The sequence below is a fragment of the Lactiplantibacillus sp. 3062 genome (assembly GCF_055413545.1).
The window spans coordinates 115,344-346,029 of record NZ_JBVAYE010000002.1; the positions used below are offsets into that span (position 1 = coordinate 115,344).

The window sequence follows — 230,686 nt, forward strand, 5'->3', positions numbered from 1 at the left end:
TGTCAAATTGGTTTCGGGCTGTATTAAAAGAATACCGTTAACCAGTTCTACTAAGAAATTTACAGGACACATGGTGGAGCCTACAGGAGTGGTTGAAGTGGTCATGAATTAGCTGGTGCCCACAAATATAGGGCTCAACAAACCTGACAAAACTGTCAAATTTCGCGTGTTAACGTGAGCAACAGACATAAGAAGGTCTGATTTGCCTTGAGCACGTCGGCAGCATTCGGTGGAATTAACTCATCACTTATGCTGGGGCTAGCATAAAAAGAGTAGCGTTCATCTTCTTGATTTGAACGCTACTCTATTATTTTAAATGCCGAACTGTTTAAACCAAAGAGGGTAAATAATGAATTTGAATATTTATGATCTACTACTATATTGATATCTTTTTCTACTTTTGACATCGATTGAAAGTGCGAAGTTTAAAAAAATTATATATCCAGGCGACGTAATCAGGATTAGCGTTTTTAATTTAAAAAAATTGGGTAGATTCTTTTTAGCAGAGTGTGAAATTAAGAAAGATAATCAAATCTGTTCCAGAATCAAACTTAGTTGTACCAATAAACAATAGTTGTTTTGTATTAATTTTTGGGTTGAAAGAGTGATGTAATTAAACTTGTATCAAGATCAGAAATAGATATGCTTTGAGTATTTAAGACACGCCATAAACCACCAGCACAAAAATTAAAAAAATTGAATTGCTGGGTTGAAGTGAGATGTTGCCAATCAGAATTTTCGGTTAAGTTGACAATGTCCAACAGTTTGAGTGCAGTTAACCGATGTAATGTGTATGAGAAAAAGTCGGAATTTTGTAAAACTTGTAATCGATTTTTGTTGCCAAGCCAAAATTTGAAAAGAGCGTCGATAAAATCATTTAAACAAAGTATTGGTGTTTCTTTCAATATTTCGATAAAGTCATTTGCAGAATTATCCAAAAAGCCCTCAATGACTTTTTGTGTGGATGAATAATGACGATAAAAAGTTTTTCTAGATACTCCTGACTTTAAGCAAAGTTCTGTGACAGTAATACTTTCAAGTGCTTGTCCAGTCTCAATTAAATCAAATAGCTGTTTTACCAATTTAGCATCAGTTAGTTGATATTGTTCTTGTGGCATTTGCTTTATCTCCTTTCATCTTTCATCAAAATCTTTTTGGAAAGATAAATTATCATTTATTGAATTAAATAGTGGCAAATCAGGGATATGCTGGACACACCACCTGATTTAACCACTATTCATGTTTTAAATTCGTCTTTTCTGGGTTCAGGAGGTTTAAAGAAGCCGTACGTCTTATGCTAAGCTGTCTTTTTTTCGTTTCTTAATGAGGGTAGATGCATACATGGCAAAAATTGAAGCTATACCAATGTACAGCAAGCTCAACATTGAAGGTCCAGTGATTAATGCATCTGTAATATACATTTGGTTAAGAATAAGATCATAGGCAAAGCGAATTGGCGTAATATCATAAACATAATTATGATAGAAGGGACTCAGCATTTGCGGAATGAAAGTAATGACTGCCATTGAACCTATCCAGATAATAAGTAGTAATGGCCATCCTTTTAGTCCAAGCAAATCGAGTACAGCTGACTGCAGTAGATAGAAAACAAATGATATACCACCAATCATCAGTAGGAATTGTTTTGGATCATGAATTGGCACAGAATAGCAAACTTTTGTGAAGAAGTAAACTGATACAGCAATCGCAGTGACAATTGCGATACCCGAAATTAATTGGCTTGTGACACTAGTTAATGAGAGGCGGCCATCAGTACGTTTCTTCTCATTCTTACTATGGTCTCGCCAGTTCAGTAAACTAGCAATAAGACTACCGAGCCAACAGAAGATGGTTACTAAGAATGGCGCCATACCACTTATTTCTTTAGTTGAAACTTTATTGCGTTTGATAAGAGTTGTGTGAATTGGTGTTTGCAATTTAGACCAGTCCTGAGGAGATAGTGTTAGTCCTGACTTATTTGCAACGGTTATATATTCGTTAGAAATCTTCTGATTTAGATGATCAGTCATCTTTGGAAGTGCAGTAGTCAAAATAGTTGCAACCGTCATATTACTTCCTTGACTGACGTATAAAGAGATTTTTGCTTGTTCTGGGGTCTTCTTGGTTAATGAATTTGCTAAGGCCTTTTGTTGTTGGAATGGTGCCGTCTTAGCAGCCACTGGCGTTTTAACTACCAGTGCAGCTAGCTTCTGAGTTATGATTTTACCTTTTAAATAGTCTGTTTGCTGATTGATAGCTTTAGTAAATCCCGAATGAATGACAACAGCCCCGTAGTATTTTCCGGATGCAAAGCCTTTAGTGAGTTCACTCGTGTGGGTTACATTGACCCATTTAATTTCAGCGCTTTTCTTATGGCTCTCTTTCCGTAATTTCTTAACAACATTCTTAGCATCTTTTCCTGTATCGTTTACTACTAACGCTAATGGTAAATGACGAACCTTAACTGTGCTCCTAGCTCCAACTTGTGCGAAGGCAAATAATCCGATTAATATAGTGGCGACTAACATACTGATCCAGATGCTTTTTCTCTTAAACACGTTGAACATTTTCACTACCCCCTTTTTTTATGCTACGGGTAGTTTATATTAATATTGAAATAAAAAACATGGTCAAATTAATATGATTTGTGTCTTAAGGCTACAAATGGCAACCATATGAGCCATAAGGTTACAGAATTGGCAAAACTGGTAATGGAGGAATCGATATGACGGATTTTAGAATGAAAAAAACTGACGACGTTATCACCAAATCATTTGTTGACCTAGTCATAGAGAATGGATTTGACAACGTTACTGTCACGGATATTGCACTCAAATCTATGATTAGTCGTAAAACTTTCTATTTACATTATGAGGACAAATTTGCACTGACAGACGCAATACTACAAGATATTCTAACGTGGCTTGATGAGACATTGAAAAAGAAGCGATTACTCATAAATCAAGGAATTGGCTTAAGTAACGCAGTTGGTCAATTAGAACCGGAACTTAGACAATTACTGATGTGTTGGAGCAGACCAATAAACGCAATAATGGCAATTCCACAAGCTAAGATGCAACTAATGGATGGTCTTAAAGATATTTTAAGTAATCATTTACAGGCAGCTCTCACACATCCAAAGTCAGATTTGGAAATAAATGTTATTGGTGGCATGATGTTAGGGATGATAAGATATTACTTACAAACAAATGACTTCCCATCAAGCAAAGAAATTCATCAATTATCAGACACCCTTAATTTGATATTTGGCGCGTAGTATAAGTCAGTCACATTTCTGTCCATTTAAAGTGGTATTTTGCTTTAGTGATTAAGCCTGATTGTGAAATCTTATAGCGTTTTTTAATGGGATTAATTTGGCGCCTAAAGTATGATTGTACGATGTTTTACAATTGCTTTATTAGTATAAACTTCATATTGTAAGGGCCATCGTAGATAGAAAAGGCATTTTATTTGGCGCTATTAGTTATAGCACCTGTAAAAAAGATAAAACCGGGATTTAACTAATTTCGATAAGACGGCGTCTCACTGGCAACGGTCGGAAAGTTAAACAGTGAGAATTCACTGGATTGGTGCGGCCAATAAGCCACAAACCACGGTGAAAAAACAAGCTTTTTAGTGTCAACAGATAAAGTTATGACACAGCGTATGCTAAATGAGGGTCGGTATTGAGTGATATGGTGAGAAATTGCTTGCCGGGTCTTGCCCAATCCGCCATACCGCAGTATGGTTAGGACAAACGAGTTAACGGGAGTGACAATATGGACTGGGAAGACTATTTTCCAACGGCAATCGCTGAACGTGGGTACGATTATTACTTACAGGGGTATGTCACTGATTTAAAACGGACCAAAACACAAATTACGGCAATGGTTACGGGCACGCAGGACTATGGCGTGGTGATTGATCTCGCTAATGGTGACTTTCACGGTGGCGCGTGTGAGTGTCCGTATGCCAATAGTCATCCGTACTGCAAGCACATGGCGGCCGTTTTGTGCCAAGCGACGGCGGCTGATAAACCTGCCAGTCAACAGCAAGTTTCCAAAGCACCAACTAGTTTCGACAGTCTTGAACAGACTGCCACTAAGCTGGTGGAGCGGGCTACTGATCGGCAAGTCCGGGACTTTTTGAGTGTGGTGTTGGCCCATGACAAGCATCTCGTCCAGCTGTTCCGGACGGTCATGGGTGAGACTAATGTTGTGACAGATTTACCTGAATATCTCGCGAGTGTTGATGATTTATTTGACACAAACGCGGATGGCGGTGGTTTTATCGATTATGACGCGGCGACGGACTTCGGTGATGAGGCCTTAACTCTCCTAAAAGAAGAGGTGCAACCGTTGGTCGATCACGGCGAGTATGGTTTGGTATTTCAAATCTTAGCGCATCTGATGCTTAAAATCGACCACGTCGACATTGATGATTCCGATGGTGAGATCATGATGATCATGAGTGCTAGTGACGACTTGTGGGAAGCTGTCTTAACAAAAGCCGACGCGGATGTGCAGCAGCAGGTGTTTGATTGGTTATGCAAACAATTAACGAAGTCGTTGAATATCATTGAAGATACGCTTGACGATTTATTATTCACATATTTCAAGACGCCAGCGTTTATTGATGCAAAGCTGGTGTATACCGCTAAGCGGTTCCGTGCGGTGCAAAAACACCCGGATCTCTGGGACTATGACTGGCAGATAAAAAAATGGCTAAAGCACTATTTACAAATGATGTCTGCGGCTCATGTGCCTGATAAGCAAATTATTAAATTTTGTGGCGCTAACTTGGCGATACCGCAAGTTCGCTTGTTTTATAGCCAGTTCTGTCTTCAACATCAAGATGAGGCGCACGCGGTCCAATTGCTAAAGGATGGTAAAAAGTTGGTCACGGACGATCCCAGCATGTTAGCGGAACTTAGTCGCCAACTAAAGGACGCTTATCAGCAATTAGGTGAACAACAACTGTATCGTCAGGAATTATGGCAATTGCTGACTGAATATGCGCCAGCGGATGAGATGCTATTTTCAGAGTTGAAGCAGAGTTACCCGACCACGGATTGGCCGGCGGTTCGCGAGCAACTGTTGACAGCGATCGCGAAGAATTCCAATGTCGATTTGAAACCACTGTACGTGCAAGAAAACTTATTGAACCCGCTATTAAAAGCGGTCGTGGCCGCGGACGGACTCTGGGATTTACGGATCTATGAGCCGTTATTGAAACCACGTTTTTCAGATCTGCTATTAGCGAAATATGATCATGAAGTGCGGAAAATGGCTACTACTACTGGAACTCGGCGAAAGTATCAACAATTGGTTGGCATATTGAAACGGATGCTTGCTTACCCGGCTGGTAAATCGACCGTGCAGGCGATTGTACATGATTGGCAGCAACAATATCCGCGGCGTTCAGCAATGATGGATGAGCTCTCGCGGTTAAACTGGTAATTGATCGTTAGTTGGCGCAGCAATCGCGAACAGAGTTGAGTCGCATCGTTAAGTTTAGGATCGGTTCCTACCCCAAACTTAGCGGTGCTTTTTTCATAGCCAACTGCGGGCATAATAAATTGTCTTTGGGGCCTCGGTCATCCTGGCCAAGCTAAAATGGTAGGACGTTAGTCTATTTCAAAGTTATTAATAGCTGTCCGTACTCATGGCTGACCGGTGGCTGTCATTGACCCTGTTATTCAAAATAAGGCTAATCAGTCATCGAATCACAATTAAATTTGAATAATGACCGAATTATCATCTTGGAACCGGTATAATGAGCCTTAAGCGACCGAACTGATTAACCATAGGGTGTGGATATGCGCTGTTGGCGTCATTTGTGGTTCGGCCGTTGCTACGAATAAATTAGCGAGTGATGTGAGGACGTGATCAGTAATGAATATTTTGATTATTGGAACGGGTAAATTGGGGTATGAAGTGTATCGTCGAGTGGCCGTGATGCCGCAGCACCACGTGACTTTGTTGGATCATCACCGACATGAGCATGATGTCTCGTTAGCCACGCAGTTAATCGGGGATGCGAGCAATGTTGATGATTTAAAACGCGCGCTGCGAGGGATTGACGTCGTATTCTCAACGGTGGGCATTACCCACGCGGCGCAGTTTGCCACGGCATTGGTGCAAGCGATGGATGCAGTTGGGGTCAAACGGCTATTTTGGACGACCCAGTTTCAAATCAACTATGATCAGATTTCAGAAGCAATGTACACCTTAGCCCACCGCGAGTTTGGGTTTAGTCGTGAAGTTGAGACGACCTATGTGGCGGGGCAAAAGGCCGGGGCCGCAGTCATCAGGAATAGTGATTTGGACTATACATTGCTAGCCTGTCATTTTTTCAAGTACAATGATGAAGCGGATCAATTAATTGTTGAACCAGCTGGAAATGCTGTTAGCGGTGGGCCACTTAGTCTATTCTCATTGGCGACATTGATCACCGATATGTTGGAACATCCACAAGATTATCCGCAACGTGAGCTCATGATCTCAGCTTGGCCAGGCGAAAAGTAACATCAGTTCTGGCTGATCAACTTTAATTGACAACAGTAGTACTCATAAAATATAAGTTTTGATGGCGATAGCTAAGTTGCACCAATGGGTAACTGGGCTATCGCCATTTTTGTGCTAAGTTTCAAAACTTACGACTGTTACCAGTGTACTAATGTAAATTGGTTCTATTTTTCTGAGCCAGACGGTACAATATTTGTAAATTCATCAAAAGATTGAGGAGATGGGAGCAATGTCACAATGGCAACAAGATTGGGCTTACCAAAAGTACTGGGTCATGGCACACTCACAGCAGCATTATAATGCCATCCGACAATTAGCTCGGCACAATGATTGGTCAGCTGCAAAACAGGAACGCTACCAACAATTATTAGCAGAAGCCGAACAAATTACGCCAACTAAAGCCACGTTGACAACGGCTTATCAGCACGTCTGGGGCTATTTTAAAAAGCAGTGTACGCTGGCCGAAAAGCAACGTTACTTGAATTTACTAACGAATTTAACCCCGGCACACGATCAGCTTGGGCCGTTCTTGTGGCAGTTGACGGTGAAGTACGAAGTGGCTTATTTGCTGGCGTCACGCTTGCTGCGCGCGTTTGATCAGCATGAAAATCAACGGTGATTCGTATAACATTTATATTATTTAAACAATAATAAATATGAAAAAACAATGAATTTTTTACGATTACTTCGTTCAGGTCTTTACAAAGTTATGAATAACCTGCTACAATAATAAGCAAGTTATAATTATCATAATAAAAACACTAATCAAGGAGGCGAAATAATTATGATTAAATTGTTTACGCAAGCAGGATGTAACTCATCGCGAAAGGCCCGCCAATGGTTCCGGGATCATGATATTGCATTTGAGGAGAAGAACTTTAGTAGCGCAGCCCCTACTGTTAGTGAGTTAAAACAAATTCTGTGCCTAACTGAGAATGGATTGGAAGATATTATTTCTACCCGTTCACAAAGTTATCCCGCAATTGCTGATAAGCTGCCAGATATGTCATTCAATGAGACGCTCCGGTTGTTATGCGAACAACCCCAGTTGTTGCGGCGGCCAATTATTGTTGGTCGTAATAAATTGCAAGTAGGCTTTAATGATGATGATATTCGCCAATTCATTCCCCGGCATATTCGGCGACTGAATTTTCAACAAACCTTAGTTGGATTGGTGGATATGTAATGATAGGGGACTTAAAGTCCACCATATTGTGAAAATGGTAATTACTAGGTTGATGTAAATTAATGTTAATCCGACGCTCTTTTTCATAATTGTTGATGCCAATAGCGGCCTAACTTGATTGAAAGACGTCATAAAGAAACAAAAGCATCCCGGCTAGCAGACAGGCTAGCCGGGATGTTTTTGGCGCTTCAGCAGTCATTTAGTCGACTGTGATGGTAGTGGAAGATGCCATTAGCTGTGCCAACTGTTCTTCGGTTGTCCGGTTTTGGGACAACGGTGGCAAGTTGTCGAGCGTAAAGTAGGCTGTTTGGGCGACCTCAATGTTAGGCTCAAATTGGCCATCAGTAATTTCACAAGCAAAGACCAATTTATAATACTGAAATGGTTGGGGAATATCGACACGTAGAGCAGTATCAAAAACGGTGATGAGCCCCTGAACCGCGACGTGACGGCCAGTCTCTTCCCACACCTCGCGTTGCACATTTTCAGTCGGCGTGTAGCCCACGTCAGCAAAGCCGCCTGGTAAGGCCCATAGTTTCGTTTTAATATCTTGAACGAGTAGTAGCTGATTACCATGGCGTATCAGGCCGCGGACGTCGATTTTGGGGGTGATGTAGCCGGAATCCTGAGTCAGAGCAGTCGTTAAGTCAGCAGTTGATACGTTGGAAGTGGCGGCCATTTGTTGAATCAATAAGGTTTGCAACTTTTGATAGCGATCTTTGTCGAACGGGTCAGTCGTGTAGGCTAATCCGCTTTGAATCAGGGCTAACATTGCCCGTTGAGTAGTTAATAGTGAAGATGGCATGTTAATGATCCCTCCTCTAAAGGTAAATAAGTTTATCAGGTGCAATTTTAGTAACTAGGTTATCCGGTAGTGGCTGATCAGTCACAAAGTAATCAAAATCACTGAGAGCTAGCAAGTTGAAGTTGTGGCTGACGTTCACCTTGGTGTGGTCAAACAACAGCACTAGCCGGTCGCTTTGGGCGCGCAACGTTTCCTTTAAAGCAATATCAGATTCGTAAGCGTAATAAACGCCATCTGCGGTCAATCCAGCGCAACTCAAGACCGTGGTCGTAAATCGAAATTTGTGTAGTGCTAGAATGCTGTCAGCGCCTTGAACACACCGTTGTTGTGCATCTAATGTGCCACCCAGGATACGCGTTTGAAAATTGCTATGTCGTAATGCCTGGTCAGCAATGTCAAGGGAATTCGTAACGATCATGCCGGGGTGCTTGGACTGGAGATATTGTGGTAGACAGGCAACGGTGGTTGAGATATCTAGAAATAATAACGCATCATTTAGTAAATACGAACTGGCAGTGTGGGCCAGGGCTCGTTTAGTTTGCAGTAAGTCATCATCCCGGTCCAGGTACTGATCCAGCTTATTAAACGTATTCGGCCGACTAATGCCGCCGTAGTTTCGTTCAGCCAAATTATGAGCTGCGAGTTTGACAATATCGCGCCGGGCAGTGTCGCGTGAAGTCCCCGTTAATTGCATAATGTCTTTTAAACTCAGTGATGGGTGGGTTTTTAATTCATCAAGAATCAATGTTAAGCGTGTTTTTTGGTTCATAATTGATCACCTTAAGCTTTTTTAAGTGTTAAACACATACTAACTTATTTTAGCTTAAATAGAAAGCCAATGACGTCAATTAATGAAAACGGTTGAATTAATCGGCGTTGATGTTGTGGTTACGCCTTGAAACCCTTAAAATTAAGCTAATTAGTGGCAGGGCTACAGCATACCTACGAAAGGATGGTTCAGATGAAAGTGAAAAAAGTGGTCATTGTTGGTGGCGTTGGTGGTGGTGCTTCAGCGGCGGCCCGCGTGCGTCGATTGGACGAGTTCGCCCAGATTACAATTTTTGAAAAGGGGCCGGATGTCTCATTTTCCAATTGTGCCTTACCGTACACATTCAGTGATGTGATTGACCAGCCCGATGACGTGATTTTAAAGACACCGATGCAATTCGAGCAACAGTACAATATTGACGTTCAAGTGAATACAACGGTTGTCGCCATTGATGCGCAGGCTAAGACAGTGATGATCAAACGGCAAGGACAGGTAGCAACGACGATCGTCCCATATGATACACTGATTCTTTCACCTGGTGCTCGACCAATACTACCCGCAGTGATTGCGGGAATCGACCGGCCCAATGTTAAAACGGTCCGCAATGTTCAAGATGTCCGAACGATTCAAGCGTATCTGACTGAACAACACGTTCATGATGTGACGATTGTTGGCGGTGGCTTTATCGGACTAGAGATGGCTGAAAATTTACAACAGGCTGGCTATCAGATCACAATCATTGAGGCTGCCGAGCACGTCTTGGGCACTTTGGATGACGAGTTTGCTCAGCTAGTACACAAGGAACTATACGATCACGGTGTGCAGGTGATACTGCAAGAACAAGTGACGGCCATTGGTGCAACACAAGTGTAGCTCGCCTCGGGACGCGCCGTGACCAGCCAGTTAGTGATTGTGGCAATTGGGGTTACACCAGTAACTGAATTAGCGGTTCAAGCGGGTTGTGCGTTAGGCGTGACCGGTGGTATCAAGGTTGATCATCGTTACCAGACGTCCGTGGCCGACATTTATGCGGTGGGTGATGCCATTGAAGTGACTAATCGGCTTACACGTCAATCTACGCGGCTAGCATTGGCATTTCCCGCACAAATGCAGGCCCGACACATGGTGGATCATTTATACGGGCGGACGCCACAGTATCAGGGTGTGATCGGATCGCAGGTTCTTCACGTCTTTACGTTAAACGTGGCGTCAACGGGCCTGAACGCTACTGAGTGTGAGCACCAGCAACTTGATTATCGGTTCGCAACGGTGGCACCACAGAATCGGGTCAGCGTGATGCCAGGGACAACAGCCGTCTTTCTTAAGTTGATATTCAGTTATCCGACCGGTGAGATTTTGGGCGCGCAGGCCATTGGTCAATCGGACGTTGACAAACCGATTGATATTATCGCTAGTCTAATCACGATGCACGGTCGAGTCAGTGACCTGACAGATGTTGAATTATGTTATTCGCCATGGGTCAGTACCGCCAAAAATGTCGTCAACATGGTTGGCTTGGTGGCGGAAAACGTCCTGAATGATGAATTTAAGCAGGTTGCGGTGACACAGGTTCGACAGCTGGTCTTGGCGGGGGCGTTTATCATCGATGCCCGTGAACCACAAGAGTACGCTGATGGGCACATCAAGGGCGCGCATAATATTCCACTGAGTCAGTTTCGACAGCGCTTAGTGGAAATTCCAACCAATCAGCCAGTTTATATTCATTGTCAGACCGGACAGCGAAGTTACAATATGGTCCGCGCGTTACTTCAGCGCGGCTATACGAATGTGGTCAACATTGCTGGGTCGTATGCCGAACTAGTTCAGTATGAATATTTTAATGATCAGACAACAGGGCGAACCTCAATTCTGACACGAACATGATGATTGATAACTAAGATATTAATTTCAACAAAATTTGATAACGTAGCAGAGGCTATTGGGTAAAATAGAAGGTTCAGAAGTGTTAGACTGAAATTATCATAAGAAAGTTGGTGGCAAAATATGCGAACGATTGAAGACGATGCAGCGCTTAAGATTCTAGCGGATGTGATTAAGATTCCATCAGTTAACGACCATGAGTTGACGGTCGCAAAATATTTGCAAGCCCTGTTGGCGAAGTATGATATTTCAGCTAAAATTCACCCCATTACCGGTGATCGTGCAAATCTAGTTGCTGAGATTGGTCATGGGCAGCCTGTTTTAGCGGTTTCCGGTCATATGGATGTGGTTGCGGCAGGTGACCTGGCGGCGTGGGACACCGATCCTTTCACCTTAGTAGAAAAATCCGGTCAATTATTTGGTCGGGGTGTCACGGATATGAAGGCTGGTTTAGTCGCATTAGTCGTTGCGATGATCAATATTCAGCAGCAAGGTGGCCCTAAACATGGCACCATTCGCTTGTTGGCGACAATGGGCGAAGAAGTTGGTGAAGCTGGCTCGGCTGCCTTTTATCAACAAGGGGCGATGCAAGATGCAGCTGGTTTACTGATTGCTGAACCTTCAACGGTTTATGGAACAGCGGCTGAGCAGAAGGGGTCTTGTGACTTAAAATTGACGTCTAAGGGTAAGGCGGTACACAGTTCGACACCCGAACGCGGCTATAATGCCTTAGTCCCGCTGATTAAATTACTCAATGAAGCCAATGACTATTTTGAAACGATTCCGGCAGGCGAGATGGGACCGGTCAGATTTAACATTGACGTGTTAAACGGTGGGGACCAAGTAAATTCGTTACCCGATTTAGCGACTGCACTCGTTAATGTGCGGACGATTCCGGAATACGATAATGACCAAGTGACCCAAAAATTAGCGGACCTGATCGCGGCGTATAATCAGCAAGGTGCTGACATTAAAATGACCGCTATCATGAATGAGTCACCAATTGCAACCACGGCTGATAATCGGTTAGTAAAGTTAGTGCAGGCCATTGGCAAGCCCTATGCTGGCCGCGATGTTGTCGTTGCCTCAAGTCCGGGAATTACCGATGCTTCTAATTTGGCTAAGCGTCAACCAGCCGATTTTCCCTTTGCGGTTTATGGACCGGGTAATATGACCCAACATCAGGTCAATGAAAGTTTACCAAAACAGATGTTTTATGACTTTATTGCAATTTATCAACAGCTGTTTACACGTTTTTTGGCCGAGTAATCGGTGTTGATTGATCGTAAAATCAAAGACCCGCTAGCAGTCAGTGACTGTCAGCGGGTCTTTGAATGGTTAGTACCAATTTTCAGGTGCATGGGTCGGTGTTGAAAAAGCAACGGCAATTTGTCGCAGGGCTTCGTAAGTTTCGGCGGTATTTACCCCTAAAATTGTCGCCATTCGTTGTTCACTGGTTTCAAAGAAACGTTCGATCTTGGTGGCTAATTGGCGGGCCTTGGGTGTTAGGAGTAGTCGTTTGTAGCGACCATCGTCCTTTGCTGGCACGCGAATGAGTAAATCAGCGGCTTCCATTTTGGAAACGAGGCTGGAACAGGTTGCTTTACGAATATTGAACTCTAATTCTAAGTCCCGTTGGAAGAGGTCGTGATGCTGTTCATTGTTGGCAATAAAGTTGATCGTACTGATTTGCATGCCAGTTAGTCCCAGTGATTTTGCATAATGGTCTGAGTCCCTGGCTAATGCATTGTTCGCTTTCTTAATCATGATTCCTAATGAATCTTGCATGGGAGGACTCCTTAATGATATTATGGTTCGTATTCTAACTAAAGTGAATTATAAGAACTAATTGTTAAAAAGTCAATTAAAATAGGGCTTAAAATTTTGAAATAGTGTGCTAAAATAGTTAATTAGTTCGTATTCGAACTATAGGTTAAGGAGCTGATTTTAAGTATGGAAAAACGTGTTGACCTCAAATTGATTCTTGCAATCGTGGCTGCCGGATTACTTTCATTTTGCGGAGTGATCGTGGAGACTGCGATGAATATCACTTTCCCTAAGTTGATGCGAGAATTTGCACTCAATACGGCGACGGTCCAGTGGATGACCACGGCTTACTTGTTAGTAGTCGCAATTATTGTGCCAATTTCGGCGTTTCTGAAACGCCGTTTTCGCACTAAAACGCTGTTTGTGACAGCCAATTTATTGTTTATACTGGGATTGGTCGTTGACGCGACCGCGACCAGTTTTCCCGTTTTAGTCACTGGACGAATCATTCAAGGACTGGGAACTGGGATTGCTTTACCGTTGATGTTTAATATTATTATTGATTGGGCACCGGCACGGCAGAAAGGGACCTTGATGGGAATTGGCACGCTGATTACCGCAATCGCCCCAGCACTGGGGCCGACTTTTGGGGGCTTGATCGTTAGTTGGATGGATTGGCATTGGATTTTCGTGCTGCTAATCCCGGTACTCGTGATTTCACTTGTGTTAGGGCTGTATGCGATTCGACAAGCCCAGCCGACAGTTAAAGTTGGATTTGATGTGGTCGGTTGGCTGATGATCGTCCTCTTATTCGTTGGCTTTACAATTGGATTTAGCAAGTTAGCCACGATTACCACGCAACCACTGATTTTTGTGGCTTGGCTAGTGGTCGGTCTGATTGGTCTTGTGGGGTTCGTTATCCGCACACGTCGAGCGGCACAACCGCTAATCAATCTGGCGATTTTTACCACAAAATCTTATGATTTGCACTTAATGGCGTACTTTTTGGTTCAAATCTGTGCCCTCGGGTTGGCCTTCATATTGCCCAACTACATCCAGTTAGTGAACGGCAAGAGTGCTTTGTTAGCTGGCTTATTTGTACTACCTGGCGCGGCAATCGGGGCTGTTTTTGCCCCACTAGGTGGACGTATTCTAGACAGTCTGGGTGCAGCCAAACCAGTCCTAACGGGTTCAACAATTTTGGTTATTGCCATGGCACTGTTTACGGTGTTGGGGATGCACCTGTCAGGCGGTTGGATTTTAGCCATTTACATTTTATTAATGATTGGTATTGGCTTAACCATGGGTAATACGATGACGAGTGGCTTACAGCAGTTGTCAGCTGAGCATCAAGCTGATGGCAATGCCGTGTTCAATACCATGCAGCAGTTTGCAGGGGCCATTGGGACTTCAGTCGTGTCCGCCGTTATCACGTTAGTTCAAGTACAGACGACTGGAACGAGTGCGCATCGGACAGCGTTAGGATCAACCATGGCCTTGGGGTTGTTGCTGATTTTAGTGCTGATTGAATTGGGGACCATGATATTGGCAATGAAGACGCGTCAAGCTGGTCAACGATAAAAATGTTATAAAAAGATTGACATTGTTTTGAGAAGGTGTAATCTTTAGTTGTTCAAAAGTTAATCGGCGATGACGTTCGCCACATAATAATTGATAATCAATTTGATGACGTCTACTGTTTGTTTTTCAGACAGTAGGCGTCTTTTCTTTTTGGTTAAGAAGGAGAGATTGATATGGAAAAACAAGTTATTGAAACGGTAAAGGCTCGCGAAATTTTTGATTCACGAGGTAATTCAACAGTTGAGGCTGACGTTATTTTGTCAGATGGGACGCTAGGACGCGCGGAAGTACCATCGGGAGCTTCGACTGGAGAAAAAGAGGCAGTTGAATTACGCGATGGTGGTGATCGTTTAGCAGGTAAAGGTGTTCTTAAGGCTGTTAATAATGTTAATACGGTCATTAATCATGCTTTACATGGTGCTGACCCATTTAACCAAGCCCATATTGATCAAATCATGATTGACCTAGATGGTACGCCCAACAAAGCGCGTCTGGGTGCGAATGCTATTTTGGGTGTTTCAATGGCAACGGCACGAGCGGCGGCAAACGCATTACAGCAGCCGCTTTATCGTTACTTAGGTGGCACTGATTTAGAGCTACCCCAAACATTTCATAACGTGATCAATGGTGGGGAGCATGCAGATAATGGCATTGATATTCAAGAATTCATGATTACACCGGTCGAACGAACCAGTTTTCGGGACGGTTTTGAAAAGATCGTGAATACTTATCATACTTTGAAAAAAGTTATCGAAGATGCCGGGTACACGACTGGTTTAGGTGATGAGGGTGGCTTTGCGCCTGATCTTAAAAACTCAGAAGAAGCCTTGCAAATGTTACATGATGCGATTATTAAAGCTGGTTATACACCTGGTAAAGAAATTGCGATTGCTTTTGACGCGGCGGCCTCGTATTTTTATAATCGAACGACCCACAATTATGACTTTGAGGGCAAAACGTACACGCCGGCAGCCCTTGGTGATTATTATCTGCAGTTATTAGCGAAGTTTCCAGAAATCGTTTCAATTGAGGACCCATACGGGGAAGAGGACTGGGATAACTTTGCAAGCTTTACAGCTACTCATGGTGACCAGCTTCAAATTGTGGCTGATGATCCGGTCTGCACTAATCCGCAATTAATTCGGCAAGCAATTCAGCGGGGGATGGCTAACAATATTTTAATTAAATTAAATCAAATTGGGACCGTTACCGAAACTTTGGCCGCGATTCGGCTAGCTCGCAAAAATGGTTATGCCACGATGATGTCACACCGATCTGGCGAAACTGGTGATACTTTCGTCGCTGATTTCACAGTGGCCACCAATGCGGCTCAGCTAAAAGCTGGTGCGCCAGCCCGCTCTGAACGCGTTGAAAAATATAATCAATTATTGCGAATTGAGGAAGAACTAGGTACTGACGGTGCTCGGTTGGCCCACTTCCCAAATGACGTGATGTTTGACTAATTATTCGTGATAAACCTGATTCGACAGTTAGGTTGCCAGTGGTGCTTGTCAAATTCGAGGTGCAGACATGATTGAAGATTTAACGGAGCAACAAGCAGCCGTCAAACTAGCGGCAGATGGATTTAATGATGTTCCAGAACCAACGTTTAACTTTTTTAAGGCCGTAGTCAGTCGTCTATGGGAACCATCAGCATGGATTTTGGAGGGGGCCTTAGTTATTGAAGTTGTTTTGGGTAAAGAAATTCAGGCTGGCTTTATTGCGTTAATGCTGGTCTTTGCAGCCGTCAATGGTGCAATTCAATCGCGACGTGCGGCCCTGGTTTTACAAGAGCTAGCGCATCAATTGACGCCAACCAGTTCGGTACGCCGTGCTGGTCATTGGCAGTTGATTGATGCGAAGGCTTTAGTTGTGGGTGATCTGATTAGTTTACAGGTAGGGAGTGTAATCCCGGCTGATATTCGTGTGTTGACGAATCCAATTCATACGGATGAAAGCTCAATAACCGGTGAATCCGTTGAGTTAGCCATACGCCGGGTGAAACGGCCTTTGCAGGTACAATGGTGGTAGCCGGGGAAACTTTAGCACGCGTACTAGCGACTGGAAGTCATAGTCGGGCTGGAAAAACAGTCAGTTTGATTAATCAAAACAATGCGCCTGGTCATTTACAACGATTATTGGGTAAAATTATTGGTTATTTGGCATTGTTAGACAGTGCTCTAGCACTCATCATTGTTGGGATAGCGTTAATTCGCCATGCAGACATGATTCAGATGTTACCGTTTCTAGCGATGCTGTTCATTGCGACGATTCCGATTGCCATGCCGTCAAGTTTTGCAGTTGCAAATTCGGTAGAAGCCCGTGAACTTAGCCGGCAGCGGATTCTGGTCAGTGAATTAACGGGTATTCAGGAAGCTGCCAATTTGAATTTATTACTTGTTGACAAAACGGGAACGATAACGACAAATCAGCCGCAAGTCGTGCAGTTTGAAAATTTGTCGGCCAGATCAGATCAGCAATTGTTGCGGTTAGCAGCTAGCGCGACCGATTCGCGACATCCTAGCGTGGTGGATCAAGCAATTGTGAACTTTGCTCATCGCTATCAGTTGAAACGGCTGCCACAGCAGGAATTTAAGCCATTTGATGCAAGTGTTGGTTATGCCGAAGCGCTAGTTGGTGAAGCGCCAACGGTTGTGCGGGTACGTATTGGTGCACTTAGTCGTTTGTACGAGTTAACCACACAGCAACCGGCTTTAGCAATCGACCAACTGGATTTGACCCGGGGCCGTTCAGTGGCGGTCATGATTAATAATGTTTTACAAGGTGTGTTGATTTTGCAAGATCAACCGCGCCCAGATAGTGCGGCGGCCTTAAAAAGGATTCAACACCGGGGCGTTAAAACGATTATGCTGACAGGCGATAATTTAAAAACAGCACAGGCTGTGGCTGATGCGGTTGGATTAAAGGGCCAAGTGGTTTCCTACCAGACCTTTAAAACGCACTCGCGACCGTTAGCGCAAGTTGCCGGGATTGCCGAAGTTGTTCCAGAGAACAAATTGGCAATTGTCAAAGCTATGCAGCGCGCGGGTTACGTGGTGGGGATGACGGGCGACGGTGTTAATGATGCGCCAGCATTAAAGCAGTCGGAGGTTGGGATTGCCGTTGACAATGCCACTGATTTAGCCAAACGAAGTGCTAAGTTCGTCCTGTTAACGGGTGGTTTGGCAAATATTCTGACGATTTTAGACAGTGGTCATCGCGTCTACCAGCGGATGCTGACTTGGACAATTACCAAACTCACTCGGACGGTCGAACTGACCGTGCTTTTAACAATCGGCTATTTATGGCTAGATTATGTGCCATTGTCGCTGAATGCGATGGTATTAGTGGCTATTCTGAATGATTTAGTAACATTGGTCCTTGGCACTGATCGCACAACCATTCGCCATCGTCCCGAACAGTGGGATATGCCCCGCTTAAGCAAAATTGCGGGGTTCCTAGCGACTGGTTGGACAGCTGTGGGTGTTGGTTTGATAGTCTGGCTGCATGGTTTGGGGTTGTCTGCCGGTCAGTTGAGCACTAGTCTTTACGTCTATCTCATATTTAGTGCAATGTTAACAATCTTGATGACTCGTACTAGTGGTCCATTTTGGCGGGGACGGCCTAGTCGCGCAGTTGGGGTGACCATCGGCTTGAACTGTCTGTTGACCATCGGATTAGCTAGCAGTGGTTGGGGAGTGCCGGCTATTAGTGGCTGGCTAACTTTAATAGTGATCGTATTAGTGTTAATGACTGGTATCGGTTTGACGGTGGCCGGCGACCTCTGGCGACGATTGACTAAATGATTGCAATGCTGATATTAACGGTGATATTCCGCAGGGGATTAATTAATTGCGAAAAGCGTGAATCTTAGCTATCGTTAAATTGGCATTAAAAACGAACGGAGGTAGCAAAGTTGCAAGTATACGTCGTGAACCAACCAGGTGGACCAGAGCGTTACAATTAACGACGCTTCCTAAACCGAACGTCAAACCGGGGTGGACCCGGGTAAAAGTTTTAGGTTTTGGTATCAACCACTCAGAAATCTTTACGCGGGAAGGCAAGTCACCGAGCGTGCAGTTCCCACGAGTGCTCGGAATCGAAGTAGTTGGTGTGGTCGATGAGACCAGTGCGCCAGCAACATTCACGTCTGGGCAACGTGTGGTTTCAATCATGGGCGAGATGGGTCGGGCATATGATGGTAGTTATGCCGAATACGTATTATTACCGAACGAGCAGGTTTATCCGATCAAAACGGATCTACCGATTGCCTCATTGGTGGCAACCCCTGAGACCTACTACACGGCTTATGGCATTTTTAAGTCTTTGCAGCTTAAAGCGACGGACCGGGTGCTGATTCGAGCAGCTACTAGTGGGGTTGGAATTGCCGATTTAAATCTGATCAAGGCTTATAATCCAAAGATCCATGTGGCCGGGACTACTCGGCGGCTAGTTAAGCGCCAACAATTGATTGATGCTGGCTTTGATGAGGTTATTGTCGCTCCGGATAGCGCTCGTTTACCAGCCGCAACGGCTCATTTTGATAAAATCATCGACTTGATTGGTCCGCTCAGTGTCAAAGATTCGTTGTCGCATCTCAACGAAGGCGGCATTGTAAATATGACGGGCGAATTAGGTGGGCTGTGGACCGTTCCTGATTTTGACCCGATTAGTGATATTCCGAATGGGTGTTATTTAACGGGCTTTTCCTCTGGCGATGTTTCTCAGACATTGTTGCAAGATTTATTTGACTTCATCGCAGTATATCATGTGTCGGTCGCCCCTGCTCGGATTTTTAACTTTAATCAGGTACCGGCGGCCCATGCTTATTTGCAAGCGGCAGACAGTTTTGGAAAGGCCATTGTGTTGTTGGACCAAAACGCTGAGTAATCTGGTGGTTGGATACTGCTCAGCCTAGTACTTGCAAGTTGGACTTAGACCACCGGATTGAAATCTGTAAAGGAATCTATAATAAAGAAATCACGATCGTGTCTGACCGTAAATCGGCTAATGCTGACTGGTCTGACGCGATTTTTTGCCTAAATGGTCGCTTAAGTGTATGGTTTGCTTGAAGGGTAAAGCAGTTGGAATCGTATCAAAAAATACAATCATTAGCTGGTAATGTTCGCGAAGTGTACTTGTAATCCCATGGGAATCTATTAGACTGGGTTTAAGGTTGACCATCGGTTGATCTGGTAAAAATTCGAAGAGGTGGTAGCAGTGACGATGATTTCTAGTCCGTCGATGGAGGTCACTGACGTTGGCGATTACCTCAAACTAGGGGCCTGTACTGCGGTGATGGCCCAGCCGATTCTCACAGACGCATTGGCAAGTGGGCCGTCGATTGCCACGCAAACTGGGATTGGTGTTGTTTATAATCTGGTCAAGTATACGGCACCGGCCTTTATTTTTGGCATTCTCTATACGACGACGCGTTTGACGCTTAATCAGACCGCGTTGACCTATACCGACTATTTGCGCCAGCAATGGCATGCGCTGTTTATTCCAACGATTTGGTGGACCGCGATCTACTTAATCTTGATGCCACAATTGCAGCAAGGTAGCCAGTATCATGACTGGCGGGGATTTTTATGGCAGTTCGTTAATGGTAATGCAGCGCCTCATCTGTGGTATAACACCATGATGCTACAATTTATCATATTAATGCCGTTATTCTGGGCGCTTGGCCGTTGGTGTCAGTCTCGACCTCGACGCGGCTGGATCGTATTTGGCGGTACAACACTGGTCGCCGTTCTTTGGTTGTGGTTTTATGACCAACAAGTTTTCCATGGTCCTCACAGCCGTGATTGGTATTTACTGGACCGGCTTTTTATCAGTTTCCAGATTTTCGGGTTCTATGGCATGTTAGCTTGGGTGTTTCGAGATACCTTTCAGCGCATGCTTAACAAGTGGTGGCCGGGATTACTTGGTCTATGGTTAGTTGGCCTGATCTGGACTAATTGGGAACTGTTCAGTTACGGCTTCCCGGTTAATTTGCGCAACGCCCCGTATTACAAACCATCAATGACGGGGTATGCGCTAGCAGTCATCGGCCTGTTGGCGGCGTTGTGTGAGATTCAAGTTCGTCGTCAACGTCCTTTTAGCAAATTTGTACATCTCTTTGCTGGTATGGCCTATAAGGCATACTTAGCGAATGTTTTCTGGTCTGAATTGTTGTGGCGTGGTTTTGGTCGTACTTTGATGGTCAAGGCTCCCTGGCTGAGCATTGCGCTGTGTTATGGTTTGACCTGGTTATTGTCCTTTACAACGGCTTTTGGTCTGCATGCAGGATGGATGCGACTTAAACGTGAATACGAGCATGATTAGGGGCTAACCTTGTAATTAGTCGTATTCTTCATGATTAAAGCGGGACAATTGTCGTGTCATACTGGGATGTAAGTTGACCAGACCACTTTCTGAATCGGCTTGAGGTGTCGTGAAATTGCGTTACTGTGTTAATCATAAAATTATTGATGCTGTGCAGATGTTCGATGACAAAATAAGCACGTTGTAAAAATCACCAGAGTGTGGTTTTACAACGTGCTTATTTTGATGTGGGAATTAGTTCAACAGGGCTTTTGCTGCGTGCTTTATGAAGTAGCGTTTTTGATAAGTGACTACCTGATAATTTTTCAAATGAAGCGCCTGGTTGTTAGTTGACCACGATTGTCTCTGTAATTTGACCAGCATTGGGGTCGGTTAGATAGTTAATACTATTGGTCATGCCAACTTGCGCGGGACCGGCCTTTACCGTAATCGTCGTGGCGACTTCACCAGCTTTTTTTTGATCCATTTGCTTAAATAAATCAACGTCTGTTTTCGGTAGGTCGTTAGCAGCGACGACGGCACTGGTTTTCGTATAGGTCGTAACAATCTGCTGATTGATACGGATGATTTTATTAGCGTTGATGATGAGATATAACATATCGGTACTATCACCACTGGCAACGGCGGTATGTGTTAATTGATAGCCAGCGTGGGCTGCATCGGTTTTGAAGGCCGCATAGGTCACGTTTTGATTCAGTGAGCCTAATGAATAGTGACTGAGGTCCTGGATAGCAGATCGTTCATAACTATCATAACGATGCTGATATAGGTAGCCATCTTTGATCAGCAACTTGCCTGTATCACTGGCGCTAGTCGTAGTTTCGGCAGCAATCCAGGTACCATTCAAATTCGCTACGTTGACGCGTTTAGGCGCCGCCTTGGCACTGGTATCAGTGAAATCGCAGCCCCGTTCAATGGTCGTTGCCTGCTCAGTATCTGAATATTGAATGTTGACAGCGTAAAGGTGGTGCCCCTTAGCAGCAAAGGCGGTGTTGACTGGTAACGGATCGGTGTGATTGCCGGATTCCAAGTAAATTAAGTCAGTCAGTTTGTTAATCTGGATTGAGGTACCGAGCTTTTTCAAAACCGCGTTGATTTGACTAACTGACATGTGATGCAGCCGGTGTCGGTAACTTTTCATGATATGGCGTTGCTGATCATGGTGCCATTTGGCGTACGAAACTTGACGATGTTTGACGCCGGCGGACAAAAATTGGCCGTTACTAGTGGTCCAGCTTGATTGGGCAGTAGTTTTGTCAACCACGGAAATGTCTAAATTGCTGGCGACGCCGTGTTTTGTTTGGCTGGAACTAACGGCTTGATCAAAAGTCCATGTTTTGGTTGGTGCTTGAATCACTTTTTGGGTCGTCACTTTGACGGACCGATGATGCTGCGCTGGAGCGAATGTTTGGGTCGTACAACCAGCAAGTGCAAGGCCAATTGTCATCACCAAAATAGCTAATTTGTGCATTAGGGTACTCCTCCAAATCAATAGGTATCGTGATCATCAGTATAGCATATGCGATTATGGTGAGTGTCAATTGTACTGGACCTGGTGTGCGCAGGGTTCATGAGTGTTGGGAGGTTTCACAACTGACTGCTTGTTTTCTGTTGAGTCGCGCACGCTAATCTATTGATTTCAATCTGCATCAGTTTAAACGAAAATTGTCGTGGTGCTTGATGGCTAGGGTTATTTGGATGGTGAGTGTTTCGAATAACAGCTAGTCCGATTTAAGGGTTGACGATGATGAAAAAGCGTGTATACTTCTAGAAGTAGTTAGCCGGCTAATTAAATTCAGAAAGAAGGATTTCAATGCCTGACTTTTCGTTTCGTGATCGACCAGATAAACAGCGAGTGCAATTGACACTGGGCAAAGCAAGTAGCTCGGCGGATACTGAGCAGGTGTTGGCTTTTCTGAATTTTCAGTGGACATTTCGAACCATGCAAGCCACCTATGAACAATTACTCGATCAATATCAACTTTCAGAATCCAAGTTTATTATTTTAATGTTGCTGGAAAATGAAACTGATCACACGCTATTGCCGTCGGAGTTAGCCACAAAGCTAGGATCTGCTCGGGCGACTGTGAGCAAGTTACTGGTCGGCTTGCAAAAGCGAGGCTGGGTGGAAAAGCAGCATCCACAAGATGATAAGCGGACGGTTGCCATTCATTTGACCGCCGCCGGTAGTAGTGTTTTGACGCAATTTTTACCGGCCAATTTTAAGGCGGTTACAACAATTTTTGCGTCGTTTACGGTTCAAGAGCAGCAGCAGTTTAAAGGCTTATTGGATAAAATCAAGCAAGGCACCCAACAATTAAAAAGTGAGGCAATTAATCATGAATGACAAGAAAATTGAATTGTTAACAACATATTTAAGCTTATACATCGATCATCACACCGTTTTAGCCGATATGCAAAATGCGACGGGCAAGTACGTCGTCTTAGATGTTCGGAATGCACCGGCCCAAGTGAAGAAAGATCAAATCAAGGGTGCAATCGCGATGCCTGCCAAGGATCTGGCAACCAGAATCAGTGAACTGGATCCGGCGAAGACCTATGTCGTGTACGATTGGACGGGGGGAACAACCCTAGGCAAGACGGCGTTACTCGTGCTACTATCCGCAGGCTTTGACGCGTATGAATTAGCAGGAGCGCTGGAAGGCTGGAAAGGGATGCAACTGCCAGTTGAAGTGCTTGCGGATTAGTGAAATATCGATTTAGACTTAAGTCATAGTTGTAGTGCTAGACGCTTAAAGTAGCCAGCGGTGATGAAAGTAATCACCGCTGGCTACTTTGCGTTTTTGTGATAAACACTGGGTTGCGTCGTCCACAATGAGTTGATTTCGTATATTGTGAAATAAGTTCGTTAATTAGTTGGCCTTACAGTTTATCATTATAATCCGAGTTGATTTGAAAACATGTCCCCATTAAATGCCTTTTCTTTCAAGCCTGTGTTGAACTTTAACGGGCGTAACCAGTCAACATCACCAACTATATTTTGCCGATAAAATAATGAAAATGGGTTTTACTTTGTGTAAAAATGAACTACAATATAAATGGTTAATGTAAACGCTTACAGAACTTAAGTTTGATAATGATGATATTCAAGTGCAGGAACATAGGGAGGTAATCTTATGAGTAGTCGTGATACGGCAAACGTTTTATGGTTTGATGAATTACACCGCGAAGATGTGAACCTAGTGGGCGGTAAGTCGTCTTCACTGGGTGAAATGACGTCATCGATGGATGTTCCAGTCCCATATGGCTTTGCGACCACCGCCCGGGCGTATCAGTACTTCATGACCCAGACGGGATTGAATGATAAGGTCAATGATTTGTTAGCCAGCATTCAGGATTATGAAAATTCTGATGAATTGCATACTGCGTGCGAACAAATTCGTAACTTGATCGTGAACGCGACAATGCCCGCAGATCTGGCGGCTGATATTGAACAAGCCTATGCGGATCTCGCTAAGAAAATGGGGCAAACTGATCCGTTCGTGGCGATTCGCTCTTCAGCGACTGCGGAAGACTTACCAAACGCTTCATTTGCCGGCCAACAAGAATCTTACTTAAATATTAAAGGTGCTGCCGATGTCGTTAATCGGGTTCAACAATGTTACTCGTCACTGTTCACGGATCGCGCGACATATTATCGGCACAAACAGCATTTTCCACACGAAAAAGTGGCCCTCTCAGCGGCGATTCAAATGATGGTCTTTTCTAGGGCTTCCGGGATCATGTTCTCCGTCAATGTAGCGGATGGGGATGCTTCCAAGATCGTGATCGATGCCATTTATGGTTTGGGTGAATATATTGTCTTGGGCAAAGTTACGCCGGATCACTTTGTTATCGATAAACAATCAATGAAAATCGTTGAAAAGAATATTATCAAACAACCTGTCCAATTAATGCGGTTACCGGGTGGCGGGACTAAGGAAGAGTCCGTCCCCGATGAATTACAGGGTCAGCCAGTATTAACAGATGCGCAAGTCATTGAATTGGCCGGCTACGCTAAAGAAATCGAACGGCATTACGGTTGTTATATGGACATGGAATACGCTTTGGACACGAATACCAACCGGCTATGGATCGTTCAAGCGCGGCCAGAAACAGTTTGGTCACAGCGTAATAAGCACAAAGATGCAGCTGACGATGAAGATGTTGTGGATGAGGCGGATGCCAAAGTTATCGTCCGGGGGTTACCAGCTAGTCCGGGCTTAGCCAGTGGGGTCGTGCATGTCATTGATAATCCGAAAGACATTGATCAGTTCAAGCAAGGCGAAGTGTTAGTGACGTTAATGACATCACCAGATTGGGTACCGGCAATGAAGAAAGCTGCAGCGATCGTGACTAATAACGGTGGCATGACTTGTCACGCTGCGATCGTTTCTCGTGAGATGCAGATTCCATGTATTGTCGGCACTAAAAGTAAGGAAGTCGCGGCAACCGACGTCTTGAAGACCGGCGATGTCGTAACGGTCGATGCTAAGAACGGGGTTGTTTATCAAGGTAAAGTCGCTAGCATGTTGAAGCCAAAGAGTGGTGCTACGGCGGTTGCTGGTCAGGTGGTTGCGGCCGAGAGCTTTGTTCCAACTGCTACGGGCGTGATGATGAATTTGGGTGATCCTGATTTGGCTGACAAATATTCAAGTTTACCAGCTGATGGAATCGGCTTAATGCGCGAAGAGTTCCTATGGACAACCTTTATTCATGAACATCCACTATACTTGATCGAGCAGGGTCACCCTGAAAAGGTGGTCAATATGCTGGCGAATGGTATCGCGAAGGTTGTTCGGGCAATGGCACCACGGCCAGTCGTCCTACGCTTCTCAGACTTTAAGTCGAGCGAATATCGTAATCTAAAGGGTGGCGACAAATACGAGCCGCATGAACCAGCTGATTTACTGGGTTGGCGGGGTGCATCTCGGTACTATGATTCCAAGTATATCGAGGCCTTCAAGTTGGAACTGGCTGCGGTCAAGAAAGTTCGGAACGAATTTGGGTTGAAGAATTTAAATGTCATGATTCCATTCGTACGAACCGTTGACGAAGCACAAAAAGTAACGACCATTATGCGCGATGAAGGCCTAGCTCGGAGTGCTGACTTCAAAGTCTATATGATGGCTGAAATCCCAACCAACATTATTTTGGCCGACCAATTCAATCAATTCGTTGATGGCTATTCGATCGGTTCGAATGACCTTGCAATGTTGATTCTGGGTTGTGATCGTAATAATGATACGGTGGCTCACCTCTTTGATGAGCGGAACTTGGCCGTTAAACGAGCGATTCGGCACCTGATTAAGACAGCCCATAAAGATGGCAAGACGGTTTCGATTTGTGGTCAAGCACCATCAGAGTACCCAGAGTTTACTAACTTCCTGATTCAAAGCGGCATCGACTATGTTTCAGTCAATCCGGATATGGTCAAGGAGACTAAACGAAATGTGGCGCACTTTGAACAACGCATTATGTTGGACAAAGCGACTGGCCGGGGCTTACAGGACCCAATTGATTATAAATGGTAAACTATGATTCCTGTTAAAAGTTAAATAATCACTAAAGGCGAACCAATTCGTAACTGAATTGGTCCGCCTTTAAGTTTGTTTAGAGCCAAATACTGATTCAGGGTTAATTCGGAGCAAGAGGTCATCTAAAAATGACGGGCAGGTGGCATATGATTTACTTTTTAAACTGTTTCAAGTACCGACTAGCAAATAATTTGTGAAACTTAACGCCCAAAGTCGGGTTGGCAGCGTCAATATCCGCATACATCGCGGTGGTAATTTTGGTTAACAAGGGTGCCAGTTGATCGAGCTCGTCGTCAGAAAGCGTGTTGACAAATGGGGGGACCTCCTGGGCTGCGGATGCAATCTCTTTGCGACCAGCAGCCGTTAAGTTCACAAGGTTGACGCGGCGATCTTTGGTGGACTTGGATAAAGTGACCAGCTGACGATTGACAAGTTTATAGACGAACTCGCTCGTTGATTGCGGCGACATGCCAAGGCGACTTGCCAACTGTTTTTGTGAGAGGTGGTCCTCATCGGCTAGTGCTAGTAGAATCTTGCCCTGACCTTCAACAGTTATTCTTGGACGGGCCTGCTTGACAATGTCATCATAAATTTTGCTTAATTGTTCGTACTCGGCCAATTTTCCGGCGACTAGTTCCGCCTTAATATTCGTTGTCACGATTGATCATTCCATTCGTTCTTTTCTTAAGTATACAACATTCTTTGGTATGCGGTACGTTAAGGTTAGTTGATTTTTAGATTGATGGTCAATAATTAGTCGTTGACAATTTAGTCAGGGGGCCTTAACATATATTTAGTCAGGGCACCTGATTAATTTGTGGGAGGTTTTAACTTGGATGAAGAAATGATGATTCAAATGACACATGTTCAGAAGCGATTTGGAACGAAAGTCGCCGTTCAAGACTTGTCACTGCAAGTCCAACGGGGTGAAATTTTTGGCTTATTGGGTCCTAATGGTGCGGGTAAAACGACGGTCATCAGGATGATGACGACCCTATTGCGACAAGATGCTGGGAAAATCTTAGTCAATGGCTTTGATTCATTGTCGCAAGCCCGACGCGTTCGCCAGCAGTTTGGTTTGACCGGTCAAACCGCTAGTATCGATCAGGACCTGAGTGCGCGGGAAAACTTGCAGATTTTTGGGCGCTTGAATGGTTTAAGCCGTGCGGCGGCGAAGCATCGAGCGATGGAATTACTGACGGATTTTGATTTGAAGCATTCTGCGGATCACGTTTTGGCCACATTTTCTGGCGGGATGCGGCGACGATTAGATTTGGCGGTTAGCTTGATTGGTAAACCGGCCATTCTTTTTCTCGATGAACCGACCACGGGCTTGGATCCGCGGACAAGAGCGCAGATGTGGCAAGCGATTCGTCAACTAGTGGCCGATGGTTCGACTGTGGTGCTAACGACTCAGTACTTAGAAGAAGCCGACCAGTTAGCCGACCACATTGCGCTCATAGATCATGGCCAGTTAGTCGCCAGTGGGACGCCCACCGCTTTGAAACAAACAGTAGGGGGTCAAGAGCTTGAATTGGAAGTCAGTGCGACGACGGCCGTCACACCGGCTAAGGATATCTTACAAGCCATGCTCGGTCAAGATGTCCGTGTTGCGGAACGGACCCTAACAGTGCCGTTGGATACCGCTAGCTTGACGCCGGTCACTGAAATTCTGATGCGGTTACAAGCTGCTCAAATCACGGTCAGTAACTTTGCGATGCACGCGCCATCGCTCGATGATGTGTTTTTTAAACTGACCGTGGGCACAAATTAGAGGAGGACAAAGCGATGGAAATCAAACAACCAGCAGAGTTAAGTCATGTTTTGACAATGACGCATCGGAACTTATTAAAAATGTGGCATAATCCAGATAATGTTAGTGACGTGGTGATACAACCAATTATTTTTACCCTATTATTCGGTTACTTGTTTGGTGGGGCCATTGCGGGCAGTGTCCAGGCCTATTTACCAATGCTAGTTACCGGTATTTTGATTCAAAGTATTTTGAATGCAGCATCGGGATCCGGACAGCAATTACGTGAAGACATTAACGCGGGGGTGTTTGACCGCTTCAAGACGCTACCGATTTCACCGATCGTACCGTTAGCCGGTCAGTTAGTGGGGGATGTTTTCCGATTGCTTATTTCTGGCTTGATGGCACTGGTGACAGCTTTTATGATGGGCTGGCGACCTATTGTTAGTCCGCTAGTATTGATCGGCGTTTTACTGCTGGCAGTATTTGTTGGATGGTCGCTTTCATGGGTCTTTGCTTTAGTTGGTTTAATGGTCAAAAATGCGGCCCTGATTGGCAGTCTGTCAATGATCATTATTTTAGTGCTGACCTTTTTATCTAACGCCTTTATTCCGACTAAGACGTTACCACATTTGTTGCAAACAATTGTCCGATTGAATCCGGTCAGTCTAACAATTACCGCGATGCGCACAATTTTGCGGACTGGCCATTGGGGGCCCGATGCATTTGGTGTACTGTTAAGTGGTTTCCTTATTATTGTGATTTTTATGCCGTTAACTGTGTTGGCATATCGCCGATTTGGTTAACGGTACGCTAAAAATAGTGTGTGTTGCGGCTTAATGACCGGCAGCGCACACTATTTTTGAAATGGGGAATTACTGCCCGTTCGAAATTGATGGTGATGAAAAGTGTCAGATAAGTGGAGACTGATACTTGCGAGGGCCAATGATTGGCCGCAATTGTTGTTCGTGGTGCCAACAAGCGATAATGAGCAAAATAATAATCAATACTTGCATAGAAGATAAAACGAAGTCTGTCAATCCATAGGCTAGAATGATGGGCAAAGTCATCATAAAGTAACGCAAATTCGGCGTACGATACTGGTGCCAATATTTGGTTAAGTGCCAGCCACTGCTGAGGACTAAGTAAATAAAGCCGGCACCGCCTAGGATACCAAAAGAAGCTAGTAGCATGAGCAAAATATCGTGGGCGTGTGGGACGTAGGTTCCCGTCAGTTGCAAATAGTGCCGCGCAAAGCCAAAATACGTCACGCCGAGGTACGGGGCCTGTTTGAAAACGGTGAAGCTGTTGTGCCAAATCGTCAAGCGACTTTGAAGTGCGGTGATGGTCGAAGCACTTCTAGGGAAAACGTGCCAGACAATTAAACTGCCAGCAATCAAGATTGTTGTAACCAAAATGCGATGGTGACGGCAAAGCTGGTAAGTCGTCATGATCAGAATGGCAATCATGATCATGAGCCCTGTGCGCGATTTGGTTTGATAAACGCCCACACAAAGTAAGCCGACCAAAAACCAGTTTATGAGCGGCCAGCGCGTGAAGGGGTGAACACTTCCATGACTTAACTGTGTCAATAGTAAGCCGAGGGCAATCAATAATAAACAGCAGGCATCATTTGGATTATAGGCGGACCCGAACAAGCGATTCTGATTAGCAGCATAGCCCCATAATAGGTCACCCAGCATGAACTTCAGCCACGTTGGTAATGTCAATACTTGGTTAAGCCAGTGGAAAGCAAAACCACTAATTGTAATATACAAGCCAAATTGGATGATAAATTTACGAAGCTCGTGCCAAGCAATCGACTGCGTGGACTCACGACACAACAACCAAAGATTGCCCAATACAAAAAGCATTAGGACAGACAGAATAACACTACGATAATCGTGGTGATTGAGATTGAGCGTCGTGATGCCCATTAATAGGACGATAAACCCTAGCAACGGGTCGTGCCGACTGAATTGTCGTGGATGTTTGAGTAACGCCAGCCATTGCCACCGGCTTAAATAAATCAGCCATCCGATACCTACCGGCGGCAGAATAGCTAATAATTTTAGGCCAGTCAAAAATGGCGACGTCGTTAAAAGACGTTTTCGCATGGTTAATCAAACTTTCTCTCATTAAATAATATGTCGCTTGCCAGTCGACATTAGCCATATTATGGCACGTCTGCCTGTCATCCAAACTTGCATTAATAGAATTTTAGTTAGTTTGAACAAAGCTTAGGAATTTTCAGGAAAATTTAACCAGCTGAATGCGTATTCACAGTGAAGCATGGTAAAATATGATTAGTAACGTACGGTGATACGGGTGCTATCCTGAATCACCATTGAAATGCGTTGGTTTTTAAGGTCAAAGATGATTGGCCAACAAAGGTCTAATCTAGTGTGCGACCTTTGTTCAGACTGCTAACTTCCAGGCCATTGGGTATCGCCATGATCTTAGTTGAACCTCGTTGGGTATTTCTGATAAAGAGCCGACCCGTAATTCAACGACCAGCACGTTTCGATTTTGGTGCATACTAAGGATAGCGAGTGACGTGCGTGGTTAGTTAAACTGAATAATTAAAACAATTGAACCGGGTGGATTTGACCACAACCACTGAAAGTTAGTCGTGTGGGTAAATCTTCCCGAATTAAAGGGGAACTGTATGTGGATGCAAAACAATTATCAAAACGATTAGCAACGGTTGGCGCTTTCGTTCAGCCGGGCGCCCGCGTGGCCGATATTGGGTCAGATCACGCTTATTTGCCAGCTAATCTCGCATTAAATCATCAAATTAGTTATGGTGTAGCTGGTGAAGTCGTCCGGGGGCCCTTTGAAAATGCGCGTCATGAGATTCAAAAGCTGGGGTTAACGGATTGCTTAGTGGCCCGTCTAGCTGACGGTCTTGCTGCGATTGAACCAGCTGATCGTATTGATACGGTCACGATTGCCGGGATGGGGGGCCCTTTGATTCGCCATATTCTTGAACAGGGGCCGACCCAGCTCGCCGGTGTTCAACGGTTGGTACTCGAGCCTAATGTTGGTGAAGCGACCGTGCGGGAATGGCTGGCGGCCAATCAGTTTCAAATTGTAGCTGAACGAATTCTAGCTGAAGATGGCCATACTTATGAGATTCTTTGTGCTGATCGGGTTGATCATCAGGTGACGTATACGACGGCTGAACAGATGTTTGGCCCGTTTCTGCTAGCTGAGAAGTCGCCGGTGTTTATCGCTAAGTGGCAACGTGAGTTACAACGAGTAAATGCGGCGGTTGCGCAAATGCAACGGGCTAAAGTGATACCAGAGGAACAGTTAGCGCTGGCTCACGCTAAAATCAAATTGATGGAAGGAGTCTTGACGGATGCAAGCAAGTGAATTAATTGCGCGTTTTGAAAAATTTGCGCCACTCAAGTTGAAGTGGGAGCATGATCCCACCGGATTACAAATCGGCGATCCTCATCAGGATATCCACAAGGTGTTAGTTACCCTGGATGTGCGGCCGGAAGTTGTCCAAGAAGCCATCACGATCGGTGCTGACATGATTTTTGCTCATCATCCCGTCATGTTTCGACCGGCCAACAATCTTGATTATCAGGATCCTCAGAAAGCAATGTATGCAGAACTTGCAGCTCACCACATCTTGGTGTACGCGGCCCATACGAATCTGGACTGTGCTGAGGGCGGAATGAACGATTGGCTTGCGGCGGCCTTAGACTTGCAAAATGTGCAGGGATTGGTTCCTGGGTATCGTGCACAGGCTGTTAAGTTGACTTTAACGGTACCGACCAATCAAGTTGAAACGGTACAGGAATACTTAACGAATACCGTGGGTGCCACGCTAGATCGTTACGCTGTCAACTCGGGTGAACAGTTCAGCGTCGACTTACTAGCCGATCAGATTCCAACTGCGGTAGCGGGCATTAATGACTTAGCCGCTGACACGTGGGATTACCAGGTCGTGCAACTGTTGTCTGGCGGTCATCAGTATTATATGGGCCGAGTCGGTGATTTGCCGACACCGTTATCAGCGCAGGCATTTGCCGAACAGTGTAAACAAGTATTTGGTGTCAGCGGCCTGCGACTAGTCAGTGCCGATCCCCGACAACGGATTACCCGTGTGGCCGTCCTGGGCGGCGATGGTGGTAAGTTCTATCCCCAAGCGTTGCGAGCAGGTGCACAAGCTTACGTGACCGGGGATGTCTATTATCACACCGGTCATGATATGCTGGCAGCCGGGTTGACGGTCATTGATCCAGGCCACCATATCGAGAGTATTTGTAAGTCACAACTCACTAAGCTGTTTGATCAGTGGCGTGTACAAGCTGGCTGGCCAATCGAGATTGTGGCGTCTCAGCTGAATACTGATCCGTTTACCTTCATCTAAGTTAATCATGAACTTTAATAAGGAAAGGAAGTTATCATATGTCAAAATATCCAAACTTAATTTCAGATTTTTTAACCTTTGTCAAAATTAATAGTCGTTCAGATGAGGAATCAACGACAATTCCTTCGTCACCACGTGAAACGGCCTTTTTAAAGCAATTAATGAGTAAGCTCACTGATTTAGGCTTGAGCGATGTTGAACAGGATGCGCAAAGTGCGTACGTTTTTGCGACGATTCCTGCGAATAGTGACAAAGCTGTTAAAACTCTTGGCTTTATTTCACATATTGATACGGCTGACTTTAACGCGGAAAATGTCAATCCACAAATTGTTGACAATTATGACGGTGAATCAGTTATTAAGCTCGGAAACGGGGACTATGTGCTGGATCCGGCGGTCTTCCCAAACTTAAAGAACTATGCTGGTCACACGCTGATCACAACTGATGGAACCACGCTGCTTGGAGCTGATGATAAGTCTGGCGTTGCTGAAATCATTAGTGCTGCGGAATATTTGTTGGCCCATCCTGAGATCAAGCATGGCAAGATTCGGTTAGCTTTTGGTCCCGATGAAGAAATTGGGACTGGTGCTGATCACTTTAATGTGCCTGCCTTTGGCGCCGATTATGCCTACACCGTCGATGGTGGTCCGCTTGGTGAACTGGAGTATGAAACGTTCAACGCGGCCCAAGCGACGGTGACGATTACAGGTGTCAACGTTCATCCAGGGGAAGCTAAGGATAAGATGGTCAACGCCTTGCAGTTAGCCGTTGATTTTCAATCGGCGTTACCCGCACATGATGTCCCGGAACACACGGAAGGCCGTGAAGGGTTCTTCTTCTTGCTTAGTTTAGACGGGACCGTTGACAGCGCTAAGATGACTTACATTATTCGTGATCATGACCGCGATAAGTTCGAAGCACGTAAACGGTTATTTATGGCGGTTGCGGATCGGCTGAATTTGGCTGACGGTGTGGCCCGGATCAAGGTCGACATGAAGGACCAGTATTACAATATGCGCGAAATCATTGAAAAAGATATGCGGGTCGTTGAATTGGCCAAACAAGCCATGCTCAAGCTCGGTATCACGCCAGCCATTTATCCGGTTCGTGGTGGGACGGATGGCTCCAAGATCTCATTTATGGGCTTGCCGACACCAAACTTGTTTGCTGGTGGTGAGAACATGCACGGTCGGTTTGAATACGTTTCAGAACAAGTGATGGCCCAAGCCGTGGACGTTGTCTTACAAATCGTTCAGGATAATTATGACCAGGACTAAATCCTTGACCTTGTTTGACCTTACGGGTTATACTCTAATAGTCAATAAAGGTCAAACAAAAATTGGCAGCTATGACGGCTGCCTTTTTGCTACCGTTTTTGAGGAGGTACGTAAATATGAATCCAGAACAATTTACAGAAAGTTTACAACAAGCCTTACAACAGGCACAACAAATCGCACAAACACGGCGCCATCAAGAAATTGGGGTGCCCCATCTATTTAAATTTTTAACGCAACCAGGCGAACTGGTTCGGCAGATCTTTAGTGAGGCCGGCGCTGATTTAGACCAATTACAAACAGAGCTCGACCGTGAGCTGGATGACATTGCCGTTGTTAGCGGTGGTAACGTTCAGTACGGTGGCAGTATGAGCAGTAGTCTAGCTACGCTGATGCAGGCTGCCGATGCTAAGCGCAAAGCGTTAGGTGATGATTACCTTGCGACCGACACTTTGGCTTTAGCGCTGATGGATCAAACTGGTGATCAGTTGACCAAATACTTGAATCAGCAAGGCATCACGGCAGGACAAGTCAAGAATGCCGTTGATCGTATTCGCGGGGGTCAACGGGTCACGTCACGTAATCAGGAAGATCAGTATCAAGCTTTGGAAAAGTACGGCGTCGACTTGGTTAAACAGGCGCGCCAGGGGAATCAAGATCCAGTAATTGGCCGGGACGAAGAGATTCTGGACGTTATTCGGATCTTGTCACGAAAGACGAAAAACAATCCTGTCTTGATTGGTGAACCGGGAGTTGGGAAAACGGCCATCGTGGAAGGTCTAGCACAACGAATTGTTCGTGGTGATGTGCCGGAGAACTTAAAAGATAAGACGTTGTTCTCGCTAGATATGGGGTCTCTGATTGCCGGGGCGAAGTATCGTGGTGAATTTGAAGAACGACTCAAAGCCGTCCTCAAGGAAATCAAGAAGAGCGATGGGCAGATCATCATGTTCATCGATGAAATCCATAATATCGTTGGTGCTGGTAAGACAGAAGGCAGTATGGACGCCGGTAACTTGTTGAAACCAATGTTGGCGCGGGGAGAACTTCATTTGATCGGGGCCACGACGTTAGATGAATATCGTCAGTACATGGAAAAGGACAAGGCACTCGAGCGGCGGTTCCAAAAAGTATTGGTTGCTGAACCGAGTGTTGAAGATACAATCAGTATTTTACGTGGCTTAAAGGAACGCTTTGAAATCCATCATGGTGTTCGGATTCATGATAACGCCTTAGTGGCCGCTGCCAAGTTATCTGATCGTTATATTACGGATCGTTACTTGCCAGATAAGGCCTTAGATTTAGTAGATGAGGCTTCTGCTGAAATCCGGGTCGAAATGAACTCCAACCCAACGGAATTAGACCAAGTCAACCGACAATTAATGCGTTTAGAGGTCGAGGAAGCCGCCTTAAAGAATGAAACTGACGATGCCTCCGTTAAACGGCTAGCGGATGTGCAAAAAGAACTCGCCAGCGCAAAAGAAAAACAGCGGGCTTTATCCGAACGCTGGGACAGTGAAAAGAAGAGCCTCCAAGCGTTAAGCGACAAAAAGTCGGCGTTAGACAAAGCTAAGCACGACTTGGAAAATGCTGAAAATAATTATGATCTGGAACAAGCAGCTAAGTTGCAGCACGGGACGATTCCCAAGCTGGAACAAGAGTTGAAGGCCATGGAAGCCAATGATCATCATGAAGATTGGTTAGTTGAGGAATCCGTCACGCCAGATCAGATTGCAAACGTGGTTTCCCGGATGACAGGAATCCCAGTAGCCAAACTGGTTGCCGGTGAGCGGGAGAAATTATTACACTTGGCGGACCATTTGCATGAACGAGTGGTTGGTCAGGATGCGGCGGTCGATGCCGTTTCGGATGCCGTATTACGTTCGCGGGCCGGTTTGCAAGATCCTAATCGTCCCCTGGGTTCTTTTATGTTTTTAGGCCCAACTGGGGTTGGTAAGACGGAATTAGCGAAAGCATTGGCTGAGAATTTGTTTGACGCCGATGATCATATGGTTCGGATCGATATGAGTGAATATATGGAGAAAGAGTCCGTTTCGCGATTGGTCGGGGCGGCACCGGGCTACGTTGGTTACGAAGAAGGCGGTCAGTTGACCGAAGCTGTCCGGCGTAATCCGTACTCGATCGTGTTATTCGATGAAATTGAAAAGGCGCATCCAGATGTGTTTAACATCTTGTTACAAGTATTGGATGACGGTCGGTTGACGGATGGTCAAGGACGGACCGTCGACTTCAAAAATACCATCTTGATTATGACGTCGAACTTAGGATCAGAGTTGCTACTGGCGGGGGTTGATGACCAGGGTCACTTGTCGGCCGATACCCATCAACAGGTTATGCAGCTGGTTCAAAGTCGATTCAAACCGGAATTTTTGAACCGAATCGATGACATCATTATGTTCACGCCACTACAGTTGGGCGCGATTGAGGAAATTGTGGTGAAATTGATTGATCGGTTGTCTGCCCGTCTCCAAGATCGTGAGATTACACTGAAAATTTCTGACGAAGCGAAGAAGTGGATCGCTAAGCAGGGGTATGAACCGGCATACGGTGCCCGGCCGCTCCGGCGCTTTATCACGAATCACGTCGAAACACCGCTGGCAAAAGAGATCATTGCGGGGCGCGTGGCACCAAAATCGACAGTCGCCATTAATTTGATGGACGATCACTTAGTCTTCGAAAACCAATCGACCCAGCCGGCATAAGCGTAATCACTGATTTGAACGCGTGATAATGCGTTTCAGTGACGATAATTGGGCCAATAAAAAGCTGGACCGTGAGCACCTTGCGATGCTCACGGTCCAGCTTTTTTTAGGCGGATTATTATTGTGACTTGGTTGAGCCTATGATTCTGGATGGCTTGATCGTGTAGGTGTGAGGCAGCTATCTTTGGTTTATGATGATGGTAGCCGCGCTTAGCTTCGGACGAGGGGGACCTTGCGCCCGTGCGTTTAACCTCATACTGAGAAAAGAGTTGTTACCGCCGACGCTGTCGTGTTAAGCTACTCCAAAATCGAGGAGTAAGCGAACATGGACGACGATCGTAAAAGGTTTGACCAGTATGCAAAAAATGAATCGAAAAATTAATGTACAACGTGGTTCTTTATCAGCGGCCGATTTGGCATTTTGGGCAGCAGCACAACGCGCAAAGCAGAAATATGCCAAAACGCTGCAAATGCTCAAAGCAAGTGATGGATCGTAAGCGTCATTAATCTGAATGTTAGGGTCGGGTATGTACCAGCATTCTAGTTGGCTGGCGCGTCAAGCACACAACAAAAAAAGACGAGTAACCGCAATCGGGATACTCGTCTTTTTTTGTTGTGCTGAGACTAAGCGAAGCAAAGCCTCTGGTTGTTTTTAATTACTTATTATCTGAACCTTTAGCGGGTTGGGAATGATTAGTAATATAAGTGATGCTGTTGACCACGATTAGCGCAAAAATTGCGGCAACGATGCCAATTTCACCAGGATTATAGGAGAGTTGTTCGAGGGCGCCACCGATATAGCCGATGACTTCACCGAAGAGGACACTCCAAAAGATAATCGTAAGTTGTCTCATCATTTTCCGACACCTCCCAATGAAAATTATTTTAACACACCGACAGGAAAAAGCAATTAGGTAATAACGGGATATTAAGGCTTTAATTAGGCTGATATAATTACGACGAGACGGCGGTGAAACTCTAGTAAACATAACCGTGCACGTTATCTGATGACTTAAAACTGCCGCTTAGAACAACTGTTTGGTATAATGAATAGTAACGAATATATCTGAGGACAAGATTGGTCATCAACTGGCATTGAATAGACTGGTAAATTCTTTGTTTACCCATCAATTGGGAGCGGGCTTGACGTAGCTGATCGGATGTTACGTTTTCGATGCGAGTTGAAAGCTGATATTTTATGAAAGGGGGCGGCGATAGTGGCGCAATATGTTCCATTGCAAGTATTGAGTACTTTTAGTTTACTTCACAGCACTAGTACAGTTAGTGAGCTAGTCCAAACTGCCAAGCAACAGGGGTATTCCACGTTGGCTTTAACAGACGTTGATATCATGTACGGTATTGTTGATTTTTATAATGCCTGTCGCCAGGCAGAAATTACCCCGATATTGGGAATAACATTGAACTTATTAGGACGTGAACTAACGGCGCAAACGTTTAGTCTGGTCGTGCTTGCGAAAGATCAAGCTGGCTATCAAAACTTGATGCGGTTGTCGACGATGAAGCAGACGGCGACGGATGCAGGATTGTCGCTAACAGCCGTATTACCTTATTTGAACCATTTAATGGTCTTAACCCCGGCTAAAGACAGTGAACTAGCTGCGCTGTTGTTACAAAACACCGCTGAGCGAGCTGCTGATTGGATTACCACGCTGAGGCAGGCGGTCGACTCTGCTAGCCTTTACTTAGGGATTTCTTTGGATCAGGCCCCTGCATTGCGAACAACAATGACGGCCTTTGCGCAACAGCATCAATTGCCGGTAGTTGCGTTAGATCCAGTCGACTATGTCCAAGCAAAGGATTACTTTGCCGTTTCAGTTTTGCGAGCAATCGATCGGGGCCAACAGATCGAACAGCCCGAATCGTTACAAGGTATCGAAGGCAGTCACTACTTACGGCCGGCCAACACCGTAACGGCTGACTATGAGCAACTGGGATTGACGACGGCGGTGGCGGCTACGGCCGAAATTGCGGCACAGTGTCAAGTTGAATTACAATTTCAACAGCCACAGTTGCCGCAATTTCCAACGCCCGCTGGACAACCAGCGAACGTTTATTTACGGCAGTTATGCACGGCTGGTCTAACGGAGCGATTGGCGGCAATAACGCCGTCGGTTGATCAGCAGGCTTACCAGGACCGTTTGGATCACGAACTGACCGTGATCGATCAGATGGGCTTTGATGATTACTTTTTGATCGTGTGGGATGTCATGAATTTTGCGCATGAGGCCCAGATTACAACTGGACCTGGGCGAGGTTCTGCAGCAGGCTCATTAGTTGCTTATGCACTCAATATTACGGATGTCGATCCCTTAAAATATGACTTGCTATTTGAACGTTTCTTGAACGCTAAACGGGCGAATATGCCAGATATTGACTTGGATATTCCAGATAATCGCCGTGAACAGGTACTTAATTATGTTCATGATAAGTATGGTCATGACCGCGTCGCACAAATCATTACGTTTGGGACCTTGGCAGCAAAGCAAGCACTGCGCGATGTTGGCCGTGTGTTTGGCCTCTCAACTTACGAGATGAGTGACTGGAGTGCCGCAATCCCAAGCCAATTGCATATTACACTTGACCAGGCCTACCAGGGCTCACAACGGTTACAAAACCTCGTTGCTGATTCATCTAAAAATAAATTATTATTTGAAACAGCTCGCCGTTTGGAAGGGTTGCCACGACATTATTCAACACACGCGGCTGGGGTGGTATTAAGCCAAAAGCCATTAATTCAGATCGTACCACTACAAGCAGGTAGTGAAACTATGATGATGACCCAGTATACTAAGGACACTGTTGAAGCGGTTGGTTTGTTAAAGATGGATTTCTTAGGATTACGGAATTTGTCTTTGATGGCTAGTGCGCTACATTATGTGCAGCGTCAAACTGGCAAGCCACTGGCTATTACTAAAATCGATTTGAACGATCCAGCGACCCTGAAATTATTTCAGGCGGGCGACACGACCGGAGTCTTCCAATTTGAATCGGCGGGAATTCGAAACGTGTTACGGCGTCTGCACCCGGATAACTTTGAATTGGTCGCCGCGGTCAATGCACTTTACCGGCCGGGGCCCATGGAAAATATCGACCATTTTATTGCCCGCAAACAAGGCCAAGAACCGGTCAGTTATCCGGCGGAACAACTTGCGCCCATCTTAGGACCAACGTACGGTATTCTGGTCTATCAAGAACAAGTCATGCAAGTCGCCGCGGTCATGGGCGGTTTTACACTAGGTGAAGCCGACTTATTGCGGCGGGCGATGAGCAAGAAAAAACGTGCTGTGATTGATAAAATGCGGCAACAATTTATCGCTGGTGCACAACAGAATGGTTATTCCGAAGCAGTTGCGACACAGGTTTATCAATATATTGAACAATTTGCGAACTATGGTTTCAACCGCTCACACGCGATTGCCTACAGTAAGATGGCTTTTGAACTTGCTTACTTGAAAGTCCATTATTCCGGAGCGTTCTTTACCTCATTGATGAATTCTGTGTTGGGCAATGGAACGAAGCTGAAACAGTATCTAGCGGAAGCTCGTCAGCACCAAGTGGCGATTATTCCCCCGGATATTAATCGGAGCGGTCAATACTTTGATTGGAATGGTCAAGCCATTGTGTTTGGGCTCAGTTCAATCAAAGGGTTGCGCCGTGACTTTATTGCGAGTGTGTTAGACGAGCGGCAGGCGAACGGACCGTTTAAAAGTCTTCAGCAGTTCATGCAACGGATTGACGCGAAGTGGCTCAAAGCCGATTTGATGGATGCACTGATCTATGCGGGGGCTTTTGACCACTTTGGGTTGAACCGTGCAGAGCTACTGACCAGTGTGCCTGAATTGATGTCAAGTGCCGAGTTAGCCGGTGGCAGTATGAGTTTATTTGAATCATTAGCCCCTAAGATCAAAAAACAGCCGGAGCTTTCGTTAGGTGAGCGATTGGCCAAAGAAGCGGAGTATCTTGGTGTGTACGTTTCAGGGCACCCTGTGGAAACGTATGATTGGCTCGCGCAACAACGACATACACAATTAGTCAGTACGCTCACGAGTGAACAACCGGCACAAATACTGGTCTATATTACTAAGGTCCGAACGATTCGGACCAAACGTGGTCAACCAATGGCATTTGCAACGGGAAGTGATTTGTCCGGCGAAATTGACTTGACGATTTTTCCCAACACCTATCAACGGATTCAGGCGGAATTGAAACCAGAAGCAATCGTGTTAATTACTGGTAAGGTCGAGCAACAGCGGGATTTGCAAGTGATCGTAAACACCTGGCAGTTGGCGGAACAATTACCCAAACCAACCGGCCAACTCTTTTTGCGGTTGCAACCTGAGCAAGCAACGGCGACTGTGCAAAAGGAAATTTTAAGGATCTTAAGTCAATATCGAGGTCCTAATCCAGTTCTAATTTACTCGGTAGCAGCACATCGAACGGTTGAACTAAATTCACAGTATTGGGTCGCAGAAAATCCAGATTTGGTTGGAGCGCTTACAACCTTATTAGGTCGCGATAATGTGGTGATGAAGAACGCTATCCCTTGATACGACGGCGTTTTTTAACGCATTTAATTTTAGAAAATAACAGACAATCCACGTGAAAAGTGTTAGAATCACTTATGGAGTTACGAACTCAATTTATTGCCTGAGGTGAAAAAATGAAACGCATTGGTATTTTAACCAGTGGCGGCGACGCTCCTGGTATGAATGCGGCCGTTCGTGCAGTTGCTGGTAAAGCAATGGCTGAAGGGTTGGAAGCATACGGCATCAATTACGGCTTTGCTGGATTAGTTGCCGGTGACATTCACAAAATAGAAGCAGCCGACTTAGATGGTGTGATTCAACGCGGCGGAACTTTACTATACTCCGCACGTTATCCAGAATTTGCCCATGAAGAAGGTCAATTAAAAGGGATCGAACAATTGAAGCGGTTTGGGATTGATGCTTTAGTTGTTATCGGTGGCGACGGTTCTTACCATGGCGCATTGCGCTTAACGGAACACGGCTACAACACGATTGGTCTTCCAGGGACGATCGATAATGATATTCCTTACACGGACTTCACAATTGGTTTTGACACTGCTGTCAACACCAACGTGCAAGCTCTTGACCGGATTTATGATACGGCTCATAGTCATGACCGGACTTTCGTTGTGGAAGTTATGGGTCGTGGCGCTGGTGACGTAGCCTTATGGTCCGGTGTTTCAATCGGCGCGACTGCTATCGTGGTCCCCGAAGTTGATTGGGACATGGAAGAAATCGCCAACAAGATTAAGCATAACCGGGCCAATGGTCATCGGAGCAACTTGATCGTGTTAGCCGAAGGTGTGATGGGTGCCCAGGAGTTTGTTGAGAAGTTATCCGAATATGGTGACTTTGATGCTCGTGGGAATACCATTGCTCATATGCAACGTGGTGGGAATCCAACTGCTAAAGACCGTGTCATGGCCAGCAAGATGGGTGCCTACGCTGTGGAACTCTTGCTTGCCGGCAAGGGTGGCTTAGCGGTTGGGATTCAAAACAACCAATTAGTCAACCACAACATCTTAGATTTATTTGAATCTAAGCATGACGTTGAAGTGTCATTAGATAAGTTGAATGAAGAAATTTCATTCAAGTAATCATGGCATGTTAGTTCTTATTTTAATTTGATAAAAATGACGTTAATGTCTTTTTATAAAAACTTTCAAGGGAGAGATTTTTCTTATGAAAAAAACCAAGATTGTTTCAACACTTGGTCCTGCCAGCACCGATACTGACACTATTGTTAAATTAATCGAAGCCGGCGCAAATATTTTCCGCTTTAACTTTTCACATGGTGATCATGAAGAACATTTAGATCGCTTAAACAAAGTTCACGAAGCAGAAAAGATTACGGGTAAGACCGTTGGTATCATGCTTGATACTAAGGGTGCTGAAATTCGGACGACCGTTCAAGCTAACGGAAAATCTGAATACAAGATCGGTGACAAGGTTCGTATCACCATGGATGATTCATTAGATACGACCCATGATAAGATTGCCGTTACTTACAAGAACCTCTATGATGATGTTCATGTAGGTGGCCATGTCCTCTTTGATGATGGTTTATTAGATATGAAGATCGACGAAAAGGACGAAGCTAACCGCGAATTGGTTACAACTGTTCAAAACGCCGGCGTTTTAGGCTCACGTAAGGGTGTTAACGCTCCTGGCGTTTCAATCAACTTACCTGGGATCACTGAAAAAGACTCAAGTGATATTCGCTTTGGTTTGGATCATGAAATCAACTACATCGCTGCTTCATTCGTTCGTAAGCCACAAGATGTCTTAGACATTCGTGAATTACTTGAAGAAAAGCACATGGAACACGTTCAAATCTTCCCTAAGATCGAATCACAAGAAGGTATCGACAACGCCGATGAAATTCTTAAGGTTTGTGATGGTTTGATGGTTGCTCGTGGTGACATGGGTGTTGAAATTCCTGCTGAAAATGTGCCATTGGTACAAAAGAGTTTAATCAAGAAGTGTAATGCTTTAGGTATGCCTGTTATCACGGCTACTCAAATGTTAGACTCAATGCAAGAAAACCCACGTCCTACTCGTGCCGAAGCTTCTGACGTTGCCAACGCTGTCTTTGATGGTACTGACGCAACGATGCTTTCTGGTGAAAGTGCTAACGGTCTTTACCCTGTTGAATCTGTTGCCATGATGGCTAAGATTGACGAAAAGGCTGAAAACACTTTGGCTGAAAACGGTACGTTACAATTAAACCGTTTCGACAAGACTAGTGTTACTGAAACAATCGGTATTGCGATTGCTCGGGCAGCTAAGAACTTGAACATTAAGACGATTGTTGCTGCGACTGAATCTGGCTACACTGCTAAGATGATTTCGAAGTACCGTCCAAATGCTGATATCTTAGCAATCACTTTTGACGAACGGACTCAACGTGGCTTAATGGTTAACTGGGGTGTTCAACCAATCGTGGCTGAAAAACCAGAAACCACTGATGACATGTTTGATTTAGCTGCTTCTAAGGCTGTTGAACTTGGCTTTGCCAAGGAAGGCGACTTAATCTTGATTACTGCCGGTGTGCCAGTTGGCGAACGCGGTACGACTAACATCATGAAGATCCAATTAATTGGTTCTAAGTTAGCTGATGGTCAAGGTGTCGGTGATGAAACGGTTATCGGTAAAGCCGTAATCGCAACGTCTGCTCAAGAAGCTATCGACAAGGCCGTTGAAGGTGGCGTCTTAGTTACTAAGACGACTGACAAAGACTACTTACCAGCAATCGAAAAGTCTAGTGCTTTAGTTGTTGAAAACGGTGGTTTAACTTCACACGCTGCTGTTGTTGGTATCTCAATGGGAATTCCTGTTATCGTTGGTGTTAAGGACGCTACTAGTGTTATTGCTGATGGTCAATTGATCACAGTTGATTCACGTCGTGGCCTTGTATACCGCGGTGCTTCAAACGCCCTTTAAGATCAAATCTAATTTGATATTGAAAAGTCGTCGCTTTGCGGCGGCTTTTTATATTACATAAAGTGCTTCACTCCCAGTTAAATTAGTATGAAACATGGTTAAAAGGTGCCAAATCGTCAACGTCAAATGATCCAGCTTAAGCCCGCTGGAAAAAGATCTACTTAGCGGAAATTTGCTTAGCTGGCTGCGTCCTGCACCGACTTCCAGGCATTTCGGCCAATTGCTGGAACGCGGTGGACACAGATTTAAACCGAAAATCACGTCTTAAATACTGGTCTTCCACTAACCAAGCCAAAAACGCTTACTAAGTGGAATTTCACCGCTGAGCATTGGCCGAAACGCCTTCCAGTCGTGATAGTATGCGAATGGCCGACATGGGTGGACCCAGCATTGAACGAATTAGATGTTGCTATTTTAAAACAGCGATTTTATCATACAACAGTTAGTTTGATAATATAATTGTGATTGTACGATTATTTCTAATTCCACCGTATTAGTACTGAGGTGTCCAAAACAATTGAGACAGCATTAACGCATGTTCAAAATTCTAAGTAGTAAACCCGTTCAGCGACAAGTTAGGTGGTCGTTCATCAGCCATTCGACTGGCTTACCGACTGGAGGGGTTGGGTGACAATGCTCAGTAGCCAAATTATTCTTGGCTGGAAGTGGGTTGCTTCCGGCCTAGAATAAGACTCGTATTTGAGATTGCGCAGTGGGTTGCTGCGTGAGCTCAAATCGACGTCGGCTACGTTCCGGCAATTGTCACCCAGCCCCGTAAGTCGGAATAGGACGAACCTTGCTGACGAGCTGGAATCCAAACGATTTGGCACCTTTTAACCCTGTTCCCGCCTAGATTAAAGAACAGGAATCGGTTATTGATCAGGGGGGGATAGTGAAATTGGTGAGTAACGACCAACACCCCTCGTAATTCGGGCCATTTTCAGTTACAATTGATAACACGTGAGGTGTCGTATGGAAAGTTGGTTATTTTTATTAGCGATTTTAGTGGTGGCATGGTTAGGAAAAAATCAGTCCTTACAAATTGCGACCGTGGTTGTGTTGCTTATCAAATTGATTCCTAATACGAGTAAATTGCTGACGACGATTGGTCAGAAGGGAATCAATTGGGGTGTGACGGTGATTACCGTCGCAATTTTAATTCCGATTGCGACTGGTCAGATTGGATTTCGGGACCTTTGGCATGCGTTTAAGTCGCCAGTTGGCTGGATTGCGGTTGCATGTGGAGTGTTGGTTTCAGTGCTCTCATTTCACGGTGTCGGGCTTTTGTCAGCGACACCAGAGATTACCGTGGCATTAGTATTCGGGACCATTATGGGTGTTGTTTTGCTCAAGGGAATCGCGGCCGGGCCAATTATTGCGGCTGGTATAACGTATTGCATTATTCAAGTCTTACATTTGAGCTTACAGTAATTTAAAAGAACCGTCCGTTGATATTTATAGACGGATATATTAGAGGAGTTATCACATGGATAGTATTATTGGAACAGTGGTTACGGCGAAGGTAACCGATGAAAACGATGAAGCATACTTCGTACAGATTGATGGACAGACGTTGTGGGTCGATAAAACTGAACCAGAGAAGCCATTGCACATTGGCGGGCTTTACGAAGGTTTTGTTTATGAGAATGAAGATCATCATCTGCAGATGACGCGGTTCGTCCCGGAAATTTCGTTTGATCACTTTGTATGGGGAACGGTTGTCCGGACGCGGCATGATCTAGGTGTCTTTGTCGATGTTGGGTTACCGAATAAGGACTTGGTGGTGTCATTAGACGAATTACCGACCATCAGTCGACTATGGCCTAAAAAAGATGATCGTTTATACGTTAAGTTAGCCCGTGACAATAAACAACGGCTATGGGCGACTCTGGCAGAATTGACGGATTTTGAAGCAATTGCCAAGCCATATGATCGGGCCCAAGTTAAGAATACGGATACCATGGCGACCGTTTTTCGTTTGAAGATGGCCGGTACGTCGGTTATTACAGATGACAATCATCTGGGCTTTGTTCATCCGTCAGAACGTGAACAGGAACCACGCATGGGGCAACACGTCAAGGCGCGGGTCATTGGTTTCTTGCGCGATGGTGAATTGAATTTGTCCTTGAAGCCGCGGGGATACGAAGAGATTGGCGATGATGCCCAAATGTTATTAGCAGCATTGCAACATCAAGCTGACCACGCGCTACCATTTTGGGATAAGAGTGATCCCGATGATATTCGGAATTACTTTGGTATCAGCAAATCACAATTTAAGCGCGCTGTGGGTAATCTCTTGAAGCAACGCTTGATCAGTCAACAACCAGGCGAGATCAAGTTACTGGAAAATGCGGATGAGCAAGCCGACGATTGATCAAAAAATGCAGGACCAGCTTGCTGATTACCTGCATTTTTTGCGTGTTGAACGGGGGTTAGTTGAAAATACGATTAAGAGTTATTCTCAGGACCTGACTACGTTTAGCGAATACTTGATGAGTCAGCAAATCACGGACTATCGGGTGGTTGATCGGTACGTCCTATTGAATTATTTACAGTATCTAGATGAGGCTGGTAAATCGCGAAATACAATCATTCACAGTGTTTCTAGTTTACGTAAGTTTTTTCAATATTTAGCACAGATGCACGCTATCGATACTGATCCGATGCTAAAAATCGACACGCCTAAGCGGGCGCAGCATTTACCGCAAGTATTGTCACCACGCGAGGTCGAACGGTTGCTAGCGGTGCCCAAGTTGAATACCCCGTTAGGATTACGAGACCGAACTCTGTTAGAAGTGATGTATGCAACCGGTCTGCGAGTCAGCGAGACAATTAATTTAACGATGGATGATCTGCACTTAGACTTGGGATTGATTCAAACAATCGGTAAGGGTGATAAAGAGCGGATTATTCCTATCGGTGATGTTGCCATTGATTTTATTACCCGTTATTTAAAAACGGCTCGGCCCAAACTCGTCTCTGCCAAACGCCGGAATAGCTATTTGTTTATTAATAATCACGGTGGTAAATTAAGTCGGCAAGGGGTTTGGAAAAATCTGAAGGCAGAAGTCAAGGCGGCTGGCATCGAAAAAAACGTGACGCCGCATACGTTGCGCCACTCGTTTGCGACTCACATTTTAGAAAATGGTGCGGACTTGCGTGTCGTTCAGGAGCTTTTAGGGCATGCCGATATTTCGACGACTCAAATTTATACGCATATTTCGAAAAAACGCCTAGCTGAGGTTTATAATAAATATCATCCGCGGGCATAGATGCGGTGCGGAATCAAGCAGTCAAGGGAGGCAATACCGTGCTCGTTAAATATCGGAAGGATTATGAAAAGGTAGCAATGGGGCTACTGTCATTTATTCCAGATTTTAAGGACCTAATTCATCTACAAACTGAGATGCAGTGGTATCAGTCAACGGAAGACCACCAACTATTACTATGGCGGCAAGGTGACGGCGATTTCTGTGGTATTATCGGCATTGAAGTCGGCAGTGACTTTATTCTACTGCATCACGATTCATTATCACCCGAGGAACGGACGGCGGCCAACCAGTATCAAATGTTGGATGAGTTGGCCGCGTTGTATCCCAAACAACGGGTCATGGGAACTTTAGAAATGGCGCCAATCATTGGCGCGTGGGAGCGTAATCGTGACAAACAACCAACAACAACCAATCACCATTAAGATTTCGGAGTTTGAGGGGCCACTCGACTTGCTGTTGCACCTCATTCGCCAAAACAAGATGGATATTTATGACATTCCAATTGCGGCAATTACGCAGCAATATTTGGATTACTTACACTCTATGCGAGCGCTAAAATTAGATATTGCTGGTGATTATTTGGTTATGGCTGCGACTTTGATGACGATCAAGAGCCGTTTCTTATTGCCACAGCCTGAACCAGATGAGATGGACGAAGATAATGAGGACGATGATCCTCGTGACTCACTTGTAGCTGAACTGTTGGCTTACAAGGTTTATCAGGAAGCCGCTGGTGAATTGCGAGAAAAAGAACAGGCGCGCCATCAACATTTTACGCGTGAAGCGATGTTAGTACCAGCTGATCTGAGTGCGCCCAAGCTGACTGCGGGGATTACATTAGATGATCTGCAAGCGGCTTTTCGGCAATTAGTGGCTAAACGGCGGCGGGTACGGCCACTAACGAAAACGGTTGTGGCTGAAACCATCAACATTGATGAGCGGATGACACAAATTACGACGCAATTGCAACAGCAACCACAAGGACTGGATTTTGCCGACCTATTTACGGTTAGTGCCAGCGATGAAATGTTAGTGACAACCTTTATGGCTGTGTTAGAATTAACCAAGCAGGATCAAGTGGCGCTGCAGCAAGCTGAGCCACTGAGTCCGATTCATTTATATTTACGACAGGATGAACAGCATGACGAACATTGAACAAATTGAAGGACTATTATTTGTGGCTGGCGATGAGGGCATCACGGTCGCCGAAATCGAGCACGCCACGGGGTTTGCTAAGCCGGCGATTACAACGATGCTCACACAACTGGCCACGAAGTATCAAGCCGACCCAGACAGTGCCCTAATGATCTTATCAACGGCGAATACTTACCGGCTAGCAACTAAGGCCGCGGTGGCGCCGGTGTTAAAGCGCTACTTTGAAGCACCACTCACCACGAGTTTGTCGCAAGCATCGTTGGAAGTGTTAGCAATCATTGCGTATCGGCAACCCTTGACGCGGATTGAAATTGATGAGATTCGTGGCGTACACAGTGGGTCGACGATTCAAAAGCTGGTTTTGCGACAACTAGTTACTGAGACGGGGCGTTTAAGTGAGCCGGGACGACCAATTTTATACGGAACGACGGAACTGTTCTTAGATTATTTTGGGCTAAAGTCTTTGGATGACTTACCAGCGATTGACTTAGCTGCTTTAAGTGACGCTGAGCATCCGGCACCAGAGACAGACCTCTTTTTAAATGCATTTCAGGATAAATTACAAGCAGAACGTGAGGATGAATAATGGCAGAACGATTACAAAAGGTAATGGCGGAAGCGGGCATCGCTTCGCGGCGTAAATCAGAAGTGTTGATCACGTCTGGTCACGTTAAGGTGAATGGGAAGACGGTCACCACGCTCGGTGTAAAGGTTGAACCTAGTGACCATGTCGAGGTTGATGGCGTGCCATTGAATGCAGAAAAACTCGTGTATTATTTATTTTATAAGCCGCGGGGGGTCGTTACAACTGTTCATGATGAGAAGGGCCGTAAAACGGTATTAGACTTCTTTGAAGACGTACCGGAACGAATCTATCCGGTGGGACGTTTGGATTACGATACTTCAGGTTTGTTGATCATGACAAATGATGGGGCTCTCGCTAATCGGCTAACTCATCCGAAGTACGAAGTCAAAAAAACTTATTTGGCCAAAGTTGAAGGGGTACCAACCAATGCTGATCTCAAGCAATTGCGCTTGGGTGTTGAAATCGATGGCCGTAAGACAGCTCCAGCGAAGTCGAACTTGTTAGATAGTGATCACAAGAAGAATAATGCGCTGGTCCAACTAACGATTCACGAGGGTCATAACCACCAGGTGAAAAAGATGTTGGCTGCAGTGGGTCACCCAGTGACTAAGTTGAAACGTGAACGTTATGGGGTTCTCGATTTGCAAAGTTTACAACCGGGCGAATACCGTAAATTGAAGCCGATTGAAATTAGTAAGTTAAAAGGTGAACGATAGCGCTTGCATTTTTGAATGAAAGCCGTTAAAATGAATTTGTAAAAATAAATATTGGTTCATCTTCAGGGCAGGGTGTGATTCCCGACCGGCGGTAATAACCCGCGACCTATGCGTGTGCATAGTGATTTGGTGCAATTCCAAAGTCGACAGTAAAGTCTGGTATAAAGAAGATCGAGCTTATTTGCCAAGCGTTGCAAGTAAGTCCGCCCCCAGATGACAGTTAGTGTGATCGGGCGGACTTTTTTTAGTTGAACAAATGGTAATGCGGTTCATTGAAGATGACCCATAGGAGGGTGCGTTATGCAACATACAACGTTACACCGACTAGTGGGCATAGCCTTACTCGGTGCCATTGCGTATATTTTAATGTTACTGGAGTTTCCGATTTTACCGGTAGCGCCATGGATGAAGATTGATTTTTCAGATATTCCAATTCTGATTGGGCTCTTTCTCTTTGGTGTCGGGGGCGCGTTTGTCATCACTATCATCAAACTGCTCCTACATTCAGCCATGATGGGCTTTGCCATCTATGACTTAATCGGTTCTTTTGCTAGTTTTTTAGGTACGGCAGTATTGATTTTAGCATTTGCATTAGTACTTCGTTACTATCGGGGCAATCCCAAGTGGCGGATGCCTGTGGCGATTGTGGTCGCCACAATCGGCCTGGTGGTGATTGAATCGTTGGCTAACTTAACGTTTGTTCTGCCATTCTATTTGCAAGTAATGGGTATGAAGCTCAGCATGTCGCTGAATACAGTGGTGTTAGTGGCAGTCATTCCATTTAACTTGATCAAGGGATTGCTAGTGGGCAACGTCTTCTGGCTGGTCTATCAGCGATTAGCTAAGTGGTTAGGCAACCATAATCAGCTTATGAGCCGAATTTAATCTAAGTCGTTAAAATAATGTGGGTGGTCACTAATTGCGTAACTGCAGGGTGACTGCCTTTTTATATTGGTGCCACCGTGATATTCTTAAAGACGCACACTGCCGGTTGGCGGATGGTTATCCATGAGCTTTAATGTGGCAGTAAGTTGATGAATTCGAAGTTTCAATCAAGGCTTAGAAAGATTAAAAAGCTGTCGGCCGCTATGCTGTGTCGCGGGTCACTGTCAGCGACACTGACGCACGTAAATTTGGGCTGATCACGACTTAATTTAAAAACTGGCACATTTAGTGCGCAATTAACAATCACAACAGCAAGACTTAAGGGAGGCCTTAGCGTGTTTACAGACTACGTTTTATTGTTATTCAGTACGACGCCGCGACGAGCAAAGGGCCTATTCAATGTCTTGCGCGGCCGCCGTACGGTCTCCACGCTTTTTGCGGGGTTAACTGCCGGCTACTTGGATTTGCTCGACAGTTGCCACGAGGTTCCCTTGGAAGATTTCATGGCAGCAACTGCGGCTTTGACTGAAAACGGTCAATTGACGAGTACGGCCACGGGATGCTGGCAATTAACGCAGGCGGGGGAACATCGGCAAGCCAAACTCCGACAGACTTTATACATGCCCCAAAATTTTGAAGTATTTCAAACCACTGATGTCCGCCGATTTAGAATCGTCAGTCAGCTAGCCCTACAAGTCGTTTCCGAACTCGTACATCATAATCGCCATTATTATCCGGTGACGACTGATCCGGGGATTCAAGCCCAGGTCAAACAATGGCTACGTCAGCAGTCGAAGGTGGAACTTGGCGAGCAAATTCATGCGGCCTTGACTGCCTTCTTGACGAGTTTGGCAGACCCAGAGTTGCCAACGGTGTTTGTTCAAGGTATAACGGGGTATCAAGAACCGGGACTGACTAATGAGCAATTAGCGGCACAATTAGGTCGACAACCCTGGGAGGCTAGCTTGATGCACACAGACGTGATATGCCAATGGATTGCTTGGATTCAGCGACACCCGCGTGATCCATTTTCCCAGTTGTTGTCAGTGCTCACTCAAGCGAGTGCCATCAGTCAAAGCGCTGAGCAAACTTACCAAGCTTTCTTGAAGACCCAGCAACTTGCAGCAATTGCGCAGACGCGGCACTTAAAGATGAGTACGGTACGGGAGCACTTGTTGGAGGTGGCGATTTGGTCGCCTGATTTTCCGTTTGAAATGGTGTTGAATCATGAATTAACTCAGCAGTTGGCCACCATCTTTGCAGCCCAGTCCGACATTGCAAACTGGTCATTCCAAGAGGCCCAAACTGCGCTACCCATGCTAGATTTTTTTGAATTTCGGCTATTTCAGATTATGAGGTGTCAGTATGTCAGAAGATGAATTATATGAGCTGTTGAAAACGAAATATGGCTTCGATGAATTTCGCCCCGGGCAGCTAGCCGTCATTCAGAAATTATTAGCAGGTCAAGATGTCTTGGCAGTGTTACCAACTGGGACCGGCAAATCATTGATCTATCAACTCGTTGGAACCGCACTGCCCGGGCTAGTTGTGGTGGTTTCACCGCTGATTTCCTTGATGCAAGATCAGGTGGCGCGCTTAAACTATCAAGGCGAAAAGCAAGTTGCTGCTTTGACCTCCCAACTAGATTATGGTGCTCGCCAGTATCTGCTGAATCATTTAGGACAGCTTAAATTCTTGTTCATTTCGCCGGAAATGTTGGGTCAAGACATTATTCAAACAGCGCTGATGCAAGTGCAACTGGCGTTATTAGTTATCGACGAGGCCCACTGCATTTCAACTTGGGGACCAGATTTTCGCCCTGACTACCGTCGCCTTGGTCAAATTCGACAACGGTTACAGGCACCGACAACGCTAATGCTCACGGCAACGGCTACACAACGCGTTCGACAAGATATTTTGACACAATTAACCGTTCCAGATGCCCAGCAAGTCTTATATTCGGTTAATCGTCCTAATATTTACTTAGCAGTCGAACAGGTCAATGATGAAGCTAGTAAACGCGTGACCTTGCAACATTTAGTGACAAGTGCGCGCGGACCAGTCATCGTTTACTTTACTTCCAAGCGGCAAACTGATTTGATAGCGGAATGGCTACGAACGACAACCACGTTACGGGTCGCGGCTTATCATGCCGGCTTAGCGACTGATGACCGTTTCAAGATCCAGCAGCAGTTCATGGCAGGACAATTGGATGTGATCTGTGCTACATCTGCTTTTGGAATGGGTATCAACAAAGCTGATATTCGCTTAGTGATCCACTATCATTTACCGACGACTTTGGCCGACTATGTTCAAGAAATTGGGCGCGCAGGTCGTGATGGTCAGCAGGCGATGGCGATTATGTTGTACGCACCAGGTGACGAAAACCTGGTGCGGAATTTGAACGAATTGACGGCTGCGACTCCCAATGAAATTCAGCAAGATTATAGCCGTTATCAAGCGCAGCAGCCACCGACTGATGATCGTAGTAAGGTTTTGCAGTCATACTGGCTACAAGGAACTCCTCCAACGACCGTGGCAACGATTTTTGCTGATCGCCAAGCAGCTAAGGAACGTGAATTGCGGGCGCTCATGGGTTACGTCCAAACGACAACTTGTCATCGGACCGTGATGTTAACTTACTTTGGTGAGCCAGCTGTTACCCATACAGATCAGTGTTGTCAGTTGGCTGGTGAACCACTACCGCTGGCTGCGTTAGGGTTGATGGCGACGCATGATGAGTCAACAGCCACGATAATGTCGTGGGATCAGCACTTAGCTCAATTGTTTTTACCAAATTCTTAAAGAAATCAATTCCGGGTTATGTTACAATATTGGTTGAAAGTTTTTTGAGGAGGAACACCCTATGAGTCAAAAAAATGATAATGACAAATCCCAAGCGGATAAGCCGTGGGACAAAACTTTTGAAGACGATCGGGATGACTCGGGCAATTTATCGCGAACTCAAAAACGAAAACAAGACAGTAGCAACTCTACGCTAACGACTGTGTTAGTCGTACTAATATTGTTGCTTGCTTTGGCACCAATTGGTTATTTCTTGGTGAAAAAGAATTCGCTTAATAATCCGCAACAGACTGAACAAGTTGCTAGTTCGAGCTCGAAGAAGTCATCGGCCAGTGTTGCTGCCAGTAGGTCATCGACTGCTGCTAGCAAGAAGAAGGCGGCCGCATCGTCGAAAAAGGCGGCTGCTAAAAGTAGTAGCTTAGCCTTGGCTAGCTCTAAAGCTGCCAGTTCCAAGGCTGCTAGTTCTACTGCTGCCAGCTCGGAAGAAAGTGCGAGTACTGACGACAGCAGCGCTAGCAGTAGTAGTAGCTCCTCAGAATCATCTTCAGGGACTAAGTACGTCACGGTAGAAGCCGGTCAAGGGGTCTATCGGGTCGCTACGAATGCTGGAATCTCAGTGGATAAGCTATTGGAATTAAATGGGTTATCATCTGATGCAACGATTTCGGCTGGTCAACGGTTACGTGTCCGTTAATACACGATTTTTTCAGATTGTGAGGGGTTAGTTAATGGCTAAGCAAGCATTACAGGTGGCCATCGATGGTCCGGCTTCAGCTGGCAAGAGTACCGTAGCCAAACTCGTTGCAAAACGGTTTGGCTATATTTATGTGGATACTGGTGCCATGTATCGGGCAGTCACGTACTGGGCAATGCAACAGCACGTTGATTTAGCAGACGAAGCGGCTGTGATTACGGCAATGAAGTCGCTCAAGATCAGTTTTAAACCCGGCGAGCCGGATCAACTGGTTTTTGCTAATCAGGAAGATATTACGGCGGCGATACGCCAGCCAGACGTGACGAATAACGTCTCGACGATTGCGGCGTTACCACAGGTGCGTACGATTTTAACTGAGCAACAGCGAGAGATGGCCAATGCAGGTGGGATCGTGATGGACGGTCGTGATATCGGGACAACGGTATTGCCCAATGCTGAAGTTAAGATCTTTTTAGTTGCTTCAGCGGCTGAACGGGCTAAGCGTCGATACGCCGAAAATGTAAAAAAAGGGATCGACACGCCCTTGGCTCAGCTACAGGCTGAGATCGAATTACGTGACCACAAAGATTCAACGCGTAAAGTGTCACCATTAACACAAGCAACGGACGCCACACTTGTTGATACGACGCCAATGTCAATCGATGAAGTTGTTGCTGCCATTGCCAAAATTATTACAAAAAAACAAAGTTCAACAATCTAATTGCATTAACTTAATGCTTTTAGCTAGCTTTTCATTGCATTTTCAGCTATGATATAGGTTAGAGTTATTGTTGACAGGAGGAAATTTGCATGAGTGAAAACGAAAACAGCCAAGAGAAAAATGAACTTTTAGACGCTTTAAACAGCGTTGAAGAAGTAAACGTCGGTGACGTTGTTAAGGGTGAAGTCTTAGCAATCGACGACGACAAACAAGTAATTGTTGGTATCCAAGGTACCGGTGTTGAAGGGGTCGTTCCTTTGAAGGAACTCTCAACACAACGGGTTGACGATGTCAACGAAGCCGCTAAAGTCGGTGATGTATTAGACTTGGTTGTCATTTCTCGAATTGGCAGCGACAAGGAAAACGGCAGTTATTTACTGTCACATCGTCGGTTAGAAGCTCGCAAAGTTTGGGACGATGTTGAAAAAGAATACGAAGCAGGTCATACGATTAAAGCTCCGGTAACGCAAGTTGTTAAGGGCGGGTTAGTCGTTGACGCTGGTGTTCGTGGCTTCATCCCTGCCTCAATGATTGATGATCATTATGTTGAAGACTTAAATGCCTATAAAGGCCAAGAACTTGAACTTAAGATTATTGAAATTGAACCTAGCGAAAATCGCTTGATCTTATCACACCGTGCCGTTGTTGAAAAGCAACGCGAAGCACAGCGTGAAGAAGCTTTGAAGACCTTACAAGCTGGTGATGTCGTTGAAGGTAAAGTTGCTCGTTTGACGAACTTCGGTGCCTTTGTTGACCTCGGCGGAATTGATGGTTTGGTTCACGTTTCAGAAATCTCATACGAACGGGTTGAAAAGCCTGCTGATGTATTGAAGGTTGGTCAAGAAGTCACGGTTAAGATTTTATCCGTTGATGCTGACCGCGAACGGGTTTCATTATCAATCAAAGCAACCTTACCAGAACCTTGGGATGGTATTGAAGAAAAAGCACCACAAGGGGCTGTACTTGATGGTAAAGTTAAGCGTTTGACGAGTTTTGGTGCCTTTGTGGAAGTCTTCCCTGGTGTTGAAGGGTTAGTTCACATTTCACAAATCTCACACCAACACATTGCAACACCAAACGATGTCTTAAAAGTTGGTCAAGAAATCAAAGTCAAAGTCTTAGACGTTCGTCCAGACGAAAAGCGGTTAGCTTTATCAATTAAAGCTTTGGAAGAAAAGCCACAAACTGCTGACGATGACAACGAAAGTCAACCAGAACGTCGGAGTAACAATAACCGTCGTCGTAACAACAACCGGGACAACCGGACTGCTAGCGAACGTTCAACGGCTAATGCTCCTGAAGAATCAACTGGTTTCACTTTAGGTGATTTGATCGGTGACGAATTGAAGAATGCTGAAAGCAACAATGATGAAAACTAATCATTGATTGATTAAAAATACCCTTCAAGCTTGCCTTGAAGGATATTTTTTTAGGAACAGATTAGTTGGTGTTACCAATTAATTTGAGACTCGTAGCAGGAACCTGACGCTACGAGGGTAAAGGAGGAATTAATATGGCAAAACCAGTCGTCGCCATTGTTGGGCGACCAAACGTTGGTAAATCCACGATTTTTAATCGGATTGCGGGTGATCGGATCTCGATTGTTGAAGATACACCGGGTGTGACTCGTGACCGGATTTACGCCAACAGTGAATGGCTTGGTCAAGAATTCAGTTTGATCGATACGGGTGGGATCGATATCGAAGATGCCCCATTCATTAAACAGATCACACAGCAAGCCGAAATTGCAATCGATGAAGCTGATGTCATTATTTATTTAGTTAGCATCAAAGAAGGCGTCACGGACGCTGATGAACACGTTGCCCAAATCTTGTACCGGTCGAACAAACCGGTCGTGCTGGGTGTTAATAAAGTCGATAACCCTGAACTTCGGAGTGAAGTCTATGACTTTTATTCCCTTGGCTTTGGCGATCCGTACCCTATCTCAGGTGCGCATGGACTCGGACTTGGGGACTTGCTCGATGCTGTTATCAAAAACTTTCCTGAAAAAAGTGGGGAGGACGAACCGGGGACGATTCGTTTCAGTTTGATTGGCCGCCCGAACGTGGGTAAGTCATCAATTGTCAACGCCTTGCTGGGTGAAGACCGGGTCATCGTTTCTGACGTGGCTGGGACAACCCGGGATGCCATTGATACCAAGTTTACTGATCAGGATGGTGACCGGTTTGTGATGGTCGATACGGCCGGTATCCGTAAAAAAGGAAAAGTTTACGAAAATACCGAGCGTTATAGCGTCATGCGTGCACTCAAGGCAATCGATAATAGTGACGTGGCACTCTTTGTCATCAATGGTGAAGAAGGCATTCGTGAGCAGGATAAGCGGGTTGCTGGTTATGCGCATGAAGCGGGTAAGGGTATTATCATCGTGGTCAATAAGTGGGATCTGGTTAAGAAAGACAACCACACCATGCAAGAATTCGAAGCGTATATTCGTGATCAGTTCGTTTACCTGAGCTATGCGCCGATTATTTTTGTCTCTGCTAAGACTAATCAACGTTTGGAGCAACTACCCGCGTTGATTAAGAAAGTCAATACGAACCATATGCGGCGGATTCAGTCGTCCGTTTTAAATGACGTTATTATGGATGCGATTGCGATGAATCCGACACCGAGTGACAATGGTAAGCGGCTACGGGTTTACTATGCCACTCAGGTGGCGATTCAACCCCCAACTTTTGTGGTCTTCGTGAATGACCCTGATATGATGCACTTTTCATATGAACGGTTCCTTGAAAATCAAATTCGGAATGCCTTTGATTTTAGTGGTACGCCGATCCACATGATCGAACGGCGACGTAAGTAGGCTAAAGCGCGTAAAATCAGCATTTTAGCACATTATTTGATTGATGTAAACGATTATCATCTTTTTGCGCTATTTTCGCTGAAAAGGCTAAAAAAGCTTGCTATTACAGCATTCCTATGCTATCTTTGATGAAGAAATGATGCTTGTTATCGTTTCTCTCATTTTTGGACCACTCAAAAATGATCATCTGGATCAACGATGTTAAAAAGCACGGCGATCCTTCACTCTGTAACGGGGAGGTGAATCAAACATGGCAAACAAAGCTGAATTAGTTAACAACGTTGCTGCGGCAACTAACTTAACGAAGAAAGACGCAACTGCTGCAGTTGACGCAGTCTTTGCATCAATCCAAGACACTCTTGCAAAGGGTGAAAAAGTTCAACTGATCGGATTTGGTAACTTTGAAGTACGTGAACGTGCAGCTCGTAAGGGCCGTAACCCACAAACTGGTGACGAAATCCAAATTCCTGCAAGCAAAGTACCTGCATTTAAGCCAGGGAAAGCTTTAAAGGACGCAGTTAAATAATGCATATCAGTTAATGAAATGCAAACATGAAAGCCAGTATAGCGACCGTTATACTGGCTTTTTTGCTGTCGTCTGCGGTATGATAGACTGTCAGGTCAAGCGATTAACAGCTGGTATCCCATGTGACGATATCAGGCTGACTATTGCAATAAATGATGAAACCATGGCGACTAAATGAAGTCGTTTCTTAGTGGTTTAAAGGATGGGTGTAATGAGTTATTCAGAAAAAATGCTCGCAGCACTATCAAACGGGCAAATTGACACGGCCAAAAAGCACTTTGCATGGGCCTTACGTAAGGACGATGACCAGACGCTGTATAGTCTGGCTGAAGAATTGTACGGTTTGGGCTTTTTAAAGCAAGCGGAACGGACTTATAAGAAGTTACTGGCTAAGTATCCCGATGAGGACGACTTACGGACAAGTCTGGCTGATATTGCCATCGATGAGGACGATACGGACCTGGCACTCGACTATTTACAACAAGTTAAGCCAGACTCACCGGCATACGTTCAAGCGTTGTTAGTTGAGGCCGATCTATACCAGACCCAAGAGTTATTTGAAGTCAGTGAGCAAAAACTCAAGGAAGCCTATCAGCTGGCACCGGACGAACCAGTTGTCGAATTTGCGCTCGCAGAATTTTACTTCTTGATTCGTAACTACGGTCAGGCGACTCGCTTCTACTTGGACTTGATCAAGCAGGGACAACTAGAGATCTCTAAAGTTAACTTAGTTGAACGACTAGGGGTGGCTTATGCTGAGTCCGGGCGCTTTGAGCAGGCGGTGGGCTATTTAGAACAAATCAAGCCTGCCAAGCTCACGCCGGACAGCCAGTTTGAATTAGGCTTCACTTATTTGCAATTAAACGAGCCCCAGAAGGCTGTTGATATCTTCGACAAACTGCGGGAACAAGACAATCAGTATGCGTCCCTGTATCCATACTTGGCCCAGGCCCAAGAACAACTTCATCAACTGGACAAGGCGTTATTAACCTTACAAGAAGGTTTAGCGGTCGACCAGTACAATGAGCAGCTGTACTTGCAAACTGCCCGCTTAGCCTTGAAATTAGACGATCAGGAATTAGCTGAAAAGTATTTACGGGAAGGCTTGAGTATTGACCCTGATAATTTGACTACGGTATTGGAACTGTCTAATTTGTTAGTTCAGCGGGAACGTTATCAAGACAATATCGACTTGTTGGATCAATATTTGCAAAGTAATGAGTTTGATCCACAGTTCTACTGGAACTTGGCAATCTCTAATGACCGGCTCGATCATTTTCAGGCGGCTAAGGATAATTACGAAGCGGCTTATCCGTTCTTTGAACATAACAAAGATTTCCTTAAACCAGCAATTTATTTCTTCCGCGAAGCAGGAATGGCCGACAGTGCCGTGGCAGCGTTGCGGAATTATCTAACGATTGAACCAGATGATGGTGAAATGGTTGCGATGCTAGAAGACTACGAGGATCAGGGCTACTAGGCCTTTAGTTCTTCACCGCTTGCTGAGAGTTTCATTCCTAAAGTTGTTGAAACCACTTTCAATTTTGGTAAAATGAACGTATATCAAATTCAAGTGAGGCGTTTACTATCGTGAAAGTAGCTATAATTGCCACCGATTTAGATGGCACGTTTTTGAGAGACGACCATCAGTTTGATCACCATCGGTTTCAGGCCCAGTTGGATCAAATGAATGCTCAGGGCCAGCACTTTGTTGTGGCGAGCGGCAATCAGCTGCAACATTGTATTGATGTTTTTGACGGGATCAACGGTGAATTGACCTATGTGGCTGAAAATGGCGGGTTAGTCATTGATAATCACGGCAACGTGTTGGCTGAAAGCTTGATTGAGCCGGCGCTTTATCAGGAACTGTTAATTTACGTGGCGACTGAACCAGCACTGGCTGGTGCTGAGATCTCGGTCTCCGGCAAGCAAGGGGCATATATTCGGCCCCAAGATGACAGTCCGATCATGCGGTACTATTTGAGCCGGCTGCAAGTGGTGCCATCGCTATCAGCAATTGATGACCATATCTATAAAGCGACTTTTAGTTGGCAAGCCACGGATGCTGATGCGCACGCCGCTTTGATCAATCAGCAATTTGCTGGCCGGTTACGGGCAACTGTCAGCGGTGGTAATGGGCTTGACGTCATTCCACCACATGTTAACAAGGCAACCGGGCTTGCTTATCTCCAGCAGCATTGGCACGTTGCCCCTAGTCAAACGGCCGCGTTCGGTGATAACGGTAATGATCTTGAAATGCTACGGGAGGCTGATTACAGTTTTGCGATGCAAAATGCGATTGCACCCGTCAAAGAGATGGCTACGTATCTTACGTCACATGACAATAATCATGATGGGGTGTTAGCGACGATTGACACGTTAATTTAGCGTCACCAGGTGTTGTTGGCGGCCGAAATATATAAGCAAATAGTGTTCGACCGAGCGGGACTACGCTTTGAGTCAGACACTATTTTTTATTCATATCAGTGTTATAGGACGGACGTGGATCGTCCCACAAAGTAGCAAGTTAATTAGCGGGACCGTTTTAGCCATTGGGCATGAACAAAATGGGGCTAGTTTAACAGTTTAAACAGGTTCGGCGAGGATTCTCCTGCCTAATTTGGCAATTGTCTGCTAAAATATAATTAGCTTAATCTTGAGGAGGAATTTATTGTGGTAAAAGTAATTGTTGCCGGCTATAAGGGTCGGATGGGTAGTACGGCTGCTCAGATGGTCATTGATAATCCTGATTTTGAATTAGTTGGGGTCTATGACGCGCGCAGTGGAGAACAAAATCTAGGTGAGGACGACCACTTTAAGGGTCAAGACGTGCCAGCTTTTCATGATTTAGACCAAATTAAGACGGATGCCACGGTCTGGATCGACTTTACGATTCCAACCGCCGTTTATGAAAATGCAAAGTTTGCACTTAACCATGGTATTTCGCCTGTTATTGGGACTACTGGGATGACCGATGAACAAGTTGCCGAGTTGCAAAAATTAGCAAAGGACAAGCAAGTGGGCGGCCTCATTGCGCCTAACTTTGGGATCAGTGCCGTCTTACTCATGCAATTTGCCCAACAAGCAGCGAAGTACTTCCCAGATGTTGAAATTATCGAGATGCATCATGACGATAAGATTGACTCGCCAAGTGGTACTGCTATCAGTACTGCTAAGAAGATTGCTGAAGTTCGGCAACCAAAGGAACAAGGTAATCCTGACGCAACTGAAACTCTACCTGGCGCACGTGGTGCCGAATATGAAGGGATGCGGATTCACGCGGTTCGGTTACCTGGACTAGTGGCGCACGAAGAGGTCATGTTTGGCGGCCCTGGTGAAGGGTTAACGATTCGCCAAGATTCCTTTGACCGGATCTCATTTATGACTGGTGTCAAAGTGGCGGTTGAAAAAGTTAACCAGTATCACGAACTCTTTGTTGGTTTGGAGCACTTACTATGATTTTGACGCAGTTGCCAGCTGAGTTTCAAGCAGCTAAGCCGATTATTGAGACGATCGAAGCGGCCGGCTATGAGGCGTACTTTGTTGGTGGGTGTGTTCGCGATACGATTTTGGGCAAGCCCCTACATGACGTCGATATTGCGACCAGCGCGTTTCCGGCTGAAGTCAAACAATTATTTAAACGGACGGTTGATACGGGAATCGAGCACGGAACGGTGATGATCTTAGATCACGGCAATGGTTATGAAACGACGACGTTTCGGACTGAATCTGGTTACCAAGATTTTCGCCGCCCTGATCATGTTACGTTCGTCCGATCATTGAAAGAGGACCTGAAGCGCCGGGATTTCACAATCAACGCCTTAGCCATGACTGCTAACGGTGAAGTGATTGATCTGTTTGACGGGGTAGCAGATATGGAACAAGGAATCTTACGCGCCGTTGGAGTGGCTGAAGAACGGTTTCACGAAGATGCGCTGCGGATGATGCGTGCCGTTCGGTTTGCAAGTCAGTTAGGCTTTACCATTGAATCACAGACCGAACAAGCGATTGCCGATAATGCGGCGTTGTTGGCGAAAATTGCCGTGGAACGGACGCGTGTCGAGTGGGAGAAGCTGCTGATGGGGCAGCACCCAGTTGCTGGTTTGACCGGCTTGCTGACCACTGACTTGTATCGTTATATGCCCGCAATGGCTGATCAAGAAGCGATGCTGCGACAGTTAATGGCACTTCCAGCTTGGCATTTGCCGAGTATTGAAAGTACTTGGACCTTGCTTAGCTGGACCATGCAACGGACTGACGAAGCGGCTGTTCGCCAGTTGTTAAAGACGTGGAAGACGAGCAATGAGCTGATTAATCACGTGACGGCCGCTATTAAAGCGCTGATAGCGTTAAAACACAACGGTCAGTTAACTGCGCAGGAGAACTTTTATACGGGCTTAGAGGCGCTGAAAACGGCTAATCAGGTGGCTACGATTTTAGGCTTTGGCCAGGACCAAGCACAATTGGTGCAAGCTTATGCTAGCTTACCAATCCATGACAAGCATGAATTGGCCATTAACGGTGGCGATTTATTGAAAGCTAAATTGGTGACGCCTGGGCCAATGATGGGTCAAATTCTAGCGGCTTGCTTACAGGCCGTGGTGATGAAACAGGTCCCAAATCAGCAGGATGCTTTGCTTGATTTTGCAAGGATGGTAGCGGATTCAAAAAAACATTGATATTTTCTATGAATCTGTTACGATTAAAGTGAAACTAATTCAATGAGGTGATTTGAATGGAACGAGCATTAGAAGCATTGAAATTTCATTTTCGGAATGGTGACACTTGGACAGTTCATCATCAAGATATCTCTGACCTGTGGATCGGCCGGGTAACGACGAGTTACGGTCGAATTAAGGGTGGCCATATGACCATCATTCATCCTTGTAAATCATTTAAGGCTGAATTTAAACCTGACGCTGATGCGATCGATCCGGACACGACCCAACTATCATCCGTGACAAGTGGGATGTTTGAACGGGTGACACATTATCAAGACATTGAAAAAATTGACATCCTGTTTGGCGACGAACGTGGTAGTGAACAAATTTACTTGCCATTCAAGCCACGGGATGCGGATGGTATCGACAACATCTATCAGACGAGCTCATTAGCCAGCGATGGAAAATTACACTTAGTCGTTGATGATGAACGGACCGTCTTTGATGTTTATGGTGATCATAACTAATAAGGTGTTGCCAAACAACTCTTGGGGCCGAGTGAGCCTCAGGAGTTTTTTTGTGACTCACGCCCCAATCAAATCGATGATCGTTAGGAAATATTAACGTTGATTTGCGCGTTTGTCAGTTGTGTTTTAAGCCGATTCTAGCTAAGATAGAATTTAATGATGTAAAAAAAGGGTGGATCGTAACAATGCAAACTTTAAGAGCAGAAAATCTGACCCGAACTTATGGTGAGAAGACGTTATTTCACGATATTTCATTTATTGTGAATGAACATGACCGGATTGGTGTCATTGGCGTTAACGGGTCCGGGAAAACGAATTTATTAGACGTATTAGCCGGGATTACGGCACCGGAAGCCGGTCAACTGGTGATGCCCAAAAATTATACGATTGGTTATTTAAAGCAAAAGCCGGAACTTGACCAGAATCTGACAGTCATTGATGCCGTTTTGGCCGGTAGTCAGCAAGTCTTTCGAACGATTCGCCACTACGAGCAAACGTTGGCCGCTTATGCTGATCATCCCGAAGACCAAGCGACCCAAAAAGCTTACGTGGCCGCTGAGGATCGTATGAACCAAGAGGATGCTTGGACGGCTGAAAGTGATGTCAAAACGATTTTGACACAACTGCACATTACCGACCTGGCGCAGACCGTCAGTCAGATGTCGGGGGGCCAACAGAAGCGGGTGGGCCTGGCGCAAGTGTTGATTCAATCACCGGATCTTTTATTACTAGACGAACCGACCAACCATCTTGATTTTGACTCAATTGAGTGGTTAGAAAGCTATTTAGCTAGTTATAAGGGTGCTTTGATCGTCGTGACCCATGACCGGTATTTCTTGGACCAAGTCGCCAACCAGATGTTTGAATTGTCATTTGGCGAGCTGCATAAATATACGGGAAATTACCAAGATTTCGTGCAAGCGAAAGCCGAACGGGTCGCCCGTGACGTGTTAGCTGAACATAAGCAACAGCAGCTGTACAAAAAGGAACTGGCTTGGATGCGTGCGGGAGCACCCGCGCGTAGCACGAAGCAACAGGGGCGCATCAATCGGTTCAATGATTTGAAGGATAATTTGAATACGCTCCAAGTTGATAACGATGTTGATATTTCGCTCGGTCAGCAGCGTTTGGGTAAGAAAGTGATCGAGTTAAAGGACGCGAGCTTGCAGTTTGATCGGCAAACCATCCTGGATCACTTTTCGATGTTGATCCAAGCCAATGACCGCATCGGCATCACTGGAATAAACGGTGCCGGGAAATCTAGTTTATTGAATGTGATTGCGGGTCGACTGCCACTTGATAGTGGGACCGTGACGATCGGTGAGACCGTCAAGATGGCCTATTATACTCAACAGACCGAACCGATTCCGGGCGACAAGCGCATCATTAATTACTTGCAAGATGTCGGTGAGACGGTCTTGAATAAGCAGGGCGAGCATGTTTCAGTGACTGAGTTACTAGAAGAGTTTCTGTTCCCACGTTCGATGCACGGCACGCTGATTCGCAAGTTATCTGGGGGCGAACAGCGCCGGTTATACTTGCTGAAGTTGTTGATGCAACAGCCGAACGTCCTCTTATTGGACGAACCGACTAATGATTTGGATATTGGTACGTTAACGGTGTTGGAGAACTACCTCGATGATTTTGCCGGGACCGTCATCACCGTTTCCCATGACCGCTATTTTTTGGACAAGGTCGGCACGAAACTACTGATTTTTGATGGTCAGGGGCATATTGAACGCTATTCTGGCCGTTTCTCCAGTTATTTGAAGGATCAAAAAGACGCGGCCAAGCCCGCAGCCAAGGCCACTGCGATAAAAACTACGGCTAAGCCGGTCACGGATGACTCGACCGCACCATTGGCCAAGAAAGCCAAAGTCAAGCTGACTTACGCGGAACAGCTCGAATACGACAAGATCGAAGGGGTTATCGAGCAATTGGATAGCCATAAGAGTGAGATCGAAGCGGCGATGGCTGCCAATGCCAGTGATTATGGCAAGTTGGCTGATTTGCAAAAAGAATTGACTAAGACGGAACAAACGATTGATGAGAAGATGGATCGCTGGGACTACCTCAGCCAGTATGCAGAAGCCTGAAAGGATGATCGCATGTTAGAAGATAGTTATTTACAACTCGCGCGCACCATTTTAGAACACGGCACGTATAAGGATGACCGTACCGGCACGGGAACATACAGTGTGTTTGGTTATCAGATGCGCTTTGATCTGAGTCAAGGTTTCCCGTTATTGACGACCAAAAAAGTTCCCTTTGGCCTGATCAAGAGCGAATTACTATGGTTTTTGCATGGTGATACGAATATTCAGTATTTATTGCAACATCACAACCATATCTGGGACGAATGGGCGTTCAAAAATTGGGTTACGAGTGCCGATTATGACGGCCCTGATATGACGAATTTTGAACACCGCCGGCTAGATGATCCTGACTTTGCGCCGATTTATCAAGCTCAGATGCAGACCTTTGATGACCAGATCTTGACAGACGACGCGTTTGCGGCCAAGTATGGTAATTTGGGTGACGTTTACGGTGCGCAATGGCGTCACTGGCAAACGCGTCAGGGAAAGACGATCGATCAAATTGCCAATGTGATTGAAATGATCAAGACGCATCCGGATTCGCGGCGGTTAATCGTTTCCGCTTGGAATCCAGAAGATGTGCCGAACATGGCGTTACCACCGTGTCATACTCTGTTTCAATTCTATGTCGCGGATGGTAAGCTCTCTTGCCAACTCTACCAACGTTCAGGCGATGTCTTCCTAGGTGTGCCATTCAATATTGCGAGTTATGCGTTACTAACACATCTGATTGCTAAGGAGACGGGTCTAGCAGTGGGCGAGTTCGTGCATACGTTGGGTGACGCGCACATTTATACTAACCATGTGGAACAAGTTAAAACGCAGTTGACCCGGCAACCTCGGCCGGCACCCCAGCTGACTTTAAGTGGGGCTCATGACAGTATTTTTGATTACCAAATGAGTGACATTAAGCTCAGTGGCTATGATCCCGCACCGGCAATCAAAGCGCCGGTCGCGATTTAGGAGGCCGCAATGATTGCATTGATATGGGCAGAAGATCAAAATGGCCTGATTGGCAACCAGGGCCAGCTTCCCTGGCATTTACCAGCAGATATGCAGCGGTTCAAAGCGCTGACGACCGGACACCATGTCGTGATGGGGCGCAAGACTTTTGCGGGCTTTAAACGCCCGCTCCCACGGCGGACCAATTGGGTGCTCTCACGTCAGTCTGATTTAAAGTTGCCACCGGAAGTCCATCAACTAGCAGATGTGGCGGCGATCCAAACACTCGCGGCCGCCCATCCGGATGAACCGATTTTTGTCATTGGTGGTGCGGTGGTGTTTGAAGCCGTGTTACCGGTGGCCGATTATTTATATCGGACGCGTATCAACGCAAGGTTTGATGGTGATACTTGGATGCCGGCCGTGGATTACACGCAGTGGCAGCTGGTGAGCCAACAAATTGGGACGGTGGATGAGAAAAATCAATATCCGTACGAATTTGATGATTTCCGCCGTCGTTAATTCAGTGGCAACCGTGAAACTCAGGCAGATTTCTGCTATACTGAAAGCATTAATTTTATTGTAACGATCGTTTAAACGTTACAAGTATAAGAAAGCGTGGCAAAGTATGACGAAAATCAAGATTGTGACCGATTCTTCGGCAAATTTGACGGATGCCGAGGTAAAAAAATACGATATTACCGTGATTCCGTTGACTGTCATGATCGATGGCACCATTTACGTGGAAGATGAAACGATTACGCGTGAAGAATTTATTGACAAGATGGCAACGGCTAAATCTTTACCAAAGACGAGCCAACCGGCACTCGGAACGTTCATTGAAACGTTTGATAAGTTAGGTGCGGATGGCGCGAGTGTGATTTGTATCAATATGCTCGAAGCCATTTCAGGAACAGTGCACACGGCGGAACAAGCGGCTTCGATTACGAAGACCGATGTCACCGTGATCGACGCTCGGACGACCGACCGTGCGATGGCCTTTCAAGTTTTGACTGCTGCTAAGTTAGCCCAGAGTGGTGCTGACAAACAGGCGGTCATCGATCAGATTCATGCGACTCAGGCCCATACCAAGCTATTCATGGGCGTAATGACCCTGAATAACCTCGTTGCTGGTGGTCGAATCAGTCGTCTGACGGGGGCAATCAGTACGCTACTGAATGTTAAGATTGCCTTGGAAGTTGATGACGGCACCCTAGATGTGAAGATGAAGGGGCGCGGTGTTAAGGCGATTAATAAGTTTTTTGATAAGGTTCTCGACGATATTATTGCAACGCCGAACGTCGCCGAAGTTGCAATCTCTCACGTTGGCGCCACGGAGCGCGTGGAAGAATATCGGGCGCGCCTACAAGCGGCTTTACCAAGTCTCAAGATCAGTGTTCAACCAACGGTGCCAATTATTGCGACCCATGGTGGCCCGGGTGCGTTTGCCGTGGAATATCATACGCAAGCGCCAGCGTAAAGTGAGCGGTGTCCCACAGGCGACTTGTCTACGAGCACTAATGGCAAATGGTGATCGTCCCAACAGGGGATGGTGACCATTTTATTGTTCAAAGATGAGTTAGCTCTGATTAAATGGACTGCTCAACGGTGAAGAAAGGTTGGATGCCAATGTCCAAAGTTAAAGAAACCATTAAAATCATTTTAGTGATGGCGGTGTTAGCGGTCGGGGTGTTTTTCGGGGTCAATTATCTGCTGCATCCGCAAAATGAATCGGCGACGACTACCCCAACAACGACTAAAAAGACCACTGCCAAGAAGACGCCCCACAAGGCGAAAATCAACTTGGTCGCGGTCGGTGACTCCTTAACCGAAGGGGTCGGCGATGAGTCCGAGGGTGGCTACGTTGGTCAGATCAAAAAAACGTTGACGACTAAGCAAAAGCTGAAGGTGACGACCACGAATGCTGGTAAGTCCGGTGATCGGAGTGACCAGATTTTAGCACGCATTAATAAGTCGAAAGTGTTACAACAGAAAATTGCCAAGGCGGATGTGATTACCGTGACGGTTGGCGGTAACGACCTCTTGCAAACGCTCGAAGGGTCCCTAACTTCTAACAATACGGCCAAAAATAACGCGACGGTTGCTAAAGCGCAAACTTTATATGCGAATAAACTAACTAAATTATTTAATAAATTACAAAGTTTGAATGGCACTGCGTCAGTTTTTGTCTTTAGCATCTATAATCCAATTTATGTGAACTTTCCAAATGTGACGTCGATCACGCACTACATTAGCCAGTGGAATGATCAGACACAGACGACGGTTAGTCAATACAAGCATACGTATTTTATGGATATCAATTGGACCATGTCACACGGCCAGTACAAGACGGCAGCCCAGATTCGCAAGTTGAAGAAAGCAGCGAGTGCCACGACCTTAACTAGCTTAACCAGCTCAAAGGCCATTACTGGCGCTTTAGAGGCGGAAAACAAGACGAATGATTTGATTTCGACTGCTGATAATTTCCATCCCAATAAGCGGGGGTATCGTGTGTTTACAACCAAACTGTATCAGACCATGATGGCCCATGATGCGTGGTTAATCAAAAAATAGGGAGGTAATGAGATGCGGGAAGCACAACGAAACAAGCAGGCATCAGCACCTAAAAATCCGAAGACAAACGGTCCAATCAATGTTTGGAAATGGGTCGCCGTTGTCTTGATTGCGTTGATTGTCGGCACCGGTGCTTACGTCGGCACCCAGGTCTTACGATCGCCTAGCGAAAGCACTAGTTTGACGGCTGCAAGCAATACGGATGCGGCTAGTGTGCCGATTACAATGAATCGAAAACAATTAAACGCCCTTGCGAGTTATTATTTGAATGATCTACAAAAGGGCCAAGACATGAAATATCGCTTCGTGGTCCGGTCTACCGGCGCTTATTTGCTCGGAACGACGCAGGTACTGGGTCAGAACGTGTCGTTTGTGATCACGATGCAACCAAGTGTCATCGATAACGGCAATATTTCGTTGAAAGCAACCAATTTATCGGTCGGGACGATGTCCTTGCCAATCAGCTTTGTGATTAATTATATTAATAATAATTACAAGACACCTAAGTGGGTCAAGTTGAATGCCAAGAAGAAGACAATCGACCTCTACTTGAATAAATTAGTTGGTAAACATGATGTTCGTTATAGTGTAGATAAGCTTGATTTGAAGAATAATCAGTTCAAGTTCGAAATGCATATTCCAAAAACTAGTGACTAAGGAGTGAATTCATGCATAAAACATTTTATACATTCTTGATGACGCAACGGAACCCAGACAGTACCGATGCCATTGCCGAATTTGCCAATAATGCGTTTTTGGATCAATCGTTTCCAAAGCAGAGTAAAGATTTTCACGAACTCTCACAATATTTGGAATTGAACGCTGGTTATTTGCCAACGATGACGGTCTTTGATGACGCGTGGCAAGCCTATTTGGCAAGTGAAGCTTAAATTAATTTGTAGGAAAGAGGACGTTCGGTATGCCAGAGGAACCCAAACAAACTAATCCGCACATAAAAAAAGTGCCCCGGCCCAAGCGACGCGTTGGTCTATGGACCTATATTATTTCCATTGTCGTCGCATTAGGCATTGGGGTGGGTGGGACGTACTGGCTGATTGGTCGGCAAGTCAATGCCCAGCTCAGCAGTATGCAGCAGACTAGTAAAGCAATGAAAAAGATCGAATCAGTTTATGAAACGATCAATGAGAATTACTACAAACCGGTCAATGCGAATAAGTTGGCCAACGGTGCCATTAACGGCATGGTCAATTCGTTAGGTGATAAATTTTCCGAGTACATGGACAAGAGCGAGACGGAAAGCTTGAATGACACGATCGACAGTTCGTTTTCTGGAATTGGTGCCCAGGTTCAAAAATCTGGCAACTATGTTCAAATTATTTCACCAATTGCTGGTACGCCAGCTAAGAAAGCTGGTTTGAAACCGAAGGACATTATTAAGGCGGTCAATGGCAAGTCAGTGGCCGGTAAGACCTTGACACAAGCCGTTAGCATGATGCGTGGTAAGATCGGTACGACGGTCAAATTGACGATTGAACGCAGTGGTCAAACCTTTACCGTAAGTTTGAAGCGGGCTAAGATTCCAGTGACGACCGTTGATTATAAGTTAGTCGGTGGCGATAAGAAGATCGGTTATATTACGGTATCGACCTTCTCGACGAATACTGCTAAGGAATTTAAGACGGCGTTGAAGGCACTCGATAAGAAGGGGGCCAAGAAGTTAGTCATCGATATGCGTGGTAATCCTGGCGGGTTGATGACGGCTGCCTTGAAGATGGCCTCAATCTTCTTGAAGAATGGTAAGACGATCATGCAGGTCCAAGCACGCGATGGTTCGACCGAAAAATACACGGCGTCCAAGAAGTATGATGGTGGCTTTAAAGAAACGAAGCCAACGACCGTCTTAATTGATGGTGGGAGTGCTTCGGCAGCTGAAATCTTCTCCGCAGCCTTGCATCAATCGGCAGGTGTTAAACTGGTCGGGTCACAGTCATATGGTAAGGGGACCGTTCAAACGGTGACGACTTTTAATGATAAGACTGAGATGAAGATCACGGTCGCGAAGTGGCTGACACCAAACGGCACTTGGATCAACAAGAAGGGCTTGACACCTGATGTTAAAGCTGATGAGCCGAGTTATGCAAGCTTGACGGTTATTAGCAAGGTCAGTGATTTACAAGCTGACAAGGTCAATAGCAATGTCAAGACGTTCCAGAAGTACTTGCAAGCCTTAGGTTACTTTAAAGGAACCGTTAATGGCTACTTTGGTGATTCAACCACCAGTGCGGTCAAGCAGTATCAAAAGCATGCCAAGTTAACGGTCAATGGCAAGGTCGATAAACAGACACTGACTAAGATCGAGACTGAATTAGCTAATAAGATCAGTGATAATGATCGGGCTTACGATGCAGCAATGAAATTGATTGAAAAGACAAATTAGTTCAAAGCTGATTCGTATATTTTAAAAGGCGTAACCGAAATCCGCATGGCTTTCGGTTATGCCTTTTTAGTTGCGGAATTTTAATGCGGTACCGTCAACGAAGCTTTGACAAGATGGAGGTGGATCTACGAATTAGGCTCAAAAATGGCTTGTCACGGGTGCTTTATAAATCGGCAGTGGAAAGTCTTGTTCATCATGAATTTAAATCAAGATTTAGACTTGCCTTGCGGTGGGGGTAAAGCGGTATACTAGAAATTGTGCGTTAATTGATCAGTATGAAATAGTGAATTTCAACGGGTTGGATTGAGGTAACTTTTAGCTGAACGACTGACGAGATGTTTAGCAATTATAGAAAGAAGTTTTGTTGTGAATCGACGGGCCATTTATTTTGTTCAGGGCGCCCTGTTACTATCGAACGTTATGGCTGGTATCGATAGTACGAATGTGAATACGGCGCTACCAGCAATTATTGCGGATTTACACGGTCTACGGTTAATGGCGTGGATCGTCGCTGTTTTCTTACTAGGAACGGCAGTTTCGACCTTGATCTGGTCAAAAATGGGTGAGCGCTTTGGTAATAAGCGAGCTTATCAAATGACGACGGCACTCTTTATTGTCGGTTCCTTACTACAAGGATTAGCACCCAACATCTGGTTTTTGATTATTGCTCGGGGTGTTGCGGGTCTCGGCAACGGGGGGATGATTTCCTTACCTTACATCATGTATGCGGACATTTTTAAGAATCCGCGTGATCGAATGCGGGCACTGGGACTAGTCTCGGCTTGCTTTAGTATGGCAACGATTATTGGCCCCATGGTCGGTGGTGTGATTGTCGATGTGTGGTCTTGGCACTGGATCTTTTACCTCAACGTACCAATTGGGATTGTCTCAGCCGTGCTGTTACAAATCTTCTATCAAGAACCTAAGCGGGAACATAACTTGCAACCAATGGATCGTGCAGGGGCGTTATTGATGGCGGTTGGGATCATCAGTTTGCTTGGTGGTATTGAACTGATCGGCATGGTGTCGTTATGGATTGTCGCGATCGTGATCGTGGGGGCGCTCATTGTGTTGGGCAGTTTAACCATCGTGGAACGTCGCGCTGTGGACCCGGTTATTCCGGGCCGCCTGTTTAAGAACGCGCCGTTAGTGGTCGATTTCGTCTTATTTGTGCTTATTTGGGGCGCGTTCGTTGCCTTTTTGACGTACAGTCCGATGTGGGCTCAGGGCTTGCTAGGGACGTCAGCGTTAATTGGGGGAGCCACGCAGATTCCAAGTGCTTTTGCTAATTTTGGGGGTAGTGAATCAGTTCCCCGCATGCGGCGGCACTTGACGCCCCATCGCGTCTTGACGATCAATATTATCATTTTGACGCTGACCTTCGTTCCATTGATGATTGGCGGTGTTAAGCTTCCATACTGGGTCTTACTCTTAGCTGGCTTCTTTGAAGGTTGGGGCAATGGGGCCTGCTTTAATGAGCTGCAGGTTAAGGTCCAAGTAGACGCTGATCAACGTGACATTCCAGTTGCGACTTCGTTTAGTTATTTGATTCGGATGCTCAGCCAGACGTTTACCACGGCTATCTTTGGGCTAATCATGAACCAAGCTCTGACTAGTGGGGTGGCACGATCGGATGGTAAAATCACCATGGCGATGATGAACCAGTTAAGTGATGCTAGTCGGGCGGGCCGGCTACCAGCGCACCTAGTGCCGATGATGCGTGGCATCTTACACACTGGACTACAAAATATCATGATTGTTGCGTTCGGATTAATGATCGTCGCTTTAGTGATCAACTTATGGGCACAACGTCATGAGACGCAACGGCAGGCCCAGAGCTAGATAGCATGTGCAAACTTGATTTTTGCAATGATGATTGGTTCGGAACAACTTACGGAGAGGTATTCTAATTGAATACCTCTTTTTATTCTGTGCGATGCTTGTATCGCTGAATTACTACCGAACCGGAATTCATCCAATTGGCAGATTGTTTTAATCATGATTGAAGGTGACTGTCAAGCTGTGCCTATCAGTTGCATTTAAAGAGATAATACGATATATTAACATCAACCACTTACTAAAAGTAAGTGAAACAAAAGTAATGGGGGCATTAAGATGATTGATGTTAATCAACTAGAATTTGGGTTAGAAACATTTGGGGATATTGTGGCGAACACGGATGGTAGTTTACAGTCGGCGGGAGAGTCATTGCGCCAAATCGTGCGCGAAGGTCAGTTAGCGGATCAGTATGGGCTGGATGTTTTTGGCATTGGTGAACATCACCGACCAGACTACAGTGTCTCAAGTCCGGAAACGGTGTTAGCAGCCACCGCTGCCGTGACCCAGCACATCAAATTAGCGTCAGCAGTAACGGTGCTGAGTTCCGATGACCCGGTTCGAGTTTATGAACGGTTTGCAACGTTAGACGGCCTGTCTAATGGGCGCGCCCAAGTGATGTTAGGACGGGGGTCGTTTACCGAATCGTTCCCGTTATTTGGCTATGATTTGACGGATTATGATGACCTATTTAACGAAAAACTCGCACTATATGACCAATTGCGAACGGAAAAGCCGGTGACTTGGTCGGGTAAGTTTCGGGCTTCGTTAACGAATCAAGACGTGTATCCAAAGACAGCTACTGGTGAACTTGAGACTTACATTGGGATTGGTGGTTCACCAGAATCAATTATTCGCGCGGCTAAGATTGGCTATAAAGTCATCATTGCAATCATCGGTGGCCGGGCGGACCGATTTAAACCGTATATCAAACTGTATCACGAAGCCGCTAAAAAGTTCAATCAGCCAGCTTATCCGATTGCGGTGCATTCGCATGGATTCATTGCGGATGATCAGGATGAGGCCTTGACGGTGGCTTATCAAAATATCAAAGCTAATTTTGATCGCATTGGATTGACCCGGGGATGGGCGCCAATGAGTCACGAACAATTTGACCGTGAAACCAAATACGGGTCGTTTTATGTTGGGACGCCGACCGTGGTTGCGCAACGGATTGCGACGACGATTGAAACACTGGGGCTGGGGCGCTTTGACTTGGTATACGGGGCCGGTAATCAAACGGCGGCTCAACGTGAACGGATGATTGAATTGTATGCGACACAGGTGATTCCACAAGTTAAAACTATTTTACAAGCGAAGCAGGTGACGACCAAATGACAGTCAAAAACGTTGGAATCCTCGGCGCCGGTAAAGTTGGTATCGTCTTAGCGGAACTGGCATTGGCGGCCGGGTATGACGTTCGCATTTCGGGCTCTGGCAAAGTAAGCAAAATTGAACTAACGATTCAAACACTAGTTCCGGGCGCAATTGCGTCGGAAAATCAGGATGTCATCGCCAACAGTGAGTTAATTATTTTAGCATTACCGCTGAGTCGTTACCGGCAAATCCCGGCTACGGCGCTTGATGGCAAACTTGTAATTGACGCTATGAATTATTGGTGGGAAACAGACGGGGTACGGGAAGAAGTTCTGGATCCCCAGACGTCCTCCAGCGAACAAGTCCAGCAATACTTCAAAGGGAGCCATCTGGTTAAAACACTGAACCATATGGGTTATCATAATCTGCAAGAAGACGCCAGACCTAATGGCGATCCGGCGCGGAAGGCCCTATTGGTAGCTGGTGATGAGCCCCAAGCCGTAGCAACTGTGGCCCACTTTGTGGAGACGCTTGGGTTTGATCCCATTGGCTATCCCCGACTGGCGGATGGTATTATGACTGAACCCGGCAGTCCGTTATTTGGGGCCAGTTTAAGTGCGACCGCGCTTCAGCAAATCATTGATCATTTTGATGAAACTGATTTTGGTCGTGCGCTTGCGGCCAAACATGCATTGGATGTTGAAACAAACGAGTAGCTAAACCAAACTAAAATGCGGCATTCAACCTGAATGTCGTATTTTTTCGTCTGTATGCTGTTGTTAACAAAAAATGAATTCAGTCACGTCATGTGTCGATCAGTCAATTATTATTAAAAACGTCAAAGCCATATCCTTGAATGTGCTGTTTCAATAGTGTCAAATAGCGCTGGGCCGTAGCGCTCAATTCGATTTTCTTATGGCGCAGGTATCCAAGGGTCATTGCATCATCCACTTTTAGTGGAATCGCCACAATTTTTTCGTCATTGAGTTCGCTGCTGATGATGCCTGAACTGATCGTATAGCCGTTTAAACCCACCATCAAGTTGAAGATCGTTGCCCGATCACTGATGCGGATATGCTTTTTATGAGGTAGCGTACTGAGGATTTCTTCTGCAAAATAAAAGGAACTCGTATCGCCTTGCTCATAAGAGAGGTAGGGATAGTCTCGTAGGTCATCCAAAGTCAGTTCTTGCTTGTGCGTTAATGGGTTATCACGACCGACGAAAACATGCGGGCGAGCCTCGAATAGCGGTACGAAGCTTAAGTCTTTGTCAGCAATCAAACGGCTAAGCACGGTCTGATTGAACTTATTAAGATAAATGACGCCGAGCTCGCTTTTCAAAGTCTGAACGTCATTGAGCACGTTGGCCGTTTCAGTCTCGCGTAATGTGAACTGATAGGTATCGCCACCAATTTCCTTGACTAATTCGACAAAGGCGTTCACGACAAACGCATAGTGTTGCGCAGAGACACTAAAGATACGCTTGCGAACGGTTCCCTGACCAAAATGTTCGTTGAGTAAATTAACTTGGTCGAGGACACTGCGAGAATAGTTAATGAATTCACGGCCCGTATCCGTCAAAGTGATCCCCGTTTTATGACGATAAAACAGCTGTACTTGATATTCCTTTTCGAGTTCTTTCATTGCTTGGGATAATGAGGGTTGGCTGATAAATAACTGTTTGGCCGCCTCGTTGATCGAGCCAGTCGTGGCAATTTTTTCTAAGTAGCGCAATTGTTGAATACGCATTAAGTACACCTCCTGAGAAATGTCTGGTTTCAGTATCTAATTAACGCATGATTGTAGCTGGTGTGATTGAATAAATTATTTAGGTTATAGGTATTGCCTATTATATCATCAATGCAATCAGTCTTATCTATTTTTTAATCAGATTGTTATAATAAACTCATTAAGACAGACACGGAGGATGATTACATTATGACAAAAACACATTTCCAATTGGTCGGCTCACTCTTACGCCCGGCTAGTTTACTTACTTATAAAAATCAAATCGAACATCGTGACGATATTCAATACCCATTTTATGAGGCTTTGCCGGGCTACCAGGCTGCCGAAACAGCGGCAGTGAAGACGGTGATTGCCACCGAAAAGGCGCATGGGATTGATGTGCTAACGGATGGCGAATATACGAAGTCAATGTGGCATTTGGATTTTATTTGGGGGTTTAGTGGTGTTCGGCGGTTTATTGCGGATGAAGGTTATAATTTTCGCGATCATGACGGCAGTGATTTTGAAACACGTAAAGATATTGGCATTGAAATCACAGCACCACTTTCTGGCAAGCATCATCATTTTATTGATATTTATCAGCAACTTAAGTCACAAGCCGATGGTAATGACGTTAAATTAACGATCTGGAGTCCCGCACACGCCTTTGTTGAGTTTGGATACATCGATAAGCTATATGGCCCTGACCAGATTTACAAAACTGTTGATGACTTGCATGCAGGCTTACTCGGGGCGTATAAAGAATTCTTAACGGATTATCAAGCTGCGGGTGGCAAAATCATCCAATTCGATGACTGCTTGTGGGAAGTGTTTGCCAGTGATAATCAGCAAAGTCCCTTTGGTGCTGGAAATGGCAGTCTCCAAGAATTAGCTGATGTAGCCGTCAACACCAATAATGAGTTAGTTGATTTTGGCCATCAATTAGGGTTGAAAGTTTGGACGCATAATTGTCGTGGTAATTATGAAAGTCGGCACTTTGCAGAAGGCAGTTACAATACGATTGCTAAGAAATTCCTGCATGACCAACACTACGACCGTTTCTTCCTTGAATGGGACGATGACCGCGCCGGTGATCTTTCAGCGCTCAAGGTACTTGAGGACCGGCCGAATGTGGAAGTCGTCTTGGGCCTGTTATCCAGTAAGACCAATACCTTAGATGATGAAGATCGCGCGTTACGGTTACTGACGCAAGCTAGTCAAATTTTGAATAAGAACCAGTTATATTTATCTCATCAATGCGGCTTCGCTTCGTGTGACTCAGGCAACGAGTTAACGGCGGCTCAGCAGTGGGCAAAGATTGATCAGGGACAAAAGATTGCGGCTAAATTCTGGGATTAAGTCACGTCAGTTAATTAGCTGACGGCTATCAAACGACAATCAAACAAGCGCGATGTTGCGGCCATCTTGATGATGAAGGCTGTGACGTCGCGCTTATTTGCAGTTGTAGTAGGTGAACTGTGTGTATGATCGTATCGGTGGACGTTAACGTTAAGGACGGTTATGCGATGTGCTTGGACTAACGAGCTAATTGACAGCTACCGCAAGCTTGCAGCCAATAAAATGGGGTCGATGTTCCGGTTAGCTAAATTAACGTGTGGAAGTATTGGGCAGCAGATCAATGGTCGGTTTCAAAGCATGGTCGGTGTAAACATGGTAAAATATAGATTGCTGCATCATGCCAGTCCTGGACTAGCAAGCGTCCGGTGTTTTAGTTCATGGGCGGCATAGCGACCAACGATTTCGTTGAATGAACGCATTAGTGGCGGTTGGTGCACAGCACTTAAGCATGTCGCCACTGGAGCTAGCAGCATCGGCTTGACAGCCAGTGCTGCTAAAGAATTTTAACAATGATCAAAGTTTGAAGGCATTCACGCCACGAGAAAAAGGAGCACAACGTAATGGCAAATATTCAATGGTACCCAGGTCACATGGCCAAGGCGATTCATCAAATTCAGGACAATTTACATTTAGTTGATATTGTTTTTGAATTGGTCGACGCCCGGATCCCAGTGGCTTCCCGGAATCCAGAAATTGAAAAAACGGTTCAACAAAAACCACACCTCTTAATTATGACCAAGAAGGACTTGGCAGATCCCCAAGCGACAGCTGACTGGGTCAAGTATTACGAAGACCAGGGTCAAGTTGCGATCGCGGTCGATTCACGTAGCCGTACGATTGGTAAGCAAATGACGCAAGCGGCTAGTGACATGTTAGCTGACAAGTTAGCAAAAATTGCGGCCCGTGGCATTACTAATCGGCCAATCCGCGCAGTTTGTGTCGGTATCCCCAACGTTGGCAAATCGACCTTATTAAACCATATTGTCAATAAAAAAATTGCCAAAGTCGGTGATCGTCCGGGCGTTACCAAGGGCCAACAGTGGCTCAAAGCGTCCAATAAATTGGAATTACTCGACACCCCAGGGATTTTATGGCCGAAGTTTGAAGACCAAGTCGTTGGTACCAAGCTGGCCGTCACGGGTGCGATTAAGGAAAATATCTATCCTAACGATGACGTCGCTTTGTTTGCCTTGGACTTCTTCAAGCAGCACTACGCGGCACGCTTAGTCGATCGTTATCATTTGACGGCTGAGCAGTTGGCCTTACCAAATCCGGAATTACTGATTGCGATGACGAAAAATGCGGGGATGCGCGATGACTGGGAACGTTTCTGCGTGGCCTTCCTCTTAGATATTCGTAAGGGCCGGCTCGGTCGTTTTACGCTCGACTTAACGGGGGATCAACCCGATGCCTGAACGAACGATTGCGGATTTTAAACGGCTACTGGCTGACCAACCAACGGCAGCGCTTCTAGCCGCGGCTCAAGCCGATCCTCGCAAGGGCGTGCAACAGGCTTATCAACACTATTTGCGACAAGCTGAAAAACAGGCGGCGTTAGTGACACGTTTTAATCAACATATGCGTTTAGAACGGGATTTTTGGGCCCACGGCGGACAATACGTTGCTGGGATCGATGAAGTTGGTCGCGGCCCGTTAGCTGGACCAGTCGTAACTGCCGCTGTAGTCTTGGACGATCATTTTGATTTGCTAGAAGTCAATGATTCAAAGCAATTAACCGCTAAGAAACGGGCGGCCCTGATGCCACGGATCCTAGAAGAAGCGGTTGCCGTGGGAATCGGCGTTGCGGATGCCCAACAAATTGATCAATTAAACATTTATGAGGCGACCCGAGTCGCAATGGCCCAAGCCGTCCGTAACCTGTCCGTCCGGCCAACCCGTTTACTAGTTGATGCGATGCAGGTGCCGGTACCAATTGAACAGACCCGTCTAATCAAGGGCGATGCGAAAAGCGCGAGCATCTCGGCGGCTAGTATTGTCGCCAAAGTCGTCCGGGATCACTTAATGACAATGTATGATCAAGTGTATCCCGGGTACGACTTTGCTGATAATATGGGCTACGGGACTGCTAAGCATTTGGCCGGGTTGGCCAGTCTCGGCGCTACGCCGATTCATCGCCAATCTTTTTCACCGGTTCGAAATGCTAAGCGGGTCTAAATCCGTAACTACTCTTTAAAGAAGCCGTTCCGTTGACGACTAATGTCAACAAGGGCGAACTTAAGGAGTCGTGATAACATGCAATTAAGAAGTTTATTGATTCGATTACATTTAGCGCACGGCATCGGGTATGCCGGGATGGTACGCGTGTTACAACACTGTCGGCAGGTTCAGACGGTCGTCACTGATCCCCGCCGATTAGGTAAGTTGGCCCATTTAACTGCTAGTCAGCAGGGGCGTTTTACCGCTGATTGGCAAAGTATGGCGTTTCAACAGCGACTAAAACGCCATGCGCAGCTTGATATTTTAACAATCTTGGATGATGATTACCCACCGGCCTTATTAGAAGCCTATCAACCACCATTAGTGTTGTTTTTGCGCGGGCAGCGTGCGTTACTAACGACACGTCAACTTGCGGTTGTTGGTGCTCGGCAGGCCACATCGTATGCGGAACGGGTCACGACGCAATTATTGGCACCGTTAGCAACGGCAAAGTTGACCATTGTCAGTGGACTAGCGAAGGGAGCCGATGGTTTTGCACATCGGACCGCCCTTCGTTTTAACTTACCGACAATCGGGGTGATTGGGACCGGGCTGGATATTAGTTACCCCCGTCAACACCGTGACCTACAGCAGCAAATTAGTCAGGTCGGTTTACTAATCAGTGAGTACCCGCTGGGGGTGGGTCCGGAACCATACCACTTCGTTGCTCGTAACCGGATTATTGCCGGGCTGTGCCAAACGGTTATCGTGGTCGAGGCGCAGGCCCATTCTGGGAGTCTGATCACTGCTAATATCGCGTTACAAAACAATCGCAACGTTCTGGCGGTACCTGGACCAATTGATGCACCATTTTCAGTTGGGTGCAATCAATTGATCGTTGCGGGGGCCAAACCAGTCTTAAATTCGCGACATATAATAGAAGAGTTTTTACCAAAAATTTGACAACACGAAATTTTTGAAATATGATTACAGGGATTTCTTAAACTGATATTTATAATAATGATAATGAAACCTGTAAGGAGCTGATCGAGTGGCTGCAAGTACAACTAAAGCCAAACCGGCGGCAAAGCGGAAGACCGCAACTAAAACTGCTACCAAGCGGAAAAGCAAAACGCCCGCTAAAAAATTGGTGATCGTGGAATCACCATCTAAAGCAAAAACGATTGAGAAATATTTAGGTCGTTCTTATAAAGTCGTCGCTAGTCTGGGCCATATTCGAGATTTACCGAAGAGCAAGATGGGTGTCGACGTGGATAACGACTATGAACCGCACTATATCTCGATTCGCGGTAAGGGTGATGTGATCAAAGGATTGCGGAAAGAGGCTAAAAAAGCCAAAGCCGTGTACCTCGCATCTGACCCGGACCGTGAAGGGGAAGCCATTGCTTGGCACTTATCCTATTTATTAGGACTTGACCCTAAGGATAAAAACCGGGTCGTCTTCAATGAAATCACCAAGGATACGGTCAAAAACGCTTTTAAGGAACCGCGTTCAATTGATATGGATCTAGTGGATGCCCAACAGGCCCGGCGAATTTTGGACCGGTTAGTGGGTTACTCAATTAGTCCATTATTGTGGAAAAAGGTCAAAAAGGGGTTATCGGCCGGTCGGGTGCAATCGATCGCGCTAGATTTGATCATTCAACGTGAAAATGAAATTAAAGCGTTCAAACCCCAAGAGTATTGGACGATCGATAGTGAATTTCAAAAGGGTCGTTCCAAATTCATGGCAAGTTTTTATGGAACCCATGGTAAGAAGCAACCGTTGGATGACAACGATGCGGTGCAAAAAATCTTGGGCCAATTAGACCGGAATGGCGATTTTAATGTCGTCAAAGTCGTCAAAAAAGAACGTAAACGGTTCCCGGCGCCGCCATTTACAACCTCTACCATGCAACAGGATGCCAACCGGAAGTTGAATTTCCGGACGCGTAAGACCATGATGGCAGCACAACAATTATATGAAGGCATCAATGTTGGTGGTAAGGAAGGTAGCGTCGGCTTAATCACTTATATGCGGACTGACTCGACGCGGATTTCGTCGATTGCGAAGCACGAAGCGTCACAATTCTTGCATAAAGAATACGGCGCAGAATATGCGGCCACCAAACCTGTCAAGGGCAAGTTACCAGAAGGCGCTCAGGATGCCCATGAAGCAATCCGACCCTCATCCGTCTTCCGGACACCAGCTAGCATCAAAGACTACTTGACGAAGGATCAATTCCGGTTATACCAGCTGATCTGGTCACGGTTTGTGGCTAGTCAGATGACGCCCGAAGTACTTGATACAATGGCGGTCACGATCGACCAAAATGACGTCCAATTCCGGGCGAACGGGTCGAAGACGAAGTTTGCTGGTTTTACGAAGATCTACGATAAGACGGAAAAGAATAACGTCTTACCAGATTTAAGTGAAGGTGATGTGGTCAAGTTATCGAAGACTGATCCGCAACAACACTTCACCCAGCCACCCGCACGTTACTCTGAAGCCAACCTCATCAAAGCATTGGAAGAAAATGGTGTGGGGCGGCCGTCAACGTACGCACCAACCCTGGATACGATTCAGCGGCGCTACTACGTCAAATTAGAAGCGCGCCGGTTTGTGCCGACTGAACTCGGTGAGATCGTTAACGATATTATTCAGGAATACTTCCCGGATGTCGTTAATGTCGGCTTTACTGCCAGTTTAGAAGAACAGTTGGATGCGACTGAAGAAGGTAAGGAAAACTGGGTCAAAGTCGTCGATAGTTTCTACAAGCCGTTTTCTAAAGAAGTTGCAACGGCTGAGGAAAGTATGGAGAAGATCCAAATCAAAGACGAATTAGCGGGCTTCAATTGTGATATTTGTGGCGCGCCAATGGTTGTGAAGATGGGCCGTTACGGCAAATTCTTTGCCTGCTCCCGTTTCCCGGATTGTCGTAATACGAAGCCAATCGTTAAAGAAATTGGTGTCGTTTGTCCGCAATGTAAGAAGGGCCAGGTCATTGAGCGGAAATCGAAGAAGAACCGGATTTTTTATGGTTGTTCCCGCTTCCCAGATTGTGACTTTGTCTCTTGGGATAAACCGGTTGGCCGTGATTGCCCGAAGGATGGCCATTACCTGGTCGAAAAGAAGGTCAAAGGTGGCAAGCAAGTGCTTTGTCCGAATGGCGATTATACCGAAAACGTTCAAAAATAAATGAAAAAAAGGTCATCTACGGATGATCTTTTTTTGTGCATTGTCAAACAATGCGTACAATTTGTGAAAATACGTTGATAAAATTCGCAATTTCAACTGATTAACAAGTGTTTTATCGGGAAAATAAACGCCCGTTTAAATTAATGTTCGCTTTAAGCTTGACGGTGGACATGTCATTGCAGGATTTGCTGATGCCATTAGTTGTCTTCTGCTAGTTTCTCAGGTATGATGACAACAATACTATCAATGGTATGACAACAAGAAAAGAGGAATTCTGGATGGCATCAATACCAACAGTAAACGTAATCGGCGCCGGTTTAGCCGGCTCAGAGGCCGCTTGGCATATTGCTAATATGGGCGTCAATGTCCGGCTGTATGAAATGCGGCCCAGCAAAATGACTCCCGCCCATCACACGGCGCAATTTGCTGAATTAGTGTGCACGAACTCACTGCGGGCGAACCAATTAGCCAACGCGGCGGGCCTACTAAAGGCCGAAATGCGGCAGATGGATTCGATCGTGATGCAAGCGGCTGAACACCACGCTGTCCCAGCTGGCGGTGCGCTAGCCGTTGATCGGGATACGTTCTCTGCAGAAATCACGGCTGCAATCACCGCGTTACCTAATGTTGAAATTATTAATGAAGAAATTACTAGTCTCCCAGATGGCATTACGGTCGTAGCGACTGGACCATTAACGGCGGCGTCCTTAGCGAAATCGATTCAAGCGTTTAACGACGAAGATGACTTACACTTTTTTGATGCGGCCGCACCGATTTTAACGAAAGATTCGATCGACATGGACAAGGTGTATCTTAAATCACGCTATGACCGTGGTGAAGCGGCCTATCTGAACTGCCCAATGACGGAAGCCGAATTTGACGTTTTCTATGACGCGTTGATTCACGCCGAAATGGCCGAAGCGCATGATTTTGAAAATTCAGATGTCTTTGAAGGCTGCATGCCGATCGAAGTGATGGCACAACGTGGGCGCCAAACGATGCTATTTGGCCCACTTAAACCAGTGGGCCTTGAAGATCCGAAGACGGGCAAACAACCCTTTGCGGTCGTTCAGTTGCGCCAAGATGATGCCGCTGGTGATCTATATAATATCGTCGGCTTCCAAACTCATCTTAAGTGGGGCGAACAAAAACGGGTCTTTTCACTGATTCCGGGTCTGGAGAACGTTGAATTTGTCCGTTATGGCGTCATGCATCGTAATACTTTTATGAAGTCACCGAAACTATTAACGCCAACTTATCAGACACAGCAACGGCCCGATTTGTTTTTTGCGGGCCAAATGACGGGTGTCGAAGGCTATATTGAAAGTGCAGCGAGTGGCATCGTTGCTGGAACCAACGCAGCGCGCTTAGCACTTGGTTTAGAACCGGTCGTTTTTCCAACGGACACGATGATGGGGGCGATGGCCCACTATATCACGCATACGAGCGCTAGCAACTTCCAGCCCATGAACGCCAACTTTGGCATTATGCCAAAACTCAAACAGCGCATTCGGGATAAGCGTGAGCGTAATACGGCGATTTCTGAACGGGCCTTGGCTGACCTGACGACTTTTAAAGATGAAACATTGACCGTTAACAACTAAAATATTGCCCCATTGACAGGGTGCATAATTGTGTTTTCCTCCATACTTTGCTAAAGTAGCAACGTATGGAGGTTTTTGCATGGAAACGGATTATTTAACCCTCTTTTTAAAGTACATTCGGGTTGAACGACAGTATTCGGAAGAGACCGCTGCTGCTTATCGGGAAGACATTCAAGCTTTTAATGATTTCTTAACGGCAAATGGCGGCGCGAAAGCGTATACTGAAGTTGACCGGTTGGACGTTAACGTCTATTTAAGTCATTTATATGACCGGCACTTGACCCGCAATTCAATTGCTCGGAAAGTTTCAAGCTTGCGGTCGTTCTATAACTTTTTGGTTAAGAATGATTTAGCTAAATTGAATCCCTTCGTGTACGTCCAACTCAAAAAACACGCGGCGCGCTTACCCCGTTTTTTCTATCAAAAGGAGCTGGACGTATTATTTCAAACTGTCTATGCGGATGATAGCGTGATGGGGGCCCGGAACGCGGCGTTATTAGAAGTCCTGTATGGTACTGGGATTCGGCTGAGTGAGTGTGTCGATCTACAATTAGCCGACGTTGATTACGACCTAAAAATGATGTTGATTCGTGGGAAGGGCGACAAGGAACGTTACGTCCCATTTGGTCGGTACGCGGCTACCGCGCTTCAGCATTACGAAACCGTCTGCCGGCAGCCCGTGATGGCCAAGTATGGTCAAACGCACCAAACGGTGTTTATTAATCGTCACGGCGGCCCCATTACTGGCGGCGGAATCGAATATGTCTTGAATCAAATCGTTAAGAAAAGTAGTTTAACGGCTGATATTCATCCCCACATGCTCCGACACACGTTTGCAACGCAGATGCTGAATAATGGTGCCGATTTACGGACCGTGCAGGAGCTGTTAGGTCATACAAGTTTGTCAACGACGCAAATTTATGCGCACGTGACAAAGGAACATTTACAACAAGATTATCGTCAATTTTTCCCACGGGCAACGCGGGAATCGACAAAGGAGACTGAACATGACAACGAAATTTGAAGCAACTACCATTTGCGCCGTTCGCCAAAACGGCCATAACGCCATGGCCGGTGATGGTCAGGTCACGATGGGTGAAAAAGTCGTAATGAAAGGGACAGCCCATAAAGTTCGGCGGATTTATAATGATCAGGTCGTCGTAGGTTTTGCCGGGAGTGTCGCGGATGCGTTTAACCTTGAAGATCGTTTTGAAAAGAAACTCAACGAATTTTCTGGGAATTTACAACGGGCAGCCGTTGAGCTTGCCCAGGAATGGCGCAGTGACCAGGCGTTACAGAAATTGGAAGCTTTGTTGATCGTCATGAACAAAGATGACATGTTACTTGTTTCTGGGAGTGGTGAAGTAATCACGCCGGATAACGACGTCTTAGCCATTGGTTCTGGTGGTAACTTTGCCTTAGCCGCAGCTCGCGCAATGCAGCTACATGCTAAGGATATGAGTGCCAAGGAAGTCGCTGAAGCGGCAATCCATATTGCCGGCGACATTGATATCTTTACCAATCATAATGTGATCTCAGAAACGTTGTAATGTAGGAGGAAACGCTCATGGAAGAAATCAATAAGACACCGAAACAAATTGTGGCCGCGCTTGATAATTATGTTATTGGTCAAAACCAAGCTAAAAAAGCGGTGGCGATCGCGCTACGTAATCGTTATCGGCGGATGGAACTTTCTGCTGAAATGCAGGAAGAAATTACCCCCAAAAATATGCTGATGATCGGACCAACCGGGGTCGGAAAGACCGAAATTGCCCGGCGGTTGGCTAAGATTGTGCACGCCCCGTTTGTGAAGGTTGAAGCAACTAAGTTTACGGAAGTCGGCTATGTTGGTCGCGATGTTGAATCCATGGTTCGTGACTTAGTGGACGTGGCTATCGAGATGGAAAAACAACAGGCTTATTCTGGTGTGCGGGCACAAGCGGTGCAGGCTGCTGACAAACGGCTCGTCAAATTATTAGTACCAGCCCAAAAGAAGCAGGCTAAGAACAATGGTAACGAGTTCCAAAACATGATGAACATGTTTAGCCAGATGCAAAACGGCCAGACCCCCAACGTTGACGATTCAAGTAACGAAGAAGTGACCGATGAAGTTCGTAATCAACGATTATCAGTTGCCGATCAGTTGAAAACGGGGCGCTTAGAAAACTCAGAGGTTACCATCGAGATGGATGACCCCCAGCAAGCCGCCGCGGGTAATAATAACATGCTTGGTCAAATGGGTATTGATCTTGGTGATAGTTTAGGTGCCTTAATGCCCAAGAAGCGGATCCAACGGACAATGCCAGTCTCAGAGGCCCGAGAAATTTTAGTCCGGGAAGAATCCGAAAAGTTAGTCAATAACGCTGATATTTATCATGATGCGATTGTCCGTGCTGAAAATACCGGGATTATTTTTATCGATGAAATTGATAAGATTACTAAGGGTGGTCAGCAAGGTTCCGGTGAAGTTTCACGTGAAGGGGTTCAACGAGATATTCTGCCAATCGTTGAGGGGTCGCAAATTTCAACAAAATATGGTCCCATCAATACTGATCACATTCTGTTTATCGCTTCCGGGGCCTTTGCGGAAAGTAAACCTAGTGATCTGATTGCTGAATTGCAAGGCCGTTTTCCAATTCGAGTCGAATTAGACGATTTAAGCAAGGATGACTTTGTTAAGATTTTGACGGAACCTAAGAATGCGTTGATTAAGCAGTATATCGCCTTGATCGGTACGGACAACATTAAAGTGACGTTCACGATTGAAGCTATCGAAGCGATTGCCACGATTGCCTATAAGGTCAACCATGAGACACAAAATATCGGCGCCCGTCGTTTGCACACCATTTTGGAAAAGCTCTTGGAAGAATTGCTATACGAAGGTCCTGACATGGAAATGGGCGAAGTCACAATCACTGAAAGCTATGTCAACGAGCGAATCGGTAACATTGCACAGGATAAGGATCTTAGTCGTTACATCTTATAAAATTTATCAAGGGGGCGTTTACGCGGATGACAGTCGAATTAAAGAATGAGTACCTCACCGTTTTGATCAATGAAGCTGGGGCGGAATTAAGTAGTGTCAAGTCGAGTGACGGTATTGAGTACATGTGGCAGGCCGACAAAACTTTTTGGGGCCGGCACGCACCCGTGCTTTTTCCAATCGTTGGTCGTTTAAAGGATGACCAGTATACTGTTGCTGGTCAGGCTTATCACATGGGACAACATGGTTTTGCCCGCGACAATGACTTTACGGTCGTCAACCAAACGGCCACACAAGCAACATTTGAATTGACCGATAGTCGTGCGACGCGGGAGATGTATCCGTACGCGTTTCGATTACGTTTGATTTATACGTTGACGGATCATGAATTGACCGTTAACTACAATGTGCATAATCCAGCTAATCAAGAGCTGTTATTTTCTGTTGGTGGGCACCCAGCATTTAACGTACCACTCGCTGATCCGGCGGGCACACTAGCTGATTATAAGGTTACTGTGGCACCACGAAAGGTCTACGCGCATATTCCATTACAGGCACCGTTGAACGATGCGGCAAATGCGGATGACTTCGACCTGACCAAGCCATTAGCACTTAGCCGGGATTTGTTTAAGGACGATGCCCTGATTTTGGATTTGAATCATCACGAGACGACGTTAATGTTGGACACTGATCTGGATGATCATGGGGTAGCGATGACGATTGAAGATGCACCATACGTCGGCATGTGGTCACCATACCCCGCAGAAGCGCCGTTCGTGTGCTTAGAGCCATGGTGGGGCATTGCGGATAACGTTGATAGCGACGGTCAATTAAGCCATAAGATGGGCATTAACCGGCTTGCAGCGAACCAGACGTTTGATGCTAAATATGCGATTAGCTTTTTCTAACTAAAATACTGTGGTTTAGTGAAACCGGTCGACAGGTTTGACCGGTTTTTATTGTGGTCTGAAAAGATAGCAAAATAAAGAATTGTATCATCTTACTTTAACTAGAAACAAAAAATACAAACCCAGCACCAAAGCTTACCCGTTCCTAAATAAAAAGACCACTCAGTAATGAAATGGTCTTGAAAGTAACATAATTATTTGCGGTTAGCCCGTTGCTGACGTCGCCAACCAAGTCCGAAGTGTACCAATGATTCGGTCCCGTTTTTGATACGTGCAATATTACTGCGGTGCCGATAGAAGATGAAGAGGGTCAATGCAAAGGCCACGAGTGATAGCAACCAATCCTGATAGTAAAAAATTGCAATCAACGTGACGATTGGAAAAGCCGTCATACTAGCAACACTGACCATACTGGTCGTGTAAACCAATAATAACATGATGGCACTAGCAATTAAGAAGAACTCCCAGTTGTAGGCCAATAAGATCCCAGCACTCGTGGCAACGGCCTTACCACCTTTAAAGCCGATGTAAATTGAGAAAGTATGTCCTAAAATAGCTGCTAGTCCAATCAATAAGGTATACCGGTTATTCATATGAAATAGCAAGGTCGGTTGTAGTGCTGCGATGGTGCCTTTTAGAATATCCATCACCATGACAATTGTCCCAGCGGTCGGGCCTAGGACCCGGTACGTGTTGGTAGTTCCGATATTACCGCTACCTGCTTGACGAATATCAGTGTGAAAGAAAAACTTGCCAATAATGACACCCGAAGGAATCGCGCCAATTAAGTAGGCGATGATCAGCATAATTATTATTTTCAAAGTTGGTTCCTCCTGCAATAGAATCACTCAATATTTTAGCATTCTTTTTAAGATTGTGGGGATTAATTAGTTTAAAAAATGATGATTGCGTGTCAAATTATGAAAATAAAATGATTTTTTGATAATTATTATGTGCCTAAAAGCGGGTGGTTAGGGCCTTTAAAGCGCTAACTGTCAAATTAATCACGCATTTTAAGAACTAGTCGTGACCAGTAATAAGTTTATTCATTGAACTGGCGCTTAGAATCAACATGAGGTAAGCTAGTAAGTGGCTTAATTTTTAAAAGATAGTTTTAGACGCGAACGTGTGTTTGCTATTTTAATTGTTAACGTGTATGCTAACAGATGAAGAGCCACAAGTGACAATTAGAAATTAACATAATTGTACCTTGACAGGTTGGGACTTTTAGGACTATTTTATTACGGTTACCTGAAAGCCGCACCTAGTTGAGGTAGATTTTTAAAGATAAAAGGAGTTGTGAGAATGGCCAAGAAAAGCCCAAAATATGATGATTCTTCAATCCAAGTACTTGAAGGATTAGAAGCCGTTCGGAAACGTCCCGGAATGTATATCGGTTCTACAGACGGCCGCGGACTCCATCACTTAGTTTATGAAATTGTCGATAATGCCGTTGATGAAGCCTTAGCTGGCTATGGTAAAGAAATCAACGTGATTATTCACGCCGATAACAGCATCACCGTTGTCGATCATGGTCGTGGGATGCCAGTTGGAATGCATGCTTCCGGTATTCCAACACCTGAAGTTATCCTCACGGTTTTGCATGCTGGTGGTAAGTTCGGCCAGGGTGGTTATAAGACTTCTGGTGGGCTGCATGGGGTCGGTGCGAGCGTCGTTAACGCATTGTCGTCCGAATTGACGGTAACCATTGTCCGTGATGGCTACCGCTACGTTGAACATTTCAAAGATGGGGGTCATCCCGTCGGTACCCTTGAAAAGAAAGGGAAGACTAATAAGCCAACTGGAACGACAATGACTTTTAAGCCGGACGCTAGTATCTTTACAACGACGGTTTATAATTTTCAAACGTTGGCTGAACGGTTGCGTGAATCTGCATTCTTACTGAAAGGCGTCAAAATCACGCTGACTGACGAACGGGAAAATCAACAACAAGAGCTGGTCTTCCATTACGAAGATGGTATCAAGGCGTTTGTCAGTTACCTCAATGAAGATAAGGACACCCTCGGGGATATTATGTTCTTTGACGGCACTAAGGAAGGTGTCGAAGTTGAGGTCGCTGCGCAGTACAACGATGGCTATTCGGAAAACTTGTTGTCATTCGTCAATAACGTGCGAACGCCAGACGGTGGGACTCATGAAGTAGGGTTCCGCAGTGCCTGGACGAAAGCGTTCAATGAATATGCTCGCAAGGTTGGCCTATTGAAGGACAAGGATAAAAATTTGGAAGGCTCCGATGTCCGTGAAGGGTTATCCGCTGTTATTTCATTACGAGTACCGGAAAATCTCTTACAATTTGAAGGTCAAACTAAGGAAAAGCTCGGAACACCCGAAGCACGAACGATTGTTGATAATATTGTGAGTGAACAACTTCAATTCTTCTTGATGGAAAATGGTGAATTTGCTCAAATGCTGATTCGCAAATCCACCAAAGCTCGGCAGGCTCGTGAGGCTGCCCGTAAGGCCCGTGATGAAAGCCGAAACGGTAAGCGGCGTCATAAGCAGGAACGGTTACTTTCTGGAAAATTAACGCCAGCGCAGTCTAAAAACGCTAAGAAGAATGAATTATTCTTAGTCGAAGGGGATTCGGCCGGTGGTTCAGCTAAACAGGGGCGTGATCGAAAGTTTCAAGCAATTTTGCCATTACGTGGTAAGGTGTTGAATACCGAAAAGGCCAAATTAGCTGATATTGTCAAGAATGAAGAAATTAATACCATGATTTACACAATTGGTGCGGGTGTTGGTCCCGAATTTGATATTAAGGCCAGTAATTATGACAAGATCATTATTATGACCGATGCCGATACCGATGGTGCCCATATTCAAATTCTCTTACTGACATTCTTTTATAAGTACATGCGGCCAATGATTGACGCTGGTAAAATCTACATTGCGTTGCCACCGCTGTATCGATTACAAAAGAAGCAGAACAAGCAGTTACGGACGGAATATGCATGGACTGACGAAGAGTTAACGCTCAAGACCAAGTCATTTGGTAAGGGCTATGCACTCCAGCGCTACAAGGGACTTGGCGAAATGAACGCGGAACAGCTATGGGAAACAACCATGGATCCTGAAAAACGGACCTTAGTCCGAGTCCGAATCGATGACGCTGCCTTAGCAGAAAAACGGGTCACAACGTTAATGGGTGACAAAGTTGAACCTCGTCGAAAATGGATCGAAAGTAACGTCCACTTTAATTTGGACGAAGACGGGTCGTTACTAGATAACGAGGCCGTCTCATCCGCACATGAGCAAGCCGACGAAGAATTGGCACAACAGCTAAAACAATAGAGGGGGTCGTAAAATGGCAACTGAACAACCAAAAATTCAAGAACTAACCCTTGAAGACGTCATGGGCGACCGCTTCGGCCGTTATTCTAAATATATTATTCAAGAACGGGCCTTGCCAGACATCCGTGATGGCTTGAAGCCAGTACAACGACGAATCTTATACGCCATGAATCAGGATGGCAACACCTTTGACAAAGCGTTCCGTAAGTCCGCTAAATCAGTCGGAAACGTCATGGGTAATTTTCATCCCCATGGTGATTCTTCGATTTATGAAGCAATGGTTCGTCTTAGTCAGGACTGGAAGTTACGGGAACCGCTGATTGAAATGCACGGGAATAATGGTTCCATGGACGGTGATCCGGCTGCCGCCATGCGGTATACCGAGGCACGTTTGAGCAAAATCGCTGGTGAAATGCTTCAAGACATTGATAAAAAGACTGTCGATATGGTCCTAAATTTTGATGATACGGAGTACGAACCAACTGTTTTACCGGCCCGCTTTCCGAACTTATTAGTTAACGGGGCAACGGGGATTTCAGCCGGTTATGCAACGGAAATTCCGCCGCATAACTTGAGTGAAGTCATTGATGCGATTTTATTCCTGATGAATCACCCTAAGGCAACGCTTGAAGATTTGATGGACTTTGTCAAGGGCCCCGATTTTCCAACTGGGGGGATCATTCAAGGCTTAGCAGGTATCAAGCAAGCCTATGAAACTGGCCGTGGGCGTATCGTCGTGCGTTCGCGAACCAAGATCGTACCGCTTAAGGGGAATAAATCACAGATTGAAGTTTCAGAGATCCCTTATGAAGTTAACAAGGCGCAATTGGTGAAAAAAATTGATGAAATTCGCATTCTGAAGAAGATCGAAGGTATCGCCGAAGTTCGTGATGAAAGTGACCGTCAGGGATTATCAGTGGTGATTGAACTGAAGCGTGACGTCAATGCAGAAGGTATTCTGACTTACTTACTCAAAAATACCGATCTACAAATTACTTATAACTTCAATATGGTCGCCATTTATCATCAACGGCCCGAACACGTTGGGCTGAAAACGATTCTAACGGCCTACTTGGAACATCAACGGGACGTTGTAACCCGTCGGACCCAATTTAACTTACAGAAGGCTATGGATCGCCAACACATCGTTCAAGGATTAATCAAGGCGATGTCCATCCTCGACCAAGTAATTAAAACGATTCGTGGTAGCAAGGATAAGAAGAACGCCAAACAGAACTTGGTCAGTCAATTCGATTTCTCTGAGATTCAAGCTGAAGCCATCGTGACAATGCAACTTTATCGGTTAACCAATACCGATGTGACGCAGCTAGAAAAAGAATCAGCTGAACTGGCCAAGGCTATCGCAACCTATCAGCTGATTCTGGCAGAGCCTAAAGAACTCGATAAAGTTTTACGGCGCGAACTAAAGGCCGTTCAAAAAGCCTATCCAACGAGCCGTTTGACTGAGATTCAAAATGAAATTCAAGAATTAAAGGTCAAGACCGAGGTCGTGATTCCACAAGAAGACGTCATTGTTATGATTAGCCATGATGGTTATATCAAGCGAACCAGCTTACGCTCTTATTCAGCGTCTGAGCCCGATGATAACGGGCTTAAAGATGAGGATTATCCGATCTATCTAGCTAAAAATAGCACGTTAGATCATTTAATGATGTTCACCAACATGGGCCATCTCATTTACCGGCCGATTTATGAAATTGCTGACGCCAAATGGAAAGATACCGGTGAGCACATTTCTCAGACGATTGGGCTGGCTGAAAACGAGCGCATCACGTGGGTCTATTCTTTTGAGAACCTTAAAGCTACCGGAAAATTCTTAGTGGCAACTAGTGATGGCTATATCAAACAAACGGCTTTTGCTGATTACACGCCGGGTCGAACTTATAAGACTCGGGCTAGCCAGTTCATCAAAATGAAGTCAGACGATGCAACCGTTGTAACAGTCGAATACTTACCAGCTGCACCAACGGGAACCCTGATTCTGATAACGCAACATGGGTATGGCCTTCGTTATGATTTAAGCGAGGTCCCAACGATTGGTGCGAAGGCGGTCGGCGTGAAATCTATGGATCTGCGCGACGATGCCATTGTACGGGCAACAATCGCCGCAGATGATGATTTGATTGCCATGATTACGCAACGGGGTTCATTCAAGAAGATGAAGGTGGCAGATTTACCCGTGACAAGTCGTGCACGGCGGGGCGTTCAAGTCTTACGGGAGTTAAAAAATAATCCACACCGGGTCGCTGATTATGTCTTAGTTGCTAGTGACGCAAATGGGGTTGCACTTGATGTGCTGACTGATCGTGGTAAGCACCATTCGATCTTGAATGATGATCATCCTACTAGTGCGCGTTATTCTAATGGCTCTTTTGTAGTTGATACTGATACTGAAGGGGAACCTGTTTCTATGCAGATCCATCCGATCCCACTAACGGTATAGTTTCCAATGCGAATACTTGCACGTTAACGGGCATTCGATTAAGATAATATTATAACAGGGTAAAAGATTATGAATTAGTTAAGCTTTATTTACCAATAACAACCGCTTGCTTTCACTTTGAATCTTGTATAAAATTATAGATATCATAAGATGGCGATAAGAAGAAAGGATCAGGTAAAATTCATGAAGACAACTCAAGAAAGTATTTTCTCATCGAAAACGTTAACGTATTTCTTGCAACTAGCTGAAACTATGAATTACACACAGGCAGCTCAAATTTTAGGAATTACGCAACCAGCATTGACCCAACAGATCAAAAAACTAGAGCGTACCGTTGGTGCCCCTTTATTTTATTCCGTTGGGAAAAAGTTACGTCTCTCTGACGCCGGTTACACAATGCTTAACGCAACCCACAGTATTTATAGTGTATTGAACAAGGCAACTGATGAAATCCAGCAGACAACTAGTGCTACTCAAGGAACAATCAATATTGGCGTGCTAGCTTCAATTGAAGACCATGTATTTGAGGATTTTGCCATTAAGTATTACGAGGCCAATCCAAATGTTATTATTTCGTTGCACATGCTGACGCGTAAAGAGATTTGGGAACGATTAGAAAATAATCGGATTGATTTGGCAGTCATGTACCTACCTGATGAAAGTATCAAGAACTGGAAGCCATACCAGTCTAAGAAGATTATCCAAGACGAATTGCTATTCATTTCGGGTGACGAGAAGTTAGCGAAGAAGAAGCGCATCAAGTTCAAAGATACGACGCTCAATCCATGGGTAACGTATCCTGAAAACTATTACTTGGATCAAGTGGTTAAGGAATCTTATAAGAACCAGTTGGCTGATTTGCCAACGGCAGTCGCACGGTTTACGACGCCACAACAGATTTATCGCTTTGTGGCAGCAACTAATACTAACACGGCGTTGCCAAATTCATTTATGGTGGCTAATCCGGCAACTGATAAGCTCCACACGTTGTCATTTGAACCAGCCATCAAGTTTGACTTAAATTTTGTCTTCCGTAAAGATAAGGACCAAATTCCGCGAATCAAGAATTTCCTTGATGAATTTGATGCCTACTTACGGACCGAAGATTATATTTCACGGTTACAAAAGATTAATCAAAAATAAGTTTTAAGGGAGTTTTGTGCTAATGAGTAAGGAATTAGTTTTTGGACATCAAAATCCTGATACCGACGCAATCGTGGCGGCTAAGGCGTTCTCATACTACGAAAATAAGATGGGAGCGGACACTGAAGCAGTTGCATTAGGCGAACCCAACGAAGAAACTCAATTTGTTTTGGATTACTTCGATGAACCAGCACTACGGGTGATTACTAAGGCCAGTGATGAAGTTGACAGTGTTATGCTTGTTGATCATAACGAACCTCAACAAAGTGTGAGTGACATTGCTGACGTAACTGTTAGTCACGTGGTTGATCATCATCGAATTGCTGGTTTTGACACGGCCCAACCATTATTCTACCGGGCTGAACCACTTGGTTGCTGCAGCACTGTCATTTACAAGTTGTTCAAAGAAAATGACATTGAAATTCCAGCCAAGTTAGCTGGATTAATGTTATCTGCAATCATTTCAGATACATTACTCTTAAAGTCCCCAACCACAACGGAAACTGACGTGGCAGTTGTTAAAGACTTAGCTAAAATTGCTGATATTGATTATGAAACGTATGGTTTAGCAATGCTTAAAGCGGGCACTAACCTTGACAGCAAGACTGAAAAGGAATTAATCGATGCCGATGCGAAGTCATTTGAAATGGCTGGCAAGACCGTGCGCGTTGCGCAAATCAATACAGTTGACTTGGATGATGTTTTCAAGCGTCAAGCTGCTTTAGAAGCTGCTGCAAAAGACGAAAATGCGAGTGACGGCTATGATTTATTCTTAATCTTGGCTACTAATATCTTAGATAGTAACTCGAAATTATTAGTCGTTGGTAACCCAACGGAACCTGTTGAAAAAGCCTTTGGTAAGACGATTGCTAACAACCGGTTAAGCTTACCAGGTGTCGTTTCACGTAAGAAGCAAGTTGTCCCTCAATTAACGGACGCCTTCAACGCTTAATTTACAGATTAATTTAAAAAGAAGCTACCACTTGTTGGAGCTTCTTTTTTGCATTCTAGCTAGATTGGGGTATGATAAATACTGTAATTAGATTGTACACAACTCAATTATGGAAGGACTGATAGTAATGGATAAACAGCAAGGTGAATTACGACAGCGTCTAACGCCTGAACAATACGCCGTTACTCAAGAGGCAGCGACCGAACGGCCATTTAGCGGTGAGTATGATAACTTTTACCAGGAAGGTATTTACGTTGATGTAGTTAGTGGTCAAGCACTCTTTAGCTCGCGTGACAAATATGATGCGGGTTGTGGGTGGCCATCCTTCACTAAACCAATCGATCAGACTAATCTTAACGAACACCGTGACGAGTCGTTTGGCATGCATCGAACAGAAGTGACTAGCACACAAGCAAACTCACATTTAGGTCACGTCTTTCCAGATGGGCCACGAGATCGCGGCGGGCTTCGTTATTGTATTAATTCAGCAGCACTGAAGTTCATTCCAGTTGCCGACCTTGAAAAGGCTGGTTATGGTCAGTATCAGAGTTTATTTAAATAATTGAGTTAATAAACGGGAGGAATTTAGATGACAGAGACTGCAATATTTGCTGGTGGCTGTTTCTGGTGCATGGTCAAACCGTTTGATCAACAGCCCGGGATCAAGTCAGTCATTTCAGGTTACACTGGTGGTACCGTCGCTAATCCGACGTATGAACAAGTTGCCAGCCACACGACTGGGCATACTGAAGCGGTTAAAATCACTTTTGACCCAGATGTAATCAGTTATGCTGACTTGGTCGAAATTTACTGGCGTCAGACTGATCCAACCGATGCTTCTGGCCAATTTCAGGACCGTGGTGACAGTTATCGACCGGTAATTTTTGTTAATAGTGAAGCTCAACGTCGAACTGCAACTGCTTCAAGAGATGCACTTGCGGCTAGCGGTAAGTTTGCTGAGCCGATTGTGACAACCATTGAAGATGCGAAGCCATTTTATCCCGCAGAAGCCGAGCACCAAGACTTTTATCGACGCAATCCATTCCGTTATCAAATCGAAGAAATGGGTGGTCGTGAGGCGTTTATTAAGCAACATTGGCAATAAGCTAGATGGTGATTAAGCGTTGAAAATGGCTCAGATTTGCGATCTTCGTATCGTTTGAGTCTCATCTCGATAAAAATAAGGCTAAAAACACGAATAAACCAACCTGCAACCACAGCAATCGTCGCTGGGCTAGTAGGTTGGTTTTTGAGTTCAATTATGATTGTTAACTTGCTTGGTACGCGTCCAATGCTGAATAAAATGATTTTTTGACTGAGTCACGAATATTTAAGTAAGTAATATAATCAGATAATTCATGAACATTACTAGTCAAAGGAAAATCAAAATCTGAGTGCGCATAACAAGCGGCTGGCGCGAACGGACCATTTTGTTCAATAAACGGTTCTAACCAACGATAGAATGTCATCAAATCATCCTTTCAATACTTTAGTTAAATTCAATAAAACTAGTTTAACTGCAAAAAGGCGCGTTGTATAGGCGTTTTAAGGCTTCTTAATTAACTAGCAAATTCCACGTAATGCTTGTGACGTGTTTGTAAAGTTATGTAAAGATCGTGCAACAACGTAAAGTTACTTTAACTAAAAAAGCTAACTGTAGCAGTTAGCCCATCAGTGTCACTTAGTCGGTTTTAGTGGCTTTTAAAGTTCGCAAATCACGTTGTCGTAGCAAGTTTTGGTAATATTCGAGGCTGGTTTCATCTAACCGTAGTTGTTGCATGATCTCAGTCGGTTCGGTCGTCCGGTGTTGATTGAGAAACCACAGCATGAAGTCCTGGCGCAATGCAACCGGCTTTAATGGCACACCTAAACGTTGACTATCACCCGCCAAGTATTTATGCAATGCCGCGAGGGTGAGATGTGGGTCGGTTCCGCGTTGACGCTGCTTTAAAAAAAGGTCCGAACTACCACTTTGAGTCTGTAATGGCTGCAAATAGGCCCGTAGTTTAACCAGAAAAGCCTGTTCTACTGCTGTAAAGGTAATTGCATTCAACTGCTGATAAAACCCTGGGGTTAGCATCTCCGTGGCAGTATAACCCTTGGTCGTTAGTAACAAGAATAAGCGGGTGTATGGATGCAGATCATCCATTGCTAACCATGCCGCTAATTGCTCTGGCCAGGTCGTTGTTTGTTGACGATTGGTCAAGGGTTGCCCTTTAATTGTAAAGGTTGGTAAAGTTGTAATAATTCGGTGTGAAAATAAATAGCTAAAGTAGCCGTTTAGATTCGACAGACATTTGTTCAGTGTCGATGTTTTGAATTGGCGTTGTTCACGGAGCATTGCCAAGTAAGCTTGAATATCATTCTCAGTTAAATCTGCTAGTAATTGATCCTTAGCAAAGGTCTCATTGAAATGCTGCTCATAGTTGAAAAAGTCAGCCAAGGTTAATTCATATTGCTCAATCGTACTAGCTTGCTTGCCAGCAGTTTCTAATGAGGCGAGAAAGCTTTTAGCATACGGAAATTTAGCGGTCATTGATAGTAGGACATCCTTTCTGGGTTAGAATTCTTACTTTAACTAAAACATAAATTTACAACAAAAACAAGCGATTTGACCGATGCTGAGAGACGCGTTCTAAGCGCGTGTTCGTTTATTAGTTGAAGAGTTGTCCCTTAAATAAACCGTAAAATCGATGTTAGTTATCAGCAAATCATGAGCGTGCATGCAAACTAGTGATAATTGGATTTAGGAGTCTGAAAACATTTGAACTTTTAGTGATTCAGATAAGTTGATCCGAATTAACGAAAAATGCTCGGTTGAAATTCAATCGACTAATTTTAGTGTTGATGTTTGTGAATCATAAAAAATAATTTAAGTTAAGCGGACGTCTTGAAAAATTCTGAACAGTTAGAGCCAGCAAAATGATTGCGACAAAATGACAATCTGAGAACTGAATCACCAGAAAGCTAACTTAAAATCAAAAAATTACCACAGGGGACCTAAATCAGGTCGTGGGGGAGCAATTTTGTTTTTAATTCTACTTTGTATAATATATATTATGTAAACTAGAAAATGTAAAAAAAGCCCCCTAGCTAGATTTACCCATAATCCACACATAAGCCATCATAATCACAACAAACCGCTTTTATCGCGTGAATTGTCATCAAGTTTACTGCTAGCACAGCGATAATTTTTGAGTGGCAAATTAATTTATGGCACATTTTTATAAAATCTACTGAACTCACTGAATCATATTGATGTGACTTACCGTGAATATATGATTATGATTCATAAAATAGCTTTTGACTGTGTTAATGATGTTATTGCTCATAACTGTTAGTCAATCGACTGAATTGCTGTGCACCTTGGGTTTAAAACTGGCTTTTAGAACGTAATTGTTTATCAAACCGATTTATTGAATCGATGGTTTGCTAACGACAGCCTTATTTTTTCAAAAGACATGATTTGCCATGGACCGGAAACGCCAAAAACCGTATCATGACAGTGTTCAATCACGCGCTTAACTGAATCATCAGCCACGTTCAAAAATGTTAAAGATGTGTAATTTAGACCAGTCTGTAATACTAATTTATCTTGTCGACAACCACATCAGTCTACCGTAATTTATATTAGAGGCCGCGGGCTGAACACCATAAATGTGAGTGGCATCCTTGAGTACCTGCGGTTGCATGAAGCCCAGGTAATTAGCGGCAACTAGCCTAGCTTTCAACTGTTTTTTGGCGATTATTAGTCAGAATTGTGGCTTGACAACTTGTTAATTTTCAGACCATTAGTCCTAAAATTAAGCGTATTTATTAAAGCTGATTGTGCCATTCAATTTAGTGTCAACAATTATTGCAGACTACGAACAATAATTCGCCATGGCCTCATATGTTTGTTGGACATGTGCTAGATCAAAAGTTTGGTGAATAATTTACCGGGGTGATGGGTTCTTTCAATACCACGGCTAATAAAATTGTGTAATTTGCAGCAAGTTGTCACGAACGCAATGTCATCACGCGAACCGATATTACGCCCAAATGGGTCGTTGGGGTTCATTTCAACCTTTTGTGACAACCCCTACCCGGCCAAAAATAGCACCCGGTCGCCCTACTCTTAAGCCTATTCCATTTCAACGCATTCTAAAACCGCTTCAACACCAGTTTTATCGGATCAATTGGGCAATTCAATGGTTTTGACGACAATATCCATTGCAACACACGTTTTGGCTGAAGCCTGGCGGATTGACATGACGGCTCATAGCAATGATTTTGCTAGCCCGCGTAATTACGAACCACCCCCCGCACTAACAGCGTCATCCATCACCCATAGTACTGACTGTCGCCCTGCTTAAGTTGCACGGTCGCCCTAGCTTGAAACCCGTTGCCATGACATGTTGGCGAAGAGCAATCAATCATTTAGTGGTCATCACCGGGCTGTCCTGGCAGCGCCCAATCGGCATTAGTAAATGGGGATTACGGGCCATTAAAGTCAATTGATCCGTGGTATTTGCTAACGATACTGGCAGTGCCAGCTATTAACTATGACCGTAGCCACAATAATTTGATGGTACAAATTAGACGATCTGTCCCCTTTTAAACATTATAAAAAGATTATTACTGAAGTAACAGTCACTACTGTCAGTAATAATCTTTTTTATATCATCAGTTTAATTTTCATTCAGTGAGCTTCGAACGCTAACGATTCATTTGGGTATTGATCTTGAAATGGCCACTGCCACTCAACTCTGCTTGATTTGACGCCGCCAGAGCTTGGCCTCCGCGATCCCGCAAGTCATCAACATAAGGATTGGTAAGTACAAGATAATATGATAGCGGCCCTGTACTTCTAATGGTAAAGCACTTAAGGTGAAACCGTCTAACAAAAGCGATGCCATTAGCAAATAGTGGTTAAGATAGTGTTGATGCCATAGCAGTCCCAGCCCCATTAAAACACTGAATAACGCAATCACCAGCATTGCCTGCCAATAAACCGTCGCACTTGTAATCAATATAGGGGCTAAATAAAACCAGTGGCGGTTAAGCAAACCGGGATGATGGCTTAAGTTATATAAGCTCCAATCATAGCCATAATCCTCACGAATAAAGCCCTGCATTTTTTCATTAACAAATGACCCCAACTGTGGCTTGATTTGTTTGAGATTAGTCTGCAAAGTCCTCGCCATCGTTCGTGTGATTCGCGGATAGGCTTGCGTCAACGTGGGCGCCACCCGTAATTCGTGGCTGACGGTAGCTTGTAGTGCCGGGCTATAGGTCCCGTGACTTTTAACATCTGTCCCCGTAGCCAGGCTGTATAAAGTTTCAACTTGGGCTGGCGCAACCTTAAAGCCATATAACCAGCTGTCGAGATTAGTCGCTGTGAACATGAGCCCTAACACGACCGCACTGTATATGAGGAGCTGACGTACTTGAACGCGGTAAAGGTGGTGAGACTTAAGCAGGACACACAAACTCATCAAACCCAGTGCAATTAGCCAGACGCCCATGATTGGCCTCAGCATATTGGCCACGACAGTCATCACGATCGCTAACGCTAGGTATAGTCGTCGATCCGTGATTGTGGTCGTCGTGAGTGGAACTAATGCCCGCGTCAGCGCATACATCATGAGTAGGACGCTGGTGAAAAAGAACGGTTCACCACCATTTAAGAGCGTGCCGTACAGCCAATAAGCTGGAATCCAGTAAAAAATGAGGGCAGCCATGATGCCTAATTGTCGTGAGAGCCACCGTGCGACTAGCCAGTAAATTAAGACCATATCGACTAAAGTACACCCAATATTGATTAGTTGGCTGACAAAAAAGTTGGCCCCGCCAAAAGCCGCGACTAAACTGTAGCCGTTCGCGATATTTAAAGCGTGCGGAAAAACGACGTAATTGCCAACGATACCATGGTGTAACAGTTGGGTCCAGGTGAATCCTTGGGCACTAAACGCGGCTAGTGTATGGTAATTCCAGAAATCTGAGGTCGGGTCGATCTTTAACCCTGCAACTAGTGGAAATTTTAAGATAGTTAACCCCATCAGTGCTGCAACTAACCAGCTAGTTTGGTGGCGGCTCAACCACCAGCTGCCAAGGCCAATCGTGGCACCAATGAACAATACGAATAAACCAGCGCCTATCCAAGCACTGATTGCGAGGTGTAATTTCAGGTTGACTTGCCAGTTGGCGACAATCATCCACCCGAGTAAGGCAGCTGCAATCGTGAGAACGGTAATTTGAAATATCTTATAGCACCACTTCATCGGCATGCACCTTCATCTCAATATGAGCGTTTTAAGCCAGTATCTGGATATTTTGCAACGCGGGTCGTAACACCATGGTGCGTTTTGGCCCACCCCGTTTGACCACGTAACTGTCGGTAAATGGCGACGTATGGCGTCAGGCTAATGATCAATAGGAATGCTTGAAAGGTTAAACTCTGCTTGAGAGCATCTAAGAAGCCAACGGGTTGTTTCACGACGGCACAGTTGCGTTGATACAGTGCTGCTAATACCAAGCAAGCCGAAAAAGCAATCACCAGTAATGTCCCGATAGCCAAGTGATGCCACCCAACTTGCCAATGTTGTAGGCTACGGCTCACAAGCACGACTAACGTGATTAGACTGGTCAGTGGCACGATACAACCACTGATAGGCATCAAAATCCAAAAGGTCGTGTCCAATTTTTGAAAATGGTTCAGACGTCCCGAACGCCAAAGTGCTGGTAGATAACGCATGCATTGAACGGCACCCTGACACCAGCGTACCCGTTGACGAAAAAATGGGCGTAGTTGTTCAACGGCCTCTTGCTGGACAACCAAGGTATGATCAAAGGCCGTTCGCGTACCACCTAGCAGCCAGGTCCGCAAAGTGAATTCGAGATCTTCAAGTAAGCTATTCCCCCACGGATTCTGTAACGCTAAATCTAGCCGGACGAACTGACCATTACCTGACGCGATCCCCTGACCAAGACGGTTGCGTAGCTGTTGAGTGGCATTGTTAACGCCCATAAACTCAAAATTTTGCATCTTGGTCAGCCAGTTGGGCTGATTATAAATGTTCACACTAGTTTGGATCATCGCCAACTGTGGTTCTTGTTCAAAGTGCGCCAGCACCCGTGTCAAGTCAGCAGTATTCATGAATGCGTCTGCATCTAGGACCCCCACGATTGTCCGTTGCGGATCAGATTTTAGCGCTAACGTCTTATGAATATACTGGACGGCAGTGTTGAGGACGGCCCCCTTACCTGCACGCTGGTTGCCCGTGCGGTGTAGGATTTGTAAGAAGCGCGACGATGACTGAGTTAGCAACAACAGACTATGATCTGTCGAATCGTCATCGACGGCAATGATTTGGGCGTGAACGGTTGGTGGTAACTGTTCGAGAGATTCGGTCAATTGCGTAATCGTTCGCGAGATAACGTGCTCTTCATTGAGCACCGGAATAACCAAAAACAATTCATAAGGTGTGGGCCCCTTTTCATAGTTTTGAATAGGTTCCCGATAGTGATTGATCAGCAATAAGTTAATAATAAAATACAAGTAAAAAACAACTGAAATCATAATTGCAACTCTGATTATTATCATCATAACTCCCCCATCGAAACTTATTAAGAAGGTATTATACGCATACTTTTTTAAAATGCCTATTATTTATGTTATGAAAACATAGTGAACGAATCATGCCTATTCTTTACGTCTTTTTCACGAGAAATTTACACTTATTCGGTAGTTAGTGCCGTACATAAATTGGTAGGATAGTATTATTAACTAATAAGGACGGCGGAGATTGATGAAAAAAGCAACTTGGGGATTACTCGCATTATTGATTGGACAACCGATCGTCATTTACACCGCGCAACGGGCCCTATTAACGACGATTCCGAGTCGCTATGGTCTGCTGGGAGCAATCGCTTATACGAGTGATCCGCACCATTATTTGGCGATGCTTGAGAGTGCGCTTATTCCGGCCTTATTAATCGCGCTTAAGCCGCTAAATCGGTATGCGGCACCCTATACTTGGTCAACGATTTTGAAAAGGACGCTCGGCTGGTGGCTATTTGGAATGAATTGGTTTATTCTGATCAGCCTGTTTGTTCAAGCTAGCTGGCTAAGCTGGAGTATCTTTCTTTGGTCACTCGGTGGCGCCATGGTCCTGCTCGCTAAATTATTAGGTGTCCTCAGTCAGTGAGTTAATCTGAAACTACAAAAAGATACTGGGTAGTCAGCAACATACCCAGTATCTTTAAATTAGTTAGTTGGTTTAATAACTAGTCATGGTGTAGTAGTGGTGTCAACATATCAATGATCCCCACTGAAGCACTTGGAAAGGCAAAAATCTTCTGACTTAACGTTGTGGCGGAGACGTGATCAGCAATAATCATGGTCAGTAAGTTGATCAGGTCTGGTGCGCCATTACCATAGATTGAGGCACCGACGAAGTAATTCTCTTGGTCAAAGACTAATTGTAAATCAGCGTCGACCTCGTTTTGATACTGAAAGGCTAACAGTTTACCATATGGCAGCGCTTGAACGTGAAAGTGTTCAGTATCATGCTGGGCAGCCTCGACACTGACACCGACTTGGGCGATTCTTGGTAGCGTAAAGACGACCGCTGGAATGACCGGATAATCAATGGCGGCAGTGCTACCAAGCAGTTGGCCGGCAATGTAGTTAGATTCAAAGGTCGCGGTCGGGGTTAGCTTCGGCAAAGTCTTACTAATGACATCACCACTGGCGTAAATGTTTGGAATGCTTGTCCGCAAATGGTCGTCGACGATAATGCCGTGCCGGTCGGTCTTAATGCCAACTTTCGTTAGTCCTAAGTGTTCGATGTTTGGAATCCGACCAGTGGCCGCAATGATATCATCACTCTCAATCTTCAGGCCGCTGGCAGTGGTTGCCATTAACCCTGTGGCCGTTTTAGTCACTTGGCTAAGCGCTTCGCCAAAGTGGAAGTGCACCCCGGCTGCCTGTAGATGTGTGATCATCTTTTTAACGTGTTCTGAATAAAATGCGGGTAGTGCTCGATCGGCAAACTCAATAATATGCACTTCTGACCCTAGTAACACGGCCATGTTGGCAAATTCCAGCGAGATGATTCCAGCACCAATTAAGGTCAACCGTTTAGGCATGGTTGGTAGGTCAAGAAAATCACGACTGTCATGCATCAGGTCCGCACCCGGGATAGCCAGCTTGGCTGGTCGTTGTCCGGTCCCGATGACGATGGTATCCGCTGTATACGTGCTGTCCGCTACTTGAACAGTGTGGGTATCAGTCAGCTCACCATGACCGGTAATAATTGTAATCCCCAATTGTTTGAAGACGGCCGTCATTTGTACCGATAAAGGTTGAATGACTTGTTGCTTATAGGCCATCAACTGTGACCAATCGATGGTGGGCGTTGTGTTGACGCCAATCCCTTGATATTGTTTGAGTTGTTCAGTCAGCTCGAAGGGACCGTCTAACAGAATCTTAGCATCACAGCCAAAGTTAGTGCACGTCCCGGCGATGGTATCTTCTTCAATGATTGCTACCTTATGTTGCGCATGTGCTAGGGCCACTGCCGCATGCCACGTTGCGTGCCCGCTACCGATAAAAATTGTGTCATAATCTGCCATTAGAGATTCCTCCTAAAATTATATTTCAGTCGCACGAGATTGAAATGGTCAATAAAAAGGCCCGTTTAGGCCAAATCCTGTGATAATGCGGTAATAATCTTCTGGTTCAGGGCCAGTGCTTGTTGATATTCATCGACAGTCAGGTGGTAGCGACTGATACAAGTTGCAATCGCGGCTTCGATTGGTGCTTGTTGTTGCTTACCCTGCATCGTGAGATGAATGAGTAACTGGCGCCGATCTGTTGCCGGTCGCTCGCGCTGCAACCACCCTGCGTCTTCCATGCGTCGCAAAAGCGGTGTCAAGGTGTTGCTGCTTAAGCGCAGAACCTGACCTAACTCGTGTAATGACTGGTCGTCGTGTTCCCACAATGCCATTAATACGAGATACTGTGCGTAAGTCAGTTTGAATGGTGTTAACGCTTCGACATAAAATTTGTTAAATAACCGATTGGCATTGTATATGCTAAAACAAAGTTGATTAGCAAGGTCAATTTCTGGTGTCATGCGGATGCTCCTTTCAATCGCGTACGATTGATTATCAGTATAAGCCCCTTTCCCGTAAAAAACAAGGGGTAAATAAATTTGTAATCTGCTGGTCGCCACAGACAGCGACTAATTCTAAACTTGTAAAAGCAGTTCACTCAAAAGCATTTACTGCCCTTAGTCTTGGGTCAGTGACTTGATCATGAGCAAATCGGTTTGGCGATCGTCCCCCATCACAAAATCGTGAGCACTGAATTGTTCAAAGCCCCACTTCGCATAGAAGCCCTTCGCGGGTTCGTTATGCTCCCAAACACCAAGCCAGATCTTCTGCTTATGATCAGCTTTAGCAATTTGAATCGCTTGTTGCATAAATTGATTACCGAGCCCTTGGTGTTGGAAAGCTTTTCGGATATAGATTCGTTCGACTTCTAAAGTGTCTGGACCCATTGCTTCTGATTGTGCCGCACCGGTGTTTAATTTCAAGTATCCTAATGATTCACCGGCTCGTTCAACAAAATAAAATTGTGATTCGGGTTCCGCTAATTCATGGGTTAACTTGGGCAAGTTATATGCATCTTGTAAGTATGCGGCCATATTTTCAGAGGTGTTTTGTGCACCAAACGTGTCCTTAAAGGTTTCAATACTGATTTGTTGTAGTTTGTTCACGTCAGCAGTGGTGAGCCGCCGTGTCGTAATTTGTGACATGATCAATTCCTCCTATAGTTTCCTAGCAAAAACAGTCGGTCACACAATCAACGCTGTAAATGCGCTAATGATGTGACTGACTGCTTTATCTTAACATATTATTTAGCCTTTTTACCCCAATCAGGGATAATCTTACCATCTTCACTAATGGCGAGACCGTCGTTATTTTCTAACTCAGCTGCGTTCGGATCCTCGAAGTTATTTTCAAGCGCATCCACGAAACGAGCTGTCGACTTACCATCTAGATCATCAAAGAAGAAGTTCACAAAGCCGTCCAATTTAGCTTGGTCAACTTGTGGATGTTGCAACTGGTTGATCAACTCACCCGTGTTTTCCGCTAAACTACCAGGAATAAAATCAAAGTAGTTGAAGTAAAAGCTCCGGGATTGCATGTAATCCGCTAAGTCTGGCGCAAAGAAAATCATTGGCCGGTTCAGTAGTGCGTATTCGAAACAAACTGATGAGTAGTCAGTGATTAATTGGTCAGCAACGAGTAATAAATCGTTGATCTCACGATAATCAGAAACATCGTAATAGAAGTCCGAATATTCATATGGTAACGTTGGTTTGTTTTGCACAAACGGATGAATCTTCAGTAAAAAGACGTAATCTTCGTGTAACGCTTCGTAGATTGCTCTAAAATTCAACATTTCAAAGGGATAGTATGCTGATTGCTGACCATTGCCACGAAATGTTGGGGCAAAGAGAATGACTTTTTTGCCCTTGATGAATGGCAAATCTTGCGCGAGCCGTTCCCGGATTGCCTGTTTCTTGGGCTCATCGAAAAAGATATCCGTCCGCGGAATTCCTAGCGGCTGAATCTTATCCGGCGCAATTCCAAATCCTTCCGCGTATTTATCCGCGATGTTATGCGAAGAAACCAAGGCTTTGGTGTAATTGCGATGATTTAACGATTGAACCTTAGGACCACCAGGCATCCCCAACCGGCTGTAACCAAATGTTTTAAAGGCACCGACCGCATGCCATACCTGAATCAAATCCGCATTTTCCCGGATATGCAATGGGTAAACTAGTGGGTAAAAGTCATCTAAAATCACATAGCGACTAGTAGCCAACGCTTTAGCCAACGTTCGAACCTCTTTCCAGGATTTTTTGGTTTTAATACTTGGCTTCAAATAGAATGAAATCTTAAAATCAGTATTGCGACGTTTTAATTCCTGGTAGATAAACTCGAAATTACCGGAGATTGTCACCCGACTATCGGAAACAAATGAAATTTGTTTCTTATGAATCGGTTGAAGGCAGTACCACCGATACCAGAGTTTTAGCGCCCGGCGTTTAATGGCACGCATCGCTACACTATCTAACCCGACATCTTCAGTAAACTCATTTTCAAGCGGGTTGACATCACTCAGTTTATATGAAGTGACCTTTAAGGCTTGGGCGGCTAAATTATACCGAAAAATTAGACTGTATGACTTATTGCTTTTCGCTGAATAGCTTGTCATTTTAGTCGTATAATTTAAGTCTTGCTGTGTTTCCACCACTTGACCAATGGAGGTTCGTCTGATAATCCAACCATTACCTAGATACTGTTTTAATTGTATCTTGATTTCATAAGTGCCTGGCGTTAGCGGTTTACCCTCACTGAGTGTCGAAAAGTTGATGTCACCATGATACCCGGCATATGGAAAATCAGCGTTTTGACCACGAACGTTGATCAACGGAATTTCTAATTCTTCATTCGTCTTGCTAGTCAAAATTAAGCTTTTAATAATTCGTTCAGTATCTTGTTCGGGATACTTTTCAAACCACGCCATTCCCTCAATCACTAAGTAAGAACTGTTGAATTCCAGCTTAGTCACTTGACGTTTGATCAATGATTCGGCATCTTTCTCAATTCGCAATGTATTTAGAAAATCAACGTCTTCCTTGGTCGTTTGTGCGTCCTCAACCAGTTCACGATTACGAGTATATTGCGGTTGATTCCGTCCGTATACGATGCGACGCGCGATTCGTTTTAGTCGTTGTATCATCTAATGTTCTCCCCCTGCTAATTTTTCAACAAATTGAACGACCCGTTCGGTATTATGCCCATCTTGATGTGGAAATGTCTTTTGCTTTAATTCATGTACATAAGATAGATCCATATGATCAACTTCCTGATTAATAAAATCGACAACTCGCGCCGCTTTGCTGAAGTGCGGTGCTTGCAAATATTGATAGTAATCGACATAGAATCCGGATGTTTGCATATAATCATCATAATCAGGCGTATACAGAATGATTGGTCGTTCAAAATAACTAAACGTCAATGATAATGACGAATAATCGGTTATAAATAAATCAATCGTTGGCATCAGCGTCTTAACCCGCTCAGCATCTTGGAAGATATGCACGTTGGATGGTAGCGTCATCGCTGACAGTTTTAAGTACGGATGCAGCGAAATGTACAGTTCCCATGGACCGGTCAGCTGCTGACAGGCCGCAATCATGTTGTTGACATATCCCATGACTTGCTGCTTACCCTGGACACCTTGCCGATAAGTCGGTGAGTATAGAATACGACGGGCGGCGAGCCGCGGTTGTTGTGGTTGTCGATTAAGCAACGAGTCGACCATTGGCGATCCAGTGGCAATGACGTGATCTTGATTGATAGCCATGGCATCTAGATAAGCAGGCTGATCAGACTTTGCATTGATCAAGACCCAATCATAATTTGTGTGCGGCTTCATGACGCTCTGATCAGCATTCGGTAAGCTGAGGCCAAACTTTTTCAATGAACCAATGGCATGCCATAATTGTACCACTTGATTATCATCATGTTTGTGAATTGCGTAAAGTGGAAAAAAGTAATCATCGATCACAAAGACGTCAGCCCTGGCAATCACGTATAGCGCTTTAATGGAGGCGAGCAAGAAGCCCACTTTTCCAGCCAGGGTGCGGTCATAATGATAGCAAAACACAGTAACCGGTTTAACGTTGGCAGTTTTTAGGCCCTGCTCAAGAGCTGCCAAATTGTCGTTTAATTGACCGCTGCGCATCGTGGCAAGTGTGATCCGTCCCTTCTTCGGGCCAAACACTTTATAAAAAAATTGATAGAATAAATTAAAGCTCGTGTGTAGTAACACGAGCTTTACCGTCTTTAGACGTCCCATTCCATCACCTCCTTGCCCCAATAATTAGTAAGTGCACTATCAAAGAAGTTGGTAATGTCTTGAATGGAACTCACTTTTTGAACGTAGCCAACTAAATTTTGCAACCGTTCGCGAGTGACTGGACTGGAGGATAAAATATCAACGGCACGTTTAAAATCTTCACGGCTGCTGCGACTGACGCCTCGTAACGTCAATCCTTCTGCAAGGACAGACCGGGTATCGATACCGACTGGGTTTTCAGAGACTCCCATTAGAATGGCAGTTCCCATCGGTTGAATATGCTGGATAATTTGTTGAATCGCTGCTTCACTGCCCTGGCCGCCGGTACATTCTAAGGCCTGACTGACCTTGACATCGGCTGGAATGTCATCGACCAGGTAAGTTTTGTCTGCAAATGAGAAATAATCTAACTTGGATTGATGCCGACCGAATACCAGCAACTGACTGTCTGGAAAAATTTGCTTAACCAGAGTCGCTGTAATATAGCCCAAGTTACCATCGCCCCAAATACCGATAACCCGTTGGTCCTCATCCATGGTACTTTCAAGCTTGGTTAATGCTTGAACGCCGACCGAGACCATCTCAATGAATGCGGCCATGTGTGGATCGAAGTCGCTTGGCACGGTGATTGCGCGGTCGCGTCGTAAACAAACATATTCTTGCATAAAGCCGTCGTAGCCGCTTGAACGGAATCTTGAAGAAGGTAAATAATTTTCCTGAATGATTGAATCCTTCTTAACGGGCGTATTAGGCACCATTGCGACGAGCGTCCCAGGCTTATACTCATTTCGAGGATCATAAACGACCTCACCCACGGCCTCATGGATCAGCGCCATTGGTAGCTTAGCACGTAATGCGGCTTGGGAGCGTTGGCCAAAGAAATAGCGCGTGTCAGCATGGCAGATCGATAAGAACTTTGGCCGCACGATCAAATCATCGGCGTCTACCTCTTCGGCGACCGTTTCAACTTCAAATTGACGGGGACTTACTAAGCGATAAACTTGATTTAACATCTTATGACCTCTTTTCTACTAATGCTGATGCAACGCGTAAGTCAAACGGCGTTGTGATTTTAAAATTGTAATTTTCACCACGTACTAAACTAACCTTTTGACCAGCCAGCGAGCAGATTTTGCATGAATCAGACAGTGATGCCTTTTGTTCGGAGCTGAGTGCGTTATATGAGTCGATCAATGTTTTGATGTGAAAACTTTGAGGGGTTTGACCCTGATACATTTCGGAACGAACCGGAATATCGGTCACCTGATCATTAGCACCGCGGACGATTGTATCGATTGCTGGGACGACAGTATCGACTGCTTTATTTTCTAAAACGGCGACGATATTGTCGTTAATGATACGTTGTGTGATGAACGGCCGAACTGCGTCATGGGTAACAACAACATCATCGTCTTGAATCCCGTAATGATCTTGGATATAGTTGATTCCACTCATTAGTGTTTCGTTACGGTCGGCCCCACCAACGACAACGTGAACGCGCTCATCGGTGATGTACTTTTTAATGATATCTTCAGTATGGCTGACCCAATCGGCTGGACAGACAACCAAAATGGCATCAAAGCGACTTTCAAGTGTAAATTTTTCGATGGTATGGATTAAGATTGGTTTGTCGGCAAGCAGCAAGAATTGCTTTGGCATCGGAACATTGCCCATACGAGTTCCTTTACCGCCGGCTAATATTTGTGCATAAATCATATCTACATGACCCCATTCATTATTTAAATTATGTGGATAATGATAAATAAGAATTTTATGTTTTTTGTGAATAAATATGAAAGAAGTGTGACGTTCCTGGTAAGAATTGTTTTTTTATTTATTTGGTTAAAGTAAGATTATACGATTGGCTTAAATATATCTACGTATCCCGGCGCTCAATTTACAGGTAAAAGTGCCTAAACATACCTTTTAACACCATTTATGTGCATTAATTGGTATACTAGGCCTAGAAAAACTAACGAAATGGTTGTGATTATCTTTGACTCGTCTACGAAACTCTGGGTTGGACTTCTCTGTCGCGACGCTTAACTTCTTGGCTAACGTCGGTATTGTCCTGCCCTACGTTCTAATTCTCTTTAAGTATCAGCAGACCCACAACGCGAATTACTTAGCTGCGATCGTGGTCTTCTACGTGGCCCGGGCGGCGAGCGTCTTTGGGACTAAACACCTAAACCTCAAGGCTAGTAGTTATTTGCTCATTTGCCTCTGGCTGGGTGCGCTTGGTAGCTTGTTGTTCAGTTTGACGGCTAACATCGTGGCCGTGCTGGCTGGGGCCCTATTCTTAGGATATACATCCGCCAACATCTGGCCCTATTACTTGACGTTCAAGTTACACTTGTCCGCGCAGACGGATTTTAAGTTAAAGAAAATTTACTGGTTAATTTTCTTAGTTCTCGGCATTCTCTTTGTGCTAGATTTTGCGCTGAACTGGGGTTACCGGCTTGCCTTTATCCTACTGGCGCTACTATTTATCATTGCGTTGCCTGCTGGCCGTTTGTTGAGTCAGTTTTCGCTCGCATTTTACGATCAACACGAAATGGCCCAAGTACGTCCCATCAAGCCGTGGCGCGTTGTGGTCTTTATCGTCTTCTTTGCTGCGATTGGTTTACTGACGTTACTTCGTAAGGCGAGCCTACAAATCGCACTACCGGCCGTATTAGGAATTATCGTCGTGGCCATTGTTCTACTAAATCTAGAACTAGCTGCTGATTGGCAATCCATGCCGGCTAACAAACTACGGATCGTTGATCGGGGCTTTTTACTGAGTTTTGTCCTACTGTTTAATAGTTTCTTCGGTGTCTTTGTCTTTGGCAAAATGGGGATGTACCTGGTCTTCGCCATCTATTTGTTGGGCTTTGAGACCGGCCGGCCACTATATTTATTATTGGGACGGCATGACTTACATCGTGCCACCACGATTGCGCGCGGTGGCTTGATTGTCGGCCATTTGTTAGTTGCCACGGCCCAACCCGTTTTATACGTTGCCGGTTTGCTCCTGATCTCGTTGTACGTCGGTTTTGAAAACCCAGCCATTAATACTAGCGTTTATGCCACTGAGGTTGATGATCCAGATCTCGCAATTATTCATAAATATCGCTTTTCCACTTATGGGGGCCTGCTTTGTCAACTGTGTTTCTTCGGCCTCTTAGTAATTGTTAGCAGTTTTCGACAATTAAACTTGCTCAATTTCTTCAATCCAGCTTCAACCGCTTTGAAGAACACTTATCTAGTAGGGATGGTTTGGCCCTTAACGGCGATTTCTCTGATTGTTACGCTGGTCACGCTCTACGGTCAGTATTATTTCAAACGAGCACAGTCAAACGACTAGGCACCATCTAAGGAGGCTTTACGACCATGATTTTTATTGCAAGTGCTGCAATCATCCTGCCACTGATTCTTCTCGGGGGCCTGAATTTATCCGCGACCCGTGGAATGACCATTAGCGCTCTGGTGGTGATTATTACCGGCTACTTTTTCTGGCAGATTAGTCCAACGGTCCTCACCGCCTCAATTTTGCAGGCGATTCATAAAGCCCTCCCCATCTTATGGATCTTATTTGGCGCCTTACTCATGCTCAACTGTTTGCGTGCCACTGGTGCAATCGACCGGATTAACCAGGGCTTTCAAAGTTTGTCTGCTGACATGCGGCTACAAACCGTTTTGGTAGCCTTCCTATTTGGGGGCTTGATTGAAGGTGTCTCGGGCTTCGGGACCCCAGCGATGGTCACTGCACCATTACTAATTGCACTCGGCTTTTCACCCATGGCGGCCGTTATCTTGGCCTTAGTGGCTGACTCGACCCCCGTAGCGTTCGGCGCCGTTGGAACACCATTGACCGTGGGACTGAGTAATGTGACCGAAAAAGCATCCGTCTTGAACTTGATTGGCCTGCGCATCACGCAACTCGATTTATTCGTTGGTGCGCTAATGCCAGCGGTGCTCATTTTAATTCTCATCATGTGGTTTGGCCCTAAGGCACACCGCTTGAAAAGCTGGCTTTCCGTCTTACCTTGGGCGTTAGTGATCGGTTTCGTTTACAGTCTACTGGCACTCCTCAGTGCTTGGCTAGTGGGTTATGAATTTGTTTCAATCATCGCACCGCTGGGAACGCTGGTTATTGCCATCATCACGATCCGATTGCACTGGTTGTTACCAAAGTCGAGCCAGTTGACGCCATGGCGGACGAACGGGATGGCAGACCAGACGCCTGCGCCTAGTCCGATGAACCTGATGACCGCTTGGTTTCCTTACCTGTTGGTCGTTGTGCTATTACTCGCTAGCCGGGTCGTGACACCAATCAAACAGGTTTTGACCCGTTATGCTAACTTATCGTGGTCCCACATTCTAGGTTATAGTCAAATCAACTCTGATTGGGAACTCCTCTATTCGCCAGGGACAATCTTGGCGGTAGCGGCCATCATTGGGTTACTAGTACAAGCCCGTTCATTAAAGCCCTTACTACCAACTGCCCATTCGGTCATCCGTTCGATGGGCAACACCGCAATTGCCCTCGGTGTTACCCTGATCATGGTTCAAGTCTTCACTAATTCTGGCTTGAATCAGGCCAACCTACCCAGCATGCCAATGTATATCGCCAAGTTTATCGCGACCTATCTAGCTGGTGTTTGGGTCATCATGGCACCATTTCTTGGCCAATTAGGGGCGTTCGTAACTGGTAGTACCACGGTCTCGACGCTGACTTTTGCACAAATTCAAGCTGATATTGCGGCCAATGCGAGTTTGAAGCCCACGATTATCTTGGCAGCCCAGCTCGTCGGTGCGGCAGCCGGCAACATGGTCTGTGTCCATAATATCGTTGCTGTCAGCTCAGTCGTTGGCCTGAGTGGTCAAGAAGGCGCCATCTTACGTAAAACACTACTACCAGGTCTGGGTTACGCCCTGTTAATTGGCGTTGCCGGGTGGCTACTATTACGTCTCTTAGCTTAACTGAATGCGTATAAAGGCACTAATCACCTTAACTGCGGCTGATTAGTGCCTTTATTTCATGAATGGATTAGACTAAAATAGGGTTATAATTTTCAACGCAAAGGAGGCGCTGACATGCAAGTGCGCTTAGTGCCGAACTTACAACTCGGTGAACGGATTATTGGTCCGACCCCCGACCCCGAGGCCAATCGCGCGCTTTATCAACGCTATGCGAAGCGATTACAGGCGCGGCTAGGTATCGGCTTTCAAGTCTACCTAGATATGAGTGACGGTTATGATTTACTGCATGCGCGTGATTACGACACCGATACTTGTTGGGTGGTTGCAGCGGCTGTTTACCAAGCATTAACTGATTCTGCCGTGATCACCCACCACCGTATCATCTCGCTGAGTGACCAAGCACTTATCTTAAAAGCGACGCAGCCCATCGAACAACAACTGCACCAATCTCCGACTGATCAATAGTCGCGATTCACCAGCTGGCAGTCGAATGAGATGAAAATAACGCCTAACCAACAAAAGTAGCAGTGTACTAGCCATCTCTGGCTGATTACGCTGCTACTTTTGTTTGTCAGCTCACTGCTTAATTTAACGAGCGTAGAAACTAGTTATTGATTATTGCATACTGGCAGCCATTTTGATAGCCGTTGCCATCTCTTGAGCCTTGACTTGATAAACCACTTTACCAGCTTGCCATTGGATAACTTGGTCTAAAGGTCCAGAGCCTGACGAAATCGCGTCAAAAGTGATGGCGCCGACCGACTGTGGTGCTGGTAAGTAGACCTGCTCGAAAGTAGCGACGGCCTGTTTAGCTAACGCGACGCCCGCATCTTCGTGCATCATGTTCGCATGCACGGTCAACGACCAGCGGCCCTCATTCCACATGATATATCGTTGACCAGCACCCGCGTCGATATGCGCGGTGATTTGATGACCAAGATCGACGGTTGGCAGCCCTGCTGTGGATTTATTATCACGATAACCCACCTGCTGGGCCGCGGCATTAGTTGTCGCATAGGTCGTCTTAGTGACAGTCGCATAAGCCGTTTCATCCGCCACGGCTGCCGCGTTGAATGGCTGGGCCTGCTGACCCACACTATAATGGATGGTGTAATTGGCCGCGTCACCTGAATAGCGCATGTTCAACTTCGAACTGCCACTAGTTAACCCATCGACTTGTGGAACGAGTGCCTGCTTTCCCAACGTCTTAGTCAATTGTTGATTCAAAGCTGCCAGCCGGTTCGTAGCCGTGGGCTGGGTGACCGACTTGTTAGCGGCGCTGGCGGCCCGCTCACGCGCTGTTTTAGACGAGCGCGTGGCTGCGGTTTGAGACCGACTACTAGTACTACTGGTAGCCTTAGCCTTCTTTTGGGTGCTGCTAACCGTTGCCTTGGCACTCGTGGTCGTCTGACTAGTTGATTTGGAATCCTGGTGTGTTGGTGATGAACAGCCGACCAACAAGACGGCAAGTGGTAATACGAGCAAGTTGCGATAATTCATACTGTTCCCCTCCCCAATAATCATGTCACGGCTGATACGTGGTCGTCAGCAACGTCCATGATGTTTGACTTAATTATAGAATAGAATGCACTATTAGGGGGGATTATTGCACCTTACAAAAATCGCCGGCCATTAGCTGGTAAACTAATTGGGTTTACCAAGACTGATGACCGGTGATTACAATTATCGTTTTTAAACGGTGCGATGCATACTTCGTTCGATGACTAATAAAATGACGAACCAAGCGACTGAACCGATGACTGCCCAACGGTTGACTTTATCAAAGCACAAGACGACCGTCACCGCGATAAAGAAGGCCAAGGTCGCGATGTTGGAAACAGGGAACAGTGGCAGTTTAAACGGATTATGCGTACTGTCAGTGGTTCGTTTGTAAACGTAATGGCACACCAACAAGGCACACCAAACAATGATGAAGTTGGTCGTTGCCACGTTAGAGATCAACGTGAAGACGGTACTTGGAATCACGTAATTCAACGCCACGATCACCAGTAAGATCAATGATGAGAATAACAATGAGCGGGCGGGAACGTTGTAACGATTGACCTTTCCCATCCATTTCGGCGCGTTGTCACCGTGCGCAAGTGTAAATAGTGTTCGACTCGTACTGAAGATGGCACTATTACAAGCCGAGAGCGCCGCGGTCAGAACCACGAAGTTGATAATGCTGGCCGCGGCTTTGATCCCAACGTCGCTGAAAACTTGCACAAAGGGTGACTGACTGGTCGTGATCTGATCCCAAGGATAAATTGCCATGATCACGAATAAAGCGCCCACGTAGAAGAATGAGATTCGAATGGGTAAGCTATTGATGGCCCGTGGTAATTCTTTTTCTGGGTTTTCCGCTTCCCCAGCTGTAATTCCGACCATTTCGATGCCCGTAAACGCAAAGATAACGAGCGAAAACGACATCAAGAAGCCCTGGACGCCTGTTGGGAAGAAGCCCCCGTGACTGACCAAATTTGTCACCGAGACCGTTTGCCCACCGACATGGGCCGATGAACCAATCAAGATAGCCCCCGTCACGATCAAAGCAATGATAGCCACCACTTTAATCATCGAAAACCAATATTCTAGTTCGCCAAACGCACTGACGGAGAGCATATTGAATACTAATAAAATCAAAATAATTATTAAGGGTGTCACCCACTGCGGGATCCACGGAAACCAGTAACGAATGTAGATACCACTAGCAGTCAAGTCAGCCATAGCTAAACTGATCCAGCAGAGCCAATAGGTCCACCCAATGGCAAACTCGAAACGTTTACCTAAATATCGATTAATGAATTCTAGAAACGAATGTAAACGCGTATCCGACAATAATAGCTCGCCCAGTGCTCGCATCATCAAGTAACAGAAGAAACCGCCAATGGCATAAGCCAACAAGATCGACGGCCCCGCCTGTTTGATCGCTGAACCGGAGCCTAAAAAGAGCCCGGTTCCAATCGCGCCACCAAGCGCAATCATCTGCACGTGACGGCGTTTTAGTTTACGGGCAAGTTGCTGATTTTCCATATGACCTCAACTTTCCTTTAATCCAATTTGATAATAATTTTCATAAAAATACAGATTTTTTCACGTCCATTCATTTTATGATAAAATAATCCGCCGTGCAACTTTTGCCACCGAAGGAAACCGTAAAAAACGGGTTTTAATTGCCATGCAGGATTTTTTCTGGTATCTTTAATTACTTTGATTATTACTGGAATACCAGTCATTAGAGCTAAAGGAGTTTACTTATGCCAACTAAAACAACTGATACTTTCTGGAAACGATTCTTCAAGGGCGTCGTCATCGCCCTCGGCTTTATTTTACCGGGCGTCTCAGGTGGGGTTCTCGCCGCCATTCTCGGCATTTACGAGCGACTGTTGGGCCTTATGGCCCACTTCCGTCGTAACTTTAAACGGGACTTCTGGTACTTTGTCCCCGTCGGATTAGGAGGCATCGTCGGGATTGCCCTGCTTTCCGCCCCGCTGGAATACTTACTCGCACACGCTCAGGTGATCGTTCTCTGGGGGTTCGCAGGGGCCATCATCGGGACCTTACCAGCCCTGATGAAAACTGCGACTAGTCGGGCACCACGTGACTGGCTCGACGGAGTTTGGTTCTTCGGGACCTTCATTATTAGTGCCGGCCTACTTTACTTTATGAGTGAGCTGTTTGGGACCTTGCCCGCTAACTTTGGTGGTTTCATCGTTGCGGGAGCGCTGATTGCCTTGGGCGTCTTAGTGCCGGGACTGAGTCCTTCCAACTTGCTACTTATTTTAGGCCTTTTCACACCCATGCTGACGGGCTTTAAAAGACTAGATATCGTAGGCGTCTACTTACCGATCGCCATCGGTGGCATCCTGGCGATGGCGTTGTTCTCGAAGTTGATGGATCACCTATTAGTGAAGTTTCATTCCCGAGTCTACCATTTCATATTAGGTATTGTTCTGGCTAGTACCATGCTGATATTGATTCCGAATCCATATGCGGCTGAGAGTATCTCATATGCGCATGCCACACTCAGTACCTACCTATTCAGCGCCATAGCTCTTGCTGTGGGAATCGCGCTGGGGTACTGGATGAGTGCTTTAGAAAGTAAATATAAATAGTGCCACTGACCGTTGGCAATCTTGACGAGTGCCGTTGAATGCCGTTGTGCGGTCACGGTTAACCAAAAAACTGAGCGTCGGAATGTGAAAATTCCAGGCGCTCAGTTTTTTTGGTTAACTACTCAATCAGCCACCTTAACTTTGATTGCGACGTCGCCGCGGTTGCAATCGTCGTAATTCATTGACTTGTGCTTGAATCTCACCTAACATTTGTGTTTGCATTTTCTGGATTTCAAGCATGTTTGGTTCATCTTGTTGAATTAAATGATCGACTTTCGAGTGCAGGACCCGAATCTCCTCTTCAGACATCGAGTTCACTTTAAAATCATTGGCCGCTTGTAGCCGATCATACTCAGCTGCCCGATTCTGACTCATCATGATCAATGGTGCCTGGATTGCTGCGACCATGCTTAAAAATAAATTTAATAAAATAAAGGGATAAGGGTCAAAATGATGGCTAAAAATTGGTAAGACGTTGAGCAACATCCACACGAGCATCACCACGACAAACGAAATGATAAACGCCCAGCTCCCCCCGAACCGTGCGACCCCATCCGCGACCCGTTGACCAAATGTCAATGAACTTTCCAGCTCGCTATTAACATCGACGACCCGATACGTGTGGTTAGCGAGAATCTTAGATAATTGCGCATTGACCTTATCATTTTGTTGATAATCGTTCTCGATCATCGCATCCATCTTTGCTAAGCGATAATGTACGAAATGCTCACTACAAATGAAACTGCTATTATGGGCCTGCGGAAAATCTTTTAAAATCATTTGCCGCAAACTAGTTTCCAATTCTTCTAATCGCATACCGTCCACAACTTGGTAACGTTGTTGATCGACAATGCACACTGCTGTTTTCGCCATTAGACACACACCTTTCTCTGATCCCGGTGTGAGAATTACGTGAACAACGCGGCCTCCTTGATTAGCAACCGGAACCTGACATCGCAAAACCACACCTCACACCATCTATTTAATTATACAAATTTAAGGCGCATCTGCCCAGTTAAAGACCACCAATCAAAAAGCGATTATTATTCGCCGACCTGAAGTGACGAGTTTCCTCGTATTCAGCTCATTGAATAATCGCTGCGTTCAGACGGAGAGTTCGTCCATCAACATCATGGTCTGATACTGACCATCGTCTAAGACTGCCACCGTCTCGGGAAACTCCCGTTGGTAATTGACTGGTAAATCGAATTCCATGATGGCATCGTGCTGCGCATCAAAGGCCACGGTGACTTGCCCATTACGTGCGATCAGGGCAAATTGCAGGACCCGTGGCAGGCGAACGACTCCCTTTAGATTTTGATCAATAATATCCCAAATGCCATCAATCACCGCGCTCGGTAGCTTGGCGGCTAACCCTAGCGTTGCAAACCGTTCTTCATCTTGATCAAACATGCTAATCACCTCATTACTCAATTCGGCTTAGTTATCACGAACAATCACTGCGACCTCTTTTTCAATCCGGATAAATAAGCCTTGTGAATCCTGTCGAAAATCATTTTCTAACGTGGCAGACAGCGGTTTAATGCGGCCAACGACGGTGCCAGTTGTCCCATAGAGTTCGATAGTCTGACCATCTGCAGCCCACTTAACTGTCCAGTAACTACCTTCTAAGGCCTCATCGACGAAGTACTGAGTTCCCGCCAGCACAGCTTCATTAATCACGCTACTTTCATCCGCAGTCATTCCCGCGTCTAATTCCCACTTAAGTTTTTGATTAACTTCCAACATGTCTCCTGGAATCAAATTTTGCATGATTATTCCTCCACTTTTGTTCATTTACTTAACATCATACCACAATCACAACTAATATCAGGCATTCAAACTTATCGGTATCAGTTGTCAGTCAGAAATTGATATGGTATTGTTATGATAAGAAAATGAGATTATTAGAAAGTGGTGAATGACGTGTTGGCTAAATTTTTAGCTTGGATTAACCTTAAGCGCACAATTTTTGCAGTTATGGTTATGTCAGGGGCGCAGTCTGCGCTTTTTCCAAGTTGAATGACCACTAGCCATTGCGAAGTCACGAGCAGCTGACGACAATGGGTCGTCTTTTTTTGTCCGCTCGTGGCCGCTAAAGGAGTCCAATATGTTATCACCACTTACCCGTCGTAACCTAACCCTCAGTTATGGTTATGCGGCCTGTGCTTTTTTTGGTATCAACACCCTCTGGGTGATCTTTTTACAGCAACAAGGCCTATCACTCGTTGAGATAGGGCTATGCGAAAGTGTTTTTCATCTGACTAGTTTTCTCTCAGAAGTTCCCTCCGGCATTATCGCCGACCGCTTTGGTTATCGGCCTGTCCTGATCATTAGCCGCCTGATGGCTATCGGACACGCCCTCATCATGTTGACGGCTCACAGTCTCGGCTGGTTTCTCCTAGCATTCATCCTACAAGCCTGGGCGTATAATCTCCAGTCTGGTACGATTGAAGCGGCACAATATGACAATCTCGTCAATACTCAGGCCACGCAACATTATCCACGCGTCACGACGATTCTCAACACGACAATCGAAGTGGCCGATACGTTGGGTGTCGTGTTGGCTGGCTGGTTAATGCCCCAGCATCTTTCAGTGACGTACTGGGTCTATTTAGCGGCAGCGCTCATTGCCATTCTGGCAATCAGTGGACTGCGCGTTCCCCAGCGCCAGTTGACCAAGACTCATTCAGCACAACCGTCGTTACGAACGATCCTTCGTGCTGCCGCGCATCTGTTAGTGACTCAACGTCGTTTACGGCTTTTAATGATCTTTGACGCGCTCTTTTCGGCACTCGGAACAACTTATTACTATTACTTTCAAACAGTGATGACTGCTCAGCACTTTAGTGGGAGACTAATCACGACGATCCTCATTGCGAGTATGGCCCTCAATATTGTGGCGATCCAACTGACACCTTGGCTACAGCGACATCAAACCCAACATCAGTTACTTTACGGGCTCTGCCTAAGCATGATTATGGCCCTACTTAGCGCATTTAGTCACGCCATCGGTCTACTGGTCCTCATCTATTTAGTCATCAATAGTTTGATGGCACTGATTGAGCCACTGTTTTCCAACTACTACAATCAGCTGATTCCAAACGGGCAACGGGCAACCCTACTGAGCGTTGCCAGCATGGTCTTTAGTTTAGCGATGATCAGCGCTTTTCCTCTGATTGGCTGGTTAATTCAACGGGTGGGGTTTGCCGTTACTTTCGGTAGCTGTGGCCTGCTGACATTGATCGCCTTGCTGAGTCTTTACGGCTATGCCCGGCGAAGGGCCGTCCAGCATTGAAAACCATAACTAATCACTGACATTACTGCTGAGAGATGTTCCCCCACGACTTGACCGGTTGCTTTTGACCACCCCGCAACCAGATACTAATCGCAATTGCGTCACCATTAATCATACACGTGAACGGTAAAGTGAAGGCCCCCGAGAATCGAAAGGATTCCTGGGGGCCTTTTCCGTCGTTTGGGGCTGTTCGGCCTATTAGCTAGTTTGAGTGAGCCAGATTCGATCGTTCAAAATGTTGCCGAATTTCCTCAGCGATGGCGCGCATTCGCTTTGGCGTATCTGCTTGTGCCAGCCGATAGCCGATATAGTATGGTGAGACATTAAATAGTGGGACCACTTTGGCAACAATCTGGTCATCCCGCGGATAGAAAAATAGGTTATAACTATCACACTGCCCATGAAAATACGTATTTAGCGTATACTGGACGACCTGTTGCACAGCATCGGCTAACGGTGCAATCGCGGTAGCTGGAGCAGCAACGTTGATTTCGACAAATCCCATGATAGGCCGATCAGAAACAGTCACTTGGACCTGATCGACCGCCAACACTGAATACCCAGTCAAATTGGCTGCTGTCACGTTAGCGTAACCATCGGCGGCCATTAAACCAACGATTTGCATGTGTGGATGCCGTAAACTTCCACCCGAGTGTGGGCCAAAATTTTTATAGCACAACACCGATTTGAACCGACCACTCGCAATTGTGGCTTGCCAGTGCTTCAGAGCAAACGCGAAGACAGCGCGGTTTTGTGCGGATGAGTAAGTAGCAATATCGCCATCATGGCGGGCCGCCTCGATCACGATCGTTTGCCAGGTAGCTTGCAAGGTTGGAAATTTATTCAATAGCCAGATACGATCTGCATCTTGCGCGATAATATCAGTCAACTGGCCCGGATCGCAAAAAGGACAGGCATTGTGCGGGTGCCGGATATTTTCTGGCTTATCCTTCGCAATGGCCGTATCAAAGATTAGTGGCTGGATTGGCAAGGTTCCTCAACTTCTTTCATAAAATAAGAAAACGGGTCCGACACACTAATCAGGTGCCGACCCGTTTGCCGCTTATACGCATTAGTTCATTGGTTCTGGTGTATCAGCGCCCGGACCAAATTGGACATCCGCCATCGTGATCCAAACAACAAATTCCGTTGATGCTAACCGCCAGTACTGCGGGTCCGACGCCGCCGGTAGTGATTGTTCAAAGAGCGCAATAGCCAACGCGTTAGCCGCATTGTCCGCAGCAACTTGGACACTCGCCCCAAAGGTCTGGGCGGCCGGAACGTCTGGAAAACGGACATCCCAGTAGGTGCCTTCATCACGAAAAATGGCTGGATACTTAACTTCCACATAATTGTGATTCAATTTCATCACTCACTTCTTACAATCATTTTAAGGCTATTATACCGAAAACGGTCGCAAAAGCCCAGCTCAAACATCATGATTGCCGTAAAATTAATCAGCTTTTGACACATGGTACGAGCCATTACTATCCGTCGTGACCTTATAGTTCCCACTGATTGAGTTTTCACCATAGTCCTTCGCGTCATTTAAATTATCGTATGTCGAGCCGGCATGACTACTACTGCTACTCTTTTCAGTACTAGTTGACGCCGTTTCACTCTTTGATGAGCTGCTGGCTGTTGAAGTACTGTGAGAGGTGGCGCTACTTGTGGTCGTTTGATGACTGGTCGTCGTGCTATGCGAACTAGCCGTTGTATTGCCAGCCGTCGTATTAGTGGCAGTTGAACTGCTATAATCACCAGTAGTTGTTGTCTCGCCAGCACTAGTGTCCGTGTCCGCATCCGTGCTTGCAGCCGTTGTTTCACTGGTACTCTCACTACTTGAGCTTGAATGCTTCTTCTTTTTCTTCGATGAGCTAGATGATTTCTTCGAAGATGATTTTTTGCGCGCCTTGCTGCTACTTGAGGAACTCGTGGTTTCGACTAAGTCTTGGTTGCTAGCTGCTTTGACAAAGTAAACGACTGTTCCACCGAGCGCAATCACGATTAAAGCCAATAGCCATAACGAAACGTGATGTTTTTTTTGCGGTGACTTAGGTGCTTGCGGTTTCTTTGGATCGTTCGGTTCCTTAGGTGCATGGGATCCCTGTGAACTCGCCTTACGTCCCCGCTTGCCACCCGTAGCCTCTCGCGCTTTTAAGCGTGACATGCGCGTCTGTTTTTGTTCAGGCATTAACTATCGCACTTCCTTTCTTGCTTCCGCCAGTTTACCATATTTTGGCGGGCTTGTCTTAATGCTTAATAAAAGAAACAATATTATTTGTGTCGATTTTTAATATCGACGTTCATTAATTAATTGCTTGTAAATTATCATAATAGTTGGCAAGTACACCATAAATATATGGTACCAACCATAACTGGCCGATTCCAGCCGTTAAGATACTGAGAAGTTCCCAGCCCAAAAAGCTTAAATGCAACACGAATAACTGCCACTTGTGCCCGTGCATCAACTGACGGCTACGGGTGACCGCATCACGATAGCGTGGCCGTGCTTGACCAGCAGGTGTTGCAGCTAACAAGTCCTTATACGCATAAAAAGTCTGTGAATAAGCGTACGCCTTAATAATACCCGGAACCACCAATAGCAGGCTCCATAGGAAGATAAGCACAGTTTTATAAATAATCAGACCGACCAGTGCCCACCCATAACGTTTCGTGAACCCGACCGTTGAGTCACTGACCGGATGGATCTGGCGTTCTGGTTGTCGGACCCAGTCCAACATCGCATAACTCGTCCCAATCCGAAAGATTTGAACGACCAGCCAGACACCAACTTGAACCAGTAAAAACCCAGCTATTACAGCTAAAATCAACGATATATCAGAACCAGTCAGGGTCCCCAACTGCTTAAAAGCCGTGTCGTCAGTCGTGGAACTGCCCGACGACACGCGATCTGAATAATTGGCCATCACCCCGAAAATCGTTAATAAGCTAATAATAATACATAATAAGATGGCATCTTTCCAACGCCCCTTAAAGAGTTGCTTAATTTCGGTTTTAAGTTCGGCCCTCGTTTTTTGAATCATTGCGCCACTCCTCCACTACTTGTTTAATTTAGTCCATTTTCCGTTTTTTGTCCCCGTTAGTCAACGGCAAAACCCTAAAAAAGCGCTGGCAAAATGCCAACGCTACGAGTTGAATCATAATAATTGCTTATGCATAATCACAACGGGGGCCCCATCTTCATCATACGGGCCGGCCGTAACTCGATAACCACACAGTTCGTAAAAGCGCTGGGCAGTGAGTTCACCATGAATCTCGCCATGAGTAAAACCACGTTGCGTGGCCCACTCCTCAGCCGCTGTCAATAATTGACGACCCCAACCATGACCGCGATAGGCCTTCCGAGTGCAGACTCGACCAAATCGCATCACGTGGTCAGCTTGTGGTTCTAAACGTAACGTTGTAATTGGTAAATCAGGCTGTAAATATAGAACAGCGTATTCACGCTGATCAGTATCCTTGACGTCAAATTCAACGTCAGCACTGATTCCACGCTCTTCAACAAATACAGCCTGACGTAACGCGTAGGCCGCTGCCCGATTGGCTGGTGATGCTGAAAAAATAATTTTCATTTTAGTAGGCCTTATCAATGTCCTTCAACCAGGCTAACGCTAATGACTTGTCACCTAAATGGGCCCCAATCACTGGACCAAAGTACGTGATATCGATCGGCATGTCTGGATAAATTTGTTGTAACTTTTGTTTCCAATCTTCAGCGGCAGCCAAATTATTCCCCTGAACGATAATTGCTCGCAGCGGATAGTCGACTTTTGACTGTGCTTCAGCAAAGAGGTGCTCAACTCGCGCTAAAGCTTTCTTAGTTGAACGAACTTTCTCAAAGGCGACGATTTCATGGCTCTGATCATCAAAAGTCAACAGTGGCTTGATCCGTAACACGCTTCCAATGAAGGCTGACGCATTCGATAACCGACCACCCCGGACCAGATTTTGCAAATCATCCACGATAAAGTATTCGCCCATCGAGGCCCGCAGATCATCTAGGCGTGCCAGGATTTCTTCAACACTGTGACCAGCTTTAGCCATCCGCGCGGCTTCAATTGCCAAATAGCCCATCAGACGGACCGTGATCTGGGAGTCATACGGATAAAGTTTGATATTATCGACCATATCTCGCATGTTCATCAAGCTATTATAAAAACCGGAAATCGTGCTAGCAAGATGAATACTGATGACCGCATCATAACCTTGTTCACCCAAGCGGTTATAGAATGCCACCATTTCCCCCACGGGTGGTTGGGACGTACTTGGGAACGACTTAAATGATTTCATATTTGCGTAAAAGTCGGCCGTTTTAATGTCGACACCTTCTTGATACACTTTTCCATCTATAATAACCGGAATCGGCACGACATGAATATCGTTGTCCGCGACCTCTTGCGGTGTCAAATAGCTCGTGCTGTCAGTAACAACAGCAATCTTCATGACTTACACCTACTTCTCATTTAAATAATAACAAATATCATAGCATAAAACTAAGTTATACTCTACCTTCGACCGTTTGGAAAGTCATGGCTCAAGAATTCGGCTAACTGACTTGTTTAACCGATTGAGCAGAATCCGGAGAAGGTTTTGTTCATCTTGTGGCCATTTGTCAAAAACTTCTGCTTCAAACTGTTGATAATCCGCATTAATCTTGGTCAATGCCGCTGTTCCTGCCGGCGTGACCGTGTAAACAAGTTGGCGGCGGTCACGACCAATCGCTTCCTTACTCAAACGTTCTTTTTTGACTAGGCTAGCCAGTTGCCGACTTAATGTAGATGTATCAAGCTGCATGGCTGTCGCCAATTTTTCTTGCGTATTGGCCCCCGCTGCCAACTGGATCAGCAGTTGCCATTCCGCAACGGTGATTCCTTGGGCCTTAGTAATTTTTTTCAACATGGCAGTTTGCAACTTAGCGGTTTCCGCTAAGGCCGTTAAACTTGACTTCATGACAGTTCATTCCTCTCAACAATAATTCACATCGGTCCATTGTGACTTAATTTACCCCGCCTGATGATTAAAAACGTCCCAATTTTTAGAATCAAAAAGACTCAACTGAGCTTTGCTGACGCAAGCACGTTTCAGCGTAAACTGGCTGATCCAGTGCGATTCCATCGTAATTAGCACGCTTTAACCATCACTTATGCGAATAGCAGCACACACAATGAATACATTTGTATTATACAATATAGAGTGCGTAATTACGACTACTTTTTATTTAAAATACCGTTAAAGTAGTTTTTGCATATAACATTTTTAGATTCAAAGCGGTCATCCGCTAATTGCTTGTTTGACAACTAGCAGCGTCAGCGCCTAACTTTATGCGTCAACGCGGGGCGCTAACTTGTTTTTAACCGTTCAAAAACGGTATACTAGTACCCGGTTAACTGTATTTTTACAGTGATAACGAATATCTTAGAAAGCGAGTGATCACATGTCCTTTGATGGTTTATTTACCCATGCCATGGTCACCGAATTACGCCAAACACTAGTTGGCGGTCGTATTTCAAAAATTAATCAGCCATACCAAAACGAGTTGATTCTGACCATTCGTGCCAACCGGAAGAATCACCCAGTTCTACTATCGGCTGACCCGACGTACCCGCGGATTCAGACAACACAAATCCCTTACGTTAATCCGGCCGTGCCGACGAACTTCGCAATGATGATGCGTAAATATTTACAAGGTGCCATCGTGACCGATGTGTCGCAGGTCGCCAACGACCGGGTTGTGCACCTGACCGTGACGACCCGTAACGAACTCGGTGATGCCGAGACATTGACGTTGATTATCGAAATCATGGCGCGACATAGTAACGTGATTCTAGTTGATAATCAGACTGGTAAGATCATTGACGTCATCAAGCATGTCGGTGCCGATCAGAATCGCTACCGACTACTTCTACCAGGCGCGACCTACATCGAGCCCCCCAAGCAAGACAAACAAGACCCATTTACACCGAATACTGATTTTCACACCTTAGTCACGGATTACCCCAACGAAGACGTGTTGGCAAAACAATTGCAGCAGCATTATCAGGGATTCGGCCGTGATAGCGCGCAACAGTTAGCTGCCGATTTACATCAGCCTGGCAATCTTGATCACCATTATCAAGCCTTTTTGGCACAGTTTGATCAGCCTCAGTCGACGTTGATCACCTTACCAAATCATAAGACCATGTTTGCCGCGGGACCGTTTGACCATTTTGGCAAAGCCACGCGCCAGTTCGACTCATTGAGCAGTCTGCTTGATTTTTATTATGCAGATGCGGCCCAACGGGAACGAGTTCAACAACAAGCCGGCAATCTGATTCGGGTGGTCAAAAATAACCTGAAGAAGAATCGTAATAAGCTCAAAAAGTTGGAAAAAACCTTAGCTAACACCAAGCAGGCCGATGAGCTGCGGTTAAAAGGTGAAATCTTAACGACCTATCTACATGAAGTCAAACGTGGGATGACTGAGATCACTTTACCAGACTATTATCACGATAACGCGCCGTTAAAGATTCAACTATCTAATCAGCTCTCGCCTTCCCGGAACGCGCAGAAGTATTTTTCACGTTATCAGAAGCAAAAAAATGCCGTTGGCTTCGTTGGTGAGCAGATCAGCTTGACCCAAGCTGAAATTGATTATCTGGACAATATCCAGACCCAAATCGAGCTTGCTAGTCCCGCTGACATCACCGAAATTCGTGAAGAATTGACGCAACAAGGCTACTTAAAGCAACACAAGACTAAGAAAAAGCAACGCAGTTCACGTAAACCGAGTCAACCCCAGGAATTTACTGCGAGTGACGGGACGCCGATCTTTGTCGGTAAAAACAACCGGCAAAACGATCAGTTAACATTGAAAACGGCCCGTAAGAGTGACTATTGGCTGCATACACAAAAAATCCCAGGCTCACACGTCATCATTCATTCAGATGATCCTAGTGACCAAACGCTCACAGAAGCCGCGAATCTCGCCGCATACTTCTCAAAAGCCCGCGATTCAGCAACCGTTCCGGTCGATTACGTCCAAGTTCGCCGAATTCGCAAGCCCAATGGCGCCAAACCTGGCTTTGTGATCTATGAAGGTCAGAAAACATTGTACGTTTCTCCCAATGCTGAGCTTGTTGAACAACTGACACCGCACGCGTAAACTGGTTTTAAGAGTACGCAGTGATCAATCATTAACCAACAAAATCGCGCGTCCAAGATAAAATTTCTGGACGCGCGATTTTTAGTACTTACTGGCAGTGCTTCAAACGGTAACGGTTCAAACTTCCCGCCGCCGAAAGAATAGCAGGCCTAACACTAAGAATAAAATAATGTATGCAAGATTGCCCCAAAACAACTGGACATCCGTGAGCTTGGTAATTTTACTCAGCGTCGGTAATCCCAACTGGGCTGAAAAGTTGAACATGTTGAGTGGGTTCCATTTGAGCCACGTATACTTCCGAATGAGTGCGATCATGGGAATATTAACCATTCCCAGAACAAAGTATCCGATGATTCCGACCGCGACTGCCGCACCAGAACTCTTGAAAAGAGCAGCAATTAGCAGCACTAGACTTAGCAGTAACCACGTATTGAGAAATTCACCACCAACGCCCGCCAACCAATCATGCCAAAACTTGGCCCGCGTAAAGATCGCAAATTTATCATTTACTAAGCAGACTTTAAGTAAGATGGCAAACAGACTGCTACCGACATACAACAATAGACTGTAGGTTAACAGCACGAGCCACTTACTAACCAAAACGAGTGGTCGTGAATAACGCTGCGTTAACACGTGCTTGATCGTCCCAAATTGAAATTCCATCGTGATCATCGTGGCCGCCGCTGCTACCATAAAGAAGACGATGAACTGCTGCGCTTCAAAATTAGCGGCAAACATGGTTTTGGCGGGAAAAATCGTCGGCTTGATCCGCGCCAAAATCGCAAAGATCAGCGCTACGGTAGCCAATATCAGTCCACACCAAATCGTAGACTTCTTCTTAAATAGTTTTGTGAGTTCTTGTCGATATAACGTCATCATCAGTACCACTCCCTAGGCGCTGGTTGTCGCCAGTAATTTTAAAATCGTACTTTCCAAATCAGCCGCCTCATGCCGAACATCCCTGACCGTCAGTCCGTGACTAGTCAGAACATGAAGCACATCTGCCACCTGATGGTCCGGTGCTAAGTGGACTTTCACAACCGTGTCGGCAACTACTTGATAGCCGGCCGCCACCAAAACCGCTTTCGCCTGACCGTCATGATCAGTTTTCACAATGACAAAATGATCGGTCGTCGTTAACAGTGCTGTCATCGTTGTTTTCTCAATAATTTTACCGTGATCGATAATGACTAAATCGTCTGCTAGCTTTTGCAATTCACTGAGAATGTGACTAGAAATCAAAAACGTGACGCCCGCCTGTTTTTGCTTCAAGATAAAATCGCGTAACTCCTTAGTACCTTGTGGATCCAAACCATTCATCGGTTCGTCCAAAATCACTAGTTGCGGCTGATTCAAAAAGGCCAGGGCGACACCAAGCTTTTGTTTCATCCCCAATGAATAATGACGCGCTTTTTGATGGATATAGTCGGTCATGTTTAGTGCGGACACCACCGCCGCCAATCGCGCTTGGGCATCGGGCCCGTCCGCAAACAAACGCAAGTTGTCCCAACCGCTCATATACGGATAAAGACTCGGATACTCGATTAGTGACCCCACCGTCGCCAAGATGGGATGATGATCGAATTGCATCGATTCACCTGCGATTTGAATCTCACCATCCGTGCTAAGTAGCCCTAAAATTGCTTTCATAATTGTCGTTTTTCCAGCGCCATTCGCGCCCACCAGGCCCACGATCCGTCCCTGGGTGCATTCAAAACTAACGTCACGCAAAACTGGCTGGTGGCCGTAACTTTTATTCAGATGTTTAACGGTTAAAATTGCATCGGCCATTTAAATCCCCTCTCTTTCAAGATGGCAAACGTTCTCATAAGCTGTCGACACGTTGCGTCCCTCCTTAAACGATAAGTAACCCTGCCTAGGAAAGATCACCATTCAGACGTTACTGAATTATAGCTCGCTATTCATTTAAATGTTGGTTTTCTCGGGCGCACACCAGTATTTTGGTACTTTTAACCCCCACCACGCGAAACGACGATTAACTAACCAATCAACGTCGTCATTTTTGTCACATTAGGACTAAGCCACACGCCCGCTTAAACGCATTAGTTGTGCGCATGAATCAAAAATAGGTGAACACTAGATCAGCCACATTGCCAACCTAGTGTTCACCTATTTTTCGCTTTTGAAATGAAATTTTTGGCGCCATTCCGGGATTAGCTCAGGTCAATAAACCGGATGATCCAGCACGGTCCAGTCCGGGTAGGTCTGATCGCTTGGGTCAAACTGCCCGGATAACAACACTGCCTTTGCTTTTAAAACCAGCGGTGACGCATTAGCTTCAGTCAACGCATGCAACGGCACCCGTGATGCTCCATGCGAATCTTGACCATCAAAGTTAGCGACATGTTCGGCCAGCTGCCCAGTCGTCCGGGTCACTCGGTAAAAGACCGCCAGATGTTGGTTCATTCGCCACTGCTTGAACTGCCAGGGATACCGAAAATTCGTGATACCCAATTGCGTCAATTCAGTCGGGATTAACCCGGTTTCTTCTTGAATCTCACGGCGAATCGCGGCAAGTAAGGGCTCACCATCGGCCAAACTGCCACCTGGTAAGTCGTAGCGATTCGTATAGGGACCACCAAACTTTTTAGTAACGACCAACGCATGCTCATCGCCAATAATCCCATAAACACCAAATGCACGGTGATAAATTGCCATTGTCCCACGTCATTTCACGTTTAAACAGCGTCGTTAAGCGTAAGCGCTAGCTATCTTGGTGTCAAGGCAAATCTGAGTGTTTACTGTAACGGTAAACATATCAGACGATTGTAAGTTTACTATTTTAGTAAACATTAATTCATCGATTGTGTTTACAAATACAATAAACAGTCTTATAATCAGTAACATTGGAGGTAGCCTCATGGACTTAACTAGTTTAACGATTGATGATTTAAAACGCGGCTGGCATCAAACAGCCACTGCCCGGTATTGTAATTACTGTGATGCTAGCTGGGAAACGACTACAGCGGCGGCCACGATCGAACAACACTTAACGATCGTCCATGGTGGTATCCAGTCACCACTGATTCACTTAGCGAGTCGCTACAATACTTTAACCACTAAACAGCAAAATTTACTGACTGCTTTTGCGACTGGCATCAAGGATGCCGACTTGGCTAAACAATTTCAATTAGCGGCGGCCACGATTCGACATCAAAAATTTACATTTCGTGAAAAAGCCAAACAAGCTAAATTGTACCTGGCCATCTATCAATCCGTCTTTGAGAGTGGTCAGACGCCCAATGATTTGATTGTCCTGCCAGAACAACCTGGAATTATTGATGACCGCTTTGCGATTACTGAAGACGAAGCGGTCCAAACATTGAAGCAGTACTTCAACTTTGATCATGACCCACTACAATTGAAGCGGTGGCCCAAAAAGCAAAAGACGATCGTCACAATTCTAACGCGGATTATTGATGAAATTCCGATGAACCGGCCAATCAATGAAGACGAGCTCAACCACTATTTACAACCGATTTATTTTGATTACACCACGCTGCGCCGTTACCTGATCGACTACGGCTTCTTAAAGCGTACCGTCGATGGCCGGCAATACTGGCGCACAACTACTAAGGAGGACTGAACCATGCAACCAGTCGAAAAACATCGCTTACAACAAAAATACAAACTTGCCCCAACTTATTACGGCGTCATTCAAATTACCAACGAACGCAATCATAAAATTTGGATTGACACAGTGCCCAATTTACACAACCGCTGGGCCTTTTATCAACTAAATCTTAATAAAAACTTTTACCGGTCCAACCCGTTACAGGCTGATTGGAATCAACAAACTGCCGCTGACTTTTCATATCAAATTCTGTGGCAAAAGGAAACGACCGATGTTACTAATATGCGTGCCACGCTCAAAGCACTCAAAACCAAATGGCTGCACGATTTACAACCATTCGATGACCATGGCTATAATCGGCGCCCTAAAGATTGGCAGGAAAACTAAATGACCACCACTAAACCAAACATGCACGCCGTTGCTATTAATCCTGCAGCCTGGCCGCGCCAAACTTATTTTTACTATTTCACCAAGATAGCCCCCAGCGGTTTTAGTCTCACGGTAAATATGGATATTACCGCCACCTAGCTTGGACTAAAGCCCACCACGTTAAATTCAACGCGGTATATCTATACCTAGTGAGTCGCTTGTTGACCACACATCCCGAAATGCGCATCGGCTATTTGAACGATCAACTGGTGACCTTTGACGTGTTACATCCGTCTTATACGATCTTACACGCTGACCGGACAATGGCTAATTTATGGACGACTTACGACACCGATTTTGAAACGTTCTATCAACACTATTTAGCAGACCAAGCTGAATTTAGTGCACTTCCAGGGCCCATGCCGAAAACACCACAAACACCTAATCTGGTTAATATCGGCTGTCTTCCAGGAGTCCACTTTAGTAGCTACACGCCCCTCCCATTCAAACCACTAGATAGTTTCTTTCCAATTTTTCAGGCTGGCCAGTTTAAGAAGGACGCTGACAAAACAATCATGCCGCTAAGCATTACGGTCAATCATGCCACCATTGATGGCGATCATCTCAGTCGTTTTTTTAATGAACTCCAGTCATGTTTGGAACAACCAACACAATACTTAGCCTAACCATATAGTCAAGGCCCGTTATGTGCATTTGTTATCCAGCTTAAACACCGCTCGTCAGGTCTTTTTTTGAAGCGAATGAGTCACTAGCTTAATCAGTGTTATTTACCGGTGTTTGTTCGCTCATCAGATTGCGCCTTTCTTCAAGCAACCACACCGTAACCACTGTCCAAGTAGTGCCGGCCCTCGCCAGTACAATTCTAAGAAATTCTTATGCTAGCCTTATGAAAACGCAGTAGTTGAGTCTGCTTCAAATGGGTAAACTAAAGACATTAATTAAGAAAGGAACTGATGTCTATGCGTCATTCACAAGTCTTAACGATCACGGTGAAACAACCGCGGCCTCGGAGTGCTGATCCAGCTGTCATTTATAGAGTCGATCGCCATCCTTACTGGCATTGGAACCTAATGAACTAATAAAAACGAACCGTGCACTGAATCGTAGTGGGCTCAAATGCGCGGTATTAAAAATAATCCCGTTCGATCAGCCGTGTGGGCCACCTGATTGAACGGGATTATTTTTGGTTGCAAGCTCTGCGGGTATCCGGTACACTGAAGCCATCAATGAATGGAGGAAATGCCAATGGCTGAGTACCTTGACGCTGACCTAGCTGTTTTGACACCATATCTGGAAAAGCTGGGTGCAACACCCCATCGCGCCCAACTGATTACCTTGCTCAACTGGGTACACACGACTTTTCCACAACTCAAGGCACGGGTCGCCTGGAATCAACCGATGTTTACTGACCACAACACATTTATCATTGGGTTCAGTACCGCCAAGGATCATCTGAACATTGCACTTGAATCACATACTTTGGATAGCTATCGGAACGCGATCACGGCTGCTGGTGATAAAACAACCAAGATGTTATGGCAAGTTGCTTTCGATGCGCCAATCAATCACAAGCTACTTGCAGAAATCATTCAATATAATATGACTACTAAACAAACCATGACGACCTTTTGGCGCCCTTGATGCGTCAGCGTTCACGACCCCGCTTTCATGCCTGAATCCGAGTCGTGAGCGCTTTTTAATGCTTAAACTCAGACTGATTGTCAACGCACTTAAATCTAGTTGACATAATTTTAATTTTTATCAGTTGCAGCCAAATTAATGATTTTTTCAAATGTGAAGCGGCCCGCGTCATACTGGTACTTGATGACTGCACAGTTATGTAACACGATGCCTTGCCGCTCAATTTCGTCCATTGAAAGCCATTGCCGCAAAAACATGAAGCTAGCCCCACCGTGACTGACCGCCAACACCTGATGATGATCCGGACGTGCCATCACCGCCGTCAACGTTTTGACAACGCGGTCTTGTACCTGCAAATCACTTTCGCCACCGTACTGACAGAAAAAGTCACCATGACTGCGGCGCACGGGGTCCGGTTTTGGATTTAACACTTCCGACTCACCTTCGAAAACGCCAAAATTCCACTCTTTGATACCCTTTAAACGCTCATAAGGTTGCTTGGTCACTAATTCTAACGTGTCACTAGCTCGTTCCTGCGTTGAGCTGTACGCATGATCAAACGTAATCCCTTGCGCCTGAAAATACGCACCCACGCGTTGGGCATCCGCAATTCCTTTGGGGGTTAGCGGCGAGTCACACGCCCCCTGAATCTTCTTCAGCCGATTAAAAAGTGTTTCACCATGCCGCATCATATATAATGTCTTTGCCAATTTAACTAACCTGCCTTTAATTTGTCTTTAGATAAGCATACCATAAATGAAAGCGCTATTTAAAGCGTCCTATACATTGGCCAGTTAGAGCCTACTTTTGCCTACGAACGCGCAAAAAAGCACAACCAGATTTTAGTCTGGCTGTGCTTTAAATAGCGATATTGATCAAAAGCTCAGACTAAAAATCCGTATCTTCATTTCCCTGATTCAACGCTGTCAACGCCGCCTTTAACGTGTCGCCATGTGCAATCACCGTGCCGGTAGCGTGGCCCGGTTCACCGGTGGCTTCCACTTCATCATAAATTTGTAAATGATTGTAGGGAAATGTATTCGCCTGAACATAGACTGGCTTTAGCCGGTTAACATCCGGATAGTCGTACATCACCTTAGTCAGTGCTTCGCCTAATTTCACGTGAAGTAATAGTCGGGTCACGCTCGACCCACTGGCCTTACTGATTAACGCCATCGTAGCAATGCTCATCGGTTCAATCGTAGCAAGTTGCAAAGCTGTATCAGCAATCGCTAACCGAACTGTATAGAGCCCGGGCGCACCCATGGCGAGCACTCGTTGCTTGATTTCAGCGTGTAAAGCTGTAATTGCCTGATTTTCCGCCTTATCACGAATCGGAAATACTTGGACCGCACCACGGACATTGCCACGCAAATTATTTCCCGCAATAATTTCACTTACCCCGAAAATTGTCACATCGGTGCCGTCCGTAATCACCTCGACGGCGGGCGAATCGTTGGTCTTGATCTGCTCGCGCGGCAAGCTATTGTTGATTTGGATCACTTGGTAGCCATCCTGTACTAACTTCTGGCCCAGCCGGTAATCATGATAGGTGGTAAAAACAATCAACGGCTTTTCAATCGCTAAGACGTTTAAAATATCCGAATACTGTTTAGGTTCAACGTAACGTTTTTTGGCCAATCGTGGAGTCATCGCCACACTATTAGGGTTAGCGTTGATCAAAACAGGCTCATAATCAGCCTTTTTCAAGTAGAACAACAGTTGTGAGACCAAATAGTCGTTCCCATGGTTGGTTCCAATCCGGTTAGCACCCGTGCCAATGACAACGACTCGCCGACCAGTAGACGGTTGACTTTCGTTATCAAATTCGTACGTGGAGTAATAAGTACTCGTCTGCTCAGTAAATTCCCCGGCAGTCGGTTCGACCTCCTTAAAAGTCGGTTGAATTTCATTTTCCAACGCAAAGTTGCGAACCTTAGCCACATCCGTTTGCCAGGCAGCGGCCGCATCTTCATCGGTAAAGCCAAAATATTTGGCTCGACCCAGCGCGTGGACGTCAAACGGCCGTTCACGCAAGGCTCGTTCAATTTCTAAAATATGACTCAGTTTATAAAAGTAAAAAGCATCAATCTTGGTTAGCTCGGCTAATTCATCGATTTGATAACCACGATTCAGGGCTTCAAGTAAAATCAGCATGCGCCCAGCTTGCGGATGAATCAACCGTTGGATCAGTTCACCCTCCGAATAGTTCTGGGGTCGATTAGCAATCACGTGATAGCGAGATTCGTCCGTAGACCGCAACCCCTTCAACAAGGCTTCTTCCGTTGAACGACCAATACCGATCACTGAGCCTGTCGATTCCGTCACGGTGTCTAGTTGATGACTAACTTTCTTCAACACATTAAACGGCCAAACTGGTATCCGGCAAACAATATGATCTAAAACGGGTTCAATTAAAGCTGTTTGTTTACGGTAGGCTCCGGGCAGTTTGACCTCTGCCAAACTTATCCCGACCATTAGATTACCAACAACTTGTGCTAACGGATACTCGGTTGCCCGCGCGGCTAACGCCATCGTCCGATCAAAGTACGGTGTCACTTTAATCACGTAATAGTTTTGCGTGGTCGGATCAAGTGCAAATTGAACGTGACAAGAGCCGGTCAAGTGTAACTTGCGCATGATCTTGAGTGTCGCCGAGCGAAACTGTTGGTATTCTTGATCCGTAATCGTTTGCGTTGGGGCAAAAACGATTGAATCAGCGGAGTGAATCCCAACTGGATCAAAATTTTCCATCCCACTGACTAGTAGCGCGGTGTCCTTCTGATCACGGACGGCTACAAATTCGAGTTCTTTATAGCCGACGATACTCTGTTCGACAATACATTGTTTGGTCCCTGAAACTTTGAATCCCATTGCTAGTGCCCGTTGCAGTTCGTCTTCATCTTCACATAGTTGGCGACTCGCTTCGATTCGGGGTGCGACCGACTTGACGATCACTGGAAAACCGACGTGGCGCACCACGGCCATCGCCTCAGTCGTGCTAGCCACAACTTGTGAGGCAATCACGGGTTCACCCATATCTTTCAACCGGTTGCTCATCAGCGCTGGGTTGACAATCATGTCGACCACGTCTTGATCCCACTGTAGCAACTTCACGTGATTATTTTTTAACACATTGTTGCGAATCAACCCTTGAATTAGGGTGACTGTTTGGACGCCACCAAGTGAAGGAATGAGGCCATCAGGCTGTTCAGTTTCAATAATTTTGGATAGTGCGGCGACGGTCAGTGGTTCTAAATAAACCTTGTCAGCAAACCGATTTTCAGCCGCCACGGAGTAAGCATTGTTATCGACGAGGACAACAGCAATGCCCAGACGCCGAATTGCCGCACCGATTTGGGTCACCGCCGCGTCGTGTTGTCCCTCTCGGCCAATGTCATTATGCCCAGCGCCGATAATCAACACTTTCTGTAAGGCTTGATTGTTCACCAGATTGGCCCCCTTGCTTGTTGCATCGACTCAACAAATTCATCAAAAATATCGCGCGTTTCAGTCGGACCAGGAGCGCCATCTGGGAAAAATTGCACTGAAAACGCTGGAAAGTCCCGTAGACGCAGTCCTTGAATCGTCCCATCGATCAAGTCAACAAATGTCGTGATTAACTTATTACGATCAACAGTATCCGCATCTACCGCGAACCCCTGGCCCTGAGCTGCATAAATAATTTGGTTCGTAATCACTTCGCGGATTGGGTGGTTAGCCCCATGATGTTCAGGTGATAATTTCATAATTTGGGCGCCATTGGCCATCGCAAATAGTTCGTGGCCCAGTCCGATGGCAAACAGTGGCACCCGATTTTGAATGTTCTTGATCATCTCAGTCACACTGGCTGGTAAGTCCTGCGGTTTGCCGGGCCCAGTCGATAGAATGACGCCGTCTGGATCTAAGTTTAAAATTTCCTCAGTCGTTGCCGTATAAGGTAAGACCGTGACGTTACAAGCACGCTTACTAAGTTCGCGCAAAATCCCGTGTTTGAGGCCAAAGTCGATGACCACGACATTGAGCCCCGTCCCCGGATTAGGAAATGGTTTCGGTGTTGCGACCGCTGCCACCTGTTGATTAGTCAGCACGGTCGCACCCAATTGATCAAAGGCATGGGCATCTGCAACGTCTACGATACTGGCTTTCATCGGGCCACTTGCTCGGAGTTGCTTCGCTAAGTGCCGTGTATCAATATGGCTGATGCCAGGAATATTTTGTTGCTTTAAATATTGATCCAGTGACCAGCGCCGCTGCCGGTTGGTCGAAATGCTAGCGACATCCCGAACAACGACCCCCTTAACGGTCGGTAAAATTGATTCGTAGCTATCATGGTTGATCCCATAGCTCCCAATGGTTGGCTGCGTAAAAGCAACGATTTGGTTATGATAAATTTGATTAGTAATAATTTCTTGATAGCCCGTCATACTCGTGTTGACGACGATTTCTCCGGTAGAAACCGCTGGCGAGCCAAAGCCTTCACCTAAATAGGCGCTGCCATCTTCAAGAATCAAATAGCGGTCTGCCATTGCGATCCCTTCTCATCTGTTTGACTTTGTCGTACTAGTTAATAATTTCAATACCATCGTGACCGTCGATTTCATTGACCGTCACTTTGATGCGTTCTTGACGCGCGGTGGGAATGTTGCGACCAATAAAATCAGCGCGAATCGGCAATTCGCGGTGACCACGATCGACTAGCACCGCCAAGGCAATGCTCTGGGGCCGACCGCCACCCATTAATGCGTCTAAAGCCGCGCGAATTGTTCGGCCGGTAAATAGAACATCATCGACTAAAATGACCCGCTTATCCGCCACCGAAAACGTTAACTGATAGTCCGTTGAAAGCCGTGCTTGATCCAGCGGCTGATCATCACGAAATGCCGTGATGTCTAACTCGCCAACTGGAATCGCAGTACCTTCAAGCTGTTGTAATTGGGCTGCAATCCGCTGCGCAATATAGACGCCGCGGGTTTTAACGCCCACTAAGACGACATTTTTAATGCCTTTGTTCTGTTCGATAATTTCATAGGTGATCCGGGTCAATGCCCGTTTCATCGCCATTGAATCAACAACTTCTTTTTGCATAATTGCCTCCCAATTTGTGGTTATCGCTTTTTTGAGCAACCCGTACGACAAAGAAAGACGGCCGGACAAGGTGTCACGGCCGTCGACGAAAAGTTATTGTTAACAGTTTGCCTTTCAGTCTCGCAGGGCCGGATTAAAGGACGCTCATTACTGTTAGATTAATGATTCCCATCGGTTTTGTCAAGCTTAGCCAAGGTTGTCGTAAAGATTGGTGGTAGTGGTGCTTCAAAGGTCAATAAGTCACCCGTTACGGGGTGCTTGAATCCCAATAATTTGGCGTGTAAAAATTGACCGTGCCCCTTAATCGTCTTTTTGGGGCCGTACAGGGGATCGCCCACCAGCGGATGTCCAATAGATTGTAAATGAACGCGGATTTGATGCGTACGGCCAGTCTCCAGCCGGCAACTAATCAAAGTATAGTGCTGATAACGTTTCAGTACTTTAAAATGGGTGACTGCTGGTCGCCCGGTCTTAACGATGGCTTGCTTTTTGCGATCCTTCGGTGACCGACCGAGTGGCGCATTAATTGTCCCCGTATCCTCTTTAATCACTCCGTGAACGAGTGCGACGTATTCTCGCAAGTTAGTTTTCGCCTTCAGCTGGGCCGCTAACGATTGGTGAGCCCGGTCATTCTTTGCGACCATCAATAATCCGGACGTATCTTTATCGATGCGATGAACGATTCCTGGCCGAAATTCACCGTTGATCGTCGACAACGGACTATGATACAGCAAGGCATTCACCAAGGTATGGTTAGGGTGCCCAGGGGCTGGATGCACGACCATCCCCTGAGGTTTATTGACAACCAAGACGTCATCGTCTTCATAAACAATGTCTAATGGAATGTTTTCTGGCTCAATCGTTGTTTGTTGAACCGTCTGTGCGGCAACGACAATTTCGTCACCTGGTTTGACGTGATACTTGCTCGCCTCGAGCTGACCATTGACCGTCACCTGATCCGTTTTGATCAGCTTATCAACTTGCGACCGCGTCCAGACCGACTGTAGTGCCGCTAACACTTTATCCAAGCGCCCTGTTTGGTCAGTAATCGTGAATTGTTGTTCCGTGGTCGCTCCTGCCACGTTATCAGCTCCCTGTAACTTATTTTTCAAAACTATCATCCCGCAGCACGCCGATCAAGATAAAAATGACGCCCACGGTTAAACATGAATCCGCAAAGTTAAAAATTGGAAAATTAATAAAATCAAGTTGGAACATATCGACGACGTACCCAATACGTAACCGGTCAATGAAATTCCCCAAAGTTCCCGCAATCATCAGTGAAATACCAACCTCATATAGCCATTTGCCACGTAAGCGCCACAGCAAGTAGCCCATCACGATCAAGGCAATCACTGAAATCAAGTAGAAGAACCACATCTTGCCTTCTAAGATACTCCAAGCAGCCCCGTTATTATGTAAATTTGTGAGTGATAATAACCCGGTAACAATACTCGTACTGGCACCCAACGCAATATGACTCACAATCGCTGCTTTGATAACTTGGTCAATAATGACCAGCGCTACCATTAAAATTAAATAGATCCACATATTCTGTCCTCACATTTCGCTAAGCTGTGTTTAATTATACCAAAAGACGGCGTCCTTGTACGAAACTCCGGCAGGAAAAGCGCGGTTTTTATTGCAGACTTAATAACTAAGCACCTTTCGAGTATCCTCCCAAAAGCATCGGCACCTGGTTAACCATCCCCCAGTTGAAGCAACGAGCCTGATGATTGGTTGCACCGCTCAGCTGCTAAGCGAGTTAGTCATCATCGGTAGCTCACAAATTAAACGTGTGTGATTGATTCGCTGTCGCAGTCTTCCAAAAACAACGCAAATAAAAAGCCGACCCCCACTGGCATCGACTTATCGGTCAAGCTTTAGAACAAACCTGAGATTTTTCCATCATCACTAATGTCCATATCGAGTGCGGCCGGATGTTTTGGCAGTCCCGGCATCGTCAACACATTCCCGGTCAAAGCGACAATGAAACCCGCACCTAACTTCGGCACAAATTCACGAACATTAATTGTAAATCCGGTTGGTGCTCCGAGACGTTTGGGATCATCGCTCAATGAGTATTGCGTCTTCGCCATGCAGACTGGCAAATGATCCCACCCTTGCTTAGCAAACGTTCTCAATTGGCGCTGAGCTTTCGCTGAATATTCGACATTGGCTCCACCATACGTCTTAGTGACAATATCGTTGATTTTCGTCTTAAGATCCGCATCCGCTGGTGATAACGGTTGAAAATGACTTGGCTGAGCACATAAATCAACCACTGCGGCAGCTAAGTCGGTTGCCCCGTCACCCCCACGACCCCAGACATCAGCCAAGACTGCATCGACTCCAAGATCGGCACAATAGTCTTTGACGGCATGGATTTCGGCGTCAGTATCGGCCGTAAATTCGTTGATGGCCACCACGACTGGCACCCCATAACGTTGCATGGCATGGATATGATGTCCTAAATTAGCCGCACCGGCTTTCAAGGCCGCCACATTTTCGGTTGCCAAATCTTGCAAAGCCACGCCACCATGTAACTTTAAAGCCCGAATCGTCGCCACGATTACCACGGCATTGGGCGCTTGTCCGACCGCTGGCACGTTAATATCCATGAATTTCTGACCACCCAAATCAGCACCGAAGCCCGCCTCGGTTACCGTATAGTCGGCTAGATTCAATCCAGCTTGCGTGGCAAGTACACTGTTACAACCATGCGCGATATTGGCGAACGGACCACCATGAACGAGTGCTGGGGTATGCGCCAGGGTTTGAACTAAATTTGGACGTAACGCGTCTTTCAAAAGTAACGTGATCGCGCCACCGACGTTCAAATCAGCAACTGTCACTGGTTGACGGTCATGTGTGTAGCCAATTACAATTCGATTAACACGTTGTTTCAAGTCCGCAATATTTTCTGAAAGACAGAGAATGGCCATCAGTTCACTCGCGACGGTAATGTCAAACCCATCTTCACGAGGTACACCCGACGTTGCACCACCAAGGCCAATCACCGTATGCCGGAGCGCCCGATCATTAATATCCAACGCGCGCTTCCATTGAATTCGACGCTGATCGATACCCAACTGGTTACCTTGTTGAATATGGTTGTCAATTAAGGCCGCGAGCGTGTTGTTCGCAGCCGTCAGGGCATGCATGTCGCCGGTGAAGTGCAAATTGATATCTTCCATTGGAATCACTTGTGAGTACCCGCCACCAGTGGCGCCACCCTTCATCCCCATAACTGGTCCTAATGAAGGTTCCCGCAATGCAATCATCGTTGACTTACCAATCTTAGTCAACGCGTCACCTAACCCAATAGTCACGGTTGACTTTCCCTCACCAGCAGGCGTCGGGTTAATCGACGTTACTAAAATAAGGTTGCGTTGAGTTTTCTTAACCGGTAACGGTAATTTGAGTTTAGCCTTCGTGCTCCCATATTGGTCGATCTGGTCAACCGTCAAGCCCGCTTTAGCCGCAATCGCCGTAATCGGTTCTGGTGTCACTTGCTGTGCAATTTCAATATCCTTCATCAATTCTCCGCCCTTCTGTTTTTACTTACTCCATTATAACAATCTTCCTGAAATTATGAACATTATTTGTATATTGATTGTTTTTATTCGTATCTATCGACTAGTTGCTAGGTCAATCAACTGATTGCGCGCCTTTTTCAACATCAAAAACCGATATTGATTACCATCGATTTGAACTTTCAACCCACCGCGTATCGGGACGATCAATTCGAGTTGATCACGGGGAATCACAAGCCAAGAATGGTTCAAGACCGTGCTAAAAATAATGAGGTTATGATTGATTGTTACGCGCCGCAAGCTGATTTGAATCGCGACCAAGGCAATAAAGAGCGCCGCAATGACGAGTAACCACCACTTAAACTTCAAGATTTCTAGCCACAAAATAATCCCCGCCATCAATACTAGTGCCGTCCACGACCAGACGATCACACTTGACGCTAGCATTGGTTGGTATTTAAAGGTATGCTTATCGTTATTCACAGTACAAAATTCCTTTCACATTGGAGTGAGTTTGATGCAATTATATACGGATGCCGCGACCACACCCGATAATCAGCGCAGTGCCGCGGGAATCTTAATTATTGATCAGGGCCAACAACACCAATTCAAACAGGTCTTGCCAGACAGTGATAATCATACCGCAGAATTTCTTGCCGCCATTGCTGGCTTTAAAACTTTATTAGATTCTTATGGTCCGCAAGTCAGCGTCTTTTTCTATACGGATAGTCAAATCGTCGCCGAAAGTGTCGCCAAGGGTTACAGCAAAACTTTCAGTGTCGAGCTGGCGACTTTGCTGCACCTGCAAGACCAGTGCCAATTAGTAATCACCCAGTGGATTGCCGAAAGTGATAACCATGGCGCCCATCAATTAGCACAACAAGGCTTACATCTTAGTGACTAATCAGCCGGGGCCAAATAAGTTTCAATTGGTCGTTGATACTGGTCCCAGTTATGAGCACCAGTTTGAACATAATCGGCTAACAACTTACCAATCATGGGTCCTGTTGTTAAACCAGATGAACCTAACCCGCTAGCTACCAAAATATGTGGGTTATCCGGAATTGGACCGAAGAACGGCGCAAAGTCACGCGTGTAGGCACGCGTACCCACTTTTACCTGCGTAATTTGATCCTTAGTCAGGTTGGCATCAAGTTTGAGCCCGCTAGCAAAGAGATCATCTTCAACCAGACTTGAAACCTGCAAATCGTAGCCCTGATCATTTTCGTGCGTCGCCCCGACGACCAATTTGCTGCGCGTAAAGGGAATAAAGTCTCGTTCACCTTCAGGCATGAGCACTGGAACATCGTCAGCCCAAGTCTCAGGCAGCTGCATTTCAATCAACTGCCCTTTTTGTGGCCGAACATCAGCAACAATCTTCATTGGCAACAATAACGGCTTTAGCCACGCCCCGACTGCTAAAATCAACGTGTCATAGCTTTGCTGACCATTAACCGTCAATAGTTGGCCCTGGTCACCTAAACGTACCTTACCTTTATGACGGACCAGGTTCCGCTTTTCAGCGTATTTCAGTAAATTATGTGCAAACTTATCGCCATCGACCCGCGCACCACCACTCACAAACACACCGGGTTGGGGCGCCGTTAGCAGTGGGATCCGTTCTTGGACTTCTTCAGCAGTTAATTTCTCAATCGTTCCCATCTGGGGTGCCGCTTGCCGGCGCTTTAGAGCTAAATCGTATAGCGCCTGCAGATCATCTGGATCGGCACGAGTCACAATCGTTCCTGCTTGTTGATAAACAGAATAGCCCATTTGCGTGTCCGCAACAATTTCCGGATACAAAGCAGCCCCGGCCTTAGCGAGTTGATACCAACGCTGATTACGACGTTTGGATAACCAAGGTGAAATAATCCCTGCTGAATTCTTAGTCGCTTGACCAATACCTTCATCATAAATCGTGACGTTCAGGTCAGGGTTCTGGCTTAAATAGTACGCCGTGACCGCCCCAACAATGCCACTACCAATAATCGTTACTTGTTTTTGCATTTTCCAACGCCTCCACAACCAATCTGCTTTCATTTTAGCATACTCGAATTTGTTGCGGGTGGCTGATTCAGTTGGATTAAAGTCAGACCATTGGTAGATGTTGCTGGTACTAGCTTTGCAGCGATTAATTTAATACCGTGGACTGGCTCTTTGCCCCCTATGACTGGGACAGAGCAATCAATAGTTGTTGCCGGACAAAATTTTCGTTCGTCCAGTGTAAATAATGCTGACCTGGTGCATGAACTAGGTGACCAAGCTGGCACCACGGTGATTGTTGGTACGCCGTCAAGCGTTGGTCAGTGACTAAAACTTGGATTGGCAGCGTCAGTACCCGCTTTTCAGCGGTTCGAAGCGTCGTTACTAATTGTGGTAAGCATTGCGCTTCAGTCAGAATACTCGGGTTCGCGTAAGCTGCTAAATCAATACGGGCATTGGCGACACGTTCTGCCAGTAGGTTTAAAGGATTAACTTCTGCTAAGAGTTGCTGAAGTGTCAAAGTTTGTCGCTGTTGTACTAGTTGCGGATAGTTTTCAATAAAAGATTGGACGTTTGCAAGAAGTTGTGGTGCCATCGCGGCATAGGGTGGTTCAAGCAAAACTAAGCCACAAACATTATCTAAGTGCTGCTGGGCATATAAGAATGCGTAACTAGCGCCTAAACTGTGGCCCACCAATAATAAGTTGCTCACGTGTTCATGGTGAACCACATCCTCAAGATTGGCTAAAATATGCGGGACAGTGCGCACCATTTGACTATGAATGCTACGGCCCACGCCAATCGTGCCATTAAATGCTTAAAATTATAATCAGTGGCGTCCCAGCCAAACGCCGGTAAGCACATCAACGTCGGCTGTTGTGGTCCCGCCGGTCGGTACTGATAGTACACTTGTCCCAATTCCGTCATTAATTGATTCATGATTACTTTCCTCCCACAATGACAGACATCGTAAGTAGTTCCAAATGCTTTTTATTACAGATAGCTTTACAATCAGTCATGCATAGTCTAGTCCACAACTGATCAGTAGAAAATGGTTTTTAACCGCTTCGTTAAATCAACTGACCATTAAAAAAGTTACAAGATTTAAATAATCGTCACATTTTGACCATATTTTCGTTTTACACTTATTAATACGCACGACTATATTGTTTTAAAGGACTTTTGCCATGTTAGTTATTGTTTGGATTCTTTTAGTTTTATTGTTAGGGCTCATGGGTTGGTTGGAATACCACAATCTTCAGCATCCGGTCATCCAGCCAGCTAAAAACCTGGCGCCGCGCGCACAGCTCCAATTGCAACATCAAGTGCGGCAACACGTGACCGATCAAGCACCACGATTGAAATGGTTATATTATGGAATGGCAGCTTGCTGGTGGCTCGGTGTTATCAGTTTACTAGTCAGTTGCTACTTGGTCAGCGCAAAATTAACCCTGTTGATTTTTCCGATTCGGAGTGTTGTCACAAGCATCGCCTTAATGATCGTTGGCATCATCTTGCTAATGATTCCTGTCTTAGTGTGGCCGACGCAAAGTTATGATTACTTGATTGGTCACTCAACTCAAGACCATCATTGGCAGCTAGCCGATACCGCCACGTTCGAACACTATCGTCGCTTTCAGATTTGGTTGGTTTTGGCATTAGACGTCTTCATCCTGATTGGTTGGATTAGTTGGGCCTACCGGGTCAGCACCGTTCCCATGGTCACTATTGAGTACCTACTAATGGTGGTGGCAATCGCCGTACCAGTTGTGGCATTGATCACGCTGTTAGCACAACTGCCATACTTACATCAAAACCGATACTTGATTCCGGTCAGCGGGCGCTTTGGCACCCAGCATTATCATGCGAATCAGGCACTCATGCAACAACAACCGGACTTAAAGTCACGGCTAATTATCGTTAATGTTGTTCGGATTATTGGTTACGCGTTGGGGTTGTATGCTTTATGGTTGTTATATGCCAACATTCTTGCACCGGCCTTTACGGTCGATACCAGTATCGTTTACCCCGCAGCGGCGTTTGCCATCATCGGATTGTTAATCGTGTTAACAACGGGCGGTGTGTGGCTTCCCCGTTTCTATGATTACTTGCAATTATTAGATAACAAGACCTTGACGTTCAAATTGGCCGGTAGCGACCGCTTCCGTCGTTTTCGTTTTCATTTGTATTACTTCAAGTTGGCATTCAGTATTTTATGGATCGTTATCTGGGCATTGATCATCGGTTATATTTATTACTTTGGCTAGGTACGCTCACCAATAATACGCAAAACGGTACTCAAACTAATCTGAGTACCGTTTTTTAGTGTCATTTTATGAGACTTGCCAGCGAGGCCAACTTGAGCGCCAAAGGACTCAAAATAAGTGTCGCCATTGCAGCGCAAGAGCCATTACTGTTATATTACTGCGTTTTGAAGAGCGCAACAAAGTCAGCTTGCGCGCTCGCAGCTTCAAACGTTCGCTTGGACAGTGTCGTCACCTGCCGATCATTGAGCCACAGCACTTGGTAATCTGTAAAAGCATGAAGGTCGCGAACGTCATGTGTAATCATCAAGTAGGTTCGCTCAGGATGGGCTTGCATGACCTGAAACAACAACTGCACGTTTTCCCGATCGACCGCTGCTGTTGGTTCATCCAAAACAATCAATTCGCGATCAACTTGTAAGAACAGCAATAACTGAACTAATTTGCGTTGGCCCCCAGAAAGCTGACCATAATGCTGATCCCACAACGGGGCCAAGAATTGATAAGCTTGGGTATCAATAAGTTGTTGGAGCTGTTCAGTTGTCAATCGTAGTCGTCCGTGCTCGATGCCCAAAACCAGTTGGGCAACGTCCCGCACACGAATTGAAGACAGTAACGGGAGTTGTTGGTTCAAATAAATGGCTGCTTTAGGTAGGTCTAATTCACCTTGTGCCGGCCGCAAACCAGTGATGATATCAGCCAGCGTCGTTTTTCCAGCTCCATTTTGACCAATCAAAAAATTGACACCGGGACTTTTTAATTGAAAACTCACGTCCTTGAAGAACGGTTGCCCATTTCTTGAAAAGTAATATGCTAAGTGCTCAACACGCATCATTATAAGCCCTCCGTTGGCAGAATCTTAATGTGCCGATAGCTAAATCCGCCGATAACCAATAATACAATCAGACTCAGAAGATAAGTCGTCATAAAGTGGCTGACGGGGCCCACGCTGATCATCGCAAAAACATTGGTAACTAAGTAAATGGGACTAACCAGGTTGAGTAATGGGTTATTGGCAGACACTGTCAGCATGTTACTTAACATAAAGGTACCCACGACGATAATCATCGCCAGTGCATTTCCAATCATATCGACAGTTTTACGTCGGAGTGCCAAGGCAATCAAGGGTAAGCCAAAACAAGTGACTGGTAGATACGTAAGCAACACGGTCAACCATAAGCGACCTAGCAACGATAAAAAGGCCAACTTGAAAGTAATCGCGCTCAACAGGGCCACCAACAATAAAGTCATCAAAATTATACCCAAGCTGACCAGCGCTTGACTGACAAGAAAAACTGCGGGGCTAACCACCAAGGTTCGATATTGTTTGAGATAACCCTGCTCGCGAAGAATGGCTACATTACTGGCAGTCGTTAGACAATTTGAAAAAATCATCCAACCAATGTAGGGCATGACTTGAGCCGTATAAGTTGTCAGCGATAAAGGTTTAAAGAAAGCGCTACTGACATTCATGATTAAAAAGACAAGTGGCAAACAGATCGTGTAAATTAACACCCCGGGAGTATCCCGAATGACCTTAAAAAAATACTGCGTGTAGCCCCCCACTTGAATGCTATATTTGTGCATCACCATCACACTCCTTTTGTTAATCTAATTGTTTTATTATATGTTTATCATTTATCAAAAAGCAAGTATTCTTATATCAGGCATGTAAGTATGGCCGGTTTACAAAGTTTTCTGCGACTACCATTCTGAATAAGATAAGCGTACAATGAGAATAATTTTCACGAAAGAAGGTTTCATTTATGATTCGAGCTGTTCAAATTACTGATGCCCCTACGATTCAGAAATTAAACGCTGACCAACTAAACTATGACTATCCCTTAATAAATACGACTCAAAACTTAGCTCGCTTACTGTCACAACCAGAGCGGCATATCTTGCTAGCAGCGACCAGCGCCAATGATCAACAAGTTCTTGGCTATGTCCATGCTGAAGTTTATTTAGAAACATATGGTCCAGCACTATTCAATATATTGGCACTCGCCGTTAGCACTACCGTACAACATCGAGGCGTTGGTTGTTCCTTAATGACCGCATTGGCACAACAAGCGCGCCTTTATCACGTCGCTGGTATTCGATTGAATTCCGGTATCGAACGCCAAGGCGCGCACCAATTTTATCAGCAAATTGGTTACACCGCGACTAAGCTTCAAAAACGTTTTTTCTTGGACCTCGAGTCTGACCAATCACCGACTGAATGAGCTTACTCCCAACTCATTATGTTTTGATGCTCACCAACAACCTGGCAACATCAACTACAACCCCGTTGACTACCTGTTGTGGTTCGCGGTTTTGGACTAATTTATAACGATTATTAGTCTAAAAATGACTAAACGTCACCGTTCGAGCCTGCGCATCAATCCGGACATCCGCCCCCAATGGCGTACTGAGCATGGGGACTGTATGGCAGCTATCGTAGTCGTAAATAATTGGTAATTGGCGATCCCCCAGCACCTCCTGTAAGATATCGATTGGCAACCGCCCGCTGCCTTGATCATCGTACAACGCGTGTTTTCCCAAAATAATGCCAGAGATTTGATCAAAAACACCAGCCAACGCTAACATTACGAAATTTTTTTCCAGCGTTGCTGCAGTTTTCTCGGCATCTTCAATAAATAAAAGCTCGTTACCAGTTAATTTTGGAAAATAAGGTGAGTTAAAGAACCCGTACATGGTGTTCAAGTTCCCACCGATCAAACGGCCAGTCAAAATGGGGGTCGCCGTATAATGCCAAGTATTTGCGTGCATGTGTTTCGGATGTTCAAAGGTCTCCCAATTGACCGCTTCATCCGTCCACTGTGCCGGTGCCTGTTCGGTTACGGCCTGCCCCGGTGCTGCGCGGTAGACTGTCAGAAAATTCTGCCAAGTGGTTGTCACGATCTCTGACTCTAAGGCGCCAAGTGAGGCTACTAAGGCCGGTCCGTAAATCACACGACAATTAGGCGCGTGCGTTTGCACCGCCAATAACACGGCCGTCGCATCGGAGTAACCGACAATTGTTTTGGGATGCTGATTGAGATACTCGTAATCGAGCATTGCTAGCACCGAATTTGCGTTCGTCCCACCAATCGTTGCCATCAAGATGTCCAGCGAATCATCATGAATTAACGCGTTGATTTCGGCCGCCCGTTCTTTGATGGAACCAGCACGGTAACTATCCCGTCGTCCCGTCAAATTACCGGCAACTAAGGTCACTCCTTGGGTTGCCAAGAACCGTCGTGCGCGAGCATAACGGTTTGGCGATAATGCCGTAATCGGCGTTGATGCAGAAAATGTCCCAATTTTCATTGTATTCCCACCCCACAAGATTAAAATATAATTAAAATAAGTGTAGCACTTTTTAATCTTAACGTACTTCCAATCGACGTATTTCCTCAAAAAAACGACTTTCAGCTAATAACTTGCTGAAAGTCGTTTAGTAATCAACTGGCTATGCTCGTTTTGAGCGACTTAATTGACTTATTGTGTGACCACGTTTGAGCGGTTGGCTGAAACGTAATTCCCTTTATTCGTTAAATAATAGCGTGAGCCACCCGACCGTGAGTAAACCTTCGTTACTTTAATTCGATCACCAGCGGCGTGGTAAGCGTGTCGATTAGACTTAACAAAGTTTGAAGATTTATAGGTGTAGAGTCCCACTTTAGCCTTGATCCAGCCACTGGAAGGTACTGATTCATAGTACCAATGATCAGATTTGGAGACCTTCGCCGTGATATAACCACCACTCACCTTAATTCGATAGAAATTCCCACTTTTAACCAATTTACCACTGTAGATGCCACCCTTTTTCAAGGTTTTACCCGTCGAGGTTGTCAAATTAACATCTTTGAACAAAGTGCTCTTTTCACGAAGTTGATATAATCCGTGTTGGCCGACCCAATAGCCGGTGACGTTCTGTGATAAGACCCATTTATTTAGACCACTTAAGTAAACCAGCTGCTTGGAACGACTCTTAGTGACTGACTTGGTTGCTGTGACCTTGTAGTATTTTTTCTTAGCGCTACTGGGCACTTTTGTGCCGTCATAATAGCTCGACGCCCCATTATTGAGGTACACATGTTGCCCTTTCGTATAACTGCTGTAGGCATACGTCGTGCTAGTTGAACTGGTCGACGATGATGCCGAAGTCCCGGAAGTCCACCAGCTTAACGGGTGGTATGTCGTCACGGAAGCACTGTCATACAAACTGTTATCAACATATTGTCCTAGCGAAGATAAATAATAGCTACTGGAATATTGCCACAATGAGAACGAAATCGTCGGCTTCGAGGAGTAATTTGCAATCCACTGGGCATCAAAACTTTGCCGTGCCGTGTTGGCGTATGTGGTTGCAAATGACTGGTACGAATAAAAAATCAACTTCTTGCTCGTTAACGACCGCATCTCAGTATACCAAGCCTTGACAGCCGCGTTGGCCGCCGTGCTACTCATGGAAGTCGTTTCAAAATCCAAGACGTAGAACTTCGTGTTCTTATTTGCGCGTTGATAGAACTTATCTGCCTCGGCTTTGGCAGTCGCGGTACTCGTAAAGGTCGCATAGTCATAGGACCCGAACGGAACACCATATTTCACATAGAGACTCTCATTAGAGGTGTGGTAGAGATCCTCATAACTGCTCCCATATTGCACCCGGTTGATGACAAAATCAGCCTGACTCTTCAAACTTTGAACCTCGGTACTCGTTAACTGACCTTGCCACTCTGAGATATCCGGCACCGCCGCGTGTGCCTGAACGACTCCGATACCACCTAAAAAACAACCCACGAGCAGCAGTATCAACCGCCACTTTTTCTGCATGACCAAATTACTCGCCTTCCCATCATTAGTTTGATATGTACGTTTACTGCACACCTTATCCTACCGATAAAATGTGCAGATAAGTTCTCAAACTGATTGCAGTCACTTTACAATTTGTTTACATTATAAACCAATGCAGGAAAGTGTGATTTACTAGTGAAATGATTCATGTGGAAACTTTTCTAATCGATACAGGCCTTCATCATCCGGGTAGATTCCTCCAGGCTTAGGTCGATACCCGAAGTGTTGGTAAAATAAGTGCGCAGTCACGGACGCTGGAATTTCTACACGGTGGGCATGACTGAAATAGACATCCTGTTCAAGGGTATGCAGAATTTGACGCCCCCCCCCATGCCTTGAACCTCCGGATCAACAAAAATCGTGAACAGACTGTACTCACCTGGGCGCCCCCAGTATGACCCAATCGCCCCGGTCGCAACGAGTTGCTGCTGAAAATAACCGACATAAAAGTGCGTCGCAGCAGCTTTTTGGCATAGCCAAGCCGGTGTCATCTGGGTAATGAGCCGATCCAAGTATGCTTTGGGATAGTCACCCTGATTACTCGTCAGTAATGTGCGCGCAATCAGTGCCGCCGCTGCTGGCGCATCCGTAGTTTTAAAACGTCGAATTTGTAATTTCATATGACAACTCCTCTCGTATTGCACTATTCTTTGCTCGTTGCAATGAACAAAGAATATCTTTTTGATCGTCTGCCGATACCAATTTAACAATGACTACTTAAGCTTCCACAAACCAAGGTTCTAAAATTTTTAACGTGGCTTGCTCAAAATCGATACACACTTGCGCCCCATATGGAAGTGCCGTTCGCGGAAAAGCGTGACCAAAATTAATATTGTACAGAATTGGCAATTTCAAATCGGCTGTCTCATCGATCAAAATTTGGCGGTATTCCTGATAATAATGCTCATTCTGCGGCTTACCTACAATCACGGCGGCTACGTTTGTCAAAATCTCAGCTTGTCGCATTCGCTGCAGCATCCGCTTGAACAAATCTGGCTGCGGCTGCGCGTCACTCGTTTCGATAAACAGAATTTTTCCGCGCCATTCGGCTGCACATGGAATCAGTCTGAACTGTTCCGCAACTTGCCGTTCGTCTGGATAACGGGTCGTGGTCAATAAATCATAAAAGCTGTCCAGGCAACCACCAAGTAGCGTCCCACTGATTGTCCCGTGACCACGTAACACTTCGTAATGGTGCATTTCGGTGTGGGTCATGCGCCGTGTTCCCTGCGCCGATTCACTGAAATTTGTTCGTTCGTCATACCACACGGGACTGCTAATAATGCTTGTCTGCTGAGGATTTTCAAAGTAACGCTGCCAAGTCTTCGTGGTATACGGCAACATCGTCGGCCCTAATTCGGCCAAGTCGCTTAAAAAATTGGGGCCATAAAAAGTTTGCAGTCCAAGCTGATAAAACATCAAATGATTGATCGTCGTATCTGAAAAGCCTGTAAACAGTTTAGGCGACCGCCGAACCGCCGTCTTAAACTGCTCATCAGCCATCAAAAATGGCACGGTTCGATACGTATCATCACCGCCAATTGCCGCCACAACTCCACGGATACTTGGGTCTAAGAAAGCCGCCTTCAAATCGGCGGCTCTTAATTCAGGGCGTTGCTGTAAAATCAGTCGCCCTTTCAAAGCATTCGGCATCATGACTGGGACGAGCCCTAATTGGCGCATCCGTTTTAGCCCCCGATTCAATTGATGCTGCTGCGTGAGTTCTCCGAGCGTGCCGCTCGAAAGACTGACGACGGCCACGTGGTCACCAACGTGCAATGGTGCTGGTTTTAACATATTTTCACCCTTTCTTAATTTAATCTAAAATTAATTTTATCATCATTATATAATATTTTAAATTGCTATTTAGTTTTTATTCATTTTCAATGTAACCAATGACTAAATAGGTCACTGAGTCCGCTGCTCTGCATGACTCAGTGACCCGTCGCCCTATTGTAGCCAATCTTTTATGTCAACCAAGCGAATCTTATGCGTACCCGCTGACCATCGTTCTGGCTGTGCCTTAACCATTGTCAGCAACTCTGTTAGTGACTCGGAACCAACAATCAACTGTTGCAGTAATTCAGAAATCAGTGGAGAACGTGGTTGCGCACCAACTAATAAACAATGTTCACCTTCAAAGGCTAACACGTCACCTCCCGCCCGTAAACGCCCAAACGGTCGGTGCAACTTGACGGTACCCAAAATCAGCAAGCCACCTTGTTCAAATAACGTTTTCAACAACCAATAATCGAGTTTAAAGTGGTTAGACCGTTGTCGTAAATCGGCCGGCAATGCTTTAGCTACCGGTATAATCGTTTTGAAATTCCGACTATACTGCTGCCACGATTGAGCCCAGTCCTCACGCTCACAGATAAATCGCCGGGGTAATGTCAATTGACCTGCATAATCACAAATTTTTTTAATCGCCGGATCACTCATTATTGACGGACTGGCTTCAAAAGTAGGACGCAATTGTCGTATCAGTTCAATAAACTCCGCTAGATAATCGGCAAAGCCTGGCGTTGCTAAATTAATCAAAATTCGCTTAGCGACGCAATAAGTCACCGCATCCTGATACGTCACCTTGGCGTGCTCAATGGCATCTTGATAGGCTGTCATAATATCAAACAGTCGTGGGTTGGTATAATCTAAAGTTGTCGAACCAGCATGTTTATAATAATTATAAAATGGTTGTTGCACATATGCGACTCGCTCACAGCAACTCAACATGTCCAGCAAAATATCTAAATCCTCGTAGACCATCCGCTGGTAACGATATTTCTGCCAACACGAACGTGCATATAATTTATTTCCGGAATAAGCATTATTTAGACCGTATTTAAGATAAGCCGCAATTGCCACGTGATCAGTCGCATCTGGCAAGCTCAGCAGACTAGTTGTGCGGTGAGTCGCCGCGTAGATTTTACGAACATCACAAACGACGATTTGGGCATGACTACGCTCAGCCGTTGCTACTAAGGTCGCATACATCGTCGGTTCGACCCAATCATCAGCATCGACAAAACCTAAATAGCGACCATGCGCGGCGGTAATCCCCGCATTACGTGCAGGTCCCTGTCCTTGGTTACGTTGATGGATAACCCGAAATAGGTGCGGCCAGCGCTCACAATATTGGTCACAAATTGCAGCCGTGCCGTCCGTACTACCATCATCAACAATAATGACTTCTAAGGCCGCTAATGTCTGTTTTTTTTATGAGGTCAAACAACGCCTTAACCAGTGCTCCTCATTACATGCAGCCACAATAACAGAAACTTGAACTTGCATACTGATTCCCCCAACGCTCAAAATGATTTCGCTTACATTATGACACACATGCTTCGCATATCACAGCACGGATCCATGATAAGGATAATCATGCGCAGTCGTGGTCTGATACTCTCGTAAATCGTCGATACGTCCTGCTAAATTAAAATGAACTGCCGAAAGCCCATCAAACTGAGTCATCCGGTCAGTAACAGCGGTGAAGGACCACTGGGCAAAGATCATGTTGTCAGTTACTGACCACAACCGCTGAATCGACCACGCCGTTACCCGTTGAACTCTTAATTGATGTTCAATCCAGGCTTGAACTTCCGCTAATGATAGATATGCTGGTCCATAGCATTCTTGATAATAACAATCGACCGCAAATATTCTTGGTAACGCTTCAAAATCACGAGTGACCCACATCGCAAAATATTGCTGGACTTTTGCTTTTCGGTCCCGAAGTAGTGCCGTTTCGATTTCGGTCATTTATAACACCTTCCGTTTTAAGATTACTTTTTAGAGGCCGTAATTCTAGTTAATAAACAGGCGATTACCATTATTTTAACATCACTAACAATTAACAAGACCAAATATTGACTAAACAAGTCTATCAGTTGTATTCAGCAGTCATTTCTGGCACAGTTAACTTAATCATAATATTAATAAAGTGAGCCGATAAATATGATCAAAGTTACTAACCGACACTTTCAAGATGTGCCTGCGCTGGAAGTTGTTACTACAACCCATTTAGACCAACCGCTGCCACTAGTGATTTTTTACCACGGTTGGCAGTCCAATAAAGAACTCGTCTTGACCCAAGCACGTAAACTGGCTCGCAAGAATTTACGAGTCGTCTTGCCCGATGCCATGAATCACGGTGAACGACACCAAATCGTTAGCCAGATTCCTTCATTTACTTTTTGGAACAGTATCCAAGGTAATCTTGGCGAATTCGAGCTAATTGTGAATTACTACCGGGAGCGTAAACTCATTTTGAATGAGCAGATTGGTGTCGGCGGTTATTCAATGGGTGGCATGACGACCGGGGCTTTATTGACCCATCATCCTGAAATTAAAGCAGCCACAATCATTATGGGGACCCCTAACCTGAACGCGTACGCCCAATTAGTCCGCAAACATGCGCAGGCCCATGCTTATTACATTCCCAGTGATTTAGCCCTATTGACGAGTTGGCTAGATCACTATGATCTTAACCTGCAACCGGAAACCATCAATCATCGGCCACTTTTATTTTGGCATGGTACTGAGGATGAACGGATTCCTTATTCACAGTCTCGTAATTTCTTTGACCGCGTGCATACCGCCCCGTATGCTGAACAAGTGGCATTTATCACGGGTTATCAAGCCAAACATCTGGTCAAAGTGCCTCTGATGAACAAAGTTGCTAATTTCTTCGATTATTATTTAAATTAATTATCAAAGGCTCAACCATGGTTAACGTTAGCCTTAAAAGAGCGTGCTTAGTCGGTCACCCGATTAAACACGCTCTTTTAAGGCTACTCAAACTATCTGTCACACATTGTAATGATCGTTATTGTCAGCTACAAGTTCTTTGAATTTCTTATTTGCCAAGCACAACCGGCGCCTATAGCTGAAATCAATGCTGTACTAAACATGACTGTTTGAAAGCCAATTGCATTCATCGCAGGTACCCGACTACTCACTGTAAACACCACCACAGCAATTGCCGTGCCAGCCGCACCTCCAAGTAACCGAAAAACGTTGTAAATTCCGGCTGCCTTACCGATAACTGCCGGTGACACTCCCCCCAAAACTGCATGCTGTAACGCGGGGCCCGCCATTGACAATCCCATCCCAGCAATTGCCAGCGGAGCAATCATCATAACATAAGCAACATGGTTGGCAACTAGGTAACCAAGCATGAAATACCCAAATGTTTGAGATAATAGCCCGATAACTGCCACAATCGCTTCCCCGTAGAGGTCCACAGCTTTGCCAGCAAATGGCGCAACTAATACTAGTGTCCCAGTCCAAGGTAATAAGGACAATCCTGCCTCCCACGCATTATCATGCTGAACAACTTGTAAGAATTGGGGTAAAAAGAAAACGACTCCGTACATCGCGGCATATAATAAAAAAGTCGCCACATTTCCCATCGTAAAAATACGCTTTTTAAAAAGCGTTAACGGCATTAACGGTGCAACGACATGTTGCTGTCGCTTGATAAACCAAGTGCCTGCAACTAAGCCAATTATCAGGCCAACGAACGGACCAAGTCCATTAATACTAGTCGAACTGGCAGCTAAGGCCCAAATGATTGCGGTCATCGCTAACATTGAAAGACCTGCGTCCGTTAAATTAATTGGTGTTGCTACCCCGGTACTTTCTGGTAAATAGAACCGGGATAATCCTATGACAATCAGGCCAAGTGGCACATTGATCCAAAAAATCCACTGCCAGGTTAATTTAGCTACAATTAGACCACCCAGAGCCGGCCCGACAATCAGTGCCAGTCCACCGATACCGCTCCAGATTCCTAAAGCTTTCCCACGCTTCGCAACTGGAACTGCAGCCGTTAAAATAGCCATTGACATCGGTGTCATGACGGAGGCCCCAATACCTGCAATGACACGTGCCACTATCAATAATGGCATTCGATTGGCTAATGCACAAAACACTGAACCCAGCGTAAAAACTAAAATGCCGAGATTATAAACCCGGCGGCGTCCAAAGCGATCACCTAATGCAACGCCCACAAGTAACGTTGCTGCAATCGCGACATTGTAAGCGTTGAGGGCCCACTGTAAACTGGCCTCCGAGATGTCGAAATCAATTTTAATTGCTGTTGACGCCGTTGTCACAATCATTGAGTCCATCATTGCCATAAAAAAGCCTAATGAAGTTAACGCTAATAACCAGCCAAACTGTCGCTGTCGATTTTCCATGTTTTCCGCCCCATTATCATTTATTCAGACTTACCAATGCTGAATAAGCCTACTCACAAAGTTTAAATCTACTATGTCAATCTTTTTCTTAGATTTAGTTGGGTGGCCACCCACAATAGTTCAAATATTTTTGAACTATTACAGCGTACCATCCCACTAACGATTCGGCAACAAAAAAATACCAGTTCAAAAGACCAATCGGCACTTAAGAACTGGTATTAGTCAGAATCACAGTTGAAGACCGCCCAAAATACTCAGCAATTTAAAGGCTTTGATAAAAATGGGTAACATAGTGATCAAAAGTTTTGGGGTTCAACATGACGTATTTTTCACGTGCAACTTTTTTGACGGTTATTAATCCTGCTTTTTCCAGCAATTTAAAATGATATGAACCAGCGGTTTTACTAATCCCCATTGCTTGTCCGACTTGCCCACAAGTAACGGCCTGATCCTGCAGCTTCAAATACTTAACAATGTTCAGTCTAACCACGTCAGCCAGCACTTTAAATACTAATAGCTGCTGGGAATCAACTTCAGACCGCGGTATTTCATTTGCCAATATTTTTCACCTACTTTTACCAACAAAGGTCGCTTGCTTATTCCGTCCGTGCTGGCCGAATTCGTTTACCCCAATATTGGAAATAATCTGTCCGTAACGCACCGTTATAGAGTTTCCGGCGTTTCGTGGCTTTTTGTCCATAGAAGTCTTCAAATTCTAAGTCACTGGTCAAGATATACTTGCTCCAACTTGGCAATTTACTGTAAACTTGGCCCATTTGCCGATAGAGAATCCGGACACTATCCCGATCGCTTAGCCGCTCCCCATATGGTGGGTTCGCAATTAGGACCCCGTTGATCTTGTCAGTCGTAAAGTCTTTGACGGCCAGTTGTTTGAAATGAATGTCATGCAACAACCCGGCTTCCCGCGCATTCAGCTTGGCGATATCAATCATTTTACCGTCAATATCGTACCCACTAATATCCAGCTCAGTGTCGTAATCGGCTAAACTATCAGCTTCGTCTCTCAATTGTTGACTCAGGCCAGCGGGAACCCAGTCCCACTTTTCGCACGCAAATGCGCGGTTGAACCCCGGGGCAATGTTGCGCGCCAGTAAAGCGGCTTCGATTGGAATCGTCCCCGAACCACAAACTGGATCAACAAATGGATTATCCGGATACCACTTAGCTAACATCACTAAGGCAGCGGCCATGTTTTCTTTTAAGGGTGCGCCCCCCTTTTCGACTCGGTAACCCCGTTTGAATAAACTAGAGCCAGTTGTATCCAGCGTTAACAACACGTGATCCTTATTAATAGCCACTTCTAATGGGAACAAAGCGCCTGTCTCCGGAAGGTGCCCGCTCCGATGATAAGTATCGGCTAACTGATTAACGATCGCCTTTTTGACGATAGACTGCACGTCGGGAACACTGTGGAGTTTAGAGTTGCGCGATTTACCTTCAACTGGAAATTCAGCGTCCATCGGCAATAACTGGTCCCATGGCAATGCGAGAGTCTTTTCAAACAACTCATCGAACGTATAAGCATCAAATTCACCAACGATGATCTTGATTCGATCAGCCGTTCGTAACCACAAGTTGGTCCGCAAAATATCTTTGATCGTTCCGTTAAATCGAACCCGGCCATTTTCAGTTTGAACTTGATACCCTAAATCTCGTAATTCACGCCCCACTAATGCTTCAATTCCGCTAGCGGCGGTGGCAATTAATCTAAATTTTTGCATAGTTTCCTCCTGCGACGCCTGTTCTGTAGGCGCATCTTGTTGAGTAAATATTTCCACTAAATTGGTTTCCTCACCTAGTTTAGCATAAGTTGCTAGTTTGCTAACTGATCGAATAAAAAAACTGGGACAAAAGCGAACTTTTGTCCCAGTCTCCTGTCTAAATGTAAATTCCTGTAGGCCATGTTTTGTACCTAGTTAAAGTACAGGGTCTGTTAACTAGGCGGTAATCATCTATCTCGAGATTACTAATCTCCCCCCACATTTAGTTCAGTTCCTTATGTGAAGCGCCCCTACCGTAGTTTGGGTTGCCCGCTCGTGGGGTTTACCGCGTTCCAACTCAACCGTTTCCAATTGAGTATCGTCACTGTGGCACTTTTCAGGAATACTCGGGCATAGCCGAAGCCTTAGCCGTTTTTTCCGCCGTTACCGATAAATCGGTACCCCGGCTTATTTTTTCACCGAGCACGAACACTACAAGCATCGCAGCTTGTGCGAGCATGGACCTTCCTCAGCCGACATAAGCCGACCGCGATTACCCAGAATTTACATCGAATCACAATTATAGACGGTGTGATTCATTTTGATTATTATCTAATTGGGCACCAAAGACATGACGTTCCAAGTTAGACAAACGTTTCAGAATATCCATATTCGTCACCGTACTAGTCGGTTGAGAAGATGGACTGGTTGCACCGACAGCGACTTGCTTGGTAAGCTCGTCAACCTTGGCCCGTAACCGTTCATTTTCATCTGAAAGTTGTTGGTTATCTTTAGTAAATGACTCATAGTCCTTAATGACATTATCTAAGAAGCCGTCCACGTCGGCAGGATCATAACCCCGCATCTTTGGCTTAAACTCTTTTTGAAGGATGTCTTTGGGAGTAAAATTACGTTTAGCCATATTTAAAAACACCTCATTGTTATTCGCGCGATACCCATTCGGCATCCGCATTACTTAAAACATTGTAGCAGACTTTATTCAAAATTAAAACCATTATTCTGTTTTTCTGCATATTCATTGGCACTTTCCTGTAACCAGTCGAAGTCGATCAGGGTCAATGGGTACGGATGAGTGTCACTAAAGTTCCGAATCAAATCATAGTCATACGTGGGTTTCCCGGGGTTATCTGGATCATATACCAGAGTGGCCGCATCCGTATGGGTAACCATAAATTCTTGGTAATTTTTTAATTGTTGCGGATTTTCATACGGTTGTTTACTGACTGGTGCATGAAAATCGACTTGGGCCAGCAAAGTCTGTAATTTAGCTTGGTTATTTTCATTCCAGCGCCCACCAAATTCACCATATGGTAACATCATTGCCACTTTCAATTCTGGATATGTCTTTTTGAGCGTTAACCCTACTTCGGCTGTCCACTGTTCAATACCGAGCTGACCACCCGTTATCAGCCAATCCATACCATCCTCGATCTGCGTCGTTAAGTAATTAGTTAACGCAAACTTAATAACTTTTAGTTTATCATCCTGATCACCAAAGACATTCAACTCGTAACTCCGGTAACCACTAAGCCACAACCGGCTCATAAAAAAGTCTCCTTTCTGTCACTAAATCGGTCTAAATCAGTTAAAAACTCACAGATATTTCACATTCCCTATTAGTTAATGGTAAAATGTAACATTATTAGGAGGTTGATTAATGTGACGATTCGCTATCCAAACGGTCAAGTTTATCGCCAACCCGGCCCAACTAAATCGAAATCTTCCAAATTTGCCAACGTCAATTTTGGCGATCGTGGAATGAGCTTGGAACAAGAAATCAATGATAGTAACGCCTATTATCTTGAAAATAATATCGCAGTTATTCATAAAAAGCCAACGCCCATTCAAATCGTTAAAGTCGATTATCCCAAACGCAGCGCCGCTGTAATCCGCGAAGCTTATTTTAAACAAGCTTCTACTACTGATTATAACGGTGTCTATCGGGGGAAGTATTTAGATTTTGAGGCCAAGGAGACCAAGAACAAAACGGCTTTTCCGCTAAAAAACTTTCATGAGCATCAAATTAAGCACATGCGCCAGTGCTTAGCTCAAAGCGGAATCTGTTTTGTTATCATTCGGTTTGCGAGTTTGGGGCGCCTATTTTTGTTAACAGCCAGCGACTTATTTACTTATTGGGATCATCAAGGAGATGGTGGTCGCAAGTCAATTCCACTGACGGATATTGAACATTTAGCCGCGGAGCTACATTATCAAATCAATCCACGCATTCCCTATTTGGATGCGCTTGATCATATTATTGATGAGACCTCATCAATTCATTAAAGGAGAACATCATGGCAGGTAACAATGAACAGAACTCACGGGTTGCTCGCAGAAAAAGCCAACCTAAACCACCTAAGAAACACTGGTTTCGGCGGATTATTTTATCCTTAGCTGCACTGTTTGTCATCGGGGTACTCGCTGGTCTAGCACTTTTCTTCTACTATGCGCAGACGGCACCAACAGTCAAACAGAGTGACCTTGTCAATACGGGGACCGTTAAGATTTATGACCAGAACGACAAGTATTTGACCTCTTTGGGAACTAACGACCACGAATACGTTAAGTCTAGTAATATCCCATCCACACTTAAGAATGCCGTCGTCTCAATCGAAGATCGCCGTTTTTACAAGCATAAGGGGGTCGATTATTACCGGATTCTTGGGGCTGCAGTCGGCAACTTAAAAGGTAGCTCACTCGGGATGCAAGGTGGGAGTACCTTGACCATGCAACTCGTTAAACTTGCGGTCTTTTCCACCAGTACTTCGGATCGAAATTTGAAAGTCAAAGCGCAGGAAGCCTGGATTGCGCTTAATCTTGAAAAACATTACAGTAAATCTCAGATTCTGGAATTTTACATCAATAAGGTCTATATGGGTAACGGGATTTATGGTATGGGGACTGCCGCCAAGTATTATTACGGTAAGTCATTAAAAGATCTGAGCCTTAGTCAACTCGCACTGCTCGCAGGTATGCCGCAATCACCAACCTACTACGACCCGACGACTTATCCATCATACGCAACTAGCCGCCGTAATCTGGTGCTGGAAGCGATGTACGATAACAAGGTCATCTCCAAGAGTCAGGAAACTGCTGCTGAAAAAGTCAGTGTCAAGACGGGCTTAACTAGTTCGGGACGTTCAAGCCTAGCGAAGCATGAAAAGACAAATAAAATCTTGGATGCTTACCTGAACGAAGTCCGTCAAGACCTCCTCAAAAAAGGTTATAATTTAACCGATGGCGAGAAAGTTTATACGAACATTGACATGGATGCCCAGAAACGGCTTTATGACATTGCCAACACGTCTCAATACGTCAACTATCCTAATAATGGAAAACAGACTTTCCAATTAGGGGTATCGGTTGTTGACTCATACACTGGCAAGGTCTCAGCTATGATTGGTGGTCGGAAAACCGGTAATGTCACGTACGGAACCAACCGAGCTGTCTGGACATCACGCTCAAACGCTTCGACGATGAAACCGATTCTCGATTATGGACCAGCCATTGAATATTTGAATTGGCCAACTTACAAGTCGTTGTCTGATACGAAATACAAATATCCCGGGACTAACATTTCCGTGCATGACTTTGACAATAATTACTTGGGCAATATGACGATGCGTGAAGCACTGGTTCAATCACGGAACATCCCAGCAATTCGGGCCTTACAAGCCGTTGGTAAAAGCCGAGCCAAAACCTTTGCCAATAACCTTGGGATGAACCTCAAAACCGTTAACTATGCCAACGGGATCGGTGCTGGTGTTTCCACCTTACAAGTTGCCGGTGCCTACGCTGCGTTCGCCAACGGTGGTGTTTATCATAAGCCATACTACATCCGTAAAGTGACTACTTCTGATGGCGTTACGACATCGTATACTAGCACTGGTAAGCGCGCCATGAAGAAATCAACGGCATACATGATTACTGATATGCTGAAAGGGGTCATCAATAGTTCTACTGGGACGGCGACAACCGCTAAGATCAGCGGCGTTTACCAAGCTGGTAAGACTGGTACTGACAACTATGCTTCTCAGTATAAAAACAAAGTACCATCCGATGCCGTCGTTGACTCATGGATGGCCGGTTACACGAAGAATTATTCGGTCGCCGTTTGGACTGGCTATGATAAGTCCACCGAAGCTGGTGGTTATCTAGATACCTCCAACGAAAAGATTTCACAACAAATTTATCGCGCCATGATGAATTACCTTCAACAGTATTCACCAAACTCTGATTGGACCAAACCAAGCTCAGTTGGCACGACTAAGAAGAACGGTATCGAAGAACTTTACGTTGTTGGTCACCTCTTCTCCAGTAGTGAAGCCTCGTCAGGAACCGCTAGTTCAGCTAGCTCTAGTTCAACAACAACGGGTAGTTCAAGCACCAGCACAGAAGCAAGTAGTCGTAGTTCGGAAAGTAGCAGTAGTAGTTCCGAAGCTTCTTCTTCCTCAAGTAGCGCCGAAAGTTCATCTTCTGAATCTAGTTCAGAAAGTAGCAGCAGTTCGGAAGCAAGTTCAAGCTCCGAAGCAAGTTCCGAAGCGACTTCATCGGAAACACCGACCGCTGATACCAATAACACGACTGAAGGACAATAAGAATCACCCAAGACCACTGAATTCGATTCAGTGGTCTTTTTTTATGTGCACTGTTTTACCGAAATAACACACAAAATTTACATAAACTAAACTCAAAATCAACGTTAACACGGCGAATTACCACTACAATACAAAGTAACTTAATAAACTGAGCAAACCAATTAAGACAAAGGAGTTGCATATCGTGGTTGCCATTAAGCTACACGAATTATCCAAAAGTTTTCAAGGTCCGGTAATCAATCAACTCAGTCTGACGATTCCTGATCAACAAATCACGGCATTAATTGGCCCGTCCGGTTCCGGCAAATCAACGCTCTTAAACATGATTGCGGGTCTCACGACACCTGACAGTGGTCAAATTTCATTTGATAATCAGCCCATTTTTGACGCCGCGACCCATTGGAATCAGCCCCCTGCCCAGCGGCACTTGGCGATGGTTTTTCAAGACTTTGCCCTGTGGCCGCACATGACGGTCCAAGAAAATGTCGCTTTCGCTTTAGAAAAGCATCTGACCAAGCCGGAATTGACTGCTCAAGTCAACTGGGCCCTCGAACAAGTTAGTCTGATTGACTTCCGACATCGTTATCCACGTGAACTTTCGGGCGGGCAACAGCAACGGGTCGCCCTTGCACGGGCACTAGCGACCCAACCGGATTTGATTTTATTCGACGAAGCTTTAAGTGCGCTTGACCCCGAACTGCGCACACGGCTTCAATTAGAAATTCGCGCCCTGATTCACGACCAGCATCTGACGGCCATCTTTGTAACTCACGACCGTCCAGAAGCCTTGCAAGTTGCCGACCACCTCGTATTACTGCAAGGGGGCAACGTGGTGCAGACGGGCACACCAGCACAGCTGTACCAACAGCCAAAATCTCAATTTGTCGCCAATTTTATGGGCACCCTTAATCAGATCAACGCGCACCAGGCCATTCGCCCGGAATATGTCGCAGTCAGTCAAACGGGTACTCAGCAGCCCACTTACCAAGGCTTGGTGCAGCGTTCAACCTTTATGGGCGATCATTTTGATACTTACGTTCAAGTCGGCGCCTATGATTGGCACGTCAAGACCCAGCTACCCTATACCACTGCACCGATCACATTAAGCATCGATCCACATCAAATACTAACTTTTTAGGAGTTGACTCACATGTCTAAAGCAGCAATTATCACATTATCCACGCTCGGCGTGCTCGCAATTGGCACGTCGCTTTATGTTAATCAACATCAGAAAAAAACGTTAACCGCCAACGCGCAAACCAGTCAACAAGTCTTAACAGTATACGCTGCTGGACCTAAACCCCTTTCTGATCAAATCATCCACGGTTTTGAAGCCAAAACTGGCATTAAAGTCAAAAGTTTTGACGGCACGACCGGGAAAATTTTAAGTAAGGTCAAGGCCGAGCAAGGCAATCCCCAAGCTGATGTGCTGATTTTAGCTTCAATGGCCGCTGGCGTCGATTTACAAAAGAATAGCCAGCTATTAACCTATCAGCCTTCTCAAGCTAAACACCTGAATAAACAATTTAAAGATACTAGCCACCAGTTGATCAATTACAGTGCTTCGGCAGTCGGCATCACCTACAATACGCAGCACATCAAATCGGCACCGACAGACTGGTCTGACTTGACAACCACTCCGTATCGCAATCAAGTGACCATTCCGGACCCCCAAACCTCTGGTTCTAGTTTGGACTTCATTAACGCTTATCAAATGAAACACAGTACGCAACTACTTAAAGCCCTTCAAGAAAACGGTGCCGATATCGGGGGTGCTAACAAGGAAGTACTCGATGCAGTCATCACTGGCCAAAAAATCGCCGTCTTTGGTGGGGTCGATTACATGAGTCTAACAGCTATTAAAAAAGGCGAAAAAATTGGTTTCGTTTATCCTAAGAGTGGGACTTTGGTCAATCCACGACCGGCGATGATTTTGAAGGCTAGTCGTCATCAAGCCGCTGCCAAACAATTTATTGACTATCTCTTATCAGCTAAAGTTCAAAGACAAATTCAAAAAAGTAACTTAATTCCAGGTACCACGAGCACTTTGACCGATCCACGCAATGGCGAAGCCATCAAAGCCTACACGGTCAATTGGACCAGTGCCAACGCGGCCCTGACTAAAAACGTTGTCGCATTCAATCAGGTCTTTAGCCAATGAGTAATCATCAAATCCGCTTGTCCTTATCAATCATCACCAGTTGCTTGTTGGCAACTCTGATTATCGGCCCGTTAGTCGCCCTGATTGGTCAAACACTAGTCGGGCAATCGCCAAGCCAGCTATGGTCACAACTGACGCAGCCAACCAACCGTGTGAGCATTCAACACAGTCTGTTCCTCAGTGGGGGCACGGTCGTCGGGACAACCCTGCTAGCCACCCCTTTGGCATGGATCATGACGCACACCCGTTTAACAAAGCTCGCCTGGTTGCATTGGCTCTTGTTAGTGCCATTCATGACACCACCATATATTAACGCGATGGGCTGGTTATATTTCTTTCAACCACACGGATTACTGGCTCAGCTTAATCCGAGTTGGCACCACCAATTTCAGTGGCTATTTTCACCGTTCGGGATGGTCATTATCATGAGTCTGCATTTGTATCCCGTGGCATACTTAGGCTTACGCGCAGCCCTCATGCAATTCAACCAGCGCTGGCTTCAAGTGGCCGAAGTTCATGGGGTCAACACCTGGCAACGACTAGTGCGAATCACATTACCAATCATGTTAGTCCCATACTTAGCTGTATGGATTTTAGTCTTTACCAAAACCTTGGCTGAATTTGGAACGCCAGCCACCTTTGGTCGGAGCATCCACTTCGAAGTTCTGACGACTACGATTCAAAAGGACCTCAGCCAGTGGCCCTTAGATTTCCAAAACGGGGTACTCACCGGCACCCTCCTACTGACCATTGCCCTGATTGCCTGGGGTATCCAGCAATGGTTGTTACGCCGGCCAGCTGTTAAGTTCACCGGACAACGGTCAGCGTCACAATATCGGCAGCTTGGAGTGACAACATTAGCAGGCACTTTCGTCACCCTAGTCATCAGTATTGCTATTGTCCTGCCATTCAGTGCCATCGTGCTCCAATCGCTACTCAAACAACGCAGTCTTGGTTGGAGTCCGTCTAATTTGACACTTGTACACTATATAGACCTCTTACGCTTTGATAGTCCTGCCTGGCAGGCCATTGTTACGACCGTCGGATTGGCATTACTGATTAGCAGTCTCAATGTGATCGTTGGTTTATTCTTGAGCGTTGGGAGTTTAACAAAACGTTTTCCCAAGTGGCTGCGACAGTTATGTCATACCTTGGGCGCATTGCCACTCGCAATTCCAAACGTCGTCTTAGCATTGAGCTTAATGATGCTCTTTTCACAGGTGCTGGCGTTCACCAAATTATACGGCACCCTAACCATCCTCCTGATCGCGGATGTCACCTTATTTCTACCAACAACGGTGCAATACTTGACGACCGCCCTCAAGGCCTTTGACTCGGAATTGCTGGCTAGCGCGCGCATCTTCGAACCTAGTTTCGGCCGCATTATCCTAAAAATTGCACTTCCGATTCTATGGCCCGCGCTACTCAACAGCTTTGTGATGGCTTTCATTGCCACGAGTCGTGAATTAGTCGTTGCCCTATTGTTACTGCCTTCCGGTATGACGACCGTTTCAACATTTATCTATCAATCGTTCGAACAAGGTGAAGCGGCCGCCGGTATGGCCCTAGCGGTATTGACGGTAGCATTGACATTCATTGGACTGATTGCAGCTAATCACCTGCAATCAGCTACTAAGCCAGTACGCCAGCCAAACTAGCACCCAAACGGCATCAGTTGGCACTCAAATCGGTAATCGTCAGTAACGGAAAACGACTTTGTTTTTTCGTCATCGCCTGTCCCAAACTAAAAAGGCTGGCCGCACGAGCGTCAATGTTGACGTCGTGTGACCAGCTTTAATCATCTCTGACAAGTTATTTAGAATCGTCGGCCGAAACATCACCGGTTTGTTCAACCTCTTCAGCTTCATCGCTCGGCATGTTAACAACGGTGACGTTAGCCTCCGTATTACGAACAACATACGCTGTCGTTGAACCTAAGAACAGGCGAGAAATCGCATTAGTCCCAGAGCGACCAATCACGATCAAATCAATATTTTGGGCCTTGGGAACATCGACCGCAATTGTCACTTTGGGTACCCCAGTTTGCCGAATTGTTTCGGCGTGCAACTGGTGGGCTGCAACTTGATTCTGGGCCCGCTCCAACAATTTCTTACTCTGGGCTTGATCAAAACTCATCATATCTGGCGCCGCACTCGTAAAAACATCTGGACTGTAGACGCCAAATCGATTAACATCGATGACATTCAATAAAAATAACTGGGAGTCAAAAACCTTCGCTAAGGCAATCGCATGTTCAAGTGCATAATAAGCATTATCGGAACCATCTAATGGGACTAGGATTCGTTTATACATGGTTGAGACCTCCTGATAAGTTCAATGAGTTACAACATTTATTATCATAATCATAACTTATCTATAATCATCCAGCACCCAATATGCTTATTAATTGTCAAAATAAGATAGCGGTTTATTGATGTTAATCTTAGTACCGTAATATTTTTGCTTGATATACTTTTGAATATCCGCCCGATGGTAAAGTTTAACTAGTTTAAGATAGCTAGCACGATGTTCGTTCTTAGCGGCCGTTGCTAAGATATTAACATTATCCCTAGTACTCTTATTCAGACTTTCGTGGAAAATCGAATCCCGTAAAACGTGTAAATGTCCTTCCAAAGCAACCGTATTCGAAATCAAAACTGCATCGACACTTTTAATGATCCGGGGACCAGTAGTATCATCGATCTGTTTGAATTTCAGATGACGGGGATTGCTTGTAATATCCTTCACTGAACCTAAGACACCAAAATTAGCTGCCAGTTTGATCAGGCCCGCTTTTTGGAGCAGTAACAAGCCTCGCGAAGCTTGTGAGGGATTGTCAGCAATTGCAATCGTAGCGCCATCCGGAATTTCATCAACGCTTTGATATTTTTTGGAGTAGATTCCCATTGGTTCCAAATAAGTCGTTCCTAACGCCGCCAACTTGGCCTTGGGATTCTGCTGATTATAAGTTTGGTAATATGACCAGGACTGAAAGGCGTTCACATCAACGTTACCGTCCGCCGTGGCCTTGTTCAGCTGAACACCATCAGTGATTTGTTTAACCTTAATCGTTAAGCCCATCTTTTTGGCATCTTGGCTTTTAGCAATGTGCTGCCAGACTTCATAGTCCGATCCCATTGATCCGACCGTAATCGTGGCACTCTGTTGTGCACGGGCCGAATAACTCGTTATTTCATGTAATCCCACACAAATACCAACAATTGCAGCAATACCAATCAACCACCATGCTAATCGTTTCATCGGCTAATTCCCCCTTTATTAATGATGTGTGACGCTCTTGACGAGCCAATCACCAAACAGCTGTACAGCAAAGACTAAAATCAAAATGATGATCATTGCGAAAAACGTCACGTCGTTTTCAAAGCGGGCGTAACCAATACTGATTGCAATATCACCCAAGCCGCCCGCGCCGATCGCACCAGCCATCGTCGTCAGACCAATCAGGCTAATCACCGTCACGATTGAGACGCGAATCAAATCAGGTAGTCCCTCTTTCAAATAAACCCGAAAAATAATTGCAATGGGACTAGATCCCATGGACTGAGCAGCCTCAACGATTCCTTGGTCAACATCGAGTAACGCATTTTGCACTTGCCGGGCATAAAAAGGAAAAATACCAAAAACTAGTGGGACTAACGATGCCGTGGTCCCCACCGTTGTTCCGATTAAATAGCTGGTCAACGGCGAAATTACGGCCAACAGAATAATAAATGGCACCGAACGGAGTAAGTTGGTTAGCTTGTCTAACACTTGATACGAGGGGCCATCAGCTAAAATGCCATGGGGCTGTGTCACCACTAACAGTACCCCTAAACCCAACCCCAGTATTCCTGCAACCAGCGCGGAAACTGCGGTCATATAGAGGGTCTCTAACGTTGCTTGAATAAATTCAGCTTTCATTTGTAAGACATTCGGAATTAATGCTGTCATTAGTCCACCATTCCCTTCACAACTTCTTCATTGATAATGCGAGTGTGGACACCTTGAGCCGACATATTAGTGACCGCCACATTGAAGGCCGTTAAATCCCCCGTAATAATCGCAATCATGTCACCAACATTTTGACCATCGATCTGGTCGATATTGGCAAACAAAATGTTAACGTCGACCCCCAGCGTCTGCGATAACTGCGAGACAATTCCCTGCTTTGTTGATTGACCAACGAATTTGAACGCAATCAGCTCTTGGTCCGCTGCTAATTCACTCAATTTAATCGTTTTAGTGATTCGCTGAATGGCGGCCCGAACATTGGTAGATGTTTCCACAAAATCAACGGTCAGAGGTGCTTTGGGGGCTGTAAAAACCTCAGCAACGGGGCCCCGCTCAATAATCCGCCCATCAGCCATAACGGCGACATGATGACAAATACTCTTGATGACTTGCATTTCATGCGTAATGAGGACAATGGTAATCCCTAGCTCGCGATTGACCCGTTGTAGCAACTCAAGAATTGCCGCCGTGGTCTTTGGATCAAGCGCACTAGTTGCTTCATCAGAAATCAAGATTTGCGGGTCAGTGACTAGTGCCCGTGCGATTGCCACCCGTTGTTTCTGCCCACCAGATAATTTATCTGGGTAGGTCTGCGCATAGTCCGTTAACCCAACGAGCTTCAGTAGCCGTAATGCTTTGGCGCGTCGGTCCTGTTTACTAATTTTTTGACCCAATAATGGATAAATAACGTTTCCCAACACGGTCCGTGATTGCATCAAGTTGAAGTGTTGAAAAATCATCCCAACGTGTTTCCTGGCTTGACGTAATGCAGCTGGCGATAGCGTTTGTAAGGCCTGGCCATTGACGACTACCTGGCCCGTTGTCGGTGACTGTAATAAATTGATCACCCGTACCAAGGTACTTTTGCCAGCGCCGGAATATCCAATAATGCCATAAATATCACCCGTCTGGATCTGTAGATTGACATCTTGAACCGCGTGAACGACTTGGTGCCCGTCGTCAAAAGTCACTGCGATGTCTTTTAAATCAATGATTGCCTCTGTCATAGTCTGCTTCCTCCCATTAAAAAACGCCCATCGTCTCTAATCTGATTATCAGATTAAGGACGAATGGACGTTTTTCCGTGTTACCACCTTACTTCAAATGACCCTCACAGGCCACCGCACTTCAAGTACCGCCACTGAAAATTCTTAGCGAGACTCTAACCGCATAACGGGCGTAGCCGTCAACGCTTAACCCCGTCAGCTCAGCGTTGAAACTTGCATTATAAGACCATCTTCAACGTTGCGAAATGGCTACCTCGCACCAACCGGCAGTTCTCTAAGGCATTCCAACAACGGCTACTCATCTTAGACGTATTTATTAATATATTTACTTGGTTGTTTACAGTATTGCGCTATTTTAATGAGAAGTCAACATTTAATTATAACCATTTTTTAATTTATAGTGGTGCCCACTGATTTTGGTCCAATGATGTGCATCCCACCGGCTTACCAGGACAGGAAATCCTGGTGGTCCTGTTTTAACCTCAGTACGCTGCGCCAATGACGTGGGCAAACGCCATTGATATGAAACAACGACTAACCCATCCCGAAAAAAAGTGGTAGCGACGCCTCGCACAGGCAATCGCCACCACTTTATTTAAAATCAGTTTTCCCCGATAAGCTTTTCAGCACAGTGTTTAAGACTGGTCTTCACCTAATTTGAATAACGGAATCTTCGGACCAGCATTTGCGCCCGTCTGGCGTTGTGGTTGCGGAGCGGAATTCAAGCGTTGCTCAATACTGCGTTGGCGCTCTGCTTCCACCTGGGCAGCCGTTTTTAAGTTACGCTTCTGCCAGTTCAACAGAATTCGGTCCATATACGTCAAGTTATAGACTTGACGCAGAACTGCTTCCCGCAATGCCAATTCGATAACTTCCGGTTCATAATGGTCTTCGTCGAACCACTTACTAATACTTTCCATTTCGATCGGTGATAAGTCACGGCCAAATTCCGTCTGAATTGCCCGAAAAACCTTTTGCCGACTGTTTTCACTCGTGGCTTGTTCCGAAGCTTGAGTGCTAACTGGCTGCTTTTTGAGCGCAACTGCTAACTTATCATACAGGCCGTCAAAATTATAACGGTCATGAATTTTTTGGTCATCAGCCGTGATCGATTCAATCGTCAGCAATTTTTTGGCTAACATTTCATGTAGCCGCTGAAAAACAGCATTTGTCGATTCACCTAAACTCTTGGCAATTACCGCAGCATCTGGGAATTGATTACCCTGATCAATTAACCGTTTGAACTGCAAATAAACCAATAATTCATCGTTTGTGACCCCAATTTCACGATAGTGGGCCAATAATGCGTTCGCAATGGTCGTTTGACCATCATTCACTAACGCGGCAGCTAAGGACTCCATCTCGTTATCATCCTTTCACTATTAAGAGCGTGAGACTAGGTCCCACGCTCTTAATAAAACTAACCTTCAATTAAAGTTTACGGGTAAATCCGGTTCAACAACCGTGGGAACGGAATTGTCTCCCGCACGTGATCTTCGGCCGTAATCCAAGTCAAGAATCGCTCGAGTCCCAAACCAAAACCAGCATGAGGAACACTACCATACTTACGTAAATCTAAGTACCAAGCATAGTCGTCTGGATTTAAGCCGGCTTGTTTGATATGGTCAAGTAAGTAATTGTAATCAGTTGCTCGTTCTGACCCGCCAATAATCTCACCATAGCCTTCTGGGGCTAATAAATCCGCACAAATCACCACGTCGTCCCGGGTTGGATGCGGCTTCATATAAAATGGCTTGATGGCTTTCGGGTAATTCAAAACGAAGACGGGTTGATCGAAGTGATCAGCCAAGAAGGTTTCTTCTGGTGAACCAAAATCAACACCCCAATCCACGTCAAAGTCATTTTCTTTTAACAATTCAATGGCTTCATCGTAACTGATTCGTGGATAAGGTAACTTGGTGTACTTCTTCAACGTTTCAACATCACGACCTAAAATGTCGAGTGCGTATTGACAATGATCAATCACACCTTGAACAAGAAAGGCAATATAACGTTCTTGAACTTCCAAACTTTGTTCTTGATGCATGAAGGCCATTTCTGGTTCAATCATCCAGAACTCAATTAAATGCCGCCGAGTCTTGGACTTTTCAGCCCGGAATGTTGGGCCAAAAGTAAAGACCTTTCCGTAGGCCAAAGCTCCGGCTTCGGCGTATAACTGACCACTCTGTGATAAGTAGGCATCCCGATCAAAATATTCAGTATGGAACAATTCAGTTGTCCCTTCAGGTGCACTCCCAGTCAAAATTGGTGAGTCCATCTTAATGAAACCTTCTTGATTAAAAAATTCATACGTTCCGCGAATGACTTCATTACGAATGTTCATGATTGCCCATGGCCGCTTAGAACGTAACCATAGATGCCGGTGATCTAGTAAGAAGTCCACCCCATGTTCCTTAGGCGTAATTGGGTATTCTTCACTTTCACCAACGACTACAATGTCTTCAACTTCGATTTCATAACCGAACTTTGAACGACTGTCTTCATGAATCACACCCGTAATCCACATACTGGCTTCTTGCTTAACTTCCTTAGCGAGTTCAAAAACTTCTTCGCTAACTTGGCTCTTAACAACGACACCTTGGAAAAAGGCGGAGCCATCACGTAATTGTAGGAAGGCAATCTTACCACTTGAACGTTTATTAGTGAGCCAAGCCCCAATCTTTACTTTTTCGTCGACATGGTCCTTAGCATCGATAATGTTGATCTGTTGCACCATTTACTTACATCCTCCAATTACTTTGCTTGTTCAGCAATTTTTTCTGTCATAAACTTTTGTAACCGTCGATGGGCCTCTCGCAAGGAATCGATATCAGTTGCATAGCTTAACCGTAAACAACCGGGCATGCCAAACGCCTCTCCAGGCACTAAACCGACATGGGCTTCTAATAACACTGCCGTCACAAAGGCCGGTGCATCTGCATAGCCTGTTAAACGCAATGCTTCCGTAATATCTGGGAACAAGTAAAAGGCTCCCGCTGGTTTGCCAGCAGGCATCTTAAACCCAGGTAAACGCTCGATCAGTGGGTATAGTTCGTTTAACCGCGCTTCAAAGCCCTGACGCATCGTTTCAACAGATGATTGGTCACCACTAAAAGCTTCAATCGCAGCATATTGTGATACGGCGGCTGGGTTGCTAGCAGCGTGACCTAACACGACCCCCATCTTAGCCATGATGGTTTGTGGCCCGGCAGCATATCCGATACGCCAACCAGTCATGGAATAGGCTTTTGAAACCCCATTGATCAAAACCACGTGATCCATATTAGCATCATCTAATTCTAACACGGATGTAAATTCATTACCGTTATATAATAACTTTTCATAAATTTCATCCGCAATTACCAAAACGTCGTGTTCAACGGCCCAATTCACGATCGCCGTCAATTCTGCACGGCTGAAAACCAGACCGGATGGATTCTGTGGCGAATTCAAGACTAAGGCCTTCGTCTTAGGCGTCCGCTGCGCTTCCAAATCAGCAGTGGTAAACCGCAACTGTTCATCGGTGCTAACTTCGACTGGCACACCACCAGCTAATTTAACTTGCTCCGAATAGCTGACCCAGTATGGGACTGGTAATAACACTTCATCGTCGGGATTCAGAATAACTTGGAATAACGTAAACAACGCCATTTTTGCGCCATCCGTTACGACGATCTGATTAGGATCAAAATGGTAGTGATGGTCAGCCTCAATTCGCTGACTGATGGCTTGTTTTAAAGCTGGTAATCCAGTTGCCGGTGTGTAGAAACTCGCTTGACCATTTTGAATACTATCAATGGCTGCTTGCTTAATGTTATCCGGGGTCTGAAAATCCGGTTCACCGATTCCTAAATTGATAACGTCAACGCCGTCCGCCATCATTTGCTTGGCAGTCGCACTGATCTTCAATGTCGCTGACGGTTGAACCTGCATTACTTTACGCGATAATTCCATGTACATCCGCACTCCTTTAACCTTAAATGTTAATAATTGATTTCAGCTGGTTTCCATTAGAATACTGCAAAATTTCATAACATAAATTCTTTTTCTGGTTCAAGTACGTAATTTCCCACACGACCGTCCCATCATACTTCCCAAGCGTCGCTTTGATAACCTTGCTAGGATTGCGTTTAGACCAGACCTTTTTCAAGGCTTTCGTACGTGAAATCCCAGCGGACTGTTTGATAACGGTCGTTTTATGATGTTTATTCGCGTTAATTAACGCGTATACCGGAACATTTTTACTCGACGTTCCCGTAACGACGTAATAACTACTGGTGCCATTGTACTGTGAAAAGGCCGTCGTGGTCTTTAGCTTGCCCTTGCTGACGGCCAGACTATACGCCGTCTTCTGGGCTTGGTGCATTGGCCGTTGTGCGGCCCATAACGTGCCATAGACCGCCACGATAATAGCTAAAATGACGACCAGAATAATCATAATGAGTCGCTCAGGGCGCCTTCTACGTTGAACTCGCATATGCTCTTCCTTTCAAAAACAGATAAATTAATTATAGCAAATTTAACTGATTGCGGAATGGTTTCTTACTTAGTTTTGAAAAAACTTTGAAGTTCCTGCGTAATCATCGTCAATGAACCGGTTGCGGGCGGCAACGTTTTCGGTAAAGCTTTAAGAATCGTCTGCCCGTATCGTTTCGTCATCAAACGGTCATCGAGAATCACCGCTGCCCCTCGGTCTTCATCCGTCCGAATCAACCGGCCGATTCCCTGACGTAACTTCAATGCCGCTTTCGGTAACGCTTCGTTATAGAACGGATTGAGTTGTGCTTGCCTTAGTTGTTGATAACGGGCCTTGGTTGTCGTCTGGTCGGGCGATTCAAACGGTAATTGCGTGACGATCAACAATTCCAACTGTTCTTGTGGCAAGTCGATCCCCTCCCAGAAACTACCGGCACCCAGGAGAATGGCATCGTCCCCCTGCATAAAGCGCCGAAGCAGCTTTTCACGACTACCATTGACGCCTTGAGCCAAAATTTCGCGATCACCAGGTAGATCCGTTTGATGCAAACTGTAAAAGACTGCTTCAATCATATTCAGTGAATTGAACAAGACCAACGTTTGCTTAGGCGCTGCCATCACGATGTCGTGAATCGCATGCGTCAAGTATGCCACGCGCTGCTTGCCACTGGGTGCTTCCGCCGCAGTAGCATCCGTAGCGACGAATAGCCGTGCCTGGTGTTCTAAATCAAACGGTGTTGATAATCGGTGATGCTTAGCCGTTGCTTGGTCAATATCCAATTGCGAATAAACGTACTGAGATTTCCCAGTGGCAAATAGCGTGGCACCAGTTAATAGTGGCGCACTGAAGTAAGGATATAGTTGCGTCTTAAAATACCCTTGCGTATCGATCAAGCTACCCGCGAGCGTGAGACTGCCGCGATCATGCCATTGATTAAGGCTCACCCAGAAGACCCGTTGTTCCCGCGAAGCTGGCACTAACCACGTTTGTAATAACTCATAGCCCTGACGAAGATGTTGAAGACGATTGTCAAAGTCGTCGAGGACGTGTTGTTCACTAGGCAAGATTTGCGATTGATCATGTTGATACTGCTCATTTAATTGTTGAAACTGTAAAAAACAGTTTTCAATGGCCGTTTGTAATTGTTTGATCAGCGGATTGTGGGCCGCAAAGAAATCAGTCAACTGATCCGTGGTGATTCCTAATTCAGCAGGCTGATTGCCGCCCTTTTGTGCTGGTACAAACGTTCTGGCTAGCGCCGCCTGCAGTTGTTGCAGGTGTAGGTCAGTATCATTCAATGAATTATCTAATAATTTCAGACGATAATCGGCCTGTGGTTGTTCCGCGAACAGTGCCCGTAAATTTAGACTATGTTCCGTGTCAATGCGACTGATCAAGCTGTGGCAGGTCGCCATGTAGCCATTGAAATCAAACGTCTGCCGTGAGTCACGAACGACGCCATCTGCCAGATGCTGGGCCTCATCAAGAACCAGCAGTGGCCGCTCTTGACGGCTACCCAGTTGGGCCACGTGGCGCATCAGGTAGGCATGATTGGTAATGATAAAAGTCGCTTGCGCGGTCAATTGATCCCGAAAGCGTAAGAAATCTTCCTTAAAAAACGGGTCATCAGCTTTCAACGAGGCCACGCCATGATGGGCGATTTCGCTAAAGTACGGCGCTTGATACGTGCTCAAGTGCAATTCATCCAGATCACCAGTCGTTGTCATCGTTAACCACACTAGCACGCGCAACTTCAATAATTGCGTTTGCTTCGAATGTTCATGCAACGCCAAGCCACGGGCAAACCGGTTTAAATCAACGTAATGCTGATTACCCTTAATCACAACCGCCGTCACAGGATTAGGCAACAACTGATTCAACAACGCCACACCCTGATCACGTAACTGCGTTTGTAAGACCGTCGTCGCCGTGCTAACGACCACCTGTTGACCATCCTGTGCCAAGTAGGCGAGTGGCAGCAAATACCCGAGTGTTTTACCCGTTCCGGTCGGTGCTTCAATCAACAATGGTACTTGTTCAGCAGACTGTTTTGAGTAGTGCCGATAAATCTGGTTCATCATCCGGGCCTGTTGTGGCCGATAAGTCAAGCGATCACCAAAGATATGCTGCTTTTGTGCTTTTGTCAACGGATAGCGTGCCGCTTTACGACCCGCGGCTTGCTGTGGCAATCGCTGTTTACGCAGAGCGAGCCCGTTTTTGATCACTAAGTCAGTTGGTAACTGCTGTGGATGTTGTTTGCCCTGTTGAAAGGCGTATGCAAACAAGTCAGCCGTTTCACGTGGTAACTCCGGTGCTAATTGCACCATTTGTTGTAACGTGATCAATGGTAAGTGTGCGAGCCGCTGTTGTAACGTGATAAACAAGTGGGCCGTAGCAATTGCATCACTATCCGCAGAATGTGGATGATTATGGTCAATCGCAAGCAAGTGACTCAAGTCCCGCAACCGAAAACTCGAAGCAGTCGGTAACAGAATTTGGCTAAGAGACACAGTATCAACGGCCTGAATTGGTAGTTCTGGATAACCGACACGCTGCAATTCTGAATTGATAAATGGCAGGTCAAAGTTCACGTTGTGGGCGACAAAAACAGTCCCTTGTAATAAGCTGTATACCGTACCAGCCAGATCATCAAAGGGTGGTGCTTTGCGCACCCGTGCATTGCTGATCCCCGTTAAATTCTCGATAACGGCCGGAACCGTTGTTAACGGATTAACGTCCGTGGCAAATGTATTAATTATTTTATTATTCTTAACAAACGCGCAACCGATTTGAATAATCCGGTCGCCGTCCTTCACACTAGTTCCAGTAGTTTCAATATCAACTACCGCATAAGTTGTGTTTGGTTTCATGGTCATTTCCCCAAGTTATGGATTGTAAAGATGTTCATTAGATTGGTTACCGCTTGAATCCGTCATCAACACTAACGCTGATGTTCGACCAACTAATCGATCTTTATGGCATATCACGTGCGATGTGTTTGTAATCAGACTGAAGGCTGGTCCAAGTAGCGCTACACTTGGTCTCGACCACTAACTTTAACGGTTCGTCGGTCAGCCCAACTTAGCTGAGTTCAACCTACTAAACTGTGCCAGTGACACAAGTCGTCCTGATGACGCAAGCCGCTTGGCTCATCCCCCACACCGATCGTCACACATACGTCACGTCGATCATTGTAAATTATAGCATATTCGGCGTAGGGAACTCAGCCCGACCAACTCTTAAGCCAAATTCGTCAGTCTGAGGGCAACGGGCAGAGACTGGTCCAACTGGCCAAGAGTATGATTGAGCAATGATAAAGTTCATGAAAGTGTCTCGGCGTACATCTGCCATAACACAGTCAGCTGAGTACGCGCGCTTGAATAGCCGGCACTGCTGCCCAAAATTCACTTTCCTAATTAGTGAATTCTGGGCCACGTAGCCCGTCACAAGCAGCTCAACTTCTTTTTCATCATTATCGGACTGATTTCTAATCATTTACTAATTTTAACATAGTAATCGATCTTCGTCTGCCGTTGATAACCAGTCTGTCCGTATGCCCCTCACGTGAATGATTTAATTTAATTAAATTGTTACTTTCCAAACCAGTTTAACTTACATTTCAACTGAATTCAGCGCGTTCGCCGGGGTTAGCATGGCAAAAGAAGCGCTAATAAGGTATTATGAAGCTATTATTAATCTACTTACAGAAAGGCAGCGACACGATTGAAAGATCTAGCTACCGGTACTAGTCATGCCAAAATTATTTTAATTGGCGAGCATGGTGTGGTTTACGGACAACCCGCCATTGCCTTACCGATTTCGACCATCCAAATGCAGGCCATTATTCACCGCCGTGATGCAGCGCAGACGGTCAAAAGCCGTTACTTCAACGGCGACTTTAAGATGATGTCTGCCAACTTAGGCGGTATTCAGACGCTCATTAGAACCTTGCTTGCACGTTTTGATGCCCCCGAGCAGGGCTTCGATATTCACATCACGAGCGACATTCCTTCTGAACGCGGAATGGGGTCCTCAGCCGCAGCGGCCGTGGCCGTAACGCGGGCTTTTTATGATTTCTTCGACCGACCACTCTCCCACCAAGAATTATTGGCCACTGCCAATGTGGCGGAAAGTTACACGCATGGTCAACCCAGCGGCCTAGACGTTGCGACGGCCAGTGCCAAAAGTCCCGTCTGGTTTGTCAAGGGTCGTGAGAACTTTCCGATTCCGGTAAAGCTTCCCGGCTATTTAGTCATCGCGGACACGGGTATTAAAAGTCAGACCAAAGTTGCAGTGGCGACCGTTCGCAACTTACTAATGGTTGAGGGCGCGACGATTCAAGCACGCATTGATGACTTGGGCCGATTGACTCGTCAGACCCGAACCGCGCTTGAAGATGGTGACATGGGGGCCCTGGCAACAGCCCTAAATGGTGCGCAAGATGACTTACGTTCCATGGGTGTCAGTCATCCTGCCCTTGAACAACTACTCGCAGTGGCTCGCCAAAATGGTGCGCTCGCTGCCAAATTAACCGGTAGTGGTCAGGGCGGTTGCTTGATTGCGCTCGCTCCGGAAGCCAGCATCGCCAACCAATTATCACAAAAATTGGCCGCAGCCGGTGCGACTGCGACTTGGGTCGAACCACTTTTATGCGATGACTAATTTTAATTTTGGAGGAAAAGACATAGTGAAAACCGTTACGGCAAAGGCCCATACTAACATTGCGTTAGTTAAATATTGGGGGAAAAAAGATGCGGCGCTAATGCTACCACAAAATGGGAGTATTTCGCTGACCCTTGATCACTTCTATACCCAGACCAGTGTGACCTTTGATGAGCATCTCGATACTGACCAAATTTACTTTAACCATCAACACTTACCCACGGGCAAATCAGCACGAATCAGCCAGTTCCTCGACCTTATTCGCCAGCGCAGTGGTCAAACCAACTATGCAACGGTCAAAACTGAAAATCATGTGCCGACCTCAGCTGGCTTAGCCTCTTCCGCCTCCGGATTCGCGGCCTTAGCAGGGGCTGCTAGTCGTGCGGCTGGCTTACAACTAGATGCGGCTGATCTATCACGACTAGCACGCCGTGGCTCAGGTTCTGCGACCCGCTCAATTTTTGGCGGTTTTGTCGAATGGCATGCCGGCCATGATGATCAGAGTTCTTACGCGGAAGTCTTACAAGACCCGGTCGATTGGGACATTCAAATGATCGCCGTTGTTTTGAAGGCCACCAAAAAGCCAATCAGCTCAACGGACGGCATGGCACGGGTCGTCGCGACATCCCCCTACTATCCAGCTTGGATCACCACGGCTGAGACGGACTTGAAGCGAATGCGCCAAGCCATTGCCGATCGTGATCTCACTACTGTTGGCCAAATTGCTGAAACGAACGCAATGCGAATGCACGCGCTTAATTTGAGCGCTGAGCCCGCCTTTAACTACTTCACTGCGGATACACTGACGGCCATTCAAGCAGTCAACGACTTGCGTTCACACGGGATAAACTGTTATTATACTTTGGACGCTGGCCCAAACGTCAAAATCATTTGTGCGGGTCAAGATACCGACACCATTATGACCGGGTTACAACAACATTTTGACGCTGATCAATTAATCGTCGCTAAACCAGGTCCAGGTATCACGATAACGGAAAAATAATTCAGTTTAATTTAAAATGATCAGCGATGGTCATGAAAGGATATGATGGCATGATAACGGTGAAAGCCCCTGGAAAACTCTACATTGCCGGTGAATACGCCGTAGTGGAAAGTGGTTATCCAGCAATTATTGTTGCACTAGATCAATTTGTGACGGCAACGATTTCACCTAGCGAAACGATTGGGAGCATCGTTTCTGAGCAGTATCAAGAAAACTCAATCGTCTGGCGACGTCAGGGAGACGCGATGGTTTTTGATAATCGTGACAATCCCTTCCATTATATTTTAGCAGCGATCAATCTCACTGAAAGTTATGCCCATGAATTAGGGCGTGAACTTGGTGTTTATCATCTCGGTATCAATAGCGAACTCGATAGTGCTGATGGTAAAAAATACGGTCTCGGCTCTTCAGCAGCAGTGACCGTGGCAACCGTCAAAGCACTATGTCAGTTTTACCATTTACCGATGGATAAAAATAAACTGTTCAAATTAGCCGCGATTGCCCATCTATCCGTGCAAGGCAATGGTTCGCTTGGTGACATTGCTGCCAGCGTCTATGGTGGCTGGATCGCCTACCATTCATTCGATCGGCAATGGTTACACCTACAACAAGCTCAGTCAAGCTTAAGTGATTTGTTAACAATGCCGTGGCCCGACCTAAAAATCGAGTTACTGACCCCTCCAGCAGCCTTACGTTTGATGATTGGTTGGACGGGTTCACCGGCCTCCACATCACACTTAGTCGATAAAGTGGCCTTAGTCAAGGCGAAGCAACGCAGCGAATACCAGACCTTTCTAAAAGCCAGCAAAGCTTGTCTAAAACGTATGATCACTGGTTTTCATCACAGTGACTTGCACGTGATTCAAACCGAGTTGCGAACGAATCGTCAACTACTTCAGAAATTGGGCGATTTCAGTCACGTGACGATTGAAACACCCCTGCTGCAGCGTATGATTCAACTCGCCGAAAGTGCTGGCGCGGCCGCAAAGACTTCGGGCGCTGGTGGTGGTGACTGTGGGATCGTTTTGATTGATCAAACCATCGACCCACGACCATTATTAGCTGCGTGGGCTCACGATGGTATCGAACAACTTAACTTAAACGTGCATACGGTTCAGGATACCGTTTTACCAAATTCTTAAGCAGTTTATTGACGAGCCTGGCAGCCTTGCCGGACTCGTTTTCAGATTCTAAATTAATTGGAGGTGGCACCGTGCCACAAAGTCAACAATCTCATCGGAAAGATGAACATGTTTCGTTAGCTGAAAAGTATTTTCATGGCGAACAAGCCAATGCCTTTGACCAGGTCCGGATTCGCCACGACGCGTTGCCGGAAACTGCCGTGGCCGACGTCGATTTAGCCACCACCGTTGGCCAGTGGCATTGGGACAGCCCCCTCTACATTGAAGCGATGACTGGGGGCTCACAGCGAACGGGCGAAATCAACGCTCGTTTAGGCCGCATCGCTGCAGCTTGTGGCTTACCGATTGCGACCGGCTCTCAAAGTGTCGCCATCAAAGATCCCCAAGTAGCCCCCACTTTTGCCACGATGCGTGACCACAATCCGAACGGGCTGATCTTTGGCAATCTTGGTGCCGGCCACCCGTTATCTGCGGCCCAAACAGCGATTGCAATGCTCCAGGCCGATGCGCTCGAACTCCATCTCAATGTCGTTCAAGAAATCGTCATGCCAGAAGGCGATCGTGACTTTCATTGGCTAACTAACATTTCGGACTTAGTCCAAGCCTTAACGGTACCAGTGATCGTCAAAGAAGTGGGCTTTGGTATTTCCCGCCCCACGATGCAACAGCTCTACGCTGCCGGCGTACGCTACCTAGATTTAGGCGGTCACGGTGGGACTAACTTTGTCGACATTGAGAATCGCCGACGTGCTAACCGCGATATGGCCTACCTTCACGACTTTGGCCTCACCACGGTTGAGTCCTTGCTAGGCGTTCAGAACCGACCGGATGATCTCACGGTCTTAGCTGCTGGTGGCGTTCGACAGCCACTCGACATCTTAAAAGCGTTGATGTTAGGCGCTGACGCGGTCGGCATGGCTGGCACCGTGCTACACGCCTTACTCCATCATACGGACGACGAAGTCATTGCGATGCTGACGGATTGGCAGTCGCAATTAAAACGCCTATTTGCACTCGTCGGCGTAACGCGTGTTGATCAATTCAAAAGTAGCCGTATTCAGGACAAGATTCTGTTATCACCTGGACTTGTTAACTACAAGCAATCGATTAAAGATTAAAACAAAGCGTGTCATCACAAATTACGGAATGTCATTCTATACTTGTGATGACGCGTTTTTGTTATAACCAAGTATACCAAAAAAGCAGTGTGCCCCTATGGCAAGCACTGCTTTTTGATCGTGATAAAGAAAATAATTTTCATCATCTATTGATTGCTATTTTGACACGTATTGGTAGCGGTTCACGTACGTCCGTGGCTGACCAGCCCGTAGAACAACATCGCCAAAGCCATGATGATTAATAGCATCCGGCAAGGTTTGCAATTCTACGGCCAGCGCATGGTAGTCCCCTAAACGATACGACTGCGTTCGTTCGGGATTAGCGGTAAAGATAACTAAACCATTGCGATCCGTGTTGATGAGCAGTCGCCCGTGAGTCGTTGCCAACACGCCAGCGGGTTCATCCTGGTGGTCAAGCACATAGCAATCATCGTATTCCGTCCTGCCAGTTTCTTGGATCAATCGATCGAGCTGCGATTGAATCGTTGGCTGCTCACGAAAGTCATACGCTGGTGACGGGACGTAGAAGACGCCGGTCGGGACCTTCTCGTGATTCGTATGAACTAGCTTGGTCGAGTTGATGCGTAATTGCTGGGGATTGATCAGTGCGGCCTGACCATCAAGATTAAAGTAAACGTGACAGGTCGGATTGAATAACGTATCAGCAGTGGTCACCCCGTAATAGCTGATTTGAACCTCATCATCGGCCGTTAACGTATAGCTTATAGTTACTGTCAAGTCGCCTGGAAACCCATCGTCAGCGCTCGCTAGCGTTGTCGTCAATGTGACAGTGTCGCCATCAGGATCAAAACGGGCTCGAAAATTATGCGTTTGTAAGCCATGATCGCCACCGTGTAGCAAATGCCGGCCGTTATTTGGCGGTAAGTGGTACGTCTGCCCATTCAAGGAAAACGTCGCGTTACCGATTCGGCCAGCAACTCGACCCACTGTTTTGCCGACTTGATAAGGCGTCTCGATATAATCCGCCAAGTTATCAAAGTGAAGCACTAATGAGTGTGGCTGGCGGTCGACCTGCACTTCGAAGTCATACCACGTTGCCGCATAACTCAACACTTTTAGTTTGCTATGATAGATATTTTCAATCGTGTATAAATAGACTGACTCGCCTTGATACACACCAAATGGTACTGCAGAAATCGTACGCCTCATTCCCTTCGATCAGTGCGGATTGAACTAGTTCTGTGTCAATGTTTGCGTGGTGCCATCCACTTGAACATCAATCGGTTCCCCGGTAATCAACTTCAAAGTCGTCCCATTGTGATCAACCGTGACTTCAATAATCCGATCACGGAAGACTTGACGGAAAGAATACTTCGTCCATTGTTTTGGTAAGAACGGCCGATAACTCAGTTGTCCATCATGAACACGCATGCCAGCAAATCCTTGGACCATCGCAATCCAACCACCAGTCATTGAGGTGATGTGAAGACCGTCGACCGTATCATTATTGTAATTGTCAAGATCAAGCCGTGCCGTCCGGTTATAGAAAGCCACAGCCTTGTCTTCATAGTGTAAGTCAGCAGCTAACACGGCATGGATGGCTGGTGACAAGCTTGATTCGTGAACCGTCATCGGTTCGTAGAAATCAAAATTGTGTTTCAATTGTGTCTTTGAGAAATCATCAATAAAGTCATACATCACTTGTAACACATCACCTTGCTTGATATAAGGTGACCGTAAGATGTGGTCCCATGACCAATGCTGATTAATTGGTAATTGGTCAGCTGGAATTGCGGAAACGGGCGCTAAATCCTTATCCAGATAACCATCATGTTGAACAAAGATATCCAGATCCTTGTCATATGGTAAATACATCCGATCAACGATATCTTGCCAGTGGGCACGTTCTTCAGCAGTCACGTTTAAGGCCGCTGCTTGGTCGTCACTGACCTGATCTAAAATTTCAAGCGTGTACTTCAACGTCCATTGCGCCAAATAATTGGTATTAAAGTTATTATCAACGTTGTTTTCATATTCATCTGGGCCAGTGACCCCATGAATCATGTACTGCTGATTACGTTTGCTGAAGTGCACTCGGTCTGCCCAGAAACGAGAAATCTCCGTCAACACTTTACTGCCTTCATGTAAGACGTATGATGTATCACCGGTATAACGCGTGTAGTTATAAATAGCAAAGGCAATGTCGCCGTTACGATGGATTTCCTCGAAAGTAATTTCCCACTCGTTGTGGCATTCAATCCCATTGAAGGTCACCATTGGGAACAATGCCCCATCAAGCCCTTGTTGGCGCGCATTATGATAGGCACCATCCAACTGCTTATAACGATACATCAGTAAGTTGCGGGTAACTTCTGGTTTGGTAATCCCCAGGTAAACTGGAACGGCAAATGCTTCCGTATCCCAATAAGTCGCACCACCATACTTTTCACCAGTAAAGCCCTTTGGTCCAATATTCAACCGTGGATCATCACCATAATAAGTACTAAAGAGTTCAAACAAATTGAAACGCATGCCTTGTTGGGCCTCGGTATCGCCTTCAATTTGAATATCTGATTGTTGCCACCGATCGGCCCAGCCCGCTTCATGGGCCGCCAATAAATCATCGAAAGATTGGGCGCTAACCGTATCTGTCAGACGTTGAAGTGCAGTCATAATGGCATCATCAGTCGGATAATCCCGCGACGTAACCACGACGACCCGCTTTTCAAAACTAACGCTGGCCCCAGCTTCTAACGTACCGAAGTAGCGATCAACCGTGGCTGTATCAGTCACTTCGGCCGCTTTATGGGTTAAACTCGTCACATAACTAACTTGCATCCCAGAGGTAAACTGTGGGGTTCCAAAATCATTTGGTACCGTCTGAGCAATTAACCGATCATCCGTAATTTCGTGGACGTTCCAGAAATGTTCATCGTAGTTCGCATCTTCGTTCTTAACGTCAGCATCCAGTGCGGAAGCAACTTTTAATTCCACCGCTTGATCGCTCAAGTTTTCAAACGTCACCTTCTGAACCGAAAGTTCTTTTTGCGCAACACTCAAGAAACGCTCAAAGGTCACGCGAACCCGTTGACCATCTTGATCAACGATAAATGATCGTGTCAAAGTCCCGTGTTGCATATCCAAGTCAAGTTTAAAATCGCTGAAGTTGGCAGTTGCCAAGTCGATCTTAGTCCCATTGAGTTTGAAATTGATTTTGATGAAATTGACGGCGTTGATAACCTTGCCAAAGTATTCTGGATAGCCATTCTTCCACCAGCCAACCCGGGTCTTGTCTGGATACCAGACACCGCCAAGATAAATACCGGGAAGCGTATCCCCAGTATAATCTTCTTCAAAGAAGCCGCGCATGCCCATGTAACCATTTCCTAGACTAGTCATTGATTCTTGCAGCCGTTTGTTTTCTGGTTTGAAATCAGTCGTCAAGACATGCCATGGATTAACATCAAAAATTCGTTTCATAAGTTAATTCCTCCTAGTTTTTGTACGTTTCTTTGATCAAACCAACTGTGCCCGCACCTACTGCAAGGACGATCCCAGCAAAGATGAACATGTTGGCTTGTGAATTGCCAAATAATGGATATAATGCAAAGCTCAATAAGGACGCAACAATTTGTGGCAGGCAGATTGAGCCGTTAAAGAGACCCAAGTAAGTCCCCATGTGTTCGCCAGATAAGGCGTTGGTTACCATCGTCAATGGATACGTATTCATTGCGGCCCAGGCCATCCCAACCAGAATAAATGAGACGACAAGTGCTGATTGACTGTGAATGAAGAAAATTGAGAAGAAGCCAATTGCACCAAGTAATAAACTCAAAGCATAACCAAGTTTATGCCGATTATTCGGAACCTTGGCTAAAACATATGACCAAACAACCGCGGCAACGGACTGAACAGCAGATAAGATCCCGTACCAGTTACCAGCGGCTTGGTAGCCTGCAGAACTGGCATTAGTGGTGTGCCAAACGTTGGCAGCCATTGCACCGGTTGAGTATGTCCATAAGTATTGAAATGCCATCCAGCAGAAGAATTGAACTGAGGCTACTAACCAGAAAACCTTTGGTGCTTTCTTCAAGAGTGCCAACCAGTTACCACCAGATTTATTAGCGCTTTCATCAATGCCGTGATACTTCGCGTAAGTTACGGGATCATATTCCCGCACCCGGGCAATCGTGATAATCGTTGAAACCACTAAGATTGCTGCTCCAATATAAAATGACCAGATCACTGAATTGGGAATAACACCTTTACTAGCCGTATTGGCGACCCCGAACAAGGTCAACAGGAATGGGAAGATTGCCGCAATGACGGCACCAGTATTCAACAAGAAGCTTTGAATCCCATAGGCGTAACTCTTTTGGTCATCGTTGACCATATCCCCGACCATCATCTTGAAAGGTTGCATTGCGACGTTAGACGATAAATCAAGAAATGCCACGGTAATCGCACCAAAAACTAAGGCCGCCATGGAAGCGTAACCAAATCCAAACGAGCCAGAATTGGGTAGTAGTAACATCACGATTGCCGCAACGACTGTTCCCAGAATCAAGTAAGGTAACCGTCGCCCGCCTAAACGTGGGGCCCATGTTCGGTCGGATAAACTCCCAATGATCGGTTGAACGATCAAACCAGCAAGGGGTGGCAAGATGAAAAACCAGCCAAGGTTATTTGGATCCGCGCCTAAAGTTTGGAAGATCCGGCTCATCTGTGAGCTCTGAAGTGTAAATGCCATTTGAACACCGAGAAAACCTAGACTCATCATCCAAATCTTATTGGATGACAGTTTCGGTAATCCGGCCGTTGTTTTAGATGTTTCTTTCACAATAAAGCCTCCCAAAAATAATATCAATCGCTTGAGTACAAGTTAGATTATAAAACCGCTTCCAAAATTATGCAAGCGTTTGCGTGAAATTGCATGAAGGCGTTTTACTTATTGACATCCGTGCCTATTTGGCATGAAATCGGCTAATATCAAGGGTTCAAATAGTATTAGCTGATACATCGATTCATATAAAATTCACATATAATTCATAAAAAAGTCATTATATTGCATGCTGTTGCATGAACAAATAGATGCAGACGCTGAAACGTTGCGTGCCGTTGCACTAATAAACCGTTCCAGCCGACGGATATCATTTTGTAAATAAATAATAATTTTCAATAATCGATTGTAAATCAGCATCGCTTTCCATTACCCGACACTAATTATTCAGTTTTAAAGCGCCAATACGCCATTTTCTGTCGAATATTGGCGCAAAAAAATCGTGTGTTCAGGCCGACTTAGCATAAACACACGATTCCGAATAATTCAGTTATTAATCCGCATTGGCAATCTTTGCAAAGCCATCTTGTAAATCCGTATTTTGTGAACTAGTGAAGTTAAACGTTGTGGCAGTGGCACTGTCTTGCGAGACCAGAACGTCTGGCGAACCATTATGGAAAACATACAGATACGTAATCACGCCACTAGACGCGTTCGGATCAGTGGCCGCGGCAACGACCTGGTACTTCGCATCGGTATCAGCAGCCGTCGTCCACTTGAGCTTGACTGTGTCACCATTGACCGTAATCTTATCTTGGTACTGATTGTTTTTGATGTCTGAAGGTAAATTCAACTCACCAATAGTTACCGACTGACCATCATAAGTCCCCTCGTACGATTGGTTCATGGTATCTTGCCATGACGACATAAACGAGGCTAACTCGCTCGACTTGGTTGTCGACCACAATGCCGTCTGAGTTGCCGTACTAGCAGATGCCTTGGACGATGATGACGACTCGGCTTTTTCCGATGTAGCAGTGTGCAACGAAGACTTGGCCGTTGTTGTTGCCGTCGAATTACTCTGACGCTGGTATCCCAGCCAGTAATAGCCACCACCAAGTGCCACGGCTAATACCACGATCAAAATAACCCAAGACAGTTTTGACGTTGAACGTGGTTGCGCATTTTGACGCGCATGTTGCGCTGAACGGGTGCTAAGTTCAGGTGCAGTCGGTGCAGCTGAAATCGATGTACTGGCGCTCGGTGCTTCTGAAGCAGCCGTTGACGACGTGGATTGAGCAGCAGAACTTACAGCTGACGCCGGTGTTGGTTGCGCTGAACTGGCTGGGATAATCAGCCGCGCACCACAATTTTCACAAAATAACGCGTCAATATCATTCTTTTTCCCACAATTTGGGCAATACATAAACTCTTCCTCCAATATTACGATTGATTGGGTCCATTTGACCATCAACTTGCGTAGATCGTTCCCCCGATTTTACCACGAATCGAATGATTCATGACGGCCGCTGCTCATCACCTGTTCAGCGTCAATCGCACGCGGACGTTATGACTTAGTCAATATCATGTCAGGTTAGAGCGTCGCGTTTTCAGAGGTCGCCAAGAACCGTAAGCCCTTAGGAAAGAAATTTTTAACCGTCTTGGCGACGATTTTTCCAAACCCAACTGGCAACCCATCACAAGTTAAGACCCGAAAACCAGCTACAGGCGCACTTGTCAATTCAAATGTCTCACCATGGACATACAATGCCCACTGTTCACGCGTTATTTCAGTTTTGGGTAAGGACAAATCATCACTCGCTAAGGCTAACGCGTAACTTGGTTCAAACCGTTTCTTCTTAAACGTTCCCAATAAAATCCCGGGGCGAAAGACCTTGAGCTTTCGCGTAACGGGCATCATCGCTGGCACGCCGTATAACTGATCACCATGTGCCTGTAACACGAGCTGTGGTAAACCGGCCATTGCTTGTTTTTTTAAAAAGTCCGTCCATAGCTGCCGTTGCGTGGCGTTTAACTGTTCGCGAACCACTTTTTTGTCCTTGCCCACCGTCGTGCCATGATAGACCAATTTGGCAATAAAGTGACCCTCACCGCGCATCAAGTGCGGAAATAACCGGGCCGCTTTAGCCAGTTCAGGATTGCCATCCGCCCATTCCGGCTTTGCATCGACCATCCCAGCCGTCTTGGCCAGTGGCTCCAGCTCAAACTCAGGATAAGTTTTTAACAGCCAGGCCATCATCTGTTCGTCCTCTTCCGGTGCAAAGGTACAGGTCGAATAAATCAAATGTCCACCCGGACGCAACATCTTGACCGCTTCCGTCAAAATCTCCCGTTGGCGTTCAGCACACGCCGCTGGATAGTCGGGCGTCCAATACTGAACTGCGTCATGATCCTTACGAAACATCCCTTCACCCGAACACGGTGCATCCACCAAGATCCGGTCAAAAAAGCCTGGCAATTCCTTGGCAAGGGCAGCGGGTGTATCGTTGGTAATCACTGTATTGCGGGCGCCGTAGCGTTCCACATTATCGCCAAGGGCGGTCACTCGTTGCCGATTGATCTCATTTGTCACGAGTAGACCAGTCTGATGCAAATAGCTTAACAGATGCGTCGTTTTGCCACCCGGTGCCGCACATAAGTCTAACACTCGTTCACCAGGTTCTGGTTTTGCAAACTCGCCAACGGTCATGGCACTTGGTTCTTGACTGTAGACGGCACCAGCCAAGTGTTCCAGCGCATTGCCGTTCACCTTGCCATAATACCCAATTGGGCTATACGGAACGGGTGCTGTCATCTTGGCGCGCATCGTGGCCGTCACAGTCTTGTTCGGATTAACCCGAAACCCTTTTTCAACAGGGCCATCGAAAGCTGCCAAAAAAGCGGGCGCTTGATCGCCTAGTAGTCGTTGATATTTTTGAATAAATTCTGCTGGTAATTGCACCCAAATTTCCTCCTCAATTAAAAAGCATCCTCAATTAGATTACCACATTTTGCCCCGACTGTAAGGTAGCAAAGATTCGCAATTAGGTGGGATTTATGCTAAATTAAATTAATTAACTGCCGGAAATATGGGAGATGTTTGTTGAATATGGAAAGAAAACTAATTGCGTTAGACTTAGACGGAACCACTTTGAATGCTGAATCCAAACTCAATTCAGCGACGATCCAAACGATGCAACGACTACAAGCAGCGGGTCACATTGTTAGCATTATTACTGGTCGCTCATATCAGGGCTCACAAGCGATCTATGACCAGCTGCGTCTCAAAAGCCCAATGATCAACTTTAACGGTTCTCTGGGCCATTTACCTCACCAAACATGGGCCTCAGAATATCAGTTCACAATCAACAAAGCGATTGTCTTAGCACTCGTTAAATATCGCGAACAATTGGGGATCAATGAAATTATTGCAGAAAATAAAAACAGTACCATGACAGCGGGTCAAGATTTGATTGCTGGTCAATTCTTCCCAGAGATTGCTGACAGCCCCCGACTTACACCAGATACGTTGACTCGTAATCCGAATTCCCTCGTCTTGCTAGTCCAGCTTGATCGGCGGGCTGCCATCATTGACTGGATCACTGAACGCTTTGGCGATCAAGTTGACGTTGGTGTTTGGGGCGGCCCGAATGCCATCCTCGAGATTACCTCCAAAGGCGTCCACAAAGCCAAGGGTGTCGCCTACTTAGCGGATTACTTTCAAATTTCACGGCGCAATATCATCGCCTTTGGTGACGAACATAACGACCTCGAGATGTTAGCATACGCGGGTCTCGGTGTGGCAATGGCCAATGGTACTGACAAGATCAAAGCAACGGCTGACGATGTAACGGCCTATAATAATGATCAAAACGGTGTTGCTCGTTACTTGAACGATTATTTTGCGATTGCGGAATAATCGTTCAGATGCAAGTAGTCGACAGTTGTATCTTAAGTTGCTGACTGCGCATCACTATTAATTTTCGGACTTTACACTAGCTCGTAATCACCACTCAAAAATGGCACTTCCAGATAAAATTCAATTCTGGAAGTGCCATTTTAGTTGTTGTTCAACTATCAAGGGATTGCGTTAGCTAAGTTCAGTCACGCTCTTCAACGGTCGAATCAGCCACCTTCGAAGCTGATTTAGCCGCAGTATCAGTCTTAGACAGACGTTTTTCAGCCAAATATGAGTGACGCATACCATAGCTAAAGTAGATCACTAAGCCGACGATGAACCACACGCCCGCGTATAATTTTGCCTGGATATCTAAGCCCATAAAAACGAACAGTGCGCCTAGAAAGGCAATAGCTGGTAAAACTGGATAGAACGGCATCTTAAAGGCTGGTACCGCAATATCAACACCTTCACGACGCCGCAAAGCATAGATTCCCAGCGAGACAAACATGAAGGCAATCAGGGTTCCCGCTGAAATCAATTGAGCCAGAAAAGCAAACGGGCAAAACGCCCCAATGATAATAGCAACGATTGTTAACACAAGTAGCGCGTTGTTAGGTTGATTATGATGTAACTTGCCAAGCCACTTAGGTAACATACCATCACGCCCAAAGGAATAAATTAGCCGTGACCCTGCTAAAGTCATCCCAATCAGCGCAGTGAACATTCCCAGCACGGCAATGGCCTGAATAACACTGGCAACAATCGGATGGCCAGCTTGTCGTAATGCCCAGCCGACTGGTTCGGCGTTATTAGCATATGATGAATATTTGAACATACCGACTAAGACCAAAGCAACAGCCACAAAGAGCACCACCGCAATGACGAGTGAACCAAGAATTCCTCGTGGCATTGTTTTGCCAGGATTCTTAGCTTCTGCTGAATTAGCGGCAATCGAATCAAACCCAATATAAGCTAAGAAAATCATCGATACCCCGGCATAAATTCCTTGCCAGCCCCCAAAAGCACTACCATCAGCGTTTAAATGGTACTTGGGGATAAACGGGACGTAGTTTTGCACGTGGATCGCCGTCGCACCCACGACGATAAACGTGAGTACGGCTAACACTTTCAACACCACTAACACGTTTTCGACCCGGGAGGCCTTACTGATTCCACGTGAGAGCAGTAACGAGACCAGCGCAATCACCAAGACGGCAATCAGGTCGACCACGCCACCATCAGTCCCAAACGTATTTGACAAAGCCTTCGGTAGAGTTAGTCCTAATGGTGACAAGAGCCCCCGCAGATTGGCGGACAGTCCTGAACCGACGAATGCCAACGCAATAAAGTACTCCGCAAGCAACGCCCAACCAGCGATCCAACCAAAGAATTCACCGAACATTACGTTGATCCACGAATAAGCGGAACCGGCAAACGGCATCGCCGCCGCCATTTCAGCATAAGCAAATGCAACCAGGCCGGCAACGATGGCTGCGACGATGAATGAGAAGACTACCGCAGGGCCCGCATGGTTCGCAGCCACCACTCCGGGTAATGTGAAAATTGACGTTGAAACAATCGTCCCCACCCCTAAAGCCAAGAAGTCCTTGACCGTCAATACTCGAGCTAGGTGAGAATCTTTGTCTTCATATATGCTTGGATCTTCCTTTAAAGTTAACCGTTTTAATAACCGTTGCATCAAAATCCTCCTTATTTTACCAACCAATCTTGCCTCGGGGCCGTTTAACCAGACCCTGTTCAGCAGCAGCCATTGCCTCATCTAATACGGTTAACGCAGTATCTAATTGCGTCTTCGTGATGACTAGTGGTGGTTGGAACCGCAAAATATTTCCTTTGAGCGTTATCATGACGACACCCCGTTCAAAAGCGGCATAAATGACGTCACTGGCAAAATCAGGATCAGGTTGCTGACTCTGCCGGTCTGTCACCAATTCAATGCCCCCGTTCAGCCCGTACATCCGTACCTGCCCAATTTTAGGATGGCGTTGTTGAAGCGCTAAAAACTGTTCCTTGGCATAGCGGCCATAATTGGCGGAACGGGCAACCAACTGTTCATCTGCTAGAACGTCGATTGTCGCCAGCGCCGCCGCACAACAAACCGGATTGGCCGCCGTCGTAAAGGTGTGCGCCGGCGCTGCTAGACTCTCCATCACTTCACGGCGACCGATCACTGCACTAAGTGGTAATCCCGAAGCCAGTGATTTGCCAACGGACATTAAGTCCGGTCGGATTCCCGGGAAGTTTTGAATGCTCCACATCTTCCCGGTTCGTCCCATCCCTTGATTGACCTCGTCGACGGCAAATAAGATACCGTGCTGGTGACAAAAGTCATAGACTAATTGGACATACTCTGCTGGTGCCTTGCGGATACCGCCATCACCTTGAATCGGTTCAATAATGACGCACGCGGTTTCCTCCGCTGGTAAGTATGAGTCAAATGGTGCCTTGAACGCTTCAAAATAGCGTAATGCAAGTTCATGTTCCGTCTCATGCGGCAACGTACGATAACAATCAGGATACGGGACGTGCACGATCCCAGGTAGCAACTGTCCCATCTTACGGACCATATTCAGGCTAACTCCTGAGAGTGACATTGAGCCATACGTTGAACCATGATAGGCATCCGTATAGGCGACTATGTATTGTCGGTTAGTATAGGCCCGTGCAAATTTAATAATGGCATCATTGGCATCCGAACCAGAGTTACCAAAAACCACCTCATTATCAGTGCCGGGAGCTGATTTTGCCAGTCGCTCAGCCAATCGTTGTTCCGGTTGATGATGAAAATATGCTGGCGTGTAATGAATCAACTTGGCTGCCTGTTCCTGAATGGCCTTAACAACGCGAGGGTGCGTATGGCCCACGTTAATGGCCGAAGCACTGGCTAACAAATCGATGTATTGGTTGCCATCAACATCGGTAAGCAGGGCCCCGTGAGCATGGTCAATAACTAAATCATAGTAATTGATTCGTGCCGCCGTCGCCATATAATGGTCTTCACGTTCAATAAGTTGCTGATCCAAACGATGGTTTTGACTAATCATTCGCAAGCCTCCATTAATTTAATAAGACTTATTTTAATCATATTTTAATTTCTATGCAAGTCCTTGCGCCCATATTTTTGTTTACAAATACCCGTCTTTACCAGCACAGCCCTAGCTTTAGCGCTAATCAATTTTTTAATTAATAAGATGTAAATTAAAAAAATCACCGGTTCATTCAACCAATTGCTAACAGCGAATCAACAAGCTGGGATCATTTTAAATTGTGAACGCGACCACCAAACTTGCCTTGCTGGTCGCCATCATTTTCCTCAGCTCACCTGCTGCGCGCGAGGTCCGTGGCGTGCTAGTGCACGTTGGGAATGGATACGCGCTCCCACATTGAACGACACCGCTCAGTGCCACATAAGCGGTACGAAAAAACGATTATCATCCGCCCCCCTATCAAGGGTCAGACAACAATCGTTTGTTTACTCAGTCTCACTTGGCCTTAGGTTTTAAGTAAGCGGCTAGGCCCCAACAGACTAGCCCTAAGACGGTCGTTGCCACCAGCAAACGCAAGCTTTCTAGATTCAGCCCCCGTACGGACCAAGGATGGTAAGTTTGCATCATAGTCGGCACCGTGGCGGCCTCCGCTAACTCGCACCCGGTCAGCCAACCCGTAAAACTCGCAATGATGATTGCCAACACGCGGCAACGTGTTAACGATCTGATTCCGTCGTACTTGACTTGTAACTGATAGCGTGTTTTCATCGAAAAATCACTTCCTCGTGAATTCGCGACCTCGCGGCAATTTGATTAGCCTGAATATAACACGTGAGCATCGTGCCCCCCAACCGTCAAGTACCATTCACAAAGTATCTTTACAGTAAGTAACTGTCATCACGCCGCTTTACATTGTGAATGTAATCGTCGTCCCCCGGGTCATCACGGGCTGCTCGGGTGCTGGTAACATTCCCGCTTGACCAGCTTTAAGCCGCTGAGCTGCTAAGTGCGTAACGGCCGCATACTGAGTCGTTGTGATTGGCACCGAGCAGATTAGCTTTGTTCGTGACTGCTCAAATTGATACCACTGTGCGGCACGTAATGGCACTGGATGCCGCTGTAAATCCCCCACATGAATTTTAAACGTTGATTGACGGGTCACAATTGGGGCTGGTAGCCAGACCCACCGTGTTATTGCTTGTCCCATCTCACCACCACCGTTTCGAATTTGTTACCGTTATTATAGCATAGCAAAACGGACCGCTGCGCCCCATTAAGGGCATCCAACGGTCCGAAAATTCAATGTTGTTTTTTGTAGCCTGATTTTTCTAAACGTTTAACTTGATTTTGTAAATGATCGACCTTCGTCGTCAACGTGTCAATTTTAATCAGTAGTTGTCGCAGCTCGTCATCATGCTGTGGTTCCTCGATCGTGACATTCTGACTGGCTTGCGTTGTGAAGAAGTCAGTAATCGTACTCGTTAACAAACCAATAAAACCAATCCCACCGAACATCAGCCCGACCGCGATCACTTTGCCAACGGCAGTATGGGGCGTATCGTCACCATAACCCACGGTAGTCGCCGTTGTGATGGCCCACCACAGTGAATCTGACAGGCTTTGATGCTCGAAAACGGAAAAGAGCAACGCACTAAGAACAATAATCGCAATACTAATTGAAAACAGGTAGATAAACCCGGTGCTATAGATAAAGCGGTGAAAATCGTGCGTCCACTTACCATCCAGTCCGAGCTTCCAGAACAAATGGTGATATTGGACCATCCGTGCCAAACGCCCAAGTCGAAAGAGTGCAAACACCGGGTGCATGGGAATAATCCCCATCAAATCGAACGCTGAATGAATGAGAAAAGTCTTCCGATCTCGAGAACGAATTAGGCGCACAAAGTAGTCCACCGCAAACATGACTAATAAGCCGTTACTGATGCGGGTTTCAACGTGCCAATCACCGATATGAAACGATAATAGGATCACGTTAACTGCTGACCAGAGTGTCAAAAGTGTGACAATTAAGTGATACACCGCAATTCTTCGTTGCTGTCGCTGTTCTGTTTCCATCCTGCTTACCCCTATTTTATAAACTGGTAATAATATAGTCCACTTTCATAAAAATAACCACGATAAGTGCGAAAAATTAAGTGAGCTTTACTAATTCGTTACAACCAAGTCCCTAAAACAAATAGCACTGGGTATAGAATGAAGAACAGCGAGGCACTCTTGACCGTCGTAATAAACGTCTTCTTTTTATCTTGCACCTCAAAGAACGGGCGCATACCTTGCCACATAATTGGTAGTAAGAGTACGACCCAAATCGTAACAATGGGTGCTAGTCCCAGTAAGACGTTCACGAGCGGCCAAATGCCACCAATAACTAAAAACGCTTGAATCAGCCGTACCGAACCTGGTTTACCAAGGTAGTAGGCCAAGGTGTAACGATGATTCAAAATATCTTCATCACGGTCCGCTGTGTTATTAGCCAGTTGTAGGCAAAAGAAAATCAGGGTCAGTGGTAAACATAGTAAGAAAGTCGTTCCAACGATCGACCAAGTCAACGGATGCTGTCCATACGTCGATACGACCACACAGGTCAATTCAATTAAAAATGCAATTGCTAACGCCACGACCGTCTCACACAGCGGGGTCGCGTTGATTGGATAGGGCCCAGCTGTGTAAAAAATACCAATCACATAGCCAACTAATCCAAGGACGAGCACTAACCACCCAGTCCGCATGACAAGCCAGATTCCGGGAATCAATGAAATCAGGTACAATCCCAATGCTAAGCGGCCGACACCCGCTACGGGTAACTGCAAGCGACCAATCGGATTCGTCTTCTGCGCATAGCCTTCCCGATCACGAGCATGCCGATAATCATAATAATTATCAGAAACATTGACGGCTAAGTCAAAAATAAATACGCTAACTAAACACAGCGTCACGTTAAGCCAATTCACCGTACCTAAGTGATACTGCGCAATGGCGCTTCCGAGAACAAACCACATGATATTAAGTGGTGCCGTATAAATTTCTGTCAGCTCATAGAATACTGGCCAAGTTAGCCATTTTTTAAACATTTTAACAACTCCCCCACCGGTTATTTAAATCGTTAATTATCTATTGGGACCTTATTGACCATCGTCACCGTCGAAGACTTTAACTATCAAATTTTAACAAACTTCACGCCTAACGCAAGCAAAGCGGATAGATTTAACAAAAAAATTAGGGCCAGTATGCAACCGGTCACTTGGAAATCCCACGCCACATGCTGGCACCCCTGCTAGCCATCTTCAGACCAGCGTAATGACTTCATAGCAGCCATTAACATCCTTCAATGATAAGTATACCGTAACTAATAAATTCATACTGCCCATTTTAGCACTGATCCTAGTCAAACGTTGCCACAAGCCCTTCGACGACAGCAGCAGACCTAAAAAAGCATTTCAAGAGCCTAACTCTTGAAATGCTTTTGGGTGACTAATCTACTTGGTTTTCTCCGGCACTGAGAGTGGGAGGTCCAGCCGTGTTAAGTCAGCATAGCTTTCACGCTGCACAACAAGTTGACTATGTCCCTGTTCACAAAAAACAACGGCAGGTCGTGGATTCCGATTGTAGTTGCTAGCCATCGAATAACCGTATGCACCGGTATCTAGGACCGCTAACACGTCGCCTGGTGCAGTGGCCGGTAATTGCTGATTCCAGATCAACATATCACCTGACTCACAGTATTTACCAGCAATCGAGGCTACCTGTTCAGCTGGTAAGGCCGGATTCTTGGCTAATACCGCTTCATACTTGGCCTGATATAAAGCTGGCCGAATATTATCACCCATACCTCCGTCAACAGACAAATACTTCCGAATGCCCGGAATATCCTTCTCATCGCCAATCGTATACAGGGTCATCCCAGCGGTAGCGACTAACGAGCGTCCAGGCTCGATCCAGATTTCTAACATTGGAACTTGTTGGGCTGCAGTTTGCGCGCGCGTTTCCTTAATAATTGCATCGACAAAATCGGTTGGCTGCAGCGGATGATCTTCGGCAGTGTACTTCACGCCAAAACCACCCCCCACATTCATGATCTGTGGGTAAAAATCAAGTTCGCGTTGCCAGCGAGCAAACTCACTAACGAGCTTATCAACAATCATCTCAAAACCATTCACTTCAAAAATCTGTGACCCAATGTGACAATGAATCCCAACCAGTTTCAAATATGGTGCGGCTTGCGCGGCTTTGATAGCCTGGTCTGCTTGCCCACTGTCCAAATCAAATCCAAACTTAGAATCGGCCTGACCAGTTGAAATGTAATCATGCGTATGCGCTGAGATCCCTGGGGCAATCCGCAACATAATCGTGGTCGGCTGTTGCCGTTGCGTCGTCAACGTCGTCAGTTGTCGTAGTTCACCGAAATTATCGACCACGATGGTACCAACACCGGCATCTAAGGCCATGGTTAGCTCGGCCAGTGACTTGTTATTACCGTGAAACGAGACGGCGGCCATTGGGAAATCTGCTTGTTGGGCGGTATACAATTCACCACCAGAAACCACATCACAATGAATGTGTTCTTGGGCGATCAATTGATACATCGCGACCGTTGCAAACGCCTTACTAGCATAACTGATTTGATAGTCCACGTGGTTTTCTTCAAAAACTTGCTTGAATGCTGCGATTTCGGCACGAATTGCACCGGTATCATAGACATACAGCGGTGTTTGATATTTTTTTGCAAGGGTCAATGTATCGACGCCCCCGACCATTAAATGGTGCGCCGAATTTAATGCATCCGTCTTAATTTGTTCGTTCACAGTTTAACCTACCTTCTAAACTTTTAAAAAAAGCCGGCCACGTCATATTCGACCGGTCCGGCAATGAACAACCTATTCTGCTTCTTCGTCGCTCTTTAAGACACCACCAACACTATAGCGATTTTTCTGCATCTCACTTAAAATCACGTGAATGTGTTCTGCTGGTGCACCGGTATTCTTGCTGACCACGTCAGTAACATCTTTCACCAAGTTTTTAAGTTGTTCTTGTGAACGACCAGCAATTAGATCAATGTGTACGATTGGCATGAGGCCACGCTCCTATCTTAATTCACTATTTTCGAATGTTTTAATCTTACTTTAATCTTTTCTATTTTGCAAGCCACGACGTTGTTGATTTAACGGTTCTTTTCTAATGCCCAGCACGCTGACCAATTAAGGCTACCTTGCAAAACTAATCAGAAGCACAAACCGAAAACCCCCATTGATGACTAAACATGCTAAAATTAATTTAACAAAAATGATTATGCCACGATACCGCCATTGACTGCTCGTACCGTGGAGAAAGAAGGCCCCATATGTTGACTCATCAGTTTAATCCTTATTCCGCCTGCACTAGTATCCTAGTGGGTAAAAATGCCAGCGCGGATGGTTCGACCATGATTGGCCGTAATGAAGATTCACGCGCCGCTTGGGCGAAAAAAATGATTATCCACGCGCACCGCGAATTCGAAGAACCACAGACCTTCAAGTCTCAGGATCAAACTCATCCCTTTACCATGACCCTGCCAAAGATTCGTGCGAAATACACAGCCACCCCTGAATGGACTGCCGAATATGGCCTGTTCGAGGAGGATGGCATTAACGAGTACAGCGTGGCAATGAGTGCTACTGAAAGTGCTTACTGTAATACACGCGTACTGGCTGCTGACCCGTATGTTAAGGACGGCATCGGTGAAGAAGCAATGGTCACTGTCACCTTACCGTACATTCATTCTGCTCGTGAAGGCGTTGAACGTCTCGGGCATATTATTGAAGAACACGGCACCTACGAAACTAACGGGATTCTCTTTAGTGATGTCAACGAAGTTTGGTACATGGAAACTGGTGCTGGTCATTACTGGGTCGCACAACGAATCCCGGATGATGCCTATGCAGTCGTTGCTAACCAGCTTGCAATCCAAGAAATCGACTTTAGTGACCATGACAATTATCTTTATGCTAAAGACATTCGTAATTTTGTATTAGACAATCAGTTAGCTTCAATGGACAATGGACTGAATTTCCGGGAAGTCTTCGGTACGGCCGACCTTTCTGATCGATATTACAACACGCCTCGCGTTTGGTATGGTCAAAGATGCTTTACACCAAGTGTCACCCAGACGCCTGAGTCGTTTGACTTACCGTTCATTCAACGGGCGGATGGCTTAATTCATATTGACCAAGTCCAAGGCTACTTAGCGTCCCATTATCAAGGCACACCGTTTGATCCCGTCGGCCAGGGCACTGCTACGGAGAAACATCAGTATCGGCCCATCAGTCTCGCCAAGACGCAAGAATCACACGTCTTACAATTGCGACCGGACCTTCCCGTCACGCTGAGTGGGATTCACTGGCTGGCGATGGGTGTAGCCGCTGAAAGTGTCTACGTTCCATTCTATGCCGGTGCTACGACCACTCCAGCAGCTTATCAAGTTGCTACAGAAAAATACGATGCTACCTCAGCATACTGGATTTTCAAGCACGTCGGTATCCTAGTCGACGCCCACTACCATGAACTACACGGGGAATTACAAACAGTACAAAAGGAATTGGCGATTCAACTTGGTCACCACATTATTGTCACGGATCAGCAAGTTGCCGCTTTGACTGGCGACGAACTCGCTATGGCACTGACCAAAGCCAATCAAAAAGCCGCTGACCAGGCCTTGAACACAATGCAAGCTCTCGCCGCTGACCTGATAACTAAAAGCACCGATATGTCACCGTTGAATTACGATACTGATTTAAACCTATAAATCACACCCCCTATCCGTTTTTGAGGGTAACCATTATTAATGTGCCACGGCTTTCGGACTGGTCAAAATGCGCTTAGTTCCGTTACTATCCAAATAAAACTCGGTGCACGCCGTTAGCCTGGCAATGGTGTATTTTTTCTTAGAAACCATCAGCATGATTATTTCTAAGGGAGGTTACCATTGATGACCACGTTAAAGTATCTACGCCATAGTATCTTAATTGCGTGTTTTTTAAACTTGATTTTTGCCCTGACTCATTGGGCCGGCATTGCCAGCGACCATCTGTTGATCGCTACAAATTACGGGCTCAGCGCCCTGATTATTTTAATGGTTTTGTTGAACACGATCGTTTTGACACATCATCCGACAATCATGCTCCCCCAGCGACAACAAATTTGGCTGATCAACTTTGCTGCCCTACTGATTGCCTTTCTGACCGAGTGGTTATGAGCATTGTGCATATTGGTTGCGTTTTGTCATCACTTATCGCAAACTAAGGTTAATTCTTATATTAGGAGGCGCTTTTTATGAGTGATGTTAACAAGAAGTTCGATAGCAAGAAGGACCAGTTGAGCGGCAAGGCCAAAGAAGTCGAAGGTAAAGTAACCGGGGATCGTGCACGTGAGGCCCAGGGCAAAACACAATCCTTAATGGGCAAAGCTAAGGACAAATTAGCTGACGCAGAAGAAACTGTTAAGGGCGTCGTGGATGAAGCTAAGGATAAAATGAAGAAGAAATCTGACGATTAAAATTTGTCGTGGGCACGGCGCAAACGGATGGTGATCAAAATCACCATCCGTTTTTTTATGATTACGCCACTTCAAATGAGAGCCCCCATCGGCGCACACAAAAACAACTTCGAGTAAGCTAGTACCTCGAAGTCACCTGTGGGGCTGTTTAGGGTGATGTTTAACATTTTTTGATGCCGAGCGTAACAGCCAGGCTGTCAATTGGCACTGTTCAATTGTGTTTTGACCGTCGAACCCGTGCCCACTGAACCACGAACATCATTATCAGAACGACGGCAATTGCACCGATTGCGGCTGGTATCACAGTCATTCCGGCTAACTCAGGCCCCATCGGCCCCAGCACACCTTCACCAATGAGTGCCCCAAGAACGCCAGCAATAATGTGACCGATCCAACCCCGCGATTGACTGGGGCTCATGATAGCACCTGCAAAAGCACCAACCGCCGCGCCAACAATCATTACCCATAACCAATGCATGCTGTCATCCCCTTTTTAGCGGCGGTGTTTGAACTGCCGCACTTCTCGAAACACAGTCAATCCTAATTGCCCAATTGCAATCAATAGTGACAATTTACCCCAAAAACCAGGGGTCTGTCGTTTAATTTTAGCCATTACGGACACCTCCATCTTTTGATAACGCTAACAAGTGCTACTTCAACAAATCCTTTTATGCCTAATCACAATTACTGCGGCTGAAGCGCCTGGGCAGCAACGGTTCCGATCACAATAAGTATCATCGCCCCGCTCACGACTGGCAACAACGTCATTCCAGCAACTGTTGGCCCGAACCATCCAAAAGACAGCTGGCCACCAAGTGCACCGAATAAGCCTGCGATTAAATTAATTGTCGTTTGACGCCGACCATGTGCGCCTACCGCATTTGCAACGATACCTATTGTTAGTCCTAATATCGCAACACCTATCCATCCCATTGTGAACACGCTCCATCCCGATATTGTGTGATTAAAATTATCATAACTATAATATTTATATTGAGCAATCAAAATGCTCATTGACCCGACTAATTCAGTAATGATGCATATCATTTCCAGTCAAACTAGTGTTCAAGCTATACTGAGACTATCAAAAGCTTACTAAATAAGCGATGAATAAACTTAATTTTTTAATCAAGAGGTGATTGTCATGGCAACAACTTACGGCATTTTCTATAACGGACAAGCGGGTAATGGGCAAGCGGCAACCGTCGCCCATCAAACCGCGCAAGCGCTATCGAACCACGGCATTGAGTCTCAATTACTGACAACACCAGGAATCCCCCGGGCAATTGCGTTAATTAAGCAAACGCTTCCTCAACTGTCAGCACTAATTGTTATTGGTGGAGATGGCACACTGAACGTTGCAATGACAGCCCTAATCCAAGCTGAAGCACATATTCGTATCGGCGTTATTCCCATGGGAACGGTTAATAATTTTGCCACCCGCTACCAGTTACCAACTGACCCCCAAGCGGCCATCGAACTAATTTGTACTCAGCCGGCGACCCAAGCAGTCGGCATGCTAGTTTGTAATCAACGCCGGGCAGTCGTGAGTTCACTGACATTCGGTAATTTGGCTGACATTTCCAATGAAGTTCGACAATCTGAGAAGCAGCGATTCGGTAAATTAAGCTATCTTTACCGTGCTATTCGCCATATTGGTCACAATAAGTCACTGCCAATTCGATATCAATTCAAACACGAAGGAAGCCACACCTTAAAAACATGGTTCTGTTTGATTACAACGACCAAATCAGTCGGTGGACACGTCTATAGCGCGTCTGCTCCAGGAAAAATGCATATTAGTCTACTTAACAACATTGGCTGGCGGCAAGTAATTCCATATTTTTGGTTCGCACTAACGGGGAACTTGCAAAACTCCAAGGCCATTACACAGCTAACGGCAACCAGTGCACGAATTACGAGTGCAACTGGTCAAGCCGTGACGACACGTATTGACGGCGACCCAGCGGTTAAACTACCAATTGAATTGACCTATTTGACGGACCGCTTCGAATTGATCGTACCAGCAGTCATCGAATAACGACGTATTTTTTATTAATATAATCAACATATTGATTGCGTACTATTAACTTTTTGATTATAGTTAAACATAGTTATTAATTAATCCCAATTAACACAGGGAAAAAATAATAATGTTCACATCATAACTTTATTGGGGGGATTACGATGGCATCTGCTTATCGCAAATTTTGGGACAATCTTTTAAACTTTTCGGGTACAGCAACACGCTCTGAGTACTGGTGGCCCGTTATCATTAACTACATTCTTGGTGGTATTATCATTGCAATTATTCAGATGATTATGGGACACCCCATCGAGGATATTTACAATTGGAGCGATCTGAGTGTTAATACGATGAGTAAACTCATCGCATTAATCGTTTGGTTAGGAACACTCTCGTTGAAGTTTCGGCGATTGCATGACAGTGATCACACTGCATGGTGGATTTTAATTGACTTAGTTCCAATAATTGGGACCATTTGGTTCTTCATCTTAATGGTGTTGCCGTCACGCTCAAATCGTTGGCAATAATTTAACTAGGCGCAACTTTTATTGGCTAAGCGGCCCATAATGGTTGCGCCTTTTGTGACTGAGCGCTGGCAGTTAATCATATTAATAGACGCACTAATTATGTGAATGTTATCATTAATATAATAAATAACATCATTTCATTTAGGAGGTCCTGAGGATGTATCAAAATATTCTAGTCCCGCTTGATGGCTCTGATAATGCCTACATGGCTTTAAAACACGCGGTCAAACTAGCCCAGACGTTTAAATCTAAATTATTTCTGGTCAATGTTATTGATATTACACGCCTGAATGCGTATAGTCCTGCAGCTTACGGGGGAACGCTATATACAAACCTTCTAAAAGTCGCAAAAGATAATAGTCAGGACATTCTGGATCGTGGTCAGCAAATGGCTTCGGCAGCACAAGTCGAATCCCTACCAATTCAAGTTAATAGTTCACCAAAAGCTAGCATTGCAACTGATATTCCCCAAAAATATGCAATTGATCTAATCGTCATGGGCAAATCCGGCACCAACGCGGTTTCTCGAATTTTGCTAGGCTCAACAACCGCGTACGTCGTACAAAAAGCGGAAGTCAACGTGACAGTCATTAACACAATTGACGACCCTGATTAGACGACTAATAGAAGGAAGGAAAAATCAATGATCAAAGAACGCCCTAAATTCAATTGGCTTCATCTGCTCATTTTCATTGTGGTCGTCGAAGCAATCGGTGGTCTGTCGGCATGGCTCGCGGGAGACATTAAGGCCGTTTACAATGGGCTCAACTTGCCAGTACTATCACCACCAGATGGCCTCTTTGGCATCGTTTGGCCGATCCTATATGCGCTGATTGCGATTGCTGGTTACTTAGTTTTCCAGCAGGCTACGACACACCGTGACCGCCTCATGGACGCCACCCTGTTTGGTATCCAGCTGTTACTAAACTTTATTTGGAGCATCATCTTTTTCAACCAGTCGGCTTATTGGTGGGGCTTAGTCATTATCATTGTGCTTGATTTAGTCGTCTTACTTTGCATATTACAGTTCTATCGCAGTAGTCGGCTAGCCGCAATTTTGATGGTCCCCTACTTGGTCTGGATCTGTTTTGCAACTTATTTGACATTAGGCGTCGCATTATTAAATTAAATATAATCGCAAATCAAATAACGGTCCCATCAGTCATTGTTACTGATGGGACCGTTATCTTATTGTATTAAAGTTTTAACGCGGCTTAACTGGTGTTGTCACCGCCAGGGCCCCGTGTATCGGCACTGATTACCAATCAACTATTTAAAGCGTTCTACGTTGCCGTTTTCTTGAACGATACGGCACAGCGTAATCTTGTGGCGCATCTTCCGGACTGGCACTCGTCCAATGGCCACTACCCTTTTTAGCTGGGCGGGCATCATCTTTGAGACACGTAAACCGTGAGCCGTGTTTATCCTGGATAATAAAAATTCGACTAAATTCGTTGATGGTATCGACTACCGTACAATCCGTATGCTTGATGTTGAACACATCCGTATAAACTTTACTCATTATTGTCCACCCCCTAGGAATTAGTATTTAACATTGTTAATATACCGCGTCTTGAATGACAAATCCATAAATATACATCTGCTGGTTATTATTACTAAAAAATGATAATCGTACAGGTCACTGATACCCCGATATACCGCCTAATTCGTTTAAATTTTCGCCCGCATCAATCGGCCTTGATAAATGAGTAATTAATCAGATGCAGTTGCATAATTGATACCTGTTTTCATTGTAAAATCCTGGTCTCGTACGATATAATCAGAATATTCTTTTTGTAAGATTATTACAGTAAGATGGTGACGACTAGTCGCTTCAATGCTTTGGCGGCTTTATCGGCATCACCGAGTAGGTTATCAGTCCGCAAGCACGAACAACAGGGGGAGTATTCAATGAAAGTCATTAATGTCGCACTACACGTCAAGCCTGAGTTAACCACTCAGTATGAAGCCTTTATTCATGAGCTAGTGGTCAATTCATCACAAGAACCCGGCAACGGTTTCTACGGCCACTTCAAACAACTAGGTCATGACCATGACTACGAGATTATTGAGCACTGGCAAGACCAAGCCGCCGTGGATTTCCATAATAAAACACCGCACTTCCAGAACTTTCTCGCTCATATCAACGAGTATCTAATAACTGAGCCTGAAATTACCCGGATGGATCACTAACGACTTGGTACTGTAGTCACATGAGCGCAACTGACAGTCACCTATTGAATCACAAATTTGAGCCACCTTGGTTCAACTAACTTGCATTGAGGGGATGCTCCTGCGCGTACTCCTTAATGCTAAAATGCCAGCTGCCAAGCTGTAATCGCAAATCTGATTCCCGGCATCCGCTTAATTATTACCACTAATTTACAATAGCAACCTGTTCTTCACTAATCAGTAAAGACCGGTCATCGCCATTCGCTTCTATGAATCCTTAAAGCACATTTAAAAAGGTCTTACTAGCCAATAAACGCCAGTAAGACCTTTACGATATCTCAAAGACAACTTTTATAGTCTAAAATCACCTCAAAGTAAATTTAGGCCTCATCTAATTACTGTACGTCAATATCTGAGACTTGATAGAACGCATTACCAGTATCCGCTATATTCCAAACACTGAGTAACACTTGATAGCCTTTTTCATTAGCAGAAATATTGACTTGATGGGTTACAAATTCACTAGGGATGGCACCATTGTCATTATAACTAGCTATCTTCTTGAAATCACTAAACTTAAGTGGTGCGTTTGGATTCCAGCCAGGCTTGGTAATATAGTAATCCCAAGTACTAGTTTTATGACGAGCAGTTAACTGCCAAGTCACACTAAGATTGCCGGCCTTCACAGGTGTCTTATACCACCGTTTGGCATTTTGCTCGTCCAGTGGTGCAAAGTTAGCAATACCGGCACTGGCAATTTTGCCATCAATAAATGTATTTTGGGGCGCTTCAATACTCTGTGGTTCATACATAACCGAACCAATATTGGTATTCAAAGGCCCACCTGGATACCAAGTACTCCCCAGATAAGCTCTGCCACCCGGGTTCGTCACAAAGCCATGTGCTGAAACTTGAATCACGCCACAACCTAAAAACGCGATCATCATACCAACTATAATAAATAAGTACCGTAATACATGATTCTTCTTGGTGCTCAACATAAGATCCCCTCCTCAATTGTCACTATAACGCCCTGACAACATGATAGCCACCAAGATGCACAGAGGCCCGAAATCTTTTCTATGCCTATCGATTCCAGCCTAATACTGAACAAGTCTGGAATGGTTGCCCTTGTCTATCATTCCAGATCCATAATAAAAAATCCCTCATGTTTTTATGAGGGATCAATGAAACTACATGTTTATTGTGGAGCTATATTTCGATACGACTACCGCAGAACCGACAAGATCAATCATAAATATAATGGCGAGTCATCGGAAGGCCAGTTCCACTCGGCGCTTTCACTAATAGATATTGAATAACATCGATATTTCCGGCCTCAAAAGCAGCTGCACATGCCTGTAAATATAATTGCCACATGCGGTCAAATCGTTCCCCATAATTCTTGACGACCTGTTGTTCGACCTGCTGATAATTGTGATACCAGATTTCTAACGTCTTTTGGTAATGGCGCCGCAAGGGTTCAATGTCTGAAAATTGTAACTTAGCAGCCATAATATGTTTGAGATTCTCAGCAACATTTGGGATATAGCCCCCTGGGAAAATATATTGGTTAATAAATGGATCAACGCCGGCACCTTCATGTTGACCTGTAATGCCATGAATTAAAGCTCGGCCTCCTGGAACTAAGAACGCTTGAATTTTATTAAAGTACAACCCTAGATTTTCTTTACCAACATGTTCAAACATACCTACCGAGGTGACATAATCAAATTGGCCAGTGACTTCTCGATAGTCCTTTAACTGCACATGCACTTTTTCCTCCAAATGACGTTGCTTGATTTGCGCTTGTGTATAATCATACTGTTCTTGACTTAAAGTAATACCCGTTGCATCTAACCCAAACTCATCCGCGGCCATAAATAATAATGTTCCCCAACCACTCCCAACATCCAATAATCTTTTACCAGGCTGGGTTGCCAGCTTATTTAAAATATGTCTCACTTTATTGAGTTGTGCCTGTTTTAAAGTATCATCGTCATGTTCAAAGTACGCACAAGAGTAGGTCATGGTATCATCTAACCATAGTTTATAAAAATCATTGCCGATATCATAATGACTTTGAATATCTTTTGTACTGCTTTTTTCGGAATGTGATATTTTTGGCAAGTGTTTCAAAAATGAATTATGTGTCAAAAAACTGTCTTTTTGGCGGTAAGCAGAGGCAATTAATTCCTGAATGCTCCCGTCTACTTCAATATCCCCATTCATGTATGCTTCACCTAAAACCAATGTTGGCTGATTAGTTAATAGCTTAATTGGGATTTCTTTATTTAATCGAACTTTAACAGCTGGCATGCCGGTACCATACCGTTCAATTTGCCCATCCCAATAAGTGACTTCAATAGTAATATCGAACGCTTTACTAAATAAGTTTTTATAAATGATTTTATCTAACATAACAGTCTCCTATATAATGTTTTGTGTATGAAACATTATATACCTGAATTTGATTTTCTGGAAGATTGATTGTCTTTATTTCACTGAACCTGTATTGAACAGCCAACGGTATTTCTAATAATAGCAATGATTGTCAGTTTTATTTATACTGAAAATTATGCTGTTCATAATATTTATATTGATAATCTTAAACTACTGATATTAAATTCAGAATAACCTATTTTTTAAATACCAAAAACTAAGGTCTGTTGCCAGACATCAAGACTATTCAGCATCAATATTTACTGCAGTCATTACATCTAAATTGCTTAAACTAAATGGAGGTATTACAAATGGATTTCATTATCGCAATTGGCGGCCTCATCACTGGCATTGGCCTCATCATCAATGTCTTTAACACCCGGATCAAGTATGGCTGGTTCACTCACTATCAGAGCAAAAGTCGTCCACTTAATTATGTTAGTTTATTATTAATCATAATAGGGTTAATTATTATTATTGGCAAAGCCTATCTAAACGGACAACTAAATTAACATAAAAACTAAATTGCTGATGCAGTACAGTATTCATTTGTATGTTAGCCTATATAGTAGTAACGTGAAGTCTATATCATTTATAACTAATTCATTTATTCAAACTAAACACTACACTGGGGGATTCAATGATGAAACAGCAACAGAAATTAGCGCGTTTAACAACTGTTAATCAGCTTTTAGAACAGCTAAACACTTCAGTTCCAATTGAAAAAGTTGAAATCAGAAAATTAATTAGCCAAGCCTACGCAACTATCAACCAACCAGATTCAGTTACTAAGCGTTATCAACAAATACCCGACGCAATCAATGAATTAATCGGTCAACTTCAAGTGATGGCTGTCGCTAAAAAATACCATTTCTCATCTGAACAAGATCAGTTAATTGCCAACTTAACAACTTCTACAAATAAAATGTTTGCCCACGGTTGGTATGGCCTAATTGCCATGAGCGGTATTGGAAAGTAAACCTAGCAATTCATAAAGAGTGTTCCAGCTACGATTTGACCCATTGAAGGCATCCCCAAAAGAGCATCTTTTTAAAAGATTAGCGGGTCATGATGTCAATTTTTGTTACTATTTGAACTTAACTGTAGTATAAAAGGCGCTCAGCAAATGAGCGCCTTTTATGTTACTGCTACAACTTTGATTGTTGTTATATCAACGTTCCTACTTAACTTCCGAAGTATTCACAATCGGCTGCGTACCCCGTTTCGAAATATACACGCCTATAGATTTTCGTTGTTTTATGTTCTTTATAACAAGCTCTAAACAGGATTTTTAACCACATTTGTTCTTTGCTCAATTTATATTCGTTACTGGAATCGTTACGGCGTCATTACGGAATTTTACTGAGTGACCTCTTGATAAATATTCTTTCACGCTATTGAAATAACTCAAAAAACATAAAATAAAAAAATGAAACATGATTCAACTTGTGTAACTGATTACTGTTGGACCCTCACCCGGTCTAAATTTCTCTTTTTTCTTGACTTTCTGCACCCGAAAACTATCTATGCTCACGTCTAACCCGCGTGGACATTTTTTTGTAACAAAAGAATTTAAATTAAAGATCGATCGTACACGTATACGCGTGTAATGTTATAGTTGTAAGAAAAATCGATAAGCCTGATTTCAAATCGTCATAAACTACTGAAAGAGCGAAATGACGGACAATAAAAAGCGCACCGGCCAATTAAGGCTAGTGCAGTTTTTTCTTATTTTGTCTAAAATTACAATTTCTGTAGTTAAAAATCAATTTTCGCTATTATAACAGTTATACAATGAAAGCGTAAATTTCACAACAAACTAAAAAATAACGTACTTGAGGGGCGATTGAGGATTATAGACCCTGAACGTATGATGTTTTTCATCTATTTAATATTAACTTGGATAGCAATCTCATTTAATGCTCTGCTCAAAGCCTTGCTAATTTGACCCGGGGATAAGGGAGTACTTTTCTTAAAAAGCGTATCCAGCAGAACGCCGAACCCACCAATTGAATACGTTAGCATGTACTCATAATGCTGGTCATTCGAACCGTTTTTTCGCCAAGGGACGTTTACACTCAGAAGAAGCGCTACAATGGTTTGAATATGTCTTGTTAGCAAAGGAACTAAGAGATCGTTTCTAGCTAGCAATTCTATTTTGTCACGGTGGGGCCAAATAAATTCAAGCAAATGTTTAGGGATAGTATCCGGTGTAATGGAAGATCCTAGTAAGTAATCATGATAGTTAGATAGATATTTACAAAATGCTATATCTAAAATTTTTGTTTTTGTTTTGAAGTATCGATAATAAGTTCTTTTTGAATAACCCGATTCTAACGTCAACTGTTTGACTGTAATATGTTCAAATGATTCGTTTGCCAGCAGTTGAAACAAGGCCTCAATAAAAGCATCTTTAGATTCTTCAATAATCATTGTCCGAGACATGGCACAAAAACCCCTTTCAGTGGCACATGGCTTCATTATATTCAAAAATTTGCATCAACATAATATAATACTAGCAGGAGGGCAATAAAATGCATAATTTTGGTTCTTATTGGATATTACCGTTGATATTTATGTTTCATGACTTTGAAGAGTTAGTATTTGTCCCATATTGGTTAAAAGATCATAATCCCAAAATTCACGGACATGTTCTGTTTGGTGGAGTGAATCGCTCAGATATTTTAGCCGCTGGAATCTGGGAGGAATTTTGTATGTACTTATTGCTCGCAACAGTCGCCTACATCATGAACTCACCATTACTAGTTGCCACTGCAACTTTACCGTATTTTTTTCATTTGATCATGCACTTAGTTTTTGTCTTTAATAAACGTACCTATGTTCCTGGAGCCATAACAGCAATTATTGAATTACCCATAATAATCGTTTACTTATACGGCTTAACCACATTAACAAAAGCTTCGCTATGGGAATGGATTATCGTTGTAATCATAATGTTTATAAGCTTCATCAGTAATTTAAAATTCATTCATTGGATTATGGCAGAAACAATGCATAAACTTAGCTAACAAATAGCAAACAGAGACCCTTAAGCAGGGAACGCCTTAATGGATACCCTATTAGTCAGACCAGCGTTCAAATTGCAATGGCACGAATTTCAGAGCGGGCTGAGCTTCAGCATTTAAACGTTCACGGTTGCAGACATACTTACGGAGTTCGCTTTCGCAAATCTAGGGTTAGTTTAGAAGATATTAAAGACTTAATGGGACATTCTGATTTGGGAACTACCAGAAATTACGCCAAAGATTAAGGACGAAACAGTTAGCAAATTAAACAGGTTTTTACAAGATTAATTCTATAATTTAGCTTAAATTCTTGATTTCTTCACCACTGACTTCACCACAAAAACGCATTACCAACTTTTATAGTGGTGATGCGTTTAAAAAATGCAGTTATAAATCTTGTTATATCAACGTTCCTACTTAACTTCCGAAGTATTCACAATTGGCTGAGTACCCCGCTCCGAAATAATGGTGACCATCATGTTATTGATCAGTTGCAGTTTCTTATCGTCTGATAGCTGCATCCCCGTATCTTTCTCTAAACGGGCGATCGTGTCTTCCGTAATTGAAACGGCCCCTTCCACGATGACCTTGCGAGCAGATAGAATTGCCGAAGATTGTTGGCGTTGTAACATCGCACTGGCGATTTCAGTCGCGTATGCGAGATGCGTTAAGCGTGTCTCAACGATCTCGACCCCCGCAACATTTAGCCGTTCTTGAAGTTCTTCCGTTAACCGGTCAGAAACTTCGGTTGGATTACTCCGCAGCGTAATCTTCTTGTCGTCATCAAACGTATCATATGGATATTCAGAGGCCACGTGCCGCACCGCTGATTCACTTTGAATCTCAACAAATTGTTCATAATCATCCACTGCAAAGAGTGCCATACTGGTATCAACAACTTTAAACACGATAACGGCCGCAATTTCCACGGGATTTCCCCGGAGGTCATTAACTTTTAAAATGGCACTGTTAAAGTTGCGGACCCGCAGTGAAATGGAAAACTTACTGGTTAACGGAACGGTCATAAACAGCCCTGAATCACGAATTGTCCCGATATACTTACCAAAAAATGTTAACACGCGCGCCTCGTTGGGGCCCACAATTGTTAGCGAACTAGCCCCAAAGGCCGCAATAATAATTAGCAATGCGCCCAAAAAGATACTCGCAAAATGATCGCCAGTCGCACCGGCCCAAACCAGCCAACCGCCAACTAACACAAATGCGATCGCTAACACTAGACCAATATAGCCATTGATATGAAACACTTGTTTTTCTTTCATCAAGACTACCCCCTTTGGCCCTTATTATAGCATAAGCGCCTCACATGCTCGCAAAGCTAAGTTCGATGGCAAGTTCCAAAGTCAGTGATGGCGATCGCCTTCGCGGCCCTCCCGGCTCAGCTATTCAAACGTGCGTGAAGTCCATCCCCATCAACGTGACTTAACTCGGCTTGCCACTTTTCCGCTCCCGTCCCGCAAAACACCAGGTCGTCATCACTAGCAATAGCGTGAATGGCCAAGCGACTTGGTAGGGGCGCATAAACGCAGCAGTTAACTCAATTTTGGTTTTGGCCTTAATCGCTGATGCAGCAGTCCTTATTCGCTGGTTAGTATGTTTAACTTGACTGTGAACCTTTTGGGCCACCAGCTGATGAATTTGAGCTTTGATACGCACTGGAGCGGACTGCAATGACCGTGCTTTTAACACTTGCATATAATTGGCAGCAACCAACCGGCGGGCCTTAGCCGCCGTGATTGGCTCGTGGACCATTTGCGCGGTTTGCTCAGTTGCTAATTGGTGGTCAACCACGCGTAACGTATCACGTTTGGCTTGCTTAGGAATTGATAAAGTAGTGACCGTCGTCGTTGCATACGTTCGTATCTGTGTCTTAGCCGTTGTCAAATTAGCGGCTAAAGCTGACACAAAAATGGCTACGGCCAACGATGTGCCAATTTGCCGAAACACGCCAATCACACTTTGTGACGCTGTCAGTAACTCACCGGTAAAATCACCGGCCGCTAATACCGTAATTGGCCCAATAATCGTGCCGTAGCCCGCACCAACCAGTAACGCCGCCAATGCAAACTGCCAGTACTGACTAGGACTCATCAGGCTAAGTACCCCATAACCCGTAGCCATTGCGAGACTACCACTAAAGATCACGCGCCGCGCACCAAGCTTTGCTAACAAGAAACCACTGATTGGTGAAAAAATAAAAATCATCATTGAAGCGGGCGTAATCATAATCGCCGCCATCAATTCCGTCTTACTTTGAACTTTCGTGAAGAAACTCGGCATCAAGACTAATAGTCCCACCATAAAGACCCCTGATAATACGGTCGCTAACGCCGCACCGTTAAACTGTCGGTCTTTAAATAGGGCTAATGGGACCATCGGCGCTGAGACGTGGGCCTCCATCCAGACAAAGGCAATCAATGTTAGCGCACTAGTGACGCCCAGGCTCAGGACTACGCGACTCGTCCATCCCCAGTCATTACCTTTAACCAGGACCAACGTCAATGCCAATAAGGTCGTCATCACTAAGGCACTCCCACCGAGGTCTAGTTTTACTTGACCATGACTAGGGTGCCGCCATGATAGCCAGGCGATGCAACCACACAACGCGACGGCAACTAAAGGCACGTTAATCAGGAAAATTCCCCGCCACCCCCAAAATTGAGTGACCGCACCACCAATGGTTGGTCCTAACGCTGCGGCTAGCCCTTGCATCACGCCCAAGCTTGCAATGACCCCCGTGCGCCTGCTGAGTGCAACACTCTGAATACCAATCGTCATACTAGCCGGGAAGACGATGGCCGCACCAATACTTTGAATCGCTCGGCCAGTAATCAGCAGCCCGACACTGAGACTCAATCCAGAAGTTAGTGAACCAATACCAAAGAGCCCGAGTCCAATCAAGTACATCCGCCCACGTCCCCAGACATCCGCTAACCGACCGAGTGGAATCGCCAGACTAGCAAACAGGACGGTGTAAATATTCAGTGCCCACGACAGGTGCGTCAAATCAGTATTTAGTCCCGTCTGAATTGCTGGCAACGCAATATTCATAACCGTCGTATCAAGCATACATAGAAAAATGCCAATCATCATCATTGCAATTACTTTCGTCGATTTTTTCATCATAATCGCCTCCCGTTAAGTTAATGGGAGTATATCTGGTAAAATGGTCATAAATAAATACTTACGTTACAAAAAAGGAGATGTTGTAACCAATGAACCCACAAACACGAAAACGCCAAAATTTAACTGCGGTTTATGCGGCCTTACTACAGCTTATGTCGCAAAAACCACTCAGTCGTATTTCAATCACAGAACTTTGTCAGCACGCTCAGGTTTCTCGCACCTATTTTTACCGTAATTTCGCCAACTTCGATCAGATTATTTTGGCCTATCAAAAACAGACTATCCTTCAATATCTGCGCCAATTACCGCGACAATCAAAGGTTAAATTGCAGGTATTGATGACTCAATATTTCACTCTCATGCAACAAATGGCAGCGACAAATGCGTTATTGATCAAAAACGAAAAAACCCAGATTTTTATTCAAAGTTTCGAAGCCGTCTTTGCATTACTCATTAAACAAGACCGTATTATCGGTTCAAGCAATACCGCGCTTCGCCAACCGTACTACACGGCTTATTTTTCTGGTGCGGTCATCAATATGCTCGTTCATTGGCAACAGAATGGGATGGTTGAAACACCGGCCTATCTCGCTCAACAGGTCACTCGGTTCACTCTACGCGATAACGAAAGTAGGTCCTAAATAAAACGGGGTGCCGTTGCCGACATCCCGTTTAGTAGCTTCTTTAATTTACTTATCAACTCAGTCGCGATGGTAACGTTGTTTAACACGCTTCATCGCTTGTTTGCCACCGAACATCCGCTGAATTTTAGCCTGCTCCAACTGGCGTGAATTGAGTCCTTGATAGCTCATTTCACGTTGTAATTTTTGATAGCTTTGTAACCGTTCAGACGTTACCGTGCCCACCTCAACTGCTGCCCGTACCGCACAACCAGGCTCGCTAGTATGGGTACAATCATTAAACTTACACTGTGTCGCCAATGCGGCAATTTCCGCGAAAGTTTGATTTAAATCACCCATGAAGATTTGTAACTCACGCATTCCTGGTGTATCAATGACACAGGCGCCCGTTGGTAGCGGTATTAATTGCCGACTCGTCGTTGTGTGCCGCCCTTTGTCATCATCTGTACGAATCGATTTCGTCGCCAAGATATCCTGGCCCAACAATCGGTTAATCAAAGTCGACTTACCGACACCCGAAGAGCCCACGAAGGCCACCGTTTGACCAGTCGTTAGGTATGGTTGCAATTCATCCAAACCCTGACCCGTTTCGGCCGAACAAGCGATCGTTGGTACGCCGACACTGACATCCGCCACAGCCCGTAACTTAGTGGCTAGATCCGTGCAGAGATCCGCCTTGGTTAAGACAATGACCGGAAGTGCACCACTATCCCACGCAATCGTCAGGTAACGTTCTAACCGCCGCACATTAAAATCCGCGTTCAATGACATGCAGATAAAGATGGTATTAATATTTGTCGCAATGATTTGGCCGTCTTGGCGGTTCACGGCACCGCGCGCCAAGACACTCTGCCGTGGCGCGATTGCTTCAATCTGCGCCTGATTATCAGCGGATGAAGATAGGCACACCCAATCCCCAACCGCCGGAAATGCCGCGGGACTGGCCGCTTCATAAGCCAGTTTTCCCGTAACTTGTGCTGAACGTTCCCCAGCCGTCGTGATGACTTGGTACCAATCACGATGTTGGCCGATAATCCGGCCAAGTATTTGACCGTTTTCCTTAGTCAAGTCGGCTTGAACCGCCGTCGTCAATCCATATTTAATTAAATTAATTGTCAATTTTTATAATCCTTTCGCAAAGTGACTTACCCTAACGCTCTGCGAATTAAAAATGCGCCCAGTCTTATCCCAACTGTGCGCAAAAACCGTCCGGCATGTCTATCTGCCAGGCCATTCGTCACATTAGGGTACACGAAACTAAGCGGGTCCAACCCACTTTTTTCGCTCAACAACACCCTAACGAATGCCCGACATAAAACACCCCTCCTATATTTGATAATTACAATTTAACAAGTCTCACCAAAATTGTCAATTTAAATCGATTCACCACGGCAATTCAACGCTAATGTGCGCATTAAAGTCTTGCTGGCGCTTTAGTTTGGCTAACCGGGCGGCCTGCCGCTCTTGATAGCCCTGAGCAACAAACGTGTATTCTGGTTTATCAGCGACTAACAGTGGTAATTCAATATTACGGTCCGTCACCACGAACGTTGAAAAGCAGGTCAATCCCAAAAACCGTTCGCCGGTCTTCAAGTGTTCACCAATGATTTTAGTAAATACCTCGATTGAGCGGTGACCAACGCCCGAAACGTAAGATTCCGCACACATTGAGTCTTGTAACCGAAACGGCAATAAAAAATTGACCTGATCGACTGACACGGTCACCGTCTCAATTCGAGCCACTCGCGATGCGGCAATCGATGAATTATCATCGATAGTCGCCAAGATTTTTCCGCCGAAAACCGTGTCGTGCTCATTCAAATCAGCTGAAAACACACGGTGATTGCTAATTGATAAAGTCTGTGAAATATGAATTGGTTCCATGTCTGCACCCCGTCATCTTTAATTATTTTATTTATATCACTGCAAACGACCTACAATGTGATTAAAACAGACTAGCTAGCTCGATTGTTGTTCGGACACGTCCTTCCTGCTACGACCACCGAAACCGACTGCTTTTATCCTTATGTCATCGTCGGCTTTGATTCCGATTCAAGACACATCGTTAGAATGTGATCAGCCGCCACAATTAATCTGAAAGTGATTGGCTATACTTCGTCGCAAACGCCCAAAATTTAGCAACCACGGCAGCGCGATTATCTGGGCGCTTCATGAAAGCCATCTGACTGCGAATAGTAGGTGTCAGTGGAATTGCTTTAATGTTGTCAAAACCAGTGAGATCAAATGACCGCGCCATGACAACCGAGACACCATCACCCTGATTCAGCATTTCTAAAATGAGATCAATTCGTTGACCATCATAAACCATCTGTGGCGTATGCATTTTTTGAAATGCCGAAAACAACGGGTTATCTTCACCGATGGTATCTTTCAATAATAAAATTGATTCATGTGCCAGCATCGACAGACTAATCTCAGCTTGTTGCGCCAACGGATCGTCTTTCGGAACAAGGACCACAAACTGATCGGTCTCATTCAATAAAACGTCATAATTATTGGGTTGATCCCCGAAAATCCGTGTAAATACAATGTCGACATTCGTATGATCCAGTGCATGCGCTAACTGATCGACACTCGCCTCACTAAATTGTAATTTCACTTCCGGATACCGCTTCGTAAATGCCGTGATAATATGTAAAGCCTGGTATTGTGCTAAAGATGGTAGTCCCTGAACAACCAGCGACTGCGCATTATGAGCGGTATTAGCGGCCAGAACTTGTTGTAACTGACGCTCTTCGCGCAGAATTGCTTGGGCCCGTGGCAATAATTGTTGCCCAATCCGTGTTAACGTGACTTGCCGATGCGCACGTTCAAATAATTGGACCTGCCAATCGCGCTCTAAAGCCATAATGTACTTTGAAATGGTCGACTGTGACAAAAACATGCGTTCAGCACTGCGACTATAGTTCTGGGTCGTGGCAAGGTCAACAAACACTGCCAATTTCCGTGTTTCCATAATTAACCCTCTTCTAACTATTCCCATTTAGAATAGTTTACCACATATTCAGAATTGTTCTTATCCGAAACAAGCTCTAAACTAATAGCTGTTGTTTTTATCAATTAAATATTGAGGAGAGCTTGCGTGCCAATTGGAATTATTACTAACGTGTGTGCAATCTTTTTCGGGGGTATTGTCGGCGCATTGACCGGCAAACGAATGTCACAACGTTTAAAAGATGGGCTGAATATGTCCTTTGGGATCTGTTCCATGTGTATGGGGATTTACGCGATTGCACCACTAAAAAATCTAGCGGCGGTCATCTTTGCCGTTATTATCGGAACAGGTATTGGATTACTTTGTCATTTGGGAACTGCAATCAATCACGGCGCTGCCGCGATGCAACGTTTCATTTCACAGTTTGTCAAAGCACCAGCAACTTTTGAGAAACAGGCTTTTGAACAGACAATGGTCACGGTAATCGTACTATTTTGTGCCAGTGGAACTGGTATTTACGGGACTTTAACTGAAGGGATGAACGGCGACGCCACAATTTTGATTTCCAAATCGATTCTGGACTTCTTTGCTGCGGTAATTTTCGGTGCTAACTTAGGGTTAGTTGTTTCCTTAATTGCTGTTCCCCAACTAATCATCCTGACTGCTTTATTCTTAATCGCTCACCTAGTCTTTCCCTTGACCACTCCTGACATGATTCTAGATTTCAAAGCGGTCGGTGGTATTTTAATGGTTGCCAGCGGCTTTCGCATTATTGCCGTCAAGATGTTTCCGACCGCCGATATGATTCCGATGATGGTCGTTATCATGCCGATTTCATGGTTATGGATGAATTTTGTATTGCCATTATTATAGATAAATTATTGAAGGACAAATTAAAAAGCAGTTCTGAGCCCACAATTATGGCTTGCTCAGAACTGCTTTTAGTCAGCACGTAGAAGGCTTGCAATAGCAGGTCAACCCAGTCGGCCGATAATAAAATCCAGTGGCCATTGTTCACTAAACTTAAAAAAGAACGCACTAAAGTTAATACCAACAACACGCTCCAATCAGCCAACCGACAAGGGACGAGCCAAAAATCCCTCGTGAGTCGCAGGCAATTCTAACGGCGTCAACTGGTATAACTGTGTTTGATAGCACGCTAGTCCACGTTCTAAATCAAGAACCTCAACACGGCTGGGCGCATGGGTCAAACCACAGCCCACTAACTTTAATACCGCTTCTTTAGCCGTCCAAAGTTGCCACCCTAACCGATAACGATCTTGCACCGATAAAGCCTGTAATAGCTGCCATTCCGCCGATGTAAAGGCTCGCCGAATGGCAGTCACATCATATGGACGGACCTGTTCAACATCAATCCCCAGAGGTCCCGGACCAACCGCTACCATCACTAACTGGTGCGTGTGACTAACACTAACACCTAATCGGGGATGACTTGGAAAATAGGGCTGGCCCAATCGATGATAAGCTAATGGTACCGATAACACTTGCTGAATTAATTGGCGACTCACGGTTCGCTGAGTGACCCGTCGCATTTTTTTAGAAACATCGACCGGCATCTGAAGCCACTGCCGTTTAAAGACAACTTGAGTGATTGGCATTAACTTAAGTGGACCCCTTTATCCACGTATACCACGTCCCCGGTCATTCCAGTCGAGAGATCGCTTAATAAAAAGGCAGCCACGTTGCCGATCTCACGCGTTTTTACCGGTTCTCCATCAACTGTCATACTGCGAGATAATTTTAATAATTGCTGATGCTCATGAATACCCGTTACCGCCAACGTTTTGACTGCTCCGGCTGAAATTGCATTCACGCGGACTTGTTGTGGTCCAAGGTCACGTGCCAAGTAACGCACATTTGCTTCCAACGCGGCCTTAGCAACCCCCATCATATTGTAATTTGGTACGGCTCGCTCTGATCCAAAATACGTCAACGTTACGAGACTGGCTCCTGGTTTCAGCATTGGCCGAGCTGCTCGGGCAACTGCAATCAGCGAATACGCACTAATATTTTGTGCCAAATCATATCCAGCTTTCGTGGTATTCACAAAATCACCTTCTAACGTTGCTTTATCCGCATAAGCAATCGCATGGATAATCCCATCGATGGCACCATACTGTTGTTTAATGCTTGAAAATGCCCGATCAACATTGTCATCATCAGCAACATCACAGGCAATTAACGGCACATCTGGCGCAACAAACCGCTGTAAACTTTGCTTCAAACGGTCATTTTGGTAAGTCAAGATAACCTGGGCCCCCTGTGCAATTAATGCCTCGGTACACCCCCAGGCAATACTGCGCTGATTGGCCACACCCATGACCACAATGGTCTTACCCGATAAAATTCCATCCATACTTATCATTCCTCACTTATTTAAAATTGCCGATAACGGGCTTGGCGTTGCGTAACCAGTTCCGTCACCGACTTTGCTGTTAAAGCAGTTAATGTCTCGTCAATGGCCGTTTTCAGCGGTTGACAATCTGCTGCGGTTGCTACTTCAGGAATAATCCGATCAATAATTCCATCTGCCAATAATTCTGTCGGCGTCAAGCGCATTTTTTCCGCAGCTTCAGCAGCACGTTGCGATTCTTTCCATAAAATAGTGGCATAGCCTTCAGGCGATAACACCGAGTAAGTACTATTCGCCAACATCCAGACTTGATCACCACATGCTAAGGCTAATGCACCACCACTGCCACCTTCACCAACAATCAAACTCAAAAATGGTACTCGCAATTGTAATCCTGCTAACAAACAGTCAGCAATTGCTCGTCCTTGTCCCTCATATTCCGCATCGACACCCGGATAGGCACCCGGCGTGTTGATTAAGGTCACGACCGGCTGCCGTAATTGTTCTGCTTGCCGCATTAACCGCAATGCTTTTCGATAACCGCTAGGCGTCGCACAGCCAAAATGCCGAGCTTGATTCTCGGCCAAATTTTGACCCTTCTGAATACCAATAATGGTGACGGGCCGTTGAGCAATTGTTGCTAAGCCGGCGATTACAGCTGGATCATCCGCCCGTTGACGATCACCATGACAATCAAAAAAATCCTCTGTCAAGCCATCAATCAACGTTTGAATGCTAATCTTACTAGCATCCCGGGCTGCTTGAACTTGTTCGTAGGCCGTTACTTTAGACATCCTGATGACCTCCCTGAGTGATTGTTAATAATCGTTGTAGTGTTTTCCGTAAGGCTGGTCGGGGCACAATTTGATCTAACCATCCATTGGCCAATAAGGTTTCCGCCCGTTGGAAATCCGCAGGTGGTGTCTGTTGAATGGTTTGTTCAATGACTCGCCGACCCGCGAATCCAATGAGCGCTCGTGGCTCGCTCAACATAATGTCACCCTGCATCGCAAAACTAGCCGTGACACCACCAGTGGTTGGATCAGTTAAAATTGTAATATACAATAGTCCAGCTTTTCGGTGATTTGCAACCGCCGTGGACACCTTAGCCATTTGCATCAATGCACGAGCGCCTTCTTGCATACGCGCCCCGCCAGAAGCAGTAACCATCACAACGGGAAGTTTTTGGGTCGTACAAGTTTCAAATAATCGCGTAATTTTCTCACCGGTTGCCGCCCCCAAACTCCCCATCATAAATTTAGTTTCCATGACACCTAACCCAAATTGATAAGTCGCTAACGTCCCAATACCAGTCAATACGCTCTCATTCAAGTGTGAGGCTGCTTTGGCACGCTGCAACTTTTTTAAATATGCAGGGTCATCAAAACTGACGGGCGCACTTAGGTCCGCATCCCGCTCTTCAAAACTCGCCGTCAATTGTTGAACACGTTGCCAAGCAGGCAAGCGAAACCCATAATCACAACGGGGACATACCTTGAATTCACCGAGATCTTGGGTATAACAATCTTCATGACAAACTGGACAGCGCGTCAATAACGCGTCTGGAATATTATCCCGTCGAACAGCTAACTGCCGTTCAGTGGGTGCTTGAAACTTGCGCTTGGGCATCACTTAACCATCCTTTCAAAAAGTCTTGTTCGATATAAGCTGTGGTATAGGTACCACGGCCAACAGTCGAATCTGCAACTAATCCTGCTAAGAAGATCCGGTTCGTTTGAACCCCATCGATGGTCAATTCCAATAAACAACGATGCATCTTGCGACTGACCATCTTCCGATTAATACCGTGAACAATGATTTTGGCAATCATCGAGTCGTAAAACGGTGCAATCATGCTACCAGTCACCACACCAGCATCAATCCGGACTCCCAGTGTCCCCATTGGGTAGATCAACCGGGTGATTTTTCCAGGTTGCGGTCGAAAATCGTGGTATGGATCCTCCGCATTCAAGCGACACTCCATGGCAACACCATGAATTTTCACATCCGCTTGTTTAATTTTTAAAGGCATACCAGCTGCAATTTGTACTTGCGCTTTAATCAATTCAATACCCGTTACCATTTCAGTAACCGTATGTTCAACTTGCAACCGCGTATTCATTTCCAAAAAATAAAAATGATGCTGCTGATCCATTAAAAACTCATAGGTACCCGTATTTGTATAACCCAACTTTTTGGTTGCGTCAGCCACTAATTGTCCCAATTCGGTCCGTTCAGCAGTCGTGATGACCGCACATGGACTTTCCTCTAACACTTTTTGATGATTCCGTTGTAGCGAACAATCGCGCTCTGGTAGATAAATAACATGCCCCTGTTGATCGGCTAAGACCTGCACTTCGATATGCTTCGCCGGGGCAATGATTTTTTCTAAGTACAACCGATGATCATCGTATGAAGCTTGAGCTTCCTGCTGAGCGGTTCGAAAAGCCTTCGCTAAATCTTGATCATTACTAACCGCGCGAATCCCCTTACCGCCACCCCCAGCAGCGGCTTTGATCATAACTGGGTAACCTAAGGTATGGGCAGCTTGCATAGCCGCCTCAACATCCTTAAGCACCGATGGACTGCCGGGAATCACGGGTACGCCTAATCGTTGCATGGTCTGCCGGGCATTTTCTTTGTCACCCATCTGGTCAATCACCTCAGGACGCGGTCCAATAAACGTTAACTGACAATCCGCACACATTTTGGCAAATTCCGCATTCTCAGATAAAAAGCCGTAGCCTGGATGAATCGCCTGACACCCGGTCAAATTAGCAGCGCTAATAATTGCTTGCATATTCAAATATGACTGGTTGACGGGACTCGCCCCAATACAGACCGCCTCATCAGCCAGATGTACAAATAAGCTCTCCTGATCAGCCACTGAATAGACAGCGACCGCTTTAATCCCCATCTCATGAAGCGCGCGAATAACTTGGACCGCAATTTCACCACGGTTCGCGACTAAGACTTTTTTAAACAATCGCCATACCTCCTTCAGGCTTGCATTACAAAGGTTAAATCAGCACTAACAACCTCACGACCAGCACAGGTAATCACGCCATGGCCTGTTCCGATTTGACGACGCAACTTAGTTAACGTTACCATCGCTTCTAACCGGTCACCTGGGCGCACATCCGTCTTAAAATCAGCCTGCCGAATTCCGCCAAAAAAGACGTTATTACCATGATGTTCTGGCATCGATAGTAAAGCCACAACTCCCGTTTGAGCCAAAATTTCTAATAATACTGGCCGAATCATCGTTCTTCCGGTCAGTGTCTGACTCTGAAAAAACCATTCATTAATCGTGACTAATTTTTCCGCTGTTGCGCTGACACCTGGTTGGACCGCTACGATACGGTCTAATAATTGCAGCGGAAACCGTTGGGGAATTAAATCCGTAACTTCCATTAAACGGTCGTCTCCTCAATTGCAAACAATGGTTCATCAAATTCAACCATAGTTGCATTCTTAATTAAAACTTCTTTAACGATCCCACTAACTGGGCTAGGGACTTCGTTGATCATTTTCATCGCTTCGATTACACACAAGGTTTCCCCTGACTTGACACGATCACCCACCTGAACAAACGGCGCCTGTTTCGGGTCGGCAGCTAAGTAAGCCACCCCAACTAGGGGCGCCGTGACCATCGTTGTTCCCGATTGAGTCGCCACTTCAGTCGTCGGTTTGACCACTGGTACCGCGGAGTCGGTCACTGCCGGCTGTGAACGCGCTGAATTTGTCTCAGCAGTTTCAGCTTGTTTATTCAAATGCAGTTCAAAGGTTGTCGTCTTGACGTCCATGACTTGAGCGCTGGATTGATTAAACTGATTGATCAGGGCGGTCATCGCTTCCGTATCCGTCATACTCATACATTCACCCACTTCTTAAAGGCAACCACGGCATTATGGCCCCCAAAACCAAATGAATTACTCAAAGCATAGGTTGCGGCTTGATGTTGAGTTGCTGGCGTTACTAAATTGACTGGACACTCAGGATCTTGGTCCGTACAACCAATATTCGCAGGTAACTGACCCGCTTGCAGAGCACCAATCGTTGCAACAGCTTCAATTGCACCCGCAGCGCCTAATAAGTGCCCCGTCATTCCTTTAGTACTGCTGACTTGTACATCTTGACCAAACAACGCGCTAATTGCTTGAGCTTCGGCACTATCATTCGCATGTGTGGCTGTTCCATGAGCATTGATGTAATCCACATCACGCGGTTGAATGCCGGCTTCCGCAACGGCTTGTTGCATTGCACGTTTGGCACCAGCACCATCCGGTCGGGGGGCTGTCATATGATAAGCATCGCTAGTCGTTCCGTAACCCACGACTTCACCAAGAATCTGGGCGCCTCGGGCTTGGGCATGGGCCAACGTTTCTAAGACTAACGTCGCACCCCCTTCACCCATCACAAACCCATTGCGTTGACGATCAAACGGTAACGAAGCCAACGTTGGGTCAGTGGCTTTCGACAACGCAGTCAGGGACGCAAACCCTGCAATACCGATTTCGTTGACGGAAGCTTCTGAACCACCCGTGATGATCACATCTGCCTTTCCTTGACGCAAATATTCAAACGCATCGCCGATGGCATTCGTCGCCGACGCACACGCGGTCACAATCGCTTGACTGGTATTCTGTGCGTTAAATTGCATCGCGATATTACCAACAACCATGTTAATGATTGAATTAGGGACGAATAACGGTGAAACTCGTTTGGGACTCTTGTCGTGCATCTTGATCACTTGCGCTTCAATCGTCGTTAAACCACCGATACCCGAACCATAAATAACGCCTAATCGTTCTGGGTCAATATTTGCTTCATTTAGTCCGGCTTGCGCCATCGCTTCACTTGCACTGTATAGACCATAAACGGAAAATAAATCCAATCTTTTCGCTAATTTCTTTTCAATTCGTTCTTCTGGCTGAAAATCCTTAACCTCACCGGCAACTGTAATCCCAGTGGGCGTCGCGTCAAACTTCGTGATGGGCTTAATCCCAACTTGTCCCGCGAATAACCCCGTTAAAAATTCATCAACACTATTACCGAGGGGCGTCACCGCACCCATTCCAGTCACAACTACTCGTTCTGTCATTGGATAACCTCCCATATCTTATATCGTCATGCCACCGTCAACTGTTAGCACTTGTCCCGTTAAGTACGGTTGGTGCAATAAAAAGTCAATTGCTTGGGCAATTTCGTCGGGCGTCCCAAAGCGTTTGAGTGGAATATCACTTAAGGCAGCCGCCGTTACACGGTCATTCAATTGTGCCGTCATGGCCGTCGTAATCATTCCTGGGGCCACCGCATTACACCGCACTTGGCGCCGAGCCGCTTCCTTTGCCGTCGTTTTAGTTAAACCAATAATTCCAGCCTTACTAGCCGCATAGTTCGCCTGGCCGATATTGCCATGTAACCCGACCACACTAGCAACATTAACGATGGCGCCTTGTCGCTGTCGCTGCATGACTTTTAAAGCGTATTTGGTCATATTAAATGTGCCCAATAAATTTGTTTGAATCACACTCATGAAATCTTCCGCGTGTAGCCGCGTTAATAACTGATCATGGGTCACACCAGCGTTATTCACGAGTCCATCCAAGCGACCAAAATTTGTCATCACGGTCTCAATTAAATCAGCCGCCGTTTGATCATCGCTCACATCACCAACTAATTGCGTCAACCTTGGATATTCAGCCGTTAATGCTTGCCAATCGGCCGCTTCAATTTCATGATGAACGTTTAAAATAACGCTGGCCCCCTGAGCTGCCAACCGTTTGACTGTTGCCAAACCAATACCCTTAGCAGCTCCAGTGACTAAAATCACTTCATCCACGCTCACGTACCTCCTCAGTATCCTGACAATAATTCTGCCAATCTGTCACATCTTCAATTGACCAAACCCTTACCCCTGGCAATGTTTGTTTGGCAAAAGTTGCTAAACTATGCCCCGGTCCAACTTGAATAATCTCATCGACCTCATATGTCGCAATTCGTTGTAAGCAGGCCGCAAAGTGCGTTGGCGATACTAACTGTTTTACCAACGTTTCCTTGACAGTTTCCTGGCTAAAGGGGGTCACGGTCGTATTACTGATGACCGGAATTTGGGGTGCTGCAATATTAACAAATCGTAATCGTTGCGCCAACGCCTCACTCGCTGCTGCCATTAACGGCGTGTGTGAAGCCACCGCAACGTCTAATGGGACCACCCGTTTAACGCCGTGTGTTTTTAAATAGGTTCGCGCAGCTTGAATACCAGCTGCATCGCCACCAATAACAATTTGATCAGCTAGATTGTAATTAGCGGGATACGCAACCCCCACTGCTTGGGCACTTTGACAAGCGGCTGCAACCAGTGCCGGCGTTACCTTCAACGCCGCGACCATCTCCCCGGGATGCTGTAATCCCGCTCGTTGCATATATCTAGCCCGATCGGCAACTAACTTCAAGCCATCAGCAAATGGCAGGACGCCAGCTGCAATCAATGCGGCATACTCGCCAAGGCTCAATCCTGCTAACACGGTCGGACACTCATTAAGCAACGCTGTTAAAGCACGATATAACCCCATATTCATCGCTGTAATTGCAACCGGCATCCGTTGAGCATCATCGATCCAATCAGCAGTTACCCGCAGATCCCAGTCCAACACTTGATTAGCTTCGTCAATCGTGGCTTGGTACGCTGGTAACGTTTGATAAAGATCGGCCCCCATATCGGCAAACTGTTGTCCTTGACCACTGAATAAGATTGCCGTTTTCATAACTTAGTCCTCGCTAGTTTCCTGATGAGTCGCCACATAATCAACTAAATCACCAACCGTGGCTAACGCGTCATCCGTTTCGATTTCGATATCATATTCGTCTTCGATCTTATCGATCACTTCAAAAACGTC

At 45.5% G+C, this 230,686-nt stretch carries 211 protein-coding genes, 1 other RNA gene, 5 pseudogenes and 2 riboswitches (1 of these 219 running past the window's edge); of the genes and pseudogenes, 111 read left to right on the top strand and 106 right to left on the bottom strand.

The features are described from left to right. Positions 1-584: 584 nt before the first annotated feature. On the bottom strand, positions 585-1,118 hold the full coding sequence (locus tag ACWQAU_RS03550) for a TetR/AcrR family transcriptional regulator (RefSeq protein WP_003646008.1): 534 nt from the start codon (positions 1,116-1,118) through the stop codon (positions 585-587). A 174-nt stretch (positions 1,119-1,292) separates the two neighbouring features. Then, complete coding sequence (locus ACWQAU_RS03555) at positions 1,293-2,567, bottom strand: YhgE/Pip domain-containing protein (RefSeq protein ID WP_060417956.1); 1,275 nt, start codon at positions 2,565-2,567, stop codon at positions 1,293-1,295. A gap of 158 nt (positions 2,568-2,725) precedes the next feature. On the opposite strand from ACWQAU_RS03555, the gene ACWQAU_RS03560 reads away from it, so the two are divergent. The 5 genes from ACWQAU_RS03560 to ACWQAU_RS03580 all read left to right on the top strand — a co-directional run bounded on the left by ACWQAU_RS03560 (position 2,726) and on the right by ACWQAU_RS03580 (position 7,713). Further along, positions 2,726-3,277, top strand: coding sequence for a TetR/AcrR family transcriptional regulator (locus ACWQAU_RS03560; protein WP_003644452.1), 552 nt, complete (start codon positions 2,726-2,728; stop codon positions 3,275-3,277). Positions 3,278-3,779: 502 nt separating this feature from the next. Beyond that, positions 3,780-5,459: an SWIM zinc finger family protein gene (locus ACWQAU_RS03565; protein ID WP_003640635.1), complete on the top strand. Its 1,680-nt coding sequence runs from the start codon at positions 3,780-3,782 to the stop codon at positions 5,457-5,459. A 435-nt stretch (positions 5,460-5,894) separates the two neighbouring features. After that, a complete protein-coding gene (locus tag ACWQAU_RS03570; protein WP_003640634.1) occupies positions 5,895-6,527 on the top strand; it encodes an NAD(P)H-binding protein in 633 nt (210 codons plus the stop codon). 229 nt (positions 6,528-6,756) lie between these two features. Next, positions 6,757-7,146: a YbgA family protein gene (locus tag ACWQAU_RS03575; RefSeq protein WP_003644450.1), complete on the top strand. Its 390-nt coding sequence runs from the start codon at positions 6,757-6,759 to the stop codon at positions 7,144-7,146. Between the two features lie 165 nt (positions 7,147-7,311). Beyond that, a complete protein-coding gene (locus tag ACWQAU_RS03580; protein ID WP_003640632.1) occupies positions 7,312-7,713 on the top strand; it encodes a Spx/MgsR family RNA polymerase-binding regulatory protein in 402 nt (133 codons plus the stop codon). A gap of 199 nt (positions 7,714-7,912) precedes the next feature. On the opposite strand, the gene ACWQAU_RS03585 is transcribed toward ACWQAU_RS03580, so the two are convergent. Next, positions 7,913-8,518 (bottom strand): NUDIX hydrolase N-terminal domain-containing protein, encoded by a 606-nt coding sequence (locus ACWQAU_RS03585; RefSeq protein ID WP_027822022.1) that lies wholly within the window; start codon positions 8,516-8,518, stop codon positions 7,913-7,915. Positions 8,519-8,534: 16 nt separating this feature from the next. Beyond that, on the bottom strand, positions 8,535-9,287 hold the full coding sequence (locus tag ACWQAU_RS03590; RefSeq protein WP_027822021.1) for a DeoR/GlpR family DNA-binding transcription regulator: 753 nt from the start codon (positions 9,285-9,287) through the stop codon (positions 8,535-8,537). Positions 9,288-9,479: 192 nt separating this feature from the next. Here ACWQAU_RS03590 and ACWQAU_RS03595 point away from each other — a divergent pair. After that, positions 9,480-11,171, top strand: a pseudogene (locus tag ACWQAU_RS03595) (FAD-dependent oxidoreductase). A gap of 120 nt (positions 11,172-11,291) precedes the next feature. After that, entirely contained in the window at positions 11,292-12,437 is a 1,146-nt protein-coding gene (locus ACWQAU_RS03600; protein WP_027822020.1) for an ArgE/DapE family deacylase, read from the top strand. 69 nt (positions 12,438-12,506) lie between these two features. Here ACWQAU_RS03600 and ACWQAU_RS03605 read toward each other — a convergent pair whose 3' ends face one another. Beyond that, the gene (locus ACWQAU_RS03605; protein ID WP_003640626.1) at positions 12,507-12,956 is read right to left on the bottom strand and encodes a MarR family winged helix-turn-helix transcriptional regulator; all 450 of its coding nucleotides are present in this window, start codon (positions 12,954-12,956) and stop codon (positions 12,507-12,509) included. A gap of 165 nt (positions 12,957-13,121) precedes the next feature. On the opposite strand from ACWQAU_RS03605, the gene ACWQAU_RS03610 reads away from it, so the two are divergent. The 5 genes and pseudogenes from ACWQAU_RS03610 (at position 13,122) to ACWQAU_RS03630 (ending at position 20,843) form a co-directional block, all read left to right on the top strand. Beyond that, complete coding sequence (locus ACWQAU_RS03610; RefSeq protein ID WP_027822019.1) at positions 13,122-14,516, top strand: DHA2 family efflux MFS transporter permease subunit; 1,395 nt, start codon at positions 13,122-13,124, stop codon at positions 14,514-14,516. Positions 14,517-14,572: 56 nt separating this feature from the next. Next, positions 14,573-14,638: riboswitch (Fluoride riboswitch) on the top strand. Positions 14,639-14,689: 51 nt separating this feature from the next. Then, a complete protein-coding gene (gene eno / locus ACWQAU_RS03615) occupies positions 14,690-15,979 on the top strand; it encodes a phosphopyruvate hydratase (protein ID WP_027822018.1) in 1,290 nt (429 codons plus the stop codon). A gap of 67 nt (positions 15,980-16,046) precedes the next feature. Continuing rightward, a pseudogene (locus ACWQAU_RS03620) lies at positions 16,047-18,322 on the top strand (HAD-IC family P-type ATPase). A gap of 110 nt (positions 18,323-18,432) precedes the next feature. Further along, positions 18,433-19,406, top strand: a pseudogene (locus ACWQAU_RS03625) (zinc-binding alcohol dehydrogenase family protein). A gap of 336 nt (positions 19,407-19,742) precedes the next feature. Next, positions 19,743-20,843: an acyltransferase family protein gene (locus ACWQAU_RS03630; protein ID WP_027822016.1), complete on the top strand. Its 1,101-nt coding sequence runs from the start codon at positions 19,743-19,745 to the stop codon at positions 20,841-20,843. A gap of 325 nt (positions 20,844-21,168) precedes the next feature. Here ACWQAU_RS03630 and ACWQAU_RS03635 read toward each other — a convergent pair whose 3' ends face one another. Beyond that, positions 21,169-22,314: a hypothetical protein gene (locus tag ACWQAU_RS03635; protein ID WP_027822015.1), complete on the bottom strand. Its 1,146-nt coding sequence runs from the start codon at positions 22,312-22,314 to the stop codon at positions 21,169-21,171. Positions 22,315-22,656: 342 nt separating this feature from the next. On the opposite strand from ACWQAU_RS03635, the gene ACWQAU_RS03640 reads away from it, so the two are divergent. The 3 genes from ACWQAU_RS03640 (at position 22,657) to ppsA (ending at position 26,377) form a co-directional block, all read left to right on the top strand. Beyond that, complete coding sequence (locus tag ACWQAU_RS03640; RefSeq protein ID WP_027822014.1) at positions 22,657-23,190, top strand: MarR family winged helix-turn-helix transcriptional regulator; 534 nt, start codon at positions 22,657-22,659, stop codon at positions 23,188-23,190. Continuing rightward, on the top strand, positions 23,183-23,551 hold the full coding sequence (locus ACWQAU_RS03645; protein ID WP_003646027.1) for a rhodanese-like domain-containing protein: 369 nt from the start codon (positions 23,183-23,185) through the stop codon (positions 23,549-23,551). Before ACWQAU_RS03640 ends, ACWQAU_RS03645 begins: the two co-directional genes overlap by 8 nt. A 429-nt stretch (positions 23,552-23,980) precedes the next feature. After that, the gene (gene ppsA, locus ACWQAU_RS03650; protein ID WP_027822013.1) at positions 23,981-26,377 is read left to right on the top strand and encodes a phosphoenolpyruvate synthase; all 2,397 of its coding nucleotides are present in this window, start codon (positions 23,981-23,983) and stop codon (positions 26,375-26,377) included. 154 nt (positions 26,378-26,531) lie between these two features. Here the strand turns inward: ppsA and ACWQAU_RS03655 are convergent, their stop codons facing one another. Further along, positions 26,532-27,038, bottom strand: coding sequence for a MarR family winged helix-turn-helix transcriptional regulator (locus ACWQAU_RS03655; RefSeq protein WP_003644447.1), 507 nt, complete (start codon positions 27,036-27,038; stop codon positions 26,532-26,534). A gap of 174 nt (positions 27,039-27,212) precedes the next feature. Here ACWQAU_RS03655 and ACWQAU_RS03660 point away from each other — a divergent pair, with 174 nt between their 5' ends. Together ACWQAU_RS03660 and ACWQAU_RS03665 are read left to right on the top strand one after the other, a co-directional pair. Further along, positions 27,213-28,154, top strand: a complete 942-nt coding sequence (locus ACWQAU_RS03660; protein WP_003646029.1) for a daunorubicin resistance protein DrrA family ABC transporter ATP-binding protein — start codon at positions 27,213-27,215, stop codon at positions 28,152-28,154. 14 nt (positions 28,155-28,168) lie between these two features. Continuing rightward, positions 28,169-28,939, top strand: coding sequence for an ABC transporter permease (locus ACWQAU_RS03665; RefSeq protein WP_003640613.1), 771 nt, complete (start codon positions 28,169-28,171; stop codon positions 28,937-28,939). Positions 28,940-29,044: 105 nt separating this feature from the next. Here ACWQAU_RS03665 and ACWQAU_RS03670 read toward each other — a convergent pair whose 3' ends face one another. Next, a complete protein-coding gene (locus tag ACWQAU_RS03670; RefSeq protein WP_003646031.1) occupies positions 29,045-30,250 on the bottom strand; it encodes an O-antigen ligase family protein in 1,206 nt (401 codons plus the stop codon). Between the two features lie 553 nt (positions 30,251-30,803). On the opposite strand from ACWQAU_RS03670, the gene ACWQAU_RS03675 reads away from it, so the two are divergent. The 5 genes from ACWQAU_RS03675 (at position 30,804) to ACWQAU_RS03695 (ending at position 37,014) form a co-directional block, all read left to right on the top strand. Further along, positions 30,804-31,511 (top strand): tRNA (adenine(22)-N(1))-methyltransferase, encoded by a 708-nt coding sequence (locus ACWQAU_RS03675; protein ID WP_027822012.1) that lies wholly within the window; start codon positions 30,804-30,806, stop codon positions 31,509-31,511. Further along, on the top strand, positions 31,498-32,520 hold the full coding sequence (locus ACWQAU_RS03680) for a Nif3-like dinuclear metal center hexameric protein (RefSeq protein ID WP_003646033.1): 1,023 nt from the start codon (positions 31,498-31,500) through the stop codon (positions 32,518-32,520). The genes ACWQAU_RS03675 and ACWQAU_RS03680 overlap by 14 nt, the downstream gene beginning before the upstream one ends. A gap of 38 nt (positions 32,521-32,558) precedes the next feature. After that, positions 32,559-33,797, top strand: a complete 1,239-nt coding sequence (pepT, locus tag ACWQAU_RS03685) for a peptidase T (protein ID WP_003644443.1) — start codon at positions 32,559-32,561, stop codon at positions 33,795-33,797. A gap of 116 nt (positions 33,798-33,913) precedes the next feature. Further along, entirely contained in the window at positions 33,914-36,517 is a 2,604-nt protein-coding gene (clpB, locus tag ACWQAU_RS03690; RefSeq protein ID WP_003646034.1) for an ATP-dependent chaperone ClpB, read from the top strand. A gap of 356 nt (positions 36,518-36,873) precedes the next feature. Next, positions 36,874-37,014, top strand: coding sequence for a hypothetical protein (locus tag ACWQAU_RS03695; RefSeq protein WP_003640607.1), 141 nt, complete (start codon positions 36,874-36,876; stop codon positions 37,012-37,014). A 159-nt stretch (positions 37,015-37,173) separates the two neighbouring features. Here ACWQAU_RS03695 and ACWQAU_RS03700 read toward each other — a convergent pair whose 3' ends face one another. Continuing rightward, entirely contained in the window at positions 37,174-37,374 is a 201-nt protein-coding gene (locus ACWQAU_RS03700; RefSeq protein ID WP_003640606.1) for a YjzD family protein, read from the bottom strand. 360 nt (positions 37,375-37,734) lie between these two features. Between ACWQAU_RS03700 and dnaE the strand changes: the two genes are divergently transcribed. The 34 genes from dnaE (at position 37,735) to ACWQAU_RS03870 (ending at position 75,258) form a co-directional block, all read left to right on the top strand. Then, positions 37,735-41,085: a DNA polymerase III subunit alpha gene (gene dnaE / locus ACWQAU_RS03705; RefSeq protein ID WP_027822011.1), complete on the top strand. Its 3,351-nt coding sequence runs from the start codon at positions 37,735-37,737 to the stop codon at positions 41,083-41,085. Positions 41,086-41,198: 113 nt separating this feature from the next. Beyond that, positions 41,199-42,161 carry a 6-phosphofructokinase gene (gene pfkA, locus ACWQAU_RS03710; protein ID WP_003640604.1) on the top strand — a complete coding sequence of 321 codons (963 nt, stop codon included), beginning with the start codon at positions 41,199-41,201 and terminating at the stop codon, positions 42,159-42,161. An 85-nt stretch (positions 42,162-42,246) separates the two neighbouring features. Beyond that, positions 42,247-44,007 carry a pyruvate kinase gene (gene pyk, locus ACWQAU_RS03715; protein WP_003640603.1) on the top strand — a complete coding sequence of 587 codons (1,761 nt, stop codon included), beginning with the start codon at positions 42,247-42,249 and terminating at the stop codon, positions 44,005-44,007. 972 nt (positions 44,008-44,979) lie between these two features. Beyond that, complete coding sequence (locus ACWQAU_RS03720) at positions 44,980-45,438, top strand: DUF441 domain-containing protein (RefSeq protein WP_003640601.1); 459 nt, start codon at positions 44,980-44,982, stop codon at positions 45,436-45,438. Between the two features lie 55 nt (positions 45,439-45,493). Continuing rightward, the gene (locus tag ACWQAU_RS03725; RefSeq protein WP_003640600.1) at positions 45,494-46,381 is read left to right on the top strand and encodes a CvfB family protein; all 888 of its coding nucleotides are present in this window, start codon (positions 45,494-45,496) and stop codon (positions 46,379-46,381) included. A gap of 7 nt (positions 46,382-46,388) precedes the next feature. Further along, positions 46,389-47,279, top strand: coding sequence for a site-specific tyrosine recombinase XerD (xerD, locus tag ACWQAU_RS03730; protein ID WP_003644441.1), 891 nt, complete (start codon positions 46,389-46,391; stop codon positions 47,277-47,279). Between the two features lie 38 nt (positions 47,280-47,317). Further along, positions 47,318-47,701 (top strand): hypothetical protein, encoded by a 384-nt coding sequence (locus tag ACWQAU_RS03735; RefSeq protein WP_003644440.1) that lies wholly within the window; start codon positions 47,318-47,320, stop codon positions 47,699-47,701. Further along, positions 47,667-48,434, top strand: a complete 768-nt coding sequence (locus ACWQAU_RS03740; RefSeq protein WP_022638666.1) for a segregation and condensation protein A — start codon at positions 47,667-47,669, stop codon at positions 48,432-48,434. Before ACWQAU_RS03735 ends, ACWQAU_RS03740 begins: the two co-directional genes overlap by 35 nt. Next, positions 48,421-49,020: an SMC-Scp complex subunit ScpB gene (gene scpB, locus ACWQAU_RS03745; protein WP_003640596.1), complete on the top strand. Its 600-nt coding sequence runs from the start codon at positions 48,421-48,423 to the stop codon at positions 49,018-49,020. Before ACWQAU_RS03740 ends, scpB begins: the two co-directional genes overlap by 14 nt. Next, the gene (locus ACWQAU_RS03750) at positions 49,020-49,736 is read left to right on the top strand and encodes a pseudouridine synthase (protein WP_003640595.1); all 717 of its coding nucleotides are present in this window, start codon (positions 49,020-49,022) and stop codon (positions 49,734-49,736) included. The genes scpB and ACWQAU_RS03750 overlap by 1 nt, the downstream gene beginning before the upstream one ends. A 54-nt stretch (positions 49,737-49,790) precedes the next feature. Next, a riboswitch (FMN riboswitch) is annotated at positions 49,791-49,912 on the top strand. 124 nt (positions 49,913-50,036) lie between these two features. Then, positions 50,037-50,621 carry an ECF transporter S component gene (locus ACWQAU_RS03755; RefSeq protein WP_003644438.1) on the top strand — a complete coding sequence of 195 codons (585 nt, stop codon included), beginning with the start codon at positions 50,037-50,039 and terminating at the stop codon, positions 50,619-50,621. Between the two features lie 335 nt (positions 50,622-50,956). Further along, positions 50,957-52,000: a YpbB family protein gene (locus tag ACWQAU_RS03760; RefSeq protein WP_027822038.1), complete on the top strand. Its 1,044-nt coding sequence runs from the start codon at positions 50,957-50,959 to the stop codon at positions 51,998-52,000. After that, on the top strand, positions 51,987-53,426 hold the full coding sequence (locus ACWQAU_RS03765) for a RecQ family ATP-dependent DNA helicase (protein WP_060417958.1): 1,440 nt from the start codon (positions 51,987-51,989) through the stop codon (positions 53,424-53,426). Before ACWQAU_RS03760 ends, ACWQAU_RS03765 begins: the two co-directional genes overlap by 14 nt. 61 nt (positions 53,427-53,487) lie before the next feature. Then, positions 53,488-54,120, top strand: coding sequence for a LysM peptidoglycan-binding domain-containing protein (locus ACWQAU_RS03770; protein ID WP_053338901.1), 633 nt, complete (start codon positions 53,488-53,490; stop codon positions 54,118-54,120). Positions 54,121-54,154: 34 nt separating this feature from the next. Next, on the top strand, positions 54,155-54,841 hold the full coding sequence (gene cmk, locus ACWQAU_RS03775; RefSeq protein WP_003640590.1) for a (d)CMP kinase: 687 nt from the start codon (positions 54,155-54,157) through the stop codon (positions 54,839-54,841). An 89-nt stretch (positions 54,842-54,930) separates the two neighbouring features. Beyond that, positions 54,931-56,220: a 30S ribosomal protein S1 gene (rpsA, locus tag ACWQAU_RS03780; protein ID WP_003640589.1), complete on the top strand. Its 1,290-nt coding sequence runs from the start codon at positions 54,931-54,933 to the stop codon at positions 56,218-56,220. A gap of 134 nt (positions 56,221-56,354) precedes the next feature. Further along, entirely contained in the window at positions 56,355-57,665 is a 1,311-nt protein-coding gene (gene der / locus ACWQAU_RS03785) for a ribosome biogenesis GTPase Der (protein ID WP_003640588.1), read from the top strand. A gap of 250 nt (positions 57,666-57,915) precedes the next feature. Continuing rightward, positions 57,916-58,191 (top strand): HU family DNA-binding protein, encoded by a 276-nt coding sequence (locus ACWQAU_RS03790; protein ID WP_003640587.1) that lies wholly within the window; start codon positions 57,916-57,918, stop codon positions 58,189-58,191. A 211-nt stretch (positions 58,192-58,402) separates the two neighbouring features. After that, positions 58,403-59,671 carry a tetratricopeptide repeat protein gene (locus ACWQAU_RS03795; protein ID WP_003644434.1) on the top strand — a complete coding sequence of 423 codons (1,269 nt, stop codon included), beginning with the start codon at positions 58,403-58,405 and terminating at the stop codon, positions 59,669-59,671. 110 nt (positions 59,672-59,781) lie between these two features. Next, on the top strand, positions 59,782-60,579 hold the full coding sequence (locus tag ACWQAU_RS03800) for a Cof-type HAD-IIB family hydrolase (RefSeq protein WP_011101579.1): 798 nt from the start codon (positions 59,782-59,784) through the stop codon (positions 60,577-60,579). A 285-nt stretch (positions 60,580-60,864) separates the two neighbouring features. After that, positions 60,865-61,650, top strand: a complete 786-nt coding sequence (gene dapB / locus ACWQAU_RS03805; RefSeq protein WP_016511645.1) for a 4-hydroxy-tetrahydrodipicolinate reductase — start codon at positions 60,865-60,867, stop codon at positions 61,648-61,650. After that, on the top strand, positions 61,647-62,870 hold the full coding sequence (locus tag ACWQAU_RS03810; protein WP_027821361.1) for a CCA tRNA nucleotidyltransferase: 1,224 nt from the start codon (positions 61,647-61,649) through the stop codon (positions 62,868-62,870). The genes dapB and ACWQAU_RS03810 overlap by 4 nt, the downstream gene beginning before the upstream one ends. Positions 62,871-62,926: 56 nt before the next feature. Continuing rightward, the gene (locus tag ACWQAU_RS03815) at positions 62,927-63,379 is read left to right on the top strand and encodes a hypothetical protein (protein WP_003640581.1); all 453 of its coding nucleotides are present in this window, start codon (positions 62,927-62,929) and stop codon (positions 63,377-63,379) included. Positions 63,380-63,564: 185 nt separating this feature from the next. After that, entirely contained in the window at positions 63,565-65,475 is a 1,911-nt protein-coding gene (locus ACWQAU_RS03820; protein ID WP_027821362.1) for an ABC-F family ATP-binding cassette domain-containing protein, read from the top strand. 12 nt (positions 65,476-65,487) lie between these two features. After that, positions 65,488-66,438, top strand: a complete 951-nt coding sequence (locus ACWQAU_RS03825; protein WP_003640579.1) for a thymidylate synthase — start codon at positions 65,488-65,490, stop codon at positions 66,436-66,438. 9 nt (positions 66,439-66,447) lie between these two features. Next, entirely contained in the window at positions 66,448-66,939 is a 492-nt protein-coding gene (locus ACWQAU_RS03830) for a dihydrofolate reductase (protein WP_003640578.1), read from the top strand. Between the two features lie 106 nt (positions 66,940-67,045). Beyond that, the gene (locus tag ACWQAU_RS03835) at positions 67,046-67,897 is read left to right on the top strand and encodes a DegV family protein (RefSeq protein ID WP_003640577.1); all 852 of its coding nucleotides are present in this window, start codon (positions 67,046-67,048) and stop codon (positions 67,895-67,897) included. Positions 67,898-68,046: 149 nt separating this feature from the next. Next, positions 68,047-68,991 (top strand): SGNH/GDSL hydrolase family protein, encoded by a 945-nt coding sequence (locus ACWQAU_RS03840; RefSeq protein ID WP_003644430.1) that lies wholly within the window; start codon positions 68,047-68,049, stop codon positions 68,989-68,991. A gap of 12 nt (positions 68,992-69,003) precedes the next feature. Next, a complete protein-coding gene (locus tag ACWQAU_RS03845; protein WP_003640575.1) occupies positions 69,004-69,648 on the top strand; it encodes a YpmS family protein in 645 nt (214 codons plus the stop codon). Between the two features lie 11 nt (positions 69,649-69,659). After that, a complete protein-coding gene (locus ACWQAU_RS03850) occupies positions 69,660-69,881 on the top strand; it encodes a YozE family protein (RefSeq protein ID WP_003640574.1) in 222 nt (73 codons plus the stop codon). Between the two features lie 29 nt (positions 69,882-69,910). Further along, complete coding sequence (locus ACWQAU_RS03855; RefSeq protein WP_003640573.1) at positions 69,911-71,389, top strand: S41 family peptidase; 1,479 nt, start codon at positions 69,911-69,913, stop codon at positions 71,387-71,389. Positions 71,390-71,755: 366 nt separating this feature from the next. Beyond that, positions 71,756-73,231: an MFS transporter gene (locus tag ACWQAU_RS03860; protein ID WP_003640572.1), complete on the top strand. Its 1,476-nt coding sequence runs from the start codon at positions 71,756-71,758 to the stop codon at positions 73,229-73,231. 273 nt (positions 73,232-73,504) lie between these two features. Then, positions 73,505-74,563: an LLM class flavin-dependent oxidoreductase gene (locus tag ACWQAU_RS03865; protein ID WP_015380384.1), complete on the top strand. Its 1,059-nt coding sequence runs from the start codon at positions 73,505-73,507 to the stop codon at positions 74,561-74,563. Then, complete coding sequence (locus tag ACWQAU_RS03870; protein WP_027821363.1) at positions 74,560-75,258, top strand: NADPH-dependent F420 reductase; 699 nt, start codon at positions 74,560-74,562, stop codon at positions 75,256-75,258. The genes ACWQAU_RS03865 and ACWQAU_RS03870 overlap by 4 nt, the downstream gene beginning before the upstream one ends. Positions 75,259-75,361: 103 nt before the next feature. Here the strand turns inward: ACWQAU_RS03870 and ACWQAU_RS03875 are convergent, their stop codons facing one another. Then, a complete protein-coding gene (locus tag ACWQAU_RS03875) occupies positions 75,362-76,291 on the bottom strand; it encodes a LysR family transcriptional regulator (RefSeq protein WP_013355560.1) in 930 nt (309 codons plus the stop codon). Between the two features lie 189 nt (positions 76,292-76,480). Here ACWQAU_RS03875 and ACWQAU_RS03880 point away from each other — a divergent pair, with 189 nt between their 5' ends. From ACWQAU_RS03880 to ACWQAU_RS03925, 10 genes are all read left to right on the top strand, one after another. Then, a complete protein-coding gene (locus ACWQAU_RS03880; RefSeq protein WP_003640567.1) occupies positions 76,481-77,629 on the top strand; it encodes a cobalamin-independent methionine synthase II family protein in 1,149 nt (382 codons plus the stop codon). Between the two features lie 560 nt (positions 77,630-78,189). After that, on the top strand, positions 78,190-79,044 hold the full coding sequence (gene ylqF, locus ACWQAU_RS03885) for a ribosome biogenesis GTPase YlqF (RefSeq protein WP_003640566.1): 855 nt from the start codon (positions 78,190-78,192) through the stop codon (positions 79,042-79,044). Further along, positions 79,037-79,804 (top strand): ribonuclease HII, encoded by a 768-nt coding sequence (locus ACWQAU_RS03890; protein ID WP_003640565.1) that lies wholly within the window; start codon positions 79,037-79,039, stop codon positions 79,802-79,804. The genes ylqF and ACWQAU_RS03890 overlap by 8 nt, the downstream gene beginning before the upstream one ends. A gap of 78 nt (positions 79,805-79,882) precedes the next feature. Continuing rightward, the gene (dprA, locus tag ACWQAU_RS03895) at positions 79,883-80,749 is read left to right on the top strand and encodes a DNA-processing protein DprA (protein WP_003640564.1); all 867 of its coding nucleotides are present in this window, start codon (positions 79,883-79,885) and stop codon (positions 80,747-80,749) included. A gap of 88 nt (positions 80,750-80,837) precedes the next feature. Continuing rightward, complete coding sequence (gene topA, locus ACWQAU_RS03900) at positions 80,838-82,985, top strand: type I DNA topoisomerase (protein ID WP_003645027.1); 2,148 nt, start codon at positions 80,838-80,840, stop codon at positions 82,983-82,985. A gap of 278 nt (positions 82,986-83,263) precedes the next feature. Further along, the gene (gene trmFO / locus ACWQAU_RS03905; protein ID WP_013355556.1) at positions 83,264-84,589 is read left to right on the top strand and encodes an FADH(2)-oxidizing methylenetetrahydrofolate--tRNA-(uracil(54)-C(5))-methyltransferase TrmFO; all 1,326 of its coding nucleotides are present in this window, start codon (positions 83,264-83,266) and stop codon (positions 84,587-84,589) included. Positions 84,590-84,668: 79 nt separating this feature from the next. Next, positions 84,669-85,613, top strand: coding sequence for a tyrosine recombinase XerC (gene xerC / locus ACWQAU_RS03910; RefSeq protein ID WP_003640561.1), 945 nt, complete (start codon positions 84,669-84,671; stop codon positions 85,611-85,613). Next, a complete protein-coding gene (hslV, locus tag ACWQAU_RS03915) occupies positions 85,597-86,139 on the top strand; it encodes an HslVU peptidase proteolytic subunit (RefSeq protein WP_003638820.1) in 543 nt (180 codons plus the stop codon). The genes xerC and hslV overlap by 17 nt, the downstream gene beginning before the upstream one ends. Before the next feature lie 17 nt (positions 86,140-86,156). Continuing rightward, positions 86,157-87,575: an ATP-dependent protease ATPase subunit HslU gene (gene hslU / locus ACWQAU_RS03920; protein ID WP_003640560.1), complete on the top strand. Its 1,419-nt coding sequence runs from the start codon at positions 86,157-86,159 to the stop codon at positions 87,573-87,575. 26 nt (positions 87,576-87,601) lie between these two features. Then, a complete protein-coding gene (locus tag ACWQAU_RS03925) occupies positions 87,602-88,480 on the top strand; it encodes an aldose 1-epimerase family protein (protein ID WP_003640559.1) in 879 nt (292 codons plus the stop codon). Positions 88,481-88,674: 194 nt separating this feature from the next. On the opposite strand, the gene plsY is transcribed toward ACWQAU_RS03925, so the two are convergent. After that, a complete protein-coding gene (gene plsY, locus ACWQAU_RS03930) occupies positions 88,675-89,301 on the bottom strand; it encodes a glycerol-3-phosphate 1-O-acyltransferase PlsY (RefSeq protein ID WP_003644419.1) in 627 nt (208 codons plus the stop codon). A 484-nt stretch (positions 89,302-89,785) separates the two neighbouring features. Here plsY and parE point away from each other — a divergent pair, with 484 nt between their 5' ends. The 6 genes from parE (at position 89,786) to msrA (ending at position 97,456) form a co-directional block, all read left to right on the top strand. Next, positions 89,786-91,792, top strand: a complete 2,007-nt coding sequence (parE, locus tag ACWQAU_RS03935) for a DNA topoisomerase IV subunit B (protein ID WP_003640557.1) — start codon at positions 89,786-89,788, stop codon at positions 91,790-91,792. Positions 91,793-91,805: 13 nt separating this feature from the next. Then, a complete protein-coding gene (parC, locus tag ACWQAU_RS03940; RefSeq protein WP_003645031.1) occupies positions 91,806-94,256 on the top strand; it encodes a DNA topoisomerase IV subunit A in 2,451 nt (816 codons plus the stop codon). A gap of 183 nt (positions 94,257-94,439) precedes the next feature. After that, positions 94,440-95,399 carry a LysR family transcriptional regulator gene (locus ACWQAU_RS03945; RefSeq protein ID WP_003644418.1) on the top strand — a complete coding sequence of 320 codons (960 nt, stop codon included), beginning with the start codon at positions 94,440-94,442 and terminating at the stop codon, positions 95,397-95,399. A 22-nt stretch (positions 95,400-95,421) separates the two neighbouring features. Beyond that, positions 95,422-96,351, top strand: a complete 930-nt coding sequence (locus ACWQAU_RS03950) for a manganese-dependent inorganic pyrophosphatase (protein WP_079111796.1) — start codon at positions 95,422-95,424, stop codon at positions 96,349-96,351. Between the two features lie 127 nt (positions 96,352-96,478). Then, on the top strand, positions 96,479-96,913 hold the full coding sequence (gene msrB, locus ACWQAU_RS03955; protein ID WP_003644417.1) for a peptide-methionine (R)-S-oxide reductase MsrB: 435 nt from the start codon (positions 96,479-96,481) through the stop codon (positions 96,911-96,913). A gap of 27 nt (positions 96,914-96,940) precedes the next feature. Continuing rightward, the gene (gene msrA / locus ACWQAU_RS03960; protein WP_003640552.1) at positions 96,941-97,456 is read left to right on the top strand and encodes a peptide-methionine (S)-S-oxide reductase MsrA; all 516 of its coding nucleotides are present in this window, start codon (positions 96,941-96,943) and stop codon (positions 97,454-97,456) included. 163 nt (positions 97,457-97,619) lie between these two features. Here msrA and ACWQAU_RS03965 read toward each other — a convergent pair whose 3' ends face one another. From ACWQAU_RS03965 to ACWQAU_RS03980, 4 genes are all read right to left on the bottom strand, one after another. After that, positions 97,620-97,820 (bottom strand): sterile alpha motif-like domain-containing protein, encoded by a 201-nt coding sequence (locus ACWQAU_RS03965; protein ID WP_003640551.1) that lies wholly within the window; start codon positions 97,818-97,820, stop codon positions 97,620-97,622. 212 nt (positions 97,821-98,032) lie between these two features. Then, positions 98,033-98,887, bottom strand: coding sequence for a phage integrase N-terminal SAM-like domain-containing protein (locus ACWQAU_RS03970; protein ID WP_003644416.1), 855 nt, complete (start codon positions 98,885-98,887; stop codon positions 98,033-98,035). A gap of 2,206 nt (positions 98,888-101,093) precedes the next feature. Then, positions 101,094-102,620, bottom strand: coding sequence for a hypothetical protein (locus ACWQAU_RS03975; RefSeq protein WP_011101567.1), 1,527 nt, complete (start codon positions 102,618-102,620; stop codon positions 101,094-101,096). Positions 102,621-102,631: 11 nt separating this feature from the next. Then, the gene (locus ACWQAU_RS03980) at positions 102,632-103,939 is read right to left on the bottom strand and encodes a glycosyltransferase family 2 protein (RefSeq protein WP_027821364.1); all 1,308 of its coding nucleotides are present in this window, start codon (positions 103,937-103,939) and stop codon (positions 102,632-102,634) included. A 202-nt stretch (positions 103,940-104,141) separates the two neighbouring features. On the opposite strand from ACWQAU_RS03980, the gene ACWQAU_RS03985 reads away from it, so the two are divergent. Continuing rightward, positions 104,142-104,540, top strand: coding sequence for a hypothetical protein (locus ACWQAU_RS03985; protein ID WP_027821365.1), 399 nt, complete (start codon positions 104,142-104,144; stop codon positions 104,538-104,540). 79 nt (positions 104,541-104,619) lie between these two features. Here ACWQAU_RS03985 and ACWQAU_RS03990 read toward each other — a convergent pair whose 3' ends face one another. The 7 genes from ACWQAU_RS03990 to ACWQAU_RS04020 form a co-directional block, all read right to left on the bottom strand. Then, entirely contained in the window at positions 104,620-105,969 is a 1,350-nt protein-coding gene (locus ACWQAU_RS03990) for a dihydrolipoyl dehydrogenase family protein (RefSeq protein ID WP_053338896.1), read from the bottom strand. 65 nt (positions 105,970-106,034) lie between these two features. Then, positions 106,035-106,472, bottom strand: coding sequence for a MarR family winged helix-turn-helix transcriptional regulator (locus ACWQAU_RS03995; protein WP_079111795.1), 438 nt, complete (start codon positions 106,470-106,472; stop codon positions 106,035-106,037). Positions 106,473-106,628: 156 nt separating this feature from the next. Then, on the bottom strand, positions 106,629-107,156 hold the full coding sequence (locus tag ACWQAU_RS04000; protein ID WP_027821457.1) for a GNAT family N-acetyltransferase: 528 nt from the start codon (positions 107,154-107,156) through the stop codon (positions 106,629-106,631). Between the two features lie 98 nt (positions 107,157-107,254). Continuing rightward, positions 107,255-109,153 (bottom strand): CDP-glycerol glycerophosphotransferase family protein, encoded by a 1,899-nt coding sequence (locus ACWQAU_RS04005; protein ID WP_027821456.1) that lies wholly within the window; start codon positions 109,151-109,153, stop codon positions 107,255-107,257. Beyond that, the gene (locus tag ACWQAU_RS04010; protein WP_011101562.1) at positions 109,154-110,275 is read right to left on the bottom strand and encodes a CDP-glycerol glycerophosphotransferase family protein; all 1,122 of its coding nucleotides are present in this window, start codon (positions 110,273-110,275) and stop codon (positions 109,154-109,156) included. Further along, the gene (locus tag ACWQAU_RS04015) at positions 110,263-111,288 is read right to left on the bottom strand and encodes a ribitol-5-phosphate dehydrogenase (protein WP_003645041.1); all 1,026 of its coding nucleotides are present in this window, start codon (positions 111,286-111,288) and stop codon (positions 110,263-110,265) included. The genes ACWQAU_RS04010 and ACWQAU_RS04015 overlap by 13 nt, the downstream gene beginning before the upstream one ends. Position 111,289: 1 nt before the next feature. Further along, a complete protein-coding gene (locus ACWQAU_RS04020; RefSeq protein ID WP_003645042.1) occupies positions 111,290-111,991 on the bottom strand; it encodes an IspD/TarI family cytidylyltransferase in 702 nt (233 codons plus the stop codon). 280 nt (positions 111,992-112,271) lie between these two features. On the opposite strand from ACWQAU_RS04020, the gene ACWQAU_RS04025 reads away from it, so the two are divergent. The 3 genes from ACWQAU_RS04025 to ACWQAU_RS04035 all read left to right on the top strand — a co-directional run bounded on the left by ACWQAU_RS04025 (position 112,272) and on the right by ACWQAU_RS04035 (position 115,705). Then, positions 112,272-113,621, top strand: a complete 1,350-nt coding sequence (locus ACWQAU_RS04025; RefSeq protein ID WP_079111794.1) for a hypothetical protein — start codon at positions 112,272-112,274, stop codon at positions 113,619-113,621. A 26-nt stretch (positions 113,622-113,647) separates the two neighbouring features. Next, positions 113,648-115,240, top strand: coding sequence for an L-lactate permease (locus tag ACWQAU_RS04030; RefSeq protein ID WP_079111793.1), 1,593 nt, complete (start codon positions 113,648-113,650; stop codon positions 115,238-115,240). Positions 115,241-115,354: 114 nt separating this feature from the next. Beyond that, positions 115,355-115,705 carry a hypothetical protein gene (locus ACWQAU_RS04035; RefSeq protein ID WP_027821454.1) on the top strand — a complete coding sequence of 117 codons (351 nt, stop codon included), beginning with the start codon at positions 115,355-115,357 and terminating at the stop codon, positions 115,703-115,705. A 150-nt stretch (positions 115,706-115,855) separates the two neighbouring features. Here ACWQAU_RS04035 and ACWQAU_RS04040 read toward each other — a convergent pair whose 3' ends face one another. Both ACWQAU_RS04040 and ACWQAU_RS04045 read right to left on the bottom strand, forming a co-directional pair. Further along, the gene (locus ACWQAU_RS04040) at positions 115,856-116,740 is read right to left on the bottom strand and encodes a hypothetical protein (protein ID WP_027821453.1); all 885 of its coding nucleotides are present in this window, start codon (positions 116,738-116,740) and stop codon (positions 115,856-115,858) included. Positions 116,741-116,932: 192 nt separating this feature from the next. Next, complete coding sequence (locus ACWQAU_RS04045; RefSeq protein WP_027821452.1) at positions 116,933-118,273, bottom strand: amino acid permease; 1,341 nt, start codon at positions 118,271-118,273, stop codon at positions 116,933-116,935. A 224-nt stretch (positions 118,274-118,497) separates the two neighbouring features. Here ACWQAU_RS04045 and ACWQAU_RS04050 point away from each other — a divergent pair, with 224 nt between their 5' ends. Then, entirely contained in the window at positions 118,498-119,355 is an 858-nt protein-coding gene (locus ACWQAU_RS04050; RefSeq protein WP_027821451.1) for a DUF368 domain-containing protein, read from the top strand. A 135-nt stretch (positions 119,356-119,490) separates the two neighbouring features. On the opposite strand, the gene ACWQAU_RS04055 is transcribed toward ACWQAU_RS04050, so the two are convergent. The 3 genes from ACWQAU_RS04055 to ACWQAU_RS04065 all read right to left on the bottom strand — a co-directional run bounded on the left by ACWQAU_RS04055 (position 119,491) and on the right by ACWQAU_RS04065 (position 121,128). Next, positions 119,491-120,228, bottom strand: coding sequence for a DUF1003 domain-containing protein (locus tag ACWQAU_RS04055; RefSeq protein ID WP_079111792.1), 738 nt, complete (start codon positions 120,226-120,228; stop codon positions 119,491-119,493). A 231-nt stretch (positions 120,229-120,459) separates the two neighbouring features. After that, the gene (locus ACWQAU_RS04060; protein ID WP_003640531.1) at positions 120,460-120,768 is read right to left on the bottom strand and encodes a DUF960 domain-containing protein; all 309 of its coding nucleotides are present in this window, start codon (positions 120,766-120,768) and stop codon (positions 120,460-120,462) included. A gap of 27 nt (positions 120,769-120,795) precedes the next feature. Beyond that, on the bottom strand, positions 120,796-121,128 hold the full coding sequence (locus ACWQAU_RS04065) for a hypothetical protein (RefSeq protein WP_003644404.1): 333 nt from the start codon (positions 121,126-121,128) through the stop codon (positions 120,796-120,798). A gap of 337 nt (positions 121,129-121,465) precedes the next feature. On the opposite strand from ACWQAU_RS04065, the gene ACWQAU_RS04070 reads away from it, so the two are divergent. Then, positions 121,466-122,653, top strand: coding sequence for an MFS transporter (locus tag ACWQAU_RS04070; protein WP_027821450.1), 1,188 nt, complete (start codon positions 121,466-121,468; stop codon positions 122,651-122,653). A 202-nt stretch (positions 122,654-122,855) separates the two neighbouring features. Here the strand turns inward: ACWQAU_RS04070 and ACWQAU_RS04075 are convergent, their stop codons facing one another. From ACWQAU_RS04075 to ACWQAU_RS04105, 7 genes are all read right to left on the bottom strand, one after another. Next, positions 122,856-123,644 (bottom strand): DUF4931 domain-containing protein, encoded by a 789-nt coding sequence (locus tag ACWQAU_RS04075; protein WP_013355536.1) that lies wholly within the window; start codon positions 123,642-123,644, stop codon positions 122,856-122,858. 81 nt (positions 123,645-123,725) lie between these two features. Next, positions 123,726-124,016 (bottom strand): RNA-binding protein, encoded by a 291-nt coding sequence (locus ACWQAU_RS04080; protein ID WP_013355535.1) that lies wholly within the window; start codon positions 124,014-124,016, stop codon positions 123,726-123,728. A 90-nt stretch (positions 124,017-124,106) separates the two neighbouring features. Then, positions 124,107-124,847 carry a hypothetical protein gene (locus ACWQAU_RS04085; RefSeq protein WP_027821449.1) on the bottom strand — a complete coding sequence of 247 codons (741 nt, stop codon included), beginning with the start codon at positions 124,845-124,847 and terminating at the stop codon, positions 124,107-124,109. A 115-nt stretch (positions 124,848-124,962) separates the two neighbouring features. Further along, positions 124,963-125,700, bottom strand: coding sequence for a DUF975 family protein (locus ACWQAU_RS04090; RefSeq protein ID WP_003640525.1), 738 nt, complete (start codon positions 125,698-125,700; stop codon positions 124,963-124,965). A gap of 114 nt (positions 125,701-125,814) precedes the next feature. After that, positions 125,815-126,249: a GNAT family N-acetyltransferase gene (locus ACWQAU_RS04095; RefSeq protein WP_003644400.1), complete on the bottom strand. Its 435-nt coding sequence runs from the start codon at positions 126,247-126,249 to the stop codon at positions 125,815-125,817. A gap of 1 nt (position 126,250) precedes the next feature. Next, complete coding sequence (locus ACWQAU_RS04100; protein ID WP_011101553.1) at positions 126,251-127,120, bottom strand: DegV family protein; 870 nt, start codon at positions 127,118-127,120, stop codon at positions 126,251-126,253. An 84-nt stretch (positions 127,121-127,204) separates the two neighbouring features. Next, positions 127,205-127,627, bottom strand: a complete 423-nt coding sequence (locus tag ACWQAU_RS04105; protein WP_003640522.1) for a MarR family winged helix-turn-helix transcriptional regulator — start codon at positions 127,625-127,627, stop codon at positions 127,205-127,207. Between the two features lie 484 nt (positions 127,628-128,111). Here ACWQAU_RS04105 and ACWQAU_RS04110 point away from each other — a divergent pair, with 484 nt between their 5' ends. Next, positions 128,112-129,818 (top strand): NFACT RNA binding domain-containing protein, encoded by a 1,707-nt coding sequence (locus tag ACWQAU_RS04110; protein ID WP_027821448.1) that lies wholly within the window; start codon positions 128,112-128,114, stop codon positions 129,816-129,818. 117 nt (positions 129,819-129,935) lie between these two features. Here the strand turns inward: ACWQAU_RS04110 and ACWQAU_RS04115 are convergent, their stop codons facing one another. From ACWQAU_RS04115 to ACWQAU_RS04125, 3 genes are all read right to left on the bottom strand, one after another. Next, the gene (locus ACWQAU_RS04115; protein ID WP_021356845.1) at positions 129,936-130,697 is read right to left on the bottom strand and encodes an ABC transporter permease; all 762 of its coding nucleotides are present in this window, start codon (positions 130,695-130,697) and stop codon (positions 129,936-129,938) included. Positions 130,698-130,709: 12 nt separating this feature from the next. Beyond that, on the bottom strand, positions 130,710-131,609 hold the full coding sequence (locus ACWQAU_RS04120) for an ABC transporter ATP-binding protein (RefSeq protein WP_015825576.1): 900 nt from the start codon (positions 131,607-131,609) through the stop codon (positions 130,710-130,712). A 393-nt stretch (positions 131,610-132,002) separates the two neighbouring features. After that, the gene (locus ACWQAU_RS04125; RefSeq protein WP_003645055.1) at positions 132,003-132,497 is read right to left on the bottom strand and encodes an NUDIX hydrolase; all 495 of its coding nucleotides are present in this window, start codon (positions 132,495-132,497) and stop codon (positions 132,003-132,005) included. A 202-nt stretch (positions 132,498-132,699) separates the two neighbouring features. On the opposite strand from ACWQAU_RS04125, the gene ACWQAU_RS04130 reads away from it, so the two are divergent. From ACWQAU_RS04130 to ACWQAU_RS04145, 4 genes and pseudogenes are all read left to right on the top strand, one after another. After that, positions 132,700-133,425: a DUF2087 domain-containing protein gene (locus ACWQAU_RS04130; RefSeq protein WP_003644395.1), complete on the top strand. Its 726-nt coding sequence runs from the start codon at positions 132,700-132,702 to the stop codon at positions 133,423-133,425. A 3-nt stretch (positions 133,426-133,428) separates the two neighbouring features. Next, on the top strand, positions 133,429-133,800 hold the full coding sequence (locus ACWQAU_RS04135) for a GIY-YIG nuclease family protein (protein ID WP_027821447.1): 372 nt from the start codon (positions 133,429-133,431) through the stop codon (positions 133,798-133,800). Then, positions 133,801-134,468, top strand: a pseudogene (locus ACWQAU_RS04140) (chloramphenicol acetyltransferase). 565 nt (positions 134,469-135,033) lie between these two features. Beyond that, positions 135,034-135,444, top strand: a complete 411-nt coding sequence (locus tag ACWQAU_RS04145) for an iron chaperone (protein ID WP_003644392.1) — start codon at positions 135,034-135,036, stop codon at positions 135,442-135,444. Between the two features lie 110 nt (positions 135,445-135,554). On the opposite strand, the gene ACWQAU_RS04150 is transcribed toward ACWQAU_RS04145, so the two are convergent. From ACWQAU_RS04150 to ACWQAU_RS04185, 8 genes are all read right to left on the bottom strand, one after another. Beyond that, positions 135,555-136,154 carry a histidine phosphatase family protein gene (locus tag ACWQAU_RS04150; RefSeq protein WP_003644391.1) on the bottom strand — a complete coding sequence of 200 codons (600 nt, stop codon included), beginning with the start codon at positions 136,152-136,154 and terminating at the stop codon, positions 135,555-135,557. Between the two features lie 178 nt (positions 136,155-136,332). After that, a complete protein-coding gene (locus ACWQAU_RS04155) occupies positions 136,333-138,894 on the bottom strand; it encodes an ATP-binding protein (RefSeq protein WP_003640512.1) in 2,562 nt (853 codons plus the stop codon). Beyond that, entirely contained in the window at positions 138,891-139,973 is a 1,083-nt protein-coding gene (locus ACWQAU_RS04160; protein WP_003640511.1) for a carbamoyl phosphate synthase small subunit, read from the bottom strand. The genes ACWQAU_RS04155 and ACWQAU_RS04160 overlap by 4 nt, the downstream gene beginning before the upstream one ends. Before the next feature lie 34 nt (positions 139,974-140,007). Further along, positions 140,008-140,532 (bottom strand): bifunctional pyr operon transcriptional regulator/uracil phosphoribosyltransferase PyrR, encoded by a 525-nt coding sequence (pyrR, locus tag ACWQAU_RS04165; RefSeq protein ID WP_003644388.1) that lies wholly within the window; start codon positions 140,530-140,532, stop codon positions 140,008-140,010. Positions 140,533-140,690: 158 nt separating this feature from the next. Then, on the bottom strand, positions 140,691-141,653 hold the full coding sequence (locus ACWQAU_RS04170; protein WP_015640389.1) for an RluA family pseudouridine synthase: 963 nt from the start codon (positions 141,651-141,653) through the stop codon (positions 140,691-140,693). After that, positions 141,634-142,083 carry a signal peptidase II gene (gene lspA, locus ACWQAU_RS04175; RefSeq protein WP_003640508.1) on the bottom strand — a complete coding sequence of 150 codons (450 nt, stop codon included), beginning with the start codon at positions 142,081-142,083 and terminating at the stop codon, positions 141,634-141,636. The genes ACWQAU_RS04170 and lspA overlap by 20 nt, the downstream gene beginning before the upstream one ends. 332 nt (positions 142,084-142,415) lie before the next feature. Beyond that, positions 142,416-144,071, bottom strand: a complete 1,656-nt coding sequence (locus tag ACWQAU_RS04180; RefSeq protein WP_011101546.1) for a formate--tetrahydrofolate ligase — start codon at positions 144,069-144,071, stop codon at positions 142,416-142,418. A 93-nt stretch (positions 144,072-144,164) separates the two neighbouring features. Next, entirely contained in the window at positions 144,165-144,551 is a 387-nt protein-coding gene (locus ACWQAU_RS04185) for an EbsA family protein (RefSeq protein ID WP_003644385.1), read from the bottom strand. Between the two features lie 34 nt (positions 144,552-144,585). Between ACWQAU_RS04185 and ACWQAU_RS04190 the strand changes: the two genes are divergently transcribed. Beyond that, positions 144,586-144,972 (top strand): ribonuclease HI family protein, encoded by a 387-nt coding sequence (locus tag ACWQAU_RS04190; RefSeq protein ID WP_003640505.1) that lies wholly within the window; start codon positions 144,586-144,588, stop codon positions 144,970-144,972. On the opposite strand, the gene ACWQAU_RS04195 is transcribed toward ACWQAU_RS04190, so the two are convergent. The 3 genes from ACWQAU_RS04195 to ACWQAU_RS04205 form a co-directional block, all read right to left on the bottom strand. Continuing rightward, entirely contained in the window at positions 144,969-146,075 is a 1,107-nt protein-coding gene (locus ACWQAU_RS04195; RefSeq protein ID WP_015380348.1) for an NAD(P)/FAD-dependent oxidoreductase, read from the bottom strand. The genes ACWQAU_RS04190 and ACWQAU_RS04195 overlap by 4 nt on opposite strands. A gap of 157 nt (positions 146,076-146,232) precedes the next feature. Continuing rightward, positions 146,233-146,823, bottom strand: a complete 591-nt coding sequence (locus ACWQAU_RS04200) for an alpha/beta hydrolase (RefSeq protein ID WP_228403011.1) — start codon at positions 146,821-146,823, stop codon at positions 146,233-146,235. Next, the gene (locus ACWQAU_RS04205; protein WP_228403013.1) at positions 146,796-146,990 is read right to left on the bottom strand and encodes a hypothetical protein; all 195 of its coding nucleotides are present in this window, start codon (positions 146,988-146,990) and stop codon (positions 146,796-146,798) included. Before ACWQAU_RS04205 ends, ACWQAU_RS04200 begins: the two co-directional genes overlap by 28 nt. A gap of 248 nt (positions 146,991-147,238) precedes the next feature. Here ACWQAU_RS04205 and ACWQAU_RS04210 point away from each other — a divergent pair, with 248 nt between their 5' ends. Next, positions 147,239-148,318 carry a hypothetical protein gene (locus ACWQAU_RS04210; RefSeq protein ID WP_027821446.1) on the top strand — a complete coding sequence of 360 codons (1,080 nt, stop codon included), beginning with the start codon at positions 147,239-147,241 and terminating at the stop codon, positions 148,316-148,318. A 154-nt stretch (positions 148,319-148,472) separates the two neighbouring features. Here the strand turns inward: ACWQAU_RS04210 and ACWQAU_RS04215 are convergent, their stop codons facing one another. Next, positions 148,473-149,150 carry an ATP-binding cassette domain-containing protein gene (locus ACWQAU_RS04215; protein ID WP_003640500.1) on the bottom strand — a complete coding sequence of 226 codons (678 nt, stop codon included), beginning with the start codon at positions 149,148-149,150 and terminating at the stop codon, positions 148,473-148,475. After that, on the bottom strand, positions 149,150-149,908 hold the full coding sequence (locus ACWQAU_RS04220) for a hypothetical protein (protein WP_003640499.1): 759 nt from the start codon (positions 149,906-149,908) through the stop codon (positions 149,150-149,152). Before ACWQAU_RS04220 ends, ACWQAU_RS04215 begins: the two co-directional genes overlap by 1 nt. Before the next feature lie 173 nt (positions 149,909-150,081). On the opposite strand from ACWQAU_RS04220, the gene ACWQAU_RS04225 reads away from it, so the two are divergent. Then, positions 150,082-150,540, top strand: coding sequence for a GNAT family N-acetyltransferase (locus tag ACWQAU_RS04225; protein ID WP_003640498.1), 459 nt, complete (start codon positions 150,082-150,084; stop codon positions 150,538-150,540). A gap of 118 nt (positions 150,541-150,658) precedes the next feature. Here the strand turns inward: ACWQAU_RS04225 and ACWQAU_RS04230 are convergent, their stop codons facing one another. The 6 genes and pseudogenes from ACWQAU_RS04230 to ACWQAU_RS04255 all read right to left on the bottom strand — a co-directional run bounded on the left by ACWQAU_RS04230 (position 150,659) and on the right by ACWQAU_RS04255 (position 156,916). Further along, on the bottom strand, positions 150,659-151,717 hold the full coding sequence (locus tag ACWQAU_RS04230) for a S66 family peptidase (RefSeq protein WP_013355528.1): 1,059 nt from the start codon (positions 151,715-151,717) through the stop codon (positions 150,659-150,661). Positions 151,718-151,798: 81 nt separating this feature from the next. Next, the gene (locus ACWQAU_RS04235) at positions 151,799-153,142 is read right to left on the bottom strand and encodes a GH25 family lysozyme (RefSeq protein ID WP_027821444.1); all 1,344 of its coding nucleotides are present in this window, start codon (positions 153,140-153,142) and stop codon (positions 151,799-151,801) included. 147 nt (positions 153,143-153,289) lie between these two features. Next, positions 153,290-153,777, bottom strand: a pseudogene (locus ACWQAU_RS04240) (GNAT family N-acetyltransferase). Positions 153,778-153,874: 97 nt separating this feature from the next. After that, the gene (locus ACWQAU_RS04245) at positions 153,875-154,954 is read right to left on the bottom strand and encodes a S66 family peptidase (RefSeq protein ID WP_003640494.1); all 1,080 of its coding nucleotides are present in this window, start codon (positions 154,952-154,954) and stop codon (positions 153,875-153,877) included. Between the two features lie 153 nt (positions 154,955-155,107). Further along, positions 155,108-156,343 (bottom strand): glycosyltransferase family 2 protein, encoded by a 1,236-nt coding sequence (locus ACWQAU_RS04250; RefSeq protein ID WP_079111791.1) that lies wholly within the window; start codon positions 156,341-156,343, stop codon positions 155,108-155,110. 165 nt (positions 156,344-156,508) lie between these two features. Then, the gene (locus ACWQAU_RS04255) at positions 156,509-156,916 is read right to left on the bottom strand and encodes a nuclear transport factor 2 family protein (protein WP_003640492.1); all 408 of its coding nucleotides are present in this window, start codon (positions 156,914-156,916) and stop codon (positions 156,509-156,511) included. Positions 156,917-157,111: 195 nt separating this feature from the next. Between ACWQAU_RS04255 and ACWQAU_RS04260 the strand changes: the two genes are divergently transcribed. Further along, positions 157,112-157,864, top strand: coding sequence for an alpha/beta fold hydrolase (locus ACWQAU_RS04260; RefSeq protein ID WP_003645075.1), 753 nt, complete (start codon positions 157,112-157,114; stop codon positions 157,862-157,864). Between the two features lie 128 nt (positions 157,865-157,992). Here ACWQAU_RS04260 and ACWQAU_RS04265 read toward each other — a convergent pair whose 3' ends face one another. From ACWQAU_RS04265 to ACWQAU_RS04290, 6 genes are all read right to left on the bottom strand, one after another. After that, complete coding sequence (locus tag ACWQAU_RS04265; protein WP_003640490.1) at positions 157,993-159,357, bottom strand: MFS transporter; 1,365 nt, start codon at positions 159,355-159,357, stop codon at positions 157,993-157,995. Positions 159,358-159,619: 262 nt separating this feature from the next. Next, entirely contained in the window at positions 159,620-159,916 is a 297-nt protein-coding gene (locus tag ACWQAU_RS04270) for an ArsR/SmtB family transcription factor (protein WP_003640488.1), read from the bottom strand. Between the two features lie 37 nt (positions 159,917-159,953). After that, positions 159,954-161,099: a THUMP domain-containing class I SAM-dependent RNA methyltransferase gene (locus ACWQAU_RS04275; protein ID WP_013355522.1), complete on the bottom strand. Its 1,146-nt coding sequence runs from the start codon at positions 161,097-161,099 to the stop codon at positions 159,954-159,956. Positions 161,100-161,268: 169 nt separating this feature from the next. Next, an RNA gene (gene rnpB, locus ACWQAU_RS04280) (RNase P RNA component class B) lies at positions 161,269-161,643 on the bottom strand. 15 nt (positions 161,644-161,658) lie between these two features. Beyond that, on the bottom strand, positions 161,659-162,000 hold the full coding sequence (gene gpsB / locus ACWQAU_RS04285) for a cell division regulator GpsB (protein WP_003638751.1): 342 nt from the start codon (positions 161,998-162,000) through the stop codon (positions 161,659-161,661). Between the two features lie 74 nt (positions 162,001-162,074). Next, positions 162,075-162,644 (bottom strand): SLOG family protein, encoded by a 570-nt coding sequence (locus tag ACWQAU_RS04290; protein WP_003640485.1) that lies wholly within the window; start codon positions 162,642-162,644, stop codon positions 162,075-162,077. Positions 162,645-162,758: 114 nt separating this feature from the next. Here ACWQAU_RS04290 and recU point away from each other — a divergent pair, with 114 nt between their 5' ends. From recU to ACWQAU_RS04315, 5 genes are all read left to right on the top strand, one after another. Beyond that, positions 162,759-163,382, top strand: coding sequence for a Holliday junction resolvase RecU (gene recU / locus ACWQAU_RS04295; RefSeq protein ID WP_003644374.1), 624 nt, complete (start codon positions 162,759-162,761; stop codon positions 163,380-163,382). An 11-nt stretch (positions 163,383-163,393) separates the two neighbouring features. Beyond that, the gene (locus ACWQAU_RS04300) at positions 163,394-165,697 is read left to right on the top strand and encodes a transglycosylase domain-containing protein (protein WP_027821442.1); all 2,304 of its coding nucleotides are present in this window, start codon (positions 163,394-163,396) and stop codon (positions 165,695-165,697) included. 184 nt (positions 165,698-165,881) lie between these two features. Then, the gene (locus tag ACWQAU_RS04305; protein WP_003645078.1) at positions 165,882-166,835 is read left to right on the top strand and encodes an ABC transporter ATP-binding protein; all 954 of its coding nucleotides are present in this window, start codon (positions 165,882-165,884) and stop codon (positions 166,833-166,835) included. A 12-nt stretch (positions 166,836-166,847) separates the two neighbouring features. Further along, entirely contained in the window at positions 166,848-167,858 is a 1,011-nt protein-coding gene (locus tag ACWQAU_RS04310) for an extracellular solute-binding protein (RefSeq protein WP_027821441.1), read from the top strand. After that, positions 167,855-169,516, top strand: coding sequence for an ABC transporter permease (locus tag ACWQAU_RS04315; protein WP_015825558.1), 1,662 nt, complete (start codon positions 167,855-167,857; stop codon positions 169,514-169,516). The genes ACWQAU_RS04310 and ACWQAU_RS04315 overlap by 4 nt, the downstream gene beginning before the upstream one ends. A gap of 154 nt (positions 169,517-169,670) precedes the next feature. Here the strand turns inward: ACWQAU_RS04315 and ACWQAU_RS04320 are convergent, their stop codons facing one another. From ACWQAU_RS04320 to ACWQAU_RS04360, 9 genes are all read right to left on the bottom strand, one after another. Further along, positions 169,671-170,171 carry a universal stress protein gene (locus ACWQAU_RS04320; RefSeq protein ID WP_015825557.1) on the bottom strand — a complete coding sequence of 167 codons (501 nt, stop codon included), beginning with the start codon at positions 170,169-170,171 and terminating at the stop codon, positions 169,671-169,673. A 90-nt stretch (positions 170,172-170,261) separates the two neighbouring features. Beyond that, positions 170,262-171,119 (bottom strand): MetQ/NlpA family ABC transporter substrate-binding protein, encoded by an 858-nt coding sequence (locus ACWQAU_RS04325; protein ID WP_003644369.1) that lies wholly within the window; start codon positions 171,117-171,119, stop codon positions 170,262-170,264. A gap of 18 nt (positions 171,120-171,137) precedes the next feature. Beyond that, positions 171,138-171,809 (bottom strand): methionine ABC transporter permease, encoded by a 672-nt coding sequence (locus ACWQAU_RS04330; RefSeq protein ID WP_027821440.1) that lies wholly within the window; start codon positions 171,807-171,809, stop codon positions 171,138-171,140. Next, on the bottom strand, positions 171,809-172,876 hold the full coding sequence (locus tag ACWQAU_RS04335) for a methionine ABC transporter ATP-binding protein (RefSeq protein WP_015640375.1): 1,068 nt from the start codon (positions 172,874-172,876) through the stop codon (positions 171,809-171,811). Before ACWQAU_RS04335 ends, ACWQAU_RS04330 begins: the two co-directional genes overlap by 1 nt. Positions 172,877-173,511: 635 nt before the next feature. Further along, a complete protein-coding gene (locus ACWQAU_RS04340; RefSeq protein ID WP_003644365.1) occupies positions 173,512-174,237 on the bottom strand; it encodes a DnaD domain-containing protein in 726 nt (241 codons plus the stop codon). A 77-nt stretch (positions 174,238-174,314) separates the two neighbouring features. Next, positions 174,315-175,610, bottom strand: a complete 1,296-nt coding sequence (asnS, locus tag ACWQAU_RS04345) for an asparagine--tRNA ligase (protein WP_027821439.1) — start codon at positions 175,608-175,610, stop codon at positions 174,315-174,317. Positions 175,611-175,630: 20 nt separating this feature from the next. After that, a complete protein-coding gene (locus ACWQAU_RS04350; protein WP_016511714.1) occupies positions 175,631-176,830 on the bottom strand; it encodes a pyridoxal phosphate-dependent aminotransferase in 1,200 nt (399 codons plus the stop codon). 22 nt (positions 176,831-176,852) lie between these two features. Further along, complete coding sequence (locus ACWQAU_RS04355; protein WP_003644363.1) at positions 176,853-177,353, bottom strand: cell wall elongation regulator TseB-like domain-containing protein; 501 nt, start codon at positions 177,351-177,353, stop codon at positions 176,853-176,855. Positions 177,354-177,418: 65 nt separating this feature from the next. Then, positions 177,419-180,223 (bottom strand): helicase C-terminal domain-containing protein, encoded by a 2,805-nt coding sequence (locus tag ACWQAU_RS04360; protein ID WP_003645087.1) that lies wholly within the window; start codon positions 180,221-180,223, stop codon positions 177,419-177,421. 853 nt (positions 180,224-181,076) lie between these two features. Between ACWQAU_RS04360 and mvk the strand changes: the two genes are divergently transcribed. The 4 genes from mvk to fni all read left to right on the top strand — a co-directional run bounded on the left by mvk (position 181,077) and on the right by fni (position 185,278). Beyond that, positions 181,077-182,015, top strand: coding sequence for a mevalonate kinase (gene mvk, locus ACWQAU_RS04365; RefSeq protein WP_003640469.1), 939 nt, complete (start codon positions 181,077-181,079; stop codon positions 182,013-182,015). A 25-nt stretch (positions 182,016-182,040) separates the two neighbouring features. After that, positions 182,041-183,018 carry a diphosphomevalonate decarboxylase gene (gene mvaD / locus ACWQAU_RS04370; RefSeq protein ID WP_003644361.1) on the top strand — a complete coding sequence of 326 codons (978 nt, stop codon included), beginning with the start codon at positions 182,041-182,043 and terminating at the stop codon, positions 183,016-183,018. A gap of 50 nt (positions 183,019-183,068) precedes the next feature. Then, on the top strand, positions 183,069-184,160 hold the full coding sequence (locus ACWQAU_RS04375) for a phosphomevalonate kinase (RefSeq protein WP_027821437.1): 1,092 nt from the start codon (positions 183,069-183,071) through the stop codon (positions 184,158-184,160). A gap of 71 nt (positions 184,161-184,231) precedes the next feature. Further along, positions 184,232-185,278 (top strand): type 2 isopentenyl-diphosphate Delta-isomerase, encoded by a 1,047-nt coding sequence (fni, locus tag ACWQAU_RS04380; RefSeq protein ID WP_027821436.1) that lies wholly within the window; start codon positions 184,232-184,234, stop codon positions 185,276-185,278. Between the two features lie 156 nt (positions 185,279-185,434). Here fni and ACWQAU_RS04385 read toward each other — a convergent pair whose 3' ends face one another. The 5 genes from ACWQAU_RS04385 to ACWQAU_RS04405 all read right to left on the bottom strand — a co-directional run bounded on the left by ACWQAU_RS04385 (position 185,435) and on the right by ACWQAU_RS04405 (position 192,981). Beyond that, on the bottom strand, positions 185,435-186,448 hold the full coding sequence (locus ACWQAU_RS04385) for an aldose epimerase family protein (RefSeq protein WP_027821435.1): 1,014 nt from the start codon (positions 186,446-186,448) through the stop codon (positions 185,435-185,437). A 24-nt stretch (positions 186,449-186,472) separates the two neighbouring features. Continuing rightward, positions 186,473-188,719: a glycoside hydrolase family 65 protein gene (locus ACWQAU_RS04390; protein WP_027821434.1), complete on the bottom strand. Its 2,247-nt coding sequence runs from the start codon at positions 188,717-188,719 to the stop codon at positions 186,473-186,475. Between the two features lie 13 nt (positions 188,720-188,732). Next, a complete protein-coding gene (locus ACWQAU_RS04395; protein ID WP_027821433.1) occupies positions 188,733-190,079 on the bottom strand; it encodes an SLC45 family MFS transporter in 1,347 nt (448 codons plus the stop codon). A gap of 493 nt (positions 190,080-190,572) precedes the next feature. Beyond that, positions 190,573-191,445 carry a zinc ribbon domain-containing protein gene (locus ACWQAU_RS04400; protein ID WP_027821432.1) on the bottom strand — a complete coding sequence of 291 codons (873 nt, stop codon included), beginning with the start codon at positions 191,443-191,445 and terminating at the stop codon, positions 190,573-190,575. Between the two features lie 168 nt (positions 191,446-191,613). Continuing rightward, positions 191,614-192,981: an RsmB/NOP family class I SAM-dependent RNA methyltransferase gene (locus tag ACWQAU_RS04405; RefSeq protein WP_024521553.1), complete on the bottom strand. Its 1,368-nt coding sequence runs from the start codon at positions 192,979-192,981 to the stop codon at positions 191,614-191,616. Positions 192,982-193,128: 147 nt separating this feature from the next. Between ACWQAU_RS04405 and ACWQAU_RS04410 the strand changes: the two genes are divergently transcribed. Beyond that, the gene (locus tag ACWQAU_RS04410; protein ID WP_003644354.1) at positions 193,129-193,938 is read left to right on the top strand and encodes a Cof-type HAD-IIB family hydrolase; all 810 of its coding nucleotides are present in this window, start codon (positions 193,129-193,131) and stop codon (positions 193,936-193,938) included. Positions 193,939-194,119: 181 nt separating this feature from the next. Here ACWQAU_RS04410 and ACWQAU_RS04415 read toward each other — a convergent pair whose 3' ends face one another. From ACWQAU_RS04415 to ACWQAU_RS04450, 8 genes are all read right to left on the bottom strand, one after another. Further along, positions 194,120-195,619 (bottom strand): APC family permease, encoded by a 1,500-nt coding sequence (locus ACWQAU_RS04415; RefSeq protein ID WP_003640458.1) that lies wholly within the window; start codon positions 195,617-195,619, stop codon positions 194,120-194,122. 16 nt (positions 195,620-195,635) lie between these two features. Then, positions 195,636-196,985 carry an aspartate aminotransferase family protein gene (locus ACWQAU_RS04420; protein ID WP_027821431.1) on the bottom strand — a complete coding sequence of 450 codons (1,350 nt, stop codon included), beginning with the start codon at positions 196,983-196,985 and terminating at the stop codon, positions 195,636-195,638. 438 nt (positions 196,986-197,423) lie between these two features. Continuing rightward, positions 197,424-197,696, bottom strand: a complete 273-nt coding sequence (locus tag ACWQAU_RS04425; protein WP_027821430.1) for a hypothetical protein — start codon at positions 197,694-197,696, stop codon at positions 197,424-197,426. A gap of 139 nt (positions 197,697-197,835) precedes the next feature. Then, on the bottom strand, positions 197,836-198,135 hold the full coding sequence (locus tag ACWQAU_RS04430) for a hypothetical protein (RefSeq protein ID WP_003640454.1): 300 nt from the start codon (positions 198,133-198,135) through the stop codon (positions 197,836-197,838). A 92-nt stretch (positions 198,136-198,227) separates the two neighbouring features. After that, positions 198,228-199,004, bottom strand: coding sequence for a potassium channel family protein (locus tag ACWQAU_RS04435; protein WP_003640453.1), 777 nt, complete (start codon positions 199,002-199,004; stop codon positions 198,228-198,230). A 98-nt stretch (positions 199,005-199,102) separates the two neighbouring features. Continuing rightward, positions 199,103-200,020 (bottom strand): prenyltransferase, encoded by a 918-nt coding sequence (locus ACWQAU_RS04440; protein ID WP_003640452.1) that lies wholly within the window; start codon positions 200,018-200,020, stop codon positions 199,103-199,105. A 405-nt stretch (positions 200,021-200,425) separates the two neighbouring features. Next, the gene (gene lysA, locus ACWQAU_RS04445; RefSeq protein WP_003640451.1) at positions 200,426-201,751 is read right to left on the bottom strand and encodes a diaminopimelate decarboxylase; all 1,326 of its coding nucleotides are present in this window, start codon (positions 201,749-201,751) and stop codon (positions 200,426-200,428) included. Between the two features lie 72 nt (positions 201,752-201,823). Next, on the bottom strand, positions 201,824-202,018 hold the full coding sequence (locus tag ACWQAU_RS04450) for a 2-hydroxymuconate tautomerase (RefSeq protein WP_003640450.1): 195 nt from the start codon (positions 202,016-202,018) through the stop codon (positions 201,824-201,826). A gap of 269 nt (positions 202,019-202,287) precedes the next feature. Between ACWQAU_RS04450 and ACWQAU_RS04455 the strand changes: the two genes are divergently transcribed. The 3 genes from ACWQAU_RS04455 to ACWQAU_RS04465 all read left to right on the top strand — a co-directional run bounded on the left by ACWQAU_RS04455 (position 202,288) and on the right by ACWQAU_RS04465 (position 204,476). After that, complete coding sequence (locus ACWQAU_RS04455) at positions 202,288-203,727, top strand: C69 family dipeptidase (protein ID WP_027821429.1); 1,440 nt, start codon at positions 202,288-202,290, stop codon at positions 203,725-203,727. 183 nt (positions 203,728-203,910) lie between these two features. Next, positions 203,911-204,177, top strand: coding sequence for a hypothetical protein (locus tag ACWQAU_RS04460; RefSeq protein ID WP_003640448.1), 267 nt, complete (start codon positions 203,911-203,913; stop codon positions 204,175-204,177). Between the two features lie 77 nt (positions 204,178-204,254). Then, positions 204,255-204,476, top strand: a complete 222-nt coding sequence (locus ACWQAU_RS04465) for a CsbD family protein (RefSeq protein ID WP_003640447.1) — start codon at positions 204,255-204,257, stop codon at positions 204,474-204,476. A 211-nt stretch (positions 204,477-204,687) separates the two neighbouring features. Here ACWQAU_RS04465 and ACWQAU_RS04470 read toward each other — a convergent pair whose 3' ends face one another. Together ACWQAU_RS04470 and ACWQAU_RS04475 are read right to left on the bottom strand one after the other, a co-directional pair. Then, on the bottom strand, positions 204,688-204,954 hold the full coding sequence (locus tag ACWQAU_RS04470) for a GlsB/YeaQ/YmgE family stress response membrane protein (protein ID WP_003640446.1): 267 nt from the start codon (positions 204,952-204,954) through the stop codon (positions 204,688-204,690). Positions 204,955-205,160: 206 nt separating this feature from the next. Next, complete coding sequence (locus ACWQAU_RS04475) at positions 205,161-205,409, bottom strand: hypothetical protein (RefSeq protein WP_003644348.1); 249 nt, start codon at positions 205,407-205,409, stop codon at positions 205,161-205,163. 211 nt (positions 205,410-205,620) lie between these two features. Here ACWQAU_RS04475 and ACWQAU_RS04480 point away from each other — a divergent pair, with 211 nt between their 5' ends. From ACWQAU_RS04480 to ACWQAU_RS04495, 4 genes are all read left to right on the top strand, one after another. Then, positions 205,621-206,517 (top strand): diacylglycerol/lipid kinase family protein, encoded by an 897-nt coding sequence (locus ACWQAU_RS04480; protein ID WP_003640443.1) that lies wholly within the window; start codon positions 205,621-205,623, stop codon positions 206,515-206,517. A gap of 146 nt (positions 206,518-206,663) precedes the next feature. Next, positions 206,664-207,029 carry a DUF805 domain-containing protein gene (locus ACWQAU_RS04485; protein WP_003640442.1) on the top strand — a complete coding sequence of 122 codons (366 nt, stop codon included), beginning with the start codon at positions 206,664-206,666 and terminating at the stop codon, positions 207,027-207,029. Positions 207,030-207,186: 157 nt separating this feature from the next. Beyond that, a complete protein-coding gene (locus ACWQAU_RS04490) occupies positions 207,187-207,645 on the top strand; it encodes a universal stress protein (RefSeq protein ID WP_003640441.1) in 459 nt (152 codons plus the stop codon). Between the two features lie 27 nt (positions 207,646-207,672). Then, positions 207,673-208,158: a TspO/MBR family protein gene (locus ACWQAU_RS04495; RefSeq protein WP_003640440.1), complete on the top strand. Its 486-nt coding sequence runs from the start codon at positions 207,673-207,675 to the stop codon at positions 208,156-208,158. A 144-nt stretch (positions 208,159-208,302) separates the two neighbouring features. Here the strand turns inward: ACWQAU_RS04495 and ACWQAU_RS04500 are convergent, their stop codons facing one another. Next, positions 208,303-208,551 carry a hypothetical protein gene (locus ACWQAU_RS04500; RefSeq protein WP_003640439.1) on the bottom strand — a complete coding sequence of 83 codons (249 nt, stop codon included), beginning with the start codon at positions 208,549-208,551 and terminating at the stop codon, positions 208,303-208,305. A 389-nt stretch (positions 208,552-208,940) separates the two neighbouring features. Here ACWQAU_RS04500 and ACWQAU_RS04505 point away from each other — a divergent pair, with 389 nt between their 5' ends. After that, complete coding sequence (locus ACWQAU_RS04505) at positions 208,941-209,222, top strand: putative quinol monooxygenase (protein WP_003644343.1); 282 nt, start codon at positions 208,941-208,943, stop codon at positions 209,220-209,222. Between the two features lie 374 nt (positions 209,223-209,596). Here ACWQAU_RS04505 and ACWQAU_RS04510 read toward each other — a convergent pair whose 3' ends face one another. Further along, on the bottom strand, positions 209,597-210,202 hold the full coding sequence (locus tag ACWQAU_RS04510; RefSeq protein ID WP_003640437.1) for a lytic polysaccharide monooxygenase: 606 nt from the start codon (positions 210,200-210,202) through the stop codon (positions 209,597-209,599). Positions 210,203-210,449: 247 nt separating this feature from the next. Continuing rightward, on the bottom strand, positions 210,450-211,622 hold the full coding sequence (locus ACWQAU_RS04515; RefSeq protein ID WP_003640436.1) for an SAM-dependent methyltransferase: 1,173 nt from the start codon (positions 211,620-211,622) through the stop codon (positions 210,450-210,452). A 332-nt stretch (positions 211,623-211,954) separates the two neighbouring features. Here ACWQAU_RS04515 and ACWQAU_RS04520 point away from each other — a divergent pair, with 332 nt between their 5' ends. Both ACWQAU_RS04520 and ACWQAU_RS04525 read left to right on the top strand, forming a co-directional pair. Continuing rightward, entirely contained in the window at positions 211,955-212,155 is a 201-nt protein-coding gene (locus ACWQAU_RS04520) for a hypothetical protein (protein WP_003645107.1), read from the top strand. A 128-nt stretch (positions 212,156-212,283) separates the two neighbouring features. Beyond that, the gene (locus ACWQAU_RS04525) at positions 212,284-212,622 is read left to right on the top strand and encodes a hypothetical protein (protein ID WP_011101514.1); all 339 of its coding nucleotides are present in this window, start codon (positions 212,284-212,286) and stop codon (positions 212,620-212,622) included. 905 nt (positions 212,623-213,527) lie between these two features. Here ACWQAU_RS04525 and ACWQAU_RS04530 read toward each other — a convergent pair. Beyond that, positions 213,528-214,088 carry a TetR/AcrR family transcriptional regulator gene (locus ACWQAU_RS04530; RefSeq protein WP_021356051.1) on the bottom strand — a complete coding sequence of 187 codons (561 nt, stop codon included), beginning with the start codon at positions 214,086-214,088 and terminating at the stop codon, positions 213,528-213,530. Positions 214,089-214,177: 89 nt separating this feature from the next. On the opposite strand from ACWQAU_RS04530, the gene ACWQAU_RS04535 reads away from it, so the two are divergent. Beyond that, positions 214,178-214,672 (top strand): HXXEE domain-containing protein, encoded by a 495-nt coding sequence (locus ACWQAU_RS04535; protein WP_027821428.1) that lies wholly within the window; start codon positions 214,178-214,180, stop codon positions 214,670-214,672. Between the two features lie 50 nt (positions 214,673-214,722). Then, complete coding sequence (locus ACWQAU_RS04540) at positions 214,723-214,914, top strand: tyrosine-type recombinase/integrase (RefSeq protein WP_223843896.1); 192 nt, start codon at positions 214,723-214,725, stop codon at positions 214,912-214,914. 168 nt (positions 214,915-215,082) lie between these two features. Here ACWQAU_RS04540 and ACWQAU_RS04545 read toward each other — a convergent pair whose 3' ends face one another. Both ACWQAU_RS04545 and ACWQAU_RS04550 read right to left on the bottom strand, forming a co-directional pair. After that, complete coding sequence (locus ACWQAU_RS04545; protein WP_011101510.1) at positions 215,083-215,949, bottom strand: SPFH domain-containing protein; 867 nt, start codon at positions 215,947-215,949, stop codon at positions 215,083-215,085. Positions 215,950-216,109: 160 nt separating this feature from the next. Then, positions 216,110-217,813 (bottom strand): MFS transporter, encoded by a 1,704-nt coding sequence (locus ACWQAU_RS04550; RefSeq protein ID WP_027821427.1) that lies wholly within the window; start codon positions 217,811-217,813, stop codon positions 216,110-216,112. Positions 217,814-217,902: 89 nt separating this feature from the next. Between ACWQAU_RS04550 and ACWQAU_RS04555 the strand changes: the two genes are divergently transcribed. After that, positions 217,903-218,454, top strand: a complete 552-nt coding sequence (locus ACWQAU_RS04555) for a TetR/AcrR family transcriptional regulator (protein ID WP_011101508.1) — start codon at positions 217,903-217,905, stop codon at positions 218,452-218,454. Positions 218,455-218,514: 60 nt separating this feature from the next. On the opposite strand, the gene rsgA is transcribed toward ACWQAU_RS04555, so the two are convergent. The 3 genes from rsgA to ACWQAU_RS04570 form a co-directional block, all read right to left on the bottom strand. Then, positions 218,515-219,573, bottom strand: a complete 1,059-nt coding sequence (rsgA, locus tag ACWQAU_RS04560) for a ribosome small subunit-dependent GTPase A (RefSeq protein WP_027821426.1) — start codon at positions 219,571-219,573, stop codon at positions 218,515-218,517. A 264-nt stretch (positions 219,574-219,837) separates the two neighbouring features. Continuing rightward, positions 219,838-220,338: an acyl-CoA thioesterase gene (locus tag ACWQAU_RS04565; RefSeq protein WP_003645113.1), complete on the bottom strand. Its 501-nt coding sequence runs from the start codon at positions 220,336-220,338 to the stop codon at positions 219,838-219,840. Between the two features lie 205 nt (positions 220,339-220,543). Further along, positions 220,544-221,431, bottom strand: coding sequence for a LysR family transcriptional regulator (locus ACWQAU_RS04570; protein ID WP_079111788.1), 888 nt, complete (start codon positions 221,429-221,431; stop codon positions 220,544-220,546). Positions 221,432-221,557: 126 nt separating this feature from the next. On the opposite strand from ACWQAU_RS04570, the gene ACWQAU_RS04575 reads away from it, so the two are divergent. Beyond that, positions 221,558-222,283: a DUF554 domain-containing protein gene (locus ACWQAU_RS04575; protein ID WP_027821424.1), complete on the top strand. Its 726-nt coding sequence runs from the start codon at positions 221,558-221,560 to the stop codon at positions 222,281-222,283. A gap of 194 nt (positions 222,284-222,477) precedes the next feature. Here ACWQAU_RS04575 and ACWQAU_RS04580 read toward each other — a convergent pair whose 3' ends face one another. The 11 genes in view from ACWQAU_RS04580 to acpP are tightly spaced (at most 20 nt apart) and all read right to left on the bottom strand, a layout consistent with a single transcriptional unit that may run on beyond the window. After that, on the bottom strand, positions 222,478-223,029 hold the full coding sequence (locus ACWQAU_RS04580; RefSeq protein WP_003640420.1) for a 4'-phosphopantetheinyl transferase family protein: 552 nt from the start codon (positions 223,027-223,029) through the stop codon (positions 222,478-222,480). Then, entirely contained in the window at positions 223,029-223,787 is a 759-nt protein-coding gene (gene fabI / locus ACWQAU_RS04585) for an enoyl-ACP reductase FabI (RefSeq protein WP_027821423.1), read from the bottom strand. Before fabI ends, ACWQAU_RS04580 begins: the two co-directional genes overlap by 1 nt. A gap of 20 nt (positions 223,788-223,807) precedes the next feature. Continuing rightward, positions 223,808-224,578: an acetyl-CoA carboxylase carboxyltransferase subunit alpha gene (gene accA, locus ACWQAU_RS04590; protein ID WP_003640418.1), complete on the bottom strand. Its 771-nt coding sequence runs from the start codon at positions 224,576-224,578 to the stop codon at positions 223,808-223,810. Further along, the gene (locus ACWQAU_RS04595; RefSeq protein WP_027821422.1) at positions 224,571-225,413 is read right to left on the bottom strand and encodes an acetyl-CoA carboxylase carboxyltransferase subunit beta; all 843 of its coding nucleotides are present in this window, start codon (positions 225,411-225,413) and stop codon (positions 224,571-224,573) included. The genes accA and ACWQAU_RS04595 overlap by 8 nt, the downstream gene beginning before the upstream one ends. After that, a complete protein-coding gene (locus tag ACWQAU_RS04600; protein ID WP_003640416.1) occupies positions 225,382-226,770 on the bottom strand; it encodes an acetyl-CoA carboxylase biotin carboxylase subunit in 1,389 nt (462 codons plus the stop codon). Before ACWQAU_RS04600 ends, ACWQAU_RS04595 begins: the two co-directional genes overlap by 32 nt. A 14-nt stretch (positions 226,771-226,784) precedes the next feature. Then, positions 226,785-227,198: a 3-hydroxyacyl-ACP dehydratase FabZ family protein gene (locus ACWQAU_RS04605; RefSeq protein WP_003640415.1), complete on the bottom strand. Its 414-nt coding sequence runs from the start codon at positions 227,196-227,198 to the stop codon at positions 226,785-226,787. Continuing rightward, positions 227,198-227,659, bottom strand: coding sequence for an acetyl-CoA carboxylase biotin carboxyl carrier protein (locus ACWQAU_RS04610; protein ID WP_003640414.1), 462 nt, complete (start codon positions 227,657-227,659; stop codon positions 227,198-227,200). Before ACWQAU_RS04610 ends, ACWQAU_RS04605 begins: the two co-directional genes overlap by 1 nt. Next, positions 227,656-228,888 (bottom strand): beta-ketoacyl-ACP synthase II, encoded by a 1,233-nt coding sequence (fabF, locus tag ACWQAU_RS04615; RefSeq protein ID WP_003644335.1) that lies wholly within the window; start codon positions 228,886-228,888, stop codon positions 227,656-227,658. The genes ACWQAU_RS04610 and fabF overlap by 4 nt, the downstream gene beginning before the upstream one ends. 18 nt (positions 228,889-228,906) lie before the next feature. Continuing rightward, positions 228,907-229,635: a 3-oxoacyl-ACP reductase FabG gene (fabG, locus tag ACWQAU_RS04620; RefSeq protein ID WP_003644334.1), complete on the bottom strand. Its 729-nt coding sequence runs from the start codon at positions 229,633-229,635 to the stop codon at positions 228,907-228,909. Next, the gene (locus ACWQAU_RS04625) at positions 229,622-230,554 is read right to left on the bottom strand and encodes an ACP S-malonyltransferase (protein WP_011101501.1); all 933 of its coding nucleotides are present in this window, start codon (positions 230,552-230,554) and stop codon (positions 229,622-229,624) included. Before ACWQAU_RS04625 ends, fabG begins: the two co-directional genes overlap by 14 nt. Positions 230,555-230,557: 3 nt before the next feature. Then, positions 230,558-230,686, bottom strand: the 3' portion of a protein-coding gene (acpP, locus tag ACWQAU_RS04630) for an acyl carrier protein (RefSeq protein WP_011101500.1). 120 nt of this gene lie beyond the right edge of the window; 129 of the gene's 249 nt are visible here — the last part of the coding sequence; its start codon lies off the right edge, out of view; its stop codon occupies positions 230,558-230,560.

Excerpts from the sequence above, each read along its gene's own strand:
- ACWQAU_RS03925 (WP_003640559.1), top strand. The coding sequence starts at position 87,602 with ATGACAGTCGAATTAAAGAATGAGTACCTCACCGTTTTGATCAATGAA.
- ACWQAU_RS04040 (WP_027821453.1), bottom strand. The coding sequence starts at position 116,740 with ATGAATTATCGCAACTTGCTCGTATTACCACTTGCCGTCTTGTTGGTC.
- ACWQAU_RS03945 (WP_003644418.1), top strand. The coding sequence starts at position 94,440 with ATGAAGACAACTCAAGAAAGTATTTTCTCATCGAAAACGTTAACGTAT.
- xerC (WP_003640561.1), top strand. The coding sequence starts at position 84,669 with ATGGAAACGGATTATTTAACCCTCTTTTTAAAGTACATTCGGGTTGAA.
- ACWQAU_RS03720 (WP_003640601.1), top strand. The coding sequence starts at position 44,980 with ATGGAAAGTTGGTTATTTTTATTAGCGATTTTAGTGGTGGCATGGTTA.
- trmFO (WP_013355556.1), top strand. The coding sequence starts at position 83,264 with ATGGCATCAATACCAACAGTAAACGTAATCGGCGCCGGTTTAGCCGGC.
- ACWQAU_RS04090 (WP_003640525.1), bottom strand. The coding sequence starts at position 125,700 with ATGATTCAAAAAACGAGGGCCGAACTTAAAACCGAAATTAAGCAACTC.
- ACWQAU_RS04410 (WP_003644354.1), top strand. The coding sequence starts at position 193,129 with ATGGAAAGAAAACTAATTGCGTTAGACTTAGACGGAACCACTTTGAAT.
- ACWQAU_RS04495 (WP_003640440.1), top strand. The coding sequence starts at position 207,673 with ATGATCAAAGAACGCCCTAAATTCAATTGGCTTCATCTGCTCATTTTC.
- ACWQAU_RS03585 (WP_027822022.1), bottom strand. The coding sequence starts at position 8,518 with ATGCCATCTTCACTATTAACTACTCAACGGGCAATGTTAGCCCTGATT.
- ACWQAU_RS03750 (WP_003640595.1), top strand. The coding sequence starts at position 49,020 with ATGGCAGAACGATTACAAAAGGTAATGGCGGAAGCGGGCATCGCTTCG.
- ACWQAU_RS04440 (WP_003640452.1), bottom strand. The coding sequence starts at position 200,020 with ATGTTTAAAAAATGGCTAACTTGGCCAGTATTCTATGAGCTGACAGAA.
- ACWQAU_RS04110 (WP_027821448.1), top strand. The coding sequence starts at position 128,112 with ATGTCCTTTGATGGTTTATTTACCCATGCCATGGTCACCGAATTACGC.
- ACWQAU_RS03555 (WP_060417956.1), bottom strand. The coding sequence starts at position 2,567 with ATGTTCAACGTGTTTAAGAGAAAAAGCATCTGGATCAGTATGTTAGTC.
- ACWQAU_RS04085 (WP_027821449.1), bottom strand. The coding sequence starts at position 124,847 with ATGCCTGAACAAAAACAGACGCGCATGTCACGCTTAAAAGCGCGAGAG.
- eno (WP_027822018.1), top strand. The coding sequence starts at position 14,690 with ATGGAAAAACAAGTTATTGAAACGGTAAAGGCTCGCGAAATTTTTGAT.
- pyk (WP_003640603.1), top strand. The coding sequence starts at position 42,247 with ATGAAAAAAACCAAGATTGTTTCAACACTTGGTCCTGCCAGCACCGAT.
- scpB (WP_003640596.1), top strand. The coding sequence starts at position 48,421 with ATGACGAACATTGAACAAATTGAAGGACTATTATTTGTGGCTGGCGAT.
- lspA (WP_003640508.1), bottom strand. The coding sequence starts at position 142,083 with ATGTGGATCTATTTAATTTTAATGGTAGCGCTGGTCATTATTGACCAA.
- ACWQAU_RS04325 (WP_003644369.1), bottom strand. The coding sequence starts at position 171,119 with ATGAAACGATTAGCATGGTGGTTGATTGGTATTGCTGCAATTGTTGGT.
- ACWQAU_RS03975 (WP_011101567.1), bottom strand. The coding sequence starts at position 102,620 with ATGCCGATGAAGTGGTGCTATAAGATATTTCAAATTACCGTTCTCACG.
- ACWQAU_RS03970 (WP_003644416.1), bottom strand. The coding sequence starts at position 98,887 with ATGACCGCTAAATTTCCGTATGCTAAAAGCTTTCTCGCCTCATTAGAA.
- ACWQAU_RS03835 (WP_003640577.1), top strand. The coding sequence starts at position 67,046 with ATGACGAAAATCAAGATTGTGACCGATTCTTCGGCAAATTTGACGGAT.
- ACWQAU_RS04315 (WP_015825558.1), top strand. The coding sequence starts at position 167,855 with ATGAGTAATCATCAAATCCGCTTGTCCTTATCAATCATCACCAGTTGC.
- ACWQAU_RS04010 (WP_011101562.1), bottom strand. The coding sequence starts at position 110,275 with ATGGGACGTCTAAAGACGGTAAAGCTCGTGTTACTACACACGAGCTTT.
- ACWQAU_RS04475 (WP_003644348.1), bottom strand. The coding sequence starts at position 205,409 with ATGGGATGGATAGGTGTTGCGATATTAGGACTAACAATAGGTATCGTT.
- ACWQAU_RS03670 (WP_003646031.1), bottom strand. The coding sequence starts at position 30,250 with ATGCGAAAACGTCTTTTAACGACGTCGCCATTTTTGACTGGCCTAAAA.
- ACWQAU_RS03990 (WP_053338896.1), bottom strand. The coding sequence starts at position 105,969 with ATGGCAGATTATGACACAATTTTTATCGGTAGCGGGCACGCAACGTGG.
- ACWQAU_RS04020 (WP_003645042.1), bottom strand. The coding sequence starts at position 111,991 with ATGATTTATGCACAAATATTAGCCGGCGGTAAAGGAACTCGTATGGGC.
- ACWQAU_RS03950 (WP_079111796.1), top strand. The coding sequence starts at position 95,422 with ATGAGTAAGGAATTAGTTTTTGGACATCAAAATCCTGATACCGACGCA.
- ACWQAU_RS04550 (WP_027821427.1), bottom strand. The coding sequence starts at position 217,813 with ATGATGAAAAAATCGACGAAAGTAATTGCAATGATGATGATTGGCATT.
- ACWQAU_RS04310 (WP_027821441.1), top strand. The coding sequence starts at position 166,848 with ATGTCTAAAGCAGCAATTATCACATTATCCACGCTCGGCGTGCTCGCA.
- ACWQAU_RS03875 (WP_013355560.1), bottom strand. The coding sequence starts at position 76,291 with ATGCGTATTCAACAATTGCGCTACTTAGAAAAAATTGCCACGACTGGC.
- ACWQAU_RS04450 (WP_003640450.1), bottom strand. The coding sequence starts at position 202,018 with ATGCCAATCGTACACATTGATCTAATTGCTGGTCGTTCACAAGAACAA.
- ACWQAU_RS04510 (WP_003640437.1), bottom strand. The coding sequence starts at position 210,202 with ATGTTGAGCACCAAGAAGAATCATGTATTACGGTACTTATTTATTATA.
- ACWQAU_RS03790 (WP_003640587.1), top strand. The coding sequence starts at position 57,916 with ATGGCAAACAAAGCTGAATTAGTTAACAACGTTGCTGCGGCAACTAAC.
- ACWQAU_RS04290 (WP_003640485.1), bottom strand. The coding sequence starts at position 162,644 with ATGAGCCGGTTGTGGCTTAGTGGTTACCGGAGTTACGAGTTGAATGTC.
- ACWQAU_RS03865 (WP_015380384.1), top strand. The coding sequence starts at position 73,505 with ATGATTGATGTTAATCAACTAGAATTTGGGTTAGAAACATTTGGGGAT.
- ACWQAU_RS04260 (WP_003645075.1), top strand. The coding sequence starts at position 157,112 with ATGATCAAAGTTACTAACCGACACTTTCAAGATGTGCCTGCGCTGGAA.
- gpsB (WP_003638751.1), bottom strand. The coding sequence starts at position 162,000 with ATGGCTAAACGTAATTTTACTCCCAAAGACATCCTTCAAAAAGAGTTT.
- ACWQAU_RS03770 (WP_053338901.1), top strand. The coding sequence starts at position 53,488 with ATGAGTCAAAAAAATGATAATGACAAATCCCAAGCGGATAAGCCGTGG.
- ACWQAU_RS03575 (WP_003644450.1), top strand. The coding sequence starts at position 6,757 with ATGTCACAATGGCAACAAGATTGGGCTTACCAAAAGTACTGGGTCATG.
- ACWQAU_RS04070 (WP_027821450.1), top strand. The coding sequence starts at position 121,466 with ATGTTATCACCACTTACCCGTCGTAACCTAACCCTCAGTTATGGTTAT.
- ACWQAU_RS04225 (WP_003640498.1), top strand. The coding sequence starts at position 150,082 with ATGATTCGAGCTGTTCAAATTACTGATGCCCCTACGATTCAGAAATTA.
- ACWQAU_RS03825 (WP_003640579.1), top strand. The coding sequence starts at position 65,488 with ATGTTAGAAGATAGTTATTTACAACTCGCGCGCACCATTTTAGAACAC.
- ACWQAU_RS04265 (WP_003640490.1), bottom strand. The coding sequence starts at position 159,357 with ATGGAAAATCGACAGCGACAGTTTGGCTGGTTATTAGCGTTAACTTCA.
- ACWQAU_RS03610 (WP_027822019.1), top strand. The coding sequence starts at position 13,122 with ATGGAAAAACGTGTTGACCTCAAATTGATTCTTGCAATCGTGGCTGCC.
- ACWQAU_RS04180 (WP_011101546.1), bottom strand. The coding sequence starts at position 144,071 with ATGAAGGATATTGAAATTGCACAGCAAGTGACACCAGAACCGATTACG.
- ACWQAU_RS03570 (WP_003640634.1), top strand. The coding sequence starts at position 5,895 with ATGAATATTTTGATTATTGGAACGGGTAAATTGGGGTATGAAGTGTAT.
- ACWQAU_RS04480 (WP_003640443.1), top strand. The coding sequence starts at position 205,621 with ATGGCAACAACTTACGGCATTTTCTATAACGGACAAGCGGGTAATGGG.
- ACWQAU_RS04340 (WP_003644365.1), bottom strand. The coding sequence starts at position 174,237 with ATGGAGTCCTTAGCTGCCGCGTTAGTGAATGATGGTCAAACGACCATT.
- ACWQAU_RS04595 (WP_027821422.1), bottom strand. The coding sequence starts at position 225,413 with ATGCCCAAGCGCAAGTTTCAAGCACCCACTGAACGGCAGTTAGCTGTT.
- ACWQAU_RS04425 (WP_027821430.1), bottom strand. The coding sequence starts at position 197,696 with ATGAAAACACGCTATCAGTTACAAGTCAAGTACGACGGAATCAGATCG.
- ACWQAU_RS04555 (WP_011101508.1), top strand. The coding sequence starts at position 217,903 with ATGAACCCACAAACACGAAAACGCCAAAATTTAACTGCGGTTTATGCG.
- ACWQAU_RS04530 (WP_021356051.1), bottom strand. The coding sequence starts at position 214,088 with ATGTCTCGGACAATGATTATTGAAGAATCTAAAGATGCTTTTATTGAG.
- rpsA (WP_003640589.1), top strand. The coding sequence starts at position 54,931 with ATGAGTGAAAACGAAAACAGCCAAGAGAAAAATGAACTTTTAGACGCT.
- cmk (WP_003640590.1), top strand. The coding sequence starts at position 54,155 with ATGGCTAAGCAAGCATTACAGGTGGCCATCGATGGTCCGGCTTCAGCT.
- ACWQAU_RS04060 (WP_003640531.1), bottom strand. The coding sequence starts at position 120,768 with ATGTTTGATCAAGATGAAGAACGGTTTGCAACGCTAGGGTTAGCCGCC.
- ACWQAU_RS04435 (WP_003640453.1), bottom strand. The coding sequence starts at position 199,004 with ATGGAAACAGAACAGCGACAGCAACGAAGAATTGCGGTGTATCACTTA.
- ACWQAU_RS04355 (WP_003644363.1), bottom strand. The coding sequence starts at position 177,353 with ATGCGAGTTCAACGTAGAAGGCGCCCTGAGCGACTCATTATGATTATT.
- ACWQAU_RS04390 (WP_027821434.1), bottom strand. The coding sequence starts at position 188,719 with ATGAAACGAATTTTTGATGTTAATCCATGGCATGTCTTGACGACTGAT.
- ACWQAU_RS04335 (WP_015640375.1), bottom strand. The coding sequence starts at position 172,876 with ATGACAGAGGCAATCATTGATTTAAAAGACATCGCAGTGACTTTTGAC.
- ACWQAU_RS04195 (WP_015380348.1), bottom strand. The coding sequence starts at position 146,075 with ATGCAAAAACAAGTAACGATTATTGGTAGTGGCATTGTTGGGGCGGTC.
- ACWQAU_RS03565 (WP_003640635.1), top strand. The coding sequence starts at position 3,780 with ATGGACTGGGAAGACTATTTTCCAACGGCAATCGCTGAACGTGGGTAC.
- ACWQAU_RS04505 (WP_003644343.1), top strand. The coding sequence starts at position 208,941 with ATGAAAGTCATTAATGTCGCACTACACGTCAAGCCTGAGTTAACCACT.
- ACWQAU_RS03680 (WP_003646033.1), top strand. The coding sequence starts at position 31,498 with ATGCAAGCAAGTGAATTAATTGCGCGTTTTGAAAAATTTGCGCCACTC.
- ACWQAU_RS04470 (WP_003640446.1), bottom strand. The coding sequence starts at position 204,954 with ATGCATTGGTTATGGGTAATGATTGTTGGCGCGGCGGTTGGTGCTTTT.
- ACWQAU_RS03645 (WP_003646027.1), top strand. The coding sequence starts at position 23,183 with ATGAATGACAAGAAAATTGAATTGTTAACAACATATTTAAGCTTATAC.
- ACWQAU_RS03815 (WP_003640581.1), top strand. The coding sequence starts at position 62,927 with ATGGAACGAGCATTAGAAGCATTGAAATTTCATTTTCGGAATGGTGAC.
- fabI (WP_027821423.1), bottom strand. The coding sequence starts at position 223,787 with ATGGATGGAATTTTATCGGGTAAGACCATTGTGGTCATGGGTGTGGCC.
- ACWQAU_RS04055 (WP_079111792.1), bottom strand. The coding sequence starts at position 120,228 with ATGGCGAAAACAGCAGTGTGCATTGTCGATCAACAACGTTACCAAGTT.
- ACWQAU_RS04035 (WP_027821454.1), top strand. The coding sequence starts at position 115,355 with ATGCAAGTGCGCTTAGTGCCGAACTTACAACTCGGTGAACGGATTATT.
- msrA (WP_003640552.1), top strand. The coding sequence starts at position 96,941 with ATGACAGAGACTGCAATATTTGCTGGTGGCTGTTTCTGGTGCATGGTC.
- ACWQAU_RS04005 (WP_027821456.1), bottom strand. The coding sequence starts at position 109,153 with ATGATACAACGACTAAAACGAATCGCGCGTCGCATCGTATACGGACGG.
- hslU (WP_003640560.1), top strand. The coding sequence starts at position 86,157 with ATGGAAGAAATCAATAAGACACCGAAACAAATTGTGGCCGCGCTTGAT.
- ACWQAU_RS03995 (WP_079111795.1), bottom strand. The coding sequence starts at position 106,472 with ATGACACCAGAAATTGACCTTGCTAATCAACTTTGTTTTAGCATATAC.
- ACWQAU_RS04145 (WP_003644392.1), top strand. The coding sequence starts at position 135,034 with ATGGAGGAAATGCCAATGGCTGAGTACCTTGACGCTGACCTAGCTGTT.
- ACWQAU_RS04330 (WP_027821440.1), bottom strand. The coding sequence starts at position 171,809 with ATGACAGCATTAATTCCGAATGTCTTACAAATGAAAGCTGAATTTATT.
- ACWQAU_RS03605 (WP_003640626.1), bottom strand. The coding sequence starts at position 12,956 with ATGCAAGATTCATTAGGAATCATGATTAAGAAAGCGAACAATGCATTA.
- msrB (WP_003644417.1), top strand. The coding sequence starts at position 96,479 with ATGGATAAACAGCAAGGTGAATTACGACAGCGTCTAACGCCTGAACAA.
- ACWQAU_RS03830 (WP_003640578.1), top strand. The coding sequence starts at position 66,448 with ATGATTGCATTGATATGGGCAGAAGATCAAAATGGCCTGATTGGCAAC.
- ACWQAU_RS04015 (WP_003645041.1), bottom strand. The coding sequence starts at position 111,288 with ATGTTAAATCAAGTTTATCGCTTAGTAAGTCCCCGTCAATTTGAAGTT.
- fabF (WP_003644335.1), bottom strand. The coding sequence starts at position 228,888 with ATGACAGAACGAGTAGTTGTGACTGGAATGGGTGCGGTGACGCCCCTC.
- hslV (WP_003638820.1), top strand. The coding sequence starts at position 85,597 with ATGACAACGAAATTTGAAGCAACTACCATTTGCGCCGTTCGCCAAAAC.
- ACWQAU_RS04105 (WP_003640522.1), bottom strand. The coding sequence starts at position 127,627 with ATGAAGTCAAGTTTAACGGCCTTAGCGGAAACCGCTAAGTTGCAAACT.
- pepT (WP_003644443.1), top strand. The coding sequence starts at position 32,559 with ATGTCAAAATATCCAAACTTAATTTCAGATTTTTTAACCTTTGTCAAA.
- ACWQAU_RS04255 (WP_003640492.1), bottom strand. The coding sequence starts at position 156,916 with ATGACCGAAATCGAAACGGCACTACTTCGGGACCGAAAAGCAAAAGTC.
- pfkA (WP_003640604.1), top strand. The coding sequence starts at position 41,199 with ATGAAACGCATTGGTATTTTAACCAGTGGCGGCGACGCTCCTGGTATG.
- ACWQAU_RS04190 (WP_003640505.1), top strand. The coding sequence starts at position 144,586 with ATGCAATTATATACGGATGCCGCGACCACACCCGATAATCAGCGCAGT.
- ACWQAU_RS04115 (WP_021356845.1), bottom strand. The coding sequence starts at position 130,697 with ATGATGACGTTATATCGACAAGAACTCACAAAACTATTTAAGAAGAAG.
- ACWQAU_RS03640 (WP_027822014.1), top strand. The coding sequence starts at position 22,657 with ATGCCTGACTTTTCGTTTCGTGATCGACCAGATAAACAGCGAGTGCAA.
- parC (WP_003645031.1), top strand. The coding sequence starts at position 91,806 with ATGGCAACTGAACAACCAAAAATTCAAGAACTAACCCTTGAAGACGTC.
- ACWQAU_RS03560 (WP_003644452.1), top strand. The coding sequence starts at position 2,726 with ATGACGGATTTTAGAATGAAAAAAACTGACGACGTTATCACCAAATCA.
- ACWQAU_RS04580 (WP_003640420.1), bottom strand. The coding sequence starts at position 223,029 with ATGCCAATCACTCAAGTTGTCTTTAAACGGCAGTGGCTTCAGATGCCG.
- ACWQAU_RS04565 (WP_003645113.1), bottom strand. The coding sequence starts at position 220,338 with ATGGAACCAATTCATATTTCACAGACTTTATCAATTAGCAATCACCGT.
- ACWQAU_RS03980 (WP_027821364.1), bottom strand. The coding sequence starts at position 103,939 with ATGATGATAATAATCAGAGTTGCAATTATGATTTCAGTTGTTTTTTAC.
- ACWQAU_RS03965 (WP_003640551.1), bottom strand. The coding sequence starts at position 97,820 with ATGACATTCTATCGTTGGTTAGAACCGTTTATTGAACAAAATGGTCCG.
- ACWQAU_RS04210 (WP_027821446.1), top strand. The coding sequence starts at position 147,239 with ATGTTAGTTATTGTTTGGATTCTTTTAGTTTTATTGTTAGGGCTCATG.
- ACWQAU_RS04045 (WP_027821452.1), bottom strand. The coding sequence starts at position 118,273 with ATGGAAAATCAGCAACTTGCCCGTAAACTAAAACGCCGTCACGTGCAG.
- ACWQAU_RS04300 (WP_027821442.1), top strand. The coding sequence starts at position 163,394 with ATGGCAGGTAACAATGAACAGAACTCACGGGTTGCTCGCAGAAAAAGC.
- ACWQAU_RS04245 (WP_003640494.1), bottom strand. The coding sequence starts at position 154,954 with ATGTTAAAACCAGCACCATTGCACGTTGGTGACCACGTGGCCGTCGTC.
- ACWQAU_RS04520 (WP_003645107.1), top strand. The coding sequence starts at position 211,955 with ATGGATTTCATTATCGCAATTGGCGGCCTCATCACTGGCATTGGCCTC.
- ACWQAU_RS04515 (WP_003640436.1), bottom strand. The coding sequence starts at position 211,622 with ATGTTAGATAAAATCATTTATAAAAACTTATTTAGTAAAGCGTTCGAT.
- ACWQAU_RS04030 (WP_079111793.1), top strand. The coding sequence starts at position 113,648 with ATGATTTTTATTGCAAGTGCTGCAATCATCCTGCCACTGATTCTTCTC.
- ppsA (WP_027822013.1), top strand. The coding sequence starts at position 23,981 with ATGAGTAGTCGTGATACGGCAAACGTTTTATGGTTTGATGAATTACAC.
- ACWQAU_RS03590 (WP_027822021.1), bottom strand. The coding sequence starts at position 9,287 with ATGAACCAAAAAACACGCTTAACATTGATTCTTGATGAATTAAAAACC.
- ACWQAU_RS03600 (WP_027822020.1), top strand. The coding sequence starts at position 11,292 with ATGCGAACGATTGAAGACGATGCAGCGCTTAAGATTCTAGCGGATGTG.
- ACWQAU_RS04500 (WP_003640439.1), bottom strand. The coding sequence starts at position 208,551 with ATGAGTAAAGTTTATACGGATGTGTTCAACATCAAGCATACGGATTGT.
- ACWQAU_RS03890 (WP_003640565.1), top strand. The coding sequence starts at position 79,037 with ATGCCTGAACGAACGATTGCGGATTTTAAACGGCTACTGGCTGACCAA.
- ACWQAU_RS04160 (WP_003640511.1), bottom strand. The coding sequence starts at position 139,973 with ATGGCAGACCGCTATTTGATTCTTGAAGATGGCAGCGCCTATTTAGGT.
- ACWQAU_RS03870 (WP_027821363.1), top strand. The coding sequence starts at position 74,560 with ATGACAGTCAAAAACGTTGGAATCCTCGGCGCCGGTAAAGTTGGTATC.
- ACWQAU_RS04535 (WP_027821428.1), top strand. The coding sequence starts at position 214,178 with ATGCATAATTTTGGTTCTTATTGGATATTACCGTTGATATTTATGTTT.
- ACWQAU_RS04570 (WP_079111788.1), bottom strand. The coding sequence starts at position 221,431 with ATGGAAACACGGAAATTGGCAGTGTTTGTTGACCTTGCCACGACCCAG.
- ACWQAU_RS04385 (WP_027821435.1), bottom strand. The coding sequence starts at position 186,448 with ATGAGGCGTACGATTTCTGCAGTACCATTTGGTGTGTATCAAGGCGAG.
- ACWQAU_RS04135 (WP_027821447.1), top strand. The coding sequence starts at position 133,429 with ATGCAACCAGTCGAAAAACATCGCTTACAACAAAAATACAAACTTGCC.
- ACWQAU_RS03850 (WP_003640574.1), top strand. The coding sequence starts at position 69,660 with ATGCATAAAACATTTTATACATTCTTGATGACGCAACGGAACCCAGAC.
- ACWQAU_RS03665 (WP_003640613.1), top strand. The coding sequence starts at position 28,169 with ATGGAAATCAAACAACCAGCAGAGTTAAGTCATGTTTTGACAATGACG.
- parE (WP_003640557.1), top strand. The coding sequence starts at position 89,786 with ATGGCCAAGAAAAGCCCAAAATATGATGATTCTTCAATCCAAGTACTT.
- ACWQAU_RS04375 (WP_027821437.1), top strand. The coding sequence starts at position 183,069 with ATGATAACGGTGAAAGCCCCTGGAAAACTCTACATTGCCGGTGAATAC.
- ACWQAU_RS03985 (WP_027821365.1), top strand. The coding sequence starts at position 104,142 with ATGAAAAAAGCAACTTGGGGATTACTCGCATTATTGATTGGACAACCG.
- ACWQAU_RS04000 (WP_027821457.1), bottom strand. The coding sequence starts at position 107,156 with ATGTCACAAATTACGACACGGCGGCTCACCACTGCTGACGTGAACAAA.
- ACWQAU_RS04170 (WP_015640389.1), bottom strand. The coding sequence starts at position 141,653 with ATGATAGTTTTGAAAAATAAGTTACAGGGAGCTGATAACGTGGCAGGA.
- ACWQAU_RS03725 (WP_003640600.1), top strand. The coding sequence starts at position 45,494 with ATGGATAGTATTATTGGAACAGTGGTTACGGCGAAGGTAACCGATGAA.
- ACWQAU_RS04420 (WP_027821431.1), bottom strand. The coding sequence starts at position 196,985 with ATGATTAGTCAAAACCATCGTTTGGATCAGCAACTTATTGAACGTGAA.
- ACWQAU_RS04130 (WP_003644395.1), top strand. The coding sequence starts at position 132,700 with ATGGACTTAACTAGTTTAACGATTGATGATTTAAAACGCGGCTGGCAT.
- dprA (WP_003640564.1), top strand. The coding sequence starts at position 79,883 with ATGCAATTAAGAAGTTTATTGATTCGATTACATTTAGCGCACGGCATC.
- ACWQAU_RS04605 (WP_003640415.1), bottom strand. The coding sequence starts at position 227,198 with ATGGAAGTTACGGATTTAATTCCCCAACGGTTTCCGCTGCAATTATTA.
- ACWQAU_RS04610 (WP_003640414.1), bottom strand. The coding sequence starts at position 227,659 with ATGAGTATGACGGATACGGAAGCGATGACCGCCCTGATCAATCAGTTT.
- ACWQAU_RS03550 (WP_003646008.1), bottom strand. The coding sequence starts at position 1,118 with ATGCCACAAGAACAATATCAACTAACTGATGCTAAATTGGTAAAACAG.
- ACWQAU_RS03855 (WP_003640573.1), top strand. The coding sequence starts at position 69,911 with ATGCCAGAGGAACCCAAACAAACTAATCCGCACATAAAAAAAGTGCCC.
- ACWQAU_RS04120 (WP_015825576.1), bottom strand. The coding sequence starts at position 131,609 with ATGGCCGATGCAATTTTAACCGTTAAACATCTGAATAAAAGTTACGGC.
- ACWQAU_RS04095 (WP_003644400.1), bottom strand. The coding sequence starts at position 126,249 with ATGAAAATTATTTTTTCAGCATCACCAGCCAATCGGGCAGCGGCCTAC.
- ACWQAU_RS03845 (WP_003640575.1), top strand. The coding sequence starts at position 69,004 with ATGCGGGAAGCACAACGAAACAAGCAGGCATCAGCACCTAAAAATCCG.
- ACWQAU_RS04065 (WP_003644404.1), bottom strand. The coding sequence starts at position 121,128 with ATGCAAAATTTGATTCCAGGAGACATGTTGGAAGTTAATCAAAAACTT.
- ACWQAU_RS03880 (WP_003640567.1), top strand. The coding sequence starts at position 76,481 with ATGACAAAAACACATTTCCAATTGGTCGGCTCACTCTTACGCCCGGCT.
- ACWQAU_RS03810 (WP_027821361.1), top strand. The coding sequence starts at position 61,647 with ATGATTTTGACGCAGTTGCCAGCTGAGTTTCAAGCAGCTAAGCCGATT.
- ACWQAU_RS04525 (WP_011101514.1), top strand. The coding sequence starts at position 212,284 with ATGATGAAACAGCAACAGAAATTAGCGCGTTTAACAACTGTTAATCAG.
- ACWQAU_RS04485 (WP_003640442.1), top strand. The coding sequence starts at position 206,664 with ATGGCATCTGCTTATCGCAAATTTTGGGACAATCTTTTAAACTTTTCG.
- ACWQAU_RS04360 (WP_003645087.1), bottom strand. The coding sequence starts at position 180,223 with ATGAAACCAAACACAACTTATGCGGTAGTTGATATTGAAACTACTGGA.
- ACWQAU_RS03795 (WP_003644434.1), top strand. The coding sequence starts at position 58,403 with ATGAGTTATTCAGAAAAAATGCTCGCAGCACTATCAAACGGGCAAATT.
- ACWQAU_RS04050 (WP_027821451.1), top strand. The coding sequence starts at position 118,498 with ATGCCAACTAAAACAACTGATACTTTCTGGAAACGATTCTTCAAGGGC.
- ACWQAU_RS03635 (WP_027822015.1), bottom strand. The coding sequence starts at position 22,314 with ATGCACAAATTAGCTATTTTGGTGATGACAATTGGCCTTGCACTTGCT.
- xerD (WP_003644441.1), top strand. The coding sequence starts at position 46,389 with ATGCAGGACCAGCTTGCTGATTACCTGCATTTTTTGCGTGTTGAACGG.
- ACWQAU_RS04215 (WP_003640500.1), bottom strand. The coding sequence starts at position 149,150 with ATGATGCGTGTTGAGCACTTAGCATATTACTTTTCAAGAAATGGGCAA.
- ACWQAU_RS03755 (WP_003644438.1), top strand. The coding sequence starts at position 50,037 with ATGCAACATACAACGTTACACCGACTAGTGGGCATAGCCTTACTCGGT.
- ACWQAU_RS03580 (WP_003640632.1), top strand. The coding sequence starts at position 7,312 with ATGATTAAATTGTTTACGCAAGCAGGATGTAACTCATCGCGAAAGGCC.
- ACWQAU_RS03695 (WP_003640607.1), top strand. The coding sequence starts at position 36,874 with ATGCAAAAAATGAATCGAAAAATTAATGTACAACGTGGTTCTTTATCA.
- ACWQAU_RS04125 (WP_003645055.1), bottom strand. The coding sequence starts at position 132,497 with ATGGCAATTTATCACCGTGCATTTGGTGTTTATGGGATTATTGGCGAT.
- ACWQAU_RS04465 (WP_003640447.1), top strand. The coding sequence starts at position 204,255 with ATGAGTGATGTTAACAAGAAGTTCGATAGCAAGAAGGACCAGTTGAGC.
- ACWQAU_RS04625 (WP_011101501.1), bottom strand. The coding sequence starts at position 230,554 with ATGAAAACGGCAATCTTATTCAGTGGTCAAGGACAACAGTTTGCCGAT.
- ACWQAU_RS04220 (WP_003640499.1), bottom strand. The coding sequence starts at position 149,908 with ATGGTGATGCACAAATATAGCATTCAAGTGGGGGGCTACACGCAGTAT.
- clpB (WP_003646034.1), top strand. The coding sequence starts at position 33,914 with ATGAATCCAGAACAATTTACAGAAAGTTTACAACAAGCCTTACAACAG.
- ACWQAU_RS04490 (WP_003640441.1), top strand. The coding sequence starts at position 207,187 with ATGTATCAAAATATTCTAGTCCCGCTTGATGGCTCTGATAATGCCTAC.
- ACWQAU_RS04545 (WP_011101510.1), bottom strand. The coding sequence starts at position 215,949 with ATGAAAGAAAAACAAGTGTTTCATATCAATGGCTATATTGGTCTAGTG.
- pyrR (WP_003644388.1), bottom strand. The coding sequence starts at position 140,532 with ATGCAAAAAGAAGTTGTTGATTCAATGGCGATGAAACGGGCATTGACC.
- ACWQAU_RS04455 (WP_027821429.1), top strand. The coding sequence starts at position 202,288 with ATGTTGACTCATCAGTTTAATCCTTATTCCGCCTGCACTAGTATCCTA.
- ACWQAU_RS03840 (WP_003644430.1), top strand. The coding sequence starts at position 68,047 with ATGTCCAAAGTTAAAGAAACCATTAAAATCATTTTAGTGATGGCGGTG.
- ACWQAU_RS04460 (WP_003640448.1), top strand. The coding sequence starts at position 203,911 with ATGACCACGTTAAAGTATCTACGCCATAGTATCTTAATTGCGTGTTTT.
- ACWQAU_RS04205 (WP_228403013.1), bottom strand. The coding sequence starts at position 146,990 with ATGAATCAATTAATGACGGAATTGGGACAAGTGTACTATCAGTACCGA.
- ACWQAU_RS04275 (WP_013355522.1), bottom strand. The coding sequence starts at position 161,099 with ATGCAAAAATTTAGATTAATTGCCACCGCCGCTAGCGGAATTGAAGCA.
- ACWQAU_RS03700 (WP_003640606.1), bottom strand. The coding sequence starts at position 37,374 with ATGATGAGACAACTTACGATTATCTTTTGGAGTGTCCTCTTCGGTGAA.
- ACWQAU_RS04350 (WP_016511714.1), bottom strand. The coding sequence starts at position 176,830 with ATGGAATTATCGCGTAAAGTAATGCAGGTTCAACCGTCAGCGACATTG.
- ACWQAU_RS04320 (WP_015825557.1), bottom strand. The coding sequence starts at position 170,171 with ATGTATAAACGAATCCTAGTCCCATTAGATGGTTCCGATAATGCTTAT.
- ACWQAU_RS03820 (WP_027821362.1), top strand. The coding sequence starts at position 63,565 with ATGCAAACTTTAAGAGCAGAAAATCTGACCCGAACTTATGGTGAGAAG.
- ACWQAU_RS03630 (WP_027822016.1), top strand. The coding sequence starts at position 19,743 with ATGATTTCTAGTCCGTCGATGGAGGTCACTGACGTTGGCGATTACCTC.
- ACWQAU_RS04100 (WP_011101553.1), bottom strand. The coding sequence starts at position 127,120 with ATGAAGATTGCTGTTGTTACTGACAGCACGAGCTATTTGACACCGCAA.
- ACWQAU_RS04415 (WP_003640458.1), bottom strand. The coding sequence starts at position 195,619 with ATGCAACGGTTATTAAAACGGTTAACTTTAAAGGAAGATCCAAGCATA.
- ACWQAU_RS04200 (WP_228403011.1), bottom strand. The coding sequence starts at position 146,823 with ATGGTGCGCACTGTCCCGCATATTTTAGCCAATCTTGAGGATGTGGTT.
- der (WP_003640588.1), top strand. The coding sequence starts at position 56,355 with ATGGCAAAACCAGTCGTCGCCATTGTTGGGCGACCAAACGTTGGTAAA.
- ACWQAU_RS04400 (WP_027821432.1), bottom strand. The coding sequence starts at position 191,445 with ATGTATTGCCCAAATTGTGGGAAAAAGAATGATATTGACGCGTTATTT.
- ylqF (WP_003640566.1), top strand. The coding sequence starts at position 78,190 with ATGGCAAATATTCAATGGTACCCAGGTCACATGGCCAAGGCGATTCAT.
- accA (WP_003640418.1), bottom strand. The coding sequence starts at position 224,578 with ATGTCTAAAGTAACGGCCTACGAACAAGTTCAAGCAGCCCGGGATGCT.
- ACWQAU_RS03765 (WP_060417958.1), top strand. The coding sequence starts at position 51,987 with ATGTCAGAAGATGAATTATATGAGCTGTTGAAAACGAAATATGGCTTC.
- ACWQAU_RS04430 (WP_003640454.1), bottom strand. The coding sequence starts at position 198,135 with ATGGGACAAGCAATAACACGGTGGGTCTGGCTACCAGCCCCAATTGTG.